Annotated in this window: 217 protein-coding genes, 2 tRNA genes, 3 pseudogenes and 3 riboswitches (2 of these 225 running past the window's edge); of the genes and pseudogenes, 94 read left to right on the top strand and 128 right to left on the bottom strand. The window is 64.8% G+C overall.

The window, feature by feature from the left end; all coding sequences use genetic code 11:
- Window positions 1–622 (top strand): annotated as a pseudogene (locus J0A91_RS21520) (ComEC/Rec2 family competence protein); its annotated part reaches 1,496 nt to the left of the window's first position; the annotation flags it as partial.
- 4 nt (window positions 623–626) lie between these two features.
- Here the strand turns inward: J0A91_RS21520 and lexA are convergent.
- Both lexA and J0A91_RS21510 read right to left on the bottom strand, forming a co-directional pair.
- A complete protein-coding gene (gene lexA, locus J0A91_RS21515) occupies window positions 627–1,304 on the bottom strand; it encodes a transcriptional repressor LexA (protein WP_069206613.1) in 678 nt (225 codons plus the stop codon).
- A gap of 68 nt (window positions 1,305–1,372) precedes the next feature.
- Window positions 1,373–2,557 carry a molybdopterin molybdotransferase MoeA gene (locus tag J0A91_RS21510; RefSeq protein WP_069206612.1) on the bottom strand — a complete coding sequence of 395 codons (1,185 nt, stop codon included), beginning with the start codon at window positions 2,555–2,557 and terminating at the stop codon, window positions 1,373–1,375.
- A gap of 269 nt (window positions 2,558–2,826) precedes the next feature.
- On the opposite strand from J0A91_RS21510, the gene J0A91_RS21505 reads away from it, so the two are divergent.
- The 3 genes from J0A91_RS21505 (at window position 2,827) to J0A91_RS21495 (ending at window position 4,773) form a co-directional block, all read left to right on the top strand.
- Window positions 2,827–4,095, top strand: coding sequence for a DUF5677 domain-containing protein (locus tag J0A91_RS21505; RefSeq protein ID WP_150127023.1), 1,269 nt, complete (start codon window positions 2,827–2,829; stop codon window positions 4,093–4,095).
- Window positions 4,096–4,228: 133 nt separating this feature from the next.
- Complete coding sequence (locus J0A91_RS21500) at window positions 4,229–4,453, top strand: antitoxin MazE family protein (RefSeq protein ID WP_069206610.1); 225 nt, start codon at window positions 4,229–4,231, stop codon at window positions 4,451–4,453.
- Window positions 4,450–4,773 (top strand): type II toxin-antitoxin system PemK/MazF family toxin, encoded by a 324-nt coding sequence (locus J0A91_RS21495; RefSeq protein WP_069206609.1) that lies wholly within the window; start codon window positions 4,450–4,452, stop codon window positions 4,771–4,773. Before J0A91_RS21500 ends, J0A91_RS21495 begins: the two co-directional genes overlap by 4 nt.
- 119 nt (window positions 4,774–4,892) lie before the next feature.
- On the opposite strand, the gene moaC is transcribed toward J0A91_RS21495, so the two are convergent.
- The 4 genes from moaC to J0A91_RS21475 form a co-directional block, all read right to left on the bottom strand.
- Entirely contained in the window at window positions 4,893–5,369 is a 477-nt protein-coding gene (gene moaC, locus J0A91_RS21490; protein ID WP_069206608.1) for a cyclic pyranopterin monophosphate synthase MoaC, read from the bottom strand.
- 231 nt (window positions 5,370–5,600) lie between these two features.
- A complete protein-coding gene (gene trpC / locus J0A91_RS21485) occupies window positions 5,601–6,386 on the bottom strand; it encodes an indole-3-glycerol phosphate synthase TrpC (protein ID WP_069206607.1) in 786 nt (261 codons plus the stop codon).
- Window positions 6,383–7,378: an anthranilate phosphoribosyltransferase gene (trpD, locus tag J0A91_RS21480; protein ID WP_069206606.1), complete on the bottom strand. Its 996-nt coding sequence runs from the start codon at window positions 7,376–7,378 to the stop codon at window positions 6,383–6,385. The genes trpC and trpD overlap by 4 nt, the downstream gene beginning before the upstream one ends.
- Window positions 7,375–7,959: an anthranilate synthase component II gene (locus tag J0A91_RS21475; protein WP_069207554.1), complete on the bottom strand. Its 585-nt coding sequence runs from the start codon at window positions 7,957–7,959 to the stop codon at window positions 7,375–7,377. Before J0A91_RS21475 ends, trpD begins: the two co-directional genes overlap by 4 nt.
- A 139-nt stretch (window positions 7,960–8,098) precedes the next feature.
- Here J0A91_RS21475 and J0A91_RS21470 point away from each other — a divergent pair, with 139 nt between their 5' ends.
- The 4 genes from J0A91_RS21470 (at window position 8,099) to J0A91_RS21455 (ending at window position 12,808) form a co-directional block, all read left to right on the top strand.
- On the top strand, window positions 8,099–8,638 hold the full coding sequence (locus tag J0A91_RS21470) for a hypothetical protein (protein ID WP_240502116.1): 540 nt from the start codon (window positions 8,099–8,101) through the stop codon (window positions 8,636–8,638).
- A 488-nt stretch (window positions 8,639–9,126) separates the two neighbouring features.
- On the top strand, window positions 9,127–10,116 hold the full coding sequence (locus tag J0A91_RS21465; RefSeq protein ID WP_069206605.1) for an alpha/beta hydrolase: 990 nt from the start codon (window positions 9,127–9,129) through the stop codon (window positions 10,114–10,116).
- A 560-nt stretch (window positions 10,117–10,676) separates the two neighbouring features.
- Window positions 10,677–11,996: an AAA family ATPase gene (locus tag J0A91_RS21460; RefSeq protein ID WP_069206604.1), complete on the top strand. Its 1,320-nt coding sequence runs from the start codon at window positions 10,677–10,679 to the stop codon at window positions 11,994–11,996.
- A gap of 2 nt (window positions 11,997–11,998) precedes the next feature.
- Window positions 11,999–12,808: an HNH endonuclease family protein gene (locus J0A91_RS21455; RefSeq protein WP_150127022.1), complete on the top strand. Its 810-nt coding sequence runs from the start codon at window positions 11,999–12,001 to the stop codon at window positions 12,806–12,808.
- Window positions 12,809–13,286: 478 nt separating this feature from the next.
- On the opposite strand, the gene J0A91_RS21450 is transcribed toward J0A91_RS21455, so the two are convergent.
- Both J0A91_RS21450 and J0A91_RS21445 read right to left on the bottom strand, forming a co-directional pair.
- The gene (locus J0A91_RS21450; RefSeq protein WP_069206603.1) at window positions 13,287–14,807 is read right to left on the bottom strand and encodes an anthranilate synthase component I family protein; all 1,521 of its coding nucleotides are present in this window, start codon (window positions 14,805–14,807) and stop codon (window positions 13,287–13,289) included.
- Window positions 14,797–16,752, bottom strand: coding sequence for a peptidylprolyl isomerase (locus J0A91_RS21445; protein WP_069206602.1), 1,956 nt, complete (start codon window positions 16,750–16,752; stop codon window positions 14,797–14,799). The genes J0A91_RS21450 and J0A91_RS21445 overlap by 11 nt, the downstream gene beginning before the upstream one ends.
- A 134-nt stretch (window positions 16,753–16,886) precedes the next feature.
- On the opposite strand from J0A91_RS21445, the gene tpiA reads away from it, so the two are divergent.
- Window positions 16,887–17,636: a triose-phosphate isomerase gene (tpiA, locus tag J0A91_RS21440; RefSeq protein ID WP_069206601.1), complete on the top strand. Its 750-nt coding sequence runs from the start codon at window positions 16,887–16,889 to the stop codon at window positions 17,634–17,636.
- A gap of 97 nt (window positions 17,637–17,733) precedes the next feature.
- Here tpiA and J0A91_RS21435 read toward each other — a convergent pair whose 3' ends face one another.
- Window positions 17,734–18,798 carry an aromatic ring-hydroxylating oxygenase subunit alpha gene (locus tag J0A91_RS21435; RefSeq protein ID WP_069206600.1) on the bottom strand — a complete coding sequence of 355 codons (1,065 nt, stop codon included), beginning with the start codon at window positions 18,796–18,798 and terminating at the stop codon, window positions 17,734–17,736.
- Between the two features lie 177 nt (window positions 18,799–18,975).
- On the opposite strand from J0A91_RS21435, the gene J0A91_RS21430 reads away from it, so the two are divergent.
- Window positions 18,976–21,105: a TonB-dependent siderophore receptor gene (locus tag J0A91_RS21430; protein WP_150127020.1), complete on the top strand. Its 2,130-nt coding sequence runs from the start codon at window positions 18,976–18,978 to the stop codon at window positions 21,103–21,105.
- A 27-nt stretch (window positions 21,106–21,132) separates the two neighbouring features.
- Here the strand turns inward: J0A91_RS21430 and J0A91_RS21425 are convergent, their stop codons facing one another.
- The 6 genes from J0A91_RS21425 to J0A91_RS21400 all read right to left on the bottom strand — a co-directional run bounded on the left by J0A91_RS21425 (window position 21,133) and on the right by J0A91_RS21400 (window position 28,842).
- A complete protein-coding gene (locus tag J0A91_RS21425) occupies window positions 21,133–22,524 on the bottom strand; it encodes a leucyl aminopeptidase family protein (protein WP_069206598.1) in 1,392 nt (463 codons plus the stop codon).
- Window positions 22,521–23,909, bottom strand: a complete 1,389-nt coding sequence (locus J0A91_RS21420; RefSeq protein WP_069206597.1) for a serine hydrolase domain-containing protein — start codon at window positions 23,907–23,909, stop codon at window positions 22,521–22,523. Before J0A91_RS21420 ends, J0A91_RS21425 begins: the two co-directional genes overlap by 4 nt.
- Window positions 23,906–24,556 carry a YiiX/YebB-like N1pC/P60 family cysteine hydrolase gene (locus J0A91_RS21415; RefSeq protein WP_069206596.1) on the bottom strand — a complete coding sequence of 217 codons (651 nt, stop codon included), beginning with the start codon at window positions 24,554–24,556 and terminating at the stop codon, window positions 23,906–23,908. Before J0A91_RS21415 ends, J0A91_RS21420 begins: the two co-directional genes overlap by 4 nt.
- 2 nt (window positions 24,557–24,558) lie before the next feature.
- Entirely contained in the window at window positions 24,559–25,884 is a 1,326-nt protein-coding gene (rimO, locus tag J0A91_RS21410; RefSeq protein ID WP_069206595.1) for a 30S ribosomal protein S12 methylthiotransferase RimO, read from the bottom strand.
- A 62-nt stretch (window positions 25,885–25,946) separates the two neighbouring features.
- Window positions 25,947–27,929 carry a DNA topoisomerase IV subunit B gene (parE, locus tag J0A91_RS21405; RefSeq protein WP_069207552.1) on the bottom strand — a complete coding sequence of 661 codons (1,983 nt, stop codon included), beginning with the start codon at window positions 27,927–27,929 and terminating at the stop codon, window positions 25,947–25,949.
- A gap of 145 nt (window positions 27,930–28,074) precedes the next feature.
- A complete protein-coding gene (locus J0A91_RS21400) occupies window positions 28,075–28,842 on the bottom strand; it encodes a sulfite exporter TauE/SafE family protein (protein ID WP_069206594.1) in 768 nt (255 codons plus the stop codon).
- A gap of 160 nt (window positions 28,843–29,002) precedes the next feature.
- Here J0A91_RS21400 and epsC point away from each other — a divergent pair, with 160 nt between their 5' ends.
- Both epsC and J0A91_RS21390 read left to right on the top strand, forming a co-directional pair.
- Window positions 29,003–29,683, top strand: a complete 681-nt coding sequence (gene epsC, locus J0A91_RS21395) for a serine O-acetyltransferase EpsC (protein ID WP_069206593.1) — start codon at window positions 29,003–29,005, stop codon at window positions 29,681–29,683.
- Window positions 29,683–30,027 carry a DUF2794 domain-containing protein gene (locus J0A91_RS21390; protein WP_069206592.1) on the top strand — a complete coding sequence of 115 codons (345 nt, stop codon included), beginning with the start codon at window positions 29,683–29,685 and terminating at the stop codon, window positions 30,025–30,027. The genes epsC and J0A91_RS21390 overlap by 1 nt, the downstream gene beginning before the upstream one ends.
- Before the next feature lie 459 nt (window positions 30,028–30,486).
- On the opposite strand, the gene rpoC is transcribed toward J0A91_RS21390, so the two are convergent.
- Both rpoC and rpoB read right to left on the bottom strand, forming a co-directional pair.
- On the bottom strand, window positions 30,487–34,773 hold the full coding sequence (rpoC, locus tag J0A91_RS21385; RefSeq protein ID WP_069206591.1) for a DNA-directed RNA polymerase subunit beta': 4,287 nt from the start codon (window positions 34,771–34,773) through the stop codon (window positions 30,487–30,489).
- A 123-nt stretch (window positions 34,774–34,896) separates the two neighbouring features.
- On the bottom strand, window positions 34,897–39,051 hold the full coding sequence (gene rpoB, locus J0A91_RS21380; protein WP_069206590.1) for a DNA-directed RNA polymerase subunit beta: 4,155 nt from the start codon (window positions 39,049–39,051) through the stop codon (window positions 34,897–34,899).
- A 336-nt stretch (window positions 39,052–39,387) separates the two neighbouring features.
- Here rpoB and J0A91_RS21375 point away from each other — a divergent pair, with 336 nt between their 5' ends.
- On the top strand, window positions 39,388–40,542 hold the full coding sequence (locus J0A91_RS21375) for a hypothetical protein (protein ID WP_150127019.1): 1,155 nt from the start codon (window positions 39,388–39,390) through the stop codon (window positions 40,540–40,542).
- A gap of 259 nt (window positions 40,543–40,801) precedes the next feature.
- Here the strand turns inward: J0A91_RS21375 and rplL are convergent, their stop codons facing one another.
- From rplL to J0A91_RS21360, 3 genes are all read right to left on the bottom strand, one after another.
- Window positions 40,802–41,179, bottom strand: coding sequence for a 50S ribosomal protein L7/L12 (gene rplL, locus J0A91_RS21370; RefSeq protein WP_069206588.1), 378 nt, complete (start codon window positions 41,177–41,179; stop codon window positions 40,802–40,804).
- 65 nt (window positions 41,180–41,244) lie between these two features.
- Complete coding sequence (gene rplJ / locus J0A91_RS21365; protein ID WP_069206587.1) at window positions 41,245–41,772, bottom strand: 50S ribosomal protein L10; 528 nt, start codon at window positions 41,770–41,772, stop codon at window positions 41,245–41,247.
- A gap of 546 nt (window positions 41,773–42,318) precedes the next feature.
- On the bottom strand, window positions 42,319–42,519 hold the full coding sequence (locus tag J0A91_RS21360; protein ID WP_069207550.1) for a hypothetical protein: 201 nt from the start codon (window positions 42,517–42,519) through the stop codon (window positions 42,319–42,321).
- A 99-nt stretch (window positions 42,520–42,618) separates the two neighbouring features.
- Between J0A91_RS21360 and J0A91_RS21355 the strand changes: the two genes are divergently transcribed.
- On the top strand, window positions 42,619–44,538 hold the full coding sequence (locus J0A91_RS21355) for an AsmA family protein (RefSeq protein ID WP_150127018.1): 1,920 nt from the start codon (window positions 42,619–42,621) through the stop codon (window positions 44,536–44,538).
- 7 nt (window positions 44,539–44,545) lie between these two features.
- Here the strand turns inward: J0A91_RS21355 and J0A91_RS21350 are convergent, their stop codons facing one another.
- From J0A91_RS21350 to rplK, 3 genes are all read right to left on the bottom strand, one after another.
- Window positions 44,546–45,331 (bottom strand): EAL domain-containing protein, encoded by a 786-nt coding sequence (locus J0A91_RS21350; protein WP_476749569.1) that lies wholly within the window; start codon window positions 45,329–45,331, stop codon window positions 44,546–44,548.
- 134 nt (window positions 45,332–45,465) lie between these two features.
- Window positions 45,466–46,164, bottom strand: a complete 699-nt coding sequence (gene rplA / locus J0A91_RS21345; RefSeq protein WP_069206586.1) for a 50S ribosomal protein L1 — start codon at window positions 46,162–46,164, stop codon at window positions 45,466–45,468.
- 4 nt (window positions 46,165–46,168) lie between these two features.
- The gene (gene rplK, locus J0A91_RS21340; RefSeq protein ID WP_069206585.1) at window positions 46,169–46,600 is read right to left on the bottom strand and encodes a 50S ribosomal protein L11; all 432 of its coding nucleotides are present in this window, start codon (window positions 46,598–46,600) and stop codon (window positions 46,169–46,171) included.
- A 199-nt stretch (window positions 46,601–46,799) separates the two neighbouring features.
- Between rplK and J0A91_RS21335 the strand changes: the two genes are divergently transcribed.
- From J0A91_RS21335 to J0A91_RS21280, 12 genes are all read left to right on the top strand, one after another.
- Window positions 46,800–47,798: an ATP-grasp domain-containing protein gene (locus J0A91_RS21335; RefSeq protein WP_069206584.1), complete on the top strand. Its 999-nt coding sequence runs from the start codon at window positions 46,800–46,802 to the stop codon at window positions 47,796–47,798.
- Between the two features lie 113 nt (window positions 47,799–47,911).
- Window positions 47,912–48,493 (top strand): TerD family protein, encoded by a 582-nt coding sequence (locus J0A91_RS21330; protein ID WP_069206583.1) that lies wholly within the window; start codon window positions 47,912–47,914, stop codon window positions 48,491–48,493.
- Between the two features lie 43 nt (window positions 48,494–48,536).
- Window positions 48,537–49,721, top strand: coding sequence for a TerD family protein (locus tag J0A91_RS21325; RefSeq protein ID WP_069206582.1), 1,185 nt, complete (start codon window positions 48,537–48,539; stop codon window positions 49,719–49,721).
- A 29-nt stretch (window positions 49,722–49,750) separates the two neighbouring features.
- Window positions 49,751–50,851: a DUF475 domain-containing protein gene (locus J0A91_RS21320; protein ID WP_069206581.1), complete on the top strand. Its 1,101-nt coding sequence runs from the start codon at window positions 49,751–49,753 to the stop codon at window positions 50,849–50,851.
- A gap of 15 nt (window positions 50,852–50,866) precedes the next feature.
- Complete coding sequence (locus tag J0A91_RS21315) at window positions 50,867–51,445, top strand: TerD family protein (protein WP_069206580.1); 579 nt, start codon at window positions 50,867–50,869, stop codon at window positions 51,443–51,445.
- 26 nt (window positions 51,446–51,471) lie between these two features.
- Window positions 51,472–52,047 (top strand): TerD family protein, encoded by a 576-nt coding sequence (locus tag J0A91_RS21310; RefSeq protein ID WP_069206579.1) that lies wholly within the window; start codon window positions 51,472–51,474, stop codon window positions 52,045–52,047.
- A 21-nt stretch (window positions 52,048–52,068) separates the two neighbouring features.
- Window positions 52,069–53,217 carry a trypsin-like peptidase domain-containing protein gene (locus tag J0A91_RS21305; protein WP_069206578.1) on the top strand — a complete coding sequence of 383 codons (1,149 nt, stop codon included), beginning with the start codon at window positions 52,069–52,071 and terminating at the stop codon, window positions 53,215–53,217.
- On the top strand, window positions 53,211–54,314 hold the full coding sequence (locus tag J0A91_RS21300; RefSeq protein WP_069206577.1) for a phosphoribosyltransferase domain-containing protein: 1,104 nt from the start codon (window positions 53,211–53,213) through the stop codon (window positions 54,312–54,314). Before J0A91_RS21305 ends, J0A91_RS21300 begins: the two co-directional genes overlap by 7 nt.
- A complete protein-coding gene (locus J0A91_RS21295) occupies window positions 54,311–55,060 on the top strand; it encodes an HAD family hydrolase (protein WP_083224845.1) in 750 nt (249 codons plus the stop codon). The genes J0A91_RS21300 and J0A91_RS21295 overlap by 4 nt, the downstream gene beginning before the upstream one ends.
- Complete coding sequence (locus tag J0A91_RS21290) at window positions 55,050–56,156, top strand: cysteine protease StiP domain-containing protein (RefSeq protein ID WP_069206576.1); 1,107 nt, start codon at window positions 55,050–55,052, stop codon at window positions 56,154–56,156. The genes J0A91_RS21295 and J0A91_RS21290 overlap by 11 nt, the downstream gene beginning before the upstream one ends.
- Window positions 56,153–57,094, top strand: coding sequence for an HpcH/HpaI aldolase/citrate lyase family protein (locus J0A91_RS21285; protein ID WP_069206575.1), 942 nt, complete (start codon window positions 56,153–56,155; stop codon window positions 57,092–57,094). The genes J0A91_RS21290 and J0A91_RS21285 overlap by 4 nt, the downstream gene beginning before the upstream one ends.
- Window positions 57,091–57,873, top strand: coding sequence for an AIM24 family protein (locus J0A91_RS21280; protein WP_069206574.1), 783 nt, complete (start codon window positions 57,091–57,093; stop codon window positions 57,871–57,873). Before J0A91_RS21285 ends, J0A91_RS21280 begins: the two co-directional genes overlap by 4 nt.
- Window positions 57,874–57,980: 107 nt before the next feature.
- Here J0A91_RS21280 and J0A91_RS21275 read toward each other — a convergent pair whose 3' ends face one another.
- The 3 genes from J0A91_RS21275 to J0A91_RS21265 form a co-directional block, all read right to left on the bottom strand.
- Window positions 57,981–58,463: a hypothetical protein gene (locus tag J0A91_RS21275; RefSeq protein WP_240502115.1), complete on the bottom strand. Its 483-nt coding sequence runs from the start codon at window positions 58,461–58,463 to the stop codon at window positions 57,981–57,983.
- A 58-nt stretch (window positions 58,464–58,521) separates the two neighbouring features.
- Window positions 58,522–59,391, bottom strand: a complete 870-nt coding sequence (locus J0A91_RS21270) for a toxic anion resistance protein (protein WP_169833203.1) — start codon at window positions 59,389–59,391, stop codon at window positions 58,522–58,524.
- A 31-nt stretch (window positions 59,392–59,422) separates the two neighbouring features.
- Window positions 59,423–59,499: transfer RNA gene (locus J0A91_RS21265), tRNA-Arg, on the bottom strand.
- 78 nt (window positions 59,500–59,577) lie between these two features.
- Here J0A91_RS21265 and J0A91_RS21260 point away from each other — a divergent pair.
- Window positions 59,578–60,351 carry a queuosine precursor transporter gene (locus J0A91_RS21260; RefSeq protein WP_069207545.1) on the top strand — a complete coding sequence of 258 codons (774 nt, stop codon included), beginning with the start codon at window positions 59,578–59,580 and terminating at the stop codon, window positions 60,349–60,351.
- Window positions 60,352–60,490: 139 nt separating this feature from the next.
- Complete coding sequence (locus tag J0A91_RS21255) at window positions 60,491–61,333, top strand: GGDEF domain-containing protein (protein ID WP_069206572.1); 843 nt, start codon at window positions 60,491–60,493, stop codon at window positions 61,331–61,333.
- A gap of 7 nt (window positions 61,334–61,340) precedes the next feature.
- Here J0A91_RS21255 and purQ read toward each other — a convergent pair whose 3' ends face one another.
- The 5 genes from purQ to J0A91_RS21230 form a co-directional block, all read right to left on the bottom strand.
- Window positions 61,341–62,009: a phosphoribosylformylglycinamidine synthase subunit PurQ gene (gene purQ, locus J0A91_RS21250; protein WP_069206571.1), complete on the bottom strand. Its 669-nt coding sequence runs from the start codon at window positions 62,007–62,009 to the stop codon at window positions 61,341–61,343.
- A complete protein-coding gene (gene purS, locus J0A91_RS21245) occupies window positions 62,006–62,236 on the bottom strand; it encodes a phosphoribosylformylglycinamidine synthase subunit PurS (protein WP_069206570.1) in 231 nt (76 codons plus the stop codon). Before purS ends, purQ begins: the two co-directional genes overlap by 4 nt.
- 151 nt (window positions 62,237–62,387) lie before the next feature.
- Window positions 62,388–63,167 carry a phosphoribosylaminoimidazolesuccinocarboxamide synthase gene (gene purC / locus J0A91_RS21240; RefSeq protein WP_069206569.1) on the bottom strand — a complete coding sequence of 260 codons (780 nt, stop codon included), beginning with the start codon at window positions 63,165–63,167 and terminating at the stop codon, window positions 62,388–62,390.
- A 97-nt stretch (window positions 63,168–63,264) separates the two neighbouring features.
- Complete coding sequence (locus J0A91_RS21235) at window positions 63,265–64,110, bottom strand: HlyD family secretion protein (protein ID WP_069206568.1); 846 nt, start codon at window positions 64,108–64,110, stop codon at window positions 63,265–63,267.
- A gap of 95 nt (window positions 64,111–64,205) precedes the next feature.
- Window positions 64,206–64,367 carry a hypothetical protein gene (locus J0A91_RS21230; protein WP_169833202.1) on the bottom strand — a complete coding sequence of 54 codons (162 nt, stop codon included), beginning with the start codon at window positions 64,365–64,367 and terminating at the stop codon, window positions 64,206–64,208.
- A gap of 95 nt (window positions 64,368–64,462) precedes the next feature.
- Here J0A91_RS21230 and gcvA point away from each other — a divergent pair, with 95 nt between their 5' ends.
- From gcvA to J0A91_RS21215, 3 genes are all read left to right on the top strand, one after another.
- Window positions 64,463–65,377 carry a transcriptional regulator GcvA gene (gene gcvA / locus J0A91_RS21225; protein WP_338056913.1) on the top strand — a complete coding sequence of 305 codons (915 nt, stop codon included), beginning with the start codon at window positions 64,463–64,465 and terminating at the stop codon, window positions 65,375–65,377.
- A 39-nt stretch (window positions 65,378–65,416) separates the two neighbouring features.
- On the top strand, window positions 65,417–67,672 hold the full coding sequence (parC, locus tag J0A91_RS21220) for a DNA topoisomerase IV subunit A (protein ID WP_069206566.1): 2,256 nt from the start codon (window positions 65,417–65,419) through the stop codon (window positions 67,670–67,672).
- Between the two features lie 86 nt (window positions 67,673–67,758).
- A complete protein-coding gene (locus J0A91_RS21215; protein WP_083224843.1) occupies window positions 67,759–69,474 on the top strand; it encodes an EAL domain-containing protein in 1,716 nt (571 codons plus the stop codon).
- On the opposite strand, the gene J0A91_RS21210 is transcribed toward J0A91_RS21215, so the two are convergent.
- Genes J0A91_RS21210 through J0A91_RS21195 form a run of 4 tightly spaced genes read right to left on the bottom strand, consistent with a single transcriptional unit; the run spans window position 69,444 to window position 72,353 of the window.
- Window positions 69,444–70,643 carry a CCA tRNA nucleotidyltransferase gene (locus tag J0A91_RS21210; protein WP_069206565.1) on the bottom strand — a complete coding sequence of 400 codons (1,200 nt, stop codon included), beginning with the start codon at window positions 70,641–70,643 and terminating at the stop codon, window positions 69,444–69,446. The two genes, J0A91_RS21215 and J0A91_RS21210, sit on opposite strands and share 31 nt — an antisense overlap.
- A complete protein-coding gene (locus J0A91_RS21205) occupies window positions 70,631–71,233 on the bottom strand; it encodes a CoA pyrophosphatase (RefSeq protein ID WP_069206564.1) in 603 nt (200 codons plus the stop codon). The genes J0A91_RS21210 and J0A91_RS21205 overlap by 13 nt, the downstream gene beginning before the upstream one ends.
- Window positions 71,230–71,796, bottom strand: coding sequence for a DUF1285 domain-containing protein (locus tag J0A91_RS21200; RefSeq protein WP_069206563.1), 567 nt, complete (start codon window positions 71,794–71,796; stop codon window positions 71,230–71,232). The genes J0A91_RS21205 and J0A91_RS21200 overlap by 4 nt, the downstream gene beginning before the upstream one ends.
- 50 nt (window positions 71,797–71,846) lie before the next feature.
- The gene (locus tag J0A91_RS21195; protein WP_069207543.1) at window positions 71,847–72,353 is read right to left on the bottom strand and encodes a GNAT family N-acetyltransferase; all 507 of its coding nucleotides are present in this window, start codon (window positions 72,351–72,353) and stop codon (window positions 71,847–71,849) included.
- 151 nt (window positions 72,354–72,504) lie between these two features.
- Here J0A91_RS21195 and J0A91_RS21190 point away from each other — a divergent pair, with 151 nt between their 5' ends.
- The gene (locus J0A91_RS21190) at window positions 72,505–72,876 is read left to right on the top strand and encodes a dihydroneopterin aldolase (RefSeq protein WP_069206562.1); all 372 of its coding nucleotides are present in this window, start codon (window positions 72,505–72,507) and stop codon (window positions 72,874–72,876) included.
- An 18-nt stretch (window positions 72,877–72,894) separates the two neighbouring features.
- Here the strand turns inward: J0A91_RS21190 and J0A91_RS21185 are convergent, their stop codons facing one another.
- On the bottom strand, window positions 72,895–73,632 hold the full coding sequence (locus J0A91_RS21185) for a hypothetical protein (protein WP_240502114.1): 738 nt from the start codon (window positions 73,630–73,632) through the stop codon (window positions 72,895–72,897).
- 323 nt (window positions 73,633–73,955) lie between these two features.
- On the opposite strand from J0A91_RS21185, the gene J0A91_RS21180 reads away from it, so the two are divergent.
- The 4 genes from J0A91_RS21180 to J0A91_RS21165 all read left to right on the top strand — a co-directional run bounded on the left by J0A91_RS21180 (window position 73,956) and on the right by J0A91_RS21165 (window position 76,489).
- The gene (locus J0A91_RS21180) at window positions 73,956–74,621 is read left to right on the top strand and encodes an energy transducer TonB (protein WP_069206561.1); all 666 of its coding nucleotides are present in this window, start codon (window positions 73,956–73,958) and stop codon (window positions 74,619–74,621) included.
- 61 nt (window positions 74,622–74,682) lie between these two features.
- Complete coding sequence (locus tag J0A91_RS21175) at window positions 74,683–75,441, top strand: MotA/TolQ/ExbB proton channel family protein (protein ID WP_069206560.1); 759 nt, start codon at window positions 74,683–74,685, stop codon at window positions 75,439–75,441.
- A 93-nt stretch (window positions 75,442–75,534) separates the two neighbouring features.
- Entirely contained in the window at window positions 75,535–76,020 is a 486-nt protein-coding gene (locus tag J0A91_RS21170) for an ExbD/TolR family protein (RefSeq protein WP_069206559.1), read from the top strand.
- A 43-nt stretch (window positions 76,021–76,063) separates the two neighbouring features.
- Window positions 76,064–76,489 carry an ExbD/TolR family protein gene (locus J0A91_RS21165; protein WP_069206558.1) on the top strand — a complete coding sequence of 142 codons (426 nt, stop codon included), beginning with the start codon at window positions 76,064–76,066 and terminating at the stop codon, window positions 76,487–76,489.
- A gap of 301 nt (window positions 76,490–76,790) precedes the next feature.
- Here the strand turns inward: J0A91_RS21165 and dcd are convergent, their stop codons facing one another.
- From dcd to J0A91_RS21140, 5 genes are all read right to left on the bottom strand, one after another.
- On the bottom strand, window positions 76,791–77,345 hold the full coding sequence (dcd, locus tag J0A91_RS21160; protein ID WP_069206557.1) for a dCTP deaminase: 555 nt from the start codon (window positions 77,343–77,345) through the stop codon (window positions 76,791–76,793).
- Window positions 77,346–77,411: 66 nt separating this feature from the next.
- Window positions 77,412–77,744 carry a hypothetical protein gene (locus J0A91_RS21155; protein ID WP_069206556.1) on the bottom strand — a complete coding sequence of 111 codons (333 nt, stop codon included), beginning with the start codon at window positions 77,742–77,744 and terminating at the stop codon, window positions 77,412–77,414.
- On the bottom strand, window positions 77,744–78,217 hold the full coding sequence (locus J0A91_RS21150; RefSeq protein WP_083224842.1) for a cytidine deaminase: 474 nt from the start codon (window positions 78,215–78,217) through the stop codon (window positions 77,744–77,746). The genes J0A91_RS21155 and J0A91_RS21150 overlap by 1 nt, the downstream gene beginning before the upstream one ends.
- Window positions 78,214–78,903, bottom strand: a complete 690-nt coding sequence (locus J0A91_RS21145) for a glycoside hydrolase family 25 protein (protein ID WP_083224841.1) — start codon at window positions 78,901–78,903, stop codon at window positions 78,214–78,216. The genes J0A91_RS21150 and J0A91_RS21145 overlap by 4 nt, the downstream gene beginning before the upstream one ends.
- Window positions 78,904–78,908: 5 nt before the next feature.
- Entirely contained in the window at window positions 78,909–79,391 is a 483-nt protein-coding gene (locus tag J0A91_RS21140) for a UPF0262 family protein (protein ID WP_069206555.1), read from the bottom strand.
- A 117-nt stretch (window positions 79,392–79,508) separates the two neighbouring features.
- Between J0A91_RS21140 and J0A91_RS21135 the strand changes: the two genes are divergently transcribed.
- Window positions 79,509–81,002 (top strand): replicative DNA helicase, encoded by a 1,494-nt coding sequence (locus J0A91_RS21135; RefSeq protein WP_069206554.1) that lies wholly within the window; start codon window positions 79,509–79,511, stop codon window positions 81,000–81,002.
- 115 nt (window positions 81,003–81,117) lie between these two features.
- On the opposite strand, the gene J0A91_RS21130 is transcribed toward J0A91_RS21135, so the two are convergent.
- The 8 genes from J0A91_RS21130 to J0A91_RS21095 all read right to left on the bottom strand — a co-directional run bounded on the left by J0A91_RS21130 (window position 81,118) and on the right by J0A91_RS21095 (window position 88,584).
- Entirely contained in the window at window positions 81,118–81,876 is a 759-nt protein-coding gene (locus J0A91_RS21130) for a phosphoadenylyl-sulfate reductase (RefSeq protein WP_069206553.1), read from the bottom strand.
- A complete protein-coding gene (locus tag J0A91_RS21125; protein ID WP_069206552.1) occupies window positions 81,857–82,297 on the bottom strand; it encodes a DUF934 domain-containing protein in 441 nt (146 codons plus the stop codon). The genes J0A91_RS21130 and J0A91_RS21125 overlap by 20 nt, the downstream gene beginning before the upstream one ends.
- A gap of 99 nt (window positions 82,298–82,396) precedes the next feature.
- Window positions 82,397–84,028 (bottom strand): nitrite/sulfite reductase, encoded by a 1,632-nt coding sequence (locus J0A91_RS21120; RefSeq protein ID WP_069206551.1) that lies wholly within the window; start codon window positions 84,026–84,028, stop codon window positions 82,397–82,399.
- A 238-nt stretch (window positions 84,029–84,266) separates the two neighbouring features.
- Entirely contained in the window at window positions 84,267–84,557 is a 291-nt protein-coding gene (locus tag J0A91_RS21115) for a DUF2849 domain-containing protein (protein ID WP_069206550.1), read from the bottom strand.
- Window positions 84,554–85,345: a uroporphyrinogen-III C-methyltransferase gene (gene cobA, locus J0A91_RS21110; protein WP_069206549.1), complete on the bottom strand. Its 792-nt coding sequence runs from the start codon at window positions 85,343–85,345 to the stop codon at window positions 84,554–84,556. Before cobA ends, J0A91_RS21115 begins: the two co-directional genes overlap by 4 nt.
- 157 nt (window positions 85,346–85,502) lie before the next feature.
- Entirely contained in the window at window positions 85,503–85,682 is a 180-nt protein-coding gene (locus tag J0A91_RS21105; RefSeq protein WP_069206548.1) for a hypothetical protein, read from the bottom strand.
- 76 nt (window positions 85,683–85,758) lie between these two features.
- Entirely contained in the window at window positions 85,759–87,174 is a 1,416-nt protein-coding gene (gene astD / locus J0A91_RS21100) for a succinylglutamate-semialdehyde dehydrogenase (RefSeq protein ID WP_069206547.1), read from the bottom strand.
- A gap of 48 nt (window positions 87,175–87,222) precedes the next feature.
- Complete coding sequence (locus tag J0A91_RS21095) at window positions 87,223–88,584, bottom strand: protein adenylyltransferase SelO family protein (protein ID WP_069206546.1); 1,362 nt, start codon at window positions 88,582–88,584, stop codon at window positions 87,223–87,225.
- 37 nt (window positions 88,585–88,621) lie between these two features.
- On the opposite strand from J0A91_RS21095, the gene J0A91_RS21090 reads away from it, so the two are divergent.
- The 3 genes from J0A91_RS21090 to J0A91_RS21080 are packed head-to-tail and all read left to right on the top strand — an operon-like array spanning window position 88,622 to window position 91,402.
- Window positions 88,622–89,494 (top strand): alpha/beta fold hydrolase, encoded by an 873-nt coding sequence (locus tag J0A91_RS21090; protein ID WP_069206545.1) that lies wholly within the window; start codon window positions 88,622–88,624, stop codon window positions 89,492–89,494.
- A gap of 34 nt (window positions 89,495–89,528) precedes the next feature.
- Window positions 89,529–90,290 carry an SDR family oxidoreductase gene (locus tag J0A91_RS21085; RefSeq protein WP_069206544.1) on the top strand — a complete coding sequence of 254 codons (762 nt, stop codon included), beginning with the start codon at window positions 89,529–89,531 and terminating at the stop codon, window positions 90,288–90,290.
- 2 nt (window positions 90,291–90,292) lie between these two features.
- Window positions 90,293–91,402, top strand: a complete 1,110-nt coding sequence (locus tag J0A91_RS21080; protein WP_150127016.1) for a glycoside hydrolase family 130 protein — start codon at window positions 90,293–90,295, stop codon at window positions 91,400–91,402.
- A gap of 29 nt (window positions 91,403–91,431) precedes the next feature.
- On the opposite strand, the gene J0A91_RS21075 is transcribed toward J0A91_RS21080, so the two are convergent.
- Window positions 91,432–92,385 carry an IS110 family RNA-guided transposase gene (locus J0A91_RS21075; RefSeq protein ID WP_069206542.1) on the bottom strand — a complete coding sequence of 318 codons (954 nt, stop codon included), beginning with the start codon at window positions 92,383–92,385 and terminating at the stop codon, window positions 91,432–91,434.
- Between the two features lie 360 nt (window positions 92,386–92,745).
- Between J0A91_RS21075 and J0A91_RS21070 the strand changes: the two genes are divergently transcribed.
- Complete coding sequence (locus J0A91_RS21070; RefSeq protein WP_069206541.1) at window positions 92,746–93,882, top strand: glycosyltransferase family 4 protein; 1,137 nt, start codon at window positions 92,746–92,748, stop codon at window positions 93,880–93,882.
- Window positions 93,883–93,966: 84 nt separating this feature from the next.
- Window positions 93,967–95,370: an NAD(P)H-dependent flavin oxidoreductase gene (locus J0A91_RS21065; protein WP_069206540.1), complete on the top strand. Its 1,404-nt coding sequence runs from the start codon at window positions 93,967–93,969 to the stop codon at window positions 95,368–95,370.
- A gap of 41 nt (window positions 95,371–95,411) precedes the next feature.
- Here the strand turns inward: J0A91_RS21065 and J0A91_RS21060 are convergent, their stop codons facing one another.
- Window positions 95,412–95,756 (bottom strand): hypothetical protein, encoded by a 345-nt coding sequence (locus tag J0A91_RS21060; protein ID WP_069206539.1) that lies wholly within the window; start codon window positions 95,754–95,756, stop codon window positions 95,412–95,414.
- Window positions 95,757–95,915: 159 nt separating this feature from the next.
- Here J0A91_RS21060 and J0A91_RS21055 point away from each other — a divergent pair, with 159 nt between their 5' ends.
- The 4 genes from J0A91_RS21055 (at window position 95,916) to J0A91_RS21040 (ending at window position 101,830) form a co-directional block, all read left to right on the top strand.
- On the top strand, window positions 95,916–98,645 hold the full coding sequence (locus J0A91_RS21055) for a valine--tRNA ligase (protein ID WP_069206538.1): 2,730 nt from the start codon (window positions 95,916–95,918) through the stop codon (window positions 98,643–98,645).
- A gap of 192 nt (window positions 98,646–98,837) precedes the next feature.
- Window positions 98,838–100,298 carry an MATE family efflux transporter gene (locus J0A91_RS21050; protein WP_069206537.1) on the top strand — a complete coding sequence of 487 codons (1,461 nt, stop codon included), beginning with the start codon at window positions 98,838–98,840 and terminating at the stop codon, window positions 100,296–100,298.
- A gap of 18 nt (window positions 100,299–100,316) precedes the next feature.
- Entirely contained in the window at window positions 100,317–101,306 is a 990-nt protein-coding gene (gene hemB / locus J0A91_RS21045) for a porphobilinogen synthase (RefSeq protein WP_069206536.1), read from the top strand.
- Window positions 101,303–101,830, top strand: a complete 528-nt coding sequence (locus tag J0A91_RS21040) for a GNAT family N-acetyltransferase (protein WP_069206535.1) — start codon at window positions 101,303–101,305, stop codon at window positions 101,828–101,830. Before hemB ends, J0A91_RS21040 begins: the two co-directional genes overlap by 4 nt.
- Window positions 101,831–101,841: 11 nt before the next feature.
- Here the strand turns inward: J0A91_RS21040 and J0A91_RS21035 are convergent, their stop codons facing one another.
- Window positions 101,842–102,360: a hypothetical protein gene (locus tag J0A91_RS21035; protein WP_069206534.1), complete on the bottom strand. Its 519-nt coding sequence runs from the start codon at window positions 102,358–102,360 to the stop codon at window positions 101,842–101,844.
- Between the two features lie 81 nt (window positions 102,361–102,441).
- Between J0A91_RS21035 and J0A91_RS21030 the strand changes: the two genes are divergently transcribed.
- From J0A91_RS21030 to J0A91_RS21020, 3 genes are all read left to right on the top strand, one after another.
- A tRNA-Arg gene (locus J0A91_RS21030) sits at window positions 102,442–102,518 on the top strand.
- Between the two features lie 343 nt (window positions 102,519–102,861).
- Entirely contained in the window at window positions 102,862–106,098 is a 3,237-nt protein-coding gene (locus J0A91_RS21025) for a glycoside hydrolase family 2 TIM barrel-domain containing protein (protein ID WP_069206533.1), read from the top strand.
- Between the two features lie 172 nt (window positions 106,099–106,270).
- Window positions 106,271–106,816: a hypothetical protein gene (locus J0A91_RS21020; RefSeq protein ID WP_169833201.1), complete on the top strand. Its 546-nt coding sequence runs from the start codon at window positions 106,271–106,273 to the stop codon at window positions 106,814–106,816.
- Between the two features lie 196 nt (window positions 106,817–107,012).
- Here J0A91_RS21020 and mdoH read toward each other — a convergent pair whose 3' ends face one another.
- From mdoH to J0A91_RS20990, 6 genes are all read right to left on the bottom strand, one after another.
- Window positions 107,013–109,295, bottom strand: coding sequence for a glucans biosynthesis glucosyltransferase MdoH (mdoH, locus tag J0A91_RS21015; RefSeq protein ID WP_069206532.1), 2,283 nt, complete (start codon window positions 109,293–109,295; stop codon window positions 107,013–107,015).
- Window positions 109,292–110,404 carry a polysaccharide biosynthesis/export family protein gene (locus J0A91_RS21010; RefSeq protein WP_069206531.1) on the bottom strand — a complete coding sequence of 371 codons (1,113 nt, stop codon included), beginning with the start codon at window positions 110,402–110,404 and terminating at the stop codon, window positions 109,292–109,294. The genes mdoH and J0A91_RS21010 overlap by 4 nt, the downstream gene beginning before the upstream one ends.
- Window positions 110,401–111,420, bottom strand: coding sequence for a hypothetical protein (locus J0A91_RS21005; RefSeq protein ID WP_069207537.1), 1,020 nt, complete (start codon window positions 111,418–111,420; stop codon window positions 110,401–110,403). The genes J0A91_RS21010 and J0A91_RS21005 overlap by 4 nt, the downstream gene beginning before the upstream one ends.
- A 231-nt stretch (window positions 111,421–111,651) precedes the next feature.
- Window positions 111,652–114,054: a TonB-dependent receptor gene (locus tag J0A91_RS21000; protein WP_240502112.1), complete on the bottom strand. Its 2,403-nt coding sequence runs from the start codon at window positions 114,052–114,054 to the stop codon at window positions 111,652–111,654.
- Window positions 114,030–114,980, bottom strand: a complete 951-nt coding sequence (locus tag J0A91_RS20995) for a FecR family protein (protein ID WP_069206529.1) — start codon at window positions 114,978–114,980, stop codon at window positions 114,030–114,032. The genes J0A91_RS21000 and J0A91_RS20995 overlap by 25 nt, the downstream gene beginning before the upstream one ends.
- Before the next feature lie 45 nt (window positions 114,981–115,025).
- The gene (locus J0A91_RS20990; RefSeq protein ID WP_069206528.1) at window positions 115,026–115,541 is read right to left on the bottom strand and encodes a sigma-70 family RNA polymerase sigma factor; all 516 of its coding nucleotides are present in this window, start codon (window positions 115,539–115,541) and stop codon (window positions 115,026–115,028) included.
- A gap of 360 nt (window positions 115,542–115,901) precedes the next feature.
- Here J0A91_RS20990 and J0A91_RS25085 point away from each other — a divergent pair, with 360 nt between their 5' ends.
- Complete coding sequence (locus J0A91_RS25085) at window positions 115,902–116,378, top strand: type IV toxin-antitoxin system AbiEi family antitoxin domain-containing protein (RefSeq protein WP_083224838.1); 477 nt, start codon at window positions 115,902–115,904, stop codon at window positions 116,376–116,378.
- 164 nt (window positions 116,379–116,542) lie between these two features.
- On the opposite strand, the pseudogene istB (J0A91_RS20980) reads toward J0A91_RS25085, so the two are convergent.
- The 4 genes and pseudogenes from istB (J0A91_RS20980) to J0A91_RS20965 all read right to left on the bottom strand — a co-directional run.
- Window positions 116,543–117,298, bottom strand: a pseudogene (istB, locus tag J0A91_RS20980) (IS21-like element helper ATPase IstB); the annotation flags it as partial.
- Window positions 117,295–118,803, bottom strand: a complete 1,509-nt coding sequence (gene istA / locus J0A91_RS20975; protein WP_069206300.1) for an IS21 family transposase — start codon at window positions 118,801–118,803, stop codon at window positions 117,295–117,297. The pseudogene istB (J0A91_RS20980) and the gene istA (J0A91_RS20975), both read right to left, overlap by 4 nt.
- 259 nt (window positions 118,804–119,062) lie before the next feature.
- Entirely contained in the window at window positions 119,063–119,527 is a 465-nt protein-coding gene (locus J0A91_RS20970; protein WP_069206527.1) for an SRPBCC domain-containing protein, read from the bottom strand.
- Window positions 119,528–119,792: 265 nt separating this feature from the next.
- Window positions 119,793–120,362, bottom strand: a complete 570-nt coding sequence (locus J0A91_RS20965; protein WP_069206526.1) for an alpha-ketoglutarate-dependent dioxygenase AlkB — start codon at window positions 120,360–120,362, stop codon at window positions 119,793–119,795.
- A gap of 479 nt (window positions 120,363–120,841) precedes the next feature.
- Here J0A91_RS20965 and J0A91_RS20960 point away from each other — a divergent pair, with 479 nt between their 5' ends.
- Entirely contained in the window at window positions 120,842–121,135 is a 294-nt protein-coding gene (locus J0A91_RS20960) for a helix-turn-helix domain-containing protein (protein WP_206364951.1), read from the top strand.
- A 101-nt stretch (window positions 121,136–121,236) separates the two neighbouring features.
- Here J0A91_RS20960 and attM read toward each other — a convergent pair whose 3' ends face one another.
- Window positions 121,237–122,025, bottom strand: a complete 789-nt coding sequence (gene attM / locus J0A91_RS20955) for an AttM family quorum-quenching N-acyl homoserine lactonase (RefSeq protein ID WP_206364950.1) — start codon at window positions 122,023–122,025, stop codon at window positions 121,237–121,239.
- Between the two features lie 129 nt (window positions 122,026–122,154).
- On the opposite strand from attM, the gene J0A91_RS20950 reads away from it, so the two are divergent.
- The gene (locus J0A91_RS20950) at window positions 122,155–123,078 is read left to right on the top strand and encodes a LysR family transcriptional regulator (RefSeq protein WP_069206524.1); all 924 of its coding nucleotides are present in this window, start codon (window positions 122,155–122,157) and stop codon (window positions 123,076–123,078) included.
- A 27-nt stretch (window positions 123,079–123,105) separates the two neighbouring features.
- On the opposite strand, the gene J0A91_RS20945 is transcribed toward J0A91_RS20950, so the two are convergent.
- A complete protein-coding gene (locus J0A91_RS20945) occupies window positions 123,106–124,041 on the bottom strand; it encodes a LysR family transcriptional regulator (RefSeq protein WP_206364949.1) in 936 nt (311 codons plus the stop codon).
- Window positions 124,042–124,105: 64 nt separating this feature from the next.
- On the opposite strand from J0A91_RS20945, the gene J0A91_RS20940 reads away from it, so the two are divergent.
- The 3 genes from J0A91_RS20940 to bla all read left to right on the top strand — a co-directional run bounded on the left by J0A91_RS20940 (window position 124,106) and on the right by bla (window position 126,037).
- Window positions 124,106–124,564, top strand: a complete 459-nt coding sequence (locus J0A91_RS20940; RefSeq protein ID WP_083224837.1) for a VOC family protein — start codon at window positions 124,106–124,108, stop codon at window positions 124,562–124,564.
- A gap of 61 nt (window positions 124,565–124,625) precedes the next feature.
- The gene (locus tag J0A91_RS20935; protein ID WP_069206522.1) at window positions 124,626–125,063 is read left to right on the top strand and encodes an acetyltransferase; all 438 of its coding nucleotides are present in this window, start codon (window positions 124,626–124,628) and stop codon (window positions 125,061–125,063) included.
- A gap of 95 nt (window positions 125,064–125,158) precedes the next feature.
- Window positions 125,159–126,037: a class A beta-lactamase gene (bla, locus tag J0A91_RS20930; RefSeq protein WP_069206521.1), complete on the top strand. Its 879-nt coding sequence runs from the start codon at window positions 125,159–125,161 to the stop codon at window positions 126,035–126,037.
- Between the two features lie 39 nt (window positions 126,038–126,076).
- Here the strand turns inward: bla and J0A91_RS20925 are convergent, their stop codons facing one another.
- From J0A91_RS20925 to J0A91_RS20915, 3 genes are all read right to left on the bottom strand, one after another.
- Entirely contained in the window at window positions 126,077–126,514 is a 438-nt protein-coding gene (locus J0A91_RS20925; RefSeq protein WP_338056909.1) for a GNAT family N-acetyltransferase, read from the bottom strand.
- Window positions 126,515–126,707: 193 nt separating this feature from the next.
- Window positions 126,708–127,517 (bottom strand): alpha/beta fold hydrolase, encoded by an 810-nt coding sequence (locus tag J0A91_RS20920; RefSeq protein WP_240502111.1) that lies wholly within the window; start codon window positions 127,515–127,517, stop codon window positions 126,708–126,710.
- A gap of 445 nt (window positions 127,518–127,962) precedes the next feature.
- Window positions 127,963–128,358, bottom strand: a complete 396-nt coding sequence (locus tag J0A91_RS20915) for a VOC family protein (RefSeq protein WP_083224836.1) — start codon at window positions 128,356–128,358, stop codon at window positions 127,963–127,965.
- A gap of 238 nt (window positions 128,359–128,596) precedes the next feature.
- On the opposite strand from J0A91_RS20915, the gene J0A91_RS20910 reads away from it, so the two are divergent.
- On the top strand, window positions 128,597–128,962 hold the full coding sequence (locus J0A91_RS20910; protein WP_150127015.1) for a GatB/YqeY domain-containing protein: 366 nt from the start codon (window positions 128,597–128,599) through the stop codon (window positions 128,960–128,962).
- Between the two features lie 194 nt (window positions 128,963–129,156).
- Here J0A91_RS20910 and J0A91_RS20905 read toward each other — a convergent pair whose 3' ends face one another.
- The 10 genes and pseudogenes from J0A91_RS20905 to J0A91_RS20865 all read right to left on the bottom strand — a co-directional run bounded on the left by J0A91_RS20905 (window position 129,157) and on the right by J0A91_RS20865 (window position 139,405).
- Window positions 129,157–129,900 (bottom strand): energy transducer TonB family protein, encoded by a 744-nt coding sequence (locus tag J0A91_RS20905; RefSeq protein WP_169833200.1) that lies wholly within the window; start codon window positions 129,898–129,900, stop codon window positions 129,157–129,159.
- Window positions 129,901–130,146: 246 nt separating this feature from the next.
- On the bottom strand, window positions 130,147–131,238 hold the full coding sequence (locus J0A91_RS20900) for a PepSY-associated TM helix domain-containing protein (protein WP_069206517.1): 1,092 nt from the start codon (window positions 131,236–131,238) through the stop codon (window positions 130,147–130,149).
- A 2-nt stretch (window positions 131,239–131,240) separates the two neighbouring features.
- Window positions 131,241–133,673, bottom strand: coding sequence for a TonB-dependent siderophore receptor (locus tag J0A91_RS20895; RefSeq protein ID WP_083224834.1), 2,433 nt, complete (start codon window positions 133,671–133,673; stop codon window positions 131,241–131,243).
- 124 nt (window positions 133,674–133,797) lie between these two features.
- On the bottom strand, window positions 133,798–134,472 hold the full coding sequence (locus J0A91_RS20890; RefSeq protein ID WP_240502110.1) for a FecR family protein: 675 nt from the start codon (window positions 134,470–134,472) through the stop codon (window positions 133,798–133,800).
- Between the two features lie 201 nt (window positions 134,473–134,673).
- A pseudogene (locus J0A91_RS25290) lies at window positions 134,674–134,775 on the bottom strand (hypothetical protein); the annotation flags it as partial.
- Between the two features lie 108 nt (window positions 134,776–134,883).
- Complete coding sequence (locus J0A91_RS20885; protein WP_069206515.1) at window positions 134,884–135,396, bottom strand: RNA polymerase sigma factor; 513 nt, start codon at window positions 135,394–135,396, stop codon at window positions 134,884–134,886.
- Window positions 135,397–135,780: 384 nt separating this feature from the next.
- Complete coding sequence (locus J0A91_RS20880) at window positions 135,781–136,611, bottom strand: trypsin-like serine protease (RefSeq protein ID WP_169833199.1); 831 nt, start codon at window positions 136,609–136,611, stop codon at window positions 135,781–135,783.
- Between the two features lie 124 nt (window positions 136,612–136,735).
- Complete coding sequence (locus J0A91_RS20875; protein ID WP_069206514.1) at window positions 136,736–138,214, bottom strand: ArnT family glycosyltransferase; 1,479 nt, start codon at window positions 138,212–138,214, stop codon at window positions 136,736–136,738.
- Between the two features lie 47 nt (window positions 138,215–138,261).
- Window positions 138,262–139,002, bottom strand: a complete 741-nt coding sequence (locus tag J0A91_RS20870; RefSeq protein WP_069206513.1) for a DUF4386 domain-containing protein — start codon at window positions 139,000–139,002, stop codon at window positions 138,262–138,264.
- Window positions 138,995–139,405: a DUF6326 family protein gene (locus J0A91_RS20865; RefSeq protein WP_276204590.1), complete on the bottom strand. Its 411-nt coding sequence runs from the start codon at window positions 139,403–139,405 to the stop codon at window positions 138,995–138,997. Before J0A91_RS20865 ends, J0A91_RS20870 begins: the two co-directional genes overlap by 8 nt.
- A gap of 222 nt (window positions 139,406–139,627) precedes the next feature.
- On the opposite strand from J0A91_RS20865, the gene J0A91_RS20860 reads away from it, so the two are divergent.
- Together J0A91_RS20860 and J0A91_RS20855 are read left to right on the top strand one after the other, a co-directional pair.
- Complete coding sequence (locus J0A91_RS20860) at window positions 139,628–140,500, top strand: S1 family peptidase (RefSeq protein ID WP_169833198.1); 873 nt, start codon at window positions 139,628–139,630, stop codon at window positions 140,498–140,500.
- 38 nt (window positions 140,501–140,538) lie between these two features.
- Complete coding sequence (locus J0A91_RS20855; protein WP_069206510.1) at window positions 140,539–141,498, top strand: MFS transporter; 960 nt, start codon at window positions 140,539–140,541, stop codon at window positions 141,496–141,498.
- Between the two features lie 246 nt (window positions 141,499–141,744).
- Here the strand turns inward: J0A91_RS20855 and J0A91_RS20850 are convergent, their stop codons facing one another.
- The 3 genes from J0A91_RS20850 to J0A91_RS20840 form a co-directional block, all read right to left on the bottom strand.
- The gene (locus J0A91_RS20850) at window positions 141,745–142,923 is read right to left on the bottom strand and encodes an MFS transporter (RefSeq protein ID WP_169833197.1); all 1,179 of its coding nucleotides are present in this window, start codon (window positions 142,921–142,923) and stop codon (window positions 141,745–141,747) included.
- Between the two features lie 44 nt (window positions 142,924–142,967).
- Window positions 142,968–143,450, bottom strand: a complete 483-nt coding sequence (locus J0A91_RS20845) for a helix-turn-helix domain-containing protein (RefSeq protein WP_240502108.1) — start codon at window positions 143,448–143,450, stop codon at window positions 142,968–142,970.
- A 79-nt stretch (window positions 143,451–143,529) separates the two neighbouring features.
- Window positions 143,530–144,456, bottom strand: a complete 927-nt coding sequence (locus tag J0A91_RS20840; protein ID WP_069206507.1) for a LysR substrate-binding domain-containing protein — start codon at window positions 144,454–144,456, stop codon at window positions 143,530–143,532.
- Window positions 144,457–144,625: 169 nt separating this feature from the next.
- Here J0A91_RS20840 and J0A91_RS20835 point away from each other — a divergent pair, with 169 nt between their 5' ends.
- From J0A91_RS20835 to J0A91_RS20825, 3 genes are read left to right on the top strand one after another with little or no spacing between them, the layout of a single operon-like run.
- Window positions 144,626–145,171 carry a sugar ABC transporter gene (locus J0A91_RS20835; RefSeq protein WP_069207532.1) on the top strand — a complete coding sequence of 182 codons (546 nt, stop codon included), beginning with the start codon at window positions 144,626–144,628 and terminating at the stop codon, window positions 145,169–145,171.
- Window positions 145,172–145,177: 6 nt separating this feature from the next.
- The gene (locus J0A91_RS20830) at window positions 145,178–145,504 is read left to right on the top strand and encodes a hypothetical protein (RefSeq protein WP_069206506.1); all 327 of its coding nucleotides are present in this window, start codon (window positions 145,178–145,180) and stop codon (window positions 145,502–145,504) included.
- Window positions 145,505–145,524: 20 nt separating this feature from the next.
- The gene (locus J0A91_RS20825; protein WP_069206505.1) at window positions 145,525–146,364 is read left to right on the top strand and encodes an MBL fold metallo-hydrolase; all 840 of its coding nucleotides are present in this window, start codon (window positions 145,525–145,527) and stop codon (window positions 146,362–146,364) included.
- Between the two features lie 338 nt (window positions 146,365–146,702).
- Here the strand turns inward: J0A91_RS20825 and J0A91_RS20820 are convergent, their stop codons facing one another.
- Window positions 146,703–147,626, bottom strand: a complete 924-nt coding sequence (locus tag J0A91_RS20820; protein ID WP_206364947.1) for a LysR family transcriptional regulator — start codon at window positions 147,624–147,626, stop codon at window positions 146,703–146,705.
- Window positions 147,627–147,759: 133 nt separating this feature from the next.
- Between J0A91_RS20820 and J0A91_RS20815 the strand changes: the two genes are divergently transcribed.
- Complete coding sequence (locus J0A91_RS20815) at window positions 147,760–148,497, top strand: SDR family oxidoreductase (protein WP_069206502.1); 738 nt, start codon at window positions 147,760–147,762, stop codon at window positions 148,495–148,497.
- Between the two features lie 148 nt (window positions 148,498–148,645).
- On the opposite strand, the gene J0A91_RS20810 is transcribed toward J0A91_RS20815, so the two are convergent.
- Entirely contained in the window at window positions 148,646–149,494 is an 849-nt protein-coding gene (locus J0A91_RS20810; RefSeq protein ID WP_069207531.1) for a LysR family transcriptional regulator, read from the bottom strand.
- A gap of 104 nt (window positions 149,495–149,598) precedes the next feature.
- Between J0A91_RS20810 and J0A91_RS20805 the strand changes: the two genes are divergently transcribed.
- Window positions 149,599–149,991 (top strand): tautomerase family protein, encoded by a 393-nt coding sequence (locus J0A91_RS20805; protein WP_069206501.1) that lies wholly within the window; start codon window positions 149,599–149,601, stop codon window positions 149,989–149,991.
- Window positions 149,992–150,078: 87 nt separating this feature from the next.
- Complete coding sequence (locus J0A91_RS20800; protein WP_169833196.1) at window positions 150,079–150,366, top strand: hypothetical protein; 288 nt, start codon at window positions 150,079–150,081, stop codon at window positions 150,364–150,366.
- A 67-nt stretch (window positions 150,367–150,433) separates the two neighbouring features.
- Here the strand turns inward: J0A91_RS20800 and J0A91_RS20795 are convergent, their stop codons facing one another.
- The 4 genes from J0A91_RS20795 to J0A91_RS20780 all read right to left on the bottom strand — a co-directional run bounded on the left by J0A91_RS20795 (window position 150,434) and on the right by J0A91_RS20780 (window position 153,994).
- Window positions 150,434–151,114, bottom strand: coding sequence for a helix-turn-helix domain-containing protein (locus J0A91_RS20795; protein WP_276204617.1), 681 nt, complete (start codon window positions 151,112–151,114; stop codon window positions 150,434–150,436).
- Between the two features lie 118 nt (window positions 151,115–151,232).
- Window positions 151,233–151,973: an IS21-like element helper ATPase IstB gene (gene istB / locus J0A91_RS20790; protein WP_069206440.1), complete on the bottom strand. Its 741-nt coding sequence runs from the start codon at window positions 151,971–151,973 to the stop codon at window positions 151,233–151,235.
- Between the two features lie 11 nt (window positions 151,974–151,984).
- On the bottom strand, window positions 151,985–153,517 hold the full coding sequence (gene istA / locus J0A91_RS20785) for an IS21 family transposase (RefSeq protein ID WP_083224994.1): 1,533 nt from the start codon (window positions 153,515–153,517) through the stop codon (window positions 151,985–151,987).
- Between the two features lie 162 nt (window positions 153,518–153,679).
- Window positions 153,680–153,994 (bottom strand): hypothetical protein, encoded by a 315-nt coding sequence (locus J0A91_RS20780; RefSeq protein ID WP_069206498.1) that lies wholly within the window; start codon window positions 153,992–153,994, stop codon window positions 153,680–153,682.
- 143 nt (window positions 153,995–154,137) lie between these two features.
- Here J0A91_RS20780 and J0A91_RS20775 point away from each other — a divergent pair, with 143 nt between their 5' ends.
- A complete protein-coding gene (locus J0A91_RS20775; protein WP_083224829.1) occupies window positions 154,138–155,049 on the top strand; it encodes a DMT family transporter in 912 nt (303 codons plus the stop codon).
- Window positions 155,050–155,314: 265 nt separating this feature from the next.
- On the opposite strand, the gene J0A91_RS20770 is transcribed toward J0A91_RS20775, so the two are convergent.
- Window positions 155,315–156,178 (bottom strand): LysR family transcriptional regulator, encoded by an 864-nt coding sequence (locus J0A91_RS20770; RefSeq protein WP_169833195.1) that lies wholly within the window; start codon window positions 156,176–156,178, stop codon window positions 155,315–155,317.
- 100 nt (window positions 156,179–156,278) lie between these two features.
- Here J0A91_RS20770 and J0A91_RS20765 point away from each other — a divergent pair, with 100 nt between their 5' ends.
- From J0A91_RS20765 to J0A91_RS20750, 4 genes are all read left to right on the top strand, one after another.
- Window positions 156,279–156,740 carry a cupin domain-containing protein gene (locus J0A91_RS20765; RefSeq protein WP_169833194.1) on the top strand — a complete coding sequence of 154 codons (462 nt, stop codon included), beginning with the start codon at window positions 156,279–156,281 and terminating at the stop codon, window positions 156,738–156,740.
- A 170-nt stretch (window positions 156,741–156,910) separates the two neighbouring features.
- Entirely contained in the window at window positions 156,911–157,792 is an 882-nt protein-coding gene (locus J0A91_RS20760; RefSeq protein WP_150127012.1) for a hypothetical protein, read from the top strand.
- A 155-nt stretch (window positions 157,793–157,947) separates the two neighbouring features.
- Window positions 157,948–158,760: a hypothetical protein gene (locus J0A91_RS20755; protein ID WP_069206495.1), complete on the top strand. Its 813-nt coding sequence runs from the start codon at window positions 157,948–157,950 to the stop codon at window positions 158,758–158,760.
- A gap of 53 nt (window positions 158,761–158,813) precedes the next feature.
- Window positions 158,814–158,919, top strand: a riboswitch (SAM-I-IV-variant riboswitch).
- Window positions 158,920–158,955: 36 nt separating this feature from the next.
- Entirely contained in the window at window positions 158,956–159,690 is a 735-nt protein-coding gene (locus J0A91_RS20750; RefSeq protein ID WP_069206494.1) for a metallophosphoesterase family protein, read from the top strand.
- Between the two features lie 165 nt (window positions 159,691–159,855).
- Here the strand turns inward: J0A91_RS20750 and J0A91_RS20745 are convergent, their stop codons facing one another.
- The 4 genes from J0A91_RS20745 to J0A91_RS20730 form a co-directional block, all read right to left on the bottom strand.
- Entirely contained in the window at window positions 159,856–160,326 is a 471-nt protein-coding gene (locus J0A91_RS20745) for a universal stress protein (RefSeq protein WP_069206493.1), read from the bottom strand.
- A 106-nt stretch (window positions 160,327–160,432) separates the two neighbouring features.
- Window positions 160,433–162,004, bottom strand: a complete 1,572-nt coding sequence (locus J0A91_RS20740) for an efflux transporter outer membrane subunit (protein ID WP_069206492.1) — start codon at window positions 162,002–162,004, stop codon at window positions 160,433–160,435.
- Window positions 162,004–163,086, bottom strand: coding sequence for an HlyD family secretion protein (locus J0A91_RS20735; protein WP_206364946.1), 1,083 nt, complete (start codon window positions 163,084–163,086; stop codon window positions 162,004–162,006). The genes J0A91_RS20740 and J0A91_RS20735 overlap by 1 nt, the downstream gene beginning before the upstream one ends.
- Window positions 163,086–164,648 carry an MFS transporter gene (locus tag J0A91_RS20730; RefSeq protein ID WP_206364945.1) on the bottom strand — a complete coding sequence of 521 codons (1,563 nt, stop codon included), beginning with the start codon at window positions 164,646–164,648 and terminating at the stop codon, window positions 163,086–163,088. Before J0A91_RS20730 ends, J0A91_RS20735 begins: the two co-directional genes overlap by 1 nt.
- Window positions 164,649–164,945: 297 nt before the next feature.
- Between J0A91_RS20730 and J0A91_RS20725 the strand changes: the two genes are divergently transcribed.
- Window positions 164,946–165,863: a LysR family transcriptional regulator gene (locus tag J0A91_RS20725; RefSeq protein ID WP_069206490.1), complete on the top strand. Its 918-nt coding sequence runs from the start codon at window positions 164,946–164,948 to the stop codon at window positions 165,861–165,863.
- A 25-nt stretch (window positions 165,864–165,888) separates the two neighbouring features.
- On the opposite strand, the gene J0A91_RS20720 is transcribed toward J0A91_RS20725, so the two are convergent.
- Genes J0A91_RS20720 through J0A91_RS20710 form a run of 3 tightly spaced genes read right to left on the bottom strand, consistent with a single transcriptional unit; the run spans window position 165,889 to window position 170,073 of the window.
- A complete protein-coding gene (locus J0A91_RS20720; protein WP_069206489.1) occupies window positions 165,889–167,469 on the bottom strand; it encodes a DHA2 family efflux MFS transporter permease subunit in 1,581 nt (526 codons plus the stop codon).
- Window positions 167,466–168,587: an HlyD family secretion protein gene (locus tag J0A91_RS20715; RefSeq protein ID WP_069206488.1), complete on the bottom strand. Its 1,122-nt coding sequence runs from the start codon at window positions 168,585–168,587 to the stop codon at window positions 167,466–167,468. Before J0A91_RS20715 ends, J0A91_RS20720 begins: the two co-directional genes overlap by 4 nt.
- 7 nt (window positions 168,588–168,594) lie before the next feature.
- Window positions 168,595–170,073: an efflux transporter outer membrane subunit gene (locus J0A91_RS20710; RefSeq protein ID WP_240502107.1), complete on the bottom strand. Its 1,479-nt coding sequence runs from the start codon at window positions 170,071–170,073 to the stop codon at window positions 168,595–168,597.
- Between the two features lie 101 nt (window positions 170,074–170,174).
- On the opposite strand from J0A91_RS20710, the gene J0A91_RS20705 reads away from it, so the two are divergent.
- Both J0A91_RS20705 and J0A91_RS20700 read left to right on the top strand, forming a co-directional pair.
- Window positions 170,175–170,948: an AraC family transcriptional regulator gene (locus J0A91_RS20705; RefSeq protein WP_150127010.1), complete on the top strand. Its 774-nt coding sequence runs from the start codon at window positions 170,175–170,177 to the stop codon at window positions 170,946–170,948.
- Window positions 170,949–171,286: 338 nt separating this feature from the next.
- Window positions 171,287–172,450 (top strand): pyridoxal phosphate-dependent aminotransferase, encoded by a 1,164-nt coding sequence (locus J0A91_RS20700; RefSeq protein WP_069206486.1) that lies wholly within the window; start codon window positions 171,287–171,289, stop codon window positions 172,448–172,450.
- A gap of 35 nt (window positions 172,451–172,485) precedes the next feature.
- Here J0A91_RS20700 and J0A91_RS20695 read toward each other — a convergent pair whose 3' ends face one another.
- Entirely contained in the window at window positions 172,486–173,157 is a 672-nt protein-coding gene (locus J0A91_RS20695; protein WP_069207526.1) for a GntR family transcriptional regulator, read from the bottom strand.
- 58 nt (window positions 173,158–173,215) lie between these two features.
- The gene (locus J0A91_RS20690) at window positions 173,216–173,716 is read right to left on the bottom strand and encodes a YbaK/EbsC family protein (protein WP_069206485.1); all 501 of its coding nucleotides are present in this window, start codon (window positions 173,714–173,716) and stop codon (window positions 173,216–173,218) included.
- A 301-nt stretch (window positions 173,717–174,017) separates the two neighbouring features.
- Between J0A91_RS20690 and tnpA the strand changes: the two genes are divergently transcribed.
- From tnpA to J0A91_RS20665, 5 genes are all read left to right on the top strand, one after another.
- Window positions 174,018–174,437: an IS200/IS605 family transposase gene (gene tnpA, locus J0A91_RS20685; protein ID WP_069206484.1), complete on the top strand. Its 420-nt coding sequence runs from the start codon at window positions 174,018–174,020 to the stop codon at window positions 174,435–174,437.
- Window positions 174,438–174,505: 68 nt separating this feature from the next.
- A complete protein-coding gene (locus tag J0A91_RS20680; protein WP_069206483.1) occupies window positions 174,506–174,949 on the top strand; it encodes a MarR family winged helix-turn-helix transcriptional regulator in 444 nt (147 codons plus the stop codon).
- Between the two features lie 33 nt (window positions 174,950–174,982).
- Window positions 174,983–175,546, top strand: coding sequence for an isochorismatase family protein (locus J0A91_RS20675; protein ID WP_069206482.1), 564 nt, complete (start codon window positions 174,983–174,985; stop codon window positions 175,544–175,546).
- Window positions 175,512–175,877: a hypothetical protein gene (locus tag J0A91_RS20670; protein WP_240502106.1), complete on the top strand. Its 366-nt coding sequence runs from the start codon at window positions 175,512–175,514 to the stop codon at window positions 175,875–175,877. Before J0A91_RS20675 ends, J0A91_RS20670 begins: the two co-directional genes overlap by 35 nt.
- Window positions 175,874–177,091, top strand: coding sequence for an MFS transporter (locus tag J0A91_RS20665; RefSeq protein WP_069206480.1), 1,218 nt, complete (start codon window positions 175,874–175,876; stop codon window positions 177,089–177,091). The genes J0A91_RS20670 and J0A91_RS20665 overlap by 4 nt, the downstream gene beginning before the upstream one ends.
- Window positions 177,092–177,249: 158 nt before the next feature.
- Here J0A91_RS20665 and J0A91_RS20660 read toward each other — a convergent pair whose 3' ends face one another.
- From J0A91_RS20660 to J0A91_RS20635, 6 genes are all read right to left on the bottom strand, one after another.
- Window positions 177,250–178,194: a PhzF family phenazine biosynthesis protein gene (locus tag J0A91_RS20660; protein ID WP_069206479.1), complete on the bottom strand. Its 945-nt coding sequence runs from the start codon at window positions 178,192–178,194 to the stop codon at window positions 177,250–177,252.
- A gap of 222 nt (window positions 178,195–178,416) precedes the next feature.
- The gene (gene thiD / locus J0A91_RS20655) at window positions 178,417–179,115 is read right to left on the bottom strand and encodes a bifunctional hydroxymethylpyrimidine kinase/phosphomethylpyrimidine kinase (protein WP_206364944.1); all 699 of its coding nucleotides are present in this window, start codon (window positions 179,113–179,115) and stop codon (window positions 178,417–178,419) included.
- A 161-nt stretch (window positions 179,116–179,276) separates the two neighbouring features.
- A complete protein-coding gene (locus J0A91_RS20650) occupies window positions 179,277–180,236 on the bottom strand; it encodes an SRPBCC family protein (protein WP_069207525.1) in 960 nt (319 codons plus the stop codon).
- Between the two features lie 166 nt (window positions 180,237–180,402).
- Window positions 180,403–180,993, bottom strand: a complete 591-nt coding sequence (locus J0A91_RS20645) for a hypothetical protein (protein WP_069207524.1) — start codon at window positions 180,991–180,993, stop codon at window positions 180,403–180,405.
- Window positions 180,994–181,096: 103 nt separating this feature from the next.
- Complete coding sequence (gene dapF, locus J0A91_RS20640; RefSeq protein ID WP_206364943.1) at window positions 181,097–181,894, bottom strand: diaminopimelate epimerase; 798 nt, start codon at window positions 181,892–181,894, stop codon at window positions 181,097–181,099.
- Window positions 181,891–182,247: a hypothetical protein gene (locus J0A91_RS20635; RefSeq protein WP_069206477.1), complete on the bottom strand. Its 357-nt coding sequence runs from the start codon at window positions 182,245–182,247 to the stop codon at window positions 181,891–181,893. Before J0A91_RS20635 ends, dapF begins: the two co-directional genes overlap by 4 nt.
- 70 nt (window positions 182,248–182,317) lie before the next feature.
- On the opposite strand from J0A91_RS20635, the gene J0A91_RS24945 reads away from it, so the two are divergent.
- The gene (locus J0A91_RS24945; RefSeq protein ID WP_069206476.1) at window positions 182,318–182,977 is read left to right on the top strand and encodes a CGNR zinc finger domain-containing protein; all 660 of its coding nucleotides are present in this window, start codon (window positions 182,318–182,320) and stop codon (window positions 182,975–182,977) included.
- 75 nt (window positions 182,978–183,052) lie between these two features.
- Entirely contained in the window at window positions 183,053–184,510 is a 1,458-nt protein-coding gene (pdxR, locus tag J0A91_RS20625) for a MocR-like pyridoxine biosynthesis transcription factor PdxR (protein WP_240502105.1), read from the top strand.
- A 14-nt stretch (window positions 184,511–184,524) separates the two neighbouring features.
- Here pdxR and J0A91_RS20620 read toward each other — a convergent pair whose 3' ends face one another.
- The 3 genes from J0A91_RS20620 to J0A91_RS20610 all read right to left on the bottom strand — a co-directional run bounded on the left by J0A91_RS20620 (window position 184,525) and on the right by J0A91_RS20610 (window position 186,377).
- The gene (locus J0A91_RS20620; protein WP_069206475.1) at window positions 184,525–185,148 is read right to left on the bottom strand and encodes an FMN-dependent NADH-azoreductase; all 624 of its coding nucleotides are present in this window, start codon (window positions 185,146–185,148) and stop codon (window positions 184,525–184,527) included.
- The gene (locus tag J0A91_RS20615; RefSeq protein WP_069206474.1) at window positions 185,145–185,603 is read right to left on the bottom strand and encodes a GNAT family N-acetyltransferase; all 459 of its coding nucleotides are present in this window, start codon (window positions 185,601–185,603) and stop codon (window positions 185,145–185,147) included. The genes J0A91_RS20620 and J0A91_RS20615 overlap by 4 nt, the downstream gene beginning before the upstream one ends.
- A gap of 255 nt (window positions 185,604–185,858) precedes the next feature.
- Window positions 185,859–186,377, bottom strand: coding sequence for a winged helix-turn-helix transcriptional regulator (locus J0A91_RS20610; RefSeq protein WP_069206473.1), 519 nt, complete (start codon window positions 186,375–186,377; stop codon window positions 185,859–185,861).
- Window positions 186,378–186,470: 93 nt separating this feature from the next.
- Between J0A91_RS20610 and J0A91_RS20605 the strand changes: the two genes are divergently transcribed.
- On the top strand, window positions 186,471–187,553 hold the full coding sequence (locus J0A91_RS20605; protein ID WP_069207522.1) for an NmrA family NAD(P)-binding protein: 1,083 nt from the start codon (window positions 186,471–186,473) through the stop codon (window positions 187,551–187,553).
- A gap of 65 nt (window positions 187,554–187,618) precedes the next feature.
- Here J0A91_RS20605 and J0A91_RS20600 read toward each other — a convergent pair whose 3' ends face one another.
- Together J0A91_RS20600 and J0A91_RS20595 are read right to left on the bottom strand one after the other, a co-directional pair.
- Window positions 187,619–188,056: an NUDIX hydrolase gene (locus J0A91_RS20600; protein ID WP_069206472.1), complete on the bottom strand. Its 438-nt coding sequence runs from the start codon at window positions 188,054–188,056 to the stop codon at window positions 187,619–187,621.
- A 37-nt stretch (window positions 188,057–188,093) separates the two neighbouring features.
- Complete coding sequence (locus tag J0A91_RS20595; protein ID WP_069206471.1) at window positions 188,094–188,534, bottom strand: GFA family protein; 441 nt, start codon at window positions 188,532–188,534, stop codon at window positions 188,094–188,096.
- A gap of 83 nt (window positions 188,535–188,617) precedes the next feature.
- Here J0A91_RS20595 and J0A91_RS20590 point away from each other — a divergent pair, with 83 nt between their 5' ends.
- Genes J0A91_RS20590 through J0A91_RS20575 form a run of 3 tightly spaced genes read left to right on the top strand, consistent with a single transcriptional unit; the run spans window position 188,618 to window position 191,148 of the window.
- On the top strand, window positions 188,618–189,493 hold the full coding sequence (locus J0A91_RS20590; protein WP_206364941.1) for an NAD-dependent epimerase/dehydratase family protein: 876 nt from the start codon (window positions 188,618–188,620) through the stop codon (window positions 189,491–189,493).
- Entirely contained in the window at window positions 189,490–190,308 is an 819-nt protein-coding gene (locus J0A91_RS25145; protein ID WP_338056908.1) for a GNAT family N-acetyltransferase, read from the top strand. The genes J0A91_RS20590 and J0A91_RS25145 overlap by 4 nt, the downstream gene beginning before the upstream one ends.
- 6 nt (window positions 190,309–190,314) lie before the next feature.
- Window positions 190,315–191,148, top strand: coding sequence for an EamA family transporter (locus J0A91_RS20575; protein WP_069206469.1), 834 nt, complete (start codon window positions 190,315–190,317; stop codon window positions 191,146–191,148).
- Here the strand turns inward: J0A91_RS20575 and J0A91_RS20570 are convergent, their stop codons facing one another.
- From J0A91_RS20570 to J0A91_RS20555, 4 genes are all read right to left on the bottom strand, one after another.
- A complete protein-coding gene (locus tag J0A91_RS20570) occupies window positions 191,149–192,033 on the bottom strand; it encodes an NAD(P)-dependent oxidoreductase (protein ID WP_069206468.1) in 885 nt (294 codons plus the stop codon). It abuts the gene before it with no gap.
- A gap of 63 nt (window positions 192,034–192,096) precedes the next feature.
- Window positions 192,097–193,008, bottom strand: coding sequence for a cyclase family protein (locus J0A91_RS20565; protein ID WP_069206467.1), 912 nt, complete (start codon window positions 193,006–193,008; stop codon window positions 192,097–192,099).
- Window positions 193,005–193,559, bottom strand: coding sequence for a CGNR zinc finger domain-containing protein (locus J0A91_RS20560; protein ID WP_069206466.1), 555 nt, complete (start codon window positions 193,557–193,559; stop codon window positions 193,005–193,007). The genes J0A91_RS20565 and J0A91_RS20560 overlap by 4 nt, the downstream gene beginning before the upstream one ends.
- A 259-nt stretch (window positions 193,560–193,818) precedes the next feature.
- Complete coding sequence (locus tag J0A91_RS20555; RefSeq protein WP_069206465.1) at window positions 193,819–194,598, bottom strand: class I SAM-dependent methyltransferase; 780 nt, start codon at window positions 194,596–194,598, stop codon at window positions 193,819–193,821.
- 77 nt (window positions 194,599–194,675) lie between these two features.
- Between J0A91_RS20555 and J0A91_RS20550 the strand changes: the two genes are divergently transcribed.
- Window positions 194,676–195,452: an MmyB family transcriptional regulator gene (locus J0A91_RS20550; RefSeq protein ID WP_069206464.1), complete on the top strand. Its 777-nt coding sequence runs from the start codon at window positions 194,676–194,678 to the stop codon at window positions 195,450–195,452.
- Here J0A91_RS20550 and J0A91_RS20545 read toward each other — a convergent pair.
- Window positions 195,416–196,033, bottom strand: coding sequence for a TetR/AcrR family transcriptional regulator (locus J0A91_RS20545; RefSeq protein ID WP_069206463.1), 618 nt, complete (start codon window positions 196,031–196,033; stop codon window positions 195,416–195,418). The genes J0A91_RS20550 and J0A91_RS20545 overlap by 37 nt on opposite strands.
- 55 nt (window positions 196,034–196,088) lie before the next feature.
- Between J0A91_RS20545 and J0A91_RS20540 the strand changes: the two genes are divergently transcribed.
- Together J0A91_RS20540 and J0A91_RS20535 are read left to right on the top strand one after the other, a co-directional pair.
- Entirely contained in the window at window positions 196,089–197,015 is a 927-nt protein-coding gene (locus J0A91_RS20540) for an alpha/beta hydrolase family protein (RefSeq protein WP_069207520.1), read from the top strand.
- Window positions 197,016–197,312: 297 nt separating this feature from the next.
- Window positions 197,313–197,533, top strand: a riboswitch (cobalamin riboswitch).
- A gap of 130 nt (window positions 197,534–197,663) precedes the next feature.
- Complete coding sequence (locus tag J0A91_RS20535) at window positions 197,664–198,221, top strand: hypothetical protein (protein ID WP_150127009.1); 558 nt, start codon at window positions 197,664–197,666, stop codon at window positions 198,219–198,221.
- Here J0A91_RS20535 and J0A91_RS20530 read toward each other — a convergent pair.
- Complete coding sequence (locus J0A91_RS20530) at window positions 198,206–199,609, bottom strand: short-chain fatty acyl-CoA regulator family protein (protein WP_069206461.1); 1,404 nt, start codon at window positions 199,607–199,609, stop codon at window positions 198,206–198,208. The genes J0A91_RS20535 and J0A91_RS20530 overlap by 16 nt on opposite strands.
- A 175-nt stretch (window positions 199,610–199,784) precedes the next feature.
- Between J0A91_RS20530 and J0A91_RS20525 the strand changes: the two genes are divergently transcribed.
- Genes J0A91_RS20525 through prpB form a run of 5 tightly spaced genes read left to right on the top strand, consistent with a single transcriptional unit; the run spans window position 199,785 to window position 205,929 of the window.
- Complete coding sequence (locus J0A91_RS20525) at window positions 199,785–200,036, top strand: hypothetical protein (protein WP_240502104.1); 252 nt, start codon at window positions 199,785–199,787, stop codon at window positions 200,034–200,036.
- Window positions 200,033–202,657, top strand: a complete 2,625-nt coding sequence (gene acnD, locus J0A91_RS20520; RefSeq protein ID WP_150127008.1) for a Fe/S-dependent 2-methylisocitrate dehydratase AcnD — start codon at window positions 200,033–200,035, stop codon at window positions 202,655–202,657. The genes J0A91_RS20525 and acnD overlap by 4 nt, the downstream gene beginning before the upstream one ends.
- On the top strand, window positions 202,654–203,814 hold the full coding sequence (gene prpF / locus J0A91_RS20515) for a 2-methylaconitate cis-trans isomerase PrpF (RefSeq protein WP_069206458.1): 1,161 nt from the start codon (window positions 202,654–202,656) through the stop codon (window positions 203,812–203,814). Before acnD ends, prpF begins: the two co-directional genes overlap by 4 nt.
- 16 nt (window positions 203,815–203,830) lie before the next feature.
- Window positions 203,831–204,994 carry a bifunctional 2-methylcitrate synthase/citrate synthase gene (gene prpC, locus J0A91_RS20510; protein WP_069206457.1) on the top strand — a complete coding sequence of 388 codons (1,164 nt, stop codon included), beginning with the start codon at window positions 203,831–203,833 and terminating at the stop codon, window positions 204,992–204,994.
- A gap of 14 nt (window positions 204,995–205,008) precedes the next feature.
- Window positions 205,009–205,929 carry a methylisocitrate lyase gene (prpB, locus tag J0A91_RS20505; protein WP_069206456.1) on the top strand — a complete coding sequence of 307 codons (921 nt, stop codon included), beginning with the start codon at window positions 205,009–205,011 and terminating at the stop codon, window positions 205,927–205,929.
- A gap of 52 nt (window positions 205,930–205,981) precedes the next feature.
- On the opposite strand, the gene J0A91_RS20500 is transcribed toward prpB, so the two are convergent.
- From J0A91_RS20500 to J0A91_RS20475, 6 genes are all read right to left on the bottom strand, one after another.
- Complete coding sequence (locus J0A91_RS20500) at window positions 205,982–206,479, bottom strand: flavin reductase family protein (RefSeq protein ID WP_069206455.1); 498 nt, start codon at window positions 206,477–206,479, stop codon at window positions 205,982–205,984.
- A gap of 47 nt (window positions 206,480–206,526) precedes the next feature.
- Entirely contained in the window at window positions 206,527–207,525 is a 999-nt protein-coding gene (locus J0A91_RS20495) for a bile acid:sodium symporter family protein (RefSeq protein ID WP_069206454.1), read from the bottom strand.
- A 183-nt stretch (window positions 207,526–207,708) separates the two neighbouring features.
- Entirely contained in the window at window positions 207,709–208,737 is a 1,029-nt protein-coding gene (locus J0A91_RS20490; protein WP_069206453.1) for a methionine synthase, read from the bottom strand.
- Between the two features lie 29 nt (window positions 208,738–208,766).
- Complete coding sequence (locus J0A91_RS20485; protein ID WP_069206452.1) at window positions 208,767–209,750, bottom strand: DUF1852 domain-containing protein; 984 nt, start codon at window positions 209,748–209,750, stop codon at window positions 208,767–208,769.
- Between the two features lie 126 nt (window positions 209,751–209,876).
- A riboswitch (cobalamin riboswitch) is annotated at window positions 209,877–210,098 on the bottom strand.
- 86 nt (window positions 210,099–210,184) lie between these two features.
- Entirely contained in the window at window positions 210,185–210,913 is a 729-nt protein-coding gene (locus J0A91_RS20480; protein WP_069206451.1) for an epoxyqueuosine reductase QueH, read from the bottom strand.
- A gap of 55 nt (window positions 210,914–210,968) precedes the next feature.
- The gene (locus tag J0A91_RS20475; protein WP_069206450.1) at window positions 210,969–211,838 is read right to left on the bottom strand and encodes a methylenetetrahydrofolate reductase; all 870 of its coding nucleotides are present in this window, start codon (window positions 211,836–211,838) and stop codon (window positions 210,969–210,971) included.
- A gap of 205 nt (window positions 211,839–212,043) precedes the next feature.
- Here J0A91_RS20475 and purU point away from each other — a divergent pair, with 205 nt between their 5' ends.
- Window positions 212,044–212,895, top strand: a complete 852-nt coding sequence (gene purU, locus J0A91_RS20470; protein WP_069206449.1) for a formyltetrahydrofolate deformylase — start codon at window positions 212,044–212,046, stop codon at window positions 212,893–212,895.
- Window positions 212,896–213,108: 213 nt separating this feature from the next.
- Here purU and J0A91_RS20465 read toward each other — a convergent pair whose 3' ends face one another.
- Together J0A91_RS20465 and J0A91_RS20460 are read right to left on the bottom strand one after the other, a co-directional pair.
- Window positions 213,109–214,539, bottom strand: a complete 1,431-nt coding sequence (locus J0A91_RS20465) for an IS1182 family transposase (RefSeq protein WP_069206448.1) — start codon at window positions 214,537–214,539, stop codon at window positions 213,109–213,111.
- Between the two features lie 518 nt (window positions 214,540–215,057).
- Window positions 215,058–215,738 (bottom strand): alpha/beta fold hydrolase, encoded by a 681-nt coding sequence (locus J0A91_RS20460; protein WP_069206447.1) that lies wholly within the window; start codon window positions 215,736–215,738, stop codon window positions 215,058–215,060.
- Between the two features lie 288 nt (window positions 215,739–216,026).
- Here J0A91_RS20460 and J0A91_RS20455 point away from each other — a divergent pair, with 288 nt between their 5' ends.
- Window positions 216,027–216,254 (top strand): type 2 periplasmic-binding domain-containing protein, encoded by a 228-nt coding sequence (locus J0A91_RS20455; RefSeq protein ID WP_069206446.1) that lies wholly within the window; start codon window positions 216,027–216,029, stop codon window positions 216,252–216,254.
- A gap of 200 nt (window positions 216,255–216,454) precedes the next feature.
- On the opposite strand, the gene J0A91_RS20450 is transcribed toward J0A91_RS20455, so the two are convergent.
- On the bottom strand, window positions 216,455–217,492 hold the full coding sequence (locus tag J0A91_RS20450; protein WP_069206445.1) for a zinc-dependent alcohol dehydrogenase family protein: 1,038 nt from the start codon (window positions 217,490–217,492) through the stop codon (window positions 216,455–216,457).
- A 103-nt stretch (window positions 217,493–217,595) separates the two neighbouring features.
- Here J0A91_RS20450 and J0A91_RS20445 point away from each other — a divergent pair, with 103 nt between their 5' ends.
- Window positions 217,596–218,501, top strand: a complete 906-nt coding sequence (locus J0A91_RS20445) for a LysR family transcriptional regulator (RefSeq protein WP_069206444.1) — start codon at window positions 217,596–217,598, stop codon at window positions 218,499–218,501.
- 98 nt (window positions 218,502–218,599) lie between these two features.
- Here the strand turns inward: J0A91_RS20445 and J0A91_RS20440 are convergent, their stop codons facing one another.
- The 6 genes from J0A91_RS20440 to istA (J0A91_RS20415) form a co-directional block, all read right to left on the bottom strand.
- Complete coding sequence (locus J0A91_RS20440; protein WP_069206443.1) at window positions 218,600–219,325, bottom strand: TSUP family transporter; 726 nt, start codon at window positions 219,323–219,325, stop codon at window positions 218,600–218,602.
- A gap of 57 nt (window positions 219,326–219,382) precedes the next feature.
- Window positions 219,383–220,399 (bottom strand): pyruvate dehydrogenase (acetyl-transferring) E1 component subunit alpha, encoded by a 1,017-nt coding sequence (gene pdhA, locus J0A91_RS20435; RefSeq protein WP_083224823.1) that lies wholly within the window; start codon window positions 220,397–220,399, stop codon window positions 219,383–219,385.
- 13 nt (window positions 220,400–220,412) lie between these two features.
- Window positions 220,413–220,742: a DMT family transporter gene (locus J0A91_RS20430; protein WP_069206441.1), complete on the bottom strand. Its 330-nt coding sequence runs from the start codon at window positions 220,740–220,742 to the stop codon at window positions 220,413–220,415.
- A 195-nt stretch (window positions 220,743–220,937) separates the two neighbouring features.
- Window positions 220,938–222,170 (bottom strand): MFS transporter, encoded by a 1,233-nt coding sequence (locus tag J0A91_RS20425; RefSeq protein WP_240502313.1) that lies wholly within the window; start codon window positions 222,168–222,170, stop codon window positions 220,938–220,940.
- A gap of 208 nt (window positions 222,171–222,378) precedes the next feature.
- Window positions 222,379–223,119, bottom strand: coding sequence for an IS21-like element helper ATPase IstB (gene istB / locus J0A91_RS20420; RefSeq protein WP_069206440.1), 741 nt, complete (start codon window positions 223,117–223,119; stop codon window positions 222,379–222,381).
- An 11-nt stretch (window positions 223,120–223,130) separates the two neighbouring features.
- Window positions 223,131–224,644 carry the 3' portion of an IS21 family transposase gene (gene istA / locus J0A91_RS20415; RefSeq protein ID WP_083224994.1) on the bottom strand. Its footprint extends 19 nt past the window's final position, so only the last 1,514 of its 1,533 coding nucleotides appear in the window; its start codon lies off the right edge, out of view; it ends in the stop codon at window positions 223,131–223,133.

Genomic DNA, 224,644 nt, shown 5'->3' with positions numbered 1-224,644 from the left:
GTTGCTCTGGATCGCGCATGCGGTGGCGGGGCTGCCGGGGGCGGTGGCTTCGATCCCGGCGATGCCCGCGGGCGCCTACGGGTTGATGGTCGCGGGCGGGCTTTGGATCGCTTTGTGGCGGACGCGGTGGCGGCGGCTGGGCGTAGCGCCGCTGGTGGTCGGGGCGGCGTGGGCGGCGTTGACGCCGGCGCCGGATCTGCTCGTGACCGGCGACGGGCGGCACGCGGCGATCCGCACGGCTGGCGGCAATCTGGCGGTGCTGCGCGACCGGACCGGCGATTATACCGCATCGACCTTTGCCGAGAACGGCGGCGTGGATGCGGTGCCGCTGCTGATGTCCGAACAGCCTGATGCGCGGTGCAGTCGCGATCTGTGTCTTGTGCGGCGCGGTGCTTGGCGAATCCTTGCGACGCGGAGTTCTTACCTTGTGCCGGTCGAGCAGCTCGTTCCGCTGTGCGCCGGCGCCGATATCGTCATCTCCGAGCGGCGGCTGCCGCGCGCGTGTGCGCCGCGCTGGTTGAAGCTCGATGCGGTGGCGCTGGCGCGGACGGGCGGGGTGGCGATCACCTTCTCAACCCGAAACATCGCTATCGTGAGCCACAGCGAGGACCGTCATCCGTGGCGGGTCAGTCGTAGCGGCGGAGCAGGCCGGCGAGCTTTCCCTGGATACGGACCTGGGCGGGGGCGTAGCGCTGGGGATCGTAGGCGCGGTTGGCGGGATCGAGACGGACCATCGCGCCTTCGCGGCGGAAGTATTTGAGAGTCGCTTCGGCCTCTTCGATCAGCGCGACGACGATCTCGCCGTCGCGGGCGGTTTCGGTGCGGCGGATGAGCGCGTAATCGCCATCCAAGATACCGGCATCGACCATCGAATCGCCTGCGACTTCAAGGGCATAATGCTCGCCACCGCCCAACAGGGCGGCGGGGACCGCGAGCATCGACTGGCCCTCGAACGCCTCGATCGGCACGCCGGCGGCGATGCGGCCGTGGAGCGGGATTTCGATCACGTCGTTGGCGGGCTGGGGCAGGGTGCGGATGTTTGCGGGTGGCAAAGGTGGTGCGACGTTTGCCTTCTTTGCGGTCGCGACACGCTCGGGCATGCGCAGCACTTCGAGCGCACGCGCGCGGTTCGGCAAGCGGCGGATGAACTGGCGTTCCTCGAGCGCGCTGATCAAACGATGCACGCCCGACTTCGACTTGAGATCGAGCGCGTCCTTCATCTCCTCGAACGAGGGCGACACGCCGGTTTCCTCCAGGCGATCATTGATGAAGCAGATCAGCTCGTGCTGCTTGCGAGTGAGCATCGCGTTCCTCCGTCCGAACAGATGCGGAACCAATATGGAACGGTAGGATGCAAGTCAAGCAGCGTCCATCAGCCGAGCGGCAGGATTTCCACCGAGTCGCCGGCCTTGGCGGCGGGCGCGTTCGGCGCGCGGATCACCAGGCAGTCGGCGCGGGCAAGCGTGCGCAGCATCGAACTGTCCTGGATCGCCGCGACATAGACGCGGCCACCCCGCGTCTCGGCACGCAGATAATCGGCGCGGTGATCGTTGGCGGGCAGGTCTTCGCCGAGGATCGCGCTCGCGCGGCGCGGCTGGGGATCGGCGGCACCGCTCATGAACGCGATGAGCGGGCGCAGGAACAACGTCGCGGTGACGAAGGCGGAGACGGGGTTGCCGGGCAGGCCGAGCACCACCGTGCCGTTCAGCCGCCCCGCCAGCATCGGCTTGCCGGGGCGAAGCGCGATCCGCCAGAAATCGAGGACGCCGCCCGCCGCCTCCAGCGCGGGCCGCACCAGATCATGATCGCCGACCGACGCGCCGCCGGTGGTGACGAGGATATCGGCATCGACGCGTGCGAAGGCGGCGGTGATCGTGTCGAGCCGATCGGGCAGGATGCCGAGATCGACGACCTCGACCGGCAGATCGGCGAGCATCGCGGCGAGCATCGCGCCGTTCGATTCGGGCAAAGCGCCGGGCGGCAGCGGCGCGCCGGGCGCGACCAGTTCGTCGCCGGTCGCGACGGTGGCGACGCGAAGCGCGCGGCGGACGGGCAGGGTGCCGTGCCCGCCGGTCGCCGCCACCGCGATCCGCGCCGGGGTGATCCGCGCGCCGGCGGGGACGAGCACATCGCCCGCGTGGAAATCCAGCCCCGCGCGGCGCACGTTGCGGCCGGCATAGGCCGGGCCTGCGCCGGTGACGCTCAGGATCGTGCCGTCGCGCGCGGCCTCCTCCTGCACCAGCACGGTGTCGGCCCCGGCGGGCATCGTCGCGCCGGTGAAGATGCGGACCGCCTCCTGCGCGCCGACCGTTCCGGCGAAGGGCGTGCCGGCCGCGCTCTCGCCGATGACGGTGAAGGGGCCGGGCAGATCGGCGAAGCGCAACGCATAGCCGTCCATAGCCGAGAGATCGGCATAGGGCTGGGTGCGCAGCGCCGCGACGTCCTCGGCGGCCCAGCGACCGGCGGCGGCGCGGATCGGGACGGTTTCGGGTGCGACCGGGTGCGCGAGCGCGAGGAGGCGGGCGAGGGCGGTTTCTACGGAGACTAGGGGTGGCATGTTGGGGGAGTCCGGGACGGTGAGCGTTACTCCGGGGCGTGTACCGGGGAGCGCACTATATGGGAGTTGAGGGTGTAGGGCTACTAGGACAGTAGAGGCATGTTCGGGTGAGGATGTTCGATTTATAGTTTATGCGCCGCGTAAGGGCGCCAACCCACGCTCCGATTTTAAGAGCGTGGCCGACGTTAGATTACTGTCGCGTTTCCTGTGGGGAGCGGATTGTAGCAGTTGATCCCCGCGTCCAGTATACCGGGATCGGGGAGGGCACTATGTCGCGTAACAAAGAATCACGAACCACAGATATTCACAAGATTATTGTAACGCAGTTGAAGGCTATACCTAAGCAATTGTTCAAGACTAAAATCACTGCGTTAATTGATCAGAAAGTACCTAACGCGCCCCACGGTCTAGCGCTGGCGTTTGCCGATCATATAATCGCAAGAGTCGAAAAACCATTTGAGTTTAATTCGGCGGACGAACGCGATATAACGATAGAGTTTACCCCGGCCGAAATCCAAAATATCGAACGTGAGATACACTCGTTTGTGAAGACCGAAGTTCCCTCGATCATCACCAAAATCATTGACGATTCAGCGCAGATTATTCTCAAGAGCCTTAAAGGCGATTGGCGAGCGCAGCGTGATTGGCAGTTGGCAACGGGCGGCGGCTTTCGTGAACGTCTTGAAGAGCGATGGGGTGCGGCGTTTGACATACTGAGAATGATGTACACCATCTCACACGAGATTGGTGCCATAGTGGAGCAGCGTCGACGGCGTTCCCGCGCCAAACGCAACCTCGTTCTTCAAGATACAATTAGGCATCTGCATGTTCGTGCCTGCCAAGTCGTAGCTGAAATCCTGTGCCTGATGGAGAACGGGTTCGCTGACGGTGCGATGGCGCGGTGGCGTACGTTGCACGAGATTACAATCGTGGCAGCGGTCATCGCGCATTTCGGTGAAGATTTGGCCGTACGATACCGAGCTCACGAAGCTGTCGAAGCGAAACGTGCGATGGACCGTTATCAGGCGAGTCATTCAACGTTGGGGCTAGCTCCTCTTTCAAAAAAAGAGATTGCAGAAGTCGAAAGCGCTTATGCTCAGGCGCTCGTTTTGTACGGCGACCGGTTTGGTTCCGAATACGGTTGGGCGGGCTTCCACCTTGGTCTGAAAAAGCCCCGTTTCATCGATCTCGAACAAGCCGCCGGTAAGATCGAAATGAGAGCCTACTATGGAATGGCAAGTTACAACGTGCATGCGAGTCCAAAGGGTATAGCGTTTCGCCTCGGCCTTTTGCGCGAACTTGGTTCACCGACTGGCCTTGCCGGAGCGAGTAATATCGGGTTCGTCGACCCGGCACAGCTTTCTGCATTCGATATAACTTTTGTAACTGGTCTCATACTAAGGTCTGGAAATATTGATGATATGATACAGCTCAAGATACTCATTTTGTTGCGAGATAATATTATGAGTAAATTGGAACGCGCGAACAGGCGCATCATGAGAGAGCACCGTTCGTTATTAAAAAATAAATCCGTATGAATTTAAATATTAAATTTCGAAGGGGATAAATATCTAAACCGTCTGCGGTGCATTTGCGTCTTAACGCGACCTCGTCCTTGCGTCCGCGCCGTTCGAGGCATACGTTACATGTAACAATCTAAAGGGCCGCGCGATGCCAGCACCTCTCAATGAACGGGTCCGCAAGCGCCGCGACGCACTGCGTGCCGCTGGTTTGCGCCCGATTCAGATTTGGGTGCCCGACACGCGACGCGCCGGCTTCGCCGAGGAATGCCGGCGGCAGGCACGCATCGTCGCGGCGGCCGATGCCGCCGACGCCGATCTGGACGCATTCCTAGACGCCGCGCTTGCCGATATGGACCCCGCAGGCGAAGCGTGAAGCGGGGCGATCTCGTCACCATTGCGCTGTCGGGGGATTTCGGCAAACCGCGCCCGGCGCTCATCATCCAGTCCGATCAGTTCGCCGAAACCGGCACGGTGACGGTGTTGCTCGTCTCCAGAACGTTGGTGGACGCGCCGCTGATCCGCACGACGATCGAGCCGACGCCTGCCAATGGCCTGCGGGCGCGTTCGCAGATCATGGTGGACAAGGCGATGTCGGTGAAGCGCGATAAGATCGGCGCGACGATCGGCAGCCTCGATGCCGAGGCGATGCTGGCGGTGACGCGTGCGCTGGCGGTGTTCTTCGCGATTGCGTGAGTGCGGCGCCTTTGCCTGCACGGGTTTCGCGCCGGGCCGGTCCTTCGATACGCGTCCCTTCGGCTGCCTGCCAAGGCAGGCGCTCAGGGCCGCTACTCAGGACGAACGGGGGTAGTTAACTACTCCGCCCCAGCCCGCCACTCGCCCGACTTGCCGCCACGTTTCTCCAGCAGCCGCACGCCGGTGATGACCATCGCCTTGTCGATCGCCTTGGCCATATCGTAGATCGTCAGCAGCGCGACGCTGGCGGCGGTGAGCGCTTCCATTTCGACGCCGGTCTTGCCCTCGGTCGCGGCGGTCGCGGTGACGGTGACGCCTTCCGCATCGGGCGCGAGATCAATCGCGACGCGGGTGAGCGGCAGCGGGTGGCAGAGCGGGATAAGATCGCTGGTGCGCTTGGCGGCCATGATGCCGGCGATGCGCGCGACCGCGAGGACATCGCCCTTGACCGCGGTGCCGTGGCGGATCGCGTCGGCGGCGGCGGCCGACATGGTGATGCGGCCGGTGGCGATCGCCTGCCGCGCGGTGACGGCCTTGCCGCCGACATCGACCATGTGTGCGGCGCCGGTTTCGTCGAGGTGAGTCAGATCTGGCATGGCGGAGCCTTCGCCGTTCGGGCTGAGCGTGTCGAAGCCGGTGCCCCGAACGGCAGCGTGTGCGGCCCGTGCTTCGACGGGCTCGGCACGAACGGGGGTGTGAGGGTGGTCATTCGCGCTCGGCTCCCTGATGGGGAGGGCTGGGCTGAGGCGATCGGAGCGGTCCCACGCGGGCCGACCCACCCCTCGGTCCCCTCCCTTTCAGGGAGGGGAAGGCGCCGAGCGCCGCGCTCATCCCACCAGCGCGCGGGTGGCGGCCTCTACATCGTCCTGGCGCATCAGCGCTTCGCCGATCAGGAAGCAGTGGATGTTGTGTTCGGCCATCGCGTCGAGATCGGCGCGGGTGGTGAGGCCGCTTTCGGCGACGAAGGTGCAGTCCTTGGGCGCTTTCGACACCAGTTCGTAGGTGCGCGCGAAATCGACGGTGAAATCGCGCAAGTTGCGGTTGTTGACTCCGATCAGCCGCGACTTGAGCTTCATCGCGCGGTCCATCTCCTTGGCGTTGTGGACCTCGACCAGCACGTCCATGCCGCATTCGATCGCGCTCGCCTCGATCTCGGCGAGGAGGGCATCGTCGAGCGCGGCCATGATGAGCAGGATGCAATCGGCCCCGAGCCCGCGCGATTCGGGCGCCTGCCACGGATCGACCATGAAATCCTTGCGCAGCGCCGGCAGCGTGCAGGCGTCGCGCGCGGCGGTGAGATAGTCGTCCGAACCCTGGAACCATTCCTCGTCGGTCAGCACCGAGAGACAGGCGGCGCCGCCGGCCTGATAGGCGATGGCGTGTGCGGGCGGATCGAAATCCGCGCGGATCAGGCCCTTGGAGGGGCTGGCCTTCTTGATCTCCGCGATCAGCGCGTGGCCGGTCTTCGCCTTGGCGTCGAGCGCGGCGCGGAAGCCGCGCGGCTTGGTGCGCAGCGCGATTCGCTCGTCGAGTTCGGCGAGCGAGGTGGTCGCCTTGCGCGCGGCGACATCGGCGCGTTTGGTTTCGAGGATACGGTCGAGCACGTCGGTCATCGGTAGGCGATCCATCTGTCGAGCAGCGCCGCGGGGCGGCCATCGTCAAGCGCGGCGGCGGCGGTTTCCGCGCCTTCGCTCAGGGTGTCGGCGGTGCCGGCCACGATCAGCGCGGCGGCGGCGTTGAGGAGGACGGCATCGCGGTAGGGTCCGCGCTCGCCGTCGAGCAGCGCGCGCAGGGCGTGCGCGTTGTGCGCGGCGTCGCCGCCGCGGATCGCGCTGAGCGGGTGGCGCGGCAGGCCGGCATCCTCGGGCGCGATGCGATCGGCGACATTGGGGATGCCGAGCGCGACGACGACGCTGGGGCCGGCGCAGGAGAGTTCGTCGAGCGCTTCCTCGCCCGCGACGACCAAAGCCGCCTCGGTGCCGAGATCGGCGAGCGCGGCGGCGTAGGTGGCGGCGTAATCGGGGCGGGCGATGCCGATGAGCTGGCGAGTCACCCGCGCCGGGCTGGCGAGCGGCCCCATCAGGTTGAAGATCGTGCGGCGGCCGATCGCGCGGCGGATCGGGGTGAGGCGCTTGATCGCGGGGTGGTGGCTGGCGGCGAACAGGAAGGCGATGCCGATGTCGGCGAGGCTGCCCTCGGCATCGCGCTCGGCGCGATCGAGATCGAGCCCGAGCATTTCGAGCGTGTCGGCGGCGCCGGCTTGCGACGAGGCGGCGCGGTTGCCGTGCTTGGCGACCGGCACGCCGCACGCCGCGACGACGATCGACACGGCGGTCGAGACGTTGAGCGTGTGGTGGCCGTCACCGCCGGTGCCGCACACGTCGATCGCGCCTTTGGGGGCTTCGATCGCGATCATGCGGTCGCGCAGCGCGCGGGCGGCGGCGGCGATCTCGATGCTGGTCTCGCCGCGGATCGCGAGGCCGGTGAGGAACTCGGCGATCTCGGCGTCGGGCGCGGTGCCGTCGAGGATCGCGGCGAACGCTTCCCCTGCGGTTTCGCGCGACAGCGGCGAAATGGGGTCGGGGAGCAGGGCGATCGTCGTCACGCGAGCGCCTTCACGTCGATCCCCGCGAGCCGCACGAAATTGGCGAGCAGGGCGTGGCCGTGTTCGGTGGCGATGCTCTCGGGATGGAACTGGACGCCGTGGATCGGGAGCGTCGCGTGGCGCACGCCCATCACCGAACCGTCGTCGGCGCGGGCGTTGACGATCAGGTCGGCGGGGAGATCCTCGACGATCAGCGAATGGTAGCGGGTGGCGGTGAAGGGCGAGGGCAGGCCCTCGAACAGCCCGGTACCGTCGTGGACGACCGGCGAGGTCTTGCCGTGCATCAGCCCGCCGCGCACGACGCTGCCGCCGAAATGCTGGCCGATCGCCTGATGGCCGAGGCACACGCCCATCAGCGGCTTGCCGGCCTCCGCGCAGGCGGCAACGAGATCGAGGCTGATGCCCGCCTCCGTCGGCGTCTTGGGGCCGGGCGAGATCAGGAAACCCTGCGCGTTGCTCGCGACCGCGTCGCGCGCGGAGAGGGCGTCGTTGCGGACCACCTTCACCTCCGCGCCAAGCTCCATCAGATAATGGACGAGGTTCCAGGTGAAGCTGTCATAATTGTCGATGACGAGGATCATGATCTTCGCCATAGCCATTGTGGCCGACAGCGCAACCGCGCCCCGATTCCGCCGCCTTTCCGGCCGGGTCGCGCTGTATTAGGGGTGGACCAATTCGGGCAGCCCGAGCGTTCGGCTTGCCCCAAGGAGATTCAAGACGATGGTTCGCGCCCTGTTTTTCGCCGCCGCGCTCAGCCTGCCGATGACGGCGATCGCCCAGACTCAGCAAACCACGCCTCCGCAGAGCACCCCGACGCCCGCGGCGAGATCGGGCGACACGATCACCGCGGCGGACGTGGCGGGCAAGGATTTCGCCGAGCAGGACCATGCCGGCGTCACCCAACAAGCCGAGTCGGGCCAGCCGGTCAGACGCATCCGCAACATCGCGATCACCGGCACCGCGCCGTGCCCGAAGGCGAGCTCCCCCGACGAGGTGGTGGTGTGCTCGCGGATCGACGAGCCGTATCGCATCCCCAAGCCGCTGCGCGACAAGAAGCCGATCCCCGCGCAGAACCAGAGCTGGGTCAACCGCACCGCATCGATGGATCAGGTCGGCCGGCAGGCGGCGGGGCTGCCTGATTCGTGCTCGCCGGTCGGCTCGGGCGGGCAGACCGGCTGTAGCGCGCAGCGCCTGCAACAATGGACCGCCGAGCGGGTGGCGAAGCGCAACGGCCAGTCGATCGACCCGACCGCGCCCTGAGCCGGGCGCGGCAAGAGAGCGGAGGCTGATCGCGGCGGTTCGGCCTCGGGGAGAGGTCGGTCAGGGGCAATGACGGTGAGCAAAGACACCGTGATCGCCGATCTTTAACGCGGGGATACGTCAGAGCGTTCGGTTCGCCCTGACCGATGATCAGGTTCGAGGCGATGAGCCGACCAGATGGTCGACTCGGGGGCAGGTCAGGGAGTGGGCACAGGCCTATGCTTAGCCGATGACGGAAAACCTGCTGGTCCAGCTTCCGTCCCGCCAGGCAATCCGACATGATTTACCGCATACCCTCTCCGGGGCCCATCGACGTTCATGGGAGAACGCGGGCAGAGTGTCGGCACCCTGTGTTTTCCGTTCCCCGCAATGACGGGAGTCGCGCACAAGCGACGTTCGGGAAGCGACTGGTTGCTTGACGGGTTATGGCCGCTAACCTCCGTTTCCGCAGTCGGGCTGGCTATTGCGTCCTCAAGAGGAGATGCGGTTTGTCGCGGTTTATCATCCCCTCTATCCTTGCGGTTGGCATCGCTGGCGCAGCCTGTGGCCAGATCATCAAGCCCAGTACCTCGCCGGCGAATACGGCCCTTCCAAAGAACGAGCGGGCAGGTGTCTGGCAGCCTCCCCAGGGCGGAGTTCAGACGCCGCTCTGGCCGGCGAGCACGCCTCTGGCAAAGCCCGATTCCGGTGATCGTCCCGAAGCGACCGGTAACGGGACCGGGCTTGTCGGAGGGCGCAAATGGCATTGGGCGAGCTACGTCACCCGACCGACCATGACGCTTTATCTACCAAAGGGGCGCAATGTCGGAGCGGCGATGCTGGTCCTCCCGGGCGGCGGATTCGAAGTCATCGCGACTGATTTGGAAGGCACCGAAATCTGTGATTGGGTGGTGCAGCAGGGGATGGCCTGTGCGGTGCTGAAATATCGGGTGCCGCAAGCCTGGCCTGAGGGGCAGCGGCCAAAAGTCCTATTGGGATTGGAAGACGCGCAACGCGCGATGGGGCTGCTGCGGCAGCAGGCGTCGTCCTACGGAATCGATCCGCACAAGATCGGCGTCATCGGCTTTTCGGCGGGTGCCTATCTCGCGGCCAATATGAGCAACACCGAAGAGCGCACCTATCCGCTTGCGGACGCGGCTGACCGCCAATCGCCCCGGCCCGACTTCGCGATCGTCGCCTACACGGCGCGCATGCTGGACAGCAGCAAGGGCAGGAACAGTCTCGAACTCAGGCCGTATGTGACCATCAGTCCCAAGGCACCGCCGACGCTGATCTTTCATGCCATGAACGATCCCATGGACGCGATCCGGCAACCGATGGCCTATGCTCTGGCACTCAGTGATGCGGGCGTGCCGGTCGACTTGCGGCTCTATGCCAAGGGCGGCCATGCCTTCGGAATGCGGCCAACGGCCGATCCGATTACGCGCGAATGGCCCGGACAGGTCAAACAGTGGCTGCACGACATTGGTATGTTGTGACGCCAAGAGCGGCGGGCTGCGGGCTGCGGACTGAAAGAAAAGCGGCTTTCGAGATACCATCCTTCTCACGGAAGACGGCAGTGCCGCGCAATTTCGGCTTTCGCCCAATCCACGTCGTTCAGAGTCGCAATCGTCGGACGTGAAACCTGCCGTTGGTTCATCTCCGACGCGAAGGCTGGAATGACGAGCCCTGGGACGTTGCTGCCGTTCCGGGTACACTCGTTAAAAGGCAGCTATCGTCAGAACCGGACGTCCGGCGCAGGACGACGCAGCATCCCGGAATGAGCAAGAGCTGTCAGCCGACATTACGGCTGCCAGCGTTGGTGACGGCGGGTCCAACACCCGGTGCCCACTCTCCAACACGGCGGTTACATCTCGCGTGCTAATTCTGAAGCGCAATACTATGTCACACTAGACGACGTCTCCATGGCTGCGTAACTTAAACCAAGCAGCCTCTGGCGAATTGGGTGTGGATTACCGTTTGTAGACACCGAGCTTTCGGGGCACATGCCAGCGAACGGCGCGCTTCCGCTCAGTCAGCAATCTGCTAATGATGCACGATGATACCTGACTTTAACTCGCTGCTGCTCAAATCCGTCCGGATCGAAAATTTCCGGGCGATCGACCAGGCGACTATCCCACTGCACCGACAGTTGACGGTGCTAGTTGGCGATAATGCGACTGGAAAAACCACGATACTGGAAGCGATCGCCGTGGCGCTGTCGTCGCTCTTGAGAAACTCCACCCCCCCCAGCAGACGCGGCAGCCGAGTTTCTGTCGAGGATTTTCGTACTCTGATCGACAAGGATTTGCTTGGCGAGCCGCAGCGGGCGGACGATCTCGTTATAAGCCTTGAAACGAATGGCAACGAAATTACGTGCCATTATCTGCTCGACGACACGTACTCAGATCAGCCGAGGGTCCGACAACGGCGTGACGGCAGTTCAGAGCGCTGGTTCCACCAGTTGATCGATACGGATCAAACCGCGCCTGTTCTAGCTTATTATCGTGATGACCGAGGTCAACTGCACGGCGGCGATTCAGTCTACCGCCGACAATCTAAAGGGCGCTTGGGAGCCTACCATTTAGCTTTCGATACGCGAGTTTACTTCGACGAATCGGTCAACTGGTTTGAAGAGGCGGAGAATGCTGAGTTGCGCGATCAGCGTGAGCGCGGGAGTGATTTTGTTGATCGCAGGCTGATGTCTGTTCGTTATGCGGTCGAGAAGCTGGTGCCCGAAGTCTCTGAGCTGCGCATGCTCGGACGACCTCCACAGCTTTCGATGACACTACAGAGCGAGGGGCAAGCGCCTCGCTTGTTGACAGCTGGCCAACTCAGTAGCGGTTTTCGCACGATGGTTGCTCTGGCGATGGACCTTGCACGTCGCATGGCGGACTTGAATCCGCATCTTGAGGATCCAACCCAAAGCCCCGGGGTCGTCCTGATTGACGAGATCGATCTTCATCTGCATCCACGTTGGCAGCAACTGGTCGTCAAAGGCTTGCTGGAGGCATTCCCGAACGTCCAGTTCATCATGTCTACGCACAGCCCCCAAGTGCTCACTACGCTTCGAGAAGATAGTATTCTCAAGCTTGGCTGGGTCGATGGTAAACTAAAGCTTGAACAACTGCCGTCGACGGAGGGCGCAGAGTCCGGACGGCTATTAAGCACGGTGATGGGCGTATCAGAACGGCCGCCGGCAGATGTCTCGGATTTCGTAAGGGCGCTGGAAAAATACGCCAGTTTGCTCCGCGCCGGAAAGGCAGACACGCAGCCGGCTTTAAAGGCGCTCCAGGAGATGCAAACGGTCTCGCCAGATGATCCGGTGCTCGCAACGCTTGACCTCGAGAAACGCCGTCTGGCGGCACGCCGGATCTGAAAATGAAGTTTTGTGCGCTGCTTGCCGGCGATACGCCGGGGCTTGCTCGGTTTCGAGCTGAAAACTCCGAAGAAACCAATTGGGCCCGGTTTCGGGACGACGGAAATCGGTATGTCGAGCTTGCGGATGCTTTGAGCAAGCGTCAGCGGGGGATCTGCGCCTTTTGCGAAGCCCGCCTTTTTACCGAAATCCCGACGCCTGCGCGTCAGGTCGAACACTGGATTCCGAAATCGAACGGCGGAAATCCGAGGCCTGAGATCACTTTCGGCTTCACAAACTTTCATGCCAGTTGCCTTGGAGGCATTAAGCCTCATCTGAGACCGCCGTTCGGGACTTCCGGCCTTGCCAAGGGTGATAACGTCAGCTGTGGTCAGAAAAAGGGGGATGTCAGCCCGGACAGCTTCTTGATCGCTAACCGGCCGTATAGACCGACTGAGCTGCCGCTCTCCCCACCAATCTTCAGCGTTCAATTTGATGGGACACTAGAGGTAAATCCCGACGCAATTTCTGCGGGTCTATCCGCAGACCGCATCGCGGCAACAATCAGCTACTTAGGTTTGAACTGCGATCGCCTTAAGATTGCGCGCGCGGCTGTCCGGCAATATTTGAATGACGAACTCGCCAGATACGAATCGGAAGTCACCGATCTTGATCCGCTCGACGCTGTGCGCAGCGCAATGACGCAGCTAGCGAATCACCTTAGCCCAACACCAGGTAAAACTTTGGTCGGTTTCATCACAGTACTACGAGACTTCTTTGGGCCGGCGCTGGATGGATCCCTTCTGCCCGATCCAGACTGGGCTTTTGACTAGCAGGCCTTCTACTTCGCGCAGCGAACCAACTGGACAACGACCGCTTCCAAGATCGTCAATCTGGTCGGTGGACGGCGACAGTTGGCGAGTAGTCGTCCGGGCGGTTTGCAATAAGGCGAACGGCAGGTTCCAGAGCGAGCGGTCGTTCACGTCCCGGCCGCTGAAGGTCGTGAATTGGTCGGGAGGTGCCCCAAACCGGGGCTCGCTCAACCGCAGCTATGCCTATTTCTCTCACCAAAAGCTGTCATGTCCGCTTGCCACCCATACCTTGCCGTTCCGTCGCCACGGATGAGGCGGACGCGCCCTTAACAAATCATGGAGTCCAATCGTTGGGTAGCAGCCAGGTCCGCTGACGTTCGCAGGGTGACGACAATCAGGTGTTCCGCGCCGCCCGAGCGGGTCTGCCAGCGCTTAGCGTAACTCCCGCCCCGTTCCATGTACCGACCTCGACTCATTTCCAGCCCGTACGGGCGCCTGGCTACTGCCCGAAACCCGGCGCTCCCGCGCGTGCCACCGCTTCGCGTGCCGCCGCGAGCAGCGCGCCCGCTTTGGCTTCGCATTCGCGCTGTTCGTAGTCCGGGTTCGAATCGGCGACGATGCCGGCGCCGGCCTGGACGTGCATGACGCCGTCCTTCACGATTCCGGTGCGCAGCACGATGCACGAATCCATCGATCCGTCGGGCGAGAAATAGCCGACGCCGCCCGCATACGGCCCACGCACCACGCCCTCGAGTTCGGCGATGATCTCGCACGCGCGGACCTTGGGCGCGCCGCTGACGGTGCCGGCGGGGAAGCCGGCGAACAAGGCATCGAGCGCGTCGCTGTCTTCCGCGAGCGTGCCGACCACGTTCGAAACGATGTGCATGACGTGGCTGTAGAATTCGGTGGTGTAGCTCGCCGTCACCTGCACGCTGCCCGCCGCCGCGACGCGGCCGACATCGTTACGGCCGAGATCGAGCAGCATCAGATGCTCGGCGCGCTCCTTGGGATCGGCGAGCAGGCTGGTGCGGTTGGCTTCGTCTTCCGCCGCCGTTCGCCCGCGCGGGCGCGTGCCCGCGATCGGGCGGATCGTCACTTCGCCGTCGCGCACGCGGACGAGGATTTCGGGCGAGGAGCCGCTGAGCGAGAAGCCGGGCAGATCGAGATGATAGAGGAAGGGCGAGGGGTTGATGCGCCTGAGCGAGCGGTACAGTTCGAACGGCGGCAGCGGGAAGGGGGCGGTGAAGCGCTGCGCGAGCACCACCTGAAAGATGTCTCCGGCGACGATATAGTCGCGCGCCTTTTCCACCATCTCGGCGTAGCGGCCGGCGGGTAGGGTTGGCGTCAGCGCGATCTCGGGCAAGTCGAGCGCGCGAACGGGCGCGGGCAGCGGGGTCGCGGCGAGGCGCGCGGCGACCGCGTCGATCCGATCGGCGGCTTGCGCGACGATCGCGCGCGGATCGCGCGCCGCGTCGGGCCAGACGGGTGCGACGAAGAACAAGGCATCGGCGAGCCGGTCGAAGATCAGGATCACGGTGGGGCGCACGAAGATCATGTCCGGCAGGCCGAGCGGGTCGACATCCGGGCGCGGCAGGGTTTCGACCAGCCCGATCGTTTCATAGCCGAAATAGCCGACCAGACACGCGAGCGCGCGCGGGAGTTCGGCGGGCACGTCCATCCGGCACGAGGCGACGAGATCGCGCAACGCGGCGAGCGTCGGCTTGTCCGCCGGCGCGAAGGCGTCGCGGTCGGTCAGCCAGTCCGGGTTGATCTCGGCGGACTGGCCGTTCGCGCGGAAGACGAGATCGGGCGCGAGGCCGATCAGGCTGTGCCGCCCGCGCGTCTCGCCCCCTTCGACCGATTCGAGCAGGAAGTCGCCGCGCCCCGGCTCGATCAGCCGCAGCGCGGCGCCGACCGGGGTTTCGGTGTCGGCGATCTGCCGCTGCCACAGCAAGGCCGGGCGGCCGGCGGCGAGCGCCGCGACCGCTGACGCCGTTACGCCATCACGATCAGGGCTGATCGGTCGTCTCCTGTCCGATCAGCGCCGCCTTGAGCTTGGCGAGCGCGGCGGCATCGGTCTTGACGCCGACCGTGCCACGCACCGCCTTGACGAACTGCTGGATATATTCGCCGCCGGTCGCCTTGCCGATATCGGCCTGGGTCGCCGCGACGATGTCGGGACGGCCGCGCGCATCGCCCTTGTCGATCCGGTCGAGCCACAGCACGAACCAGCCGGCATTGTTGGGCGCGGCGATGATCTTGGCGGTGTGCGGCGCCATGCTGAACAGAAGCGCGAGCGGCGCGGGCACGCCGTTGGGGTTGGCGGTAAGCTCGGCGCGGGTCTTGTCGAGCGGCTGGACCGGGGGCAGCTTGACGCCCGCGGCGGCGACCGCCTGCGCGATCGGCGTGCCCTTGTTGGCGGCGTCCATCACCTTCTTGGCGACATCGCGTGCGGCCTTGGCGGCGCGCTCCATCGTGAAATCGCGCGTGACCGCTGCCCGGATCTCGGCGAGCGGCGGCGGTGCCGAGGGGAACACCTTCGCGGTGGAGATCACCGCGAAGCTGTCGGCATCGACCGGCACGAGCTGCGGCGTGTCGCCGGGCTGGTTGGCGAAGCCGGCATCGACGATCGCCTTCGCGGCGGGCGGCACCTTGGCATCGGGTTGCGCGGGATCGGCCCCGCTCGCCAGCACCGGCGGCGAAACCTGCGCAGTCAGTTTCTGCTGGCTGACGAGCTGATCGAACGTCGCGTGGTTCGAGATCGCATCGTCGAGCGCGTCGTGGATTTTGCGGAGCTGGTCGTTCTTCTTCTGCGTGGTGAGCTGCTCGGTGAGCTGGGTCTTGGCCTGCGCGAGCGGGATCTCGCCGCGATCATCGATGCTCTCGACGCGGCCGACGACATAGCCGAGCGTGCCCTTGACCGGGCCGATCACGCTGCCCTTGGCGGCGGCGAATACGGCATCGGCGAAGGCGGGCGAGGTCTGTGCGGCGATGGCGCTCTTTTCCAGCGCGGTCATCGTTGCGGATTCGAGCCCGGCGGCGCGCGCGGCCTGGTCGATCGGGGTGCCGGCCTTGATCTTGGCGGCGAGCGCGTTGGCGGTGGCGGCATCGCCGACGATCACGCGCGCGACGGTGCGGCGCTGGACCGCGCGGAAGCTGGCGATCTGCGTCTGATAGGCCTTGGCGATTTCAGCATCGCTGACGGTGACCGGGGTGGTCAGCGCCTTGCCGGAGATGGTCGCGTAGCGGATCACGCGGCGCTCGGCGAGGCTGTAGCGCGCGGCGTTGGTCTTGTAGAACGCGGCGAGCTGGGCGTCGGTCGGCGCAGGGCCGGTGGCGAGCGCGGCGGCGGGGATCATTGCGATCTGCGCGTGGCGCTTTTCGAGCAGCAGCCCGGCATAGGTCTGCGCGAGCGCCTTGGCCACCTGCGGCGTGTCGGCCTGAAGCGGGGTGACGAGCAACTGCGCGATCATGCCCTGCTTCATGTCGGCGCGCAGCGCGGCGTCGGTCTGGTGCGCCTGCTTGAGCGCGCGGTTATAGGCGTCCTGGCTGAACTTGCCGTCGGGGCCTTGCAGCGAGGGGATGCTGGCGATGCGGCCATCGACGAGCCGGTCGCTGACGAACATGCCCTGCTTGTGGCCGAACCGCTCGAGCGCGATCGTATCGATCATGCGGTTGAGCGTGCCGTCGACGCCGCCGCCGGCGACATATTGCGCCATGTCGAGAGTCGGGTTCTGCTGACGATAGCCTTCAAGCTCGCGCTGCGCGCGGCTACGGATGTCGTTCGAGCCGATCTTGGTGCCGTCCACGCTCGCCAGCGAATCGCCCGATCCGGTCGTGCCGCTGCCGCCGGTGAGGCCGGTGATGTCGGTCAGCCCGAACATCAAGGCTATGACGATCAGCCCCGCGAGGGTGACGACGACGCCGACCTTCGAGTTGATGATCCGGCGAAAGAAACTGAGCATAAAGCGGACGGGCCGATCTGTTGAAGGCGGTTTAACGCGTCGCTTTAAGCGGCGTGGGCGAGCGCTTCAAGCTTGTGTGCAGGCGCAGGGTTGTTATCGCAGCGCAACAAAACCCAAAAAGGGAGACACTGGGGATGACGAGACGCAAGCTGATTGCGGGCAATTGGAAAATGAACGGCGATCTTGCCGCGCTCGCCGAGATCGACGCGATCGCGGCGGCGGCGGTGGCGTATCCGGGCGTCGACGTGGCGATCGGTGTGCCGGCGACGCTGATCGCGCCGGCGGCGGCGCGCGCGCCGGGCCTCGCGATCGGCGCCGAGGATGTCCATTCGGCGGACAGCGGCGCCTTTACCGGCTGTATCTCGGCCGGGATGGTGCGTGAGGTGGGGGCAAGCTTCGCGATCGTCGGCCACAGCGAGCGCCGTGGCGGCTACGATGAAACCGACGCCGAGGTGAAGGGCAAGGCCGAGGCGCTGCTGCGGCACGGGCTGAACGGCATCCTGTGCATCGGCGAGACGGCGGAGCAGCGCGATGCGGGCAACGCGGTCGCGGTGGTGACCGGGCAATTGCGCGGATCGATGCCGTGGGGCGCGCGGTCTGGCTGGCTGTCGATCGCCTATGAGCCGATCTGGGCGATCGGCACCGGGCGGACGCCGACCGTTGCGGACGCCGCCGCGATCCACGGTGCGATCCGCGCGACTCTGGTCGAGTTGCTCGGCGACGACGCGCAGGCGATGCGGATTTTGTACGGCGGATCGGTGACGGGGGATAACGCCGCCGCGCTGCTTTCCGCAGGCGATGTCGATGGCGCGCTGGTCGGCGGCGCGAGCCTGACGGCGGCGAAGTTCGTGCCGATCATCGCGGCGGCGGCTGGGCTGGGATAGCGCCGCCAGCACCGTTCGCCCTGAGCGAAGTCGAAGGGTGTGCCCGGAGCGCGGCGCTTGAGCACGTGCTTCGACAGGCTCAGCACGAACGGCGTTTTTACGACGTGAAGAAGCGGCTCAGGCCCATGTCGCGGAGCAGGCGGCGGTAGGCGAGCGAGCTCATGTCGGCGGGAATGTGCGCTTCCATCATCGGATCGAGCGGGAGTTCCTCGGGCATTTGCGCCTCGACGATCGCCTTGTCCTCGTGGAACACGCGCAGGTTGAAGTCGTACACGTCCTGCACGGGCAGGTCGGTGTCGAAATTGCGCGCGATCGGCGCGAACAGCCGCGTCACCTTGGCCGAGACCGGCGAGGCGCAGTTGACCACGACGAGCCGGTCGGCGCCTGGGAAGTGGATTTCGAGCGAGGCCGAGAACGGCACGTGGCAGCGGAAATGGCGCAGCCAGCGGAAATCGGGCACGCCGCGCCCGCTCACGCCGATCGGATAATTGCCGACCGTGCTCCAATATTCGGCCTCGAAGCCGTAATCGGTGGTGCGCGGCTTGTAGGCGGGCACTTCGGCGTTGTTGGCGTCGCCGAACGTATCGGTGTGGACGAAAGCGAAATGCGCGACGTCTAGGAAGCCCTCCATCTGGCGCCCGGCGAAGCCGTGAATGTCGATCCACGGGCAGACGATCTGCTGATAGCCCGGCTCGTCCCAGTGCGGCACGTCGAGGATCTCGCCCGGCGCGGGTTGCGCGCCCGGTGCGGCGGTGAGGCAGGTCCAGATCAGCCCGTAGCGTTCGACATGCGGGTAGGTCTTGAGGTGCATCCGGTCGGGGATGCCCTTGGCGGGGTGCGCGGGCACATGCACGCAGCGCCCGCCCGCGCCGAACTTCAGGCCGTGATAAGCGCAGACCACGCCGCTACCGGTCTGCGTGCCCATGCTGAGCGGCACGCCGCGATGCGGGCAGATATCGGGCGCGACGACGATCTCGCCCTCGGCGCGGTAGATGACGAGCGGCTGGTCGAGCAATTTGGTGCCGAGCGGCGCGTCGCCGATCTCGCGGACGAGCGCGACCGGATACCAATGCTGTGCGAGGATCGCCCAGTCGGTCGGATCGAAGGTGCAGTTGCGCGGCAATACCGGCTCATCGGGCGTGAAGATCGCGGCAGTCGCCATTGGGGGCCTCATCGAAAGCGGATGGCGGCGGGATGCCGGGATCAGGCCGCTCGATCAAACGCAATGATTTTCACGGCGCGTTGCGAAAATGCGCGCGGTAGCGGCTAATTCCTTTTTCGATATTGACTCGCAATAGCGTAGCGTTAGTTGCCCGGCGCTCACATCGGGGGACGTTGGATGCGCGTACACGCTTTGGGGTTGGTTTCGTCTTTGCTGGTTTCGGTCGCGGTGATCGCGATACCAGGCGTCGCGCAGGCGACGGACGCCGCGGACGATGAGGAGGTGGCGCGCAAGGCGGGGCAATCCGACATTGTCGTGACCGGCGTGCAGACGAACGCCGGCCAGGCCGAGGTCGCGAAGGGCGGTGCGCTCGGCACCCGGTCGCTGCTGGATACGCCGTTCTCGGTCACGATCGTCGACCGCGACGATATCGACAAGCGGCAGGCGACCACGATCGGCCAGATCTTCATCAACGATCCGTCGGTGTTCTCGTTCGCGACGGCGGGCACGACGAACTGGTGGGGCACGCAGATCCGCGGGCTGGGCGTGCGCAATTATTATATCGATGACGTGCCGCTGCTGCTCTACTGGGGCGGCGACTTCCCGCTGGAGTCGGTCGAGCGGGTCGAGGCGCTGAAGGGCCTGAGCGGCTTCATGTATGGCTTCGGATCGCCCGGCGGGGCGATCAGCTACCGCACCAAGCGCCCGACGGCGGCGCCGCTGCTGACGACCGAGATCGGCTGGCGATCGAACAGCGATGTTTACGGCCGCCTCGATGCCGGTGGCCCGCTGACGCAGGATGGGCGGCTCGGGTATCGGCTCAATCTTTCGGGGGAAAAGGGCACCGTCTACAACGGCGCCGGGGTCGAGCGCTTCGTCGGCTCGCTGGCGCTCGAATATGCGATCACGCCCGACGTGAAATGGTATGCGACCTCGACCTATGAGGACAGCACGCTGCGCCACGAGCCGTTCCAGATCTACTGGAGCGCGTATCAGGATACAGTGCTGCCCAAGCCGACCTATGATTACGACAATCTCAACATCGCCAACAGCTCGTATCGCGCGCGGACGCTGGCGACCGCGACCGGGCTGGACTGGCAGATCGCGCCGCAATGGTCCGCGCGGCTGACCTATGGCTACACGAGCAAGCTGCATCATTCGAACAAGATGTTTGTGTATATGCTCAATCAGGCGGGCGATTACGAAGGCGCTGCCTATAACTTTGCCGAACTGGACAGAAATCACTTCGCGCAGGCGATGCTGCAGGGCGAGTTTCGGACCGGCCCGGTTCGTCACGAGATCGTGGCCGGCGGATCGTTCATGATAAACGACTCGGATTTCGGCCTGAACGATTATTATTGGAGCAATGATTTCAACGGTAATATCTATCAGCGCCAGCCGTTCCGGGTGACGCGCGATATTTCCTACGGCACCGACGGCTCGCCGACGCGCGAACGCCAGCGCGCGGTGTTCGCCAGCGATACGCTTCATCTCGGCGAGCACATTCAGGCGGTGCTGGGCGCGCGCTATACGGTGTACCGGCTGCTCGACACCGATGGGAATGCCGTCACCAACAGCGGCTACCGCACCTCGGCGGTGACGCCGACGTTCGCGCTGATCTACAAGCCAACCGCCTACGCCTCGCTCTATGCGAGCTATGTCGAGGGGATGGAGCCGGGCAGCCGGGTCGGCGCCGATTACGTCAATGTCGGCGATGTCCTGAAGGCCACCGTCAGCAAGCAATATGAAGCGGGCGTGAAGTACGAACATGGCGGATTGAGCCTTGCCGGCGCGGGTTTCCGCATCGAACGCGCCGCGACGATCGACCGGTTCACCGATGGCAAACGGTATCTGTCGCAGGATGGCCTCACCGTCTATCAGGGCGTGGAAGCCAGCGCGGCGTATGATGTGAGCCGGACGCTCCGGGTCGGCCTTGGCGCGATCCACCTCGATCCGCGCATCCGCCGCGTCTCACCCGAAAACGCCGATCTCGCCGGCAACATTCCCGGGCAGGCGGCGCGGTGGCAGGTGACGGCCAATGCCGACTACAGTTTCGCGGCAGTGCCGGGGCTGAGCGTGCATGGCAACGTCCGCTATTTCGGCAAGGCGCCGACCGATGATACCGACCGACTGTATATCCCGGACCGCACGCTCGCGAATTTTGGATTGCAATATGCGACCGTGATCGGCGGGCAGAAGGTGCTCTTCACGGGCAACGTCAACAACGTCTTCAACGAGACGTATTGGGGCCTCGGCAATATCGGCGAGGCGCGGAACGGCGCGCTGGCGGTGAAAGTCGCCTGGTGAGCGACCGGTGTCGGCGGCGCGTTCCCGTTACGCCGCGCCGTAGCGCCCCTTGAGCATCCCCCACACCGCGCGCAAGCCAAGCGCCTCGCCGCCCTTGGGGCGGCCCGGCTTGCCGCTGGGGCGCCACGCGAAAGTGTCGAGATGCGCCCATTGCGTATGTTCGGGGACGAAGCGGCGCAGGAACAGCGCCGCCGTCACCGCGCCAGCGAAGCCGCCATCGGGGGCGTTGAGCAGGTCGGCGATGTCGGACTTGAGCATCTCGTCATAGCCGTCCCACAAGGGCATGCGCCACAGCGGGTCTTCGCTCGCCGTGCCGGCCGCGAGCAACGCTTCGGCGAGCGCATCGTCGTTGGCGAAGGTGGCGGGGAGATCGGGGCCGAGCGCGACGCGCGCCGCGCCGGTGAGCGTGGCGAAATCGAGGATCAGGTCTGGCGTATTCTCGCCGGCGCGGGTGAGCGCATCGCCGAGGACGAGGCGGCCTTCGGCGTCGGTGTTGGTGTTCTCGACGGTAAGGCCCTTGCGGGTGGCGAGCACGTCGCCGGGGCGGAAGGCGTTGCCGGCGATGGCGTTCTCGACCGCCGGGATCAGCAGGTGGAGCCGCACCGGCAGGCGCGCGCCCATGATGAGGCCGGCGAGCGCGAGCGCGTGCGCGGCGCCGCCCATGTCCTTCTTCATCAGCCGCATGCCCGAGGAAGGCTTGATGTCCAGCCCGCCCGAATCGAAGCACACGCCCTTGCCGATCACGGCGAGGCGCGGATGCGCGGGATTGCCCCATTCGAGTTCGATCAGGCGGGGTTCGCGGCCGGTCGCGGCGGCCTGGCCGACGGCGTGGATCATCGGATAGCCGCTGACGAGCGCCGCGCCCTTGGTGACGGTGAGCTGCGCGCCGTGCGTTTCGGCGAGCGCGGCGGCTTCCGCCTCAAGTTCGGCGGGGCCGAGATCGGCGGCGGGGGTGTTGACGAGGTCGCGCACGACAGCGGTGGCGCGGGCGAGCGCGACCGCTTCGGCGATGCGCGCGGGTTCGGCGGTGAGCAGCACGCGGCCGGGGGTGCGGTCGGGCTTTTTGTATCGCGTGAAGGCGTGTTGGCCGAGCGCCCAGCCGAGCAGCGCCGCACCGGCGTTCGCGCCGTCTAGGCGGTAGCTGCCGTCGGGCAGGGTCTCGGCGAGCTTGGCGAGATCCCATGTGCCGAGCGGCGTCTTGGCGACGCACAGCAGCACCGACCAATCCTCGGCCTCCGCACCGGGTAGGATCGCGGTTGCGCCCGGCTTGGCCTCGACGCGGGCGGCGTCGAGCGCGGTTCGCACGCGCGGCGACTGGGCGGTGCGCCAGCCTTCGAACGCGTCCTTCGTAACCACGTGGATGGTGTGGGCGCTCTGGCCGCGATCGGGTTGGAACAGGGGCGTGGGATCGTAGGTCATTGGCTCGGCATCACCAGAAATTGTTCGTAGCGCCCGGTCTCGCCGGGTTCGGCGTAGGTCACGATGTTGAGCGTGCGGTCGGCGAAGACTGCCCGGTAATTGCGGTTGACGAAACCGCCGCGCAGCCGCGGGGGCCGCACCAGCTCGAAGCTCCTGGGTTCGCCGAGCGGGCCGAGCGTGGCCTTGTAATCGGCAAGCGCGCTGGCGGAGAAATAATAATTGGAGTCGGGCGTCATCACCGCGCGGTCGAGAGTGCCCGAGCGCAGCATCGCGTAGACGCGGCGCGCCTTGGCGGTGGTCGTCCCTTCGGCGCGCTGGGTCTGCGAGGGCGGCAGGATCGTTTCGGCGATCTGCGCGGCGATGCTGCTGAACGCGTCGCTGAAATCGGCGTTGACCAACACCACCACCGCCGCCTTGTCATCGGGGAAGACGGTGTTCTGCGACAGGAAGCCGACCGCCTCGCCGCTATGCTCGACGAAGCGGTGGCCGAGCTGCTCGCCGGCGGTGACGCCGAGGCCGTAGCCGTTGGTGGTGCCGTCGGTGAGCTTGACCGGGGTTTCCTGCTCGGCCCAGTCGGCGGCGGGGAGGAGCGTGCGGTTCATCCGCGCGATGTCCCATCTGGCGAGATCGCTCGCCGACATCGCCAGTTCGCCGGCCGCGAACAGCCAGCCGTGCGCGGCGGGCCGCTCAGGCCGGACCGGGCCGAGCGCGAAACGCTGATAGCCCTGCGGATAGCCGGGGCCGACCGCGATATCCTGATCGACCGGCGCCATGCCGAGCGGGGTGAAGACGTGGCCCTTGAGGAAATCGAGCAAAGGCATCGCCGCGACCTTCTCGACGATCATGCCGGCGACGACATAGCCGGTGTTCGAATATTGCCACTGCGTGCCCGGCGCGAAATCGAGCGGCTTCTTCGCCCAGCGATCGACGATGTCCTGCGGGGTGACGGGTTCGCGCATCGCCGCGAAGCTGTAATCCTGCGGCCAGTAGTCCTGCAGGCCCGAGGTGTGGCTGAGCAATTGGCGGATCGTGATGATGTCGCCGCCGCTGATGCCGGGGACGTATTTCGAGACTTTATCGTCGAGGCTCAATTTGCCCTGATCGCGCAGCATCAGGATCGCGGCGGCGGTGAACTGCTTCGAGATCGAGGCGATCGGGTATTTGGTGTCGGCGCGGGCCTGCGGGATCGTTTCGGATTGCTTGCCATAGGCTTTGGCGAGGACGATGCGGCCGCCGCGCACGATCGCGATCGAGGCGGAGGGGACGCCGGTGCGGGCGAGGCTGTCGGCGACGATCTTCTCGACCTTCGCGGTCTCGGCAGGTGACAGCTCCTGTGCGGAAACAGGAGCGGCGGTGAGCAGCAGCGCGGCGAGCAGGGCTTTCATTCGTCCGCTTGTACCGCGCCGGTGCGGAACGGGAAGCGCGAAACCCGCATCACCGCGTGGACATGCGGCGCGCGCGCGAAATCGGACGGGGCGATGAAGCCGCGCCCGTCCCACGGGATCGTCACGCCGAGCCGCTGGTAGCATTCGTCGAGATATTCCGAGCAGAAATACTCGTCGTTGGGCTGGATCATGCGCGGCAGCCGCACGCCGAACCGCGCGAGGCAGATGCGCAGCGCGATCTTGGCGAGTTCGGCGGCGTCGAACGGGCAGCCGAGCTGGCCGGTGGCGAAGCCGCTCATTTGCCGCATCTGGTCCTGCGTGGCGCGCGCGATCTCGTCGTGGCGGGCGATCACGACCCTGCCGGTGAAGGGCTTGCCGCGCGGCTGGAAATCGGTGACCCAGCGGCTGAGCGGCACGCAGCGCACGCCGATCTTCTGCACCGCTTCGAGCACCATCACGCGGTCTAGCTCTTCGAGCCGGACGATCATCGCGATGTGGCTCCACTCGCTCTTGGTCGCCCATTGGATGACGCGCGAGAACATCTGGTTGCCCGAGCAGATCGCGAGATCGCCGGTGCGGACGGCGCTGCGCACAGCCGCATACCGCTGCGGCGGCCAGCTTGCGAGCGCTTCGGCCGGTGTCGTCACGCTTACAGCGGCACGCCGTACAGATCGTGCTCGTCGGCATCCTCGATCGAGACCGCCACGATATCGCCGGGCGAGAGGTGGCCGGCGTCGCGCAGGTGGACCTCGCCGTCGATCTCGGGCGCATCGGCCTTGGAGCGGCCGGTGGCGCCATCCTCGCCGACCGCGTCGATGATCACGTCGAGCGTGCGGCCGACCTTGGCCTGGAGCTTCTCCGCCGAGATGCACGCGGTGAGCTCCATCAGGCGAGCGTAGCGCTCCTCCTTGATCTCTTCCGGCACATGGTTCGGCAGCGCGTTGGCGGCGGCACCCTCGACGGGTTCGAAGCGGAACGCGCCGACACGGTCGAGCCGGGCTTCTTCGAGCCAGTCCATCAGATAGGCGAAATCGTCCTCGGTCTCGCCGGGGAAGCCGACCACGAAGGTCGAGCGGATCGCGATGTCGGGGGCGATCGTCCGCCAGTTTTTGATGCGTTCGAGCACCTTGGTTTCGTTGGCGGGGCGCTTCATCAGCTTGAGCACGTTGCGGCTGGCATGCTGGAACGGAATGTCGAGATAGGGGAGCACCAGCCCCTCGGCCATCAGCGGGATGACCTGATCGACATGGGGGTAGGGGTAGACATAGTGGAGGCGGACCCACGCGCCCAGCTTGCCCAGCTCGCGCGACAGGTCGGTCATGTGCGCGCGCACCTCCGCGCCGTGCCACGGACGCGGCTGGTGGCGGATATCGACGCCGTAGGCCGAGGTGTCCTGGCTGATGACGAGCAGTTCGCGCGTGCCCGCCGCGATCAGCTTCTCGGCTTCGCGCAGGATCGCGTCGGGGCGGCGGCTGACGAGATCCCCGCGCAGGCTCGGGATGATGCAGAACGAGCAGCGGTGGTTGCAGCCCTCCGAAATCTTCAGATAGCTGTAGTGGCGCGGGGTGAGCTTCAGCCCGCTGTCCGGCACGAGATTGAGGAAGGCGCTGGGCGGCATCGGTGCCGCGTCGTGGACGGCGCCTACCACCTCTTCATACTGGTGTGCGCCGGTGACGGCGAGGACATTGGGGAAGCGCGCGCGGATCGTCTCGGCTTCCTTGCCCATGCAACCGGTGACGATAACCCGGCCATTCTCGGCGATCGCCTCGCCGATCGCTTCGAGGCTCTCTTCCTTGGCGGAATCGAGGAAGCCGCAGGTGTTGACGAGCACGACGTCGGCGCCGGCATAGTCGGGGGACATCTGGTAGCCGTCGCTGCGCAGCTTGGTGAGGATGCGCTCGCTGTCGACGAGGTTCTTGGGACAGCCAAGCGAAACCATGCCGACGCGCGGCGGGGAGGGGAGGATCGTTGCCATGAGAGAGGGCGCATGTAGGCGATCGGCGCGGTCTTTGCCAGTGGCGCGGGCGGAAGGCCCGATCAGGCGTCGAGTTCGGCGACGTCCATGCGCGCGGCATTCTCCTGGATGAAGGCGAAGCGGTGCGCCGGGTTGGTGCCCATCAGGCGGTCGACCAAATCCTTGACGCCGGCGCGCTCCTCATATTCCTGCGGCAGCGTGATGCGGAGCATCGCGCGCGTCTTGGGGTCCATCGTGGTTTCGCGGAGCTGCATCGGGTTCATCTCGCCGAGGCCTTTGAAGCGCGCGACATCGACCTTCTTGTTCTTGAACGGCCCCGCCTCGATGCGGGCGCGATCGGCGTCGTCCATCGCGTAGAGGCTCTTGGTGCCCGCCGTCAGTCGGTACAGCGGCGGCTGGGCGAGGAACAGATGCCCGCGCCGCACCAGATCGGGCATTTCCTGGAAGAAGAAGGTCATCAACAGCGTGGCGATATGCGCGCCGTCGACATCGGCGTCGGTCATGATGACGATGCGTTCGTAGCGCAGATGATCGGCGTTGCAGTCCTTGCGGGTGCCGCAGCCGAGCGCCTGGATGAGATCGGCGATTTCCTGATTGGCGAGGATCTTGGCCGATGTGGCGCTCGCGACGTTGAGGATCTTGCCGCGGATCGGCAGGATCGCCTGAGTCTTGCGGTCGCGCGCCTGCTTGGCCGATCCGCCTGCCGAATCGCCCTCGACGATGAAGAGTTCGGTGCCTTCGGGGCTGTCGGCGGCGCAATCGGTGAGCTTGCCGGGGAGGCGCAGCTTGCGCGCGCTGGTCGCGGTCTTGCGCTTGACCTCGCGCTCGGCCTTGCGGCGGAGGCGATCGTCCATCCGGTCGAGGATATAGCCGAGCAGCGCCTTGCCGCGCTCCATGTTGTCGCTGAGGAAATGGTCGACATGGTCGCGTACCGCGCGTTCGACGAGCGCGGCTGCCTCGGGGCTGGTGAGCCGGTCCTTGGTCTGGCTCTGGAACTGCGGATCGCGGATGAACACCGAGAGCATCAGCTCGCTGCCGGTCATCACGTCCTCGGGCGCGATGTCCTTGGCCTTCTTCTGGCCGACGAGATCGGCAAAAGCGCGGATGCCCTTGACCAGCGCGGCGCGCAGGCCCTGTTCGTGGGTGCCGCCGTCGGGGGTGGGGATGGTGTTGCAATACCAGCTATAGCTGCCGTCGCTCCACAGCGGCCATGCCACCGCCCATTCGACGCGGCCCTGTCCGTTGGCGAAATCCTGCCGCCCGACGAAGAAATCGGATGTCGCGCATTCGCGGGCGCCGACCTGTTCGCGCAAATGATCGGCAAGGCCGCCGGGGAACTGGAACACCGCTTCGGCCGGCGTGTCATCGGTGATGATTTCGGGCGCGCAGCGCCAGCGCACTTCGACACCGGCGAACAGATACGCCTTGGAGCGCACCAGCTTGTAGAGCCGCGCCGGTTTGAACAGCATCTCCGGCCCGAAAATCTCGGTATCGGGCACGAAGCTGACCGAGGTGCCGCGCCGGTTGGGCGTCGGCCCGAGCGCTTCGAGCGGGCCGAGCGTGACACCGCGTGAGAAGCGCTGGCGGTAAAGCGTCTTGTTGCGCGCGACCTCGATGGTCGTGTCCGACGACAGAGCATTGACGACGCTGATGCCGACGCCGTGCAGGCCACCGGCGGTCTGATAGGCCTTGCCCTCGAACTTGCCGCCCGAGTGCAGCGTCGAGAGGATCACTTCGAGCGCGGACTTGCCGGGGAATTTCGGGTGCGGATCGACCGGGATACCGCGACCGTTGTCGACCACGGTCAGCCGGTTGCCGGCTTCGAGCGTGACCTCGATCCGCGTCGCGTGGCCTGCGACCGCCTCGTCCATCGCATTGTCGACCACTTCGGCGGCGAGATGGTGGAGCGCGCGCTCGTCGGTGCCGCCGATGTACATGCCGGGGCGGCGGCGGACCGGCTCCAGCCCTTCGAGCACCTCGATCGAGGAGGCGTCATATTCGAAGTCGGGCTTGGGGGTGGCGGCGAACAGATCGTCTTTGGACATGGTCCCGAGATAGCGCACGCGAGACCGTGCGGCTAGTGGATGTTCCCTAACCGTTCGTGTCGAGCGCAGTCGAGACACCATGCGCAGCGCGTGGGGCACATCCCTCGACTTCGCTCGGGACGAACGGAGCGGGAGGGCGAGGATGCTACCGCAGCGCCTGCCAGATCGTATAAGCGCTGGTTAGCGTCAGCAACGCACCGACCATCGCCATCAGCGGCCGCGCGGGCACGCGTTTGGCGAGGATGCCGCCGAGCGGCGCGGCGACCAGTCCGCCGATCAGCAACCCGAGCGTCGCCAGCGAAAAGGCGGCGAGGCCCATTTGCGTGAAGAAGGTGATCGAGACGGTCGCGGTGAGGAAGAATTCGCTGGTGTTGACCGTGCCGATCGTGGTGCGCGGCGCCGCGCCTTGCACGAGCAGGTTCGAGGTGACGACCGGCCCCCAGCCACCGCCGCCCGCCGCATCGAGGAAGCCACCGGCGAGGCCGAGCGGCGCGACGATCTTCGGCGATTGCAACGTGAGCGCACCGCGCCACGCGCGGTACAGCAAAAACAGACCGATCGCGGCGAGATAGGCCATCACGAACGGCTTGGCGACGGCGGCGTCGACGTTGCTTAGCACATAGGCGCCGATCACGCCGCCGAGCACGCCGGGGATGACGAGCCGGCGGAACAGCCGCCAATCGACGTTGCGATGGTAGATGTGGCTCACCCCCGAGGCGGCGGTGGTGAAGGTCTCGACCGCGTGGACGCTCGCGGAGGCGAGCGCGGGCGGCATGCCGAGCATGCTCACCAGCAACGTCGAATTGATGAGGCCGAACGCCATGCCGAGCGCGCCGTCGATCACTTGCGCCGCGAAACCGATCGCGATGAAGGGCAGGATTGCAGTGAAGTCGATCGTGGAAAAATCCGGCATTCGCGCTCCCTTGGACAAGCTCAACGCACCGGAATGGCCCGGTTTCCAATTCCTACAAGGAAGATGGAGTTTAATTCCAGCGGCTTCGCGCCAAGGGACGGTCCTTTTCTTCGCGGGCGCGAGCGCCTAGATATCGCCGAATGCTATGGGACCGTGGGTGATGCTTCAGCGCTTGATCGCTTATCTCGACTCGATCAAGGCGCGTGACCCCGCGCCGCGCTCGCGACTGGAGATCCTGACCTATCCGGGGGTTTGGGCGCTGGCGTGGCACCGCGTCGCGCACCGGCTGTTCAAGGCGCGGCTGTTCTTCCTCGCCCGGCTCGTCAACCATCTGTCACGGATGACGACCGCGATCGACATCCATCCCGGCGCCAAGATCGGCAAGCATTTCTTCATTGACCACGGCTTCACCGTGATCGGCGAGACTGCCGAGATCGGCGATAATGTTACCATTTATCAGTGCGTTACGCTCGGCGGCACCAGCCCCGACAATGGCGTGGCGGGCAAGCGCCACCCGACCTTGTGCGACAATGCCATCATCGGATCGGGCGCGCAGGTGCTCGGGCCGATCACGGTCGGTAAGGGCGCGCGGGTCGGCGCCAATGCGGTGGTGACGCGTGACGTGCCCGAGGGCGCGGTGATGGTCGGCATTCCGGCGCGCGCGTCGATGGTCGAGGGCGGGCAGGCGAAGCCGGCGTTCCTCGCATATGGCACGCCGTGCAGCGACATGTTCGATCCGCAGACCCAGCGCGTCGAACTGCTACGCTGCGAGATCGAGACGATGCGCAAGCGGCTCGATGCGATGCTCGCCGAGCAAGAGGATGTGCGCAACCGCGCCTGATGGGGACGGTAACGCCCTTTCCGCAGCCGACCGGCAAGCCGTCGCAGATCGGCTTCGACCGGCTCGAACTCAACCGTATCCTCGATCTGTACGGGCGGATGGTCACGGCCGGGCATTGGCGCGACTATGCGATCGATCTCGGCGGGGACGCGGCGGTGTTCTCCTGCTTCCGCCGGACCGCTGAGCGGCCCGAGTTTCGCATCGAGAAGCGCCCGGCGCTGCGCAACAAGCAGGGCATGTGGGCGCTGGTCGGCGAACAGGGCGCGGTGGTGAAGCGCGGGCACGAGCTTGGCCCGGTGCTCGCGCCGGTCGAGCGGCGGCTGATGAAGCTGGTGGAGGAATAGCCGCATAGCGTCACGCCGGCACATGCCGGGGGCTCGCAGGTGGATACGGAACGCCCGCTCTTTAGGCATCGGCTTGCGGACGTTTGCGAAAGTCACCAACGGCGTTTTTTTGTTTTGCCGCGGAAGCGGGAACCCGGAGCCAAGCAGAACACCGACGTTCGGCTCTTACGACTCTGGACTCCCGCGTGCGCGGGAGAACAAGAAGGTTCTTACGCGAAGTTGCCGTTTGCGCTGGGGTGACGGTCGGGGAGGGCGGTCACACCCGCCCCTGTACGGTAACCTCGGCCACCACCCCGATCCGTTCGCGCCGAGCGAAGTCGAGGCGTCTGCGCTCCGGGCTCATCCCTCGACTTCGCTCGGGACGAACGGAGAACAGGGCGCGCGCAAATGTCCCCAAACGAAAACCGCCGCCCGGGTGTCCCCGGACGGCGGCTTTCGCGTGTCGATCAGGCGAGCCGATCAGCTCTCCAGATAATCGCCCGCATCGGCATCGGTGCCGGTGCCCGAAGTCTCGACCGCGGCAAGCGCATCGCGCGTACCGCCGGCGTCACGCGCGCTGCGTGCCAGTTCGGCGGCATGCTCCTCGGCGGCCGAGTTCGGCGCGACGAACGCCACTTCCGCCATCCGGCGCATCGATACCCGCTGCGCGGCATCCCGCGACGAGGCCGCGATCCGCATGCGGTTCATGCCTGCGCCGGTGCCTGCCGGGATGAGCCGGCCGACGATGACGTTCTCCTTGAGGCCGATCAGCATGTCCTGCTTGCCCTGGACCGCCGCCTCGGTGAGGACGCGGGTGGTCTCCTGGAACGACGCCGCCGAGATGAAGCTGCGGGTCTGCAGCGACGCCTTGGTGATGCCGAGCAGGACGGGCTTGCCCTGCGCGCGCGCCTGCTTGGGCTCGAGCTTGTCGTTGATCGCATCCATTTCGTCGCGATCGACCTGCTCGCCCGCCAGCAGCGTGGTGTCGCCGCCGTCGGTGATCTCGACCTTCTGCAGCATCTGGCGAACGATCGTTTCGATGTGCTTGTCGTTGATCTTCACGCCCTGGAGACGATAGACCTCCTGGATTTCCGAGACGAGATATTCCGCCAGCGGCTCGATGCCGAGCACTTCGAGAATATCGTGCGGATCGGGGCTGCCGCCGATCAGGTTGTCGCCACGCTTGACGTAGTCGCCTTCCTGAACGTCGATCACCTTCGACTTGGGCACCAGATACTCGACGACCTCGCCGCCATCCTCGGGCTGGATGCCGATCTTGCGCTTCGCCTTATAGTCCTTGCCGAACACCACGCGGCCCGAGACCTTGGCGATGATGGCATTTTCCTTGGGCTTGCGCGCCTCGAACAGCTCGGCGACGCGCGGCAGACCACCCGTGATGTCGCGGGTCTTGGCGGACTCGCGGCTGACACGGGCCAGAACGTCGCCGCCCTGAACTTCCGCGCCATCCTCGACCGAGAGCGTCGCGCCCGCGACCAGCATGTAGCGGCCGGCCTCCTCGGCGCTCGCGCCGGTGAGGGTCAGACGCGGACGGAGATCCTCCTTCGCCTTGCTGGTGCCGCGATATTCGATGACCACGCGCTGCGAGATGCCGGTCGCTTCGTCGGCCTGTTCGGTGAGCGTCTTGCCCTCGATCAGATCGACATATTTCACGATACCGGGGTTCTCGGTGATGACCGGCATGGTGAACGGGTCCCACTCCGCCAGACGATCGCCCTTGGTGACGATATGGCCATCGTCGTACAGCACATAGGCGCCATACGGGATGCGATGGACCGCGCGTTCGCGGCCTTCGGCATCCATGATCGCCAGTTCGCCCGAGCGCGACAGCACGACGCGACGGCCGCGCTGATCCTTGATGATGCGGAGATCACGATATTCCATCGTGCCGTCCGACACCGCCTCGAGGTTCGACTGCTCGTTGAGCTGGGCCGCACCACCGATGTGGAACGTCCGCATCGTGAGCTGCGTGCCCGGCTCGCCGATCGACTGCGCCGCGATGACGCCGACCGCCTCGCCGATGTTCACCGGCGTACCGCGGGCGAGATCGCGCCCGTAGCACTTGGCGCACACGCCGATCTTGGTCTCGCAGACGAGCGGCGAGCGGATCTTGCACGATTGCGTGCCGATCGCCTCGATCTTCGCGACCATCGGCTCGTCGAGCAGCGTGCCGAGCGGGATCACGACCTCGCCGGTCTTGCTGTCGATGATGTCCTCCGCCGTGGTGCGGCCGAGAATGCGCTCGCCGAGCGAAGCGATCGTTGAACCGCCCTGCACGATGGCGCGCATTTCGAGCGCACGCTCGGTGCCGCAATCCAGTTCGATGATGACGCAATCCTGCGACACATCGACCAGACGGCGGGTGAGGTAGCCCGAGTTCGCCGTCTTCAACGCCGTATCCGCGAGGCCCTTACGAGCGCCGTGGGTGGAGTTGAAGTATTCGAGGACGGTCAGACCTTCCTTGAAGTTCGAGATGATCGGCGTCTCGATAATCTCGCCCGATGGCTTGGCCATGAGGCCGCGCATACCGGCGAGCTGCTTGATCTGCGCCTGCGAACCACGCGCACCCGAGTGGGCCATCATGTAGATCGAGTTGATCGGCTTCTCGCGGCCCTTGTCGGGGCCGTCCTCGTAGCGCTTGACCGCCTTGATCTCGTTCATCATCGAGTTCGCGACCTGATCGCCGCAACGGCTCCAGGCGTCGATGACCTTGTTGTACTTCTCCTGCTGCGTGATCAGGCCGTCCTGATACTGCTGCTCGTAATCCTTCACCTGCTCGCGGGTCTCGTCGACCAGCTTGTCCTTGTCCGGCGCGATGATCATGTCGTCCTTGCCGAACGAGATACCGGCCTTGAACGCGTGCTTGAAGCCGAGGCTCATGATCGCGTCCGCGAACAGCACGGTCTCCTTCTGGCCGGTGTGACGATACACCTCGTCGATCACGTCGCCGACGTCCTTCTTGGTGAGGAGACGGTTGACGGTATCGAACGGCACCTTCGACGACTTGGGCAGGCATTCGCCGAGCAGCATGCGACCTGGGGTGGTCTCATACCGCTTGAGGTACTGATTGCCGGCCTCGTCGGTCTGCGGAACGCGGCTGATGATCTTGGTGTGGAGTGTCACCGCGCCAGCCTCGATCGCCTGATGGACTTCCGACATGTCGGAGATCAGCATGCCCTCGCCGGGCTCGCCTTCCTTTAGCATCGACAGATAATACAGACCCAGCACCATGTCCTGCGACGGCACGATGATCGGCTTGCCGTTGGCGGGCGAGAGGATGTTGTTGGTCGACATCATCAGCACGCGGGCTTCGAGCTGCGCCTCAAGCGACAGCGGTACGTGGACCGCCATCTGATCGCCGTCGAAATCGGCGTTGAAGGCCGAGCAGACCAGCGGGTGAAGCTGGATCGCCTTGCCCTCGATCAGCACGGGCTCGAACGCCTGGATGCCGAGACGGTGAAGCGTCGGCGCGCGGTTGAGCATGACCGGGTGCTCGCGAATGACTTCGTCGAGGATGTCCCAGACTTCCTTGCGCTCCTTCTCGACCCACTTCTTCGCCTGCTTGAGCGTCATGCTCAGGCCCTTGGCGTCGAGGCGTGCGTAGATGAACGGCTTGAACAGCTCGAGCGCCATCTTCTTCGGCAAGCCGCACTGGTGCAGCTTGAGTTCCGGGCCGGTTACGATGACCGAACGGCCCGAATAGTCGACGCGCTTGCCGAGAAGGTTCTGGCGGAAGCGGCCCTGCTTGCCCTTGAGCATGTCGGACAGCGACTTGAGCGGACGCTTGTTGGCGCCCGTGATCGTGCGGCCGCGACGGCCGTTGTCGAACAATGCGTCGACGGCTTCCTGGAGCATGCGCTTTTCGTTGCGGACGATGATGTCCGGCGCGCGCAGTTCCATGAGCCGCTTGAGGCGGTTGTTGCGGTTGATGACGCGGCGATACAGATCGTTCAGATCCGAGGTCGCGAAGCGGCCACCGTCGAGCGGCACCAGCGGACGCAACTCGGGCGGGATGACCGGAACGACTTCGAGGATCATCCATTCGGGGCGGTTGCCCGAATCGATGAAGCTCTCGACGACCTTGAGGCGCTTGATGATCTTCTTGGGCTTGAGCTCGGACTTAGTGGTCGCGAGTTCCTCGAGCAGATCCTTGCGCTCGCCTTCGAGATCGAGCGATTCGAGCATGATGCGGACAGCCTCGGCGCCGATGCCGGCTGAGAACGCGTCCTCGCCATATTCATCCTGCGCGTCGAGCAGCTCGTCCTCGGTGAGGAGCTGGAACTTCTCGAGCGGGGTGAGGCCCGGCTCGATCACGATATACGCCTCGAAATACAGCACGCGCTCGAGCTGCTTGAGCTGCATGTCGAGCAGCAGGCCGATGCGCGACGGCAGCGACTTGAGGAACCAGATGTGCGCGACAGGGGCGGCCAGCTCGATATGGCCCATGCGCTCGCGCCGGACCTTCGAGACGGTGACTTCGACGCCGCACTTCTCGCAGACGATGCCCTTGTACTTCATGCGCTTGTACTTGCCGCACAGGCACTCGTAATCCTTGATCGGACCAAAGATGCGCGCGCAGAACAGGCCGTCACGCTCGGGCTTGAACGTGCGATAGTTGATGGTTTCGGGCTTCTTGATCTCGCCGAACGACCACGAGCGGATGCGATCCGGCGAGGCGATGCCGATCTGGATCTGGTCGAAGGTTTCCGGCTTGACGACCGGATTGGCGAAGTTGGTCAGTTCGTTCATTTTTCAGCTCCAATTCCCCTCCCGCGTGCGGGAGGGGCTAGGGGAGGGCATGTCACGTCGGGGAGGTGCTTGGCCCACAGGCCCTCCCCCGACCCCTCCCGCAAGCGGGAGGGGAGAAGTCGGTTACTCCGCCGCGATCGCGACGCCGTCGGTGTCGAACTCCTCGACCGTCTTCAGCTCGACGTTCAGGCCCAGCGAGCGCATTTCCTTGACGAGAACGTTGAAGCTCTCCGGGATGCCGGCCTCGAACGTGTCGTCACCCTTGACGATCGCCTCATAGACCTTGGTGCGGCCGACCACGTCGTCCGACTTCACCGTCAGCATTTCCTGCAAGGTATACGCCGCGCCGTAGGCCTGGAGCGCCCAGACCTCCATCTCGCCGAAGCGCTGGCCGCCGAACTGCGCCTTACCGCCCAGCGGCTGCTGGGTGACGAGGCTGTACGGCCCGATCGACCGGGCGTGGATCTTGTCGTCGACCAGATGGTGAAGCTTGAGCATGTAGATGATGCCCACCGTCACCTTGCGATCGAACTTGTCGCCGGTACGTCCGTCGAACAGATCCGACTGGCCCGAGGTGTCGAGACCCGCCAGCGACAGCATCGCCGACACGTCCTTCTCGCGGGCGCCGTCGAACACGGGGGTGCCCATCGGCACGCCGGTCTTCAGGTTTTCCGCCAGCTCGATGATCTGCTCGGGGGTGCGCGCCTTGATGTCCGCCTCGTAATGCTCGCCGTAGACTTCGAGCATCCGATCCTTGACCGCGTTCGGCATCTCGCCGCCCTCGGCCTCGGGGTTGGCCTCACGCCAATCCTCAAGCGCGGTGTAGATCTGCTGGCCGAGATTGCGCGCGGCCCAGCCGAGATGCGTCTCGAAGATCTGACCGACGTTCATGCGGCTCGGCACGCCCAGCGGGTTGAGCACGATATCGACCGGCGTACCGTCGGCGAGGAACGGCATGTCCTCCGCCGGCAGGATGCGCGAGATGACGCCCTTGTTGCCGTGACGGCCGGCCATCTTGTCGCCCGGCTGAAGCTTGCGCTTCACCGCGACGAACACCTTGACCATCTTGAGCACGCCGGGCGGCAGTTCGTCGCCACGCTCGAGCTTGTCACGGCGATCCTGGAACTTGTCCACGATCACCTTGACGGCATCGTCATACTGCACCTTGACCGCTTCCAGATCGCTCTGGGTCTTGTCGTCGGCGACGGCGAACTTCCACCATTCATGACGATCGACGCTGTCGAGCACGTCCTGATCGATGACGACGCCCTTGCGCGGGCCGTTCTTGGGAACGGCGGTCGCGGTCTGGCCGATCAGCATCTCGCGCAGACGCGACCAGGTCGCGCGGTTGAGGATGCTGCGCTCGTCGTCCGAGTCCTTCTTGAGACGCTCGATCTCCTCGCGCTCGATCGCCATCGCGCGCTCGTCCTTGTCGATGCCGTGGCGGTTGAACACCCGGACCTCGACGACGGTGCCGGCGACGCCCGGCGGCAGACGCAACGAGGTGTCGCGCACGTCGCTGGCCTTTTCACCGAAGATCGCGCGGAGCAGCTTCTCTTCCGGCGTCATCGGGCTTTCGCCCTTCGGCGTGATCTTGCCGGCGAGGATATCGCCCGGCTCGACCTCGGCGCCGATGTACACGATGCCAGCTTCGTCGAGGTTGCGAAGCGCTTCCTCGCCGACGTTGGGGATGTCGCGCGTGATGTCTTCCGGCCCGAGCTTGGTGTCGCGCGCCATGACCTCGAACTCCTCGATGTGGATCGAGGTGAAGACGTCATCCTTCACGATACGCTCGGAAATGAGGATCGAATCCTCATAATTGTAGCCGTTCCAGGGCATGAACGCGACGAGCGCGTTGCGGCCCAGCGCCAGCTCACCGAACTCGGTCGAGGGACCGTCGGCGATCACGTCGCCGATGTTCACGACCTCACCGACCTTCACCAGCGGACGCTGGTTGATGCAGGTGTTCTGGTTCGAGCGCTGGAACTTCATCAGCGTGTAGATGTCGACGCCCGACTGGCCGGCCTCGACCTCACCCGTCGCGCGGATGACGATACGGGTCGCATCGACCTGATCGACGATGCCCGAACGCTTGGCGGCGATCGCCGCGCCCGAATCCCGTGCGACGGTCTCTTCCATGCCGGTGCCGACGAAAGGCGCTTCCGCCTTCACCAGCGGAACGGCCTGGCGCTGCATGTTCGAGCCCATCAGCGCGCGGTTGGCGTCATCGTTTTCCAGGAACGGAATGAGCGATGCGGCGACCGAGACGAGCTGCTTGGGGCTGACGTCCATCAGCGTGATGTTGGTCGGGATCGCCATCAGGAATTCGCCCGCCTGACGCGACGAGACCAGTTCCTCGGTGAAATGCCCTTCGCTGTCGAGCTCGGCGTTGGCCTGCGCGATCGTGTGCTTGGCCTCTTCCATCGCCGACAGATAGACGACGTCGTCGGTCACCTTATGGTCGATGACCTTGCGGTACGGCGTCTCGATGAAGCCGTATTTGTTGACGCGGCTGAACGAGGCGAGGCTGTTGATGAGGCCGATGTTCGGGCCTTCCGGCGTCTCGATCGGGCAGATACGGCCATAATGGGTCGGGTGAACGTCGCGGACTTCGAAGCCGGCGCGCTCACGCGTCAGACCGCCCGGCCCGAGTGCCGAAACGCGACGCTTGTGCGTCACTTCGGAGAGCGGGTTGGTCTGATCCATGAACTGCGAGAGCTGCGAGGAGCCGAAGAACTCGCGAACGGCAGCCACGGCGGGCTTGGCGTTGATGAGGTCGTTCGGCATCACGGTCGACACGTCGACCGAGGACATGCGCTCCTTCACGGCGCGCTCCATGCGGAGCAGGCCGACGCGGTACTGGTTCTCGAGCAGCTCGCCGACAGACCGCACGCGGCGGTTGCCGAGGTTGTCGATGTCGTCGATCTCGCCCTTGCCGTCCTTGAGGCCGACAAGCGTCTTGACGACTTCGAGGATATCCTCGGTGCGCAGCGTGGTTACGGTGTCCTCGACGTCGAGATCGAGGCGCATGTTGAGCTTGACGCGGCCGACCGCCGACAGATCGTAGCGATCGGGATCGAAGAACAGGCCGGAGAACAGCGACTCCGCAGTTTCGAGCGTGGGCGGCTCGCCGGGGCGCATGACGCGGTAGATGTCGGACAACGCCTGCTCGCGCTCTTCGGCCTTGTCGGCCTTGAGCGTGTTGCGAATCCACGGGCCGGTGGTGACGTGATCGATGTCGAGCAGCTCGATCCGGTCGATGCCGGCCTTGTCGAGCAGTTCGAGGTTCTCGGCCGAAACTTCGTCGCCCGCCTCGATATAGATCTGGCCGGTTTGCTCGTTGATGAGATCATAGGCCGAGTAGCGGCCGAAGATTTCCTCGGTCGGGATCAGCAGATCGGTGAGACCATCCTTGGCCGCCTTGTTGGCGGCGCGGGGGCTGATCTTCTGGCCGCTGGCGAACACGACTTCGCCGGTCTTGGCGTCGACGATGTCGAACATCGGCTTCTGGCCGCGCCAGTTCTCGGCCTGATAGGGGACGATCCAGCCGCCCTGACCGCGCACGAAGGTGACGCGGTTGTAGAAATAGTTGAGGATTTCCTCGGAGGTGAGGCCGAGCGCATACAGCAGCGCCGTGACCGGCAGCTTGCGCTTGCGATCGATACGGACGTTGACGATGTCCTTGGCGTCGAACTCGAAATCGAGCCACGACCCGCGATATGGGATGACGCGCGCGGCGAAGAGATACTTGCCCGACGCGTGGGTCTTGCCGCGATCATGATCGAACAGCACGCCCGGCGAGCGGTGCATCTGCGAGACGATCACGCGCTCGGTGCCGTTGATGATGAACGTGCCGTTCTGCGTCATGAGCGGCATGTCGCCCATGTACACGTCCTGCTCCTTGATATCGAGCACCGAGCGGGCTTCGGTATCGGCGTCCACTTCGAACACGATCAGGCGCAGCGTAACGCGCATCGGCGCCGCATAGGTGATGCCGCGCTGGCGGCACTCGTCGGTGTCGAACTTCGGCGGTTCGAGTTCGTAATTGACGAAATCGAGCTCGGCGGTGCCGGCGAAATCGCGGATCGGGAACACCGAACGCAGCGTCTTTTCGAGGCCGGAAACATAACCGATCGAGGGATCTGAGCGGAGGAACTGTTCGTAGCTCTCGCGCTGCACCTCGATCAGGTTCGGCATCTGCACGACTTCGTGGATGTTGCCGAACACCTTGCGGATGCGGCGCTTCGCGGTGCCGCCTTCGATCGCTCTGGTTGCCATGTGTCTTTAGCCCTCACGTCAAAATTTCGTGCCCGGATCGCCCGGGCGGGCACGCGGAAAGACGCAAAAAGCCGCATGTCCTCCGGGTAATTCGGAAAACAGCAGCTTCTCGGCGTCCTCGTGATGCCACAACCTTCAATTCGATCGACATGCTGCGCGAGGGCACGTCATTTCCCGAAAGTCGTGGTGAAGAGAGCCATATAGGTGTGGTGTTGGATCGTGTCAAACCCGGCGAGGTAATCTCTGCATCGGATCGCCGCAGGCGTTGCGTCTGGTGCTTGTCTTATCATCGCGCGGTCGTCATGGCATTGACTTGAACGACGCACCGAGGCGCTTTTGACTTTGTTTTTTCCTGCGACACGGCGCGCGCGCACGATGGTCGCGCTGGCCGTGACGATCGGGGCGGCCGGAGGCGCGGGCGCGCAGAACAGCCAGCCGCCCGCGACGATCCCGGGGCTCGACAGCTTCAGCCTGCCGACCCAGCCGGTTCGCCCGACGCCCGTGCCGACGCCCGAACCCAGGGTCGCGCCATTGCCGCGCCCGACGCCGAGCGCCACCGCCGTGCCGAGCGTTACGCCGTCGCCGGTCGCGGTGGTGCCGCCGCCGGTGCGTCCGACGGTCCGGCCCGCGCCCAAGCCGGTTGCCACGCCGACCGCGCGCCCGACGGTGTCGGCGACGCCTTTGCCCGTGGCGACGCTGACACCTGAGTCCGTTCCGACCGTAACACCCGTGCCGGCAGCGTCCCCGTCTCCGCCCAAGGTAGCGGCGACGCCGCCATCCGCGCCTGCCGAGTCATCGGGTTGGGGATCGCTCGAATTATGGGCGGTCGGGGTGGCGCTGGTCGCCGTGTGTGCCGGTGTCGCGCTGTATCGCCGCCGGGGCGGGGCCGACGAGGCTCCCGTCGAAGAGGAAGCGGTGGCACCGCCGCCTGAGCCGTCGCCGCTGCCGCCAGCGCCTGTCGTTGAGGCGGTCACCGCGCCGCGTGCGCGGGTCGCCATCACGTTGGAGGTCAAGCGCGCCGGCACCAACCTGCTGAGCGCCGCAGTCGAATATCGCATCATCCTGCACAATGCGGGCGAGGTGGACGCACGCGCGATCGCGCTCGACCTGCGGCTGTTCGGGGTCGATCCGGCGCTGGAGCGGACTCTCGAGGCCTTGTTCGCGGCGCCGATCGAGCGCGCGGTCGTCGCGCGGTTCGACCTCGCCGCCGGCGCGACCGCCGCGCTGGAGGGCACCGCGATGCTGCCGCGCGACATCATGCCGCCGCTCGCGGTCCAGGGTATCGGCGAGGGGCGGGCGCTGTTCGTGCCCGTGATGACGGTCGCGCTCGATTATGGCTGGGACGGCGGCAGCGGGCGCAGCGCCGCGTCGTTCGTGGTCGGGCTCGATCGCGGGGCGGATGCGAAGCTCGGACCGTTCCGGCTCGATGGCGCGCCAAGGATGCATGACCGGGTGCGGCAGTTGCCGTTTACGGTGTCGCGGGACGATTGAGGATAAGGCCGTCGCCCCGGCGAGGCCGGGGCCGCCATGTTTGGGGCGATCCGTCTGCCAAACAACGCAGCGGCCCCGGCCTTCGCCGGGGCGACGATAGATATAAAGAAAAGGGGGCGGCATCCTTGCGGATGCCGCCCCTTTTCTTTGCAAGCCGTGATGGGCGAAGCCCATCACGTCGGACGCTGGCCTGGGCCAGCGCCGGCCGGCCTTGCGGGAGGGGCGATTTGGCGGGCCAAATCGCATCCCCAGCTGCGGCTTACTTGACTTCGACGGTCGCGCCGGCGGCTTCGAGCTGCGCCTTGATCTTGGCAGCTTCGTCCTTCGACACGCCTTCCTTGATCGCCTTCGGAGCCGATTCGACCAGCGTCTTGGCTTCGGTCAGGCCGAGCGAGGTGATCGCGCGGACTTCCTTGATGACGTTGATCTTCTTGCCACCGTCGCCGGTGAGGATGACGTCGAATTCGGTCTGCTCTTCAGCAGCCGGAGCAGCAGCGCCGCCAGCAGCAGCCGGAGCGGCCGCAACAGCAGCGGCAGCCGAAACGCCCCACTTCTCTTCGAGCATCTTCGAAAGCTCAGCGGCTTCGAGGACGGTCAGTTCGCTCAGGCTCTCAACGAGCGCGTTCAGGTCAGCCATGTGTAGTCTCCATCTTGGGGCAGCGCCCCGGTCTGTTCAGGGAAAAAATCTCGAAGCGAACGCGATCAGGCGTCCGCAGCTTCCTTGTCCTTGTCGGCATAGGCCTGGAGGACGCGGGCGAGCTGTGCCGCCGGAGCCTGCGTGATCGTCGCGAGCTTGGTTGCGGGAGCAACCAGCAGGCCGATGATCTTGGCACGCAGTTCATCCAGCGACGGCATCGTCGCCAGCGCCTTAACGCCGTCTACGTCGAGGACGGTCGCGCCCATTGCCCCACCGACGATTTCGAACTTGTCGTTCGTCTTCGCGAATTCGACGGCCACCTTGGCGGCCGCGACGGGATCAACGGAAGTGGCGAGACCGACCGGACCCGTGAGCATGTCGCCCAGCGAGAGATAGTCGGTGCCGTCGAGCGCGATCTTGGCAAGCTTGTTCTTCGAGACCTTGTAGCTCGCGCCGGCTTCCCGCATCGCGTTGCGCAGCTTGGTCGACTGTGCAACGGTCATGCCGAGGTTGCGGGTGACGATCACCGCGCCGACTTCGGCAAAAGTGCGGTTCAGCTCGGCGACGAGCTCGGTCTTTTGAGCACGATCCATGCCATTCTCCACGTGTCTGGCCCACCGCGAACGGCGGGCCGGTTGACCCGAAGGGAGGCGACGCACAGCCGCACCCTTCCGGGGGCTGTCCAGCGATGGGGTATGGGTGGACCGCGCCATAGAGCGACAGACCGAAGGGCGTGGACGCGAAACGCCCAGGCCGAAATTCCATTCCCCGTCTCGGCGGGAAATTAAGCGACGGCAAACCCGGCGCACCCACTGTCTCGGACGGACCCGGCAAACGCGAACGTCCGCCGAGCGAAGGCGCGCTGTTAGCGGACGTGGCGAGAAAGTCAATCACCGTTCGTTTGCGGCGTGGAGATGCGCCAAAGCGTGCAGTTTCGTAGATGAGGTGCGCGCGGCGCGCCGCCGTGCGGCATCATCCTTGTAGCAAAGCCGAAAGGTTTGAGAGACAGTCGACGGGTGCATTCGACTCATCGCCGGTGAGTCGGGTGCTCTGGAGATTTCGCGGACTGGCTTGCCCGACAGGGCTTCGAGTGAGGAGAGGAGGGGCCGGAGCAACCGGCCCCTTAACTCCGGCGCTCGTTATTCCTTCACCGTCACCCACACCGAGACCGGCACGATGACCTTGCCGGGCGCTGGCTTGCCGACGTCGACGCGGTCGGCGGTGACGAGTTCTCCGGTGGCGAGGTTGAAGGATGCCCAGGGTTTGGGCATGCGCCCAAAGGTCATTTTCTGGATGGGCTGGCCGGTGGCCGTGTTCATGATGGTTGCGATGACTGCCATGTGTGCGCTGATAGCGATGCGGATGGCGCTGTCCAGATCGCGCTGCGGTGCAACCAAAAGTCGATCCGTCGATTGAGGCCGGGGAAGGGCGGTACGGCTATGGCGATGACACCGGCGACGCGGTCGCTTTTGCGGCGCGCCGGCTGGGGCGGGCTGATTTTCGCCGGGATCATTGGGCTGCTCGTGCTCGCGCTCGGGGCGTTGCCGTTCGGGCTGCTGCGTCCGGCGATCGAGCGGCGGATCGCCGCGCGGTTCGGCGCGCCGGCGCATATCGGTGCGATCCGGCGGTTGCAGGCATTCTCCTACACCCCCGACATCGCGATCGAAGATGTGCGGATCGCGCAACCTGACTGGGTCGGCGGTGGCGATTTCATCCGGGCGCGGACGGTGACGGTGCGGTTGCCAGTGTTCAAACTGCTGTTCGGCGGGGTGAAGCCTGATGCGCTGGCGATCGACGGGCTTGTGGTCGCGCTGGTGCGTGACGCGAACGGGCGCTCCAACTGGAAGGGCAAACCCCGCGCCGCCGATGCGCCCCCGCTCACGACGGGTCCGGGGCTGACGCGGCTGACGATCCATGACGGCCAGCTCAGCCTGCGCGACGCCAGGCGCCGGCTGACCCTCGCTGGGGCGCTGAGCGTGGAAGGCGCGGCGGGGCTCAGGCTCGCCGCGACCGGCACGTTCCTCGATACGCCCGCCCGGCTCGACGTGCGCGGCGGTCGGATCGACGGGATCGATCCGGCGGCGGCGTGGCCGGTCGAGCTGCATCTGGTCTCGCCAGCGTTGCGGCTGGAGGCGAAGGGGACGACGGACGGCGTGCTCAACACGCATAGCTTCGGCGCCACCGTCACCGCCCGCGCGCCGACGCTCAAGAACCTCGACCGCGCGATCGAGGCCGGGCTGTTCGGCACGCAGCCGATTGCGCTGATCGGGCAGGTGCGGCACGATGGGCGCGACTGGTATCTCGACACGATCGGCGGCGGCATCGGCCGCTCGCGCTTCGTCGGCAAGGCGAGCGTCCTCAAGCGGGACGGGCGTACCGCAATCGACGCGCAGATGCGCGCGAGCCAGTTCGACTTCGATGATCTTTCCGATGATGCCGGCCGCGCCAAAGCGGCGGCGAGCAAGGCGGCGATCGGCCCGCGCGTGTTGCCGCCGACGCGGATCAACCTGTCGCACCTGTGGAAGACCGATGGCACGATCGCATTCCGGGTCGATCGTCTACTGTCGGACGGCGGCACGGTGTTCCGCAGTTTGCGCGGGCAACTTCACCTCGACCACCAGTTGCTGACGCTCGACCATCTCGTCGCGACGCTGGCGACCGGGCAGATGACCGGCGTGGCGCGGGTCGATCACCGCAGCGGCCGCCCGAAGCTCTCGACCGACCTGCGGCTGGAGGGGATGGCGCTGGATACGCTGGTCGGATCGCCCGACGACATCACCGGCATCGTGCGCGGACGGATCACGCTGAGCGGGCAGGGCGATACGGTGCGCGAGGCGCTGAGCCGCGCCGATGGCAGCGCCGCGATCGTATCCAACGACGGCACGATCAAGGCGCTGGTGGCGGACGTGCTCGGGCAGGATCTCGGCGGCACGATCAAGCAGGCGATCCTGCATCCGTCCGAGCGGGTGCCGCTGCGCTGTCTTGTCGCGACCTTCCGCGCGCGCGGTGGCGTGCTGGTGCCGGACCCGCTGGCGATCGATACCGGCAGTGCGATCGGGCGCGGCAGCGGGCGGATCGACCTGCGCGACGAGAGCATCGCGCTGACGCTGGCCGGGCGGACGCGCGACGATCCGGCGCTGCGCATCGTCGATCCGATCCGCGTCGGCGGCACCCTGAGCAAGCCGGCCATCGCGATCGCGGGGAGCGATGCGCCATCCGGCAAACCGGGCGTCGGCGGCTTCTTCAAGGCGCTTGGTCGTTCGATCGGCGAAGCGATCGGGCTCGGCGACAAACCCGCGCCGCGTCCGGCGTTCATGCCGGTCGATTGCGCCAGATTGAGCGCGGCGGCGCTGCGGTAATGCCCGGTTAGGCGGACACCTCCGCCGTCGCGTGCAAGGTGATCGGCGGCAGGGTTTCGAAGCCGGGTTTGGCGAAGAGGAAGCCCTGAATGTAGCGCACATCCATCGCGCGCAGGGCCTCCAGTTCGCCGACGGTCTCGATCCCCTCGGCGATGACGGTGATGCCGAGCGTCTCGCACATCCTGACGACGCCATTGACGACGGTCCGGCGCGGCAGGCTCAGGTCGAGGTCGCGGATCAGGTGCATGTCGAGCTTGACGATGTCGGGCTGGAACTGCGCGAGCAGATTGAGACCGGCATGGCCGGCGCCGAAATCGTCGAGCGCGGTGCCGAAGCCCATCTTCCGATAGGTCGCGACGATGTCGGCGACATGCGCCGGGTCCGTCATCTCTTCATTCTCGGTGAATTCGAAGATCAGGCGGTCGGTGGGAAACGCGAACGCCCTGGCGGTTTTCAGCGTCAACTGGATGCAGGCGGCGGGGGAATAGACCGCATTGGGGAGGAAGTTGATCGACAGGCGGGCGCCGGTGTCGATCAGGCCCGCGGCGGCCGCGACCGAGATGGCGCGGACCCGGCATTGCTGATCGAAGGCGTAGCGATTGGCGTCCGAAACCTGTGACAGGATGCTCGCCGCGCCTTCCCCGTCCGGGCCGCGCACGAGCGCTTCATAGGCGAAGGGGGTGCCGGTGGCGATATCGACGATCGGCTGGAACGCCATCGAGAAGGCGAAGTCGAGACCTGCGCCGTCGCGGCATCCGGTGCAGGGGACCGGCGGGGTGACGGAAAAGGCCATGCGCCTATCATAGCGCTAAAACTTCAAGAAAAGCCTTACGAAACAGGAAAGTGGTAAACATAGGCTGCAGCGCACGCAAAAAGGGCCGGGATTGCTCCCGGCCCTTCGTGTCTGTCGCGTGGATTTGCGAAGGCTTACGCCGCGCTGACTTCCGCGGTGTCGACCTTGATGCCGGCGCCCATCGTCGAGCTGACGGCGACCTTGCGGACATACTTGCCCTTGGCGCCCGAGGGCTTCGCCTTGACGACCGCATCGACCAGCGCATCGAAGTTCGCGCGCAGGTCTTCCGCCGGGAACGACGCCTTGCCGATGCCCGAATGGATGATGCCAGCCTTTTCGACGCGGTATTCGATCTGGCCGCCCTTGGCGTCCTTGACCGCCTGAGCGACGTTCATCGTGACGGTGCCGAGCTTCGGGTTCGGCATCAGGCCCTTCGGACCGAGGATCTTGCCGAGCCGGCCGACGACGCCCATCATGTCCGGGGTCGCGATGCAGCGATCGAAGTCGATCTTGCCGCCCTGGACGATTTCCATCAGGTCTTCCGCACCGACAACGTCGGCACCGGCGGCGAGAGCTTCCTCAGCCTTCGCGCCCTTGGCGAACACGCCGACGCGAACGGTCTTGCCGGTGCCCTTGGGCAGCGTGACGACGCCACGGACCATCTGGTCGGCGTGACGCGGATCGACGCCGAGGTTGAGCGCGACTTCGATCGTCTCGTCGAACTTCGAGGTCGCGTTGGCGCGGGCCAGCTCGATTGCCTCGTTGATGCTGTACAGCTTGTCGCGGTCGATCACGGTGGCGAGGGTCTTCGCCTTCTTGGTCAGCTTTGCCATGATATCAGCCCTCCACCACTTCGAGGCCCATCGCGCGGGCCGAGCCCTCGATGATGCGCGTTGCCGCTTCGATGTCGTTCGCGTTCAGATCCTTCATCTTGGCCTGTGCGATTTCCGACAGCTTCGAACGGGCGATCTTGCCCGCGCTGGTCTTGCCCGGCTCCTTCGAGCCCGACTTGAGGCCGGCGGCCTTCTTGATGAGGTAGGTCGCCGGCGGCGTCTTGGTCTCGAACGAGAAGCTGCGGTCGGCATAGACGGTGATGACGGTCGGCAGCGGCGTGCCGACTTCCTCATTGCCCGTCGAGGCGTTGAACTGCTTGCAGAACTCCATGATGTTCACGCCGCGCTGACCCAGCGCAGGGCCGATCGGCGGCGAGGGGTTCGCCTTGCCTGCAGGAACCTGCAGCTTGATGTATCCGGTAATCTTCTTTGCCATGTCACTCTCTTTCGGTCGGGCGCGCACGGTGGCGTGCCCCGATCAAGTCTAGCGGTTGGTAACGGGCGCGTTTGACGGCACCCTCCCGCACGAATCCCATTGCTGTCGCTCTGGAAGGGCGCGCGCTTAGCGCAAGCGGCGCGGCGATGCAATCGCGCGCTTCGGTTGACGCGGCGGCGCGGGGCGATATCGGCAAGCTATGAAGGTGTGGTTCAACCAATCGTTTTCGCTTCGCAACATCGTCGCAAGGATCGTGTCGGAACGGCCCGGCGTCCAACTCGCGGTCAGCGCGATCGACCCGGAGTCGCCGGTGTGCGATGTCGCGCCCGAATTCTGGCAGGAGCCGGCGCGCGGCACGGTCGATTACCCGGAATGGCTGCTGGCGACCGCGATCGAGCGGCGTGTCGATGCGCTGGTCGCGCAGCGCGGGCGGATGGATGTCGCCGCGATGGCCGACCGGTTCGCGGCGGAGGGGATCGCGCTGCATGTTGCCGCCGACGCGGTGACGCTGCGGCTGCTCGACGACAAGGCGGCATTCTCGGTGGCGCTGGCGGGAGATCCGATGCTGTGCCCGACGATCCCGGTCACGTCGGCCTTGGCGTTCGAGGCGGCGGTGGATGCGTTGACGCAAGGCGGTGCTTCCGCCTGCGTAAAGCCGTCGACGGGGATTTACGGCGCGGGCTATTGGACGCTCGATGCGGTGGCCGCGCTCCAGCATCTCGCTGATCCCGATGCGCGCCGGATCACCCCCGAAGTCTACGCCGCCGCCTTGCGCGAGGGCGAGGCGCGGGGGGAGGACTTCTCCTTGCTCGTCATGGAGCATCTGCCGGGGCTGGAGGCTTCGGTCGATGTGGTCGCGGATCGTGGAGACGTTCTGGTCGCGGCGGTGCGGACCAAGCTCGACGCCAACCGCCAGCGCATCGAGACGCGGCATCCGTTGATCGCGCATGCGACCGGTCTGGTCGCGCGCTATGCGCTGCATGGCGCGGTCAACGTCCAGTATCGGCAGGATCGCGGCGGGGCGTGGCGAATCCTCGAAATCAACACGCGCGCCGCTGGTGGCGCGTCCTATTGCGATGCGGTCGGCATACCGTTCAGCACCACCTGGATCGACGTGGTGACCGGAACCGCCCGGCGCTTCGACGCGGACGTGGATGCCGAGATCGTTGCCGTGGTCCGTGCCGAGCGGCGGCGATGAACGGAAGCTGCGCCGGGATGGGCACGATCGTCCGGCCTTGTGGTTTGTAGGTCAAACGTCATAATCATTTGGCATACAGCGCGTTATAATAATGAGTTCATGGAGAAGCCCGCTTGGTCAGTCTGCAAAAAGGCCAGTCCGTAAGGCTGGAGAAATCGGGTGGCGGCGCGCTGACGCGGGTGGCGATGGGCGTGGGCTGGGACGTGCGCAAATCCAAGGGTCTGTTCGGGCTGTTGGGCGGCGGTGGCGGCGATATCGATCTCGATGCTTCGTGCCTGCTGTTCGATGCCGGCGGCAATGTGCGCGATCAGGTGTGGTTCCGGCAGCTTGCCAGCACTGATGGCAGCATCGTCCATAGCGGTGACAATCGCACCGGCGCCGGCGACGGTGACGACGAGACGATCAACGTCGATCTGACTCGCGTGCCCGCTACGGTCACCGCGCTGGTGTTCACCGTCAACAGCTTCACCGGCGAAAGTTTCGACCGGATCGAAAACGCCTATTGCCGCGTTATCGATTTGAGCGACGGCAAGGAAATGGCGCGCTATGACCTGACCGGGTCAGGCCCGCACACGGGCCAGGTGATGGCGAAGCTGGTCCGATCGGGCGATGGCTGGGAGATGAAGGCGCTGGGCGAGCGTACCACCGGACGGACATTCCACGACATGATGGGGGTGATCCGCGGCGTGCTCTGACGCCGCCGCCCATTCTATTTTGCCGACACGAACAGGAGATCGCATGACCGATCTGCAACAAGGCGGCAACGCGCCCGTGCCCGGCGATGCGCTGACCGTAACCTTTGCCTGGACCGCTGCGGGCGGGGTGGATGCCGATGCATCTGCCTATCTGCTGACCGGTGCGGGCAAGGTGCGGGGCGACACCGACATGGTGTTCTACAACCAGCCCGAGGGCGGCAACGGTGGCATCCGTTTCGCCGCGTCGGGCGGGCAGGGCGCGTTCGAGGTCGATCTCGCGCGGCTGCCGGCCGAGATCGAGCGGATCGTGTTCTGCGTGACGATCCACGAGGCGCAGACGCGCGGGCAGACGCTGGCGCGGCTCGACGGCGCGGAGATCACGGTCGCGCCGCGTGGTGGCGGGGAGGCTTTGCGCTTCCGTCCGCAACTCGCGGCTGCGAGCGAGGCGGCGATGACCTTCGGCGAACTGTATCGTCGCAACGGGCAGTGGAAGTTCCGCGCGGTCGGGCAGGGGTTCAACGGCGGGCTTGCCCCGCTCGCGCGCTCGTTCGGGATCGATGTCGCCGACGAGGCGCCGGCTGCGGCGGCACCGCCTCCGCCGCCCCCCGCACCTCCGCCAGCCGCGCCGCCGGTCAGTCTCAGCAAGGTGACGCTGGAGAAGCGCGGGCAAACCGTAAGCCTCGCCAAGCGTGGCAACAGCTTCGGTGAGATCACGATCAACCTCAACTGGTCACGCGGGCGCAAGGGGCTGTTCGGCGGCGGCAGCGCGATCGATCTCGACATCGGTTGCCTGTTCGAGCTTGCCGATGGGCGCAAGGGCGGGGTGCAGGCGCTCGGCAACGCGTTCGGATCGTTCGATCAGGCGCCGTATGTCATGCTGTCGGGCGACGACCGCACCGGCGACGTGTCGGCGGGCGAGACGCTGCGGATCAACGGCGCGTTCTGGCCGCAGATCAAGCGTATCGCGGTGTTCGCCAACATCTATTCGGGCGTACCCAACTGGCAGCAGACCGATGGCGTGGTGCTCGTCACCATGCCCGACCAGCCGCCGATCGAAGTGCGGCTGACCGAAGGCCGCGATGACCGGCGGCTGTGCGGAATCGTGTTGATCGAAAATGATGCGGGCGCAATCAAGGTTACGCGGATCGTGGAATATCATCATGATACGCGCGTGCTGGACGAATCGCTCGGCTGGGGCCTGCGCTGGGTCTCCGGGCGCAAAGATTGAGGCCGCACGCGGCAAACCGGGGAATTACAGTGTTTAAATATTTCAGGGGATCGTTGCTTTTTACCGCGCTGTGCCTCGTGCTCGGGGCGATTTTGGGCTGGACGATCACGCATGATGTGGCCGGCACGCTCGGCATCCTGTGGATCGTATTGGTATTGGGCGTGCTCGAAGTGTCGTTGTCGTTCGACAATGCGGTCGTCAACGCGACCGTGCTGCGCGACATGGACCCGGTCTGGCGGCGGCGCTTCCTATCATGGGGCATCATCATCGCGGTGTTCGGGATGCGAATCCTGTTCCCGCTGGTGATCGTCGCGATCGCAGCGCAGGTCGGGCCGATCGAGGCGCTCAAGCTCGCCGCGACCGACCCGGTCACCTACGAGCGGATCATCACCGGCGCGCATGTCGGCATCTCCGGCTTCGGCGGCGCCTTCCTCGCGATGGTCGGGCTGACCTTCTTCCTCGACGAAGAGAAGGATCTGCACTGGATCGGCGTGATCGAGCGGCCGTTCTCAAGCCTGTCACGCATCTCGGGGCTGGCGATCGGCATCGTGCTGCTCGCGCTCTACGGCATCTCGCGGATGATCGCGCCCGAGGAGGCGATGACCTTCATCACCGCGGGCATCTTCGGGCTGGTCGCCTATATCGCGGTGCAGGCGATCGGCGCGTTGCTCGAACAGGGTGAGGGCGATGAGGACGCGGGCCATGCCGGTGGGCAGGCCGTCGCGGTGGCGGCGGCGAAATCGGGGCTGGCGGCGTTCCTGTATCTCGAAGTGCTCGATGCGTCCTTCTCGTTCGACGGGGTGATCGGCGCGTTCGCTTTGTCGAACAACCTGTTCATCATCGCGCTCGGCCTCGGCATCGGTGCGATGTTCGTGCGGTCGATGACGGTGATGCTGGTCGATCGCGGCACGCTCTCAGAATATCGTTTTCTGGAGCATGGCGCGTTCTATGCGATCATCGCGCTCGCCACGATCATGCTGCTGTCGGTGCGCTTCGAAATCCCGGAGACGGTGACCGGGCTGATCGGCGCGGGTCTCATCGGCCTCGCCTTCGTCGCCTCACTGCGCTCGAAGGGCGACGATGACGACGACGCGGTCGCGCCGACCGGCGAACGCCTCAACATCTCGTAAGCAGGAGACACCATCATGTCGGTTAGCCTTAGCAAAGGCGGCAACGTCAGTCTGTCAAAGGAGGAGCCCGATCTCAGCAAGATCCTGATCGGGCTCGGCTGGGATACCCGCACCTCCGACGGCGCGGATTTCGATCTCGACGCGAGCGCGTTCCTGCTTACGGCGGGCGACAAGGTGCGCAGCGACAGCGACTTCATCTTCTACAACAACCTGCGTTCGAGCGACGGATCGGTCGAACATACCGGTGACAACCGCACCGGCGAGGGGGACGGCGACGACGAGGCGCTCAAGGTCGAACTGACCCGCGTGCCCGCCGACGTGCAGAAGATCGCGATAAGCGTGACGATCCATGAGGCCGAGGCGCGCCGCCAGAGCTTCGGCATGGTCTCGAACGCGTTCATCCGCATCGTCAACGATGCGACTGGCCGCGAGATATCGCGTTACGATCTCGCCGAGGACGCCTCGACCGAGACGGCGATGGTCTTCGGCGAAGTCTATCGCCACAATGGCGAATGGAAGTTCCGCGCGGTCGGGCAGGGCTTCAAGGGTGGCCTCGCCCCGCTCGCGCGCAATTACGGCGTCAACATCGGCTGAATCTTTCGGCCACACAGGAGTTCGACATGGCAGTTTCACTTTCCAAGGGCGGCAACGTCAGCCTCAGCAAGGAAGCACCCGGCCTCAAGGTCGTCCGGGTCGGCCTCGGCTGGGATACGCGCGTCACCGACGGCAGTGCCTTCGATCTCGACGCGAGCGTTTTCCTGCTCACCTCAGCCGGCAAGGTCCGTTCAGACGCCGATTTCGTGTTCTACAACAACAAGAACGGCGCCGACGGCTCGGTCGTCCACCAGGGCGATAACCAGACCGGCGAGGGCAGCGGCGACGACGAGGTTGTGGTGGTCACGCTCGACCAGGTGCCCGCCGAGATCGAGAAGCTGAGCTTCGCGGTGACGATCCACGACGCCGATGCGCGCAAGCAGAATTTCGGCATGGTCTCGAACGCGTACATCCGTGTCGTCAACGGCGATGGCGGCACCGAGATCGCGCGCTACGACCTGTCCGAAGACGCATCGACCGAGACCGCGATGATCTTCGGCGACCTCTACCGCAACAATGGCGAGTGGAAGTTCAAGGCGATCGGCCAAGGCTTCGCCGGTGGTCTGGGGCCGCTTGCCCAGTCGTTCGGCGTCAACGTCTGACACGCAGGACATCGCCCGCCGATGCGTGATCTGGTTGCGGGCGAACGGGCTGCCATCGCTGGCGCGGGCGTTTTCGCGCTCGCCGGGGATGGCGGCGACCAGCCGACGCTGGCGCTGATCGCGCTGGGGGCGGACCGGCGCGTGTCGCCGGTCTTCCCGCCGATCGATGCGCTCACCCGCGAAATGCGCCCGGCGGCGCAATTCGAGGATGGCGCGCGGCTGCGCGTCGCGCTCGATGACATGCCGGGCGCGGTCGAGCGGCTGGTGTTGATCGCGTTCGATCGCGGCAACCAGCCGATCGCGCGGGTCGTCACGCTCGAAACCGAGGCGCTGCGCTTCGCGGTCGATCTGCGCGAGCGGCCCGACGCGGCGGTGATCCTGATCGAATGCTACCGGCACCAGGGCGCGTGGCGGATCGCGGCCAACGGGCAGGGCTTCGCGATGGGGCTGAGCGCGATCGCGGCGGCCTATGGGATCGATCATAGCTGGGTGACGCGGTTGATCCCGCGGCTGCAACCGCCCGACGCCGACGAGCGCGCACCGCGAACCGGCGCGTCGAGCGGTAGCGGTGTCGCGATCGAGCGGCACCACATCCTGACCAACGCACATGTTGTCGAGGACGCGAGGACGGTGACGGTGCAGGCGGGCGGACGGCCGCTTTCCGCCGATACGGTGTTCGCCGATCGCCGCAACGATCTCGCGCTGCTCCGCGTCGAGACGCCGATGGCGGGGGTGGCGCAGTTCCGATCGGAAGTGGGGCTTCACCTGGGCGAGGATGTCGTCGCCTTGGGGTTTCCCTTGCAGGGGCTGCTCGGCACCGGACCGCAGGCGAGCGCGGGCAACATTGCGGCTTTGTGCGGAATCGGCAATGACAGCAGCCTCTTCCAGTTCACCGCACCGATCGCCAGCGGCAACAGTGGCGGCCCGATCCTCGATATGGCCGGGCATCTGATCGGGCTGGTGTGTTCCTCCCTCAACCTCGACCGCATCCGCCAGTCCGGCGCGAGCGCGGAGAACATCAATTTCGGCATCAAAGGTGCGATGATCCTCAGTTTCCTCGATTCGTTCGGTATCGAACCACAGATGGCGCACGGCAACGCCGTGATCGGCCGCGCCGCCGTCGTGCGGCAGGCGCGTGACACGATCGCACGGGTGACGTGCGAATGCTGAGCGTGGCCGAAGAGACGCGCGTCATCGACCTGCCGACCGGGCGGCTCGACATCGCGATCGAGGAGGCGGTGTGGCCGCTCGACCGGCTGTGCGCGTTCGCCGCGCGCGAGAACCCGCGGCGCGGTTTCCTTGTCGTGTCGCGTGTGCTCGGGCGGCATCTGCCGACGCCGCCGCAGGTGATCCGCGCCAGCGCGCGCGATCTGGCGGCGCGAATCCCCGCCGGTCTGCCGGGGCCGGTGATGGTGATCGGGCTCGCCGAAACCGCCGTGTGCCTCGGCCAGACCGTGCATGAGGAGCTGCGCGCGGCGAGCGCGCGCGACGATGTGTATTTCCTGCACTCGACCCGCCAGCAGCTCGACCACCCCTTGCTGTGCCGGTTCGAGGAGCCGCACAGCCATGCCTCGGCGCATCTGATCTATCGCCCCGATCTACCCGAGCCGCGCACATTGGTGATCGTCGATGACGAGATTTCGACGGGCACGACGCTGTGCAACCTCGCCGAGGCTTTGGTGGCGGCGTGGCCGCGGGTCGAGGCGATCGTCGTGGCGACGCTGACCGACTGGTCGCGCGGTCGCGGCTGGCAGGCGCGGATGCCGCGCCCGACTCAGGTGGCGTCGCTGCTCGGCGGGCGGCTGGAGTGGACGCAGGGCGCGGTGGCGCTGGCGGATGCGGGGTTCGACCAGGCGGCGGCGTCGCTCGGGCGGATGGCGTCGCATCGCAATGTCGGCAGGCTCGGCATCGCCGCGCCGGTCGCGCCGCCGCCGGATATGGCGCTGCCGGAGATCACCGGGCCGGTGCGTGTGCTCGGCACTGGCGAGTTCACCTATCTGCCGTTTCGTCTTGCCGAGCGCCTTGCCGGCGAAGGGCATGACGTGGTCGTGCAGGCGACCAGCCGCAGCCCGGCGCGGATCGGCGCGGCGATGGCCAGCAAGCTCTGCTTCTCCGACAATTATGGAACCGGTGTGCCCAATTATCTCTACAATGCCGATCCGTCGGATGGCCGCATGACCCTGATCGCGCACGAGACCGGCGCTGGCACGATCGATCCGGCACTGATCGCCGCGCTCGATGCGACGCCGATCGGCTGGTCGGCGTGATCCGCGCGATCGCGCTCGTCGATCTGGACGACACGTTGTTCCAGACGCTGCGCAAATGCCCGGAGGACGTGCCGGTCGAGCGGCTGACTCCGCTCGGCTTCGCCAAGGACGGATCGCCGCTGAGCTATGCGACGCCGCGCCAGATGCGGTTCCTCGAATGGCTCGCCGAGACGACTCATCTCGTGCCCGTTACCGCGCGCAGCCTCGATGCGCTGCGGCGGGCGCATATCCCGTTCCGCGCGGCGGTGTGCGCGCATGGTGGTGTGGTTCTCGACGAGACCGGTGAGGTCGATGCGGCCTGGGCGGAGACGATCGCCGCGCGTGCCGCGCCGCATGCCGCCACGCTGGCGCGGTTCGCCGAGGCGATTGCCGCCGAGGCGACCGCGCGCGGCGTGGCGATCAACGCGCGCGTGCTGAGCGAGGGCGACCTGCCGCTCTACACGCTCGCCAAACATGCCGATGCGGATGCCGAGGCGCTGTTCGCGGTGGTCGATGCTGCCGTGCCGGAGTTGCCCGAAGGCTGGACCGACCATCGCAACGGCAACAATGTCGCGCTGATGCCGCCGTATCTCGGCAAGCGCCATGCGGTGGCGCATATCCTGCCGGCGCTGCGCGCGCGCTTCCCCGATGCGCCGGTGATCGGCGTGGGCGACAGTTACACCGACGCGCCGTTCATGGCGCTGTGCGACTTCGCGATGATGCCGCCGCGTTCGCAGCTCGCCGGGGGGCTGTTCGATGCCGGCTGAAGCACGGCTGCGCGCCGAAACGCCGTTTTCGGGGAGCTACGATCCCGCCGACGTCACCTTCCTGCTCAAGCCGGTGACGATGGCGGCGACCGGGGTCGCCGACAAGGAAGCCGCGATCCAGTCGGGCCGGCGGCATTATTCGGAGATGATCGCGCCGGAAAGCGTGCCGGGGGCGGACTATCTCGCGCTGTATCACGCCGCGCTGGCGCGCAACGGCGCGCGGCTGGCGCAGGATGTCGCGAGCCTCGCCGCGCACGTCGCGGCGCGGCGACCGGGGCGCGAGGTGGTGATCGTGTCGCTGGCGCGGGCGGGTACGCCGATCGGGGTGCTGCTCGCGCGCACGCTGCGCGCCTGGGGGCACCGGGCGAGCCATTATTCGATCAGCATCATCCGTGATCGTGGCATCGACCTGAACGCACTCGCCTATATTGCCGCGCGGCATGATGCGCGCGACGCGGTGTTCGTCGATGGCTGGACCGGCAAGGGCGCGATCGCGGGCGAACTCCGCGCTTCGCTGGCCGAGCGTCCGTTCGGGTTCGCGCCCGAACTCGCGGTGATCGCCGATCCGGCCGGACAGGCCGATCTGGCCGCGACCGACGATGATTATCTGATCGCCTCGGGGTTGCTCAACGGCATCGTCTCGGGGTTGTTGAGCCGGTCTATCCTCAATGCCGACGTGGTCGGGCCGGGCGATTTTCACGCCTGCGTCACGTACCCGCAGTTCGCCGCGGCCGATCTGTCGCGCGCTTTCGTCGATGGTATTGCGCCGCTCGCCGCCGCCGCGACGCCACGTTCCATCGCAGGCCATGCCGACCGTCGCCCGGCGCTGCGTGAGGGGTGCGAGGCGATGATGGCGGCGTTGCTGGCGCATGCCGGCACGCAGGACCGCAACCGGATCAAACCCGGCATCGCCGAGGCGACCCGCGCGCTGCTGCGGCGGATGCCCGAGCGGCTGCTGGTGCGCGACCGGGGCGACGAAGACGTTGCACATCTGCTCCATCTCGCCGCCGAGCACGGCATTCCTGTCGAGCCGCTCGGCGAACAGTCTCGCTACCGGGCGGTCGCGATCATCCGTACCCTGGGACACGATTCATGACGCTCGAACCGCTTCCCGCGCTGGCGCTCGGCGCGACGCTGTACATGCCCTGCACGCGCGACGACCTCGCCGAGGCGCTGCTCGGCGCGCGGCGCATTCCGGGGCTGCGGTCGGCGGTGTTGTGCCTTGAGGATGCGGTGCTTGAGCGCGACGTGCCGCAGGCGCTGCGGCATCTCGCCGCGTTTCTGCGCACGCTGTCCGCACGCCCGGCGGGTCCGGCCGAACCGCTGCTGTTCGCGCGCCCGCGCGATGCGGCAATGCTCGAACGGATATTGTGCATGCCGGGGGTGGAGCGGCTGACCGGCTTCGTCATCCCCAAGGCGCATGCCGACAGCATGCCGGCCTATCTCGCGCTGCCCTTCCACGACCGGCACCGGCTAATGCCGACGCTGGAGACGCGCGAGGCGTGCGACGCCTATGAGATGCGGCGGCTGCGCGACCAGTTGCTGGTGGTGCAGGACCGTATCCTCGCGCTCAGGATCGGCGGCAACGATCTGCTGCGTGCCATGGGCTTGCGCCGCCCCGCCGGGCGCACCGCGTATGACGGGCCGCTCGGCGGGATCATCGCGAGCCTCGTCGCGAATTTCGCGCCATGGGGCTTCGCGCTCAGCGCGCCGGTGTTCGAGCGGTTCGCCGACGTGTCGCTGCTGCGCGAGGAGGTTGCGCGCGACATCGAACATGGCCTGCAGGGCAAGACCGCGATCCATCCCGACCAGATCGCCGTCATTCACGCCGCGCTCGCGGTGCCAGCCGCGCAGGTCGAGGAAGCGCGGCTGATGCTCGCCGACGACGCGCCCGCCGTGTTCGCGCACGACGGCGCGATGTGCGAGCCGGCGACTCACCGCGCCTGGGCCGAGCGGCTGCTGGAGCGCGCCGCTTTCTATGGAATCGCTGACCCGCAGCCTGCGCTGCGCCTCATCACAGGAGCCGACCAATGAGCGATTTTCGGACCCGCATCGACGAGCAGGCCAGTGCCGGCGTGCGCTTCGAAGTCTATCAGTTCGAGCGCAAGAGCCATGTGCTCGCGATGCCGATGCCCACCACCACCGATGGCACCACGCCGGTGATCCACCTCCACCCGCCGCACGCCGCGACGGCGCGGCAGGTCCGCATCGTGCTGGAAGGCGGCGCGGCGCTGTTGGAGCCGGGCGCACTGCAATATGCGCACGGCAAGTTGCAGGTCGAGATGCAGAAGAACGCCGGCGCGGGCGGCTTCTTCTCGCGCGCGATCACCTCGGCGGGATCGGGTGAGAGCGCGTTCGCGACTCGCTACGCCGGTTACGGCGAGGTGTGGACCGAGGTGACGACCAAACACTTCATCCTCGCCGCGATGGACGGCCCGCAGGATTCGCTGATCCTCGACGATGGCGCATTCTACGCCTGCGACGCCAATATCGCGCTGTCGACGCACATCCACCGCTCGGTGCAGGGCATCCTGTCGGGCAATGGGCTGATGCAGCCGAAGCTGACGGGCGCAGGCGCATTCGTCGTCGAATCACCGGTTCCGGCGGATGAGGTCGAGGTGGTCGAGCTCGACGGACAGAAGGAACTGATCGTCGATGGCGATCTGATGCTGATGTATTCGGCGGGCTTGCAGGTCGAGCTTCGCCCGCTGGTGCGGGGCTTGCGCAACGCGCTGCGCAGCGGTGAGGGGCTGGTGTATCTGTTCCGCGGGACGGGTACGGTGTGGCTTACGCCGACGATGCGGCTGGGGTAAAAACGAGCCGATCCCAACCCGTTCGTGCTGAGCTTGTCGAAGCACGTGTCCAGAACACGCCCTTCGACAAGCTCAGGGCGAACGGAGATTGCGGACGGCCGGACACGCTATCGTAGCGGATCGTCGCCTTTGCCGTAGCGGTTCTCGATGAAGCGGAGGTTGTCGGCGAAGCTGTCGAGATCTTCCTGAGCAAGCGAGCGGGACAGCGCCTCGAGACGGGCGATCATGCGTTCGAAGCCCTGATTGAGATTGTAGCTGGCCGAGCGGCCGGTCTGGCGGAAAATCTCGGCGCGGTGGCTCGCCGGGATCTCGGCATAGCTTTCGATCAGCCGGGGCAGATGATCGTCGCGCATCTGGCGGACTTCGGTCGCCGCCGAGATCATCAGCGTGTCGTCACGGGTGCGCGCGTCGATTTCGGCGATCAGCGCGAGCAAACGGGCGACGAGCGGACGCGAGGCTTCGGGCAGGCGCGGATCGTCGGCGGAGATCGCGGGTGCGCTCGGCGCGGCGGGGGTGCCCGCCGGCGCCGTCGGCAGCGGTTCGATCGGCCCGCTCAGCCACCCCGCCAGTCTGTCGAGAAATCCCGTCAACTCACCCTACTCACGCCTGCGCCGTCCCGCCACGGTAGAGCATCGACCCGATGCCGCGCTAGAGGGTGCCGCGCGATGCTTCGGCGGCGTCGATCGCGCGGCGGGCTTGCGCGATCGCGTCGTCGAGCGCGCGTTGCAGCGCGTTGCCGCTCGTGGGCGTGTCGCGGGCGGCATCGGCGGTGCGTTCCAGCGCCGCCGCCTGCCGGGTGAGGGCCTGACTGCCGGTGACGGCGCGGCGCGCGGCGAGCGCGGTGCGCAGCGCGGCGACGCTGGTCTCGCGCGCGCGGTCGAGCGCCTGCGCGAGCGCATCCTGGCTGTTCGCAACGAGATCGAGCGTGAGGATGCCCTGGTGCGTGACAGCGATCTGGGTGAGCATGTCCTGTTCGCGCGCCAGCAAGCGCTCGGTGGCGGCGCCGCGCAGGAATTGGGCGCGCTCCGGCCGCTCCCGGACGATTTCGCGTGCCGCCGATTCGACTGCCTGCGCGCAGGCGCGGATCAGGCCGAGCGCGTCATCGAGCGCGGTCGCCGCGGCGCGGAGCTTGGTGCGGTCGGTGTCGATCATGATCTGCGCGCGCGTGACCGAGTCGCGCTCGCGCGCCAGCGTATCGACCAGCGCCTCGATGCGGGCGGCGGGTGGCGGCTCGGGCGCGGCGCGGGTGGGGAACAGCGACCATGCGGGTTTCGGCGCTGGCTCCGCGAGGCTCAGCGCGAGTGTCTGCAAGGTCTGGAGGCCCTGTTCGGCCGAAGCGGTTGCCACCACGCCACGCTCAAGCCGTCCGCTTGCTTCGGCGGCGGCGCTGATCGCCTGCCGGCCGAGCGAATCGATCCCCGCCAGCACCGCATTGTCCTCCACGGCGAGCCATTGCCGCAGCACCAGCCGCGCCTCGGCGCGAACGTCGCGGTCTCGCTCGGGTGGGGCAGTGGGCAAAGGCCGATCCTTCAACAACCCGTCGGGCGATTGGCGCGCCCGGAGGGATTCGAACCCCCGACCGAGGAGGTAGAAGCTCCTTGCTCTATCCATCTGAGCTACGGGCGCGCGCTACGCCCCGGTTAGCGGGATTTGCGCGATCGTGAAACGACGATATTACGATTGGTGCGCGAAGGGGGCGCGATCATGCTCGACAAGGTGGTGGCATCCGATCTGCGGGGCAGGCAATTCCGCTACTATGATTTCGTGATGGTCGCCTTCGTGGTGATCCTGGTGCTGTCGAACGTCGTCGGTGCGGGCAAGCGCGCGGTGATCGACCTGCCGTGGATCGGGCTGTGGCCGTTCGGCGCGGGCATCCTGTTCTTTCCGATCTCCTACATCCTCGATGACGTGCTGACCGAGGTGTATGGCTATGCCCGCGCGCGGCGCGTGGTGTGGGCGGGGTTCGTCGCGCTCGCCTTTCTGGTGGCGATGGAATGGACGACGGTGGCGCTGCCGCCCGCCGCGGACTGGGGCGGGCAGGCGCATTATGAATATGTCTTCGGCGCGCCGCCGCATTTCGTTTCGGCGTTCCCCTATGTCGATGTCGGCATCGGCGGGCGGATCGCCTTCGCGTCGCTGTGCGCCTTCTGGGTGGGCGATCTGCTCAACTCCTATGTGCTCGCGCGCATGAAGATCCTGACCGAGGGCAAGTGGCTGTGGACGCGCACGATCGGCTCGACGATCGTCGGGGAGGGGGCGGACAGCCTCGTCTTCTATCCGCTGGCGTTCTACGGCCTGCCCGACTGGCCGGTGCAAGCGATGCTGATGGTGATGCTCAGCCAGTTCGTGCTCAAGGTCGGCTGGGAAGTGGTGCTGACCCCGGTCACCTATGCGGTGGTGGGTTTCCTCAAGCGCCGCGAGGGAATCGACGTGTATGATCGCGGGACGGACTTTTCGCCGTTTCATGCCGGGGTTTAGGGATTTTCGGAACGTCGTCGTCCCCGCACCGTTCAGCGCGGCACGACAGGGTGTTAGCGTTTGTTAAATCACGCTTCTTTAGATTCATCGCTGCTGTTTGACGGGCTTGCCCGTCCTGTACCCGGGGGAAGCCAGTAGCATGCGATTCTACGAAGCCACGCGGTTCCTCTTCCCGCGCAGTTTCCACCTGCGCCTGTTCACCTTGTGCTTCGGTGCCGTCCATCTGCCGCTGATCGCGTTCTGCATCACCGAAGCTGTCCTGCAGCAATGGGAATGGCGCGTGTTCGTGCCGCTGCTCGTTGCGACGCTGACCGGCACCGTGGCGGCGATCGGCGCGGTGTGGGCGCTGCTCGCGCCGGTGGCACACGCGACCGCGATGCTGCGGACGCTCCAGCGCGGCCAGCGAATCGCGGAGATTCCCGTGGGCGGCCCGGATCTGGTCGGCGAACTGCTGCGCGGTGTCGCGCGCGCGGCCGCCGAGACGAGCGCGCGGATCGAGCGGCTCACCAAGGCCGCCGAAAGGGATTTGCTGACGGGCCTGCGCAACCGGCGCGGCTTTCTCGATGCGGCGGCGCCGCTGCTCCACCGCGACCGGACCTCGGTGGTAGCGATGCTCGATCTCGACCATTTCAAGACGACCAACGATCGGTTCGGGCACGAGGTGGGCGACGCGGTGCTTCGCGAGTTCGCGCATCGACTGAACGGTGCGCTGCGTCCGTACGACCTGAGCGCGCGTTGGGGCGGCGAGGAGTTCGCCGTGTTATTGCCCGACACCGGGCTGGACGAAGCACGCGAGATCGTGGAGCGTCTGCGCACCGGGTTGTACGCCGATCCGATCACGGCGGGATCGGGCCATTCGCTCACGTTTTCGTGCGGGATGGCGGTAGCGCGCGATTATCCGACGCTGGTGACGGCGATGCGGGATGCCGACGAGGCGCTGTACGGCGCCAAGGACGCCGGCCGAAACCGGACGATGACCTGAGAAACGCTCAGGCGCCGACGGTTTCGAGCAGCCCTTCGAACAGCCGGCGGCCATCGTCACCGCCGTGCGCGGCCTCGATGCGGCGTTCGGGGTGCGGCATCATGCCGAGCACGTTGCCGCCGGCGTTGAGCACGCCGGCGATGCCGCGCGCCGAGCCGTTGACGGCGCCAGCGTACCGGAACGCGACGCGGCCTTCGGCTTCGAGTCGGTCGAGCGTTTCGGCGTCGGCGAAGTAGTTGCCGTCATGGTGCGCGACCGGAATGGTGATCGTCTCGCCCTGCGCGTAGCGGCTGGTGAAGGCGGTCTGCGCATTCTCGACGGTCAGCGCGACATCGCGGCAGACGAAGTTGAGGCCTTCGTTGCGCATCAGCGCGCCGGGCAGCAGCCCCGCTTCGGTCAACACCTGGAAGCCGTTGCAGATGCCGAGCACGGGCAGACCCTTGTCGGCCGCCTCAACCACCGCGCGCATGATCGGCGAGCGTGCGCCGATCGCGCCGGAGCGCAGGTAATCGCCGTAGGAAAAGCCGCCGGGCAGCGCGACGAGGCCGACGCCGTCGGGCAGCGCGCTGTCGCCGTGCCAGACCATCTCGGGCTTGCGGCCGGTCACCGATTCGAGCGCGACGGCGATGTCGCGGTCGCAGTTCGAGCCGGGAAAGACGATGACGGCGGTCTTCATGCGCGTTCCACCCGGTAGTTTTCGATCACGGTGTTGGCGAGCAGCTTGCGGCACATGTCGTCGATGCTGGCATCGTCGGTGGAGTCGGCGACGTCGAGTTCGATCAGCTTGCCCTGGCGGACATCGTTGACACCGGCGAAGCCGAGGCCATCGAGCGCCTTGTGGATCGCCTTGCCCTGCGGATCGAGCACGCCCGGCTTCAGCGTGACGAAGATGCGGAGCTTCATGAGCAATGTCCTGCTTGGAAAGGTTCCGCGCGCTATGGCGATGGCGGGCGCGCGCCGCAAGTCTTGTCGGAACAGCGCGACCGCTCAGTCGAGCGCCAGCGCCGCGGACGGCGTGGCGGTGACGAGGCGGCGAATCACGCCGCCCCGGTGCTTACTTGCCCCGGTTCAGCCGGTGCTGTTCGAGATCGAGCACCGCGTTCTCGGCGCCCTCCGGGAGCAGGCCGAGCCGGCGCGCGACCTCCTGATAGGCCTCGACCTCGCCGCCGAGATCGCGGCGGAAGCGATCCTTGTCGAGTTTCTCGTTGGTCGCGATGTCCCACAGCCGGCAGCCATCGGGGCTGATCTCGTCGGCGAGGATGATCCGGCCGAAATCATTGTCCCAGATCCGGCCGAATTCGAGCTTGAAGTCGACCAGACGGATGCCGATGCCGGCGAACAGCCCGCTCAGGAAATCGTTCACGCGGATCGCGAGGTCGGCGATGTCGTGCATCTCCTCCTGGCTTGCCCAGCCGAACGCCGAGATATGCTCGTCGGTGATCATCGGATCGCCGAGCGCATCGTCCTTGTAATAATATTCGATGATCGTGCGCGGGAGGGGCGTGCCCTCCTCGATGCCGAGCCGCTTCGCGAGCGACCCCGCCACGACGTTGCGCACCACGACTTCGATCGGCACGATCTCGACCTGGCGGATCAACTGCTCGCGCATGTTGAGCCGGCGGATGAAGTGGGTCGGCACGCCGATCTGGCCGAGCAGGGTGAAGATGTGCTCGGAAATTCGGTTGTTGAGCACGCCCTTGCCGTTGATCGTGCCCTTTTTCTGCGCGTTGAACGCAGTGGCGTCATCCTTGAAATATTGGATCAGCGTGCCCGGCTCCGGACCCTCATAGAGAATCTTGGCCTTGCCCTCGTAAATCTGGCGGCGGCGAGCCATGCGGCAATACCCCTGAAATGAGCGGCCCCGGCATCGCGGGACGCGCGGCCGGGGCGGGAAAGCCCGAGGCTATATCGAAAGCGTAGGAGGGGTGCAATCAATCGCTTGGGGCATCGGTGCGCGAGCGGGTGAGAGTGAGGCGTTTGCGCAACGGCGCCAGCGCGCGCCAGAGCAGCCACAGCAGGCCGAGCACCACCAGCGGCGGCACCAGCGTGGCGAGGACTTGCAGCACCACGATCAGCGTGGTCTGCGCGGACGCGGTAATGGTGGCGAGCGCATCGGCGAAGGGCGAGCGCGGATCGAAGCTGCGGATCACGCGGCCCGATTCGTAATCGAACACCATCGGCGTGGTGGCGAGGCTGTCGCGCAGGTCGGCGATCTGCGCGTTGGTCTGCGAAGGCGCCTGCGCGATCTCGGCGCGCTGCTGCTCCAGCGTGGCGCGGACATCCTTGTCGAGACCGGGGCGGGCGAGTTGCTGGTCGATCCGGGCGAGTTGCGCTTTCACGTCGCCGAGTTGCTGCTGCGCGCGGCCGATCGCGGCGCCGGCATCGGTGCCGGTGATCTCGGCGTTGACGAGCATGCCGTCGGCAGCGTCGATCGTGGCGATGCCCTGCTTGCCGAAGGCGCGGGCGATGGTGGGGTCGAGCTTGAACGCCAGCGACGCCGCGATCCGGTCGTCGCCGAGCAGGGTGTAGCGCATGCCGGTGATCCGGCAACGCAGGATGCCGAGCTTCTCGCAGGCCTGCGCATGTGCCTCCTGCGCGGCGGAAATACGCGCCGGCGGCAGGCGAAAGGCGTAATGGTAGTTGAACGCGACGCCCGGCGCTGCCGTGACGGCGACGCCGGGGCTGGAATCCGCCGCTTCGCTGGTCTGCGCTTCGTTCGACGCCTTGCTACACGCGGCAAGCGCCAGGATCGAAACCAACACCAGAGTTGTGCGCATCCACCATCTCCTAAACGGGATGGCACGATCATATCCGAGTAAGTTGATCGGTAAAGCGGTATTTTATCGCGACGAAGTGTTTAGGCCCTGCGCGATCATTTGCAGGGCTTCTTCACCTCGCGTCGCCACGGCGCATCAAACTGGTCTTCGTTCAGGCGCTGGAAGGCGGCCATCGCCGCCGTGAAAAGCTTATGGATCATGTCGCTGACTCGCTGATGGTGATCGGCCCATTCGGGTCCGTGAAAATCGTCGTGCATGGCAGTCCTCCTCGTTTCCGGTTCGGTGCGCGCACGTTGGATATGGCACCGGCCAGAAATCGCCGCCAACAAAGCGCTCGACATGATCGACAAGCGTGGCTTATCAATTTGCGATGCGCCGCATTCCGCCCCTAGCCGCCGTCCGGGTGTTCGAAGCGGCGGCGCGGCATGAGAATTTCACGGCAGCCGCCGCCGAGCTCGGCATGACGCAGGCGGCTGTCAGTTATCAGATCAAATTGATCGAGGAGCGGCTCGGCGTGCCGCTGTTCCGGCGCGAAAAGAAGCGCGTGCTGCTCACCGAAGCAGGACGGCGGCTCTCGCCGCAGGTGACGGGGGCGTTCGACACGCTCGACACCGCGTTTGCCGCCGTGCGGGCCGACGATGGCGCGCTGCTGACGATCTCTACCTCGAACACGTTCGCGAATGCGTGGCTGGCGTGGCGGCTTGGCAGCTTCCAGGTCAGCCATCCCGACACGGCGGTGCGCGTGCTGACCGGCGATGCGATGGCCGATTTCGTGACCGATGATGTCGATGTCGCGATCCGCGCCGGGCTGGGCGGCTGGCCCGAGCTTGCCGAGCACAAATTGATCGACGTGGATTTCACGCCGATGTGCAGCCCCGGATTCCTCAAACGTTATGGCCCGTTCACGCCGAAGGATCTGCTCAGGCTGCCGATCATCAGCCGGCATGATATCTGGTGGCCCTATTGGCTGCGCGAGGCCGGTGTGGACGTGCCCGAGGGCAAGCCGCCGCCGGGTGTGCGGCTCGATTCGCAGGCGCATGAGGGGCACGCCGCGATCGCCGGGCAAGGCATGGCGATGCTGACGCCGTTCTTCTGGCGCAACGATCTCGCCGACGGCAAGCTGGTGCGGCCGTTCGAACAGGTCTCGACCCGCGGCCATGCCTATTGGCTGGTGTATCCGGCGGCGCGGCGAAATGTGCCCAAGGTCAAGCGCTTCCGCGAGTGGCTGCTCGACGAACTGGCGCGCGGTGTGCCGCTTCCGGTGTGAGAGCTTCCCACGCGCGCTAAACCGGATTAACCGGAACATATGGCCACCACCGACCTGCCGCCCGACAACCCGCCCATCGGCATTCTCGACGCCCCGTTCGATAGCGCACTTTCGGATCGGTATCTGGTCTATGCGCTTTCGACGATCACCGCGCGCTCGCTGCCCGACGTTCGTGATGGGCTGAAACCCGTACATCGCCGGCTGCTGTGGGCGATGCGGCTGCTTCGGCTCGATCCCGCGCAGGGGTATAAGAAGAGTGCGCGCGTCGTCGGCGACGTGATCGGCAAATACCATCCGCACGGCGACCAGTCGGTCTATGACGCGATGGTGCGGCTCGCGCAGCCGTACATGATGCGCTATCCGCTCGTCGACGGGCAGGGCAATTTCGGCAATATCGATGGCGATAACGCCGCCGCCTATCGCTACACCGAAGCGCGGCTGACCCAGGTCGCGATCGACCTGATGGACGGGCTCGACGAGGATGCGGTCGATTACCGGCCGACCTACAACGGCGAGGATCACGAACCCGAGCTGTTCCCGGGCGCTTTCCCCAATCTGCTCGCCAACGGCGCCGCCGGCATCGCGGTCGGCATGGCGACGAGCATTCCGCCGCACAATGTCGCCGAACTGTACGAAGCGGCGATCCTGCTGGTCGATCAGCCCGAGGCCGACGATGCGGCGGTGGGGGCGCTGGTGCGCGGGCCGGACTTCCCGACCGGCGGCCTCGTCGTCGATTCCGCCGCCGCGATCGCCGAGACCTATCGCACCGGGCGCGGCGGCTTCCGCGTGCGGGCGCGCTGGCATGTCGAGGATCTCGGGCGCGGTACGTGGAACGCGATCGTCACCGAAATCCCGTATGGTGTGCAGAAGGGCAAGTTGATCGAGCAGATCGCGACGATCATCAACGACAAGAAACTGCCGATCCTCGCCGATATCCGCGATGAATCGGACAGCGAGATCCGTGTCGTGATCGAGCCGCGCAGCCGCAGCGTCGATCCGCAGTTGCTGATGGAGAGTCTGTTCCGCCTCTCCGACCTCGAATCGCGCTTCAGCCTCAACCTCAACGTGCTCGACAAGACTCGCACGCCGCGGGTGATGAGCCTGCGCGAGACGTTGCTGGCGTGGGTCGAGCATCAGTTCGTTATCCTGCGCCGTAAGAGCGAGCACCGGCTCGCCAAGATCGCCGACCGGCTCGAACTGCTCGACGGCTATCTGATCGCCTATCTCAACCTCGATCGCGTGATCGAGATCATCCGCACCGAGGATGAGCCGAAGCCGGTGATGATCGCCGAGTTCGGGCTGACCGACCGGCAGGCCGAGGCGATCCTCGACATGCGGCTGCGGCGGCTGCGCAAGCTCGAGGAGATGGAGATCCGCAAGGAGCGCGACGGTCTGGAGAGCGAACGCAACGGACTGGAGGCGCTGCTTGGCAGCGAGGCGCGGCAGCGCACGCGGTTGAAGCGCGACTTCGGCAAGCTGCGCGACCGCTATGGCCCCGAGGCCACGCTCGGCAAGCGCCGCACCTCGATCGAGGAAGCCGCGCCCGCGCGCGATATTCCGCTGGAAGCGATGATCGAGCGCGAGCCGGTTACCATCCTGCTGTCGCAGCGCGGCTGGATTCGCGCGATCAAGGGGCATCTTGATGCGGCCGGGATCGCCGCGGCGAAGTTCAAGGAGGGCGATGCCGCGCTGTTCAGCCTGACCGCGCAGACCACCGACAAGATCCTGCTCGCCGCCGACAATGGCCGCTTCTTCACGCTCGGCGCCGACAGATTGCCCGGCGGGCGCGGCTTCGGCGAGCCGGTGCGGCTGATGATCGACCTCGACGGCGCGGTCGAAATCGTCGGACTGTTCCGCGCGAGCATGGCGGAGAAACTGCTGGTCGCGGCGAGCGACGGGCGCGGCTTCATCGTGCCGGTTGCGGAGACGCTGGCCGAAACGCGCAAGGGCAAGACCGTGGTCACGCCGCGCGCGGGCGCGAAGCTGAAAGTGGTGCGTCCGGTCGACCCGACCGCCGACCAGGTCGCGGTGATCGGCGAGAACCGCCGTCTGCTCGTGTTCGCGCTGGCCGAGTTGCCCGAGATGGCGCGCGGGCAGGGGGTGCAGTTCCAGCGCTACAATGATGGCGGCCTTTCCGACGCGATCACCTTCGTGCTGGCGCAAGGGCTGAGCTGGACGATGGGTGGCGAGAGCGGGCGCACGCGCACCGAAGCGGACCTTACCTTCTGGAGATCGGCACGGGGTGCTGCCGGGCGGATGCCGCCGAATGGGTTTCCGCGCGATAATCGTTTCTAAAATAACGATTTTGCTGGCATTGTTTCGGCTGCGACGGGCTGAAACCTTCAGACCGTCTTAACCGAATTGCCGTAGCGCGGAGGGTAATGGGACTCGATACATCTCGCGCGTCGACCGCAATCTCGCCGCTCGGCTTTGTCGAGCGGGTGTTCAATGCCGTGCCCAGCATCAAAACGACCGGGCGGCTGATCGGCCTGTTGCCGATCCCGGCGATGGTGATCCGCGCCAAGGCGGGGCGAATCACGATCGACGCCACCAACGTGCCGTTCAAGCAGGCGGCCCTCGGGTGCCCGATCGACGGCGCGTCGCTGCTCGATCTGATCGGCGCGCGGATCGCCGCCTTTGTGGAAAGCGACCGGCTTGAAGAGAGTTTCCCGCTCCACTTCGGTGACCGGGTCGAGCGCCGCCACCTTCGGGTGACGGTGGCGCGCGTCGCGCGCAATGCGGAAAGTCGCTGCCTCGTCACCTTCGTCGATCAGACCGCCGAGCTTCGCACCGAGGACAATCTGCGCCGCGCGATGTTGACCGACAGCCTGACGGGGCTGCCCAACCGTGCCGGCTTCAGCGACCTGGTGGAGCATCTGCTCGAAGAAGCGCCGTCGGGATTTCGCTACGCGGTCATCATGCTCGATCTCGACCGGTTCAGCCGGGTGAACGCCTGCCTCGGCTCGATGTCTGGCGACGAACTGCTCATCACCGTGGCGCGGCGCCTGAAGGGCGTCCTGCGCGCGCATGACGTGCTGGCGCGCAGCGGCGGCGATGAGTTCGCGATCTTCCTGACCGTGGAAGATGGTAGCAAGGATGTCGCGCATGTCACCAAACGGGTCGCGAGCGCGCTGTCCACGCCGTTCCGCCTGTCGGGCTATGAGATCCGCGTGGCCTGCTCGGTCGGCGTCGCGTTCGGGGCGGCGCGGCTCGACGATCCCGAGGAACTGATCCGCCACGCGCAGTTCGCGATGAAGCGCTCCAAGGGCAGCGGCCATGCCGAAGCGTACCAGCCGCAGGCGTTCGACATCGCGCGCGAGCAGTTCGGGATGGAAACGGCGCTCCGCCGTGCGATCGATCGCGGCCAGTTGCGGCTCAACTACCAGCCGATCTACGATCTGTCCTCGGGGCGGCTGGTGTCGTTCGAGGCGCTCGCGCGCTGGCGGGACGAGGCGGGCATGGAGTACCTCCCGTCCGACTTCATCCCGGTCGCCGAGGAATCGGGGCTGATCGTGCCGCTCGGCCGCTGGGCAATCGAGGAGGCGGTGCGCAGGCTCGCGGAGTGGGACGCGCGGTTCGGCGGCGATTGCGGGGTTAAGATCGCGGTCAACCTGTCGGCGATCCAGCTCCAGCGCGACAGTATCACGCCGCTGCTGCAAAGCGCGCTCACCACGCATGGCCTGCCGGGATCGCGCTTCACGCTCGAACTTACCGAAAGCGCGCTCGTCACCGATCCCGACCGGATCGCCGGCATCATGCACGGGCTGAAAGGGCTGGGCACGACGATCGCGATGGACGATTTCGGCACCGGCTATTCGAACCTCGCCTATCTCCAGAAGCTGCCCATCGACATCCTCAAGATCGATCGCAGCTTCGTGACCGGCATGCTCGCCGATCGCGACAAGGTGGCGATCGTTCGCGCGATCCTCAGCCTGGCGCAAGCGCTTGGCATGCAGACCACCGCCGAAGGGGTCGAGACCAGCGATCTCGCGCAGACGCTCGCCGCGCTCGGCTGCACCTACGCGCAGGGCTTCGTCTATGCGCGACCGCTCGAAGCGGAAGACGCTTATGCGTTGCTGGAAACCCGCCGCCACTGATCGAGTGCCGCATCGACGATCGCGTCGAGCCGGGTCTGATCGGGAAAACCCTCGCGCACCCATTCCGCCTCGATCGTGCGGAGCAGTCTGGCGACCTCCGGACCCTTGCGGACGCCGCGTTCGACCAGCGCGCCGCCGCTGACCGGCAGGCGGGGCGGCTGCCAGCCAGCGATCGATTCGACATCGGCGGCCGGGCGATCCGACAGCAGCAGCCGGTCGGTCGCGAGATCGGGGCCGAGCGTGTAGGCGATCGCTTTTGCCGGTGCGTCCCCGGCGGGCTGGGTGGCGCTGACGAGGCGGCGGCGATCGAGGTTGGAAAGCTTCAGCCGCGCGCCGACATCCTCCGCGATCGTCGCATCGGCCGGCAACAGCGCGGCGAGGCGGCGGATCGGGTTGGGCGCGGTCCCGCTGTCCGCCTCGCGCGTCGCCAGCCGGGCAAGGCGGTCGGCTGCTACGATCTCGGGCAGAACGGGGCGGAAGATGCCCTTGTCGATCATCAGCGCGACCGTGGACACGGCATTGTCCGCGAGCAGCAGCTTGAGCAGTTCGGCCGCGATCCGCTCGCGCGACAGCGCCATCAGGTCATTGGCACGCGCCGCGCACGCCGCCAGTCCGTCCGCATCGACCGTCTCGCCGAAGCGCGCGTGGAAGCGGAAGAAGCGCAGGATGCGCAGATGATCCTCGGCGATGCGCTGGAGCGGATCACCGATGAAGCGGACGCGCCGCGCCGCGAGATCGTCGACCCCGCCGAAATAATCGAACACCTCGCCGGTGCGCGGATCGGCATAGAGCGCGTTGATCGTGAAGTCGCGGCGCGCGGCATCCTCTTCCCACGCCCGCGTGAAGGCGACGGTGGCGTGGCGGCCATCGGTTGCCACGTCGCGGCGCAGCGTCGTCACTTCGACCGGGCCTTCGGGCAAGACGGCGGTGATCGTGCCGTGGGCGAGGCCGGTCGGCACCGCCTTGATGCCGCTTGCGCGCAGAAGGTCGAGCACGTCCTCGGGCGGCAGCGCGGTGGCGAGGTCTATGTCGGCCACATCGATCCCGAGCAGCGTATCGCGCACCGCGCCCCCGACGAAGCGCGACGCGCCCGGACCCAGCACTTCGCACAATCGGTCGAGACCCGGCCGCGACCGCCATGCGGCGTGGGGCAGGATCAGCCCGCCCATCGCAACCGCCGCGAGAGGTTGACGATCATCGCCGCGGTCGCGCCCCAGATTCGCTGACCGCCCCACAGGATCTCGTAATAATGCCGGTTGCGGCCCTGCCATTCGACCGACACTTCGAGGTGATTGCCCGAATCGAGCAGGAAATCGAGCGGCACCTCGAACACTTCGGCGACTTCGGCGGCGCTCGGCACCAGCACGAGATCGGGCGGGACCACGGCCACCACCGGCGTCACGCTGAAGCCGGTGATGGTGCGATAGGGATCGCTTTCCCCGACGACGATCACCCGCTCGCGCGGCAAGGCGATCTCTTCCTCTGCCTCGCGTAACGCGGCGGCGACGGCATCGGCATCGTCGGGATCGATCCGGCCGCCGGGAAAGGCGACCTGTCCGGCGTGGCGCTTCATCGTATCGGTACGGCGTGTGAGGATGACGCCGGGTTGCGCGCGATCGGTGACGGGCACCAGCACCGCCGCGCGGACATCGGCTCCGGTAGGGAGCGGCGCGCCATCGACATGATCGCCGGTCAGCAGGATGGTATCCTCGGCATGGCCGGCGGCGAGTGCGTGGCGCAGCCGTTCGACCAGAATCATTCGGTCGGCTCCAGCGCGAAGAACGCGCCCTTGCTCCACAGGCCGGGCGGCTCGTCGCCGCTCGCGATCGCGAGAGCGGCGAGTTCGTAATAGACCGGACGCGCGACCAAAGCGTCCATCCCGCCGCGCACGGCGAGATAGGGGCGGGGGCCATCCTCGCCAGCGACGAATCGCAGCGGATGATCCGGACCGGCGGTGACGAGATCGCCGGTGTTGAGCCGGAAGACGAGCGACTGCGCCTGGCCCGACCCTTCCGCCTTCAGCTCGACCGCGACGAACGGCGCATCCTCGACCGCGATGTCGAGCTTCTCGACGGGGGTGACGAGCACGTAGCCGCCATCGGCCTCGCGCCGCAGGATCGTCGAAAACAGCCGCACCATCGCCTCGCGTCCGATCGGCGAGCCCTGATGATACCAGGTGCCATCGCGGGCGATTCGCATCTCGCTGTCGCCGCAGTGCGTGGGGTTCCACCGCTCGATCGGCGGGAGTTTCTGGTCTTCGGCAAGCCGCGCGATCTCGGCGAGCGAGAGCGCGGACAAATCGGGCATGGGGTCCATCGGCATGGTGCGGGCGGTAAGCCAGCCCGGCGGTCGCGTAAAGTCAGGTGCTGGATTCAGGCGAGCGCAGGTATGCGCGGAGCGAGCATTCCCGCAGCCTCGGGCGCGGCGCCGCGCGCGAGCAGGCGGCGCTGCTCGACCGGGCCGGGCGCGCGCCACAGCGCGGTCGCGCGCGCATCGAACCCGAAGAAGCGGCCATAATATTCGGGGTCGCCGATCAGCATCAGCGGGGGCGCGCCCGATGCCTCGGCGGCGCGGATCGCGTGATGGGTGAGCCGCTGGCCGACGCCTTCGCCCTGCCGCGCCGGCTCGACCGCGATCGGCCCGACCATCACCAGCGGATCGTTGCCGCCGCCGTCGCGCACCAGCCGCACCGGCCAGCATTGGATCGTGCCGACCAGCGCAGTGTCCGCGACCGCCGCGAAGCTGAGCGCGGGAATGGCGCTGGTGCCCTGGCGGATCAGATAGGCGGTGCGGCGGTGCCGGTCCGGCCCGAACGCACGATCGAGCAACTGCTCGGTCGCGGCGGTGTCGATCTCGGCAAGGGGCACAATCGCGATCACAGGCATCGTCCGCAACGTCCCGGCAGAAGGGCGACCGGGGCCGCGCGCTTTAGCGCCGCCGTGCGCCAACGCAAGCTGAATACGCGCGGCGGTTCCCACGGTCGCGGCATCTGCTATGGCGCGCGCATAGCACATCTTGAGGACGCGCGCATTGGACGACCGGCTTTGCCTTGAAGTACATGATCTCGAAGTACAGGTGCTGACCGGCATCTATTCGGAAGAAACCCACCTGCCGCAGCCGCTGCGCATCTCGCTGTCGGTCGATCTCGACTGCCCGGCGCATTTCGCACCCGACGATCCGCTCGGCATGTCCAAGAATTACCTCGATCTCAAGCGCGCCGCGACCACCGCGCTGCCCACCGGCGTTCACTTCACGCTGATCGAGGCGGTGGCGGATCATATCGCCGATACCCTGTTCCTGCAGGACGCACGGGTGCGGCGCGTTCAGGTCAAAATCGTCAAGCTCGCCATTGCCGAGGCCGGCGAATCGATCGGCATCACATTGGTTCGCCACCGCCGCTGAGCTGCTGCGAAACTGGCCTTACCGATCGCAGCTGCCGAGCGAGTCCAGCACGACCTTGTAATCCTCGCGCGCGATCGCCGCTTCGGACGGGTCGATCCCGGCGGTGCTGCTGTCGGGCAGCGCCGCCGGCAGGCCGCAGGCGAGGCGATACCAGAGCAAGGTATCATGCTGGGGCGCCGCCGCGTTGGGATCGGCGAGGTCGCCGAACGACGGCGACCAGCGTGGCGGTTCGCCCTGTTTGCGTGCGACGGTCAGCGAGACCGGGCTGCCATCGGCGGTGGTAAGGAAAATCTGCGTCTCGCCTTCGCCGGGAAGCGCGCCCGGCGTGTGGAAGGCATGGCCGACGCCGGTGATGGCGGGCGGCGCGCCCGTCGCGACCACTTCGGTGGCGATCTTGCGGGTGAGCGCGTCCGCCTCGGGCGACCAGGTGCGCTGCCCGTCGAGCGCGACGAGCTGAATCTGGCCGGGCTGGCGGGCAGGGCGGGCGAACAGCAGCACGCGGAGCTTGCGCAGCTTGGGCATCCGCCCACGCGCGTCCAGCGGGATATCGGCGACATAGCCGATCGTCGGCGGTAGCGCACCCGGCGCGCGGATCAACGCGGTGACATCCGCCTCTATATAGACTCGCGCGTAGCCCGGCTTAACGTCGGCCGCGGCAGGCCCCTTGATCGAAGCGACACTGTGGATCGTCGCATCGACGATCGTGGGAGCGTTAACAATCAGGTCCGCGAATCGGGTATAGGACAAAGTCGCCATCGGCGCCTGTTCGGACGGCGAAGCCAGCTGCTGGGCACCTGCGGGGGCGCAGGATAATGCTGCGAGCGCGCAAAAAAGTGCGATTTCGGGAATCTTGGCCATTGTCGCTGGTTAGCCGATCGTTTCGTCTGGATACAGAAATAATTCTGCCACGGAAGCTCGCTAGGGGCTTTCGAGGGGACAAAGCGTTTGCTTCGTGGTTTTCACCGCGATACAGGTTTGGCCTGTCCAGGATACACTAGCCCACGCAAGGGCAGTTACGAGCGGGCATTACGGCACGGTACAAAGCGCCGCCGTCGTATACAGAGGAGTTTCGTTACTGAATGGCTTACGCTGATCGAGATACAAGTGGCAGCCGTATTGTCTCGATCGTGATCGTTTCGATCGTGGTCGCTGCATTCGGGTGGGCATTCGTGAACGGGCTTGCCTTCAAATATATCAAGAAGGCGCAAGAAAAGCTTAATACGTTCGACGTGGCGCCACCGCCACCGCCGCCGCCGGATAAACCGCCACCCCCGCCACCGCCAGATCAGCCTCAGGTGCAGCCGCCTCCCGTGGTATCGCCGCCGCCGATCGTGCAGGTGCAATCCCCGCCGCCGGTGATCCAGACGGTGCAAACCCCGCCGCCGGCAATCCAGATCACCCCGAGGGCCGCTCCGCCGGCACCGCCAGCGCCGCCCGCGCCGCCGGTCGTGTCGAAGGCTGCTGGTCTGAAGGGTAACCCCGGCCAGTTCTTCGGCCCTGACGCCTATCCTGCTGCGGCGCTGCGCGCCGAAGCCCAGGGACGTGTCGTGGCCAGGCTGACCGTCGGCACTGACGGTCGTGTGACCGACTGCGTCGTGACGACATCGAGCGGAAACTCCGACCTCGATTCGACCACGTGCAGCATCGCCAAGCGTCGGGTGAAATATTCGCCCGCGATGGACGCTTCGGGCAGTCCGATCGTTTCGACGACGACCTTGCCGGTCAAATGGGTTTTGCCTGAATAATCATCTTCCCCGGCGCGCCTGAGATCGGGCGCCGGGGGTTTATCGAGAGGGAAGTTACCGCATGCTCACCACCATTCTCGCTGCCGGGGCGACGCCGCCCGAGAACAATTTCGGCCTGATGAACTCGCTGAACGAAGGCGGCCCGGTCACCTGGACCGTCGCAGTCATTCTGACGATCTTCCTCTTCTTCACGCTCTACATCCTGTTCACCAAGCTGTTCGAGCAGCAGAAGGTCATCAACCAGGGCAAGCGCGTCGGCACCCAGTTCTGGGCCGCCAACAGCCTGCGCGAAGGCGCTGCCAAGCTCGAGAAGAACTCGGCCTACCGCCAGATCGTCGACGACGGCCTGCTCGCTCAGGAACAGCATGGCCGCCTGACCGATCCGGTCGAAGCGCATGACTGGGTTCACGGTTCGCTCGCCCGCTCGGAAGCGGCGATCAACTCGCAGCTCGGTGGCGGTCTCGCCTTCCTCGCGACGGTCGGTTCGACCGCGCCGTTCATTGGTCTGTTCGGTACCGTGCTCGGTATTTACCGCGCGCTCATCAAGATCGGTCAGGCTGGCCAGGCATCGATCGACAAGGTCGCAGGTCCGGTCGGTGAGGCGCTCATCATGACCGCCTTCGGTCTGGTCGTCGCGGTTCCCGCGGTGCTCGCGTTCAACTACCTGCAGCGCCGCAACAAGGCGATCGCCGAGAACCTCAGCGCGTTCTCGAACGACGTGCTCGGCTACATCGCTTCGGACGGTGCCGTGAAGCCGACGATCGCAGCACGCAAGGCTCCGGTGGCTCCCGTCAAGCCCGCGACCACCGTTACCAAGTAAGCAGCATATGGGAGCCGTTCATGCGGCGGCTCCCACCCTCCGCTGCCGGAAGTTGTTCCGGCAGTACGACTGTTGAGAATAGGATAGCCGTCCATGGCGATGAGCACTGGCGCACCAACTGACAGCGATACGCCGATGTCGGACATCAACACGACGCCGCTCGTGGACGTCATGTTGGTGCTCCTCATCATCTTTCTGATCACCGTTCCGGTGGTGGTTCAGAACATCAAGCTGAAGTTGCCGGACGTGAAATACGATCCGACGACGACCAAGCCCGAGAACGTCAGCCTGTCCGTGGTTGAGGATACCAGCGGCAATTGCGCGGTCTACTGGAACCTCACGCGCGTGACGCACGAGGAACTGCTGAAGCGCGCGGTCGACAAGCTCGAATCCGAAGTGAAGCGGCTCGGCGGCGCTGCCAATCTTACCCCGGACGATCTGCCCGAGGCGCATATCCGTGGCGACGTGAACGTGCCCTACAAGTGCATCGGTGGCGCGATCTACACGATGCAGATGGCGGGCTTCGCAAAGGTCGGCTTCATTTCGCAGCCGCCGCCCAACGTCGTCCCCGGCGAATGATCATTCAGGCATTTTGGGGCCGCGGTTTTAGGGAAATTTCCATATGGCAATGAGTTCTGGTCGCGGTGAAGGCGAACCGATGATGGACATCAACACGACGCCGTTGATCGACGTCATGTTGGTTCTGCTCATCATGTTCATCATCACCATCCCGCCGCAGACGCACGCGGTGAAGGTCGATCTGCCGATCAACAGCAAGACCAACACACCAATCGTCGATTCCGTGAAGAACAAGGTGATCGTCGATGCGGCCGGCGTGGTGCAGTGGAACGGTAACCCGGTCGATCTCGTGACGCTCCAGCAGTATCTTGAGCAGACCAAGACGATCAACCCGGAGCCGGAACTGCACTTCCAGCCCAATCCGGATGCGAAGTACGAGAAGGTCGATACCGTCCTCGCCGTCATCAAGCGGTCTGGCATTTCGAAGCTCGGCTTCATCGGCAACGAGCAATATCGCAACGATTTCTGATCGTTACGAGGTAACTTCCAGGTTCCAAAGGCGGCTCTTCGGGGCCGCCTTTTTTGTGTCTGCTGTCCGTGGCGCGGAAATCTGCGAGTGAGGGTGCCTGACAACCTTTTGTGATCGTATCAATGCGTTCGTGCTGAGCCCTTCGGCTGGCTGGCAAGCCAGCGGCTCAGGCGGGCTTCGGCCTAACGAACCGCAGTCGGAGCACGTGCCGCAAACGCTGGCTCGCGTGACACGCCCTTCGACAAGCTCAGGACGAACGGTCTTTTGGAGGATCATTGCCGATCCCAAACCGTTTCAATGCTTACAGCCGGGGCAAGGTGACGCCGCGCTGACCCATATATTTGCCGGCGCGATCGGCGTAGCTCGTCTCGCACGGCTCGTTGCCGTGCAGGAACAGGAACTGGCACGCGCCCTCATTGGCGTAGATCTTGGCGGGCAGCGGCGTGGTGTTGGAGAATTCGAGCGTGACATGCCCCTCCCAGCCGGGTTCGAGCGGGGTCACGTTGACGATGATACCGCAGCGCGCATAGGTCGATTTGCCGAGGCAGATCACCAGCACATCGCGCGGCACCCGGAAATATTCCACCGTCCGCGCCAGCGCGAAGCTGTTGGGCGGGATCACGCAAACATCGGTCTTGCGATCGACGAAGCTGTTTGCCGCGAAGTCCTTGGGATCGACGATCACGCTGTCGATGTTGGTGAAGATCTTGAACTCGTCGGAGACGCGCGCGTCATAGCCGTAGGAGGACAGACCGTAAGAGATGCAGCCGTCGCGCTTCTGACCATCGACGAACGGTTCGATCATGCCGGTCGAAAGTGCCTGCTCGCGAATCCAGCGGTCTGACATGACGGACATTTGGCGCTCCTGTGTGGCCGGTCGCTTTCGCCGGAAAGGCAGGGCAGGGCAAGAGCCGTCCGCGCGCTACGCCAACCGGTCGAGCCACGCCTGCGCCTGCTTCGGCTCGCCCGGCGCCTGCGGCGATACCCGGCCCCGCGACGCGAGAAACTCCTGCTGGAGCGTGAACGGCGGCATTTCGAGTTGCGCGCGCGCCTTGTCGATGGCTTCGCCGATCTCAGCCAGTGCGTCGAGCACCGGAGCGGTTGCCGCGCGCGCCGCGCGATCGGCCGTGTGACCAAAGAGGCCCCATTTGCCCGCAGCCGTTAGGCGCAGCGCGGCGATCAGCGCCTCGCGATATTCGGCTTCGAGTTCGATGCGCCGGTCATCGAGGCGCGCGAGGCGATCGGCCTTGGCCATCAGACGCCGATGCCGAGATCGGCCGGACCGAAGGCATGGGGCAGCAGGTCCGCAACCGTGTAGCGTTCGACCTCATCACCTTCCGCCGCCGCGCACCAGATCGTCACGTCGCGGCCGCCCATCTGTGCGGCTTCGTTGATGACCTGCCGGCAGCGCCCGCATGGACCGACCACCGCGAGCCCGCGCGGTACGCCGCCCGAGTCCATCGCGCCGCCGATCACCGCGATCGCCGCCACGTCGCGCAGCCGCCCGGCGCTGCTCGCGGTCGCCAGCGCGACCGTCTCGGCGCAGAGCGACAGGCCGTAGCTGGCATTCTCGAAGTTCGCGCCCGTCACGACGCTGCCGTCGATCAGCAGCACAGCCGCGCCGACGCCGAAGCGCGAATACGGGGCGTGCGCGTTGAGCGCCGCCGTGCGTGCCGCGCCGACCAGCCGGTCGCGCATCACATCGTCGAGAACAGGGGCTTCATTCATGGTCGCACTACATCCCAATTGACCGGGCCTTCGATGCCATCGACCCGGCGCATGTCATTTGTTTGCCACATCCGCCAGGCGCGCGCGGCATATTCGGGCGCAAAGAAGTTGCCCGTCGCCCACACCGGGCGATCGAACGCGGCGGTCACGCGATAGGCCGAATCGAATGGCCGGCTGATCTTGAGCAGCACCGGCTTGCCGGTATACGCCTCGACCATTGTCAGGAAACGCCGCAGTTCGGCGATCACCGCAGGCGCATCGGGCCGGGCCGTGCAATCGTCGTTGAAATCGAGCTCGACTGCGGCGGGCAGGGCATCGGGCGTGCGGGGGACGGTGGTGTTGAAGTTGTTGGCCTGGTCCACCGCCAGATGGCACAGCGAATAGCGGTGCATCGCGCCACGCCGCATGCCGGTCTTGGGAACCGCCTCCCAATTGGCGGCGAACCGCATGTCGCGGCCGGCGGCACCGCTCGTGGCGCGGACATAGGCGAAGTCTGCACCGGCGGCGTGGACCGACCACCATTCGATCTCGCCCTGCACGTCGGACACATCGACGCCTTGGATTGGGTATTTTTCGGTCGGACGCCATTGCAGCGCGAGCGCCCACAGAGCGCAGGCGAGTACGGCCAACAGCATTGCCACCACGCCGGCCGCGCCGAGCCGCTTGCCCCAGGTGTTGAGTCGCATTGTCTTCAGTTCCGGATGTGGAGGACGCAGATCAGCGTGAACAGCCGCCGCGCGGTGGCGAAGTCGATCTCGATCTTGCCCGACAGCCGCTCCTTGAGCAGCCCGGCGGCCTCATCGTGAAGGCCGCGCCGCGCCATGTCGATCGTTTCGATCTGCTGCGGCGTGGCGTTGCGGATCGCCTGATAGTAGCTGTCGCAGATCGCGAAATAATCTTTGATCGGCCGCCGGAACCGACCCATCGCCAGCACATAGGTTTCGAGGTGGGATCCGTCCTCGCGGTGGATGGCGATGCCGAGGCGGCCTTCCTCGACCGCCAGTTCGATCCGGTACGGGCCGGCATAGCCGTCGGCATAGGCCCGCTGCGGCGCGAAATAATTCTCCTCGATCAGATCGAAGATCGCGATCCGCCGTTCCTGCTCGATATCAGCCGACCGCCACAGGATCGTGGCTTCGTCGAGCGAGACATGGATGATGCGCGGGTCCGCCATCCTCACGGCCCTATCGGGGAAGTCGCCGCCGGACAATCACCCGCTTATCCACACTTTGCACGTTCCAACCGGCGCAAGCGGGTTTGAGCGCGGCGTCGCGGGGGCTAGAGAGCGGCGATGGCAACCGCATTCGTAACCCCCGTACCGCCCGCCGCCGAGGCGCCCGCCCTTCCGCAGAACGTCGAGGCCGAGGCAGCGATGCTCGGCGCGATGATGATCGACAACCGGCTCGCCGACGATCTGATCGACAAGCTCGAACCCGAGCATTTCTTCGAGCCGCTCCACGGCCGCATCTTCGCGGCGATTCGCAAGCTGCGCGGCACCGACATGCTGGCGACGCCGGTGACGCTGCGGCCGCTGTTCGACGCCGATCCGGGGATGAAGGAACTCGGCGGCCCCGGTTATCTCGCGCAATTGACCGGCAGCGGCGCCGGGCTGATCGGCGCGCGCCAGTTCGCCACGCAGATCTACGATCTGGCGATGCTGCGCACCTTGGTGACGGTCGGGCGTAGTCTGGTCGAGCGCGCGCTCGACACCTCGGAGGAGGTCAATCCGCGCGCTCAGATCGAACTCGCCGAGGAGGAATTGTTCAAGGTCGCCGCCGACGGCGGCAGCGAGAGCGCGGTCAAGAGCTTCGCGCAGGCGACGACGCTGGCGGTGAAGATGGCGCAGCGCGCGCTCAATTCGGGTGGCAACCTTTCGGGCATCACCACCGGGTTCGATTCGATCAACGGCAAGATCGGCGGCCTTCACCATTCGGATTTGATGATCCTCGCGGGGCGTCCGGGCATGGGCAAGACCGCGCTCGCCACCAACATCGCGTTCAACGCCGCGCAACGCTACATGCGCGACCGTGCCGACGGGCTGCCGCACAGCGAATCGGTCGGCGCCAAGGTCGCGTTCTTCAGCCTTGAGATGTCGGCCGACCAGCTCGCCACGCGTATTCTTGCCGAGCAGGCGCGGATCAGCGGCGAGGCGCTGCGCATGGGCAAGATCAGCAAGACCGAGTTCAACCAGCTCGCCGCCGCCGCCGCCGAGTTGGAGAACCTCCCGCTGTTCATCGACGATACCGCCGGCCTGTCGATCGCGGCGCTGCATACGCGGATGCGGCGTCTCCAGCGCCGCCACAACAACGAGATCGGGCTGGTGGTGGTCGATTACCTCCAGCTCCTGACGGGCTCGGCCAAGGCCTCGGGCGACGGGCGCGTGCAGGAAATCTCGGAGATCTCGCGCGGGCTGAAGACGCTCGCCAAGGACATGAACGTGCCGGTGATCGCGCTGTCGCAGCTCAGCCGTCAGGTCGAGCAGCGCGAGGACAAGCGCCCGCAGCTCTCGGATCTGCGCGAATCGGGATCGATCGAGCAGGACGCCGATATGGTGATGTTTGTGTTCCGCGAGGATTATTACGTCGCCGCCAAGGAACCGAAGCGTCCGGTCGAGGGGGATGGCGCCAAGATCTTCGAGGATCATGCGCAATGGGCGAGCGAGATGGAACGCGTGTTCGGTCTCGCCGAGTTCATCGTCGCCAAGCAGCGCCACGGCGCGACCGGCAAGGTGATCCTCAAGTTCGAGCCGATGTTCACGCGCTTCAGCGACTATGTCGGGTATTGAGTAACGTTCGTCATCCCAGCGTAAGCTGGGATCTCGTGGTGATGGCGGGTGCCCTTGCCGCGAGAGACCCCAGCTTGCGCTGGGGTGACGTGCGGGGCTGTTTGCTGACGCGCGGTCAGAAGACCGGTTCTTCGCCGGGCTTTTCGGCGACGTGGATGCCGCATTCGACCTTCTCCCAGCCGCGCCAGCGGCCGGCGCGGGGGTCTTCGCCCGGCATCACCTTGCTGGTGCAGGGCTGGCAGCCGACCGAAAGATAGCCATCGGCTTCGAGCGGATGGCGGGGCAGATCATGCGCGGCGAAATAGGCTTCGAGATCGGCCTTCACCCAGTCGCCGAGCGGGTTGATCTTGAGGCGGCCGTCCTCGATTTCGAAGCGGGCGATGTTCTGACGGGTGCTCGACTGGAACGCCTTGCGCCCGGAGATCCAGCTATCGAGACCCTGCTTGGCGCGCTTGAGCGGCTCGACCTTGCGGATTTCGCAGCAGCCATCGGGATCGTAGGACCAGCGCAGGCCCTTCTCGTCCTTCGCGGCGATCACGGTGGGTTCGGGTTCGACCGACCATGAGCTTCGCAGGCCGAGTTGTTGGACCAACGTGTCGCGATAGGCGAGCGTTTCCGGGAACATCTTGAGCGTATCGACGAAGATCACCGGCACGGTCGGATCGGCCTTGGCGACGAGATCGAGCAGCACCGCGCTTTCGGTGCCGAACGACGACACCACCGCGACGCGCCCCAACAGCCCTTCCGCGAACAAGGTCGACAGCATCGTCTGCGCGTCGACGCCAGCGAAGCGCGCATTGAGCGCGTCGGCATCGGCCTGGGTGAAGGCGGGGCGTGTGTCGATGATATCGAGCTTACGGGCGAGACTGGCCATGACGAAGTTTCCAAACAGGCACGGCACCGTCCGCCGCCCCCTGATATACGTGCTCGTAGCGCGACAACGAGGCTTTCAGCGTGGCAGAATCGATTTCAGTGCGGGGAGCAAAACTATCGAAGCCGCAGCGGCGCATCGGCAGGATCTGATCAACCAGCACGTCGCCCTCGGCGCGCAGCTCCCCGGTGTAACCCGCTTCGCGCAGGATTCGCGCCGCCGAATAGCCGCGCCCGTCGCGAAAGGCGGGAAATGCCACTTCGATCAGCGCGAGCTGGCCGAGATGCGGCAGCAGCGCGCGGACATCGTCACCCGGCTCGATGCGGACCGCGGTGGCGTTGGTCTGGCCCAGGAAGGCGTCGAGCGTGACGGCGGGTTCCTCATGCGGGGCGTCGTCGCGGAAGCGTAGGGGGGAGTCGGTCATTGGCAACCATCCGTCACCCCAGCGAAAGCTGGGGTCTTTTTGGGGAGGGCACGGCAGGCGCCGCGGGAGACCCCAGCTTGCGCTGGGGTGACGGTAAGATCACCCATACAGCGCCACCTTGAACGGCTCCATGCCGACGCGGCGATACGTATCGAGGAACCGCTCGCCGGCCTCGCGCCGCTCCAGATACACGTTGGTCACGGTCTCGACCGCATCGACGATACCGTCCTCGTCGAAGCCGGGGCCGGTGATCTTGGCGATGCTGGCATCCTCCGCGCCCGATCCGCCGAGCGAAAGTTGATAATTCTCGATGCCCTTCTTGTCGACGCCGAGGATGCCGATGTGCCCGGCGTGGTGATGGCCGCAGGCGTTGATGCAGCCGCTGATCTTGAGCTTCAATTCCCCGAGGTCGCGCTGGCGTTGGAGATCGGCGAAACGGTTGGCGATCTTCTGCGCGACCGGGATCGAGCGCGCATTGGCGAGCGCGCAATAATCGAGGCCTGGGCAGGCGATGATGTCGCCGATCAGATCGAGGTTGGCGGTGGCGAGGCCAGCCGCGTCGAGCGCCTGCCAGACCGCGTACAGATCGGCCTTGCGGACGTGCGGCAGGACGATGTTCTGCGCATGGGTGACGCGCAGTTCGTCGAACGAATAGCGGGCGCCGAGATCGGCCATCACGTCGATCTGGTCGGCGGAGGCGTCGCCGGGGATGCCCTCGGTCGGCTTGAGGCTGATCGTGACGATCGCATAGCCGGGCTGCTTGTGCGGGCGCACGTTCTGATCGACCCACACCGCGAAATCGGGGTCGCTGCGGTCGAGCGTGTCGGGTGCGTCGGCATCGAACGCGGGCGGTGCGAAGAAGGCGCTGATCCGCTCCAGCTCGGCGAGTGGCGGGTCGATGCCGAGCGTCTTCACATGCGTGAACTCTTCCTCGACCTGGCGGGCGTATTCGGTCGCGCCGATCTCGTGGATCAGGATCTTGATCCGCGCCTTGTAGATGTTGTCGCGCCGCCCGTAGCGATTGTAGACGCGCAGGCACGCCTCCAGATAGCTCATCAGGTCGTCGGCGGTGACGAAATCCTTGATCTCGGGGCCGATCATCGGCGTGCGGCCCATGCCGCCGCCGACGAAGATCTTGGCGCCGAGTTGGCCATCGCGCCTGAGCAACTGGATGCCGATATCGTGCAGCCGCATCGCGGCGCGATCCTCGTCGGCGGCGATCACCGCGATCTTGAACTTGCGCGGCAGGTAGGTGAATTCGGGGTGGAAGGTGCTCCACTGGCGCAGCAGTTCGGCCCACGGGCGCGGATCGGCGACTTCGTCGGCGGCGGCGCCAGCGAACTGGTCCGACGAGATGTTGCGGATGCAATTGCCCGACGTCTGGATGGCGTGCATCTCGACCTTGGCGAGTTCTGCAAGGATATCAGGGGCTTCGTCGAGCTTTATCCAATTGTACTGGATGTTCTGCCGCGTGGTGAAATGGCCGTAGCCGCGATCATATTTGCGCGCGACATGCGCGAGCATGTGCATCTGCGTGCCCGACAGTGTGCCGTAGGGCACCGCGACCCGCAGCATATAGGCGTGGAGCTGGAGATAGAGGCCGTTCATCAGCCGGAGCGGCTTGAACTGGTCCTCGGTGATCTCACCCGAGAGGCGGCGCTGGACCTGATCGCGGAATTCCTCGACTCGGGAATCGACGATCGACTGGTCGTAGGTGTCGTACTGGTACATCAGAAAGCCCTGATTTTTTGCACGCGGAGGCGCGGAGGCGCTGAGACGAAGAAAGAGAGTGGGTTCGCGCAGAGGCGCAGAGGACGCAGAGAGAGAATCGCGCGCGGCAGCGCGCGTGTTATTGCCTCAGCCGTTGCAAGGTCTCCCGGTCGCACGGTCGCGCGAACGCCTCTGCGTCCTCTGCACCTCTGCGCGAACAAACCTCTTTCTCCGCGCCGCCGCGCCTCCGCGTGAACCATCACAGCACCACCTGCGGCGACGATTCGGGGGCGAGAGTCAGGTCCATCCGCACGGTCGGGCCGAGTGCGCGGACGCGGTCCTTGATGTGGGCGGGGCGGGGGCCTTGCGGCGTGGCGGTCGCCTCGATCACATAGGGGCCGTTGACGCGGCGGGCCGCCTCTTCGAGCTTGCCCAGCGCTTCGCCTTCGCTGCCGACATCGGCGGCTTCGGCGATATGACGCGACCAGCCCGAGCCGGTCCACCAGATCACGTCGCCGGTCGGCAAGTCATTTCCCGTAAGCAGCTTCACGCGAACGTCCCTTCAGCAACCGCAGCCCAGCGCCCGAGTCTGTCTTGAGCATCGGACAGATCGACGACTTCGCCTACAACGATGATAGCCGGGCTCGCCACCTTTTCGCGCGCCATCATCGCGCCGAGATCGGCGAGCAAGGTGCGCAAGGCGCGCGCGCCGGCGAGCGTGCCGCGTTCGAGCGTGGCGACCGGCATGTCGGGGGCGACGCCGTCGCGCATCAATTTGTCGGCGATGTCGTTGGCGGTCGCGACGCCCATGTAGATGACCAGCGTGCGGCCCTTGCCGGCGAGGCCGGACCAGTCCTGATCGGCGAGGCCCTTGCACTGGCCCGCGACGAAGCTGACAGCGCTCGAATAGTCGCGGTGCGTGAGCGGCAGCATCGCCTCCGCCGCGCAACCGAGCGCGGCCGACACGCCGGGGATCACCTCGACCGGCAGGCCAGCGGCGCGCACCGCCTCGACCTCTTCGCCGCCACGCCCGAAGATGAACGGATCGCCGCCCTTCAGGCGCACCACGATTGCGCCGGTCCTCACATGCGCGATGATCAGCGCGTTGATCGACTCTTGCGGCAGCGTATGGCGCGCGCGGCGTTTGGCGACCGAGATGCGCTGTGCCGAGGCGGGGGCGAGATCGAGTACGCGTGGGTCGATCAGGCCATCATGGACGACGATGTCGGCGGATTTGAGCGCCTCGACCGCGCGAACGGTGAGCAGGCCGGGGTCGCCGGGGCCGGCTCCGACGAGGATGACGCGTCCGCGCGCGGTGGGATCTAACAGCGTAGCCATATGCGCCCGATGCAAGAATTGGCGGGGCGGTACAACCGAAGCCTGCTTTTGCGGCGGGTAGGGAAACTTGCTTCGGCTTGGTTCGTGCGACACCTGGAGCGTGGCACCGTTTGGCTCTGGACCCCCGCCTTCGCGGGGGAACGGTCCGGCGTTTCGCTCAGCGCTTGAGCGTATCCAGTTCCCGGGCGCGCTGCGCCAGACGGATCGCTTCGTCGATCAGTTCGGCGGCGAAATCGGGAGTCTTTTCGCGGACGGCGATCGACAGGCAGTTACTGGCCTGCTGGCGGAGCTTGTTGGAACGCGGTGAGCGAGTCGGGTCGGTGGTTTCGGTGTTCACGGTCGCTCAATCGCTCATCCGACTTGGAGGTTCCGCCGCTCGTCGCATGCCGCCGACGCGATGCGACGAGCCGTGCTCAGGCGTCGCGCAGGCCGACGCCGATGCTCGCGCGGGCCTGCTCGGCTTCGCTGGAAACCACCGGATAGGCGCAGTAATCCGCCGCATAATAAGCGCTTGGGCGGTGGTTGCCCGACCAGCCGATGCCGCCGAAGGGCGCGCCGGACGAGGCGCCGTTGGTCGGCTTGTTCCAGTTGACGATGCCGGCGCGCGCATTCGCCCAGAACTGGTCGTAGAGCGCCGGGTTCTGGCTGAGCAATGTCGCCGACAGGCCGTAGCGGGTGTTGTTCGCCTCGGCGATCGCGTCTTCGAACGTCTTGGCGCGGATCACCTGAAGGATCGGACCGAACAGCTCGATGTCGGGGCGCTCGGCCATGTCGGTGGTGTCGATCATCGCCGGAAGCAGGAAGGGCAAGCCGGCCTTCGGGCGTTCGAGATGGCGGATGGGGCGGCCGCCACGGATCATCAGTTCGAGGAAGCTCTCGCTCAGCATATCCGCCGAATCGTTGTCGATCACCGGCCCCATGAATGGCGCGGGCGCGGCGTGCGGTTCATCGACGATCATGCGGCCGACCAACGTATTGAGCGTATCGATCAGTTGATCGTGGACTCCCTCGTCGACGATCAGCCGGCGCGCGGCGGTGCAGCGCTGGCCCGCGCTCATGAACGCGGATTGCGCGATTATGACCGCCGCGGCGTGGACATCGGGCGATTCCCACACGACGATCGGGTTGTTGCCGCCCATTTCGAGCGCGAGGATCTTCTCCGGCCGGCTGGCGAACGCGCGGTTGAGCGCGATGCCGGTGCGGGCCGAGCCGGTGAACAGCAGCCCGTCGATCCCGTCATGCGCGGCAAGCGCCTTGCCCTCGTCCGGGCCGCCCAGCAGCAGCCGCACGCAGCCTTCGGGCACGCCGCTTTCGTGGAAGCACGAGACGAGGAACTGGCCGACCGCCGGTGTCTTCTCAGACGGCTTGAACACCACCGCGTTGCCGGCGAGCAGCGCGGGCACGATATGGCCGTTGGGCAGGTGCGCGGGGAAATTGTACGGCCCCAGCACGGCGAGCACGCCATGCGGCTTGTGGCGCAGCGCGATTCGGCTGCCCATCGGCGCGTCGAGCCGGCGCTGGGCGGTGCGCTCGGCATAGGCTTTGACCGAGATATCGACCTTGGCGATGACCGTTTCGACTTCGGTATGCGCCTCCCACAGCGGCTTGCCGGTTTCGCGCGCGATCAGATCAGCGAAAGCGTCGGCGCGTCGGCGCACGACGTTGGCGAAGCGGCGCAACGCCTCGGTGCGATAGGCGAGCGGGCGTGAGGCCCAGTTCGCCCAGCTTTGGCGTGCGATGGCGACTTCGGCATCGACATCGCCAGACTGGCCGCGCCAGAGTTCAGCATTCGTTGCCGGTTCGAAGGAGAGGAGTTCAGACGCGGACATAGCGCGTGCTCTTGCCCGAGTTCGGCGCCGGAATCCACCGCCTCCGCATCATGCGAGCGCCGCGCCCATGTCGCGGATCGCGGCGATCTTGGTGTTGAACAGCGACCAGTCATTGCGATCGGCGATTGCCGACCAGATCGCCTCGACCTCGCCGATCACCATCGCGCACGGGCTGTCGTCGCGCCAATAGAGATGGTCGCGCGCCTTGCGCGCGGCATAGGGCGCGGCGAGCGCGCGCGCCTCGGCGAAGGCGTCGCTGTCGGGGAAATGGCCGCCGAAAGCGTCGAAAAAGAAGCGATCGACCGGCAGCATCTCGGTTCGCAAGCCGCGTTCGACCGCGCCTATCAATGCGGAATCCTCCTCCGGCCCGCGCGGGACGAGGCCGAGCCGCCACAGGATCGCCTCGCTCACCGCCATTTGGTAGCGATCGCCGAAGGTTTCGAGCACCGCGATCAGCGGCGCCGACTCGCTGACCGCGCGCAGCGCCACGGCGAGTTGCATCGCGTCCCAATGGATCGCCTCGGGTTGGCGGCCGAAGGCGTAGAGGCCGGCGTGGTCGAAATAGGCGGCGGTGAAGGCTGCGTCCCAGGTCGGCAGGAACCGCCAGGGGCCGTAATCGAAGCTCTCGCCGGTGACGTTGATGTTGTCGGTGTTGAGTACGCCGTGGACGAACCCCGCCGCCATGTAGCTGGCGGCGAGCTTCGCGGTACGCTGCACCACCAGATCGAGCAGCCGGGCCGCCGGTTCTTGGCCGGGTTCTTCGCCATAGAGGTTGCGCAGGACGTAGCCGATCAGCCGCTCCATATTCTCGGCGTCGCGCAGATAGGCGAGCCGCTGGAAGGTGCCGATGCGGATATGGCCGTGGCTGAGCCGGACCAGCACCGCCGAGCGAGTCGGCGAGGGTTCGTCGTTGCGCTCCAGCGCCTCGCCGGTTTCGATCAGCGAGAAGCTGCGCGAGGTCTCGACGCCCAGCGCTTCGAGCATTTCGGTCGCAAGCACTTCGCGCACGCCGCCCTTGAGCGTGAGGCGGCCGTCGCCGAAACGGCTCCACGGCGTCTGGCCGCTGCCCTTGGTGCCGAGATCCATCAACCGGTCGTCGTGGTCGCGCATCTGCGCGAACAGGAAGCCGCGCCCATCGCCGATATCCGGGTTATACGAGCGGAATTGGTGGCCGTGGTAGCGCAAGGCGAGCGGTTGCGACAGGTTGCCCGGCAGCGGCGCGAAACGGCCGAAATGCTGGTTCCACTCGGCATCGCTCAGCGCGTCCAGCCCGATCTCGGCGGCGGCGCGATCGTTGCGGAAGCGCAGTCGCGTTTCGGGAAAGTTCGCCGCCGCGACGGGATCGTAGAAGGCGTCGCCCAAATCCAGAATGCGCGGATCGGGGCGATAGGCTTGTAGCGTTTCGTTCATACCGCGATATGGGTGCGCCGCAGCCGAGGACGCAACCATGCCCGCCTATGAAAACCGATATTGGTGGTCGAACGACGGGCTGCGACTGCATTACCGCGACTATCCCGGCCGCGAAGATCGCCCGCCGATCGTGTGCATTCCCGGTCTGACCCGCAACGCGCGCGATTTCGAGGATGTCGCCGCCCGCCTCGCCGGCGAATGGCGGGTGATCGCGATCGATCTGCGCGGGCGCGGCGAAAGCGCTTATGCCAAAGACCCGATGAGCTATGTGCCGATGACCTATATTCAGGACATCGAGGCGCTGCTCGCCGAACTCGGCGTGGCGAGCTTCGTCGCGTTCGGCACGTCGCTGGGCGGTATCCTGACGATGCTGCTGGCCGGTGCCGCCCGCGAGCGGCTGGCGGGGGCGCTCATCAACGACGTGGGGCCGGAGATCGAGCCGGCGGGGCTGCTGCGGATTCGCGGCTACGTCGGCAAATCGAACACCTGGCCGACATGGATGCACGCCGCGCGTGCGGTGGCGGAAGCCAATGCCGATGCCTTTCCCGGCTATACGATCGAGGATTGGCTGGTGATGGCGAAGCGGCTGTACCGGGTGAACAGCGCGGGCCGGATCGTGCTCGATTACGACATGAAGATCGCCGAGCCGTTTCGCGTGCCGGGCAATGAGGCCGGGCCGGACATGTGGCGCGCGCTGGCGCGGCTGGAAGACGTGCCGACGCTGATCGTTCACGGCGCGCTCTCCGATCTGCTGTCGAGCGCCACCGCGCTGCGGATGGCCGAGATGCTCGATCAGGCGGAACTCGTGACCGTGCCCGACGTCGGCCACGCGCCGACCTTGTCCGAGCCGGTCGCGGTCGCCCCGATCGAGCGATTGCTGGCGCGAATCGGGGAACCGGTCGCGGCCTGAACCGTCTTTCCCGTATCTCGAACGGGAGTTTCGCATGCTCAACCTTGCTGACGCGCATACCGCCGTTTCCAGCCTTTCCGGCAAACGCATCCTCGTCACCGGCGGCACCACCGGGATCGGTCGCGCCATCGCGGTGCTGCTGGCGAGCGAAGGCGCGCGCCTGCATGTGTGCGGTCGCACGCCCGAGCATCTCGCCGACTCGGTCGGGCGGATCAGCGAGGTCGGGACGGGGGCCGGCACCACCGTCGATCTCGGCGAGCCGGGCGCGGCCCAGCGCTACGTCGACGCGGCGAGCGAATGGCTCGGCGGACTCGATGTCGCGGTAATCAACGCCGCGATTCCCGCCGAGGGGCTGAGCGACATGAGCGACAGCGAACTGCGTTATGCGATCGCGGTCGATTTCACCGCCTATCTCACCAGCGCGCACGCGGCGGTCGAGGCGATGGGCGGCGCGGGCGGCGACATCGTGCTGATCGGCTCGATGTCCGCGCATGTGCTCGGGCCGGGATCGACCGTCTATGCCGGCATCAAGGCGGGCATCGCCGGCTTCGCCGAGGCGCTGCGCAAGGAACTCGGGCCGAAGAATATCCGCGTGACGTTGATCGAACCGGCGCTCACCCAGGCCGACATGCATTATCCCGACATGGATGCGGAGAAGCAGAAACAGATGGTGCGCGAGGAGAAGATGCTTCGATCGGAGGATATCGCGGTCGCGGTCCATTACGCGCTGACCCAGCCACGCCGCGCGGTGGTGCAGAAAATCGTCGTCGCGCCGCGCATGAGCGAAGGCGAGTGAGCATGGCGTTCGACCAGATCGTGTTCGATCCGCGCGACGTCGATCTTGCGCGTTCGCCGCTCGCGGGCAAGATCGATGCCGAGACCTATGTGCTGGGCGCGTTCAACCCCGGCATGACCCGGCTGCCCAATGGCAATCTGCTGCTGATGGTGCGCGTCGCGGAGGCGCTCAGGCAGCCGATCGTCGATCAGCACATCCACGCGATCCGCTGGTACGACGGCGGCTACACGCTCGATCCGTGGCCGCTCGAACATGTCGATACCGCCGACCCGCGCAAATTCCTGATGCGCGGCGGCGGCTGGAAGGTGATGGCGCTGACCTCGTTGTCGTGGTTGCTGCCGGTCGAGCTGTCGGCGGACGGCACCAAGGTCGTCGCGGTGCATTACGACCGCGCCGTCGCGCCGCGCGCGCCCTACCAATGCTACGGCGTCGAGGATGCGCGGATCACGAAGGTCGGCGAGCGCTATCTGATGACGACCTGTTCGGTCAGCCCGGAACGGCACGCGACGACGCTGTACACCTCGGCCGATGCGCTCGACTGGCAGCTCGAAGGCATCGTGCTCGATCATCAGAACAAGGACATGCTGATCTTCGAAGGGCAGATCGGCGGCAAATATTTCGCGCAGACACGGCCGCTTGGCGATCTCTATTTCGCCTATCCGCCGGGCAGCGAATGGCGTGCGGGGCCGTCGATCAATCTGGCATCGTCGCCCGACGCGCTTCACTGGAAGCCCTACGACAAGCCCGGTATCCGCCCGCATGCAGCGACGCTCGCCACCGCGCGGATGGGCGGCGGCGCGCCGCCGGTGCTGACCGAGCGCGGTTGGCTGTCGCTATGGCACGGTGTCGAGCCGTCGGGGGTGGTCGGCATCTATCGCACCTATTGGTCGATCCTCGACCGCGATGACCCGTCGCTGGTGGTGGCGACCAGTGACACGCCGGTGCTGGAGGCGGCGCCCGCGCTGACCGAACCGATGAAAGAGCTGATGTACATCGACAATGTGGTGTTCACCACCGGCATCGCCGATGCCGGCGATCACTATGTCGTGGCGAGCGGCGAGGCCGATCTCGCCTGCCGGATTACGTATGTCGACAAGGCGGTATTCTCCTGACGCACTCCGTTCGTGCTGAGCAACTGTGTTCATGCAGGCCGGTATGTTTGCTGTGATTTGAGCATGGCATTGAGGGTGATGATGAGTTTTCGCATGGTTGCGACGAGGGCGACCTTGGCGGGTTTGCCGGTGTCGCGGAGGCGCTGGCAGGTTTGTGCGAGGGGGCCTTTTTTGGAGCGTGCGATAGCGAGAGCGGCGAGGTAGAGGCACCTGCGTACGGCGGGTCTTCCGCCGGCGCACCGTCCGGGTTTTCGGGTGGTGCCGCTTTGCCGGTCGAAGGGGGCGACGCCGACAAGGGCTGCGGCTTGTCGGCTGGAGAGCGCGCCGAGCTCTGGCATGTGCGCGAGCAGGCATGCCGCCACGATCGGGCCGATACCGGGTGCGGAGCGCATCAGGCGTTCGCGTGTCGTCAGATCGGGGCTTGCGGCGATGAGGGCGGCGATGGCCTTTTCGATCCGCAGGGCGAGCGCTTTGAGTTTGCCGACCTGGGCTTTGACGAGGCGGCGCATGGCAGGATCGTCGAGGGTCTCGAGTTGATTGCCGAGTTGGATGCGCTGAGCGACGGCGAGATCGCGCATGCGGACATGCTCGGCAAGGCGTGCTGCCTGAGGATCGTGCCGATATGGGGTGAGTTCGGGATGGAGCGCGGCGAGGCAGCGCGCGATCACGGCGGCATCCAGCGGGTCGGTTTTCGCTAACTGTCGCTCGGCGCGGGCGAAGTTGCGCACCCGGGCGGGATCGAGCAGATACGCGGTCAGCCCGAGGCGGTCGAGCAGCGCGGCAAGCTTGCGCTCGTACCCACCCGTCGCCTCGAAGCCGATGAGGAGATGATATCGGGCGGCAAGCGCCTTGAGGCGGCGTTCGAGCGCCTTCAACCCCGCCTTGTCGTTCGGAAAACGCCGTTCCTCACCGAGGGGATGAAGACGGACAACCAATTCGTTTTTGGCAACATCGATGCCGACAAACAGGTCGGGCTGTGGCATGATCCGGTCTCCCAAGCTTGTGATGCGGGGTCCGTAATGGCCCCAAGCAACTGTTCGGGGTTTGGGAAGACGGATGCGGCCCTGCTCAGCAACGATCTTGCAAGATCGCCAAGTCGAACGGCCTCACATCCGCCGCCGGGACGGGGTGGCCACCCCGTCCCGGCAATCGCCATTATGCACATTTCCAACACACAAGCTTGTCGAAGCACGTATCCCACGCGAGCGAGTCGCCCGGGGCACGCCCTTCGACGGGCTCAGGGCGAACGGGGGCAGGCGCGATCCCTTCTGCATGCATATTCGCACGTAATTCCGACGATCGCGCCTTGAAAGCCGCGTCGGAATGCGGGCAGGGAACGTGCGATGCCTCCGATCCACATCCTCCACCTCCATTCCAGCTTCAGCCTCGGCGGCAAGGAAGCGCGCGCGGTGCGGCTGATGAACGCGTTCGGCGACCGTGCGCGCCACACGATCGTCTCGGCGATGCCCGACCAGTACGGCGCGCGCGACGCGATCGCGCCCGGCATCGCCTATGAGATCGCGCAGAACCCGCCGCCGCTGAGCGGCAGCCCTTCGGTGAAGCGCTACGAGGCAATCGCGCGCTACATGCGCCGTTTCGATCTGGTGCTGACCTATAATTGGGGCGGTATCGATGGGGTGATGGCGCGGCGCGTCGCTGGCATGAAGGGGCCGCCGGTCGTCCATCATGAAGACGGGTTCAACGAGGACGAGGCGCAGGGCCTGAAACCCCAGCGCAACATCTACCGCCGCATCGCGCTCACCGCCGCGCACGCGCTGGCGGTGCCTTCGGTCACGCTGGAGACGATCGCGCTCACGGCGTGGAAGCAGCCGGAGCGCCGCGTCCACCGTATCGGCAACGGCATCGCCACCGCGCGATATGCGGTGAAGCCCAGGCCGGACGCGATCCCGGGTTTCCGCCGCAAACCCGGCGAGATCGTGATCGGCACGCTCGCCGGGTTGCGTGCCGTCAAGAACCTTCCGCTGCTGGTGCGCGCGGTCGGCGGGATGGCGTCGCGCGCGCGGCTGGTGATCGTCGGCGAGGGGCCGGAGCGGCAGGCGATCCTCGATGCGGCCGAGGCGATGGGGCTGACCGACCAACTCGTCATGCCCGGCTTCCTGCCCGAACCCCATACATACGTCGGGCTGTTCGACATCATGGCGCTGTCGTCGCGGAGCGAGCAATCGCCCATCTCGATCATCGAGGGGATGGCGGCGGGATTGCCGATCGTCGCGCCGCCGGTCGGCGACATTCCCAACATGGTCGCGCCGGGCAACCTTCCCTATATCGAAAACGCCATCGACGAGGTTCGCATCCGCGACGCGTTGCAGGCGATCGCCGGCGCGGAACCGTCGGCGCGCAGATGGCTTGGCGAGCAAAATCGGGCAAAAGCGGTGGCCGAATATGACGAGGCGACTATGATCGCACGGTATGCGGCGCTCTATTCCGGGGCACTCGGGCGGCCCGGTTCCCTCGGCTGAGACCTAATTGTCTCGTCAAGCGTTACCAAATCGCTATATCACGCGCCAGTTTTGTGTCGGCGCGTTTTCTATCGGGAGATATCGGTGTTCAAAGGTTTGAAGCCCATCATCTATAACGGCCGCGAAGTATGGCCGTTGGTGGAGGGCGGAAAAGGCGTGGCCGCGACCAATCACGCGAGCGCGGGCGCCTGGGCGGCGGCGGGTGGAATCGGCACGGTTTCCGCAGTGAACGCCGATAGTTACGATCCCGACGGCAAGATCATTCCGCAGGTCTATCGTTCGCTCACCCGCCGCGAGCGGCATGAAGAACTGATCGAATATGCGATCGAAGGCGCGGTCCAGCAGGTCCGCCGCGCGTTCGACATCGCTGGCGGCAAGGGCGCGATCAACATCAACGTGCTGTGGGAGATGGGCGGCGCCCAGCGCATCCTGCACGGTGTGCTGGAGCGGACGCGCGGCCTCGTCGCCGGCGTGACGTGCGGCGCGGGGATGCCGTACAAATTGTCCGAGATCGCGTCGTCCTACGATGTCAGCTATCTGCCGATCGTCAGTTCGGGTCGCGCCTTCCGCGCGCTGTGGAAGCGTGCCTATTCCAAGGCGTCCGAGTGGCTGTCGGCGGTGGTCTATGAAGATCCGTGGCTGGCGGGCGGGCATAACGGCCTGTCCAACGCCGAAGACCCGCGCAAGCCCGAAGACCCCTATCCGCGCGTCAAGGCGCTGCGCGAGACGATGCGCGAAGGCGGCATTTCCGACGAGGTGCCGATCGTGATGGCGGGCGGCGTCTGGTATCTGCGCGACTGGAGCGACTGGATCGACAACCCCGAGTTGGGCACGATCGCCTTCCAGTTCGGCACGCGCCCGCTGCTCACGAAGGAAAGCCCGATTCCCGAAGCGTGGAAGGCGCGGCTCACCAACATCGAGGAAGGCGAGGTGCTGCTCCACCGTTTCTCGCCGACCGGCTTCTATTCGAGCGCGGTGCGCAACCCGTTCCTCCGCCACCTCGAAGAGCGTTCGGAGCGGCAGATCGCCTTTTCGACGCAGGAAGCGGGCGATCACGTCTTCCAGCTCGACGTCGGCGTGAAGGGCAAGAACTTCTGGGTGACGCGCAACGATCTGCTGCGCGCGCGGCAGTGGTTCGGCGCCGGCTTCACCGATGCGCTGAAGACGCCGGACAATACGTTGGTGTTCGTCACGCCCGAGGAAAAGGGCGTCATCCGCAAGGATCAGGCGGATTGCATGGGCTGCCTGAGCCAGTGCGCCTTCTCGTCCTGGGCGGACAGCGAGACCAACTCGACCGGTCGGCTGGCCGATCCGCGCAGCTTCTGCATCCAGAAGACCTTGCAGGACATCGCGCATGGCGGCGATGTCGAGCAGAACCTGATGTTCGCCGGCCACGGCGCCTATCAGTTCAAGCGCGATCCGTTCTACTCGAACGGTTTCGTGCCGACCGTGAAGGAACTGGTCGACCGTATCCTGACCGGCGACTGATACAGGAGGGGCGGCGGATCGCTCCGCCGCCCTTCAGATTTTTACCGGTAGCAGACCGTCACGCGGCGGTGATGGCGCCAGGTTACCCGGCAATCGCGACCACCACGGCCCCAGCCATTGCCATAGCCATAGCCGCGATTGTGTCCGTAATAGCCGCGATTGTGTCCGTAATAGCCGCGGTTCGGGCCGTAATAGCCGCGACGGTCACCATGCCAGTCGCGGCGATCGCCGCGGTATCCGCGATGGTCATTGCGATAGTCACGACGATCGTCGCGATGATCGTAACCGCGATGATCGCGATTGTAATCCTGCGCCGAGGCGCTGGTCGTGATGCCGAGGCCTGCCACCATCAGGCTGAGCGCGGCGGCGATCTTGAAGCTTTTCATCGAACCATCCTCTGTCCGTTGATCGGTATTGTGGTTTTAGGATGCGCGAACGGTATCGATGCTGAATGTGTCTGTAGGCTTAGGTACAGGTTGCTCGCATATCGGTTGCGGTGCGCGCCGCCCTTTTAATTTGCGGGCGGGCGGCTAAACGCTGCGGGTATGAGCGAACTTCCCAAAACCTTCGACCCCGCCGACATCGAACAGCGCTGGTACGCGCATTGGGAGGAGAACGGCCTGTTCCGTCCCGATCGCCCCGGCGCCGAGCCGTGGACGATCGTCAACCCGCCGCCCAACGTCACCGGCTCGCTTCACATCGGCCACGCGCTCGACAACACGTTGCAGGACATCCTCGCGCGGCACGCCCGGCTGAAGGGCAAGGATGCGCTGTGGGTGGTCGGCACCGACCATGCCGGCATCGCCACGCAGATGGTGGTCGAGCGGCAGATGGCGCAGCACCAGCAGAAGCGCACCGACTTCACGCGCGAGCAGTTCGTCGAGAAGGTGTGGGCATGGAAGGCCGAGAGCGGCGGCGAGATCACCCAGCAATTGCGGCGGCTCGGCTGTTCGATGGACTGGCAGAACGAACGCTTCACGATGGACGAGGGCTTTTCCAAGGCCGTCCTCAAGGTGTTCGTCGATCTGTACAACGAGGGATTGCTGTACCGCGACAAGCGGCTGGTGAACTGGGACCCGGGTCTCGGCACCGCCATCTCCGACCTCGAAGTCGAGACGCGCGAGATCAAGGGCGGGTTCTGGCATTTCCGCTATCCGCTCGCCGACGGGGTGACGCTGGCGGACGGGCGCGACCATATCGTCGTCGCGACGACGCGGCCCGAGACGATGCTCGCCGACATGGCCGTCGCGGTGAACGCGTCGGACGAACGCTATGCGAGCGTGATCGGCAAGTTCATCGAGCAACCGATCACCGGGCGGCGCATTCCGATCGTCGCGGACGACCATGCCGATCCCGAACTGGGGTCTGGCGCGGTGAAGATCACGCCGGGGCATGACTTCAACGATTTCGAGGTCGGCAAGCGCGCCGGCATCGAGGCGCGCGACATGCTCAACATGCTCGATGCCGCCGCCAATGTCGTGCAGACCGCCGATGGCAAGGTGCCGGCCGAGTTCATCGGGCTTCACCGCTTCCGCAAGGACAAGGTCGACGGCGCACGCGAACTCGTAGTGCGGCGGATGAAGGAGCTGGGCTTCCTCGTCACGCATCTCGACAAGGAGGATGCCGAACACGATTTCGAACCGCGCACGATCCAGACGCCCTACGGCGACCGCTCGGGCGTGGTGATCGAACCGTGGCTGACCGACCAATGGTATGTCGATGCCGCGACCTTGGCCAAGCCGGCGATCGAGGCGGTGCGCTCGGGGGCGATCAAGATCGTGCCGAAGACGTGGGAGAAGACGTTCTTCAACTGGATGGAGAATATCCAGCCGTGGTGCGTGTCTCGCCAGTTATGGTGGGGGCATCGGATTCCGGCTTGGTTTGGCGATGACGGCAAGGTTTATGTCGCTTTGTCCGAGGCCGAAGCGCGGGCGCAGGCTGGCGAGGGCGTGACGCTGGAGCAGGACAGCGATGTTCTGGATACGTGGTTCTCCTCCGCTTTGTGGCCTTTCGCGACGATGGGCTGGCCGGATGACAGCAATCCAACGCTGCACGGCCGCTACCCGAATGACGTGCTCATCTCCGGCTTCGACATCCTGTTCTTCTGGGATGCGCGCATGATGATGCAGGGGCTGCACTTCATGAAGGACGTGCCGTTCCGCACACTGTACCTGCACGGCCTCGTCCGCGCGGCGGACGGGCAGAAAATGTCGAAGTCCAAGGGCAATGTCGTCAACCCGCTCGGGCTGATCGACACATATGGCGCGGATGCGTTGCGCTTCTTCATGGCGGCGATGGAGAGCCAGGGCCGCGACATCAAGATGGATGAGAAGCGCGTCGAGGGCTATCGCAACTTCGCGACCAAGCTGTGGAACGCGGCGCGCTTCTGCCAGGCGAACGGCATCACCGCATCGACCGCGCTGGAGGCGCCGCGCGCGGAGCTTGCCGTCAACAAGTGGATCATCGCCGAGACGATCCAGACGGTGCAGACGGTCGATCTCGCGCTGGCCGACTACCGCTTCGATGGCGCGGCCAACGCGATCTATCAGTTCGCGTGGAGCCGCTTCTGCGACTGGTATCTCGAACTCATCAAACCTGTGCTCGGCCAGATGGACGCGCCCGCGACCGGGCCGGACGCCGACGAGACGCGCGCGGTGGCGGGCTGGGTGCTCGACCAGATCCTCGTGCTGCTCCACCCGTTCATGCCGTTCATCACCGAGGAATTGTGGTCCAAGACCGGTGCGCGGGAGAGCGAGCTGATCGTCGCGAAATGGCCGATGGCGGACGCGCGTGCGATCGACCCGGAAGCGAGCAAGGAGATCGACTGGCTGATCCGGCTGGTGAGCCAGATTCGGACGGCACGAACTGAGCTAAATGTGCCACCAGGAGCAAAGTTACTGTTATTTGCCTCGGCAGCAGCAGCACAGACGCGCAACCGGTTAGAACACAACGGCGGCGTATTGTCGCGTCTTGCTCGGATTGAAGACATTAGTTTTTCATCGGTGCCACTCGGGGGCGTGATGCAAATCGTGGTTGATGAAGACACGTTCTTTTTTCCATTGGAGGGCGTGATCGATCTCGATGCCGAGCGTGCGCGGCTGACCAAGGGGATCGCGGCGGCGGAGAAGGAGCGCGATGCGCTCGCCGGGCGGCTTGGGAATGCGAGCTTCGTCGAACGCGCCAAGCCCGAGGCGGTCGAGAAGGCGCGGGCGGACCATGCCGAGAAAGCGGCCGAGGCCGAGCGGCTTGGGGCGGCGCTGGCGCGGCTGGGGTGAACGGTTGAGATTGAGCGCGGGAAGTCCTCTCGCCTCTGAGGAGAGGATTTAGGAGAGGGGCGAGTCGCGGGCGCTGCGCTGCTGGACAGCCCCTCTCCCGACCTCGCCTCGCTCGGCCACCCTCTCCCCCGGAGGGGAGAGGGCTTTCAGAATCCGAGCGTCTCGCCTATCGCCGCCTGCAACAACGAGGGGATGCGTGTGGCACAGCCGCCCAAAGGTCACGGCAGGGATCTGACGACCGGGCCGATCGGGCGGACGCTGCTCGCGTTCGCGCTGCCGACATTGGCCTCGAACATTCTCCAGACGCTCAACGGATCGATCAACTCGATCTGGGTCGGGCGTTTTCTCGGCGAGAGCGCGCTGGCGGCGACCTCGAACGCCACGATCGTGATGTTCCTCAGCTTCGGCGCGGTGTTCGGATTCGGCATGGCCGCGTCGATCCTGATCGGCCAGTCGATCGGGCGGCGCGATATCGAGGGTGCGCGACGGGCGTTCGGCTCGGCGGTGGGGCTGGTGGTCGCCGCGGCGGTGGTGATCGCAGTGCTGGGCTATGTCTTCGCGCCCGATATCCTGCGGTTGATGGCGACGCCGGGCGAAGCGCAGGCGCTGGCGCTGATCTATCTGCGGGTGATCTTCCTCGGCCTGCCGCTGTCGATGCTGAGCCTGCTGATCCAGATCGGGCTGCGCGGCACCGGCGACGCGCTCACCCCGATGTGGTTCATGGTGCTGAGCGCCTGCATAGACGCGGGGCTCAACCCGCTGCTGATTCGCGGCATCGGGCCGTTCCCGGAAATGGGCATCGCCGGTTCGGCGACCGCTACCCTGATCGCGTCGGGTGTGTCGGCGGTGGGGCTCCTCATCTACGTCTATGCGCGCGACCTGCCGATCCGGCTGCGCGGCGCGGAACTGAAATGGCTGATCCCCGATCCGGCGCTGGTGCGGATCATCGTCGCCAAGGGCGTGCCGATGGCGGCGCAGATGCTGGTGATGTCGGTATCGGGGCTGACGATGATCGGGCTGGTCAACCGGCTCGGCGTCGAGACGGCGGCGGCCTATGCGGTGTCGCAGCAGCTCTGGAACTATATCCAGATGCCGGCGATGGCGATCGGCGCTGCGGTGAGCAGCATGGCCGCGCAGAATATCGGCGCGGGGTTGTGGGACCGGGTCGGCAGGATCACGCGGTCTGGCATCCTCTACAACACGATCATCACGCTCGTCGTCATCACCGCGATCATCCTGTTCGACCGGCCGGTGATGGCATTGTTCATCGACAGCCAAAGCCCGGCAATCCCGATCGCGCGGCATATCCAGCTCATCTCGAGCTGGACCTTCCTGATGTTCGGCGCGACGATGGTGATCTTCGGGACGGTGCGCGCCAATGGCGCGACGCTGGCGCCGCTGCTGATCCTCATCACCTCGCTGATCCCGTTCCGCATCGGCATCGCGCTGCTCGGCAAGCCGCTGCTCGGCGCAGACGCGCTGTGGTGGGCGTTCCCGCTCAGCTCGATCGTATCGTTGGTGCTGGCCGGCCTGTACTTCCGTTACGGAAAGTGGCGCGATGCGGTGCTCGCCGTGCCGTCGCATGAAGCGGAAGCGAAGGAGGGCGCGCGCGCCACGTCGGAACCCGCCGGACGGTTGCACCCGAGCGGCTGAGGGGGCATTTGGGCGGGCATGAGTCACTATCCAGCACTTCGCCTCCGCCGCACCCGCTCGACCCCATGGAGCCGCCGCCTCCACGCCGAGACGGTATTGACCCCAGTCGACCTGATCTGGCCGCTGTTCATCGCCGAAGGCCAGGGTATCGAGGAGCCGATCGCGACCTTGCCCGGCGTGTCGCGCTGGTCGATCGACGGCATCGTCGCGCGGGCGAAGGAAGCACGCGACGCGGGCATTCCCTGCATCGCCCTGTTCCCCAATACGCCGCCGCACCTGCGCACCGAGGACGGGCGCGAGGCGCTCAACCCCGACAATCTGATGTGCCGCGCCACGCGCGCGCTGAAGGACGCGGTGCCCGAAATCGGCGTGCTGACCGACGTCGCGCTCGATCCCTATACCGCGCACGGCCATGACGGGCTGGTCGACGCGGCCGGTTATGTGGTGAACGACACCACCGCCGAGATGCTGGTCGGGCAGGCGCTCAACCAGGCGGCGGCGGGGGCGGACATCATCGCGCCCAGCGACATGATGGACGGCCGCATCGGCCAGATCCGCGACGCGCTGGAGGGCGGTGGCCACGTCAACGTCCAGATCATGTCCTACGCCGCAAAGTACGCGAGCGGCTTTTACGGCCCGTTCCGCGACGCGGTCGGCTCGCGCGGGCTGCTCAAGGGCGACAAGAAGACCTACCAGATGGACTCGGCCAATGCCGAGGAGGCGCTGCGCGAGGTCGCGCTCGATCTCGCCGAGGGCGCCGACAGCGTGATGGTCAAGCCAGGGCTGCCGTATCTCGACATCATCCTGCGTGTGAAGACCGAGTTCCAGGTGCCGGTGTTCGCCTATCAGGTGTCGGGCGAATATGCGATGATCGAGGCTGCGGTCGCGGCCGGCGTGGCCGAGCGCGATCCGGTGGTGCTGGAGACGCTGATGGCGTTCAAGCGCGCCGGCTGTTCGGGCGTGCTGACGTACCATGCGCTTCATGCGGCGCGCCTGCTGGGCGCATGATCGAGACGGCCCGGCTTGTGCTCAGGCTGCCCGTAGCGGGCGATCACGCGCCGCTCCATGCGATGTGGAGCGACCCGCGCGTGATGGCCGACCTCGGGCCGCTCAAGACGCCTGAGGACAGCGCGGCGACGATCGCGCGGCATGAGGGCTATCGTCAGTCGCATGGCTTCGGCTTCTGGACGGTCGCGCTGCGCGATGGCGGCACCGTGATCGGCTTTTGCGGGCTCAAACCGGGCGCGGAAAATACGCCGATCGCGGGCGAGCTCGAAGTCGGCTGGATGCTGGCCGCGGCGCACTGGCGGCACGGCTATGCGCGCGAGGCGGCGGAGGCGAGCCTCGGCTGGGGCTGGACGAACAGCGACGCTGCGCGGATCGTCGCGATCACCGCCGCACAGAACCGTGCGAGCCGGGCGCTGATGGAGCGGCTCGGCATGGCGCGGCTGGGCGCGTTCGATCATCCGAACTTCGCGATCGACGATCCGCGCCGCGAGACCGTCAGCTATTCGATCGAGCGGCCCGCGTAGGCGAAGCCCGATCAGGCGGCCGGCAGCAGCGCCTGGATCGCCGCGATGCGGTTGATCTCGGCGGTAAGCTGCGCGTCGCCGCGCCCTTTCAACGAATCGAGCGCGGGGTAGGGCGGCTTGGCGTCGCGCGCGCGGCCGATCGCGAGTTCGTCGAGATCGGTGACGATGGCCGACGTGGTCGCCCGAAACGCGTCGAGCTTGGCGAGCGCGGTCTGCGCGGCGATCCAGCGATCGCTGCCGACAGCGTCGCTGCGCGCGGCCCTGGCTGCGCGTTCCGCGCTGTCGGCGGCCGGGGCGAACGCCGAATCGGTATCGGCGAGGGTTTTCGCCTTCGCGGCGAGCATGGCGTCTAGCGCGGTATCGGGCGTGGCAGCCGCTGGGGCGGCCTCGGCAGACTCCGCATCGCTGCGCCGCTCGATCGCGCGCGGCTGGAGCGAGGGGTAGCGGGACACGGTCTGCTGGGCGCAGCCGCCCGCCAGCAAGGTGGTCAGCAACAGGGCGGGAATGGCGATGGCGCGGCGGTTTTTCATGAAAAAGGCTCTATGCCCGGCAAAAGAATCGCGCAACGCACTTGCGCGCCGGAAAAAGCGCATCTAAAGGCGACCTCCCACGCACCCGTAGCTCAGCTGGATAGAGCATCAGACTACGAATCTGAGGGTCGGGCGTTCGAATCGCTCCGGGTGCACCACTTCTTCTTTGGCCGATCGGGCCGCTACCTCTGACCTGCGCAAGCGCCGGTCAGGGGCTTGCGCGAAATCGCCGCCGTACCGTCCTTGTCGATAGGACGCCCCCCAAACAGCCGCTAGCCCCTCGCTCGTCAGGCGGACGTTCGCCGGCGCTGTAACATTGTGTGTCTGGCGGCATCATGCCTCCACAACCACCTTGCATCAGGATGCGATTGTCACGAAGCCGTGGCACGCCGTATCGGAGCATCGGCGGTGAGGCAGGTGTTCGCGGCGTGTAAAGGGCGCGGAGTGTGGTTACCGCACCGCTGCGTCAGGGCGCGTGCTGCCGGGATTTAGGGGATCAAGATGAAATTCAACCGCATTCTCTTCGGCGCGAGCGCGCTCGTCCTGGCATCCCCGGCGCTGGCGAAAGATGCGCCGCGCGTGCAGCCGGTGCAGATCGATCCCTCGCGCCCGGACTGGGAAAACCCGGCGGTGTTCGCGCGGGGCAAGCTGCCGGCGCATGCCACCGGCTTTCCGTTCGAGAGCCGCGCCGCGGCGCTCGCCGGGGATCAGGCGCGGTCGGCGCGGTTCCTCAGCCTCGACGGTACGTGGAAGTTCGCGCTGTCGCCCTCCTCGGATGCGACGCCGGCGGGGTTCGAACAGCCGGGTTACGATGTCGCGTCCTGGGCCGATATCAAGGTGCCGGCGGACTGGCAGGCGCAGGGGTTCGATCAGGCGCGGTACAACAACATCACCTATCCGTTCCCCGCCAACCGCCCGCTGATCCCCCATGCCACCAATCCGGTGGGTAGCTATCGCCGCGACGTCACGTTGCCGGCCGGCTGGAGCGGTCAGGACGTCATCCTGCACATCGGTGCGGCGGGATCGGCGTATGACGTGTGGGTCAACGGCAACAAGGTCGGCTATTCGGAGGATTCGAAACTGCCGAGCGAGTTCGACGTCACCCGCTTCGTCACGCCTGGCCACAACACGATCGCGATCCAGATCCATCGCTGGTCAGACGGCTCGTATCTGGAGGACCAGGATTTCTGGCGGGCTTCGGGGATCGAGCGCGAAGTCTATCTGATGGCGGCGCCCAAGACGCGGGTGAACGACATCTTCGTCCACGCGGGGCTCGATGCGGCGTATCGCGATGGCGCCCTATCGGCCGACCTGTCGGTCTCGCCCTCGGCGAAACCGGTGACGGCGCGCATGACGTTGCTCGACGGCGACCGCACGCTGCTGGTGCGCGCGCAGGCAGTCGCCGCCGGATCGACCGGGCGGACGGTGACGCTCGCCGCGCCGGTTCCGGGCGTGAAGCCTTGGTCGGCGGAGACACCCAACCTTTACACGCTGCTGATCGAGCTGGTCGGCGCCGACGGCTCCGTGATCCAGGCGACGCCGCAGCGGATCGGTTTCCGCACCGTCGAGATGAAGAACGGCCTCGTCAGCGTCAACGGTAAGCCGATCGTGATCCGCGGCGTCAACCGCCACGAACATGATCCCGAGACGTTCCACGTGATCTCGGAAGCGTCGATGCGGCGCGATATCGAGTTGATGAAGCGCGCCAACATCAATGCGGTCCGCACGTCGCATTACCCCAACGATCCGCGCTGGTACGCGCTCGCCGACGAATATGGCCTGTACGTGATGGACGAGGCCGATATCGAGAGCCACGCGTACATGGACTACGCGAACAATCATCAGGACGAGCGCGCCAAATATCAGATCGGCTTCGATCCGGCGTGGAAGGACGCGCATGTCAGCCGCGTCGCCAACATGGTCGAGCGCGACAAGAACCATCCGTCGATCATCTTCTGGTCGATGGGCAACGAAGCCGGGATCGGCCCCAATTTCGCGGCCGCCGCCAAGGCCGCCAAGACGCGCGATCCCGGTCGGCTGATCAGCTATCTCGGCTGGGGCACGTGGCCTGGTGTGAGTGACCACCGGCCCAATGATTATGCCGACATCTACGCGCCGATGTACGACAGCGCCGAGAAGCTGGCCGACTACGCGACCAACTGGAACTTCAAGCAGCCGGTGATCGAGTGTGAATATGCGCACATGATGGGCAATTCGGGCGGCGACCTGAAGGAATATTGGGACGTGATCTACGCGCATCCCGACAAGCTGCAGGGCGGCTTCCTCTGGGATTGGGTCGATCAGTCGATGTACCGCTACACCAAGGACGGCCGCCGCTATTGGGGCGACGGCAGCGAATATGGCCCCAACCCGGGCGGCGAGATCGAGTTCGGCGACGGGCTGCTCCAGTCCGACCGAACCCCCAATCCGGCGCTGTACGAAGTGCGCAAAGTGTATGCGCCGATCCAGTTCGAGGGGTTCGATCCCGTCAGCGGGCGTGTGACGCTGCGCAACCGGCACGATTTCCGCGATCTGTCGGGCTTCGCGTTCGACTGGGAGGTGCAGGAGGATGGCGTCGCGGTGGCGCACGGCACGCTGCCGTCGCTGACGACCGCCGCGCACGCCACCGACACCGTGACGATCCCGCTCGGCGGAATCGCGCGCAAGCCGGGATCGGAATATTTCGTGACGGTGCGTGCGGTCGCCAAGCCCGGGGCGGTGCCGCTGGTGCCGACCGGGTATGTGGTGGGCTGGGAACAGTTCGCGCTCGGCGAGCGGCAGATGACCGCCGCGACTCCGGCGGGTGGGCCGGCGGTGGCGGTGCGGCAGGCCGCTGACGCGATCACGCTCTCGGCGGCGGACGCGACGCTGACGATCGATCGCAAGACCGGGCTGGTGCGCAGCTATGCCCGCGCCGGCACGCTGCTCGCGAGCGGCGGCGCGCCGCATTTCTGGCGCGCTGTGACCGACAATGACATCGGCATCGGCACCGATCGTCAGCTCGCGGTTTGGAAGACGATGAGCGAGACTCGGACGGTGCGCGGCGTGACCCGCGTCGACTCACCCGATGGCGGGGCCGCAGTGCGGATCGATTATGATCTCGGCGACGGCGCGGCGCGCTTCCAGTCGATCTATACGATGGCGCGCGACGGCGCCGTCACGGTGACGGGCGCGCTCGACCCGGTTCGTGGCGATCTGCCGCCGCCGTTCCGCGTCGGTTTCGCGTTCGCGCTGCCGACCGACATCACCACCGCCGAATGGTACGGGCGGGGGCCGCATGAAAGCTATGTCGATCGCAAGACCTCCGCGCCGATCGGACTGTGGCGCGGGCCGATCGCGGCGCAGAACCACGACTATATCCGGCCGCAGGAGACCGGCAACAAGGTCGATGTCCGCTGGATGGAACTGAGCGGCGCGGGGCGCGGCCTGCGTGTTGCCGGCGATACGCCGCTGATGATGAACGTGCTTGCCTTCCCTTATGCCGATCTCGACCGGCACACGCCGGGCACGTGGAAGTCGACCGATGTCGTGCCGCACGATCAGGTCACGCTGCTGGTCGATGGCGCGCAATGGGGCGTCGGTGGCGATACGCAGTGGAGCGATGTCGGCAAGCCGCTGCCGAAATATCGCGTCCCGCTCGCCCCGACGCACGTGACGTTCCGAATGGCGGGGTTCGCGGGCAAGGGGACGACCCCCGACAAGGCACACGAAGCGACCGCGACGACCGGGGAGGATTGAGCGCTCAGGCCGCGCGCGCATTGCCCTGGGTTTGCCGGGACCAAGCGCAATCGCCCGATGCTTTTTGCGGGGGCGTGACTGGCGACGGTCGGTCCGAAGCGAGCTTGTTTCCCGCGCGGGCGCCCCTTAGACACCATCTGCGGCGGCTCGACGCCGAAGGCGATACGATACGATGTGGCTCCCCTGGATCATGGCCGGCGTCCTCGCCGCGGTGGCGACGCCAGTCGAGGAGGCCGCCCCCTCTGTCACGCCTGGCACGATCACGATCGAGCGAGACGACGGTGCCGCAGCCCGCGATGCCGACCCGGTATTTGCCGACGCGGTGCGGGCGGCGAGCGCGGACGCCAATTTCATCCCGCTGCCGGCGCCGAGCCATAGCCGCTACATCGCGATCATCGCCGTGACGCGAAAATCGGGAGGCGTCGTGACGTCTGGCACCAAGGGGACGGCGCCCGCGGCAGGTATCGCCAATTGGGGCGTCGGCATGGGTATGCGGCTGCCGACGACAAAAGATCAACTCCGGGGTCTTGTCCTCACCGAACTCACGGTCACGATCCTTCTGCGGAGCGACAAGCACCCGGTCTGGAGCGGAAGCGCCATGACCGCGCAGGTCGATGGAACACGTGCGGGAGCGCCCGATGCGGTGGCCGGCAAGCTGGCCGAGGCGCTGTTCGCGCGCTTCCCGAGCCGGTTGGACGCTGCGCTGTCGGTTCCGTGACGAGACTGTCCATCGGCAGATAACGACGCTCGCGGAACTGCCGGTCGAAAGCGACGATCAGCGCGTCGATTGCGCCGGCGCGGGTCAGCTTTTCCCGGAACCGCCGGATGCTATGCTTCGATGACCCGTCTCGCGGGAGGGGCTGATAGTCTGTGCGTTCGGCGTCATCGTCTTCCATCCGTGCGCCGCTCGCGGATCACTCGGCTGCCGGTCCCGCTTTGCCGATCGCGGCGCGGTGTAGGGCATCGAACGCCGTGCGATCCGTCAGCGCCACGGAGAGTTCGCCGTTCATGAGTGTACTTCCGCTTTCTATCCGCGCCAGAAGACCGCGCGGCTTCCGCACGCGCCTGCGCGTCTCGCGACGATGAAGGACATAGAACCGCTCGTCGCTTAGCGCGGCTTCGACGGTGGCGCGGGCGTCGCGGGTGTCGGGCAGGAGCGCCTCGAAGTGCCGCTCCCAGGCGCCCACCGCCAGCACCACGTCTGGCGGAGCGATCTCCTCGGGGATGCTGAACAGGCGCAGCCGCGCGAGCGCGGGGAAGGCGAGGCTGCTCGCACGCGCGATCCACACCGCGAAGGTGAACCCTAGAAGGATAGGCGAAAACCACAGCACCAGATCGAGCGGCTTCACGAGCCCGTTCGACATCGCCGAGAGCAGCATCTGCTGCGTCCAGGGCACCATCGTCAACTCGTAGACCATGGCTGCGAGGCATGCCGCGCCGAGAACGCTGACCCAGCCGAAGTAGCGGATGCAGACGTCCCAGGGCAGCGGCTCGTCGCCACGCGACTGCGTGTCCCACCGGATGCCCTTGCGCTTCACCCAGGCCCACAGGAAGCGGGTGATGAAGATCATGATGAGCGGCGAGAAGAAGAACGAAAACACCGTCTCGATCAGCACGGACAGCACGAGCTTGTCCTTGCCGCCGAACAGCCGCGCACGGTCCTGCGCGATGTGGACGCCGATCGCGATCAGGCGCGGCATGAACAGGAAGACCAGCGAGGAGATCAGCAGCATCAGCATCGGCATCTGGATGGTCCGCAGGCTGCCGAGCGCGAGGAGACCGTTCTGGAGGAAGTTGATCATTCCGACCGCCGAGATGACAAGGAAGGACGCCCACAATGGCGCCGTAAGATAGCCCATCGAGCCGTTGAGGAAGGTCTCGCGGTGGATCGATCGCAGGCCGTGCAGGAAGACGAAGCGCAGGTGCTGGAGATTGCCCTGCATCCAGCGCCGCTCGCGGATCAGGAAGGCGAGGATGTTCGCCGGCATCTCCTCGTAGCTGCCCTCGATGTCGGGCAGGAACCACACCTCGTAGCCGGCACGCGCCATCATCGCGGATTCGACGATGTCATGGCTGAGCGGCTTTCCGCCCCACGGCTTCGGGCCAGAGAGTTCGGGCAGGGTGCAGTGCTCGACGAACGGTGCGACCCGGATCATCGCGTTGTGGCCGATGTAGCTGGCGTTGCCCATGTACATGGCCTGAAGCCCGTAGGAGAAGACCGAGCCGTAGAGCCGCGCGCCAAACTGCTGCATGCGCCCGAACAGGCTGGTGCGCAGGATCGGTTTGGGATTGGTCTGGAGGATGCCGAGGCGCGGATTGCCCGCCATCATGCGCAGCAGCGTGACGACCGCCTCTCCGTCCATCACGCTGTCGGCGTCCATGACCAGCATGTAATCGTACTCGCCGCCCCAGCGCCGGCAGAAGTCCGCGACGTTCCCCAGCTTGGCGTTGCTGTTGCTCCGCCGCCACCGGTAGAAGAACCGTCCGTCGGGGAATGCTTCGCGCAGGCCGTCCACCGCAATCTCCTCCGCGATCCTGAAAGCCGGGTCGCGGCTGTCGGAAAGGAGGAAGTTGTCAAAGCGGTCGGCGAGCCCGGGATGGCGCGCGGCGATCGACTGCCAGGTCGCGGCGATCCCGGCGGCGACGCGCTCGACCTGCTCGTGGTAGACCGGATAGATGATCGCGACGCGCGCGCCTGGCGGCGGATCGCAGGCGGTCCGCGCCGGATGCCAGGGATTGTTCCTCGCGCCGCGCATCATGTACCAGGTGCCGAGCATCATCTTGAAGAAGTTGGCGGCGAGGAAGAAGGTCATCACGCCGTACACGCCGAGATACAGCCGGTGAAGCAGCGGCGGCATCTGCTGTGCGACCAGCATCAGGTTGGACAGGTAGAGGACAGCGGCCGTCATCGCGATCGTCAGCACGAGGGTCACACGTTGACGATACTCGACGACTTGCTGCCAGCCTGGCTTGGATGCCGCTTCGCCGGCGCCCCGAAGCGAAAGCCGGAGGTTGTGCTTCCAGGAGAGGTCGTGGCGCGGTGCGGCCATCGACTGGCGCCGCGGCGGCGGCTGGAGGGGCGGGCACCGGTCCCGGTCGAGCTGCGCGGTAAGATCGTCCCAGCTCGCGATCTCGGCGCCGTCCTCCGGCCTTATCCTCGCATGCCGCAGATACTGCTCGAAAGGCGACGCGATCATCCCTTCAGCACCTGTGCGGGCAAGGTGACCTGGAATAGCAGCCCGATTACTTTCTGGACGGACACGATCGGCGCTTCGGCCACGTACACGACGTCCTCGCTCTCAAGCGGGAACTGCTGCGCGGCGATCAGTCCCTCGCCACGCTTCCAGGCGAAATCGTACAATACGGGTTTGGCGCCGGCGCGCCTGCGCAGCACGAATACGGCATGGTCGTTGGCGACGTTGCCGTCGAGGCCGTTCGCCTCCGCCAGCGCCTCGGCGAGCGCTGGCTGCTTGGCGAAGCCGATCACGCCGTTGCGCCGCGTTCCGCCGCCCAGCATCGTCACTTCGACCAGCGGCGCCTTGCGGACGACCACCCGGTCCCCTGGACTGAGCGGGATGCGTTCCTCGAGCGCCGTGGCGATCGGAAGCTCGATCGGCGCGGCGCCGCCGCGTGTGACCGACACGCGCACCGCCGAACGCGTGGCGGACAGATCGCCTTGCCCCAGCGTTGCGTTCCCGTCCCCGAGCGCCTGCGTCACCGCCTGCGCGAGGGTGAGACCCGCCGGGCCCCACGCGATCGCCTTCGGTTGCCCGACCGCGCCGGTTACGAGCACGTCGCTCTGGGGGGATGAGGCGAGCCTCACCGTCGCGGTCGGACCCTGTAGAATGCGTAAGGCTGCGTAGCGGGCGGCGATCGCCCGCTGCGCCTCGGCGAGCGTCAACCCCGCGAGCGGCGTGCGCCCGGCATAGGGAAGCAGAACCGCGCCGTCGGATGCGACGGTGAAGCTCCCGAGCGGCATCGCCGCCGGCCCGCTCGCCGTGAAAGCATTGGCCCCGGGAAGCGCGGAGTAGCTCCACATCGTCACGTCGAGCGTGTCGCCGGCCGCTAGCTGGAACTGCGGATTGACCACCGGGCCGCGCAGCCGGGCGAGTGCATCGTCGAGTGCGGCGCTGCGGGCAGTCACCGCCTGCGCGCGTGCCGCTTCCGCCATCTCCGGCGTGACCGCGACGACATCCACCGCTGGCGTCTGGCGCAACGTGGCTGCGGACGGACCGCCACCTGGCAGCGTGCTGCACGCGGAGGCTGCGAGCAGGATCGCCAGCGCGGGAAGGTGACGCGCGCTCATCGCAGCAGCCCCCAGAGCAAGAGACTGGCGAGCATAATGCCGCAGATCCACGTCAGCCGCTTCGGACCCTCGGATGTCATCGGCTCGGATGGGTTGCTGATGACATTGAGGTAGTAGCGGTTCTTCTCCGCGTTCGCCTGGGCCTCCTGCACCGCCATGTTGGCTTGTGCCAGCAGAGTGATGTTGTTGTCTCGGCTGACGAGCAGCTTTTCGTAGCGAGACGAGCTTCGCGCCATCGCCGGGAAGGTTCTGGCGGCGGTCGCGATGTCGCCGCGCACCGACTGCGTCGCGGTGGCGAGGTTATCCGCCTGTGGATTGCCCGGAGTGGCCGCAGCGACCGCCTCCCGCTGCGACTTGAGTTCGGTCGCTTTCAACGCCAGGCTGTTCATCAGCGCCAGGTTGGAAAGGTAGAGTTCCTTCGGATCATACGTTCCAGTCCGGTTACGGAACGCGGCGAGTGCGGTGAGGTCGCGCTGGAGAGCTGCCTCGATGGAGGCCTTGCGCGCGACCGCGTTCTTGACGAAATCGCCGGTCTGCTGGTCGTTCATCTTGTCCATGTGCGCGACGGCTTCGGCGAGAAGCGCAGCCGCCAGACGATGGGCGTAGGCCGGATCGTAGGCGTCCACATCCATCGAGACGATACCGCTCTTCTGGTCGATGGTGATCTCCACCTTGCGTTGCAGATATCGCCATAGAGCGACGTCGCTGGTCTGGAACGCGGTGGCGAAGCCGCCGAAGCGGCTGACGAGATCCCCAGTCGTGAAGTTGTCGGCGAGCTTCAGCCGCGGTTCCAGCCTGCTGAAGGCGTCCCACGATTTGAAGTATTCCTTGAGGATGTAGCCGCCCTGCTCGGAACTGTCGCCGGACGCGCCCGACAGCAGCGACGACAGGCTCGGGCCGTTCTGCTTCGGGTTCAGCACCAGCAGCGACGCGCTCGACGTGTAGACCGGCGACGCCAGCCAGCCGAAATACAGGATCGAGAGCAGATTGGGGATCAGTACGACCGCGACGAACATCGGCCGGCGCAGCAGCTTGGCCAGCCAGGACGGTTCGGGTGCGTCCGCGGCCTGAGGCAGCTCCGAGGTCGCTGTCCCCTCGGCGGCGTGGCGGCGCGGAAAGGGCAACGGATCGCGCCCCGGCGGCGCTCGATCCTCGCGCAGGCGCTGCGCATCGACATGAACGGTCACTACGTATTTCTCCTGATCGCCTGGTCCGATGACGGAGGCAATCGGGCGGAGCCTTGGTCCTTAGAACGAAAAATCGAAGCCGAGGCGGATGGTGCGCGGGCGAAGGGGCGTTATCTGCGATCGGCCAGTGATGAACGGTGTGCCGAGGGCAAAGCGATTGCCGATCGCGTCCGCGAGGTTGGTGGCGCCGAGGGTCAGTCCCATCGCCGGTGTTCCGATGCGTGCGGTGAGCGCGCTGTCGGCATATTCGCCCTGTTCGGCGCCGAGCACCGGCCCCACGCCGATGCGGGAGCGGCCGATGTAGCGCCCCCAACCGGCGACATGAAGCGAAAGGTCACCGCGCAGGGGGTGCTGCCAGTCGACCCCGAGCCGCCCCGTCACCCGCGCGACGTTGGGGATGCGGTCGATGCCGCCGACGCTCGCCGCCGCGAACCTCAGGAAGGCCGCGTATCGTGCGCTCGGCTCGGTCACCCGGCCATCGTTGAAGGCGAAGGAGGCATCGACACGCCATTCGGGCAGTGGCCTCCAGCCGCCGCTCAGCGCGGCTGACCAGATCCGTCCGTTGCCGATGTTGTCCGTGGAGGGGAGGCCGGATGCGTCGAGGAAGTCCGCCTGTATGTCGTTCCACCGGGTGTGCGAGACGGTGAGCGCCAGGTCGAGCGGGTCGAGGCCGGGCGTGCCGTAGCGCAGCCCTCCTTCCACCGTCGAGACGCGATCCCCTTTGAATCGGCGCACGAAGCCGGAGTCGCTCGCCAGGCCACCCGGTCGGAACCCCTCCTGATATCGAAGGTAGAGGCTCAACCGGTCCACTGGTGTCGCCAGCAGGGCCGCCGACGGGAGGAGCCGGGTCGTGTCACGGTCGGCGACGATCGCGCTGCGTGCCAGCGTCGCGAAGAGTGATGGAGCCGGTAGCGGATCGGTGGCGGCGCCCGACAAGGCGGTATGGGACAGCCGACCGCCTCCGGTAAGTGTGAGCCACGGCGCCAGCCGGTAGCTGGCCTCACCATAGAACGTGAGTTCGGTCACACGGTTCTCGACTCCGGTGACCGGCACCGGCGAGTCTGGCGCCCCTAATGTGCGGCTCAGCCGGGTCGCGTTGTGGATGACGCTCGCACCCAGAACCCAACCGACGTGATCGCCGAGTGGCTGCCACAACCGCGTCTCGTGGGAGACGAGATCGGTGTGGTTACGCTGCTCGAACACCTGCGGCACGCCACCGGGCGGTGTCGCGTCGTAGCGTTCGTCCAGCCGCTGCGCGACGAGGGCGGTGGTCGATCGGAAGCGAAGCGAGCCGAGATCCTTCGCCACCACCAGGTCGCCGAGCGCGTAGAACGCGTCGAACCCTTCGGGTATGGCACTGGCGCGCTCGAGCCGTGGGCCACCGGCATCGGCGTACTGGCTGTCGTCACCCCACGTCTGCTGGACTATGCCGCCAAGGTCGACAACCCATCCGTCGCCCGCCACCACGCGGAGCGTGGCGCGCCCGCCAGCGATGCTGGTGCGGTTGATGTCGTCGCGGTGGCGCAGCGGATTGTCGATGTAGCCACCGTCGCTGACGCCGTAGCCGACCAGCCGGAGCGCGGCGTGTTCGCCCGCGACGGGCAGATTGATCGCCGCCGCCAGATCGCCGCTCGGCTGGCCGTGCTGCGTCGCCGACACCCCGCTCAACATGGAGCCGCCCGTGACGTTGAGCAGCGGTGCGTTGGGCACGGTGCGGATGATGCCGCCCAGCGACCCCGCGCCGTAGAGCGTGCCTTGCGGCCCCTCCAGAACCTCGACCGACTGCACGTCGTAAAGCCGGAGATCTGGGTCGGGAGCATTGTAGGTGAGCCGCGCGTCGCCAATGTACTGGCCGACGGTCGCCTGGGTCGGTCCGGTGAAGCTCGAATCGGCGATGCCGCGGATGAACAGTTTGTTGCGGCCCGCGCCGAGGTAGGTGGAGGACACGGTGGCGAGCCTCGACAGCAGCGCGTCAGTGCCTCCTGCGCCGCCAAAGGTGAGATCGGCGCCGCTCACCACCGAGACGGACCCGGCATAGTCGCGCAGCGCGAGGTCGCGCTTGCTGGCGGTGACGACGATGTCGGCTGGCGGCGCGTCCGGGACAGGCTGCGAATGCGCGACCTGCTCCCCGTTACCGGCGCGAGGCGGGGCGGTCTTGATGCGCCAGACGCCTGACGCCACTTCGACCGCCTGCGTACCCGTTCCCGCCAACATTCGGCGAAACGTCGCCGCGAGCGTGGGCCCGACGGTGACCTTTGGGACGCGCCGCTGCCACAGCGTGGCATCTGCGACCGATATGCTGATCTGCGCTCTTCGGCCGAGCAGCGGTATCACATCGGCGAGCCTGCCTGCGGGCAGGTCGTACGTCGGCGCTCCGGCGGCCAAGGCGGGCGCGCCGGCGCAGAGGGCTGCGATCAGGATCACGGTGCGCGCTGCGGTCACGGTGAAGCGAGCAACCTCCAATGATTGCCCGCGCGCCTTGCCCGCACGCCAGCCAGCGCGGCGACGCGAGGAAGGACCGCATCCGCCCCGCCATTGAGCTGAACCACGCCGCGCATCGTCTGGTGCGCGACCGCGTCATCGACCGTGACGGCAACCCCGAGTGCGCGCGACAGGTCGCCGGCGACCTCCGCGAGAGACGCGCCGTCATACTCGATTTGGCCCCGCGACCAGCCGCCGATCGCGCCTGGCACGGCAGCGCTCAAGGCGACGTCCGGCGAGCCGTCGCGTGCGTGCAGGGCGCGCCCGGCAACGACCCGCACCGCATCGCCGCCACGTTGCCAGTCGATTGCCCCTTCGGATACCGCCACGCGCGTTGTGTCGCCGTCGCGCACCATGTCGAAGCGCGTGCCGACGTCGATCACGTCGGCATCTCCGACGCGGACACGGAATGGCGTCGCGGCATCATGGCGGACCGTGAACAGCGCTTCGCCGCGCGCGAGCGTCAGGCTGCGCTGTGTGGTGCTGTCGACGATCAGGCGGGTTCCGCCATTGAGGACAACGCGGCTTCCGTCGGTCAGCGTGATGCTGCGCTGGGCTCCCGGCGCGGTCTCGTAGACCAGCGGTGCGGGCACGGGCCGCTCCGCGCGATAGGTGACGACCGCGATCAGCGAGGCCGCCAGCGCCGCGCCGGCCCAGGGCGCGGCCCTGCGCCTAAACGGGCGCCGTATCTGCTCCACCGCGATCGGCCGTGAGGTGCTGGCGAGGACCGCTACCATCTCTGCCTCGGCGGCGGCGGCGGCATGGTACGCATCGGCATTTCCCGGCGCGGCCGAGAGCCAGGTCTCGAAAGTCGCCCAGTCGGTGAAGTCCGGGTCACCGGTCCGCACCAGCCATGCGACGGCTTCCTGGGTGGTCCGATCGGCGTCCGGGGAGGTGTGGTCAATCATGATCTTCCACCTAAGACGGAGTCGAACGGCACGAACCTTGACGCCTCATTCCTCATCCAGCGTCCTTTTCACATCCATCAGCGCGCGGGTGGCCTTGCGCAGATCGCTCTCGACGGTGCTGAGGCTGACGCCGATCTCGGCGGCGATGTCGCGCTGCGGCACGCCATCGAGCCGGTGCCGCCGAAATGTGCGTTCGATCCGCGGCCCGAGCGCAGCAAGCGCGGCCTGCACGCGGTTCAGACGAGCGCGAGCGATGAGCACACGTTCCCCTGCGGGCTCGTCCGAGCGACCAGGCACGGTCGCGCCATTCGAGTCGCTCCATTCCCGCTCGCGCAGCAGGCTCTGACGTTGCGAGCGGTACCGATCGAGCATGAGATTGTTGGCCGCGCGGTACAGGTAGGATATCGGCTCAGCGACGGGACCGTTCTGCGCATTGCGCACTCGAAGCCAGAGTTCGTGCAGCAGATCCTCAGCCGAATCGCCTGCGCCGTGCGCGCGCAGGAACCCGAGCAGCTTCTCCCGGTTTTGCAGAAACACGGCCTCAAGGCCACTCGGGTCCATTGGTTTCCTGTCTTAGCCTTTGGCGCTTCGACGCGCTTTAGTCCCGCCTTCGGGTCGGCGCTACCTATCTGGCGACCCGGTCGTGCGCCGATCGGAACCAAGGCCCTGCCGAGGGTTGCGTTCAGATCACGTCGACCCCGCCTCCTCAGGCGGTCTTTCTACGCGGCCCGATCCGGACGGTCTGGCAACCGCGCGCACTTACCGAACGGAGGCTGCGAGTTCGCAGCGATCGCCGCGAGGAAGGCACCCGACATTAACCTACAGTCGCAAAACGGTAAAACGTCGCTTTGATTCTGTTGGCTCCGAACAGCGGACGGGCGAACGGACAGCTCTCCAGCACCTTCCCGAGAACCATTTGAGATGTTTGAAAAAATATCGCTCCGAAACCGAACTTCCGAGCCGCCAGCGGGGCTAGCTGGCTCGGATGTTTCGAAATGGCTCCCATCTCAGGATACGTCTAAAACAATTTTGCTTTTCGCATCCGACGAGGCGAGGAAAACCCTATCACGCTTCCGTGCTTCAGCAAGCAGATCCTTATTTACACAGTCCGACGAAGCCACCGTTTTTGCCTCCGATTCGCCGCTTCCGGCTCCCCGACAGCCTACAGGTGGCATTCGGAAGCGCGAACGCGATAGGGCTGAACGGGTCAGATCGGAGGGCGGTCCTCAACCTTCGTTGAGAGAACGCGCGGTCGCACTTGCCCGGCGACGAGGGGTGGTTCGGACGAAGGATCTTGCCAGCATTGGCGTACCTCGCTGCTACCTCTCCCCGATGTGCGACGAAGGCCTGCTCGTACGCGTAGGGCACGGGCGGTATAGCGCCGGATCCAATCCATGAACGCTCAACCAACCTCGACTATCGCGCGGCGATCTGGGTGAGACATTAGCGGCGATCAGGATGAGACTCTGAGGCCGTGACGGGATCGAGATTGTCGCGGCGCGACAGGCAATGCAAGCCGAGATTGGAGTTGATCGCCGCTCCGCGACAGGGGTGTCTCAGGTTGATTGTCGCTGGAGAGCGGCACGACGTCGGTAGCTCTCGACGTTCATCTCGAAGATGGTGGCGTGGTGGACGAGGCGATCTACCGCCGCGAGTGTCATGGCGGGGTCCGGGAAGACTCTGGACCAGTCGCCGAAGGGCTGGTTGGCGGTGATGAGGGTTGATCGGCGTTCGTAGCGTGCGCTGATCAGCTCGAAGAGGACGGACGTTTCGGCTTGGTCCTTGGTAACGTAGGCGAGGTCGTCGAGCACCAGCAGGTGATATTTGTCGAGCTTGGCGATCGCGCTTTCGAGGGCCAGCTCGCGGCGCGCGACCTGGAGTTTCTGGACGAGATCGGAGGTGCGGGTGAACAGGACGCGCCAGCCTGCTTCGATGAGTGCCATGCCGATCGCAGCGGCAAGGTGGCTCTTCCCGCCGCCGGGTCCACCGATCATGATGAGATTGGCGCCCTTCTCGAGCCAGCTGTCGCCAGCGCAGAGCGCCATGATGTGCGCTTTGGAGATCATCGGCACGGCGGTGAAGTCGAAGGTGTCGAGGGTTTTGCCCGGTGGCAGGCGCGCTTCTGTCAGATGCCGCTCGATGCGCCGCCGGTCTCGTTCGGCGATCTCATGCTCGGCAAGCGCTGCGAGGAAGCGAGTGGCGGGCCATGCCTCCTTGTCGGCGCGGTCAGCGAACTGGAGCCAGGCCTGCTTGATAGCAGGCAGGCGCAGTTCGTTGAGGATGAAGGCAAGGCGCTGGGTATCGACGGAGGGGTTCATGCGGCCGCTCCCGTCAGCAGGGTGTCGTAGATGGCGAGCGAGGGTAACTGGACCGAGACGACCGGCAGGCTGGCTGGATCTGGTGAGAACCGCGCTCGAAGCTCCGCGAGATCCGGCAGGCGCCTTGCTTCGAGATCTTCTGTCAGGGCGGCGGCCAACTCTGCTTCGCAGCCCCGCTCATGGGCAAGCGAGAGCAACTCGACGATGATCTTGCAGGCGGTGCGCTCCGGCAACTGCTCGATGAGGCTGTCGAATGTCCGGCGATACGCTTCGCGCGGAAAGATCTGGTCGCGATAGACGAGGTTCATCAGCGCCATGGGCTTGCGCCGCAGGCTGTGAATGACGTGGCGATAGTCGACGACGTGTCCATGCTTGCCGTCGCCGGGAGCCCGTCCGCGGCGAAGCGTCATGAGGCGTGTCACGCCGAGGAAGAGATCGAGCCGGTCGTCGTACAGGCGGACCTTCACCCTGTGGCCGATGAGGCGGGACGGGACCGTGTAGAACACCTTCTTCAGCGTGAAGCTGCTGGTCGAGGTGACCGTGACGATGGTCTCTTCATAGTCACCTGTCCGCACCGGCGGCAATGGCTGCAGCACGGCTCGCTCGGCGTCGATCCTGGTCGCGTTGCGGCGGTTCTTGCGCGCGACGATCTCGTCGATGAAGGCCCGGTAGGCCGCGAGATCCGCGAAGTCGCCAGACCCCCGCATGAGCAGCGCATCGTTCACGGCATGCTTGAGATGGCCGTGCGCGCTTTCGATGGCGCCGTTCTCGTGGGCGACGCCGCGATTATTGCGGGTCGGCTCCATCGCATAATGTTCGCACAGTGCGTCATATCGCCGGGTGAGATCCGTCCGCGCGTCGGTGTCGAGATTGCGGAATGCCGCAGACAGGCTGTCGCTACGGTGCAGCCGCGGCGCGCCGCCCAGCGCCCACAGCGCGTTCTGGAGGCCTTCGGCCAGGGCAACATAGCTCTCGCCGCCGAGGATGACATGGGCGTGCTCGAAGCCCGACCAGGCCAATCGAAAGTGATAGAGCAGATGCTTGAGCGGTTGGCCGGCGACAGTGACCGGTACATCGAGGTCGCCCATGTCGGTGAAGTCCGACAAACCCATGCGGCCAGGTTCATGGGTCTGGCGGAAGATGACCTCCTGCACCGCACCATGCCGCGCCCGCCATATCCGGATGCGCCGCTCCATAGTCCGCCGGACACCGGGCGAGAGATCCGGATGCCGGCGCAGCATCTCCTCGAAGATGGCGACTGCCCGTAGCCCCGGCGCCGCCTGGAGAAGTGGGACGATTTCTGCGTCGAAGATCTCTGCCAACGGGTCCGGTCGGCGCCTGCCACGTGGCTCTGCCTTCTGCGACGGCAGCCTCCCGTCCTTGAGCAGCCGATAGGCTGTCGCCCGGCTGATACCGGCCTTGGCCGCTGCCACGGGCAGCGGGTCGCTTTGACGATGTTTCATGAAGAGCCTCATCTGATGATCGTTGACGTGTCCACCGCTCACCCGGCTCTTCCCTCACGGAAAAACCCGGATGTAGGTCGGCCACGACCACCAAAGCCCTTCGAAAGGGCTTCCGTTTGAGCCTGTCGGCTGCGGGCTACGCCCTACGCCGACAGGCTCAAACGGAGTCTCATCTTGATTGACGCTGCTGTCTCACCTTCATCGCCGCGCGGCACTCGACCCCCAGATGCGCTCAGCGAGCGAGGAGGCTTCTAGATCGAGAAGCACCACCATGTCGAAAGAACTCCGCGTCACCGTGGTTTCACTCAAGCAGGTTGGCGAGGTTCTTCAGCGTCGACTCCATGCCGGCTTTATGGTCTGCCTCGCTGATTCCGGCCGGTACATTCTGGGCGACAAACGTGACCTTCGTGCCGTCGCGCACGGGCGTGAGCCGGGTGGTAATCGTCATCGTGCCGCCGAACGCCGAATCCGCGCTCTCGAAGGTCACTGCCTCGACGATCTTCTCTTCTGGAACCAGCTCGACGAACCGCCCTTCGAAGATATCAGCGTCAGCAGTCGACTTGCCTTTTCCGGTCTCGGCATCGTCGTAGATGAACGCCATCCGATAGCCGCCACCCGTTCGCGGATCGAAGTGAAAGATCTTGGCGCTCATTCCCTTCGGCGGCCGCCAGGAACCAACGGTCTCAGGATCGAGGAAGGCGCGATAGATCGCCCGAGGCGATGCCAGGATGGTGCGGGCTGCTGAATGGGTGGCGGATTCGATCATCCGGATCTGAATAAGAGGAGCGTGGCATGGCGACCAACCTAAAAACGAAAGGCCGCCCCTTACGGGACTGCCCTTCCATTGTCTTGCCTTCGCGGCCAACTCAGACGAGCCGGACCCCCGCGGTGGAGGCCATGCTCACCTCAGTCGCCGCAGTCGGCGTTGGACAATGAGACATTCGACCACCTCCTTTCCGTTGTCGAACGATAGGCGTGATGTAGGGCCGCCGTCACCAGATTCAATTCGCCAAGTCGCTGTGGAAAAAGGATTATGGTGCGTCTCCATCGCGCAGGCTGCGGAAGGTGATCGACCAGCGCGGCACCTCCATCGGTGCAATGCTGTGCTCCCATTGATGGCGAACCTCCCCGGCAAGATGATAAATCGACCGAGGCGCAAGCTCGGCTTCAGCGCGCGCGAACCCGTCGGCGGTCCGCTGGCGCAACCGCAGCGTGGCGCCGTGGCCGAGTGAGATGCCGATGACATGCTCGAACACCGGCCGGTCCTTATGCCAGCCGATGCCTGCACCGGGATCGTAGCGTATCAACAAGGCCTGGACGAGCTGATCGGGCCCGAGGCTGGCGAAGGCGGCGGCCCGCGCCTTCACTGGCTCAAGCCAGTCCGGCAGGGGATCGGTGGGCGTGAACCGCCCGCTCTCGAAATCATAGCTCCAGCCGAACGACCGGGTCAGGCGCTTGCCGGTCCATTGCTGAAACCGGAAAGGGCTGAGGCCCTCGGCATCGATCTTGGCAATGAGGGAAGCCTCTTCCTCGGCCGATACGATCGTTGGCCGCGTGGCCAGCCCCGGAACGACCGGGGCATCGAACAGGTCAGCCATCATCGTAACCTGTGCCAGCCCCGTCCGCCTTCGATGCCGCCGGCTTCGCGTAACACGCGTTCGAGATCATAGCTGATCTCGGACCGGGTTGCGTTGGCCTTAGTTATCGGCCCAATCCTTGATGGACGAAGGCATATTTTTCTCGAAGGAGGGCGCCCTTGGCCTATCCGATGTGTCTCGGCCTCGGGAATTGACGGACCTCCTTCCAAGGCAAAGCGCAGGCATGTGCATCCTGTCGTCTGCTTCCGGGCGGTGGTCGATGAGGCAGTGCGCCTAACTCCCACGGCGCGGAACCCTGCCTCCCAAGTACGGGGGGGCGCCATGGCGACAAAGTGCGTATGACCGCGGCCGTAGCCACGGTTAGGTATCCATCCTTCCCGGTGACGCCGGACGGGATTGGGAGCGGAAAGCATCCGCCCAGATCTCGCTCCGAACATCGACCCTTGCTTGCGCCTTGGCAGGTCGGCTGCGCGAAGAGCTTCATGCTCGGGAATCTTTCCGAACCGCTGCAAATCGCCGAGCTCGCCTGCATGTGCCGGCTGTCCCCGGCCTATTTCGTCCGAGCGTTCGCGAATACGGTCGGGGTGGCCCCCTATGCATGGTTCCTAGGAAGACGCGTCGCCAGAGCGCAATCCCTGCTCGCGAACAGTGAATTGCCGTTGGCCCAGATCGCCCTTGATTGCGGCTTCTCCGATCAGGCCCATTTCACCAATGCGTTCGGCAAAGCGATCGGAATGACGCCCGCGCGATGGCGAAAGCAAGCGGAGCGATCCTAGACCCGCGGGCGCGGCACGCCGTGATCGAAGGCATGGGTCTCCGGAGGGAAACGCGTGGCCGACGAATTGGGCGGCCACGCCATCTCACCGACCGATCAACGTTAAGAGTAAAAGTCGGGGGCCTGCCTGAAACCGGGCCATATTTCTGGGTCATGACCTGTTACCACCATGGTCCGCTCTCTCTTGGCTAGCGCGCGCAGCTTCCGGACCGAGCGCACGGCGTCGATCGCCGAGGTCATGAACCCTGGAAGTGCCCGCTCTTCCCAATGATCCTGCGTATAGACCGCGTCCGCCGTGAGAAGGATAGCGCCTGTTTGGGGCAAGCGGACAAGAAAGGACTGATGGCCGACCGTATGGCCGGGCGTGAAGATCATACGCAGCGTGCCATCTCCATAGAGATCGTAGCCATCCGTTGCCTCACCATCGAGGAAGTGCCAGTCAAGGCCAGGTCGGTCGAAGTCCTTCCGCGCGTAGGCGCCGGCGGCGAACCAGTCGGGCGCGAAGGCATATTCGTACTCACGCCGCTGGACGATGTGGGTCGCGTTCGGGAAGCGCCCGATCGCGCCGCTGTGGTCGCAATGCAGATGCGACAGGACCACGAAGCGGACCTGTTCAGGTGCCACGCCGAGGCCCGCAAGTTGCGCGGCGCAGCCCTGGCTGCTCTCCATGATCGGCTGGTAGGCGTCGATCGCATCACCCCACCAGCCGCGAGGGTCCGATAGGCCTTCGGCGGCCAGGCCGCCATCAATGATGACATGGCCACGCGGGTGCATGAGCAGGAACCAGGGAACCGGAATTTCATAGTCGGCATCGCCTTGGTTCATCTTGATGTCGTGCACCTTGCAGCGCTGGCTGCCGGATTGGAGCATGTAGAGCCTGATACCACTCATTTGTTCTTCCTTCGGGAAAGGGTAGGGCCGCAGGGCACGGCGGCTCCACGCTTCTCCCCTTGGCTGCGAGCGATGGGTAGGCCGGTCGAACTGCTTTCATTCATCGGACTATCCGATATATAGAGGGGCATGGATTACCTCGCCGCCATGCGCATGTTCGTTCGAGTCGTTGAGCGCGGCAGCATGTCGGCGGCGGCCAAGGATCTCGGAATCGGGCAGCCGGCGGTCAGCGAACGGCTCGAACGGCTCGAGGCCGAATTGGGTGTACAGTTGCTCCGCCGGAGCACGCGGGCGCTTTCCACCACCGACATGGGTGGGGCTTTTTACGAGCGCGCCAAGCTGGCAATCGAGGCGGCCGACGACGCGCTGTCCGCGGTTCGGGGAGATGCTCCCCTGCGGGGCACGCTGCGGATCGCTGCGCCGCAGGGGCTGGGGGAGGTACTGCTGCCGGGCGTGCTGTTACACTTGCGCGAAGCACACGCTGGGCTTCGTGTCGATCTGGTTCTCAACGACCGGGTCGTGGATCCGGTCACCGAAGGCGTAGACCTGTCACTGCGCCTGGGGGAACCGGGTGAGGGCGGTTTCGCCGCGCGACGCGTTGGGCATGTGCCGCGTGTGCTGGTGGCGGCACCTGCTTATCTTGCGCACCATGGAAAACCGGAGACACCTGGGGATCTCGTCGGCCACGCCTTCGCCCGTGTGTCGGGCCTCTTTGCAGGCGGTCGATTGCCCTTGCGCACGATCGACGGTTGCGCTCTGGCGGCGCCCATCGATGTCGTCCTCAACGTCAGCCATTGGCGGCCGCTTCACGCCGTCCTGCTCGGCGGGGGCGCCATTGGCGTCCTCCAATTGGCTGTATGCGCGAAGGATCTTGCAAGCGGTCGACTGAAGCGCCTGTTGCCGGCCTTCGAAGTTCCAGGGCTCGATCTTCACGCCCTTTATGCGCCCGGACTGCCGATGGCCTCGCGTACTAGAACGGTTCTGGCACTGATCGAGCGAGAAGTGGCTCGTCTGTCGATCGAGATCGAGAACGCGGTCAAAGGTCTCTTCTGATCACCGCAGTCGCCGCGCCGATCACGTTCAAGTTCCGAGCCGCGAGGTGGCCGCGTTGGCAACCGCATCCCGAAGCCAGCCATGCGCTGCGTCCCTTTCGCGCCGACGATGCCAGGTTTGAACAAATGGGAAGCTGCCCAATTGGAAGGGCAGTGGGCTGCACCGCAGGTTCCCCGGCACGATGTGGTCAAGACTGCGCCTGGCAGCCGTCAGGATCAGATCGGTGCCTCTGACAAGGTCGGGAGCTGCTGACCAATGCGGGACTTGAACGGCTATGCGGCGCTTGTGACCGAGGCGGGCAAGGGCATCGTCGACCTCACTGTCGTCATGCAGCGCTACGGCAACCCGCACATGGGGTCGCGTCAGATAATGTTCGAGTGAGATTGGGGTGCCTTCTTGCTCGGCGTCGAACAGGCAGGCGAATGAGTCTTCAAAAAGCAGGGCGCTTCGAAGATCCCTGCCGCCGGGTTGCTTGAGGACCGGATACACGCCGACCGCAAGGTCGATCTCACCGTCCATGAGCGCCGCGATCGCGCGCTCTCTGCCGTAGGAAACGATGGAGAGATTCATCTGCGGCGCCATTTGTCGAACCTGCGAGACAAGCGTCGGCAGCAGAATGGTCGCCCCATAATCCGACATTGATAGACGAAAATGGCGATCGCACCGCTCCGCGTCGAATGTCGGTTGATCGACCAGCGAGCGTATGAGTGCGAGCGCCTCACCCAGCGGTTCGACGAGTTGAAGCGCGCGGGCCGTTGGCTGGAGCCCCCCTTCGCCGCGTACCAGAAGCGGATCGTTGAACAGATCTCGTAGCCTTGCAAGCGCATGGCTGACCGCCGGTTGCGAACGATTGAGCCGGATGGCCGCGCGCGAGATATGGCGTTCCGCGATCAGCGCCTCCAGGATCGGCAACAGGCTCAGGTCAGACGGCTGGAGATTATTCAATCTATGCATAGTGGACATACTTTTCTTCGATTTCCATTCGTTTCGTCAATGGACGAAAAGCGGAGGGAAAGGAGACCCAACGATGTCTCAGTCACCGCAAATGGATACTGGATTGTCCCATGTCGCGCTGGTGGTGCGCGATCTTGAGAAAAGCATCGCTTTCTACCAGAAGTTCGCCGATCTTGAGGTCGTCCATCGCCGTAGGGCTGGTGGCGACATCGATGAGGTCGCGTGGCTAGCAGATGGAACGCGTCCGTTCGCGCTGGTCCTCGTCGCCTCAACTGCCTTGGTTGATACGGCACTTGGTCCGTTTGGCCATATAGGCGTTGCCTGTGCGACGCCGGAGGATGTCTATGCCCGCGCTGCCGAGGCTGAGCGCCACGGCGCCCTGCGCTCTGCTCCCCGCGATGATGGACCGCCCGTGGGCCTTTGGACCTATATCGCTGACCCGGATGGCAATACGCTTGAGCTCTCATTTGGCCAGGAAATTGCTTTCGCTATAGACGGTCGCCAGCAAGCACTGCCAGAGGCACATTGTTGAAGTTTCCGATATCTGGCTGCTTTGGCAGCCGATCAAAAATTAGAACGGGAAAGAACCGGAAGTGATTACAATCAGAGATTCCCGTCCCGACGACGGCGATCGTGTCATCGAAATCTGGCGTGGCGCGGTTGACGCGACGCATGACTTCCTCTTGCCCGAGGATCGTCTCGCACTTGACGAGATGGTGTGCGGCTTTCTGCCTCAGGCGCCGCTTTGGTTGGCCGTGGACGTCAAAGATTATCCGCTGGCCTTCCTGCTTATCGACAATGGCCATATGGAAGCGCTCTTCGTCGATCCCCGCTATCGAGGAACGGGTCTTGGCGCGGCGCTGGTGCGCCATGGCCTGGCCCTTCACCCGGAGATGACGACCGACGTCAACGAGCAAAACGGCCAGGCAGTCGGCTTCTACGAGAAGATGGGGTTCAGGCGGACCGGCCGTTCGTCACTTGACGGGCAAGGCAGGCCTTATCCGCTCATTCATTTGCGGCATGGTGACTGATCCTGGGTTGGCGCCTCAAATGCAAGCTTGCCAGTTACCGCGGAGCATTCGCTCGCGGCGGAGATCGAGAATAATCGTGAAGGAAGAGACGGGCCATGGTCATCACGAGACGCGTGACATTGCTCGCTTCCCTTGGGGCAGTGCCTTGGCTGTTTGCGGCATCAGCGCGGGCAGGTGATCGCCAGAGCACTATCGAAGCCCGGCTCAAGGCGCTTGAAACCCGCAGCGGCGGGCGTTTGGGCGTTGCCATTCTGGATACCGCGACCGGGGAGATGATGGGGCGCCGGCTTGATGAGCGCTTTGCGCTGTGCAGCACGTTTAAGGCTCTGGCGATTGCCTTCACGCTCGCTCGCGTTGATCGCGGTGAGGAGAATCTGGATCGAAGGATTTATTTCACCCAGAAGGATCTGGTGACGCCCTTCAAGGCGACCAGGCCACATCTTGCCGACGGCATGACCGTTGCGGAGCTTTGCGGAGCTGCGGCCACCGTCAGCGACAGCACCGCCGCGAACCTCCTGCTGGCCGGCTTCGGCGGGCCTTCCGCGCTGACCGCCTATCTGCGCTCGATCGGGGATCACACGAGCCGCATTGACAGGACTGAACTGGCCCTCAACATCGTCAAGCCGGGAGAAACGCATGATACGACGTCACCGCGGGCCATGGCTGCGACGCTGCGACACATCCTGCTCGGCTCGGCCCTGTCGCCAGCATCGCGGGCGCGCCTGATAGAATGGATGATGGCGTCCAAGGATGCGGCTGCGCAACGCCTAAGGCGTGGCTTGCCGGTGGGGTGGCGGATCGCGAACAAGCCGGGGACATGGGAAGGCGTATCGACCAACGATGTCGGCGTGATCTTCCCGCCCGATCGTCCGCCGATCGTCGTTGCAGCTTATCTGGGCGGGGGGCATGGCTCCGTGGCGGATCAGGAGGCCATTTTGTCTGAGGTCGCTCGTATCGTCGCGAGGGTTGTCTGACCGCGAAGGTATGGAGAAGGGCCAACTGCGTAAGCGTGGCTAATGGCTCGCGCGCGCGCGCCATTCGTCAGCGAGAAGACCAAAGATCAGCGAGTCCCGAATACCGATATGGGTCTGCCACTCTGCCCGTAACCGTCCTTCCAGCGTGAAGCCGAGGGCTGTCAGCAGCGCGATCGACGGCTGATTGTCCGGATCGGTATCTGCGAAAAGGCGCCGCTGGCCTTCGGCAAAAAGCTGATCGATGACCATCGTGACAGCTTCGCGCGCATAACCCTGACCCTGCGCGTCTTGGGCAAGGAGATAGCCGATCTCCGACACACCCTCGCGTTTTTGGCCTGCCGCCACAAAGCCAATGGCATGCTCCTCACCCGTCCTGATGATCGCCCATGCTCGCCAGTTCGACTGATCGTCGTCGGCGAAATAGGTGCGAAGATCATCGAGATGGTCAAAGGGAGCGCGAGACCACCACCGCATCATGTGGGATTGCCCATCGTCGGAAACAAGGCGTCCGCGTCGCCCAGAGCGCGCGGACGCAGTGTCAGGCGGTGTGGCTTGGGCGTGTCGGCCGGAGTCGGCGCTGTTTGTGGGAAAGCCATTCGCATTTCTCCCGGGTGCGCATTCTGAAAACCATCTTCGCTGAGACCAGCGTCTCATCGGATGGCCGAAGCTGTCAGGACCCAACGGGGCCGGATTGCCCGTTCACGAGGTTGCAGATCTCAGCGATGACCCGTCCATCGAGTTCGGGCGGCAGATCATGCCCCATGCCGTCGATCTGCAGGTAAAGCGCATCGGGGATCGAGCTGGCCGTGTCGCGCCCGCACGTGGGGAGGATCAGCGGATCATCGGTCCCATGGATAACGAGTGTCGGTACCGTGATGCTCGCAAGCCGCGCCCGCCGGTCGCCAGCCACTGCCATAGCCGCGATCTGCCGCGCCGCGCCGCTCGGGTCGTAGGAGCGCTTCACTTCTTCCAGGAGAAGGGCGCGCTGCCCTTTTGCATCGAAGGGAAAGCCTGTCCCTGCAATCTTGCGTGCGAACGCAAGACGCACTTCCAGAAAGCCCTCGGGATCGATGGCCGGATCAGGCGCCGGGCGCATCATCATTGCCATAACGTCGGGCGCGGCCTGGGGCAGGGCGGGATTACCGGTGCTAGACATGATCGACGTCAGGGACAGAACCCGGCCGGCATGTTCGCTCGCGAGGATCTGGGCGATCATGCCCCCCATTGAGCGCCCGACGACATGTACCTTCTCGGCGCCGAGGGCGTCGAGAAGGCCGATCCCATCGGCAGCCATGTCGTAGAGCGTGTAGGGCACGTCTGGTCGCCGCCCCGCCATCAGCGCGGCAGCGAGCGCGCCGAAATCCGGCGCAGGCGACGTGCTGAAATGGGTCGAGCAGCCCGCATCGCGATTATCGAAACGGATCACGCGAAAGCCCTGCGCCGCAAGTCCCTCACAGAACCTGTCGGTCCAACGGATCATCTGCGTGCCAAGCCCGGAGATCAGGAGAACAGTTTCCGCGTCGGCGTCGCCGAAATCGTCCCAGGCGAGATCGATGCCATTGGCGTTGATGATATTCAGGGCACAGTTCCTTGAGTGGCGCCTAGCAGCTTTTGAAGATCAGGAACCCGTCGGGCCCGACGCTCCCGCTGCGCGGCGGTCGAGCTACGGCCGATAGCTGTATTCGTTGGCTGAGCAAAGCGAGGGCAATGGATGGTGAACTCGACTGGCGCTGGTGCTGGTGGTGCTGCCTCTAGCACTGCGCTCCCGCCGGCCTGCGGGCGAAGCACTTATCGAGGTTGGCGTTGGCCGTATACGCGTCGAAAGCTGGCATTGAACTCTGAAGTCGCGGTCGCAGCCGGCGCCTGTTCGCTTTCGATCGCTGGCTTACAGCGATAACGGAACTGCCTCCGAAAGCTGAGGAGCGTCAAATTCGCCAGGCCGCGTTCTGGATTACAACCCGATATCCATCGGGGTCCTCGAACGTTCTGCCATGTTGGTCCCAGTAGGGATTAAACGCCGAAACTGCTGAGAAGCCGGCAGCCTCCATTCGGTCCACCGCAGCTTGCCATTCCTCGATGGCGGGCAGGTAGAAGATCGGAAGATGGTCCTGCGTCGGCGCACGCCCGGCGACATGGCCGTGCGCTCGTGTAAATTCCAGATGGTATGGCGCGCCCGGCCGCCCAAGCATAACTCCGTCGAAGCCATCATGATCCTGGAATCTGTCAAGGACATCAAAGCCGAGGCCATTCCGATAGAAGGGAAGCAAGGCTTCCAGGTCATCGGTCGGTCGGGCAACTCGTAGGGTAGGGAAAATGGTCATGGCCACGTGCTACGCCCGAAACAAACTCTACTGCAAGCAACTCTAGAATGCCATTCGGTCGGTTGATGGATGGGCCCCAACAGACATCGCCATGGTGAGATTGTGGTGATCGATGGAGGACGGGCTGATGATGCTTGCCCCGCTGCGGACCAGGGGAGTGGAAGAGTATTGGCATCGCCGCTCGACAGGTGAAGTCGAATCGCTGGCCTGAACAATTTATGTTGGCTAGAACTGAGTTATGAGCGATCAGCATGAACTCGTGGCATGTTTGAGGGGCGACCTGAAAACAGCCATGCGCGACCGACGGACGGCGGAAGTTATGGTGTTGCGCAGTCTGATCGCCGCGGTCGATGACGCGCAGGCTGTTCCGGTAGGCAAGCTGCACGAGACCTATGTCCTCCGGGCATTCGGTGATCCGTCAGTTGAGGTGCCACGGCGAGATCTCGGGCCTGAAGATCTGCGTCAGTTGCTGGAAAGCGAGAGAAATGCCCGAGTGGTGGCCGCCGAGGAATATCGTACCGCAGGCCATTATAGCCGGGCGGACGAATTAATCGCCGCCGCAGAAATTGTCGGCCGTTACCTCAATGGTTCAAATGGCTTCTAGATCTTGGGGCTCAAGCGGAAGGTGCGATTCAGCCAGATATCGCCTCAAGACCGGAGGACGTTCCAAGATCACTCGCCAATCGCAAAGTGGCCTCGCCACTGGGCCGCTTACATCTTCGGGCGCGCCATTGCGATGCTATGCCGATCCGGGACAACTGTAGCAAACGCAGCAGGGTAAGAGATCATCCGACAGGCTCAATGGATCGTGAACTCGACGGGAACGGAAAGCTCGATCTGCTCTGGACGATCCGCCGGAATCCTGGGCAATGGATCGGCCCGCCGGAGCGTCTCGAGTGCGGCCTGGTCAAGCGCCGGGAATCCCGAGCTGCGCACCAAGGACGAACTGAGTACATGCCCTTCGCGGCTGATGCGGAAGCGAATATAGACGACCCCCTGCTGGCGAGCGCTCCGCGCGCTGCCGGGGTATTTTCGGAATTTCTCAAGCCGGGAGAGTACGCGACCTTCCCACGTATCGGCGGTGTTGCTCGATGCCCGGGACCCTTGCGGTGCCGGCGCTGTCTTGGGCGCGGCGGTCTCAGGTTGCGGAGGAGTGGGATCAGCGCGTTCCACCGCCGGCGAGGGCGGTGGCACCGCAATCGTCGGCAGCGGAACGATGGGATGCATCACCGGTTCGGGCTGCGACCGTAGGGGCTTACGCTCGTGCTTCTCGACCGGCTTGGGTGCGTCTTTCGGCTTGGGCGGCGCCTCAGGGGGCGAGGCAAGTGGAAGCAAGGTTACCACCAGCGGGGCCGATGGGGGTTTGGGGGAGGTGGGCCTGTCCTGGAACGATATGAACAGCGCGACTGCCGCTATTGCATAGACAAGGGCAGTGCCGAAAAAGGCGACCACCCGCTGTCCGCGCGGCGGGGCATAGCCGTATCGTACGATCGAGGTCGGCAGCGCGATCGGTGGGCCGTGCGGTTCCAGGTCGGATGTCATGTCGGACGCCATATCGCTCTTCGAAGGCTCAGGACGGGCGAGAGCGAGCATGATCGGGTCTCCTCTTGCGCGAGTTGCGGAAGCGTAGGGCAATGACCGGCAGCGGAAGAGCGAGCGATATCCAGGACAGCCACCGCCAGATACCGGCCCCGCCGATTAACGCCGAGATCAGGCCAAGAAGCGTCAGCATGGCGAGGCTGAGGGGCCAGCCCCATACCGCTAGCAAGGATGATTGCGCGCGCCGGCTCACTCCGCCGCCTCCGACATATGGGTTTGGTCGGATAGACCCACGCGATCGGGCGAACGACGCCGACGACGACGCGCCGCCCAAAGATAAAGTCCACTGCCCAGGACAAGGATCGCCACCAGATCGAGCAAGGCCCAGATCATCTTCAGCGGCAGCCCTCCATAGTCGCCGAAGTGCAGCGGACGGGAAACGTCCAGCGCGCGCAGGTACCAGGGCATCGGCAGGGCTCCGTTTCCTACGGCCGCGCCATTCGCAGCATTCACCGCCACCGGGGCAGTCAATCGCGAGGTGAGGGGCCTCGTGCCTTCACCCCAGACGAGATAATAGCCGGCTATACCGGGAGCGGGGCCGGGGAAGATCACCGTCTCAAAGAGCATGTCGGGCGCGGCGGCTCGGGCACTCGACAGCGCCTGGTCAGGCCCAATCGCTTTTCCGCCTGCCGCGATCTTCGGCAGGAACCCGCCGATCTGCGCACGCCAGAGCGTGAACAGCGGCTTCTCGATGGCGTTCATGAAGCCCGTGACCGCCACGACGGTGAGCCATGCGGCGATGGCTATCCCTGCGACATTATGGCGGTCGAGCCATGCGAGGGGGCGCCCCCGACTTTTGCGGATGTCGCCAAAGGGTCGGTCGCTGGCGAAGGGAGCATAGACCACGACGCCTGAGATAATCGAGATAAGGGCCGTAAGGCCCACGATCGCGATGAACAGGCGACCCAGCAGGCCCGCCAACAACTCACCGTGCAAGGCAAGCAGAATGTCGACGACGCCGGGCGGCTTGGCGGCGCCCGCGTTGGTCGGTTCGCCGGTGCGCCCATCGAACAGCAGGGGACGCCCGCCCCGCCGTTCGCCCAGATAGACGCGACCCTCATCCGAAGCTACCCGCACAAAGGACGGGTCGGTGCCATGCTGCACGACGATCTGGTCCAGCGAAGCCGTCACTGGTGCTGGGGCATGATCCGGTGTGCCCTCAATCTCGTCCGCGAAGATGAGCGGCAGGCCTGTTGCGCACAGGATTAGCAGAAAGAGGGTGCAGGCAAGGCTGCTCCATTCATGAAGCCATCGCCAGCGCCGCAGGGGCCCGCCGCGCATGATCAGAAACCCTTGCGCAGCGTGACTGTAAAGCCGCGCGGTTCGCCATAGACGCTATAGAAACGGGAAGGCAGGCGTGCGTAATAGGTCTTGTCGAAGAGGTTTGTGACGCTAGCCGTCAGCGACCATTGCCGGTTGAGGCGATAGCCGATCTGGGCATCGACCACGGCATAGGCATCCTGCACCGGGCCACCCCGCGAGGTCTTGCTTTGTGCGCGCAGTCCGCCGCCCAACTGGAAGCCAGGCCGATCGGGCGCACCGAAGCGATAGGTGCTCCAGAATTTGAAGCTATGCTTCGGCTCCTCGGTATCGAAGATGCTGCCTTGCCCGCTGTCCGCCTTCAACGTCTTGGTGTCGAGATAGGTGTAGCCGGCAAAGAGGCTCCATCCCGGCAGCACCTCGCCGCTGGCCTCCAATTCGACGCCGCGGCTGCGTACTTTGCCAGCGGCGATGTAATAGGCCGGCGTGCCGGGATGATCGGGATCGAGATAGGCGCGATTGCGGTCAGTCATGGTGAAGAGCGCGCCGGACAGATTGAGTGCGCCGTCCAGTAAGGCGGCCTTAGCGCCGATTTCGAACTGTTCACCGGTGCGGGGTTTCAGCGTTCCGCCGCCATAGACGAGATTGCTCTGCGGCACGAAGATGCTGGCATAGCTTCCGTAGAATGTGACCTGCGACGTCACATTCCAGACCAGGCCAGCAGAGGGCGTGAACTTGGCGTTCACGCCGGGCGCATCGGTGAAGTTGCCCGTCTGGGCGAGGCCCGCCCAGGCCTTGCTGTGATAGCTGGTCAGGCGACCGCCCAGCACCAGCGTCACTGGATCGGCAAGGCTGAAGCGTCCCTGCGCATAGAAGCCATACTGGGTGGTTCGCGTGGCCGATGCGTATGTATCGGGGATCGGCTGTTCGGGGATGTCGATCGCGAAAACGTCGCTGACGCTCGTGCCCACGAAGCCGGACCGGCTCAGGTCGCTGCGCCACGCATAATTGGCGCCGATCAGCAACTGATGGGTACGCCCCAGCAGATGCACCGGGCCGCTGACATTGACGTCGGCGCCGAACCATTCGTCGGTGATGTCCTGGCTCTGCAAGGCATAAGCCGCGCTGTCGTTCAGGTTCACCAGCCCGTTGATGTAGCCGTAAGCGCCTGTGCCATGTTGCCAGCGATAGTTTGCGCTGGCCTTGGCGCTCCAGCCATTGCCGAACTGATGTTCGAGCGAGCTATAGGCCTCCCGGCTTCGCGTGTAGCTGTGCGCCCAATTGACGCCGAAGAAGGAGGAACGCGGCGGGTTGAGGGCCGTGCCGTCGGCCCGCGCGCCGGGACCGTAATCGAAGGGCGCAAGCTTCTGGTCCTGCAGCGTGCCCGACACGGTCCACACCGTCGAAGGATCGAGATCGACGTCGACGATGCCATAGACCAGCCCGTGCCGTTCATGCGTCTCATCGGTGAAGAAGTCCCGATCCTGGCCGCTTGCAACGAGGCGGCCACGGATCGTGCCGGCGGCATCCAGCGGGCCGGTCACGTCCAGATCACCATGGAAAGTGTTCCAGCGCCCACTCATGACACTGCCTGCCCAGCCGAACTCGTCGTGCGGGCGCTTGCGCACAAGGTTGACCGTGCCTGCCGGCTCGCCGGAGCCCTGAAGCAGGCCCGATGGACCGCGCAGCACTTCCACGCGATCGTAAACTGCCAGATCGTACTGGCCGAGATATTGGAGCCCGCTGTTGGCAGGCAGGCCATCGAACTGCACCTCAGCCGGATAGCCGCGGATCTGGAAATAGGCGGTGCCGTCGCCATAGGTGATGGCAGTAACCCCGGTCGCCTGGCGGAGCGCATCTTCCACCGACACCATATTCTGATCGTCCATCCGCTGCCTTGTAACGACCGAAACAGACTGCGGGATCTCCCGCAGATCCTGCGCCGTCTTCCCCGCGACAGTCGCGGCGCGCGCGGCATAGCTGTGGGACCGGTCCGTCGCCGCCCGGTCGGTCTTCGGTGTCGGAATGACGGTCGTAGGCGCGAAGGGTGAGCCCTCGTCCCCGTTGACTCGCAGCGGACCGAGCTCGACGGTCCCCGCATCGGCTGTGGGCGCGCGTTCCAGGGTGAACATGTTCGGCCCGGTTTGACGGTAGGTGAGGCCAGTGCCGGCGAGAATGCGCGAGAGCCCCTCGGCCGCTCCGAAGCTGCCCTTGAGGCCAGGGCTCGACGCGTTCTGGGTCAGCGGCGCATCGTAGATCAGTTCTACATGGGCCTGACGCGCAAACTGGTTGAGAACGCGCGTCAGCGGGCCCGCTGGAATGTCATAGCTGGCGGCGCCCTGGGCGTAGGCGGGTATGGCGCAAAGACCAGTCATCGACAGCGCCGTGGTGGCAAACAGCGCAAGGGCGATACCGCGCGTCGGCCGAACCGGTTGGCGCAGGCAGTTCAATTTCACAGGTAATTCCCCCGATCGTCAAAACCAGATCGAAACGCTCTCTATTGCTAATGCGAGCGGTTCTCATACTTATGACGAATGGGGTGTCCGAAGCGGGACCCTTGCAGCGCAAAAAATTTTGCGGTCAGACAAAAATGAGGATGAGCCTGTCGGTGATATGGATCGAGCGCAGGCCGAGCGAGCGCTGTAATTTGGCAACGGCGCTGGCTGGATTGGAGATGCTGAATACCCCGCTGACGCGACGGTCACGCACCTCCGTGCCGATCACCTGGATGTAGCCGGGATAATAGCGGTTCAGTTCGGCCACGACTTCCCAAAGTGGGCGGTTCTCGAACACGAGCTCGCCTTGCACCCATGCATCGGGTTCGCCGGCTGAGAAGGGCGTGGGCACGCCCCACGGCCTATCAGGGCCGTAGACGAAGCTCTTTCCTTCCGGCAGCGTGACCGCCTCCGCTCCGCTTCGCGGGTACGCGACGCGAACCGTATGCTCGGTGACGGCAACGCGGGTGTCCTCGCCATCCTCGCGGACCACGAACCGCGTGCCGAGCGCCGTGCTGCTGCCGCCACTGGCCTCGACCGTGAACGGGCGCGAGCGATCCGGCGCGACGGTGAAGGCTGCCTCGCCGCGAAGCAACCGCACGATGCGGACGTTCGGCCGGTAGTCGAATGCGACCGCGCTATGCGTGTTGAGGATCACCCGCGATCCGTCCGGCATGGTGAGGGTGCGTTGTTCGCCGGTCGCCGTCACCGCGTCCGCGCGCAGGCGCATCGGCCAGTCCTGGGCGAGACCGATCGCCATGACCGCAACGCATGCGGTCAGCGCGGCAGGCATCCAGGCGTGACGGACGGAGTGATCATTGTCATTGCCGGGTGATCGCCGCGGTAGAGGGGGAAGCGAGGCACGGACATCCGAGGCGGGGTTTACCTCGCCGAGATCGGACCAAACCGCCTCCATTTCCGCGAAGGCGCGGGCATGGAGCGGATCTGCCGCCAGCCATGCTGCCAGCCCCGAATCATCCGACAACAGACCGCTGTCGTGTTCGGCAAACCAGCGCGCCGCCTCATCGGCGATCTCCTTGGGTATCGGATCGTCAGTCGGCACGAATGCGGTCTCCCCCTGGCGCGCGGCGCATGGCCGCTGCTCTGGGCTTTCTAGCTATAAGACGATTGAGAGGGCGTGATCGGGACCGCTGGTCGGGAAAATTCCAGGTCACGCGTCCGGTTCGTCCGTCATCCGGGCATGGCAATGGCGCACAGCGATGCGGACATGCTTGGCCACGGCATTGACTGTTATGCCGAGACGCGCCGCGACTTCATGGGCGGGCAGGCCATCGATGCGGCGCAGGACGAACACCTGCCGGCAGCGCAGAGGCAACTCCTCGAGCACCGCCTCCAGCCGCGCAAGGCGCTCGCGGTCGATCACGCGGCTCTCTGCCGAGGGTTCGTTTGAGGGAGCATCGGTCGGCGGGTCAGCCGCCTCGAACAGCTGATCGTGCCGCCGCGTCCCTCGCGCGTAATCCGTCGCAAGGTTCCCGGCGAGCCGATAGAGGTAGGCACGCTTGTTGAGGATCGGCGGGTCATCCTCGACTCGCTGAACCCGCAACCACAGAGATTGGGTCACATCCTCAGCTGCAGGCAGGCCCACAATCCGCTGCGCCAGCCGCAGCAGCGACGGGCGTTCGGTGAGCAGCAGGCGCGTCAGGGCGATCGCGTTGGTCGGCATGGTGCTCTATCTTAGCGTGATATGCGAATGACTCGCAACAACGCTTTGACACGCTGCCCGCCAATATCCCCATCAATTGACTCGGCGGCAATGCGGAAGCGCGGCTGATACCGTCGCGTCAATCAGTAGGTGTAGGTGTAGCGGCTTGCAATCATAGTGGCGTCTGCTCGCAATCGGAGATGCATGCTCACATTACCCGTTCCGGCTGGATGCCGAGGTCGGGCTCCGCTTATACGCTGGACCGTCCCGTTTCTCCGTCTCCAACGGGCAATTTCGGGAAAGAGCAATCGGGAACATATTTTGGGAAAATGGCCACCTTCTTGCCGTCTGGCGCGTCTTGCGGTGGTCAGCCGTCCCGACCATCCTTCCTTTGCGGGAAGGTCGTCAGCCGTGACCTTTCGAGGCAATGATGCCGTCAATCCAATTGGCGTAGTGCGACAAGCGAACGATATATGCCGTTTCTTCGTACCGCCCGGCGGCATCACCGATGGCGATATGACCACGCGACCATCCCCACGACGTGAGGCCGATCAGTTTCCAGCCGCCATGGTCGCGCATGACAATCGGGCCTCCGCTGTCGCCGCCTCCGAAGATGCCTTCTAGCGGCAAGGCCCGTTTCCCAGTGTCAAACCGATAGGTAAGCCAGTTGCCGTTGGCGCTTTCGATCCGATTTCGCGCGCGATGGAGGGTGGTCCGATGTGTGGCATCGTCGGCGATACCGTCTTTGCCGGTGCCGGTTTGTCCTTTTCCGATTATCTCCACGACATGCCCGACCTCACGATCTCCTCTGTAGATCGAGGCTGGGGTAATATCGGTTACGGGTTCGGACAGCCGGAGCAGCGCCACGTCATCATTGTCGAGGCGTGTCGCCAGTCGGGATGCCTCGCTCTCCCCTTCGCTCTCTCGCACTCGCCGCCAACCGGGGTGGACAATCACTTGCGACACGTTGCGGACTTTTCCTGCAATCGTGACGTGATCGATCGGCATTCTTTGCCATTGGGTAGCGTGGGCGGCGGTGACGACCCAAGAAGGAGCGATCAGAACGCCCTCACCCTCAGTCGGGATATCCGCAAGGGGAAGGAAATAGTCGTCGGAGACCACATAACGGGCATCACGCACGTCATGTCGTCGCACGATGGCAGCGACGGGTGCGACAAGCGTTGATGCGGTGATCGCGACGCCAAGGGTCAGGGCTACTGTCGATCTATATGCCACCCAGTCCTCCGTCAGCCACGCACCGCAATGCGGATTTGCAACTGGTATGGCGCTGGGTGGCTAATCGCCAGCAATTCTCTTTCCACCATCCTAATGGGAAGGCTTACCGGCTCAAGCCGCTGATCTACGAGTATAGTTTAAGCTGAGGCCAGAGATTGCCGAGCGATGGCTTCACGCCTTCGCACAGTGCGATCACCTTGCCGTTCTCGAACGCCATCGCATAGCGCGAGCTTGTGGTGCCGAGCAGCGTCGCCTTGCGGCAATAAGGTCGCAGCCCCACCATGTCGTCCTGGATCGACAGCACGTTGGCCGGGTGCTGACCGCGTAGGCCCCACAGGAAATACTGGTTGTGCCCGCTGACAACGGGCGGCAGCCCCTTGCCGTAGAGGTCGAGGGCGGCGGCCTCGCCATAGTTCTCGACCTTGATCGCGGTGGCGGCGCGCTCTGTCGGCGGGATGCGCTGCCATGCCGCCTCGACCTGATGGACGTAATCGTGCCAGCCGAGCTGGTCCGCCATGACCTGAGGCAGCACGGTGCCCTTAAAACTGCGCTCCTGTTGCTGCGGCGCGAACCCGGTTCGCTGGATATAATCCTCAAGGACCGGCGGGGAGAGGATCGGGAGCGCCAGCGGTGCGGCGAGTGCGGATAGGGCAATTGCAGCCGTGATGCCACTTGCGACTACGATCCCGCCGATGCGGGTGCGCACCAGTGGCGCGAGGGCAACCGCGCCGATCGCGAACAGCGTCGGATAGAGCGGCGAGAGGTAATAGTCCTTGCCGTGCCCCATCCGTACGATGGCGACCACCACGACCGCGGCGATCACCAGAAAGCGAAGATCGCGTAAGCGTCGCACGGTAAAGGGCGCGACCAGTCCGGTGATCCACAGCGGCGCGAAGGCCGGGTTCATCACCAGCACCTGATTGGCCAGGAACGGCAGGGCGGCGATGTCGGCGTTCTTGCCTTTGGCCGCGGCGCCGAGTTCCAGGAATGGGAAGCCGTGCGCCCATTGCCAAAGGAACGATGGCGCCGCGATGACGGCCGCGAGCGCCGCCCCGATCCAGAAGGAAGGTCGCAGCAGCACCCGGCGTTCCGCCGTCAGGAGCAGGCCGAGCGTCAGCCCGACCATCCAGAACAGCATGGAATACTTCACCTGCAACGCCAGTCCGGCGACCAGGCCGGCGAGGATCAGCGCGCGATCGTCGCCCTCGCGGTTCGCCGTGACGACGAGCCAGGCGACGGCGGTCCAGGCCAGCGGATCGAACGCCGACGTGTTCAGCGTTGCCGTCAGCCCCATCAGCATCGGTGCGATCGCGCAGGCGAGGCCGGCAAGGGCCTGCGATCGCCCGTCCCCGCCTAGCGACCGGGCGAAGCGCATCACCAGCCACACCAGTGCGCCAGCCGCAATGGCGGTCGGTATGCGTAAGCCTTGTGCGCCCAGGCCGAGCCTGTAGAGTGATGCGGCCAGCAGCGGCACGGCCGGCGGCTGATCGACATAGCCGAAGGCTGGATGGTGGCCGCAGACGATGAAGTAGAGTTCGTCGCGGAACAGGTCGTAGCGACCGCCGAGCGCCAGATGCAGGGCAGCGACGATCAAGGCCGCCAACAGCGCCGCGGTATCTGCCGATCGGAGGCGGGAAACCGGACCGTGCGTCAAGCGCGATGCCCTTGCCGAGCGGCCTGTGGCATCCGGGTCGCCCGGCCGGGCGTCCCGCGCGCGCCGAACACCAGCAGCCACAGCGCCAGCGCCGCCTCCCCGATCAGCGTCGGGTCCATGATGTGTGGCGACAGCGTGTGGGCGAAGGCCGGCGCCGCAAGGTCGGCGACGCTGTTGAGGATGTAGCAGACGCCGGCCAGTGCCATCAGTCCGCCGATCGCCTTGGGCAGGAAGCCGCTGCGCCACGCCAGCCAACCCAGCATCACGCAGTAGATGCCGAAGAACACGAGGCTCACGTCGTAACCGTCGCCATGCACCTTCAGCGCGAGCAGTGCCGCCGCCTCGCGCTGGGGAGCACCCAGCGCCGAAAGGTAAGGTGCCGTTGCCAGTAACCGCAGCGGGGCGAGTAGCAGGAGGGTGTCGGCGGCAAGTACCGCGATCCCGATCAGGCTGAAGGCCGCCGCCATCCGCGACACGCCGGCGTGGACGGGGCGGAACACGTCGAGGAACAGCGCCGTCACGCCGACATAGCAGCCCAGCATCGCGAGATCGGCGGCGATGCCGGCTCGGAATAGCGGCTCTTCGGCCAGGATAGCGCGCGCCGTGGCGGCGGCATCGCTGCCGACGATCAGCGGCCCCCGCGCACCCACCTCCGCGAACAGGCCGAACATGATCGTGCCGAGATACAGCGCGCCGGCGAGCCGCGCGACGGAGGGTGAAGGCACCGCCTCAGCCACGGCGCATCTCCCGCGGCCAACGGATCGCGACGGCGGTAATCGTCAGCGTCAGCGCCATTTCGATCGCCGCCAGCACCTTGTAGAACGGCTCGGAGCCGGGGAGGCTGACCGCCATGATCGCGGTATAGAACAGGCCCAGAACGATGCAAGCCCAGCGGCAGATGGACGCCGGCAGCAGCAGCGACAGCGCGATCATCAGGCTCGGGATGGCCATCATCAGGGATACGCCGGTGAGGACGCCGGGCGTCGCATGGCCGAGCGGTCCCATGGTGCCGTGGCTCATGTCCGCCAGCGTGCCGGCGACGTAGAGGCCGAAATAGTCGCCGTAGATGTAGCAGAACATCGTGGACGCCCATAGCGCCGCCAGCTTCAATTTGGCCGGCGCTCGATACTCCTCTAACACCACAAGCTTTCCCTTAACTGTGTTGCGACCCTAACACAGCCGTATCGCTGCCGCAATGATACGTGGTGGCAGTGGGATTCCCATTTCGGCATCCTCGTGCGAAGGTCTCGATCGTCTCGCTGGCGGTTCCTTTGCGGGAAGGGAAGCGATCAACGCCGTATGTACGATCCCAGCCCGATCGCCTATCGATTGGCGAAAGATTAAAAGGGCAAAGGGGTGTTTGTGGAGAAGCTGGCTTGGCTCGTTGTGCCGTTGACGCTGATCGCCGTGGATGCCGACGCGATTGTTATTCGCCACACCTTGCATGACGCGCAATATCGCGTTGATCCGCAGACCATTCCCGCGTTGGCAGACTTGCCCGACGAAGGGCATGGCACCCTAATTGCCCCGCGCTGGATCGTTACTGCCGCTCATGCCGTAAGCATGATGCAGATGATGCCCGAGGAGAGGTATGTAACACTTAAGGGTAAGAGGCGGGCAGTCAGCCGCATCATCGTGTATCCGGATTATCCGGCTGCGCGAGATGGTTGGCAAAAGCTGTTCGGCGGGCTCAAGACAGCGAAACCGGATGCTTTTGCAGCACAATATATCAAAGCAATGACCGACATGCACGACATTGCTCTGCTGGAGCTTGCCGAACCCGTGACTGACGTGATGCCGATGCCGGTCTACTGGGGCAACGCCAAGCCGGGAACGTTAAGCACGGTATATGGCGCGGGAGCGACGGGGACCGACATTGCTGGCGTACCCGATGATGCCAGTCATCGGACGCAATTGCGGCGAGCAGAAAACCGGCTGACCCGGACCGATGGGCAGTGGCTTCGCTTCGCCTTCGATTGTGGTGCTCACGCCCCGCTGCTTAGTGGCGCAACGGCAGGTGGGGACAGCGGTGGTCCGGTCACGATCGATGTGTCCGGACGCAAATACCTCGCCGGAATCACTCACGGCCTCGATGCTACTCTTGCCGAGGAAAAGAGGATCGTGCCGCAGATGCAGGATGGTTCGTTCCGCATGGGTCTATGCGGACAAACCTTCGCGGCTACGCGGGTAGCTTTCTACAAGGCGTGGCTCGATCGAACGATTGCTGGGAACTGACGCCATTTTCCCAAAATACCATCCCAAACGGGACGACATTGGCCGATGCCCTCAAACTCGCCTGGATGGCTTGGCATACCGACCTCGCCTCCACCCTGATCGGCGCCGGCTTCCTCAGCATCCTGTTCGCGATCGGCGGAACGGCGAGCTTCGCCCTCAATCCCGTTCCGGCCGCGGGGCTGGGCATGACGCTGCCGCGGGCCAATGCCGTGCTGGAGTTCGTGCGGAGCGCAGGGATGCTGGCCGGGCCGGTCGCGGGCGGTGCGATGGTGGCGTGGGGCGGGACCGGAAATGCTCTTCTGATCGATGCGGCGAGCTTTGCGCTGCTTGCCGCCGTCGTGCTGGGCAGCGGCCTGCGTCGTCCCGTCGAAACGGAAGCGAGCGGCGGAATCCGGCCGCTGCTATCGGAATATCTGCCGGTGCTGCGGGATCGCAGGGTCACGGTGATGGTCGGCGCGCTGACGCTAGAGGTCTATGCGACCGCAATTGCAGACGCGGCGTTCGTGTTTCTCGTCACCGTGTCGCTGGCGGCAGGTCCGACTGCGTTCGGCCTGCTGACCGCCTGCTGGGCGGGCGGAATGACAGTGGGAGCCGCTGCGTCGGGCACGATCACGATGCCGCGCCCGGCCCTCATCGCATTCGCGGCCGGGGTTGTGATGGGAGGGATGATGCTCGCGATCGGTGTTGCCGGCATGACGATGATGGCCGGGCTCGTCCTGGTAGGGGTCGCGTTCGTCATCGGCGGTGCAGCGAACAGCGTTCACAACGTCGCGGTTCGAACGATGCTGCAGCGGGAGGTGCCTGCGGGCGCGCATGGCAAGGTTGCGGCGATTTACGGTTCCACAACCAGCACTGCCAGCATCCTGGGTTATATAACCGGCGGTCTGTTCACGCCGAATAGCGCAATCAATACCTACGTTCTTGGCGGCGCGCTTGGCGTTCTCGCGGGGCTGGCAGGATGGCTGCTCTTTGCATTCGCAAAGCCTAGATGTGCCTGACCGAAGACCGTCAGGTCGTGCCGTTGTCGCGCAGAGTGAGCAGGTTCATTTCGATTGCAAGCACCTTGGGATGATTGCGAGAACAGTGTCAAAGAGCGTGAGCAGCGCTGCGGGTCCAGTATCCGCTAATCCGAGCAAAAATCGGTGCTAATTGCGAGCAGAGGCAGCTACGATTGCTAGCGCCTACATGTAGGGCTGAACGCGGCTCTATTGACGGTAATAGGATTCACGGCTTGGCCGGGGCGGTCACGTCCGATCGGCATGCGGCCGATGTAGGCAATAGGCGCCGACAATCATAGCGAGCAGCACCAGCACGATCGACGCGACGAACGGGCCCAACGCTGACCATGACCCTATCCCTACCGATGTTGCGCCGAGCGGAGGACCCACGAGTGCGCCCAGTGCGCCAAGCTGGGTCAACAGACCCTGAGCGGCGGCGATACGCGGGTCGGCCGCGTCATGGCCGCCGCTGAAGCCGGGCAACCAGGCGAAGATCACAGCGCGCGCCATGCCGGCGAGCAGCAGCATTGCCCCTGCCGATAAAGCGACAAGGATCGGGCAGTTCGCTCGGAAGATCATTAGAGACAATCCGGACGCGAGCACCAGTGCTGCGGCGACGAGCAGGAGCAGGCGCCTGGTTCTCGTGGCAAGCAGGCGTATGGCGGCCAGAGCTAGCAACGAGCCGGGAAGCGCCGACAAAGCAGTAGCTCCAGCGATCACGCTGCCCTCGGCTATATCGAGACCATACCGGTCGTGAAGGAAGGCGGGCATGAGCCCTGTCACGGCGCATAGAGACAAGGTATAGCACCCAAAACCAATGCTCAGCAGCCATGCGGGGAGCGCCGGCAATGCGGCGCGCCCCGGCGCGGGTGCTGAGGCTGGGATGGTCGTGAGCAACGCGAGGAGCGCGAGCTCGGCAAAGGCCCAAAACAGCATGGCCATGGTGGTGCCCAACGCTGTCGCGAGGAGGCCGGTCACGATGCTTCCCAGCCCCGAGCCAACGGGAATGAATGTGCTCCAGAGCACCATAGCGCCCTCTCGCTCGCGACCCGGGCTGGTCGTGGCCACGATCATCGTCGGCGCTGCGACAACGACCAGCAGATAGGCGAGGCCCTCCACGCTTCGCGCCGCGAACAGGATCGGAGTGGTTCTCGCCGTCGCCTCAATGACCGTGGCGATGACCAGAAGAAACAGACCACTCAAAAGAGCTCGGTCTATGCCGTGGCGAGGGAGTGCCCTGCCTGCGACAAAGCCGAAGGCCGCGCCGCCCACCTCAAGAAGCGAAATGAGCAGTCCGAGGGAAGGCAGGTCGAGACCGAAGCGGGCCTGCAGCGCCGGGGCAAGCGCGCTGAACTTGCCGAGCTGGGCTGCGGCCAGCACGCCACAAAGCCAGAGCAGCACGGTTCTGATGCGAGGGTGAGGCATGGCGTCTCCCTTCGCCTGACACCCTTCGCGGCGCCACGAATAGTTTATGCGATGTCGCTCACCGCCATCGTGAGACGGCCGATCCGGCCGTCCGCCAACGGAATGCTCTCCCATTCCATCCAACCAGCGCCGATGACGATGGTCGCGCTGGCGTTCGGTCCGGTGTGAAAGCGTAAGCTCTGAAAGGGCCGGTCAAACCAGCCGCGTTCGGCCAGTCCATCTTCTGCTGCTATGATCTCCGGGCTGGCATAACGCCATAGTGATGTCCCGATGTAGCTGCCCGCATCTGCTCGCCAACTCTGCGCCCGTGCCGGTGACACGGCAAGGAGACGATGGGTCGCATCGCAGATAAGGTGGATGCGAAGCGACGAGGTTTCGATCAGTCGTTTGAGCGCAGCGTCGCCTGTGGTGTCTACCCGGGCGGCGATCAATGCCTCGATCCGTGCCCGCATGGGTGCATCGGGAGCGTGCGTCCCGCTTTCCCAGCGCGAGATGCTGCCCTGGGAGACCCCGAGGAGCTCTGCCATATGGCTTTGCTTGATGCCTTGCAGGCGTCGGAAACGATGGAGGCCGCGACCGATCCTCGCTGTATGTGCGTCAAGAGGATTAGTCATGTTTGGAGTGTCGCAATGGTTGCAGATTTCTCGAAGGTGGCGTGGCTTCCGAAAGCAGCCAATCAGCGAAGGCCTGGATCGGAGCATTACTTAATTGGATCGGCTCTGGGAGGATCAGGCTGAACGTCTTGGAGATGGATTGGCCCTCGGGCCATGGCGCGACCAGGCGGCCTTCAGTTAGTTCCCTCTCGATGTAGAGCCGCGGCACGAGCGCGACTCCCAATCCTGCCAGTGCAGCCTCGATCAGCATGATATGAAGGTCAAAATATGGGCCGGCCGCGGGATTGGTCAGAGTGACGCCCGCTTCCTTTGCATAAAGCTGCCAAGCATCTGGGTTCTGCCGCCGATGAAGACGGGGCAGGTCGTCGAGCGTGGCTGAATCCGGCCTGCTGCCCAGAAGCGACGGGCAGCAAACAGGCAACAGCGTTTCGTGCAGCAGTCGGTGGGTCTTCATTCCAGTCCATGCGGGGTGCTCGAAATGGATCGCGGCATCGAAGCCGCTGCCAGTGAGCACGAACGGCTCCAAACGCTCTGCAAGATGCACGGTGATGTTGGGGTGTCGCTCCTGAAAGCTCACAAGGCGGGGGATGAGCCATCGCGCGGCAAAAGTCGGGATCGTAGCGATTTCGATGCTGGCACCATCATTGGGCTGCCCCATCATATACTGGCTGTCACGCTCCAGTCGGTCGAGGGACTCGCGAATCCGGGCGGCGTACCGCTCCCCGTTCGGCATAACCCTGACTCGATTACCGACCCGCTCGAACAATGTCACGCCGAGAAAGGCCTCTAGCCGTCCGATCTGGCGGCTGATCGCGCCTTCGGTCAAGGCCAGTTCGTCGGCCGCGCGCGCAAAGCTGCCATGACGTGCGGCCGCCTCGAACGCCATGAGTGCGGAATTGCTCGGAATCTTACGACGCATCTATGGTCCTCGGCATGCACGAGCGGCAAGGTGGTGGCTGCCAGCTTTACATTAGATCAGTGAAGCTTGACCCAAATTCGCTTTTCTCGCCTTCTCTAGCCCCATAGCATGATCGAATATCAACATGAAAAAGGTTGGTTGCGCCGCGCGGCCAGCCGGAGGCGATAAGATGATCTATACCGTCGAATGCAGCTTTGCTGACCCTCACAGCGAAGCGGAATGGAATGATTTTTACAGCCTGGACAAGTTGCCGGCGCTGATTTCGGTCGCCGGCTTCCGCACCTCGCAGCGTTTCAAAGCGTTGCGTGACGGTTCCCCCGTCTACCTTGCTCTCCATTCCATCGACGGCCTCGATGTTCTGACCGGCAAGGATTATCGCCAGAAAGGTGGCGGCAACTTTGCGCGCTGGCAGCAACACATCACCGACTGGCATCGGAACTTGTACGACGGTATCGAACGCGCCCCGACCGTCGGCGCAAACGAATATCTCGTCCTATCTGCCAAAGGCCCTGAGCGCTTGCGCGGACTGGGCCTGATACCCTCCGCGATGACGGCGGTCGCCATGGAGAAGGTGCCGGTGCATCGCTGGCTCGCGACAGGGGCGCGGAGTCTGATCGGGAATATCGGGAACGTGCCGGAGGACGTTCACGTCTATGCTCCGATGACGCCGCAACTGACGAGCGGTGATACCGTCGGCGCCGTACGCGCACGGTGAACACTGATGCCAAATGTCACCTTCTATATTTCCCAGGGCAACATGCCGGCGGATGAGGCGCTCGTGGCATTGACGGAATACTGCGCGGGGCTCTGCACGACTATCCTCCAGGCAGCCCCGAAGAATGTACACATAGTTCACATAGCTGTTCGGCCCGGCCGAGGGCATCTGGTCTTCGTCGAGATCCGGTACCGCCGCGAACCTCACCGGACAGCAGCGGTGATGGACCGGTTCATGAAAGAACTGGAGGACGCCGTCCGGGGTAGCATCGGCCTGGCCGCCCGTATCCGCTGCTTCGGCTATGATGCGTCAAACATTTACGCACGAAACTGAACCGGCCTGAAGGACGAATCATGATGACGACCAGATTTCCGAGCCAAAGTATTGGCGACCTGTCCATCACCGCCATCAGTGACGGCTATCTTCACGCCGGCTTTGAGCTCCTCTCGAAGATCGATCCCGATGAAGCCTGTCGAATTCAGACAAAAGCTGGAATGACCGATCCGATGGCGATCCACATCAATTGTTACCTGGTGCACGGAGGCGGCCGTACGGTGCTGATCGATGCCGGTGCGGGCGGTTTCAAGCAATGGGGTGGCCGCTTGAAGGATAATCTCCTGTTGGCAGGCATCGAGCCTGCCGCGATCGATGCCATTCTGCTGACGCACGCCCATCCCGACCATGTCGGTGGACTGATCGATGATACAGGCAAAGCGGCATTCCCGAACGCTGAACTCATCGCTCATCGGCTGGAGCTCATGTTCTGGGAGGATGACGGGAACCTGAGCCGGGCTACGGAGCGTGCGCGTGGGAACTTCCTGTTCGCTCGTCAGGCCTTTGCTACCTATCGTGACAGATTGCGCACCTTTGACACCGGCGAGGTGCTACCCGGCATGACGGCGGTTCCGCTTCCTGGTCATACGGCCGGACACACCGGTTATCGCCTTGAATCCGATGGGCAAAACTTGTTGGTATGGGGCGACCTTGTCCACTTCCCGGAGATCCAGATACCTCGTCCGGACGTGTCGATTGCCTTTGATCAGGATTCTCACCTCGCTGCAGACACACGATCAAGATTGCTGGATGTCGTCAGCACGGAGGGGCTTCGGATCGCTGGTATGCATCTTGGTGAACTTGGTTTTGCGCGCATCAAGAAGATTGGTGGGCAGTACCACATCGCCTATACGGGCTAAGCAATGCAGCACTTGAGATGGAGCCAAGTGCGATGGGGTCGGTTGGCGGAGATCTCACAAGCCGCGGCATGAACAATTTCGATTGAGGCGCACCGGATCCCCTCGCTGTGCTCGCCTCCTTCCACGACAACGAATGCCAGGTGCAATCGCTGGCTGGGACTTAGTTCAAGAGCCGTGCTCTCGAGGTGGTCCGTGATCTCGCTGAGGATACCGAAGCTAGAAGAGCCGCTGATGATGCCTTTGAATTGCAGCCGTAATTCGGCCGCCAAGCGGGTCCCGTGAGCCGCTATATGAGCGACTTAAATAGCGGCCCCCAGCCTCGGCAGGTGTTCACCGCCCTATCCGCAGCGATAAGCGGCCAGATCCGCGGCCTTGACATGCAGAGACTCGATCTTGCCGAACTCCTGCGTAAGAAAGTCAATGGTGGCGCGCACGCGGGCAGCAATCAGAGCGCGGTGCGGGTAAAGCAAGACCATTTCTCTTGAGGCTGAGCGCAGCCGGTCCCCCAGAAGGATCCGCAGCCGTCCCTCGCGGATGAGGGGCCAGGCATAATGCAGGCCGACCTGCGCAATCCCCAAGCCATCGGCTGCGGCGATCATCGCCGCTTCCGGATCGGACAGTGTCAAAGCCGCAGGGTGGGGCAGAAACGCCTCGCCCCCGCCATCCTCAATGTCCCAACTTGACGTGCGCCCGCCCAGAAACCGCACCGCGATCAGGCGATGGTCCGCCAGATCTGGCAGGTGTCTGGGTATGCCATGCGCCGCGAGGTAGGTCGGGGAAGCGACGAGAACCATCTGCATCGTATGGATCTTGCGCGCGACCAGAGCAGAATCCTCGATCGTCCCGCCGCGGAGAGCCAGATCAAATCCGCTCCTTACGATGTCGACCTGATGATCGTCGAATTCGATCTCGGGGGTAATGCCGGGATAAAGAGCGATTAGCCGAGGCAGTAGCGGCAACAGGAAATGTCGGCCAAAGCCGTTGCTGGTCGAAATTCTCACCTTTCCCAAGGGCTGGGTGCGCTGGTTGGTCACCACGTCCACGGCGGCGTCGAGCGCATCGATCGCCTCACGGGCCTTAAGAAGGAAAAGCTGGCCCTCCTCGGTCAGCTGCAGGGACCGGGTGGTTCGGTTGATCAGCCGAACGCCCAGTGCAGCTTCAAGGCTGGTGATGCTTTTGCCAACTGCAGCAGGCGACACGCCAAGATGCCGCGCCGCTGCCGCGAATGAGCCTCGATCAGCCGCCTGCACGAAGGACAACATGGCGCGAACGTGTTGGGTAGAATCCATAGGGGCATTGCATACCTCAGGTTATGAGTGACGCAACGATTGAAGATATTATCACCATACCGTCTGCCTGCCACGGTGAGGATCATCACACTGCAAAGGACCTCACATGTCATCTGCCCAACAACCGCAACGCGTCCTCCTCCTCGGCGCAACCAAAGGCATCGGCTTCGCGCTGGCGCGCCGGCTTGGCAGCGGGAGCAACCGTATCACCCTCACTGGCCGCAGCCAGAGCAGCGTTGATGAGGCTCTGTCTCACTTGCATGCCAGCAATCCCGGCGCCGACGTCGACGGTTTTGTCCTTGATCTCAAAGATCACGAAGCCGCGCGCCAAGCCCTTGGTGCGGTCGGACCTGTCGATCATCTGGTCCTATGTGGTAGCTCGGACGCGGCTTGGGGGCCCTTCGAGACGCTGACGGCGAAAGTGCTTGAGGACGCGCTGAGCATGAAGCTGGTCGGCTATCTCAATGCTGTGCAAGGCGTGCTGCCCAATCTTGCGGTCTCGGGCTCGATCACCTTCATCGGCGGTACCGCTGCTCGCGCATCCCTCTCGGGCTCGGCGGGGATTGCGGCGGTCAATGCCGGGTTGGAAGGCGCCATGCGTAGCCTCGCCCGTGAATTGGCGCCGCGTAGGGTCAACGTAGTGTCGCCCGGTATGACCAGCACGGAATTCTGGGACAAAATGGGCGACAGGAAGGCGGAGTATTTCGCATCATTCGCCGCACAGTTGCCGCTGCGCCGCGTCGGGCAGCCGGAGGAGAGCGCCGAGGCCATCGCCTTTGTCATCGCCAACAGCTATGTGACTGGCTCTGTGATAGATGTGGATGGTGGTTGGCACCTTGGCTGACCCGATGGTCGTACAGGCATAGATTGACCGAAAAGGGGTAACCGGTTAGCGATTATCCTTTTTCGGGACTGAGCGAGCCCGTGTCGCGAGATTGCCACTCGAATACGTCTGGACGAATGATCTGCCGCCCCTGCCTGGGTGAGACTGCTTAAAGCGCAGTAGATCGCATCGCAGCCACCAATGTCCGAAGAGCGCTGCGGGCATTGTTGTCGGTGGTGTTGACGTACAGCACCACGTCTCCGCTGGGCAGGGGCGGTAGGCCAAGCGAGGGCCCAATGTCGATCGTGCCAGCAGGTGCCACCCGGCGCGAGAGTGCAGCCACCGCCAGACCTGCCGAGACGGCTGCGCCAATCGTTGCAACGCCACCACCAACAAAGACTTCCGTCCAGGCGATCCCGCGAGCATCGAGAAGTGCGGTCGCAGTGGTGCGGACGCTGCAGGTTTCCGACTGCGCCGCGAGACGGAGCGGATCGCCAGGTCGGTGCTCGAAGTCCGGGGCCGCCATCCAGCCGAAGGTCTCCTCGAGAATGGTCTCGCCGTCCCGACGGTCTTCGTTCCGAAGCACCAGGGCGGCATCGAGGACGCCGCTATCGAACTGATCCAGGACATCGCGTGAGGTAGCAACCTGGAGTTCCAGAACGACCTGTGGTTCGACGCGCCCCAGTCGCTTGAGAAGAGCCGGCAGCTCCGCACCGACGACATGGTGACTGATACCGACGATCAGACGCCGCTGCTCGACGGTGAAGGAGTTGATGGCCCTCTGATGCGCCTCGAGCAGGGCGCGGGCGGGTTCGAGAAAGGCTCCGCCGTCAGCTGAAAGGCGCACCAGCCGTGGCGTACGTTCGAAAAGCCGGCGGCCGAGCTGGGTCTCGAGCTTCTTGATCTTGATGCTGACGACCGACTGCGTCGTCTCCATCACTTCCGCCGCGCGGGTAAAGCTCTTGAGGTCCGCGACGAGCAGGAACGCCTGAACGGCGTCGGTATCCAGCGGCCTCATCTGCATTCATTGTCAATCGCAATCATTGAAATAGCCATACATGCAGTTCTGGAATGATCAAGCGGTTGGTACGGTCGCTAAGGTATCAATGAGGAGATCCGACCATGCCACTCGTCCATGTTTCCCTGCGGCGCGGGAAACCTGCCCCCTACCGCAAGGCCATATTGAACGGCATCTATGAAGCGCTCCGGGAAACGTTTGACGTTCCCGAGGATGATCGTTTCCTCGCGTTGAGCGAGCACTCGGCCGACGATTTTGTATACGGTGCTCATTACCTTGGCGTAGCCCGAAGCGACGACTTGCTGCTGGTTCAGATCACGGTGACGAACAAGCGAACAATCGAACAGAAGAAAGCGCTTTACCGCCAAATCGTTGCCAATCTCGCGGATGATCCCGGCGTGCGGCCAGAGGATGTTTTTATCAACCTTGTCGAGGTCAAGGCGGAGAACTGGTCACTGGGCAATGGCCTGGCCCAGTATGCTGATCCAATCTCGTAGTGCGGCGGGAATTGTGCAGCTATCTTGCAACGCGTGAAACCGCCGACGATAGGCTGTCAGGCTTCGGGCCCGCCTTCGCCCAAACGCGTGACACATGAACTCGACAGATCAGGGCGCGCGGGCCCGCGCGCCCTGTTCCATGGAGATATGGCTGCAGAACCTGCCGCAGCAAGACTCCTCTACGCCGGTGCGATTGGCTATTCCCGAGAGCAGGAGCGACAGAAGACCTCCGAGCATCAGGAGGGCAACGTTGCATCCCAATGCTACGCTGAAAGCTTGGCAATAGGCCGCAAGTTCGTGACTGTTGCTGAGGAGGGAGAAGAAAACACCGCCTACAATCGCAACTCCGAGCGCAGCCCCGATCTGGAAGGTTGAGAACATAATGCCCGATGCCAGTCCGGCGTGCCGCTGATCAATACTGCCGAGCACAGTCGCGATGGACCTACGCTGCGACGCTCGAGAACTGTTTACGATAGGCCGTCGGGCTCGTGCCCATCCTCGCGCGAAAATGGTGCCGTAAGGTTTCCGCAGAGCCGAAGCCGCTGCCCTGGGCGACCAATTCTATCGAAATGCCGGTCGTCTCCAGGAGCGACCTGGCTCGTTCAAGTCTGAGGCCGAGCAGCCATTCCCCTGGCGTCGTGCCCGTCGTGTCGTGGAACCGACGAAGAAAAGTTCGCCGGCTCATGCGGGCTTCGGCAGCCAGCGCGTCGATATTGATGTCGGTGTCGATCCGAGCTCGCAGAGTATCGAGCAACGGAGCCAGAGCGGCGTTCTCTCGGACAGGCAGTGGCTGATGGACGAACTGGGCCTGGCCGCCCTGCCTGTGTGGTGGGACGACCATTCTTTGGGCGACGCGATTTGCTGCGGTCGGCCCAAAGTCCCGCCGGATCAGGTGCAGGCAAACATCCAGCCCGGCCGCGCAGCCAGCGGATGTCAGAACATCATCCTCATCGACGTACAGGACGGAGGGCTCGACATGGATGGCGGGGTAGCTGGCCGAAAAGAACTCGGCATGTTGCCAGTGGGTGGTCGCGCGACGGCCGTCCAGCAAGCCGGCGGCGGCTAACACGAAGCTGCCGGTGCAGATTGACACAAAGCGGCAGCCGCGCTGCTGAGTGCGGATTCCGACGATGCCGCCCGTCTATTCCGAGATGATCGCGCCCAGCGTTCCGGGATGATCGCGCCCACCTGAAGGGTCGTTTGGTCGACAGTGTGTGGTTGGCATTTTTGGCGGTGGAACGTCAACCTGCGGCGGTCGGCTTTGACCGGCGCAAGGAGTCGCCGGTGAGTTCGATACGGTGGGCATTGTGAAGGAGCCGATCCAGGATCGCGTCGGCGTAGGTGGCGTCACCGATGGCGCGGTGCCAGGACGCGATGTCGAGCTGGCTGGTGACGATGGTGGATTTACGTCCGTAGCGGTCCTCGAGGATTTCGAGGAGATCGTGGCGGGCCTGAGCGTCGAGCGGCTGAAGTCCCCAGTCGTCCAGGATCAGGAGCTCGACCTGGCCAAGGCTCTTGAGCTTGCGCGCGATGCGACCATCGCCGCGCGACAGCGCCAGGTCGTCAAGCAGGCGCGGGAACCGGGTATAGAGGACCGAACGATTGTCGCGGCAGGCCTTGTGGCCGATCGCACAGGCAAGCCAGCTCTTGCCGATCCCGGTCGGGCCGCACAGCGCTAGATTGTCGTGTGCGTCGATCCAGTCGCCCTTCAGCAGCTTTTCAACGAGCCGGCGGTCCAGCCCACGCGCGCTACGATAATCGATGTCCTCGGGGGCGGCATTGTGCCGGAGCCTGGCGTGGCGCAGCCGCGCGCCGAGCCGCTTGTCGTGGCGATGGACGATCTCTCGGTCGAGCAGCAGACCGAGCCATTCGGCGTGCGCGAGTTGCGGCGTATCGCCGTGCTTGCCGAGTTCGCCGAACGCTTTGGCCATTCCGTACAGGCCAAGGGCATGGAGTTGGTCGAGAGTAGGATGGGTCAGCACGACAGGTCTCCTCAGTGGTAGTAGCTGGAACCGCGGATGTTGGGATGGTCGATGCCCGCTTCGTCCGGCGCGCGGGGCTCGTGCAGCGGCTGGCCGTCGAGCTTCTTCTCGAGGATGGATTTCACCGATCCGTAATTGCGCACGCCGATCTCGAGTGCGCGTAGCGCCGCGGCATCGAGGCGGGCGGCGCCGTAGGCTCGTGCCAGCCGCAAGATCCCCAGGCACGACCGATACCCCTGTTCGGGATGCGGGCGATCCTGGAGGATCATCTCGCACAGCAGTTTCACCGAAGGGCCAAGCCCCGCCGCCTCCGCGACGATCCGCTCGATCGTCCAGTCCGCGTAGCGCCGGTGGCTTGAGGGCATGTGATCGTTGATCGTGGTGTGGCGGCCATTGCCGGAGCCGCGCATGTGCGCCGCGATCCGTTCGCCAGCAGCGAAGATCTCGATGGTTCGTGCCGTCAGCCGCACCTCGACCGCCGCACGGACGTGGCGATAGGGCACCGAGTAGAAGTGCTTCTCGACCTCGACATGATAATCGAGCCCGACCCGGGCTCGGCGCCACTGCGCCAGAACATAGGCCGTCGCCGGCAGCGACTTCAGGTGTGGTGCGTCGATCTCTTCGAACAGCTGGCGGCGCGTCCGCCCGAACCGCCGCAACACACGCTCGTCATTGAGGCGCGCGAGCAGGTCGGCGATCGCGGCATTCAATTCGCCCAGCCCATACCAGACCCGGTGGCGAAGCCGCCCCAGCAGCCACCGCTCGATGATGCCGACGCAGGCCTCGACCTTCGCTTTATCGCGCGGGCGATACGGCCGCGCCGGCAGCACAGCGGTGTCGTAATGCGCCGCGAGTTCGGCATAGCTGCGGTTGACCTGCGGATCGTACAGGCACGCCTTGATCACCGCGACTTTGGCGTTGTCAGGCACCAGCAGGCGAGCGGCACCGCCAAAGAACGCGAACGCCCGCACGTGCGCGTCGCTCCAGTCCTGCAGCGTCTCGCTCCACGTCGCGAACGCGAACGACAGGCTTGATGCCGCCATCACCGCCACGAAGATGTGCGCGTCGCGGATTTCCCCGGTCAGCCGGTCCACCACCACCGGCACCGTGTCGCCGGCATAATCGACGAACATCCGGTCGCCGCCGATGTGGTTCTGCCGCATCGTCACCGGCAGTCGAGCTTCCCAGCCGCGATACAGTTCGCAGAACCGACTGTAGCGATAGCCGTCGGGATGAAGCTCGATATACTCGTCCCAAAGCACCTGCAGCGTCACGTGCTTGCGCTTGAGCTCTCGGTTCACTGCCGCCCAGTCAGGCTCCGCGCGCCGTCGATGACCCTGCTTCGACCCCGCCGGACCATACAGACGGCTCTCCAGCGCCGTATCGTTCAACCCCGGTGGCAGCGGCCATTCCATGCCCGACGCATCGAACCGACGCACCGTCTCCCGCACCGTCGAGGCCGCCACGCCGAGCTGGCGGGCAACCGCACGGGCCGGCATGTCCGCGTCACGGATCAGCCTCAATATCTCGCGTACACGACGCATGCTCAGTCTCTCCGTCGGCATCGGACCTCCCCAAAAGGAGCGATCCTCGACGACCGAAACTGACCTTCCAAACACCGCACCGGGTGGGCGGCATCATTCCGGAATGATGGGCGGCATCATCTCGGAACGGTGGGCGGCATCAAATCGGAATGCCGGGCGACATCATCTCGGAATGATGGGCGCGATCACCCCGGAATCCGCATGCTGAGCGCTTCTCAAAGCCTTAACGAGCGTGGCCGGAACCTGCTCGCTTACGGCGCGCCAGCCAGGAACTAGGATCGTCTCGGCTTTGTCCAGAAGTTCAAGCCCTCCGTCGATCGCCAGCTGCAAGCCGCCGCCCGAACGAAGGTGCGGCCCGTCTGCGGACGCGACGGCCACATTGTACCACCGGTCCTCCCATCCCGATGGAGGCGTCCCTAATGTCTCGAGGGCTGTACTGAATTCAAAAAGGCACAGCCCATCATAGGTCAGGATCACAAGCGAAGGTCTGGAAGTAGGCGACGAGTTTGGCATGATATTAACGATACATGTCATTGGTGCCGATGGCCACTGCGGTTAGTCCGCGCAACAATGCCGCTTCCTATCACGCGCTGGACCATCACGATGTGCGAACTTCATGAATGCAGGGCCGCGTCGGGCCATCGCTGCTCAGTTTTCATTGGGGCGGTCGCGTGATCGCGGTCGCCATGCTGATGGGCCTGCTCGCCGCGCTGGGCTGGGGGGCTGCTGACTACCTGGCGGGCAGTACCGCAAAATTGGTCGGCATTCGCAGGACCGCACTGTTTACGCAGTCGGCGGGGTGGCTGGCCGTCTCGCTTCTCCTTCTGGCGATGCCGGCGCTGCGGGAAAAGGCCCTTGCGGCATCTTATACGGGATGGCTGTACGGTGCGCTGGCGGTGGCGTTCAACCTCGCAGGCTCGGTCTCTTTGCTCCGGGCCTTTTCGATCGGCCACGCTTCGCTCGTTGCACCGCTGATCACCAGTTATGCCGCTGTGACCGCATTTCTCGGCGTGGCGATCAGTGGCGATCGGATGAGCGGTTTTCGTCTGGCCGGAATTCTCGTTTGCCTGATCGGAGCGCCGCTGGCGGCGGTTGCTCCAAAGCGTCAGGACGAGCGGGGAGACGCGGGAGTCGGTTACGCGCTTCTGACAGCTTTCTGCTTCGGCATCGGCTTCTGGGTGCAGGGCAAGTTCGCTGTTCCTGCGATCGGAGTGACACCCATGCTCTGGCTATTCTTCAGCATAGGGATCCTGGCGCTTGCGCCGACACTTGTGTTGCATGGGGAAGCGATCTTTCCCAGTCGGGACGCGCTGCGTCTCCTCCTGCTCCAAAGTGTGTGCAACCTCGTGGGCTATGGGACTTTCGCGATCGGCATGGCGACAGGAGCAGTCACGATCGTCACCGTCTTGAGCACTTTCGCTGCGGCAATAACCGCAGTTTTTGGCCTCGCCCTCCGACGCGAGAGGCTGTCTCGTGCGCAAGCCGTCGGCGTGTCCGCAATTCTGATCGGCGCGGTTCTTCTGGCCGTCTAGGTCTTAAACGAAGCACGCGGGCTCTCGGCCAGCGACGCTTCTCCTCAAGCTGGTGAAGATCAGCGGCGTGGGCTCTCTATAGCCCGCGCTCAGGATGAAAACGAGTGGCCGGTTAGTGCTGACAGCTTTCGCGATTATTCGGGGAAGTTGGTCGTCGCCCGGTGTCATAACGGAACGGAAGAGACCGGATGGCTCAGCTGGGTTCTACAGCTCTTCGTACGAGCGGAGCTAGGTCTCATCCCACCGTCGCAGCAGCGCCTCATGCTCAACGGAAATGCGTGCACAGGTAGTCCGCGAGCGCGCGCACTCTCGGAACCATGTCCGCTCGATTGGGAAAGGTCAGATTGAGCCTGGTCGGGTGAAGCGCTATTTGCGGCAACAGGAGTGCAGCCTGTCCGCTCGAAACTGCCTCCTGGCATATGCCCTGCGGCAACAGGGCGACGCCAAAGCCCGTCAGCATCAGATCCCGGGCCATGCTGTGGCTGTCGACCTCAATAGAGACGGAAGGAAGAGAGGCGCCCCCCAGGACATGCTTTTCCAGATAGGCGCGCAAAGTCGGCGCCGGTGAAATGAAATTTCGGACATCGCGGACTTTATCCGGCCGCGCATTCCGCTCCAGCCACGGTGTGCCCGCATAAAAACCCCATTCGATATCGAGCAAGCGGCGTTCGATCGCGGTCTGGGCCGGGCTGGCGCCGACTCTGATCGCAATGTCGATGTTGTCCTGCACAAGGTCCAGTACCGCATTCGTTGAGAGGATTTGGAAGCGAACCGCCGGATGCGCCTCGCTAAAGCTGGTGATCGCGCTTGCCAGGAGGGAGGTTGGAAAATCCGCCGGAATGGTCAGTCGGATCAGACCGCTGAGGGTATCATCCCTCGCTTGCACGTCATCAAAGACCTGGACCAGATCGTCCACCGCGCCCGATGCCTTTGCATAGAGCCGCTGTCCCTCGTCCGTGAGGGCAAGCGAGCGGGTCGAGCGCTTGAGCAATCGAACCCCTAACGCCTCTTCCAGCATCTTGACCTGAAGACTGACCGTCGAGCGCGGCATCTGTGTGTGCCGCGCTGCCGCGGTAAACCCGCCTGCACGCACCACTTCGACAAAGGTCTGGATCAGATCGAGCTTCATCATTGTCCAGAATGATAGATAATGTTCGCAGATTTTGCCAGATAATCGCATGCCTTTTGAGCGGCTATGGAGGGCGTCGATCTTAGGAGACTACATCATCATGGACACCATGCCGCATCTTGCCGCGCCCTCCAGCGGGGTACTTTTCTCGAACGCCATCGCCCGCTTTTCAGGAATCGAGGCCGAAATCTTGCTGGGCGGCGAGGCTGCCCCCTTCACGGTGATGGCGATGACGGTTCAACAGGAACAGGGCGCGCCGGCGCACATCTCATTTGAGGAGGACAAGGTCTTCTGCGTCAGCGAAGGGCGGTTGCTCTTCCTGATTGACGAGCAGAAGGTTGAGGTGAGAGCGGGAGACCGGCTCTTCGTTGCCAAGGGCGCCACGCATGGCTTTTCAGCATTGGGAGGGGTGGCGCGTATGATGCTCGTATCCACACCCGCACGCCATGACCGCTTTTTCCAAGCCATGGACGCACTGCCGGTACCGCATGATCTCAAAGACGTGCAGGCGGTCTGTGAAAGGTTCGGCCAGGCCATCGTCGGCCCGGTCGTGGCTGTTTAACGTCAGCACGCGAGGAGTGATGACGCGCGCTGCCCTTGGGCAGAGCAGGCAAGACCGGCTCCCCGCGACACGCGATCAGACCGCGGGGGGGCGAGTTTAGCTTTGCGCCATGGATATAAAAAACAGGTTCCTCGTGCCGTTCTAGGAGAAAGTGAAATCAGGAAAACGCAGTGACTTCAATCCCTGGCCTGTCCACCGCGAGCATCACGCGCGTGTCCGCAACGCTGGCCAAAGTCGCGCTTGTCGATAATACAACTGGTGCGGAAGCGACCGATCAGACGCTCGCGATCAACGTCCAGCCCGTTTCAACGACCCCGCCCGACATCTCCGATGCGGCACCGATGAAGCAGTTCCGGGCGATCGCGCAGATTGGTCAGGATACACAGGCGCTGACCGGGTCAGTCACGTCGGCCTTCAAATCGATCCTCGCCCAACGTCCCGATCTCGCCAACGCCCAGTTTGACTTCGTCTCGGACGACGGCAAGCTCAAGGTCGTTTCCAGCGACCTCAGCGACAGTGATCGCAAGTGGCTGGAGGGACAGCTCAACGCCAACGGCGTGCTGGTCAATCAGGTCCAGCAGTTCAATGCCGACATGGTGTCTGCCTATGACGGGGCGCCTCAGGTCGTCTCCAACGGAACCTCACTTCGCGACACCGGCCTTCAGTATAGGAATGTCGCCAGCGCGATCGACGGATCCGTCAAACTTCTCAGCATGATCCAGCAGGTGGCGAACAAGGCAGGGCAGACGGGCTGGTTCAACGATGCGACCTACACCGACGCGCAGGGTGGCGCGATCGATCTGGCTAACGCGCGGACGAACTCGCTCGCCGGCATGATCGACACTGCCCGCCAGTTAGACGCGCTGATCAGCGGCACGATCGTCACTCACCTTGGAAACGGCCAGACCGCCTATGGTGTGATCAACCCTGGCATATTCCTTGAGGCCGCACCTACAGCAGCAGCCGGTCTCGCCTCGACGCTGGTGCCGTCGACCGGGAGATCAGACCAGCCGACGGGGACGAAGGGCCAATTGGTCGATCGCCTCGTTTAAGGTAGTGGAGACCGGCCAGAACCTCCACCAATCGGCTCGGCGGCAGATCAGAAGCGCAGCCTGTTAGCCTCCTAGGGGCACGCAGATTCGAATTCCCGGCTTTTCGAATTTGGCTAAATTGCTTGCCACCAGAGACAGGCGAACGAGTGATCCCGATGGATTGGAACAAAGCAGCACGATATTTTGCGACGAGCTGGCTGATGGCGATATCCCTCGGCAACCCAGGGGCGACTGCAGTTGCCGCCGGGTCGGTCAAGACGATCGTCTCAATGGATCTCTCGAAGCCATTCGCATCACGCTCACCTTGGCGCCTCACCGCCACGCAGGGTCCTGATACAAGTGACACGCCGTCCGCCGAAGAAACCGAGCCCGGCGCGATTACGCTGTGCCTTAGCAAGGATGGCGGTCGCACCTGCCAACCGCGCCTCGATACGTTGCTGCTCGTGCCTGGTGATGGCGCGCCAGATACGTTCAGTCAGCCCCATTATCTCGGCACGCCGACGCTGCTGCGCCCGACGAAGGATGTGCTCTTGCTGCGCGTCGATGTCGGCAGCCTCCACGGTGGCAACGGCGATCAGCGCCGTGCGATGGCGCTGATCGGCTACGATCGTGCGCGAGACAGCTTGGTGATTGCTTCTCAAAAGGCGACGTCAAGGAACAACAATCAGGAAATCCGCTACATGACGCAGGGTCCGTTGCGGGGCGCTGTGATCTCGGCCGAACCCACAGCGAATGCGCCGTTTGGCTATTGGATCACGGTCAATCGCCTGATCGGCCAAACCTACCAGCAGGTGCTGCACTATCGTAGTGCGACTCGGTACGGAGATGGCAATCCGCTGGCCGTCATCGACGCCGAGATGCCGAACATTCAACAGCACCTCGGGCTATGGCGCTCCGGTCAGTCCCTGCCAATCCCCGAGAAGGGCTGCGCCAAACCTCACATGGTCAAGGGCGCACTGTGGTGCTGACCATCGCATCCCAGGTCGGTCCTTGTCAGTACCGGGTTAGCGTCATAGGAGTAGCGCAGCATCAAGAGTTGGGGCGACGCCCAACGCCAACCTGCCGTCCGGGCAAGGTGGCACTCCCCGTGGGAGGATGTGGCCGAACCGGCAACGAAACGGAGCGAGCCATAAAGCGTCACCCGGCAAATTGAAGGGGACGACATGAAAATCGCAGCGATATCTGACATTCACGGCAATCTTGCCGCTCTCGACGCGGTGCTAAGCGATATACAGAAGATTGGCGTCGATCAGGTGGTGAACCTTGGGGACATCTGCTCCGGAAGCCTGTTTCCGCGCGAGACTGCGGAGCGGCTCATCCCGATGGGATTGCCCACTGTCCGGGGAAATCACGAAAGACAGGTTTTAACGTTGAGCGTTGAGCAGATGGGTCCGTCGGATCGCTACGCGGCTGAAACCTTGACCCCGGCTCATCTGGAATGGTTCGATAGTCTGCCCTCTACGATCCGGCTCAATGACGAAGTTCTGCTCGTTCATGGCACGCCCGATAGCGACCTGACCTATTTTCTGGAGACTGTCGGCCCTGAGGGGCTACGCCGAGCAACACGTGCCGAAATCAGGGATCGCGCAGGGACCGTCGATGCCCGCGTCATCCTTTGTGGCCATACGCATCTGGCGCGGGTCGAAACGTTGGATGATGGCCGACTGATCGTAAATCCCGGGAGCGTGGGTCTGCCCGCTTACGATGATGATCGTCCCTATCCTCATGTGGTCGAGGCGGAATCGCCGCACGCGCGGTATGCGATTGTGTCGAACGATGGTCGAGGCTGGTCAGCAGAAATCCGTCGCGTCGAATATGATTGGGAACAGGCCGCACGTGTCGCCGAGACGAATGGCCGCCACGAATGGGCGAGGGCCCTGAGAACGGGACGCACCTGAAGGGTGTCCTCCCACTCCAAATCAGAACGGGAGGGGGCGGTCCAAAGTTCATCCAGGCCGGGCCGATCAGCCGCTGCGGTCGTTCAAGAGTTCCGACGCCGCAATAACCCTGGGAGGTGCTTGCCGCGATCTCTCAAGATCCCACCAACCCTTTCATACATCCTTTCAAGCCGAGGTCGATGCTGGTTTGGCGGGTACGACCAAGACGGGCAAAGGCGATTTTTCGAGCAGTTCGTGGCACACCGAACGCTCGGTGAGCCTGCCGAGCCAGGACAGATGCCTGTGTCCGAGGACGATCGCGTCGCAGCCAAGCTTATGTGCCGCTTCAAGTAACATCGCCACCGGCTCGCCGGGGACGACGGAACCAGAGGCATCCACTGCTCTCGCGCGGAGGTCCGAAACCGTTTGCCGCACCATGTTGTCCGCGCGCTCACGCTCGATCGCGGCGGCTGGATAATCGATTTCATCGACCTGGGTCGGCCGCGCGCCATCGGGTTCGTCGAGGAAGTACGCGGCATCAACCGCACACACGATATGCAGGGCCGCATCGAAATGGCGTGCCAGATCGGCCGCCACCCCTACGACGTTTTCGGAACTCTCGGTCCCATCAATGCCGACAAGGATTGTTTTGAACATCTGATTTCTACCTTCCTTTGCGGTTGTCAGGCCGCTCGTGTGCGTGCGCGCGACGGGAAAAGCTGAAATATCGGGGACCGTGGACACTTGAGGTCGGGATGAACACTCAGGAACCTGTCCCGGCGCCGGTCCTGATCGGTTGAGATCGCACTGGGGCATCGGGAAAGGTCCGTTCCCAGCCGCCGCCGAGCGCCTTGAGAAGTACGACAAGATTGGCCGCCGACTGGCCGTGGCTTTCGGCAAGGTCATTTTCCGCGCTCAGCAAGGCGCGCTGAACCGATAATATGTTGAGAAAATCGACAGCGCCTTCGCGGTAGCGGCGCTGGGCGACGGAGAGCGCCAATCTGTTTTGCCGGACTGCTTCGCCCAGGCGATCGCTCCTGCGCTGCTCGGCGTCATAGGCGGTCAAAGCATCGTCGATTTCGTGCCACGCCTTCAGCACGGTTTGCTGGAAACGGATCGCGGCCTCCTGTTGCTCCGCCTTGCGCAATTCCAGCGCGCCCTTGAGCCTGCCGCCCTGAAAGAAGGGAAGCGAGATGGAGGGACCGACGATGAACTGGTGGGAGGCCCAGCTGCCGAAATTGGATAAAGCCAGCGACTGCGTTCCGAAACTGCCGGTGAGCGAGATGCTGGGATAAAAATCGGCCTTTGCCACGCCGATTTCGGCGGTGGCGCGGTGCAGCGCCGCCTCGGCCTGGCGAATATCGGGCCGCCGCCGCGCAAGCTCGGACGGCAGGCCAACGGGGACACGCTCGGGAAGGGCGGGGAGATCGCCATTGTCGCCCAACTCGCCGGCGAGCGCGCCTGGCTGCTCGGCCAAGAGCAGGCTCAGCGCGTTGATCAGAGCATCCTGCCGCGCGTTGAGCGTGGGCAGGCGCGCTTCGATGGTGGCAAGCTGCGCCTCGGCGTCGGCGACGTCGAGGCTGGTGGTGACGCCCTGCTCGAGCCGGAGACGGGTGAGCTTTACGCTGTCGCGGGCGTCGTCGAGGTTGTGGCGCGTGATGGCCAACAATGCCTGGGTCGTACGCAACTCGACATAGTCGCGCGCCAGCTCGGCCTGCGCCGACAACAGGATAGCTCGCCGGTCCTCCAGTGTTTCCTGCAGGGCGGCGTTGGCGGCCTCAACACCCCGCCTTGCGCGGCCCCACAGATCTAGCTCCCAGGACGCATCGATCCCTACCTGCCAAAGGTCATAGGGTGGCGATCCGTCCGAACCGGGAAGGCTGGATACGCCGAACGGGGCTGTACCGTTTGCCGACTGCTGCTGCGAACCTGCCGGGCCGGTGCCCATCAGGGAGAGAATGCCGTTCGGGCTCGCGCGCTCGCGATTGTACGAACCGGCGGCACCGACACTGGGATATGCGCGTGCGCCTGCAATGCGGCGTTGCGCACGACTCTGGAAGAGGCGCGCGGTGGCCGCCTTCACGTCCAGATTGGCGCCCGCGAGACGGCTTTCCAGCAAGGAGAGTTTGGGATCGTTGAACAGAGTCCACCAGTCCGCTGCGATCGGAGAGGCTTCGGGACGGCTGGGGGCGGTGGCGCGGTCTACGGGCGCGAAAGTAGGTGGCGATGCGACTGTGGGCCGGTGAAAGTCAGGCCCGACCATGCAGCCAGAAAGGAGCGTGCCGGCTAGGACCAGGGCTGACGCACCGCGCAGAGCGGGAGCAGACCGGCCCATCAACGTGCCATCCCGATCACTGCTACACTGCCGCGCGCCGTGACATCGACCGTTGGCACGACGGAGAGACCGACATGCAGGCGTGCGGCTGCCGCCTGGCCCGGATCGATGGTCAGCTTGACTGGCAGGCGTTGGACCACCTTGGTGAAATTGCCTGTCGCGTTGTCTGGCGCGATTGGCGCGAGCGCGAGGCCGGTGACTGGCGCGAGGCTGTCCACATGCGCTTTCAGCGTCACGCCGGGCAAACTGTCGACCCGGATCGACGCCGGCTGGCCGAGGCGCATATTGGCAAGCTGGTTCTCCTGGAAATTCGCCACGACATAGACCTTGCCTAGCGGCACGACGGCGAGCAGCGGCGTCCCCGCCTCGACGATGGCGCCCACCCGGATGGTGCGTTGACCGACCATGCCGTCGATGGGCGCGCGGATCTCGGCATAGGACAGGTTGAGCCGGGCCTGATCCAGCGCCGCCTGCGCGCGGCTGAGCGCTCCTGCTGCCTTGGCGCGGCCGGCCTCCAGCACGCCGAGTTGCTGCTGGACGGCGGAAAGTGCCGAGCGATCATGATCGTTGGTCGCGAACCGCTCGGCCAAGCTGCTGTCGGCCTGCTGCTTGTCTTGTGTCGTGCCGGCCCCGCCCGCCGAGAGGTTTCGGTAGCGCACGGCGTTGGCCTGAGCAAAGGCGGTGGCCGCCTGGTCGGCACGCAGTGTGGCCTGTGCCTGTGCCACCAAGGCAGGGTGGCGCGCGATTTCAGCCTCGAAATTGGCGACGTCTGCCTTGGCGACGGCGACTTCGGCCTCAGCGCTGGCCAGTGCGGCGCGATAATCGCGATCGTCGATGCGCGCCAGCAGTTGCCCCGCCTTGACCGGTTGGTTGTCGTCGACGAGCAGGGAAACGATCTGCCCAGCCACTCGGGGCGCCACGATGGTGGCGTCCGCGCGCACATAGGCGTCGTCCGTCGATTGTTTGCCCGAGGGCGTGGCGAGGCGCGTGCCGCCGATCGCCACGCCAGCGATGCACACTGCAGTGGCCGTGAGGAGAACATGCTTTCGGGTCGGGCGATAAGCCATGATCGTCGCTTTCATTAAGGCTTGGCCGGCGCGGCAGGGCGCGGCGGATAGATGCGGGTGGGAAGGATCGGGATAAGGAGGATCAGACCAAAGCCGATCGCCGCCATCATGAGATACAGGTCCGACGATGTCAGGACGATCGCCTGCGTGTGGATGCGCTCGGCCAGTTCGGTGAGCGCTCCCGCCTCGCGGCCATCGGGCTGGCCGAGCGTGCCCAGCCGGTCGACCAGCATCTCCGAATGGTAATGTTCGCGGATCGTGCCGACCCCTTCGACGATGCCGGTACCGAGCGCGGCGGCAAATCCCTTGGTCGTGTTGAACATGGCTGACGCCCAAGGGCCCTCGACCGGTGGCAGGCCGGTGGTGGCGAGCATGAGCAGCGGGATCACGGCCATCGGCTGGCCCATGATCTGGAGCATCTGGAGAAGGTAGAAATTCTCCCGCACCCATTCGGCTGTTACGAAGCTGGCAAGTGCGCATGAGGTCGCGACCATCGCCAATCCGATCGCGAGTACCCAGCGGCAATCGACCCGCTCGATGTTCAGAATCGCGGCGGTCAGCGGCAGGGCGACCAATTGCGGCAGCGCCACGATCAGAGCCAGCGGCGCGGTCTCGAGCGGGCGATAGCCGCGCACTTCGGCGAGATACTCGCTCGGGATCACGATCACGCCGAGGAATACCACGAGCACGCCAGCCAGTGTGATGAGCGAATGGGAGAAATTGCGCCGTGCCAGCATCTGCAACTTGAAGAAGGGCAGGGGATGGCTCCACTCGTTCACGAGGAACAAGAGCAGGAGCATCCCGCCGCCGCCGAGCAGCGCGCAGATCAGTTGGGAATTCAGCCAGTCCAGCCGATCGCCTTGCTCCAGAGCGATCACGAGCATGACGATCGCGGGAAAGCCGGTGAGCAGACCGATCCAGTTGAATGTCTTGAAACGCTCCAGCCGCAGTGGGTCCTGCGGTAGGCCCCAGCCGATCGCGATCACGCTGATCAGACAGAGCGGCACCACCTGCCAGAAGACCATCGGCCAGCCGACATAATCGGTCCACAAGGCCGCAAGTGGCGTGCCCAGGCTGGGACCGAAGGTGGCGGTGAGCGCGTAGCCGGCGAGGCCGTAGATCTTGATGTTGGCGGGCAAGTAACGCAGCGCGACCGTCATCAGCATCGGTGGCAGACTGCCGCCAGCGAGGCCCTGCAAAGTCCGCAGCCCATAAAGCGTGCCGACGTCCGGCGCGAACGGGCACAGGAAGCCAAGGAACGCGAAGACCAGCACCGCGCCGATCGTGAAGCGTCGCAGCGAGAAGGTGACTGAACACCAGGGTGCGAAGGCCATGGCAGCCACGTTGGTCCCCTCGTACAGCGCGGTCGGCCAGGTGCCCTCGTCGTGCCCGATCGACAGCGCGCCGCGGACATCCATCAGCGCGACCTCGGTGACATGCTCGTTCAGGCCCGCCGTCAGCGAGGCGAGGAGGACGCCGACCAGCCCGGTGGCAAGCCGCGGGCCGAAAGCGGGCAGTGCGGGCGGGGTCGGGGCTGGAGTGGGAGCGGCGCTCGCCGCCGCGGCGACCGCGGTCATGGTGCGCATCTTTGGGAAGAGACAGGGTCAGAGGGCATCATCGATCTCGGTGGCCGGCGGAGGACGGATCTGGCGATATCGATGAGAGCGATTCTCAGAAATCGACTGAGGCGCATTCTATCAGTGCGTCTGATGCACTGGTTGTTGGGGGGCGCTTCGCCCATCGTAGCCCCAGCACACCCAATTTTCTGGTGGAAGAAACGGTCAATGCCTCTCGAAGGCTATCGCGATTTGACGCATGGTGAGCCATTGTACTGGATTGGCATTGCGCCTGGCATCATGACTGGACGACCCAGGATGGAGTATCCCGATCTCAATCTGCTGATCGCGCTCGACGCCTTGCTACAGGAGGAGAGCGTCGTTGGAGCCGCGCGGCGCATGGAATTGAGCCCGCCTGCCATGAGCCGGACACTCGCGCGAATCCGTCGAGTGTTTGACGATCCGATCCTGGTGTTGGCCGGGCGTAAGATGGTCCCGACCTCCCGGGCCGAGGCGTTGCGCGATCCTGTCCACAGCCTGGTCAGTCAGGCGCTTGGAATGATGCAGGCCGAGGGCGAAAGCTCGATCCGAAATCTCCTGCGTAGCTTCACGATCCGCGCCAATGACAGTTTCATTGTCGCCTTCGGCCCAGCGCTGGTGCGCCACCTGAGCGATGCAGCGCCCGGCATCTCTGTTCGCTTCACGCCGGAAGTGGGGGAGGATGACGATGCCTTACGAGAGGGGCAGGTCGATCTGTTCATCGGCGCCACGGAAGCGCTGGATCCGGAAGTGCGCGTGCAAGCCTTGCTGAAGACCACGATGGTTGCCGTCGCGTGCGAGGGCCACGCGCTGTTTGGCGATGCGATCACGCCGGAACGCTTCGTTGCCTGTGACCATATCGTGGTCTCACGGCGGGGGCGGCTGAGCGGGCCGATCGATGCAGCGCTATCCCATCTGAACCTACGTCGGCGGGTCGCCCTGACCTCACCCACATTTTCAACGGCGCTCCTGCTGCTGGGCGGCAGTGATCTGGTCCTCCCGTTGCCTGATCTTTACCTTCTGGGCGATCATAGCGTTCCGGCCGGCCTGCGGGCATTTCCGATTCCTCTGGACCTGCCGCCGGTGACGATCCGGCAAGCTTGGCACCCCCGTTTCGAAACAGATTTTGCGCATCGCTGGCTCCGCGAGACGATCCGGGATCTTTGCCTGAAGGCGCGGCCGTTGGCGCAGCTCTGACCCTGACGGACGTCACCGTTCGTTGTCAGGTCAGTCGCTTTTTGAGCAAAAAGCCACCAACCGCGCAAACCAGCATGAAGATACCGGCCACCAGAAAGGCGTCGCTGTAGGAAATGAGAAGCGCCTCGTGGTGTACGCTCCTGTCCAATAGCGACAGTGCTTGTGCCCGATATGGCGCGGCGGCGCTTCCCTGTAGCGCTGTGTGACGATCCACCGCGTGGTGGCGCAGTACCCCGACCAGCGTCACCATCCGTTCCTGGAATGCGGCAGAAAAGAGCGTAACCGCTTCGCCGATCCGCTCGGCATGGAATTTCTCGCGCTCCACGACAAATTGGCTGGCGAGGGCAATACCGATGGCGCCGCCGACATTGCGAACGGTCGAGAAGAGCGCCGAGGCCGATCCAAGCTCGGACTTCTCCAATCCCTCCACCGCCATGACGCCGAGCGCCACGACGATGAACGACTGACCGACCCCGCGTACGATGAGCGAGGGCACGATGACATTTGCGGCGGCATCGCCATCGAGATGGATGTTCATGAGGCAGCCTGCCGCCATGATCACGAAGCCCAGAATGATAACGGCGCGCACGCTGGTCCAACGCATCAGGCGGGGCGTTGCGAACGACATGACAAACTGGATGAGGCCATAGGGGATCATGGTCAGGCCGATCTGTTCGGCGTTATAGCCATGCGCCTCGGCGAAATAGTTGGGGACGAGGAACACGACGCCGAAGACCACGGCGCCGAAGGTGAACTGCATGAGGCTCGCCAGCCCGAAATTGTAGCGGGCCAAAAGGCGCAGGTTGATGAAAGGATCCTTGCGACGCAGCTCGATGACGACAAAGGCTACCAGGCCTAGGAGCGCCACGACCGCGGCATCGATGATCAGTGGCGAGGCAAACCAATCCTTACGCTCGCCTTCCTCCAGCATGATCTGCAGCGCGGACAATCCCAGTGCCATGGCGACGATTCCGCCCCAGTCGCCACTCCGCAGTTTGTCGAATGCGGCCGGGGTGCGCGGTGTCGACCAGCCTATGGCCGCTAGTAGCAACAGCCCCGGCGGAACCTGGAGATAGAAGATCCAGCGCCAGCTATAAGCTTCCGTCAGCCAGCCGCCGAGCGATGGGCCTGCGGCCTGGGCCACATTGTTGGCAACGGCGAACAGCGCCATGCCGAAGGGATGCCGCGAAGGCGGCAGTTCCGTCACGATGATCTGGAAGGACAAGGGAATGAGGACGCCGCCGAACGCGCCTTGGAGCGCACGGGCGACGATCATCGTGTCGATATCCGGCGCCATCGAACACAGGATTGAGAACAGCACGAAGCCGCCGGTTCCGACCATCAGCACGCGCCGCATGGAGAACACCTGTACGAGCCAGCCGGTCATTGGGATGATGATGATTTCGGCCACCAGATAGGCGGTGGTGATCCACGACCCCTCCTCGAACGAAGCCCCCAGCGACCCGCGCACGTCCGGTAGCGAGGCATTGGTCACATGGACGTTCATCCCCGCCATGAAGCAGCCGACCACACCGCCCAGCACGGCGACCCAGGCGCGCAGAGAGACGGAGTCTGTGCGCTCTTCCGGTTTCGCCTCCGCGCTCATGGTCGCGCGCCGCGCGTGTCGACGATGGTTTCCACTGACATGCCCGGTCGCAGTCCGGTCGCGCGCGCCTGCCTCGGATCGAGCGTGATCCGAAGCGGCAGACGCTGCACGATCTTGGTGAAATTGCCCGTGGCATTGTCAGGCGGTAGCAGCGCAAACTGCGCGCCCGTTGCTGGCGCGAAACCATCGACCCTGCCGTTAAGCGCCGCGCCGCCAAACGCGTCGATCCGGATGCTGACCGGTTGACCGGGCCGGATGTGCTCGGCCTGCGTTTCCTTGTAATTCGCAACGACGTAGGGCTGCATCGGCACGACTGCCATGAGCGGCGAGCCGATGTCGGCATATTGGCCGACCCGTGCCACGCGCTGGCCGATCTGGCCGTCCACAGGTGCCCGGATAACGGTTCTCGCCAGATCGAGTTGTGCGGCATCGCGCGCCGCCCGCGCTTGGCGCAGCATACCCAGCGCCTTGTCGAGATCGGCCATGGCGGCCTGACGCCGAGTCGCCAGCACCGGCAAGAGGGCGCGGGCGGCCGCGAGGCCGGCGCGGGCTTCGGCGGCGCCGGCGCGCGAGCGCTGTGCCGCGGCCGCGGCCGCCTCAAGCGTCTGGTCGCTTCCAACCTCTTCTCGTGCCAGGACCGTTTGCCGGCGATACTCGAGATCGGTGAAACGAGCGTCCGCGGCGCGCGACGCGATGGTGGCCTTGCCTTGGGCGATCACGCTCTGCTGTTGCGTTGCCTCGGCTTCGATCCCGGCAATATGCGCGCGCTGCGCCTCGATTTCGGCGGTTGCTGCAGTGATGGCCGCTTCGGCCTGCGCCACCTTCAGTCGGTAATCCCGGTCGTCGATCCGGGCGAGGATTTCACCGGCGCGCACCTGCTGGTTGTCGGCGACGTCCACTGCGACGATGCTGCCTCCAACGCGCGGCGAGATGGTCACCGTATCGGCACGGACGTAAGCGTCGTCGGTCTCCACCATGAAGCGGCCGCTCGTCCACCAGTGCAGCCCGTAGGCGCCGGCGGCGACGAGCCCGACGACAGCGGCGCCGAGGGAGAGCGCACGCCTTGAGACTAAACGACGGGCGGAAGGCGGGCGGGCTGGATTGACAGTATCGGTCATGACGCGATCACTTGCTGGAGGGAAACGGTGCGTCGGCGCGCGACGATCGGTCGGGAGTTGGCAGGTGAACGGCGGGGGCATCCTCCCAGCCGCCGCCCAGTGCCCTAAAGAGGGCGACCTGCGCGCGCGCGACCTCGATGTCTGCCTCGGCCGCCGCCGCTTGTGCGTCGATGGACGCTCGGTCTGCCTCCAGTGCCTCCAGCGCGGTTGCCGCGCCCGCGGCGCGTTGGCGCTGCATCAGTCGGTCGGCGCGCAGGCTGCGCTCCGCCGCGATCCGCAGATCGTCTTGGCGGCGCAGCATCGCCGCGTAGTCCGTCGCGCGCTGGCGAGTGTCCTTGAGCGCTGCGAGGATGACCCCGTCGAATGCAGCGAGCGCTCCGGCCTCGTCGGCCCTCGCGGCGCGTAGCCTTGCGCGCGCGGCATTGCTGTTGGGGAAACTCCAGCTGAGCAGCGGGCCGACGCGCCAGACCTGGTTGACCCGCTCGCCAAGACCGTCCGGCGTCGGCGAGGAGTCGGCAAACCCGCCGCCGATGACGATGCGGGGATAAAGATCCGCCACGGCGATGCCGATATGCGCGGTGCTGGACGTGAGTTTCTGCTCGGCCGCCCGTACATCCGGGCGCCGACGGAGCAGCGCAGCAGCGTCTCCGACCGGGCCGGTTGCGGTGACAGTCGGTAGTTGTCGGCAAGCGGCGGCCGCAGGAGGAACGTCGGTCGGCGATCGTCCTGCCAGGACAGCCAGTTCGGCGAGCGCATCCTGACGTCCGGCATCGAGCATCGGGATCGCTGCACGGGTCTGGGCCACCAATGTTTCTGCCCTCAGGACCTCTGCTGGAGTGGCGCTGCCGGCTGCACGAAGCCGCTGTACGAGTTCGCGCCCGCGCTCGGCCAGGGCCAGCGATTCTCGCGCGACATCTGCGCGACGCGCGAAACCGCAGGCGTCGAGCCATGCGCGCGTGACCCCCGCCGCGACGACGATCCGAACTTCGTCCTCAAGCGCGGCGGACATGCGCGCATCAGCTCGCGCTGCCCGGACGGTCGATCGCAGACGCCCGAACAGGTCCGGCTCCCAGGCAAGGTCGATGCCTAGATCAAAGCGGCCGCCCGTGCGGATCGCGCTGCCGTCTTTCCCGGCCGCGGCGATCTGGTCCTGAAGCGTGCTGCCATAGCCAGCGCCTGCCGAGATGTCGGTCTGCGGGAGGGTGAGCGCTCGCGCTTGCCCCAGTAGCGCCTGAGCCTTCAGGAGATTGGCTTCGGCCTCGCGAAGATCACGATTGTTGGCCAGCGCCTCGGCCACCAGCGCATCAAGCGCCGGTTCTCGATACAGATGCCACCATTGCCGGGCGGGCGCTTTGCCTTCGACGGTCTCATCGCCGGTCGCGGAAGAGGGGAGGGCGACCGTCGTGTGCGGCGGCCGGGATGGAGCGGTGGCGCAGCCGCCTAGCAACGTCGACGAGAGCATCGCCAGGAGGACGCCGCGCGGCAAGGGTTCATGTCTGATAGGCCAAGGTCGCATGCCGGTCAGCATTACGGCTTAGAGCGCTGGCTATCTCCCGAATGTTGGACAACAATCGTCGAGATATGGACATGATTCGGACTCTGGAAGATTGCGAACGGGCGCCGCGTCCGGTGGTGGCGCTCGCGAGCGATCACCCGGATGGTGAGCACATCGAGCCGCACAGTCATCCTCGCGCCCAGCTCATCCACACGCTCGGCGGCGTGATGACGGTGACAAGCCGAGAAGGGAGCTGGATCGTGCCTCCTGGCCGGGCGGTGTGGATGCCACCGCACGAGGCGCACGCTATCCGTATCGCGGGCGATGTTTCGATGCGCACCGTATTCGTGCGCCAGGATGTTCGATCAAGCCTGCCGCGAACCTGCGAGGTTATCGAGGTCTCGCCGTTTCTGAGGGAGGCCATTGTCACTGCCACCAGCATCCCATTGGAATATGCGCCGGGTAGCCGGGACGAGCGGGTGATGGAACTGATCCTGGATGAGATCGAGGGTGCGCCAAGGCTACATCTGCATGTCGACATGCCGCGCGATGCACGGTTGCTGCGGCTTTGCGAGCGGGTAATTGCCGACCCGTCGATGCCATGCACGCTGGAGCGTCTGGCGGCGGAAATCAACGTCAGCGCGAGAACGCTTGCGCGGATGTTCCATCGAGAGCTGGGAATGAGCTTTGGCCAGTGGTTGCGCCGTACGCGCCTGTTGCTCAGCATACCACGGCTGGCTGCGGGTACGTCGGTGCTCGAAGTGGCGCTGGAGCATGGTTACGATAGTCCCAGCGCCTTCGCAGCGATGTTCCGCCGCACCCTCGGCGTGGCGCCGACCGTCTATCTGTCACGCCAGCGAGACTGACGCGGAGTCACTCCACTCGAACGTCAGCGACGATGTCGAGCGCGCCTGCTGTGCTTCAGGGCGCGTCGGGCTCGCACGGGTTGGAGCCTCGGCCACAATTCACGGCTCATCGCTGCCCGGCGGTCGAAACCAGGATTCGGAACGTGGTGCGACATTGATTGGGGCAGGCCCCAAAGGCCTGCTTCGCGGCATCTGATCGCACCAGATCGTAGCGTCTCTACTTAACCGGTCGAGCGCGCCCAGCGCCTGACAGGCCATCTGAGCTACGGATTTGTTGATGGAGTAACACGGTTACGCTATCTCTCCGAATCATAGATAATAGATAGAATGGACATGATATGCGTCGTCCTGAGCGTCTGAGGTTCATTGAAGGGATCGGTGTGGACCGAATGGGTTCCATTGCCGATGCATCGTCGAGCGATATGCTTCGGCTCGAGAATCTCGACACGGACATCTTGCCCGACCCCGCCGTGCTGGAGCGCACGCGGCAGTCAGTCCTGGAGGACGCTTCAAACTCCTACCTGCCATTCGTCGGACAGAAGAACCTGCGCGAGGCTGCCGCCCAGCATCTCACCAGAACGACGGGCGTGGCATACAACGCCGACAATGTGATCATCTCCGCAGGAGGACTGTCCGGGGTCTTGAACACGTTGCTTGCCACCATCGAGGTCGGTGACGAAGTGCTGGTCACGGACCCGACCTATGCTGGCCTCCTCAATCGGATCCGGCTGGTGGGGGGCGTCCCAATACCTGTAAAGTTCGACTTCCGCCCCGGAGACGAATGGCGCCTTGATCGAGCTGGTCTGGCAGCGGCGATCACCCCCAGGACCCGTGCGATGCTCCTCATGTCGCCTTCCATGCCGAGTGGCGGGGTCTTGGAGCGCGGCGACTGGGAGGCAGTGGCAAAGCTCTGCATTGAACACGACCTCTTGCTCATCGTCGATGCGGCCATGGAGCGGCTGTTGTTCGGCCAAAGGAAGGTCATTCATCCGGCGAGCTTTGATGGAATGGCGGCGCGCACGATCTCTGTCGGCGCAGCATCCAAAGAGCTGCGCATGATCGGATGGCGCGTGGGCTGGATTGTCGCGCCAGAGGCGTTTGTCCCCGACATCGTATCGGTATCGCTCGCGAATGTGGTGGTGCCGGTGGGTATCGCCCAGGATGCCGCCGCAGTGGGACTGCAGTCGGCTGCGACGACCCTTCCGCCCTACGTTGCTGAACTCGAACGTCGAGCCGATCTGATTGCGACAGAGCTCGATGGCCTGCCTTTCGGCAGGCCGTCCGGCGGTTGGTCGATGCTGCTGCGTGTCCGAGACCATGGGCTGACCGGGGCGCAAATGGCGCAGAATCTCCTGCGCGTCGGCGTCTGTGCCACGTCGATGGCGGGCTGGGGACAAACGCATGGCGAGGACTTCATCCGCTTCGTCTTCGCGAATGAGCCGGTCGATCGTCTGAGAGGACTTCGTGCCAAGATCGATGCGGCGCTTGAAATGGGGAAATAACGCTATCGTCGGCTGACGACGTCGCGACGGCTCCTTCAAGAGGAGCGTCGTTGGGCCGTCATCCGATCAGCCAGCGCGTGGCCGGCCTCGAGAATATGGTCGCGCAGCAGTTCGGACGCGCCGTCGATCGCGCCTTCCTCAAGCGCACGGATAATGGAGCTATGTTCCGCGCTCGAACGATCTTGCCAGTCCAGATCTTTCCAGGCCGCGTATAGATAACGAGCACTGATGCGATGCAGATCAGCGATGCTCGCGAGGAGCCGCGGGCGCCGGCCGGGCAGATAGAGTGCCGCGTGGAAGCGCCGGTTGGCGTTCTCCCAAACGGTGATATCCGTTGTCCCGTCGCAGTCGGCCATTGCGGATCTGGCGGTCGCGAGATCGGCTGCGGTCAGCCGCGGCGCCGAGGCCTTGAGCGCCAATGGCTCCAGGGCGGCACGCATCTCCGTGACCTCGATGACGTCTTCGGGTTCCAGAGATGCGACCCGCGCACCCCGCCGAGGTTCGGAAACGATGAGGCCCTGTGCCTCAAGGCGTCGGAATGCCTCCCGGACAGGCACATGACTGGCCTTGAACCTGGTGGCGATCTCATCCTGCATCAACCGTACGCCTGGCAGCAAAGCGCCGGTTACAATTTGCTCGGCGAGGGAGCGGGCAATCTGGCCGGCAATGGAACGGTCGTCGTCGTCGGGTGAGATCTTAGGGATCATGATCAACCAAAAATGGAGGAAGCGGGCAACTTCGTCTGGAATGGCTCAGCTGGGAATTTCAGTCGAATGCGACAGCTGCGACCGGGGCCTGGAGCAGATCGCCCTCTGTGGCTTTGGAGAGGTGTACGAGCTGATCATAGTCCAGGGAAAATACCGCGTTTGGCGTACCGGCGGCCGCCCAGAGCCTACCGAACCGGGAAAGTTCGGGAGCTACGAATGTCACAATTTCATCGGCGGTGATGACAGGGGGAACGCCACCGATTGCGTAGCCAGTATGCTCTCGTACGAAATCCGCGTCCGGCCGGCGAACGGGCTCGCCCACGAGAGCCGAAAGCTTCTCCTTGTCGATGAGACTTGAGCCGGGTGCGATCACGAGGATGCACCGTCCGGACTTCGAGCCAGCGAATATGATCGACTTGGCTATCTGGTCGACGGAGCAACCGATCGCCTTGGCTGCCTCCTCGGCGCTGCGGGTCGAATCGTCAAACTCGAGAACCTCATAATCGGGTCCGATAAGTGCCTGAAACGCAATGGCCTTAGGGGATTGAGCAACCTTCATAACGACTCCACGTGCTCGGCAGAACGGGTAAATCTATTATCTATAACGCACATTGCAGGGCCGTGATTGGATGTCCAGCAGCCTGCGAGAAGCGGATCGCAGCTGAGCGCGAGCGCTGAAACTGGAAGCAGCATCGCCCCCCAACAGCAGAATATGAAGTTTAGAGTCCTCGGTCAGGAGAAACCCCTCCGACTTCAGTCGGATGCTGGCTTCAGCCTTAGACTCGGCCGATATCCAGTATCCTCGGGAAAAGTGAGACCGCCGAAGGCGTGAAGTCTCACTTTTCCCGAGGATACTGGATATGGGGTATTCAACCGGTTGTCACACGACCTTCCATCATCGCTATCATCTCGTCTGGGCGCCGAAATATCGGTTCAAGGTGCTGCGGGGCGAAGTGCGCCTCCGTGTCCGAGAGATCATCCGCCAGGTCTGTGCCGAGATGGGAGTGACGATCATCAATGGCGCGCTGTCGAGCGATCACGTCCATATGTTCGTGGAGATCCCGCCGCATATCTCGGTCAGTGACTTCGTCCGTCGCGCGAAGGGCCGATCGTCCCGCAAGATCCAGCAGGAATTCGAGCATATCCGCAAACGGTACTGGGGTCAGCGCTTCTGGCAGAGAGGATACTTCTCCACGACCTCCGGCAACATCACCGATGATATCATCATGCGATATCTCGACCGGCATACCCACAAGGAAGGCTTCAGCCCCTCCCCATGATCCTACCGGCGTCAGCCGGTCAGTCGTTCAGCTTTGTAGTCTAACTTCGTATCGTGTAGATCGGTGGCGTGAACAATCAAAACTCGCCCTCCGCCGCCGTTGCCCTCGCGAGCGAGCTTCGTGGCTTCGCCGGCAAGTTGAAACGACGGCTGCGTGAACAGGCCGATGTGGGCGACCTGACCCATTCGCAAATTTCCGTGCTGCTCCGCCTGGAAAGCGAAGGCGCCTCCACGACATCCGCGCTCGCGCGGGCAGAGGGGATGAAGTCGCAGTCGATGGGTGCGGTCATCGCCGCGCTCGAGGCGATGGGGTTTGTCACGGGCGCGCCCGATCCCACCGATAGGCGGCAGACCTTACTCTCCCTGAGCGACGCGTGTCGCCGCTGGATCGCGGAGGGGCGTGCCCTCCGTCAGGACTGGCTGTCCCGCATGATCGACGCAAAGCTCTCGCCGCAGGAGCAGGAGCAGCTCTCCGCCGTCCTGCCGCTTCTCCACCGGATCGTCTCTGACTGAATCCGGCCCCGTCCGCTAGACAAAGGAAGTCCGATGCCAGTGACCACGCTTGATCCCAAATCGACCCTGATCGTCGTAGACCTGCAGAAGGGGGTTGCGGGCATGGTCCCCCCCGAGACCTTCGAACCTGTCGTGGTTCGCAGTCGCGCACTGGCTGAGGCTTTTCGCGCAAAGGGCTTGCCGGTGATCCTGGTCAACGTCGACGGCGTCGCTCCTGGCCGGACCGAACAACCTTCTCGAGCTCCAGCGACTTTGCCGCCGGGTTTCGCCGAGCTCGTCGATGAACTTGGCGCTCAGCCGAGCGACATCTGGGTGACCAAGAAGACATGGGGCGCTTTTGCATCCACGGATCTCGAACACCAGCTCAGGACGCTCGGCGTGACCCAGGTTGTCATCGCCGGGGTCTCGACCGGGACTGGCGTCGAGGCCACAGCGCGGCAGGCCTATGAGGCCGGGTTCAACGTCACTCTCGCCATTGACGCCATGATCGATCCTCGTCCTGGTGCTCACGATCACAGCATCTCCCAGGTGTTCCCGCGTCTCGGGGAAACCGGGACTACAGATGACATTCTCCGTTTCCTGGAAGGGCGCGCCTGAGATGCCAATCCTTCACCTCATAGCGTGCTTTTTCGGTGGTGCGGCCTTGCTGAACGCCGTCCCGCATCTGGTCAGCGGCGTCATGGGCCGCCGCTTTCCGAGCCCCTTCGCCAAGCCGCCAGGCAAGGGCATGTCCTCCGCGCTGGTGAACGTGCTCTGGGGGTTCGCGAACTTGGCGATCGCCTGGCTGCTTCTCGGCCGCTTCGGTCATTTTTACCCCGACGAGATCGGCGATGTCGGCGCTTTTGCTCTCGGTCTCCTGGTGATCGGCTTGATGGGTGCCTTTCATTTCGGCGGGCTCAACGAGGGGCGCGGACCGGACCTGACGTGACACGGGAACACGCGGGACCGTTGCGCTCGCTCCGGCGGTACAATTACCGCCTGTGGGCGGGCGGCGCCCTTGTCTCCAACATCGGCACGGGGGTGCAGCGCACGGCGCAGGACTGGCTCGTGCTGACGGTGCTCACCCATAAGAGCGCCTCGGTTCTGGGCGTGGTCATGGCGCTGCAGTTCGCGCCCCAGATGTTGCTCCTGCCCTGGACGGGATCTGCGGCCGATCATATGGATCGACGCAGGCTTCTCGTGGCCACCCAGACGGCCATGGGCGCGTTGGCGCTGGCCCTCGGCCTTCTCACCGTCAGCGGCCTCGTGCGCCTCTGGCACGTCTATGTCTTCGCCGCGCTGTTCGGCGCGGCAGCCGCGTTCGACGCGCCGGTCCGGCAGGTGTTCGTCTCTGAGCTGGTTGGCGAGGAGGATCTGCACAATGCGGTGACGCTCAACGCCATGTCCTTCAACATGGCCAACCTGGTGGGGCCAGCCGCGGCGGGCCTGATGATTGCCGCTGTCGGAACCGGCTGGGCCTTCCTGATCAACGGCGCGTCGTTCCTGGCGGTGCTGGCGTCGCTGTTCCTGCTACGGAAGGACCAGCTTTACCCCTCGGAGCGCGCGACACGGGCGCCGGGCGCATTCGCGGCCGGGCTGAAATATGTGGCCGGAAGGCGTGACCTGATCGTGATCCTGATCATGCTGTTCTTGATCGGTACGTTCGGCCTGAACTTCCCGATCTTCATTTCTACCATGACGGTGCGCGTCCTCCACGCTGACGCACGGGGCTTTGGCATGCTGTCCTCGGTCATGGCGATAGGAACGGTCGCAGGCGCGCTCCTGAATGCCCGAACCGCCCGACCGACTCTGAAGACGCTGCTCTGGAGCGCCCTTATTCTCGGTATCGGCTTCTCGATGGCCGCCCTCGCGCCGGGCTACTGGAGCTTCGCCGCGGCATTGGTGGTGGTCGGTGGCGCCTGCATGACCTTCGTCGTTGCGACCAATGGGCTTATGCAGCTCTCCACGGAGCCCGCCATAAGGGGGCGAGTGATGGCGCTGCGCGTGGGCGTCGCTCTTGGTGCCACGCCGATCGGGGCACCCACTGTCGGCTGGGTCGCCGACCGGTTCGGGCCGCGCTGGGCCCTGGCGGTCGGCGCAGCATCCGGGTTCGTGGCGGCGATCATCGCGCTTTACTCGCTCAAGCGAGGAGACCCTCGTTGAACGATGCTTGGAGGGAGCGAGGGCGGCAGCGCGTCAACACCCTTCCACATCTCGGGTTTTTCTGGGCCGGAAGGCGGATGGTCACCGCCAATGCGTCGTCGTGCGAGACTTACTGCGTGCAGGTCGCGATCGTCCACGTCAGCGCCTGTAGAAGCCAATCAGACAAACATTCGTCCCTCCGCCGCCTTGACCGCGCGCCCGCCAATTTTGATCGACAGTCTGCCACCTTGCTCGGTCGCAGAGATGTAGAGACTGCTCGGCCGGTGCATTTTGACGCCCTGGCGGCTGATCATGCGGCCTGCCTGCGCGATGGGCACCACGTCATGCGTCACGAGATAGGCCCCGAGCGGGCCGGTGGCATTGCCTGTTGCCGCGTCCTCGGTCACGCCGAAGCCCAGCATGCGGCTGTAGGCAGTGGCATCATCGCCGGCGGGCTCGAGCGAGAAGATCAGCACGCCGCGCCGGATCAACCCGGCCTTGTCGAGCAAAGCCCCCATGGCACCGCGATCGAGCTGCGCCCGGTCCACCGCCACGCGGGTCTTGACCGGAAGTATAAGGAAAGGCGCCCCACAAGAGACTTGCTGGATCGGCAGATCGGCCAGATCCTCCGCACGCAGGCCCATGGCCGCAGCGGCCGCAGTGCGATCCCCGATGAAGCCATCCAGCCTGGGCGGTTGTTGCTGCATCCAGGCAAATGCCAGACGACCCTCATGCCATTCCAGATCGATCTGCGTCGGCCCGACGCCCAGTTGCAGCATGATCGAGCGCCGGCCTGGCTTGATCAATTCGCGCTCCGCCGCCGAAAACACCGTGCCGATCGTGGGATGGCCAGCGATCGGGATTTCGGCGCCGCTGTTCATCGCGAAGAACCGCACCTGGAAATCGCAGCCCGGCGTGGAAGCTGGGAAGACGAAGGTGCACTCCGAATAGTTGATCTCGCGCGTCATGGCCATCATCATCTCTGGCGTGAGGCCCTCGGGCGCTGTGAAGACCGCCACCGGATTGCCGCTGAGCGGAGTGTCGGTGAACACGTCGTAGACCTCGTAGGGACGTCCGGTCGGGCCCGCCGCATGTGCCGCACCTTCGCGCCCGATTGCGGTCATTGCTGCGGCCGCTCCCGCCAGGACCATTCGCCTTTGAACCATGATATGTTTTTCACCTCGCTGATCCGATCGAAATTAGAGTGATGCATTTCAGGCAACATGCGTCATTTGCGCCAGATTTTATCTCTGTGGTCTCCGCTTCAGTCAGGGCAGGGAGAGCTTCGCGCCTAGCCAGAAGGATGAGGTGGAAAAGCTCGGAGATGCCGTCCGCCCCCGCACAAATCACCAGAAGCCGTGGAAATGATGCAAAGGGCCATGTCCTTTTCCCACGTCCAGTTTGTCGCTGGAGGCCAACGCCCGATGGACGAAGCGCTTGGCCTCGCGCGCACTGTCTTCGACGGAGAGAGCCGGTAGCAGCGCCGCGACAGCGGCCGAGAGCGTGCAGCCCGTGCCATGGTCGTTGCTGGTCGTGATACGTTCTGCCTTGAGCTCCAGGATTTGGCCTGTCCCGAGAAGCAGGTCGGTACTTGTCGCATCGCTGCCCAGGTGACCGCCCTTGAGCAAAACCCACTGCGGGCCGAGCCGGTGGAGATCGACGATCCTTTCGCGCATTACCTCAAGCGTCCATTCCGGCTCGACGCCCAGCAAGACACCAGCCTCGGGAAGGTTGGGCGTGATGACAGTCGAGAGCGGGACGAGCTCGGACAGGACGGCGGCGACAGCGTCGGGCTCAAGGAGATGATCTCCGCTCTTTGCCACCATTACCGGGTCGAGCACGATGTTGGTCGCACCATGGTGACGGAGCCGGTCAGCAATCGTCTCCGCGATCCGTGCCGTGGCGACCATGCCGATCTTCACCGCGTCGACCCGGACATCATCGAAAACCGAGTCGATCTGGTCGGCGACGAACTCTGGCTCGAGCGATACGAAGGAGCGGACACCTTGCGTGTTCTGGGCGACAACCGCTGTGATCGCCGACATTGCATAGGCCCCCAGCGCGCTGAAGGTCTTGATGTCGGCCTGGATGCCGCCCCGCCCGTGGGATCGGTCCCGGCGATGGTAAGGACATTGGCGATCACAGTTTGTTCTCCTGGTTCGCGGGCGGCGCTTCCAGCGATCGGTGCCGGCTTGCCCACGTCTGCTCAAGCCGACGGGTGGGTTGATGGCGTTTGAAGTCGGCTTTGGAGGGCGAGGGGCTTTGCCTCTGAACGCTGCTTGATCACGGTCAGAACGGCGCGGTGGAAGTCGGTGAGAAAGACATGACCCCAGGCGACGCAATAGGCATTGATCGGGGTCGCGATCCTGTAGCGGGTGGTGAGCGTTAGCCTTGTCCTGCCGCCCGCCAGAGGGGCGAGGCGGTAATTGCCGCCCAGCAGCTTCAGATAAGCGCTGTCGACTTTGATATGGCCTTCGACACTGTCTGGTATCGACTGGGGCTCGAAGCGGAAGCGCCAGGCCAAGAACCTGTTGTCCTGCCAGCCCGTCACGATTTCCTCGAAGCTCACACCTCGCGTCCAGCGAAGGTGGCGCACGGCGCCGACGCCTTGTCCCTGAAGGCGGGCATCGACAGGCTGCGGAACGCCGACGATGTTATGGCTGAAGGTCCACCTGCGCTCTGCGGCCCGTATCTGGGGTATTTCCACAGTGTTCTTCCAGACCGCCGCGGGCGGGGCGTCGATATCCACGACCGTCCTCACTTCCGCCTCATGCGGAGGGGCAGGGGCGATCGCATCGACCGGGAGCCCCGCGAGCGGCAGAATGGCGATGCAGGGGACCACCGACCGCGAGCGCAATTTGCGAAGTGACAGGCAAGACAGCCACGATCCAAAGGCCGAACCGCCGTAGAAAAAGGGAGAAGCCATCGCGACGCAGATCCCGGCTTCTCGGAACAGGACCATGGTCAGCAGGATGAGAGCCGTGATGCAGATCCATCCGATCCTGATGTGCCGCCGGATGCTTCCCTCCGCGCGCGGGTCGATCAGGATCGTGACGACACTGGCGATTGCCATCGGAAGAAAGACGAGCCCAGCGATGAAGGGAAGCGTAGGCTCGCGTGGCAGCCAGATCAGGCAATAGAGAAGGATGCCGTAGACCATGGCCATCGGCATGGCGAACAGCAGACGCTCGGTGATCGAAGGCCGGCCGCCAGTCGATGGTTCGGACCGCGCGGACGTCACATCGCGGACCGCACGATGGCTCGCCGGGACAACGATCCCGGCTTGGTGCCTCCAAGCCGGTGGCCGCACACGCCTTCAGGCCAGCACGTCATCATGGGTTCGGACCGTCCTCGTTCTTGTCGGGCGCGGCTTTGCGTGACGACAAATACCGCTTCAAGGCTTCCAACCTCTCGAGGTTCTCATAGGAATCCAGTTCGCAGGCAAGAAGCGTCTTCTCACCAAGTCCTGGGCCTTCACGGGCGATCAACGAGATGAGTCCCAGATCTTTCTTGATCTGGAGTTTGTCCGGCAACCGACGGGAGAAGCCGAGCGTCGATGCGCCAAGCAGATCACTCGTCTCGCGCTGGAGATCATACTTGGCGGCAAGTTGGGCGGCGGCGTGGCCTTCGACCAAAACGCCAACGGATGTACCGGCAAACACAACGTCCTGCGTGATGAAACCATCCCGTTCGATTGGCTTGGGAAGGTGATAGACGGCAGCCCCCATCATCGACATCTCCGGCTTGGCCAGCTTTTCCGCGGCATTATACGTGCGTGTCGCAATGTCTGAGGAATAGGGCGGCTTGCAGAGCGCGGCACCAAAGAAGTCTACCTCGGCCTGTGCCGACGCCGTGCCGGGCGCAAGAAGAAGCGCCGTCGCGGCAAGAGCGGCCGAACGGGTGATGTAATGTCCTATGGTCATACTTTGAGTGCTCGCAAGCTGGCGGTTCAAGAGCAATTTGCAGTTTGGCATCGCGCGTTTGGGCGGCTGCAAACCGCGCTGCAGTATTATCGGGGAACGTGCGTCAACTGATCCATTCGCCCCGGAACACAGGCTCGACCGGGCCGATCAGGTAGACGCCGTCGGTTCCGTTCCACGATACGCCGAGAACGCCACCGTCACACTGAACCTCGACAGTCTCCGCCAGGAGCCCGCGGCGGATGCCGTTGACGACGGCGGCGCAGGAGCAGGACCCTGAGCCGGAGGAAATGCCCGCGCCGCGCTCCCAGATGCGCAGCCGGATTCGGTCACGCGCCAGGATCTGCACGAAATGGACATTCGTCTTCTCGGGAAACAGCGGATCGGTCTCGATCGCTCGACCCCGCACCTCGACATCCACCTGCTCAACATGCTCAACGAAGAAGGTGCAATGGGGATTGCCCATGCTGCATGCCGCAGGGTCGCCCACGAGCGGGAGAATTTCCGTTTCCATCGGTGTCGCTAACGGGATTTCGGACCAATGGAGGAGGGGTGGGCCCATATCGACGGCGATCTGCGTCCGACCGCGGCGAGAGCAGTGCAGAAGACCTCGGCCGGTCCGGATTGTCACGGCGTCAGTGCCGCTTTCCTCCATCAACTTGAGCGCGACACCGCGCGTCGCGCTGCCGCAGGCATCAAGCGGCGTCCCGTCAGCGTTCCAGAAGAGAAGCCGGGCCGTGGCATCGTCGCATCGGGAGATGGCGGCGAGTTGACGAAAACCGATGCCGCGCTCCCGGTCGCCCAAGCGCCGGATGAGTTCCGGCGGCAGGGGCACGTCGCGATGCCGCAAATCCACGACGATGAAATCGTCGCCGTTCGCGTGCATCTTCTCAAAGGCAATCATGATTGTTCCAGCTCGCGCCTAAGCCCCAGGGCTTCGACCACGATGTGGTGATGCTCGACGTGGTCCGGCTTCTCGAGAAGGAAGCGGTCATCCTCGGGATAGTAACGCGCACGCTCGACGTCATCGCCGGCGAATGCCCGGATGGACTCCATCGATTGCCACCAGCTCAGCGTCGAAACTTCGGTCGATCCGTCGCCGCAGTCGCGCAGCAGCATCTCGCAACCCAGATTGCCCGGCGTGCCGAGATAATCCTCGACCCCAGTGCTGCGGATGTAGCTGACATACGCCTCGCTGTCCTCGGTCCTGATACGGGAGGACCAGCGGCGCAGGATCAGGGGCTCAGTTTCCGACATCGATCATCTCCCTAGCTCGCGATCAACCACATGTGTTATAACCGACTCGAATGCTTTTACAGGTTAGAATGTGATCGATACACGCGCAATCCGATTTGGCGGCCAGGACACGCCACAGGGCTTCCAGTTCGAGCTGAGCGGTGGCGCGGTGGCTCTGGATTTCGCGAACACCCTCGATGAGCGCCCTCGCGGGGGTCTGGAGAGGATTGCCGACTATCCGGCGTTGGCCCTGTGGTCCGTGCAGAGCGGCTTTCTCACAGAAGGCAAGCGCGCGACCCTGTTGGCGGCGGCTCAGCAAGAGCCCGCTGCTGCGGCGGCTGTGCACGCCCAGGCGTTGGCGCTGCGCGAGTTGATCTTCGCGACGATCAAGGCGACGATCGCCTCCGAGGTGTTGAGCGACGAGCAGGTCCATTGCTGGAATGATTGGCTCAAGCGTACGCAGGCCAGCCGCCGCCTTTCGTGGGGAGGGAGCGGCCTCGCGTGGAAGCAGCCCGACATCGCTGCCGCATTGGACGGCATCCTCCTCCACGTCGCCGATGCAGCAATTCAGCTGTTCCTCGATACCGACGCACGCAGCCGTCTGCGCCTGTGCGCGTCCGACGATTGCGACTGGGCTTTCCTCGATCGGAGCCGACGTCAGAACCGGGTCTGGTGTGACATGACGGTGTGCGGCAACCGCGCCAAGGCAGCGCGACATTACCGCCGAAAGGTGGGGATATCCGAAAGCTGACCTCGCCGCCGGCATGACGCGGGACACGATCCGATCATATGAGGGAGCAGCGACTCCCATAGTGAAGTGACTGATGTGACGCTGGACAAATCTTCCAAGGATAGTTCGCCGCCAGCGGACTTCCGGTTTGAGATCAATCGAACCCTGGCGCTCCCGCTCACGGATCAGATCTGCGCCGCCATCCGGACCGCGATCCGGCAAGGGGCACTCGCCCCCGGTGCGCGCCTTCCATCCTGGCAGGACCTCTCCGCACAGCTCGGCGTGGCACGCGGCACAGTACGCGCTGCCTATTATCGCCTCACGGACGAAGGCCTGATCGCCTCTTTGGGGGCGGCCGGCACCCATGTTGCGCATTCCCCGATGCAAGCATCTCCCGCCACGGCAGACCGGTTCGCCGACCTTCGTTCCTCGCTCGATCTCTTCGGCGCCGGGCCGCCTGGCATCTTTCAGATGGGCGTGCCGGCCCACGACGCCTTCCCGGCAAAGCTGTGGGCGCGTCTGCACCGCCGGGCGGCCGATGCCGGGGCGCTGCGCACGCGCTATCTCGATCCGCGCGGGATCGACGCGTTGCGCCACCAGATCGCCGCTCATCTTGCGCTGGCGCGCGGGCTGCAATGCACGCCGGGGCAGGTCTTCATCACCACCAGCTTCCGAGGTGCTCTTGGGCTGGTGCTTCAGGCTCTCCCTTCCGCGCGGCGGCGCGCCTGGGTGGAGGACCCAGGCTATCCCGTCTCGCGCCACGGCCTGGAGCTGGCTGGCTTTTCTCCTGTTCCCGTCGCCGTGGACGGCCAGGGCATCGATGTGGGTCTCGGCATCGCGCTCGCCCGGGACGCCGGGCTGGCGGTCGTGACACCGGGGCAGCAGGCACCGCTCGGCCATACCCTGTCCCCGGAGCGGAGGCAGGCACTGCTTGCCTGGGCGAGGGAAAGCGATGCCTGGATCATCGAGGATGATTACCTCAGCGAACTTCACCTCGACGGTCGGGCCGCTCCGGCGCTCGCGGCCAGCGATACCGATGGCCGGGTGATCCATATCGGAACCTTCAGCAAGACGATCAGCCCGTCGCTTGGCATCGGTTTCCTCGTTGCCCCGGAAGCGTTGATCGCGCCGTTGATGCGAGTGGCGACCTATCTCGCTCCGCCGCCCAATTATGCCGCGCAGGCCGCCCTGGCCGAATTCCTCGCGGACGGTCACTATCTGCGCCATCTGCGGCGCATGAAGCTGCTCTACCGCAAGCGCCGCGAGGTGGTGCTCGATGCCCTGCAGGCGGCCGGCAGCGTCCGGGCAGCGGGGCTGGCTGTTCATGTACCGCTCGCGCGCGAGACGGACGATGTGTGGCTCGTCGGGCGTTTGCGGGAGGAAGGCTTCGCCCCAACGGCGCTGTCGCAATGGTATGCCTCGCAGGCGCCTGAGAAAGGATTGGTCATTGGCATCACCAATGCGGCCGCCGAAACTATGCCGAGCGATGCTGCGCGCCTGCTGTCCCTGATCAGGAATGACTTTGGGCCCGCGCCGCAAAGCCGGGGAGTGTAGCACGCGCAACGTCGCTACGCTCCCATGTGACGCAGGATGTCGTCGACCCGTTTGAGAAGCGCATGGGTCTGCTGCTCCAGGTCGCTCGCCGTGGCTCTGGCGGTGCGCTGCACCGGCAGGAAGTGGACGGAGCGGACGCCAATGCAGCCCAGCACCGCCGACAGATAGGGCGTCAGAAAGTCCGGCTGCGCTGCGCCCTCGCCATGAAAATGTCCGCCTGACGCGATGGCGACGAAGACCGGCTTGTCGGGGAGCAATCCGACCTTGCCGTTCGCGCCCGGTGCGAAGGTGTGGAAGGGGCGGATAACAAGGTCGATCCAAGCTTTCAGCGCGGCGGGCACGGTGAAGTTATGCATCGGGGTGCCGATAACCAGCATGTCTGCTGCCACCAGTTCGGCGATCGCGGCGGCGGAGCGATCCAGCGCGGGCGAAGAAAAGCCGATTTCTGCCTGCCCCGCGACAAGCGCAGAAGCATAGAGTCCGTCGATCCTGTCAGGGGGCGCCACGCCAAGATCGCGCCGGATCTGGGTCGCACCGGGTCGGACTGCGACGATGCGCTGCACGATGGCGGTGCTCAATGCCCTGCTGTGGGACTCGGTACCGCGCGGGCTGCAGGTGAGATGCAGGATTTGGCTCATGCCGGGGTGCCGATCGGCTTGATGAAGCCGGCGATCCGTTCTTCCATCCCTTCGCGCGTGTAGAAACGCCGCGCCGCCAGATTGGCTATCGCCGTATCGAGCACGAGACGCTCGCAGCCCTCCGCTTCAGCGATCCGCTCGAGTTCGCGCAGCAAAAGCCGGCCCAGACCCTTTCCGCGCACACTGTCCAGGGTCACCAGATCGTTGACGAACAGGAAGCGGCCATGGACGAGATTGGTCGAGATCCGGTAGCCGGCGACGGCGGCGTCTCGTTCGCCGTCGCGGCAGACGAGAACCCGGTACCCCTCGGAGCGCATCGCCTCTGCTTGCGCATGCCAGTCGTCCGCCGACAGCAACTTGGGCCGCAACTGTCGGATCACATCGAAGCATGCGGCGAAATCGGCAGGAGTTTCGGCATGGTGGAGCGCTGCCACCTCGGTAGAGGACAGTGTCATTGGGCCTCCGCGGGCTTTGCGTTGTCCCGCTTCTTTTCCCGGACGGGAAAGGCCGAGGAAAGAACCAAGAAGCCTTAATCGCGCTGGACTATGATCGGCAGGCCCGGCCAGCCGACGGGCCTCCGCCCCCAGGTTCCGGTAATCTCAATTGGCGCGTTCACGCGGGCGAGAACGGGCCGCAGGCAGACCTCGTCCAGCCGGGATACTCTGCGCGCTCAGGGCCGGGGGCGTGCCCGCGTTTCAAAGGTTATGAGCCTATGTCGCCTGGCTTCTTGCCGCACGCTCCGCTTCGCCGTGCGCGAGCCGCCATTGCATCGCTTCGTCCGCTGCCGGGCCGGCTGCGATCCGCAGCTTCGGCCGGGCAAGCGGCGCGCCCGTCGCTGCATCGACCACCGCCAGTTTGAGCCGGGCACCCGTCTCCGCATCAAGAAAGTGCAGCGGCTCGGCGGCAGCTTCACGCGCGCGCCAGGTGTCTCCGATCTGCACCATGGCCTGCAGGAGGAGCGCGAGATCGCGGCCTTTCGCTGTGGGGATATAGTCGTAGCGATCGGGGCGGCGCTGATATTGCCGCCGCTCGATCAATCCCGCCTCCTGGAGGCTTCGAAGCCGGTCGGAGAGCGTTGCATTCGTGATACCGGTGGAGCGTTGCAGATCGTCGTATCTGGTGAGACCCAGCAGCAGATCGCGCATCACCAGCATGCCCCAGCGATCGCCGAGCGCCCCCATCACCTCGGCCATGGAACAGGCCATTCCTTCGAAGCCCTTTGAACGCATTGCTAATCCCCGTTGCATAGTCACTCCTATAATCAGAGTTGACTAACTCCTATTATCAGAGTTAAGAAGCTGACATCAATGGCGGAGACGAAGATGCCGACAGTTTCTCGAATTTTCGTGATCGGGGCGACCGGGGCGCAGGGTGCGCACGTAGTACGCGGGCTGGTCGAAGACGGTCGATATGAGGTTCTCGCCCTGACCCGTGATGCAGAATCGATGCGCGCGCGGGAGCTGGCGGCGCTGGGGAACGTGTCCTTTCTGCAAGGTACATTCGCGGACGAGGCGATGCTGCGCGAGGGCATGCGCGCTTGCGATGGCGCATTCGTAAACATCGACGGCTTCAATACCGGCGAAAAAACCGAAATCTATTGGGCGATGCGCGCCTATGAGATCGCCCTGGAGGAAGGCGTGCGGTTCTTCGTCTATGGTAATCTCGATTACACCTTGAAGAAATCCGGCTACCGCTCGCAATTCCGCACCGGCCATTATGACGGTAAGGGAAGGGTCGGCGAGTGGATCCTTCAACAGAACGGGTCGAACGGCGATCGGATGGGCGCAGCGCTGTTTACCAGCGGTCCGTATATCGAGATGGCGTTTTCGGGACAGACACCCATGACACCACGGATCGAAGACGGCGTGGTGACGTGGCGCGTGCCGCTTGGCGACGGGGCGGTGGTCCATGTCGCGCTTGAGGACTGCGCTTATTATGTGCGGTGGCTGTTCGACCATCAGGAGCGCGCCAACGGCATGGATCTTGAAGTCGCGATCGAGCATGTCCGCTACGCGGATCTGGCAGCCGCTTTCGAGCGCGTGACCGGGTACCCCGCGCGCTATGTCGATACGGACCTCGACAGCTATTTTGCGCCCATCAATGCGGTCGCCGACCGGCCCGCCGGCTACAACGCCGATCCGAATGACAAGAGCACGATGAGCTTCCGCGACAATTTCAGTGGCTTCTGGAATCAGTGGAAATACGGGATCATAACCCGAGACTATGGGCTGCTGGATGAGATCCATCCCAAGCGGATCCGCAGCGCTGAGGACTGGCTCCGTCGCGAAGAGCGCCGCGCCCAGGAAACCGGCGGTCCGACTTTATGGGAGCGCATCCAACCGGACGCGATCAACCGCCGCCCCGTGCTGAAAATGAGCGAGGACGGGCGGCGCGGCGCGCTTTGACATCGCCGCATCAGCTCCCCTGATGCGTTCCCACTGTGCTAGAGGCTCGCAGCTTTTCCACGCTGTTATGCGTCCATCGCTGCAGCCTGAAGCGCGATATCGGCGACGCCGAAGCTCATCGCGAGCGCGGTGTCGCGCAGATCCGCCAGCGGGTGCCAAGCGGCTTCAAGTGCATCGTCGCCCGCCATCGGCGATCCGGCGATCCAGCGACACAACACTGCGATCAGGACATAATGGTGATTGATCGACCCATCCTCGGCCCGATCGAGGACGTCGACGCAGTTGAACACCGGGCCTGCTTCCCCCTGGATGCCGGTTTCCTCAAGCAACTCGCGAACGGCGGCCTGCGCGATCGTCTCACCAAAGTCGATCTTGCCACCAGGAAAGCCCCACAAGCCGACGTCCGGCGGGTTGGCGCGACGGACCAGCAGGACGGATCCATCCCGGATCACGGCGGCAATCGTGGCCGGCACAGGTCTGCGAGCGGGTGATGGGGTGATCATATTTGGATGTACGTCATCTTCTTATCGTACGACAGACTTACGCCGGATCGCTCTGGTCGTTCGGGATGTAGCGCAGGGTTCCGGCACGCACGGTAACCCCGCCATTGTCGCGGGAGTGGCGGACGCCGTCGACGACCGGAACTTCGGCGAAGTCGAAAGGGCTTACCCCGTCCAGGCAGGCGACGTTGACGCCGTACTGGTTCGGATTGGATCGACGTTGATGGTGGGTGTAGATCCCGCAGCGCGAGCAGAAGAAATGTTGCGCCGTTCCCGTGTTGAAGCGGTAGCTGGTCAGCATGTCTTCGCCCTGGAGCAGGCGGATGCCGCCCAGTTCGGCCGAGACCGCGACCGCGCCGCGCATCCGGCAATAGGAGCAGGTGCAGCGACGGATCGTGTTGAAGCCATCGCTCAACTTGGCTTCGAACCGCACAGATCCGCAATGGCATCCACCGAGGATGGTGTTGACTGCTTCCGTCATAGGCGCATTCCCTTGCGACAATACCAGATTACAGGAGTAGCGGTTTGGCGCCCGACGGCCAGCCGCAAGAATTGTGATTTCGATTGTACCATTGGCTTGAGGGCGGCGGGTACCACGACGATGGTACAGGCAAAGCCAACAGTCTTGGTGCTTCCCAGGCGCTGCGTTGCGCTGCACCTGATGCGCAGATCATCAAGGAGGGCGCAATGCCTCATACTATCTTCCTGGCGGGTGCCGCCGGCGTTATCGGGCAGCGATTGGTTCCATTGTTGCTGGAGCAGGGGCACATAGTCTTCGGTACGACGCGCTCGGCGCACCGTGCTACCGACCTTGAGGCGGCGGGCGTCCGGCCGGTGATCGTCGATGTGTTCGATGCCGAAGCCCTGGCGCGCGCGGTGGCAGACGCTGCGCCCACGGTGGTCATCCACCAGCTGACCGATCTTTCCGGCGACATGGCTGCGGATCCGGAAGCGGCCCGACGCGCCAATGCCCGGCTGCGCCGCGAAGGCACGCCCAACCTGGTGCGAGCAGCAGTGGCAGCCGGCGCCCAGCGGATTATCGCGCAGAGCATCGCCTGGGCCTATGCGCCGGGCACGCCGCCCTATGCGGAGGAAGACCTGCTGGAGGTCGATGCGGAAGGCGCGCGGGGCACGACGATCCGCGAAGGCATCGTCCCGCTTGAGCGCGCCGTGCTCGAGACGCCGGGGATCGAAGGCGTGGTGCTGCGCTACGGCCAGCTCTTCGGCCCCCGAACCTGGAGCGAGACGCCGGATGGCGCATCGCCGCTGCATGTCGACGCCGCAGCCTACGCCGCTTTTCTCGCGATCGATCACGGGGCGCCGGGCATCTACAACGTCGCCAATCCGGGCGGCGAGGTCCGCATCGACAAGGCTATTTCGGCACTCGGCTGGCGCCCGGACTTCCGTATGATCGCAGACCAAGGGGTGCCCACCGCATGACGGATCCTTCGCCTCCCCCCGGCGCGGTCGCCGTGATCTTCGTCTCGGGCCGCACACAGGCAGATGCCGAGGGGTATGCCGCCGCGGCCGAGGCCATGGCAACCGCCGCGGCAGCGCGAGACGGCTATCTGGGGATCGTCTCATCACGTGATGCTGCCGGCGTCGGAATTACCGTCAGCTGGTGGCGCAACCATGCCGATGCGCTCGCGTGGAAGGAGGATTCCGATCATTCGCGCATCCGCGAGCAGGGGCGGGCGGTCTGGTATGACTGGTATCAGGTTATCGTGGCTACGGTGGACCGTGCCTATGACTGGCAGCGATCCCTTTCCCTCTTAAAAGCGGAAGAAGGCCCGGCTTTTGAAGTTCGCGAGGATGATCTGAGTGGGGAGGAGACCCGCGCCCTGCTGGCGCTGCACCTGGCAGGCATGTGGGCGGATTCCCCGCCGGACAATGTTCACGCGCTTGATCTGACCGGGCTTACGATTCCTGAAGTGACGGTTTGGACGGCATGGGCCGGCCCGCGCGTCGCTGCCGTCGGCGCGCTAAAAACGCTGCCTGACGGTACGGCCGAGGTGAAGTCGATGCGCACCCACCCGGACTTCCTCCGCCAGGGAGCGGCCCAGGCCATCCTCGACACGATCATTGCCGTGGCCAAGGCTCGCGGCGTTCGGCGGCTAAGCCTCGAAACAGGAAGCCTGCCGTCGTTCGGCCCGGCCGTCGCGCTCTATCACAGTCGGGGATTTGAGGAGGGCCCGGCTTTCTCGCACTATACAGACGGCGGCTTCAGCCGTTTTCTTCACCTCGATCTTGCCTGACTGCGCGTGATCGCTGCCGTCTTCCCTGTCATCCTGGTCGCAGCAGCGCTGCATGCAACCTGGAACGCGATCATCCGGGGCGGGGAGGACAGGGGGCTGATGACCGCCCTGGTTACAGGGTCCGCAGCAGCAATCGCCGTGATCGGCTTGCCGTTCCTGCCACCGCCCGTGCGCCAGAGCTGGCCCTTCCTGGCTGGATCGGCGGTCCTGTCTATCAGCTATTATGGGCTGGTCGCTTGGACGTATCGGGTCGCGGAGATGAGCCGCACTTATCCGCTGATGCGGGGTGCCGCGCCATTGCTGGTCGCAATAGCAAGTACGACTATCCTGGGCGAACCATTGCGCTGGCAGGCCTGGTGCGGTGTCGCCGTCATCTGTGCCGGTATCCTCGGTGTGGCAGGAAACCCGCTCCGCTCGCTGGACAAGGGTGCGGGCCTCGCGTCGCTCAATGCGGTTGTCATTGCCGGCTACACGATGGTCGATGGTGCTGGCGTGCGGCATTCGGGAACCGCAGCGGCCTACACCTTGTGGATCTTCCTGCTCACCGGCATTCCGATGACGAGCTGGGCGATCTTCCGGCGCGGCCACGCGTTCCGCGTCTCTCTGGGGCGGAACTGGCGCCTGGGCATTGTCGGCGGTGCAAGCACCACCGCATCCTATGGTCTCGCGCTGTGGGCCATGACACTGGTCCCCGTCGCCATTGTAGCGGCGCTTCGGGAAACGGCGATCCTGTTCGGTGTCCTGATATCGGCTGTTTTTCTTAAGGAGCCGGTGGGGCCCGGGCGCGTCATCGCGGCGGTGCTCATTACCGCCGGAGCGGCTCTGCTGCGCGCCAGTTGATCACCCTTTCCGCTGGTCGCGCGTGGCCTCCTCAAGCGCGCGAAGCACCCCGATCATGTCGATGCCGCCCAATCCCATTTCGTCAGCCTTTGCATAGAGTGCGTTCGCCTGGTCCAGCAAAGGCGTGGCAACCGCCGAGGAATGGGCCGCATCAGCGACCAGTCGACTGTTCATCAGCACGTCAGCGAGGCTGGCCTGGGGCGCAAAGTCGTCGTTCACGAGCTTGTCGAGCTTCACGCGTGATACGTCGCTGGACATGGGGCCGGCATCGATGACGGCGCGGAACAGCGCGATATCGAGCCCAGCGGCGCGGGCGAAGTGTGCCGCTTCCATCAAGCCGGTAACCATGGTGATCAGGAAGAGGTTGACGGCCAGTTTCATGGCCAGGCCACCGGGCACGCGGCCGCAGGCAAAGGTCTTGCTGCACATCGGCTGGACCAGGTCGCGCACCGTGGCGACGTCGGCCTCCTCGCCGGAGACCATGGCGACCAAGGAGCCCTGCTCAGCCGGCACTCGCGACCCGGAAACCGGTGCCTCGACGTAGCGACCGCCCGCCGCTTCGACTGCGGCAGCCAGTTTCCGCGAAAAGTCAGTCGACGTCGTCCCCATATGGACGATCAGGCGGCCGCGAACATTGTCAGTGAACGCCGGGGATCCGCGTTCCAGCACATCATCGATCGCCGCCTCGTTGGCGAGCATGAGCAGCACGGTGGCGGCGCCCCGAATGGCATCCCTGGCCGTGGGCGCGATCGTTGCGCCGAGCTCGCCAAGACGCTCAAGCGCCGGCAGCGACCGATTCCACACCGTCAGATCCAGCTGTGTTTTCAGAAGATTGGTCGCCATCGGCGCACCCATATGGCCCAGACCCAGAAACGCGACAGTCATCAAAACCTCCTCGGCTTCCGCGCCGCAAAGGCGACGCGGGCGGAACTAAGCACTCTGGTCGGATCAGGCCTCACGGCCATCGATGATCGCATGCGCACGAACCGGGAATGTGCCGACTTCCTTGAACTTGGGCGGCACGGCCCAGAAGCGGAAGCCTTCCGCAGGCAGCGACTGGAGATTGGTCAGGTGCTCGACGATCGGGATGCCGGCCGCGAGCAGCACCGAATGGACGGGCCGCGTCCCACCACACGTATCGTCAATGTTGAATGAGTCGATCCCGACCAGCCGCGCGCCGCTGTCGCGCAGATGGATCGCCGCCCGTTCGGTCAGATGGACATGGTTCTCGAAATATTGATCCGTGCGCCAATGCGCGTCCCATCCGGTATGGACGAGGACAGCCTTGTCGCGCACGTCGACGGAGGCAAGCATTGTCCAGTCGATCGCGCGGCCCATCGCCCCCGTCACGTTGATCACGACGCCTGGGCAGTCAGATACCGTGTCGAGGCTCAGTCCCGACAAATCATAGCCGTCGGCGTAGCGATGGAAGGGCGTGTCGAGATACGTGCCGGTGTTGCCGACCATCTCGATCCGATCGATCTGGAACTCGGTGCCGGGATCATAGCTCTGGCGCGATGCCTCGCGCGAAAGATGGTCGCAGATCAGCGGCGCCGGAAGGCCCTTGTAGGTGATCATGCCAGCTTCGATCACATGGCTGAGATCGATCCGCTGCGCTTGCGCATTCGCTGCGACCGGCGTTTTGCGCGCCCGCTTGTGCGGTTCCTGGATGATGCGCTTGTTGAGAATGTTGACGCGGGCAACCATCAGCAGCCGCAGGTCGGCGATGACGTAGGCGCCGAGAGTGTCGTCTGTGATGTCGTCATGCTCGATGTCGAGACGGAATTCCTGACCCTGAAGCGCGCCGCCGTTGGCGAACTCGATCTCGAAATCGAACTGGACGCGATGTTCTGTACTCATCTGGCGCTCCCTTCCTGGGCTTTTCTGGCGCGGTGGTCCCGTACCTTCGCGCGGTTGCCGCAGCCGCTAGCCGACGAGCACCAGCGGCGCTTCCCGGCCGGTGATTTATCGACGAACATCATCCGGCATTCCGGGCAAAGGCGAACTCGACCGGCCTGGGCGTCGGCGAGCGTTCCGACCGCATCGCCGGCGAGCAATGCAAGGGCCGCACGCACGCCATCCCGGGCGACGTGAACGACTTCGCCGTTGACCCATTGTGGACGGGGCGGGGTTCCCTGCGCCAAATCATTGATCCCATCGATGTCGGCTGGCACTGGCATTTCGCCATTCACGATCGCGAGAGCCGCTCGATAGAGCGCGTCCCGCAGCGCGCGGGCATCGACCAGATCGGCTTCGAGCGCTTCTCTATCATCGAGATCGAGCAAGGATGCCTGGCGCAGCCAGCGCGTGAAATCCTGCGGCGTCGCCAAGCGTTCGATGTCAGCCCCACCACGGTTACCCACGGTGTCAACAAGGCAAAGTGCAGGAGAGCCGGCTGAAAACTCGAACATGGCGACCGAGTAACAGGATGATGTGGTTACGTCAATATTGCGGCAGTCGAGATGCCTACGAGCGCTGCGCCCTCGATGCAGCCATCGTCCGAGGGAAGGATGAACGTTCGCATAAATGGGTCTCATGGCTCGCCGGCCCGATATTTGAGCATCGTGCCGGTGAGCCGTTACGCCTTGCTACGCTCGCCGCGTCTTGCGGCATCCAAAATATCGCGACGCAAGCGTTCGACTGCGCCGGCGTATGTCGGGCCGTCCCGAATCAGAGTGCGCGCGCCCGGCAGGCCGATGCTTCGATTTGCAGCGCATCGATAGAGAAGGATCCATCGGCTTCGATCGCGAAATAGGCGGCGGTTTCGGCTGATGCCAGTTGCTGCAGGGCGCGGATCGCTGTCCGATGCGCATCCGGCGTCCTCATCCGTTCGACCCAGGATGTGAACTCCATCCGCAGGCGCCGCTTCACCGTGCTGCGCACCCGAAACCCCGCTCTATCCAGCGCGGCCGCCCACTCGCTTTCGGTATGGTCGCGGACGTGGGACGGGTCGCGCAGCAGTTCGACCGCCTGGAGATGGGTGTCGAACGGCGCGTGGCCCGGAGAAATCACGTCGACGAAAATCGCGGTCGCACCCGGCTTCAGGACGCGGCGGGCCTCGCGCAACCCGGCATTCCAGTCGCGCCAGTGGTGAGCGCTGAAGCGGGTGGCGAGGAGATCGAAGCTGGCATCGTCGAACGGCAGTTGCTCCGCGGGAGAATTGCAAATCTCGAAATTTGACAAGCCCCGCTGCTTTGCGGCCGCCTGAACCGCTTCCAGCATTGCTGCCGACAGATCGACCGCCGTGACGGTGCCGCTATGCGGTGCGAGCCGATAGGCAACATGGCCGCCGCCCGTTCCCAGATCGAGCGCACGCGGAGCGGCTTCGCGCCGCGCGATCGCCTCGACCGCATCCAGGTCTTCGCCCTGTGCATGCACGATACTGGTGACATAGGCGTCTGCCTGACTTCCGAATTGCGCTTCGACGACAGTCTCATGGGAACGGGTCATAATTTCCTCCTGCGGACATCTGCAGGCAATCAACAACCTGTTACAAGAGACCTTCTTATCCTGTTATAAGCTGACACATGCTATCGGACGAAAAACGCAAACTCCTGGGCCACTTCATCCGCTCGCATCGCGAGCGGGTGATACCGGATCTTCAGGTCCGCCGCCGCCGAACGCCTGGGTTGCGCCGCGAGGAGCTGGCCGCACGAGCGGGCATTGGTGTGACGTGGTGCGCCTGGATCGAGCAGGGCAGGGAGGTGCGCGTCTCGGCCGAAACGCTGGCGCGCCTCGCCGTGGCATTGGCGCTCACCCCCGCCGAACGCGCCTATCTTTTCGAACTGGGAGATAGGCGCGATCCCGATGCGCCCCCGACGGTGTCGACATCCACTGCACCCGAGGGTGTGTCTGCGCTGGTCGAGGCGCTCCCCTTTCCGGCCTATGGGCTGGACCGGCTGTGGAATGCCTGCTGTTGGAACGCTCCTGCGGAGCATCTGTTCGCCGACTGGCTGGGACCGGGCCGCCAGCGCAACCTGCTACGCTACACCTTCCTGGAAAGGTCGGTTCGGTCGCTGCTGCCCGACTGGGAAGAGCGTGCAAGACGGCTGCTTGCAGAGTTCCGGGCGGATTGCGCGCGGATTCTCAACGACGCTGACCTTGCCGCATTCACTGCGGACCTGTGTGTGGAATCTACCCTATTCGCGCAGGAATGGGAGGCACAGAGCGTCTCGGCGCGGGAGGGCGGTCTGCGAGATTTCATTCATCCGCAAGACGGCGTGCTCAGCTATCGCCAGCATACTTTCACAGCAGCGGAGCGCCCGGACTATAAGCTTGTGGCACTGATCCCTTCGCCAGGCTGACCGTCCATGACGCCTGCGCGAAGGAGCGTGACTGCGGCGTCGGCGGCCGATTCCATGTAGCTGGCGTCGCGATGGAGCAGCACGACCGCAAAGCCACCGTCCATGAGCAGAATCAGCTGGCGGGCCAGGACGCGGGCATCCTGGTCGTAACCCGCGCTTTCCAGGACGATGCAGATCCAGTCTTCCACCCGCCGCTTATGCGCGCGTCCCGCCGCGATCGCCGGATGGCCGGGCAGGTCGAACAGTTCGACGGACGTGCGCAGGAAACCGCAGCCTTTCCATTTGCGGTGTCGGGCCGATGCCGCGAGGCGCAGGAACACGCTGCGGATCTTGTCGGCGACATCGCCTTGCGCTTCTTCGAACCAACGCTGGAACAGGCGCAAATTGGGGGCATCGCGTGCCTGCAGATAAGCGGCGATCAAATCGTCCTTGCTGCGGAAATGATAGTAGAGCGTCTTCTTGGTGATGCTCGCCTTGGCAGCGACAGCGTCCATGCTGACCGCACGAATGCCTTCGCCGTAGAACAGTGCCGAAGCCGCATCGATGATGCGCTCGCGGGTCGGGGCGGACGGGCGGGTCATACCTATACTCACTAGTGAAGATACCCGGCATCGTCGATCCCCTAGCATGTGGCTTATGCACAAGCGTGAACCAAACGAAGCCTCGCCAGACGGCATGCCGGTCCACTTCCCCTGCGACGATGGCGTCCTGCTGGGCGGCACGCTCTGGATCTCGACGGGGGGCAGTGTCGGGCAGGTGATTCTCAATCCCGCGACCGGGGTGCTGGCGCGTTACTATCATCGCTATGCGCGCTTCCTCGCTGCCCATGGGTTCGATGTGCTTACCTATGACTATCGCGGCATCGGCGCCTCTCGACCTGCGGATCTTCGTGGATGCGGATATCGCTGGGTGGATTGGGGCTTGCTCGATTTCGAGGCTGCACTGGCCTTCATGGGAGCGCGCAGAGGGGCGGGGCCGCTAAGCGTCGTCGGCCACAGCTTCGGCGGGGTCATCCCAGGCCTGGCGCGAAGTGCTGCCGCCCAGGTCGATCGGTTGCTGACGGTCGGTGCCCAATATGCCTGGTGGGGCGATTATGCGTGTGATCGCCGGGCTGCGCTTTTTGGAAAATGGCACGTGTTCATGCCGCTGCTCACCGCGGTGTTTGGCTACTTCCCCGGCAAACGGCTGGGATGGTTGGAGGACCTTCCTGCTGGCGTCGCTCATGCCTGGAGCTTTGGCGGGCCGCTGTTCGAGAGCCGATGGGAGCGCGATGAGAAACCTGAGCTGCGCGCCCGGATGTCTGCGTTTCGCGCGCCTATTCTGGCGGTGGCTGTGTCTGACGATGAACTCGGCACGCCCCAGGCAATCCGCCGCACACTCAATTATTATCAGGGCGCCCCTCGCACGACTGTGCTGCTGCGCCCCTCGGATCTTGGACGGCAAGCCATCGGCCATTTCAACTTGTTCCATGACTCCCACGCAGCCGGATTGTGGCAAGACACCCTTTCCTGGCTCACATCTGGAGTGAATCCATGGCCGCAGCGGACGATCGACGATCTCTAGTCGCTGGTTCGCGCCGTGCACCTATCACCGGGCAACGGGTTTCGCTGGCTCCAAGTGTCGACGTTTGACGGGCAAAATGAACTGGATTGAGAGGGCGTGGGCTGGGACAAATCTGCCGTCCGCAGCGCCCTCGCCGAACGGCGGGTTAAGCCGAGATCTGCCATTCACGAGTGCCCCGAAAAGGACGGTATTTTTGGGGCAGCGCGGTTCCTTAAATGACGTTCCGCTTGGCTTTTCCAAAATCTTGCACCTTACGCCACCATAAGCTCGGTGGTATGCGCGCGTGCCCGGCTTGCCGGGAGAGAACATCGCTGCGGTTCCCCGCGAGGGGATTAAACGGGAATGTGGGACGAGGGGCGACCTTCAGTCCGCGGCTGTCCCTGCAACTGTAGGCGGCGAGCAAGGATTCTGGGTAGGCGCCGATGTGCGATCTGCCGACCACTGGGTGCAAGCCTGGGAAGGTGCATCCGAAGCGACGACCCGCGAGCCAGGAGACCTGCCGGAGCGGTTCGCTGATGCCTTGCGTCCAGGGGATGGCAGAGGCGCGGACGACCGTCCGAACGGCGATGGATTGCGCAGGCGCGCGCGTGGGATTCCTGCGCGTGCCACATCGGCGGTGTGTGCCTGCGCCCGAGCGTGAGGACAGTAGTGAGACGGAATTACGATCGGTCGGAGCGGGTTAACGATCGAAGGGCAGCCGAGACCTACCGGCTTGCCGATATGGTCAGCGTGACCGCCTCGACGCCGGAATGGGCACGGTTGAACTTCACGTCGATCAGGCGTCATCATCTCGGGTTAGCCCTGCGATGGGACGAGGCGCGTCGTCAGATCTCGGCGGCACTTCGCGGGGTGGTGAAACGCGAATGGATCGATGGCGCGGATCATCTGCTGGTCGAAACAACGCACCCGGACCTGTCGCTGCGGTCGATCATCCTGCGGTGTACGGATGCGCTGGTGGGGCCAGCACGTCGGCCCCTGACACCACGCCTGCTCATGGCCGCCCTGTCGATCACCAACAAGGAACGGCTCCGCTGGACCAAGGACGGCCGTTTGCCACGCTCGGGATCGGTCACGATCCGGGCTGCACATCCTGTATCTGTCAGCACCTACGGGGTCGATACTGTCGCCGAGCTCGTCGCCGATCCGTCGATCATCGCCGCATGGCGGCGCGCTGATGCCAGCGCCGAGCGTCAGGCAACTGGATAGGGAACCGGAGCGGCGGTGTTCTCGTCGATGGTGAGCGCCCGCCCGATCGGCGGAAACGCACGCTGCGGGCAGGCCGGGCGCTCGCACACCTTGCACCCGGCACCGATCGGCGTCGCGAAGGAGGGATCGGCGAGATCGAGGCCGCGCGAATAGACGAGCTGACCGGCATGGCGCAGGTCGCAGCCGAGCCCGATCGCGAACACCTTCTCCGGCTCACCGAACCCGGCAGACCCGCTCGCCACCGTTCGCGCAACCCAGAGGTAGCTGCGACCATCGGGCATCTGAGCAACCTGGCGCAGCACGCGCCCTGGCTGCGCGAATGCCTCATAGACATTCCAGAGCGGGCAGGTGCCGCCGACGCGCGAGAAGTGGAAGTCGGTCGCAGATTGCCGTTTGGAGATATTGCCCGCCCGGTCGACGCGGACGAAGAAGAACGGCACGCCGCGTGCCCCTACGCGCTGGAGCGTCGACAGGCGGTGGCACACCGTCTCGAACCCCACCCCGAAGCGCCGCCCAAGACGCTCGATGTCGTAGCGTTCGGCTTCGGCGGCAGCGAGGAAGTCCGCATAGGGGAGGACCAGCGCGCCTGCGAAATAATTGGCGAGGCCGATCCGCCCCAGGCGGCGCGCCTCCGCATCGGCGAGGACTGGATCGTCGGCAAGGTCGTCGATCACGTCGCCGAGTTCGATAAAAGCGAGCTGGGTTGCCATCTGGAACACGCGCTGGCCCGGTGTCAGCGAGGCGGACAGCGTTAGCGCCTGTGCAGCGGGATCGAAACGGCGTGGCGCGGTGGTAACGTCGGTCAGCACCGCGATCCCGTGCCGCGCCTTCAGCCATGCCGTCAGCCCATCGTGGATCGTGCGCGGGCTGAGACCCGCGTCGCGATAGAGGCGTTCGGCCGCCTCATCCAGCAACTCGACATGGTTGTGGCGGGCATAGAAGAAATCCCGGACTTGCTCGAAGGGCTGGCGGGCACGATCCCCGATGCTCCATTCATCGCCCAGCTCGGCCGCCATCGCATCGCCGCGCTCGATCGCATCGCGATACCGCCGATGCAACGCGACTAGCGTGCGGCCGACCGCGGGCATGTTCGTTGCCAGCTCGCGCAGTTCGGCAACGGACACCGCCTCCTCGACGTCGGCGATCGCGTCGCGGATGTCGGTCATCAGGCGGGCTTCCTCGTCCTCCGAGAAGATCTGCACATCGACGCCGAACGCCGCGTTGAGCTTCAAAAGGATCGGGACGGTCAGCGGACGCTGGTTTTGTTCGAGCTGGTTGAGATAGCTGGGCGAGATGTCGAGCGCTTGGGCAAGCTCGACCTGCTTTAGCTTGCGCTCCTCGCGCAAGCGCCGAAGCCGGACCCCCATGAATGCCTTGCGCGCCACCATAACTTCGCAACCTTCGCAGATTTGCTGATCGACCTTCGCAGGACTTCGCGCTTTCAGCCCTGTAAAAGCGCGCCCGTTTGCGGATTATGCGAATATGCTTGCTACCGCCCAACCGCAAGGTGCCGACCTTCTCGAACGTGTCCTCGGGGCAGCGACGGCACGCGCACGAGAAGTCTTGGGGGGAAGCGTTTCGCTTCACCGCTGCCACGATATCGAACTGCGCGCCGAGCTGGATGATGTCGTGTTCGAGGCATCGTGCGTCAGCCGCAGTGACGATGGTCTCGTCATCGCCGTCTTCGCCAGCGGGCGCGACGCAGCGGGATGCGACTGCATGGTCGCCGCTGGCCGCTTCACCTTCTCGACCTTCACCCGACCGAGCGCGTCGATCGCCACGCGGCTCGCCCAATGGAACCCGGGAACCCGATGAACACTGCTTATCAGAAACCGCTCGACGGTACGGCTCTCGCTTACTTCGATGCGCGTGCCGCGATCGAGGCGATTCGCCCCGGGGCCTATGACACGCTTCCCTATGTGTCGCGCGTGCTGGCTGAGCAACTGGTTCGCCGCTGCGACCCGGCGCTGTTGAACGACGCGCTGATCCAGATCGCCGATCGCCGGCGCGATCTCGATTTTCCCTGGTATCCGGCCCGCGTCGTCTGCCACGACATCCTCGGGCAGACGGCGCTGGTCGACCTCGCGGGCCTGCGCGACGCCATCGCCGATCAGGGCGGCGATCCCGCCAAGGTCAATCCCGTTGTCCCGACCCAGCTCATCGTCGACCACAGCTTGGCGGTCGAGCATGGCGGCTTCGACCCCGACGCCTTCGCCAAGAACCGCGCGATCGAGGACCGGCGCAACGAGGACCGCTTCGACTTCATCGAGTGGACCAAGCGTGCCTTCGACAACGTCGATGTGGTGCCGGCGGGGAACGGCATCATGCACCAGATCAACCTGGAGAAGATGTCGCCGGTCATTCAGGTCCGCGACGGCATCGCGTTCCCGGATACCTGCGTGGGCACGGACAGCCACACGCCGCATGTCGACGCACTCGGCGTGATCGCGGTGGGTGTCGGTGGCCTTGAGGCAGAGACGGTCATGCTCGGCCGCCCGTCGATGATGCGACTCCCCGATATCGTCGGCGTGGAGCTTACGGGGCGGCGGCCGGAAGGCATTACCGCGACCGACATCGTCCTCGCGCTGACCGAGTTCCTGCGCAAGGAGCGCGTCGTCGGGGCCTGGCTGGAGTTCTTCGGTCCCGGCGCCGACAGCCTGTCGATCGGCGACCGCGCGACCATCTCCAACATGTGCCCGGAATATGGGGCCACGGCAGCGATGTTCTACATCGATCGCCAGACGCTCGACTATCTGCTGCTCACCAATCGCGCGCCCCAACAGGTCGCGCTGGTCGAGACCTATGCCAAGGCGGTGGGCCTGTGGGGCGATGCGCTGGCGACCGCGCAGTATGAGCGGGTGCTGACCTTCGACCTGGGCAACGTCGAGCGCAACCTTGCCGGTCCGTCGAACCCGCACCGGCGCCTGCCGACCGCCGCGCTCCACGACCGCGGCGTGGCAAAGGATCTCGATGGCGCCATCGCGCAGGAGCGCGAAGGACTGATGCCGGACGGCGCGGTCATCATCGCGGCGATCACGAGCTGCACCAACACCTCGAACCCGCGCAACGTCGTCGCGGCGGGGCTGGTGGCGCAAAAGGCCAATGCGCTCGGCCTGACGCGCAAGCCGTGGGTCAAGACCAGCTTCGCGCCCGGATCGCGGGTGCCCGCGCTCTATCTCGAAGAAGCCGATCTGCTGCGCGAGCTGGAACAGCTCGGTTTCGGCATCGTCGGCTTCGCCTGCACGACCTGCAACGGCATGTCGGGCGCGCTCGATTCTGTCATCCAGCGCGAGATCGTTGAGCGTGACCTTTACACGACCGCCGTCCTGTCGGGGAACCGCAACTTCGACGGGCGCATCCACCCCTATGCCAAGCAGGCGTTCCTCGCCTCACCGCCGCTGGTCGTCGCCTACGCCATCGCCGGCACGATCCGGCTCGACATAGAGAAGGACGTGCTGGGCATCGCGCCCGATGGTCGCGAGGTTCGGCTTGCCGACCTGTGGCCGAGCGATGCCGAAATCGACGCGATCGTGCGCGACCATGTGAAGGCCGAGCAATTCCGCGAGGTCTACGAGCCGATGTTCGCACGCTCGGGCGACAGCAGCGCGCCGGTCAGCCCGCTCTACGACTGGCGTCCGCAATCGACCTATATCCGCCGGCCGCCCTATTGGGACACCAATGGCCTGGGTGCGCTGGCCGCCAGTCCGCGCACGCTCACGGGGATGCGCCCGCTCGCGATCCTGCCCGACAACATCACCACCGACCATCTGTCGCCGTCGAACGCGATCCTGCCGACCAGCGCCGCGGGCGAATATCTGACCGCGATGGGGGTGCCCGAGGAGGACTATAACTCCTACGCAACCCACCGCGGCGATCACCTGACGGCGATGCGCGCGACGTTCGCCAACCCCCAGCTCGTCAACGAGATGGCGGTGGTCGACGGCGCGGTGAAGAAGGGCAGCCTCGCCCGGATCGAGCCGGACGGCACCGTCGTTCGCATGTGGGAGGCGATCGAAACCTATCTCGGTCGCCGGCAACCGCTCATCATCATCGCCGGTGCCGATTACGGGCAGGGATCGTCGCGCGACTGGGCAGCGAAGGGGGTCCGGCTCGCGGGCGTCGAGGCGATCGTCGCCGAAGGGATCGAGCGCATTCATCGCACCAACCTCATCGGCATGGGCGTGCTGCCGCTGGAGTTCATGCCCGGCACCACGCGCCTGGGGCTGAAGGTCGACGGGACCGAGACGTTCGACGTGTCGGGTGCCCCGGATGCCGGCGCACAATTGCTGCTGGTGATCCAGCGGCGTGACGGATCGGCCGAAGAGGTGCCGGTGCTGTGCCGCCTCGACACCGCCGAAGAGGTATCGATCTACGAGGCGGGCGGCGTGCTGCAACGCTTCGCGCAGGACTTCCTCGCGTCGAGCGCGGCAGCATGACGCCGCAGGTCCGCATCCCGGCCACCTATATGCGTGGCGGCACCAGCAAGGGCGTGTTCTTCCGAGTCGAAGACCTGCCCGAACGTGCGCAGGCGCCGGGCGAGGCGCGCGACCGGCTGTTCGCCCGTGTCATCGGCAGCCCCGACCCGTATGGCGCGCACATCGACGGCATGGGCGGTGCGACGTCCAGCACATCCAAATGCGTGATCGTCTCCCCGGCGACCCGAGCGGGCCATGACGTCGATTACCTTTATGGGCAGATCGCGATCGACAGCGGTGCGCTCGACTGGTCGAGCAATTGCGGAAACCTGTCCACCGCGGTCGGGGCCTTCGCGATTGCGGCCGGCTATGTCGACGTTGCCCGAGCGGTCAACGGCCTGTGCACGGTCCGCATCTGGCAGGCCAATATCGGCAAGACCATCGTCGCCCATGTGCCGGTCGCCGATGGGCAGGTCATCGAGACGGGTGATTTCGAGCTCGACGGTGTCGCCTTCCCGGCCGCCGAGATCGTGCTGGAGTTCGTCGACCCCGCCGATGCGTCGGACGCGCTATTCCCGACCGGCCATCCGGTCGATACGCTGAAGGTCGACGACGCCGTCGTGCCGGGCGGCACGATCCTGGCGACCCTCATCAATGCCGGCGTGCCGACCGTCTTCGTCGAGGCGGAGGATCTGAGATATACCGGCGCCGAGCTTCGCGACGCCATCAACGGCGACGTGGACGCGCTCGCCCGCTTCGAGGCGCTGCGCACGGCCGGAGCCGAGGCGATGGGCATCGTCAAGACGACGCGCGCGCCGGCCATCGCCTTCGTCGCCTCTCCCATCGATCACCGCACGTCGAGCGGTCGGGAGGTACTGGCTGGCGAGGTCGACCTGCTGGTCCGCGCGCTGTCGATGGGCAAGCTACACCACGCGATGATGGGCACTGTCTCCGTCGCCATTGCCGCCGCAGCGGCGGTGCCAGGCACGCTGGTCAACAAGGCCGCCGGGGGCGGCGAGCGGACATCGATCCGCTTCGGCCATCCGTCCGGCGCGCTGCGTGTCGGTGCCGAAGCGCACCAGGCGAACGGCCAATGGATCATCACCAAGGCGGTCATGAGCCGCAGCGCGCGGGTGCTGATGGACGGTCATGTCCACGTCCCCGCCGACAGTTTCTGAGAGGAAAGCCAGACCGATGAACGACCTCCCCACCTTCAAGCCGAAGAAATCGGTCGCGCTCTCGGGCGTAACCGCTGGCAACACCGCGCTGTGCACCGTTGGGCGCACCGGCAACGACCTCCACTATCGCGGCTATGACATTCTCGACTTCGCCGAGACGAGCGAGTTCGAAGAGATCGCCCATCTGCTGGTCCACGGCACTCTGCCGACCGCGGCGCAGCTCGCGTCCTACAAGAAGAAGCTACGGACGCTGCGTGGCCTGCCGCGCTCGGTGAAGGACGCACTGGAGGCGATCCCGGCCGCGGCGCACCCGATGGACGTCATGCGCTCGGGCGTGTCTGCGCTCGGCTGCGTCCTGCCGGAAACACACGATCATAATGTTGCCGATGCACGCGACATCGCCGACCGACTGATGGCCTCGCTCGGATCGATCCTGCTCTACTGGTATCATTTCGCGCATCATGGTCGCCGGATCGAGGTGGAGACCGACGACGACAGCATCGGCGGGCATTTCCTCCACCTGCTGCACGGTGAGGCACCGTCCGAGAGCTTCATGCGCGCGATGCACACCTCGCTCATCCTCTATGCCGAGCATGAGTTCAACGCCTCGACCTTCGCCGCCCGCGTGATCGCCGGCACCGGCTCGGACATGTATTCGGCCGTCGCCGGCGCCATCGGCGCCCTGCGCGGTCCCAAGCATGGCGGCGCGAACGAAGTCGCCTATGAAATCCAGAAGCGGTACGCGACCCCCGACGAGGCGGAAGCCGACATCCGTCGCCGCGTCGAGGCCAAGGAGGTCATGATCGGCTTCGGCCATCCGGTCTATACCGTGGCCGATCCGCGTAACGTCGTCATCAAGCGCGTTGCCAAGGCGCTTGCCGACGAGGCGGGTGCCCAGCGCCAATTCGCCGTCGCCGCCCGCATCGAGGAGGTGATGTGGAACGCCAAACGCATGTTCCCGAACCTCGACTGGTTCTCAGCCGTTTCCTACAACCTGATGGGCGTGCCGACCGCGATGTTCACGCCGCTGTTCGTCATCGCACGCACCAGTGGTTGGGCGGCGCATGTCATCGAGCAACGCCAGGACAACAAGATCATTCGCCCGTCCGCCAATTACACCGGCCCCGAAGACCTCGCCTGGGTGCCGCTCGCCGCCCGCGGCGACCATCTCGCTGCCTGAAGGAGTATTTCGCTTTGCCGTACCTTGTTGCCGCCGAACTTCCGACCGAATCCGCAGGCAAGCGCTTCCGTGCCGCGCTGTCGCGCCCGGGCATCTACCGTCTGCCGGGCGCCCACAACGGCCAGTCCGCGATCCAGGCCCGCAATGCCGGGTTCGATGGGCTCTACCTGTCGGGGGCGGCGATGACCGCGTCGATGGGGCTCCCCGATCTGGGCATCATCACCATCGATGAGGTGGCGTTCTTCATCCGTCAGATCGCGCGCTCGGCCGCGCTGCCGCTGCTGGTCGATGGCGACACCGGCTATGGCGAGGCGCTGAACGTCATGCACATGGTGCGGACGTTCGAGGATGCCGGAGCCGGCGCGGTCCATCTCGAAGACCAGATCCTGCCCAAGAAATGCGGCCACCTGAACGGCAAGAGCCTGGTCCCGACCATCGACATGGCGGCCAAGGTCGCGGCCGCTCGTAAGGCGGCGCGGGATCTGGTGATCGTCGCCCGCACCGATGCGGTCGGGGTCGATGGCTTCGACGCCGCGGTCGAGCGCGCCCAGGCCTATGTCGAGGCAGGCGCGGACGCGATCTTCCCGGAAGGGCTGACCAGTCGCGAGATGTTCGAAGCGTTCGCGGCCGCGATGCCAGGCGTGCCGCTGCTCGCCAACATGACCGAGTTCGGCAAGACCCCGTTTTTCACGTCACAAGAATTCGAGGCTATGGGCTACAAGATGGTGATCTGGCCGGTGTCGTCCTTACGCGTCGCCAACAAGGCGCAGGCCGAGCTGTACACCGCGATCCAGCGCGATGGCGGCACGCACAACATGGTCGAGCGGATGCAGACGCGGGCCGAACTCTACGACGTGATCGGGTTGCACGATTACGAGGCGCTGGACGCATCGATCGTGAAGACGATCGTTCCAGAAGCCATGCCGCAGGCGTGATCGACTGGGATCTCGGCCGGTGAGAAGACGGTTGCGATCCTCCCCTCCGGCGCTACCCGATCGGCGTCAGCGTGTGAAAAACGCTGGAGTGAAAGACCAGCGGCATGATCTCCTCCGCGGTCGTGGCACGGTGGAGCCGGAACAGGATGATGTCGTGATCGCCCGCCGCGATCTCCTGCTCGACCGAACAGTCCAGCCAAGCGCCGGCATCGGTCAGGAACACCGCGCCGTCCGGGGTCGTCTCGTATCCAAGCCCTTGGAAGCGATCGCCGCCCTTCTGCGCCAACTGACGCGCGGTCGCGGCGTGGCTCGCTCCGAGGAACGAGATGCCGATGCGACCGAAGCTGCGCAATTGCCGCCAGGTCGCCGAGCCATGCTTAATGCAGACCGAGACGAGGGGCGGCGTGATAGAGATGGCGACGAAAGCGCTCGCCGTCATGCCGACAGGCGCGTCCTGGTCCATCGCACAGAGCGCGGTGACACCGGTCGGGAACCGGCTGAACACACGGCGCAGATCTGTCTCTCCATCGATAGGGGTCAACAGGTTCATCGGTTTCGGTCCTGGAGCGCCAGACGCATCGGCATCGGGGGATGAGATCATGTGCGAGCAGGGACGATCGGAACGGCCGTCTCGGCGCGCCGGGCGTAGCGCCGGGCCAATGCCGCGCAGACCATCAACTGCATCTGGTGGAACAGCATCAGTGGCAAAACGATCAGTCCGACCGCACTGGCGGGGAAGATGATGTTGGCCATCGGCAGGCCGCTCGCCATGCTCTTCTTCGATCCGCAGAACACGATGGCGATCTCGTCTTCGGTGGTGAAGCGCAGGAAGCGGCTTGCCGCCGTGGTTGCGACCAGCACGATGGCCAGCATGACGAGGTCGAGAACGATGACGAGCCCGAGGCTTTGCGGCGTCACCCTGCTCCAGATACCGGCCACGACGCCTGCGCTGAATGCGGAATAGACGACCAGCAGGATCGAGCCGCGATCGACGAGCATCGTCAGCGTCTTCTGCCGGTTCAACCATTCGCCGATCAGTGGTCGTGCGAACTGACCGACCACGAACGGCAGTAGGATCTGGAGCGCGATCTCGCCCACCGCATCCAGCGACATGCCGCCTGTCCCGGCGCTGAGGACCATCGTCGCCAGCAGCGGCGTAATGACCACCCCTGCTAGGTTCGACAGGGATGCGCAGCACAGGGCGGCGGGTACGTTGCCGCGCGCGATCGACGTGAACGCGATCGACGACTGCACCGTCGAGGGCAAGAGCGCGACGAACATCAGCCCGGTGACGAGGCCGCTGTCCAGATGCCCGTCAGCGAGTTTGGCGATCCCGAAGCCCAGTAGCGGAAACACCACGAACGTCGTCACGAAAACCAGCGATTGCAACCGCCAATGGAGGATGCCCGTCCAGATCGCCTGTCGGGAGATCCGAGCGCCATAGATGAAGAACAGGAGTGCGATGGCGGCGTGCACCACGATGTCGAGCACGTCCTTGCCCGCGCCCCGCGCGGGCAGGATCGCGGCGATCACCACCATTGCGACGATCGCAAGGATGTAGGCGTCGATCCGCAGCCGGCTCAGGATGGCCTTCATAGATGATAATCCGGTCTTGCGGTCCGCCGTGACGCGCAGATGCGTGCGAACCGTTTATGCAACGATTTCCCCGGCACCGTGCCCGCCCCGTCATGGACGGGCGGGATCGACCGCGCCGGAGAAACTTTCAGGTAAGGCGCGCCATCGTCCGGGCCGAAAAGGCCAGACGATGACGGCTGTCGCTCAGGCCGCCAGTTCCTTGCGGATGATCTCGGCACCGGCACCCAGCGCCTTCAGCTTGCCCCGAGCGATGTCGCGCGACAGCGGCGCCATCCCGCAGTTGGTGGCGGGCAGGAGCTTGTCGGCATCGACGAAGCGCAGCGCGTTGCGCAGTGTGTCGGCGACCTGCTCCGGCGTCTCGATCGTATCCGTCGCGACGTCGATCGCGCCGACCATCACCTTCTTGCCGCGGATCAGCTCGATCAGGTCCGTCGGCACGCGCGAGTTCTGACATTCTAGTGAGATGATATCGATCTTCGACTTCTGCAGGTTGGGGAAGGTTTCCTCATACTGGCGCCATTCGGAGCCGAGCGTCTTCTTCCAGTCGGTATTGGCCTTGATGCCATAACCATAGCAGATGTGGACGGCGGTTTCGGCCTTCAGCCCCTCGGCCGCGCGCTCCAGCGTGGCGATGCCCCAGTCGTTCGCTTCGTCGAAGAACACGTTGAAGGCGGGTTCGTCGAACTGGATGATGTCGACGCCGGCGGCCTCCAGCTCGCGTGCTTCTTCGTTGAGGATGCGGGCGAACTCCCACGCCAGCTTCTCGCGGCTCCGGTAATGCGCGTCGTAGAGGGTGTCGATCATCGTCATCGGCCCGGGCAGCGTCCATTTGATCGGCTGATCGGTCTGGGCACGCAGGAAACGGGCGTCGTCGACGAACACCGACGTGGGCCGCGAGACGGACCCGACGACCGTCGGCACGCTGGCGTCATAGCGGTTGCGGATGCGCACCGTCTCGCGCTTCTCGAAATCGACGCCGTCCAAATGCTCGATGAACGTCGTGACGAAGTGCTGGCGGGTCTGCTCGCCGTCCCCGAGGATGTCGATGCCCGCCTGCCGCTGATCGTCGACCGCGAGGCGCAGCGCATCCTGCTTGCCCGCGACCAGCTCCTCGCCCTCCAGCTTCCAGGGTGACCACAGGGTCTCGGGCTGGGCCAACCAGGATGGCTTGGGCAGGCTGCCTGCAGTCGTCGTCGGCAACAATGTCGTCATGATGCAAATACCTGTCGTATGGGTGGGGATCAGAGGCCGCAGGTCGCGGACCAGCGCTGAAGCGCGGGCCAGTGCGGCTTGATGAAATGCTCTTCGGCGAATTTGCCCTGCTCGACGGCGAGGCGGCTGCGCTCCTCGCGATCATAGACGATGCGGGTCAGCGAATAGTCCTGATACCTCAGGCTCGGCTGATAATGCTCCGCCGCGACCGAGTTCGCGTTGTAGATTTCCGGGCGATAGATCTTCTGGAACGTCTCCATTGTCGCGATGGTGCTGGCGAGTTCGAGGTTCGTATAGTCGCTGACCAAATCGCCGGTATGGTAGAAGGCGAACGGCGCGACGCTGTGGGGCGGCATGAAATATCGCACCTTCATGCCCATTTTTGCGAAATACTGATCGGTGGGCGAGAATTTGTCGTTGCGATACTCGACGCCGAGGATCGGATGTACGTTGGCGGTTCGGTGATAGACCTCCTTGCTCGACACGCTGAGGCAGATGACTGGGGGCTTGCGGAAGTTGTCGCGGTAAGCGCTCGATCCGAGGAAATGCTTGAACAGGTTGCCGTGCAGATCGCCGAAGTCCTCCGGCGCGCCGCCACCCCCGGCCTTCAGGTGATTGGGCAGGACGACGCTGAAGTCGTAATCGCGGACATAGGATGAGAAGTTGTTGCCGATCATCCCGTCGCTGCGCTCGCCGCTGATCCGGTCGGTGACGGTGGTGTGCAGGATCTCGATCAGCGGAAACGCTTCGTCGTCCGCGCCGCCTCCAAGAGTGAGCGCGGCCGAGACGATCTTCAGCTCCAGCGTGTAGCGATCACCTTTGGGATTGTCCCAGTGCATCAGCGCGTTGAAGCGGTGGTCGATCATCTCCAGCGTGTTGCGCAAATTCTCCTGCCGGCTGTCCCCACGCGCAAGATTGGCGAAGTTGGTGGTGATCCGCGTGTTGTCGGCCGGACGATAATTCTCGTCGAAGGGCAAGCTGCTGATCGAGAATGTGAACCCGCTATTCGTCATGACTCAACCCTGGCTTTGCGGGCGGGAGGTCAGGCGAAAGCGCGCAAGGCGTGAACAGGACCGGATGGCGGCAAGCCACGGACCGTCGCATCAAGCGCGATCCACCGGAGGAACCCCCGTCCGAGGAACGTTATCGCGTCAAAGGCAGGTCTCCTGGCTCACGGGTCAACGCGGTGGCTCCGGCCTTCCCAGGCACCTTGCGGGAGCCCAGTGACACGAAATGGAACCGCCGCTCGCCGCTTACAGTTGCGGGGGCAGCGCCGGATTCTGCCCCGAAAGGCACCACCGGCTTCCCGTCTTAGCCCCATCGCCATGCCTGGGATGGGGAACCTCGACGTGGCCGTTAAACACCATTGGTCCGAAGCTGTCAATAACGATATAAAGATATCTTTATATGACGGTTTGACGTTGTGGCATCGACCATCGGATCCGCGTCATCGCAGCACCAGCGTGTCAGGAGCGAGCGGGATCGGGAGATGGCGGAGCAAGCCTAAACCGATGCGTCCCCCCCCCTCCGCCTCGCCATAATAGAGCTTGCCGATATCGATTTCCGATCGACTCTGGCTCACACGGTGGGCGTTGGTGTCGCGCAGCGAATAGACACAGCCGCAATATTCCTGCTGATAGAAACGCTCGCGCTTGGAGATGTCGATCATGCGCGCAGCACCACCGCCCTTGCGCCAGTTGAACGTCCAATAGTCGATGCCGGGATAGTGCGACGCCGCGCGCTCGCCCGAGCCGTTAATCTGATTCATGTCCTTCCAGCGCGAGATGCCGAGCGACGAGGTGATGACGGGGAAGCCGTTCTCGTGCGCGTAGAGCGCGGTGCGCTCGAACCGCATGTCGAAACACATCGTGCAGCGCTCGCCACGCTCCGGTGCCCATTCCATCCCCTTTGCCCGCTTGAACCAGTTGACCGTGTCATAGTCGGCATCGACGAACGGCACGCCGTGGTCCTCGGCGAAGCGGATGTTCTCGTCCTTCCGCAAGATGTATTCCTCTTTGGGATGGATGTTGGGGTTGTAGAAGAAGATGGTATAATCGATGCCGCTGGCGGTCATCGCTTCCATCACTTCACCCGAGCATGGCGCGCAGCAGCTATGCAGCAGAACCTTGGTCTGGCCGCCCGGTGGTACAAGCTTGGGTCGATCGATCGGCGTCATGATATTCTCTCAGGTGGTGCAGGCGGCTTCGAACAAGCGGAAGCGCAGGGTCGTTCTATCGGATTGAAGCATAGTGGCTGATCCAGTCCACCGTCTTGCCGATATTCCCGAATGGATAAAAGTGAAGTCGCACCGGACCATGTTCGTTCGTCAGGCCGGCAGCGAGACGATCCACGAACATTTCCGGTCCGGACGTTCCCAATAGTCTAGTAGCGGAGATGCCATATTTCGCCAAGATGACGGTCGACGCACCGACGCCGCACTGAGCGGCGAACCGCATCAAGGTCGCTACGCCCGCCGGACCGGGAACACCGATCCGCACCGGATGATGCAATCCGCGTTCGCGAAGACCCTCCAGCCAGCGCAGGACGATGTCCGCGTCGAAGGCGAATTGGGTGACAATCATCGGCGACATGCCGCGCTCCTCGATGCTTCGACACTTCGATTCCAGCACGGCCCAGCATTCCGCCTCGCTCATGACAGGATGGCCTTCTGGATGCCCCCCGATGCCGACCGTCTCCACCCCACACCGTTCGAAAGCGCCCGTCGCGATCAGGGATGCGCTGTCGGGGAACGGCCCAAGCGGATGGAGCCGGTCGCCGGCAACGACGAAACAGCGCGTGATGCCGCCGCCAGCAACCGTCTCGGTCATGAAGCCGTCGAACGTGCTGGCCGAGGTGATCCGTCGGGCGGCGAAATGAGGCATGGGTTCGAACCCGAGCTGACGAACGGCCCGTATCGCTGCGACGCGCGCTGCCTTGTCGTCAGTGCGCAGGAACGGGATCGCTATCTGCGTCGAAGGCGGGAGCGCTTTCGCCACCTGTACCAGCCCAGGAATATCCCTGACCGTCACCTCCAGCGAATAGTCAGCTGTGATGCAGGGGCGAACACGGAGCGAGGCTGGTTGATTGAGCGGCGGGTTCATCGTCTTCTATATGCAGAGGGTGGCCGGCTGACACCGCGCGCGCTCCTAGCCTCAATGGGCCGCGTTTCCATGTTCGCGCCTGCGATCATCCGCGAGGTCGTGACCTATGCTCTGTTCTCGCACGGAGGAGCAATGGACGAATATGGGGTGACACCGTAAGCGGACGCCTTCCTTCCTCGCCAGCAACGCTTCCGGAGCACAGCGAATGTCACGATCCTACACGCTGGTCATCGACTGTCCTGACCGTCCCGGCATCGTTTACAGCGTCAGCAGGATCATCTTCGAAAATGACGGCAACATCCTCGAATCCCGGCAGTTCGAGGATCGTGAGACGGGCCGCTTCTTCCTCCGCGTCGTCTTCGAAAGCGGGTGCGATCAAGCCGTGCTGGCGGATGCGGTCGCGACACTCGGCGAAGGGTTCGACATGGATTGGAAGCTGGTGCCGACAAACCAGCCCGTCAAAGTCCTGATCCTCGTGTCGAAGTTCGATCATTGCCTGGCGCACCTGCTCTATAAGGTGAGGATCGGGGAGATCCCGATCGAGATCGTCGGGATCGCATCGAACCATCCGGCCGCCGCGCTGACGGCAACCGACATCCGGGACATTCCCTTTCACCATCTGCCGGTCACGCCCGACACCAAGGCGCAGCAGGAAGCCAGCATCAAGGCTCTGGTTAAGGACAGCGGCGCCGAGCTGGTCGTGCTCGCACGCTACATGCAGATCCTGTCGGATGACCTGGCTGCGCATCTGTCAGGCCGCTGCATCAACATTCATCACAGCTTCCTGCCCAGCTTCAAAGGCGCGAAACCCTATCATCAGGCTCACGCCCACGGTGTGAAGATGATCGGCGCAACCGCACACTACGTCACCGCCGATCTGGATGAGGGGCCGATCATCCACCAAGGCGTCGAAAGCGTGACCCATGAGGATTCACCGGACGATCTCATTCGCAAGGGCCGCGAGGTCGAGAATCAGGTTCTTGGGCAGGCCGTTGCCTGGCATGTGGCGCACAGGGTTATTCGGAACGGCAGGAAGACGGTCGTCTTTAAAGGCTGAAACGCTCTCGGCTTATCGTGCGAGTGGTGAGTTGCGCTTTTCCTGATTGGGAACGAGACCGTCCGAAAACTGTCTATCAGCGCGGCGGTATGGGCGCCGGGCGGTAAATTGGCTGGAGATCCGGTATCTTCGACATCTATGCGGCGGAGAGGCCGAGATAAGTGTCCTGTCTGGCCGTGTAGGGCGTAATGACGAGGCGTTCGGGCTTCCAGCTCAAGCCTGTACCGCCCGGATCAACCCCAGCACGCCGATGAGGGTGATGGCGCGCCTCATATTGTAGGCCAGTGCCGTCAGGCTGAACTCGGCGCGGACCTTCTCCAGTCCGCGCATCAGGAATGCCCCCTGGTTCATCCACTGCTTGATCGAGCCGAACGGGTGTTCGACCGTGGACTTGCGGATGGTGAGGATGCCCGGCCGCTTCGCGAGGCGTTCGGCCATGCGTTCGATGACCGCCTCGTGCTCGCCGCGATTGATGCGGCGCCAGCGGCCCTTGGTACAGCGCGCCTTGATCTGGCAGCCGGCGCACGCGGCAGGGCTGGAATACTGGACCGACAGATGCCCGCGCGTCACCGAAGCGTAGCGGGTATCCAGCACCTGCCCGCCGGGGCAGTGATAGGCGTCGGCCACGGGATCGTAACGGAACCGCTCCTTGGGAAAGAGGCCGTTGCCGGTGGCGGTGCCACGATGCGGGCGGGGAATGTACGGCGTGATGCCGGCCGCCTCGCACGCGACGATATCGTCGCCTGAGTGATACCCCATGTCGGCGACGGCATCGATCCGCTCGACCCCGAGCACCTCCATCGCCGCGCCGGCGGTGGGCGTGAGCAGGCCCATGTCGTTGCAGGCGTTGGTGACGTGCTGTTCGACGATCAGGCTATGCTTCGCGTCGACCGCGACCTGGGCATTATAGCCGACCGTGACCTTGGAATGCGCGACCATGAGGCGGGCGTCGGGATCGGTGAGCGAGATCTGCCCTTCGCCGCTGGCCTGCAACTGGCCCAGCAGCGCCGCGCTGGCCTGGCGCTGTTCGCGCAGCCGGGCGATCTTCACCGCCAGCGCCTCGCCGCGACCGGTGCCGGCACCATCCTCGCCACGGTCGATCTGGTCCAGCTCCGCCAGATAGCGCTCGAGCCGTGCGTCGGTCGCAGCAAGATACCTCGCCAGCCGTTCGCGGCTGAAGTTGCGCGCCCGGCTGTTCACCGCCTTCAGCCGCGTGCCGTCCACCGCCAGCAACTCGCGCCCGAACAGGTCCAGCTTGCGGCACAGCAGGACGAAGGCGCGGAACACCGCCTTGAACGCACCCCGGTTGTCGCGGCGAAAGTCGGCGATGGTCCGGAAGTCCGGCCGCACCCCGCGCAGCAGCCAGATCAGCTCCAGATTGCGGCCCGCCTCCGCCGCCAGGCGTCGGCTCGACCGCAACCGGTTGAGGTAACCGTAGAGGTAGAGCTTGAGCATGTCGGCCGGATCGTAACCGGGCCGCCCCGTCGCCTTCGGCCGTGCGCGCTGGAAACCGGCAGCGCCCAGATCAAGATCGTCGACGAAGGCGTCGATGAACCGCACCGGGTTGTCCGCCGCCACATAGTCCTCGACCGACGGCGGCAGCAGCAGCGCCTGGTCCCGAGCATGTCCCTCGATGTACGCCATGCCAGAAGATTACACCGCCGCGATGCGCACGGGAATCATGATCCGCGTTTTCGGACGGTCTCGAACGTGATGCCGGGTTAGCGGGTGACTGCATGCGCAGGCACCCGGCGACAGGCTTGGCTCTTCCGAGACCTGTTCCCGATTGTGTTTTCCCGAAATTGCGAATCGGTGATGGAGAATTGGGACGAGCACACAAACCCCACGCGCCCGATGTCGGGAGCGGGAGTGACTGATTGAACGACAATCTGAGCGGCGCTTACTGTCTGGCGGCTTAGCGGCGATCAGTTGGCGGCTTCCGGCGAATCCGGACGTTCGGACCCACTCATGTGAGCGGCAATACCTGGTCGCATGCGGTCAGGCGATGCGGCTAAAGCTGAAGGACTATTCCGGCGGGGTCGATCACCAAAACCGGTCCGCGCACTTTCCACCACTCGTTGCCGTTCCCGCTTCAGACCGTGCGGATCGTCTAAACGTATTTTGCCCGTTTTCTGCGAAGTGCCATTCGACGCACCTGAGGCTCAACGAAGAGGCGCTATCAAGGCGGGCAATGCCGCGATCACTGTAGCCGGTTGCTCCAAGGGAAGGAGGTGGCCCGCGCCCTCGACGATGGTAAGTACCGAGCCCGCAATGCCGTCCCGCAACGCTTCGCTCTCCGTCACGCTGCGGAGTTCATCGGCGCCGGCCGCGAGGATGGCGGTGGGACAGTCGATTTCGCGCAGCCGAGCTGCATCGCCTGCTCTTTGGATGCTGGACTGACGCGCGAAGACGTCCGGGCCGAGCCTTTCACTCATGCGCTGAACGCGCTCGATCATTGCGTCTGTGCGACAGCGCGGCGACAGTGACCGCTCGATCGCGCGGCGGCTCAGGCGACGAAATGGTGGTACCTTGCCACCCGTGGGACGCCGCGTCTCCCTGAGAAGGGGACCGTCGGGCTCCGCTGAGGTGGCGACAAGCAAAAGCGCCTTCACCCGTCCCGGCGCCTGATAGGCGATCTCGCGGGCGACATAGCCCCCCATCGAAAAGCCAACGACGATGACCGGCCCTTCCGTCGCGATAAGCGCTCGGTGGGCCATCGCAGCAATCGATGTGTCCCGCGTGGTATCGACATCGATGACCTCTCCCATCGCGTCGAGGCCCGGCCGCAGGTCGGTCCAGAGATCGGCGTCCAACATAAAGCCGGGGACGAGAAGCAGTTTCATCGGTTTACCCATGAGGCGCGGGGTCCCTCTGGCTCGCGGGGCGGCGGTGCTTATGCGGCAAGCGGCGGATTGATCCGCGCGAAGCCCTCCTGCCGCCGATAGGGGAAGTGGGGGTAGGGTGCTGTGACGGCACTGGCCCTGTCAAGCTGGGCGATCTGTTCCGCCGACAACGTCCAGCCCACGGCGCCAAGATTGTAGCGAAGCTGGTATTCGTCGCGCGCACCGATGATGACGGAGGACGGTTGTCGTTCCCGTGGTCGGGCTGTTCAGGCGAGCGAGGGTAAAGCCTTGCGTCAGGTCGCCCTCGGCGGGGCTGGCATTGCCCGTCTCGCCGATCTCACGATCCGCGACGATATCGCCGCAGGGCGTCTGGTTCCCGTGCTCGATCATCTCAATCCGGGCGATCGTGAGGATTTCCACGCGATCCATATCGGGCAGGGCGGCCCGTTTCCTTCCCGCGTGCGCGCCCGACTCGACTTCTTGGCGGGACGGGGAAGGGTGGAATGGACCGGCTGAAGCTCCAATCGGCGCCATTGGGGATCGATGTCTGCGGTTGCCGGCCGTGCCCGGCAACCAAGCGAGATGGCGTTACGTCGCAACGATTTGCCGGTATCTCGAGTCTCCTCGGCCGAGCATATCTCCCCGCTCAATACATCTGGGCACTTTTCAGCAAGACGCGTTCACCGCGCGCGCAGTAGCGGCGGTCGCCCTCCGCATCAGCCTCCCTTGCCGATGTCGATCACCACCTTGCCGAACGGGCCGCGCTCAAGGTGGTCGAATGCTGCTCGGACCTCGGCAAAGGGATAGGTCCGATCGATCACCGGCTTCATCGCCAGCGTATCGAACGCTTGCACCATGTCCTCGAAGGCCCTCCTATGGCCAACCGTGACGCCCTGAAGGACCGCTCGCTTCAGCATCATCGGCACGACCGACAGGACTATTTCGGCATCCTTGAGGAAGCCGACCTGCGAAATCCGGCCGCCGCTGGCGAGGGCTGCGGTTGATTGAGCGATGTTATCGCCGCCGATCAGCTCGAGAACATGGTCGACACCGCGCCCGCCCGTCAGGTCGAGCGCGACATCCGACCATTGCGGCTTGGCTGCTGTATCGATGACGCCCCAGGCTCCGAGCGCCTTCGCGCGTTCCAGCTTTGCGGCGCTGCGCGAGGTGACAATGACCTTCGCGCCCGACGCACGCGCAATCTGCAGCCCGAATAGCGCGACGCCGCCTGTGCCCTGCACCAGAACGGTCTGGCCGGGCTTGATGCGGCCGTTTTCGACGAGCGCGAACCAGGCCGTCAACGCGGCGACCGGAAGGGTCGAGGCTTCCTTATCGGTGAGAGAGGCGGGTGTGGCGACGGCGATATCCTCATGCAGGAGGACATACTGCGCCAACATGCCCGGCAGCGGCCCACCAAGTGATCTGCCGTGCCGAGACATGTCCGGCGGGGCCTCTCCATCGAGCCATGTCGTCCAGAAATTGCCGACGACACGGTCACCCGACCGGAAGCGCGAGACACCCGCACCGACTGCAACGACCTCACCAGCCATGTCCGAAACTGGCGTGAACGGCATCACCGGCGCCAGGGGCAATAGATCCCCCTCGATGACGAGCTTGTCCCGATAATTGAGGGACACGGCCGAGACTCGTACGAGCAACTCGCCCCGGCCGGGTTCGGGGATCGGCGCTTCCACGAGCTCCAGCTTGTCTATTCCGAACGCGGGCAACTGCCATCGGTGCATTGTCTCGGCCATTGTTGGTCCTTTCCACCTTCGTGAGGAACGAACGATATTGACGACATGGCGGCGTGTATCGCGATATAATGGCAGATCATCTCCTCCAGGAATTCGCCAATCGATGAGCATCAATTTGCATTCTCAGCTTCAGGGCATCAGCGCCTTCGTGCACAGCGTGGAAACCGGAAGCTTCACGGCGGCTGCAGACCGCATGGGGTTGTCCAAATCCGCGACGGGGAAAATGGTCGCTCGATTGGAGGCGCGCCTCGGCGCGCAGTTGCTGCATCGTACGACCCGCAGCCTGAGCCTCACCCCGGTAGGGCAGGCTTATTATGAGAGTTGCCGGAAGGTGTTGGAGGAACTCGACACGGCGGAGGCTCTGTTGGCGTCGCGGCAGCGGCTCGTTTCCGGCAAGGTACGGATCAATCTGCCGGTGTCGTTCGGAAGACTACACTGCATGCCGGTGCTCATTCAGCTCCTTGCGACCCATCCTGCGCTTGATCTCGATGTGTCGTTTACGGATCGCCGAGTGGATTTGATCGAGGAAGGCATCGATCTTGTCGTCCGGCTTGGCGACCCGGGCGACCACGCCCATCTGGTCGGTCGGCGCATCGCATGGCAACGCTCCGTCGTCTGCGCAGCGCCGAACTATCTGGAACGTCGCGGCCGGCCCTCCACGATCGGTCATCTTGCAGACCACGACTGCCTCGCCTTCGCTCGCGATGGGCGCCCGCTACCCTGGACGATTTTGGATGAAAATGGCATCGCTCAGCCGGTCTCGGTGAGGCCTCGTCACACGATCAGCCATGGTGAAGCGTTGCTTGATGCGGCGGTCCACGGTCTTGGCCTGGCCTACCTCTCCACCTGGCTCGCCGGCGATGACATTCGACGGGGTGAGCTTGAGCTTCTGCCACTTGCGACGCCGGCGGAAGAAGCGCCGATCTCGATCTTGTGGCCAGGCTCTCGCCATCTGGCGCCGAAGGTGCGCGTGGTCGTCGATGCCCTGAGCGCGGCCAAATTCGCTTAATGGACTTCAACGTTGGCGAAGGAATTTAAGGGCGTCTGACTGAGATGGCGATCAACTGGTTCCGCGCGGCTTCTCACTTTTCGAGCCACGCTTCGCCGTCAAATGGATGACAGATTGGCGCCCAGGAAGAGCAGTCCAAGTTTGTACCAGCGACCGAGCATGGGGCCGTCCATCTCACTGTACGCAAATCTGCCGAACACGTATCCCAAGGCCACAGGCGCTATCTGCCAGATGGAATTCAGCGATATTTGATGGTCGCTCGTGGAGCTTGTCGGGAACACGATTGATGCCGGCAGCAGCGCCATGAAAAAGCAGCCCAGCGCGGCGACGCGCTCATCACGGTCCAGCTTTAAAATGATAAGATAGAGGAGAGCCGGAAAGGCGACCCCTGTCACCCCCCCGGCCAGGCCGGAGCTCAGGCCGACGATCGGCGAAAGCCGCGGTTCCCATTGAGGCGGGAGCTTCCGGTCGCTGAAGAGGAGCGCGGTGGCGGACGTCGCGAGCATCGTGAAATCAAACGCCGTGTGCCAAAACCCATCAGCATGGACGCCAAGCATACGGACCGCCGCGCTCCCCGCAAGAATGCCGGCGCCGAGCGCGCCGAACCTGCGCAGCAACATCGGACATGAGCGCACCGCCGCGACCTGCCAGACATTGACGATGACCGCGGGCATGATCAGGTCCGTCGGGATTTCCAAACCTGGCTGCAGGATGAGCAGTCCCGCTGCCATGGCTTGAAAGCCGAAGCCCAGCGTACCCTGGATGAAGCCGGCGGCGAAGAAAGCACTCGCGACGAACGTCACGGACAGGAGGTGATCTGTCATCCGGCTTCAGGGGAGGCAAAGGGCAGCGGCATCGCAAAACGAAGGCCGCCTCGCAGCTTAAGCATAGACGTCCGTATAAAGCTCGCTCGGGTCCGGCTCAGGACTTTGGATCGAAAAGTCGACAGCTTTCATGACGACCGCCTTTATGCGCTTGTCGATCTCCTTCACCTCCTCCGGGGAGATGTTCCAGTCATTGAGAAGGCGGCCCAGCACTCGTTCGATAGGATCGTTCTCGGTTTTCATCTTCTGGACCTCGTCCCGCGAGCGATATTTTGCCGGGTCGGACATCGAGTGGCCGCGATAGCGGTAGGTCAACATCTCGAGAATATACGGTCCGCCGCCACCGCGGGCACGATCCACGGCGCGCTTGCCGGCTTCATAGACCGCACGCACGTCCATCGCATCGACCTGCTCCCCGGGAATGTTGAACGAAGCGCCGCGCTTCGAGAGGTTCGTCGTTGCCGATGCCCGCTCGATGCTGGTGCCCATGCCGTAGCGGTTGTTTTCGATGACGTAGATTACGGGCAGGTCCCAGATCTTGGCGATGTTGAAGCTTTCATAGACCTGGCCCTGATTGGCGGCGCCGTCGCCGAAGTAGGTCAGGCATACTCGATCATTCTCATTGTACTTGTTTGCGAAGGCCAGGCCGGTCCCGACCGACACCTGGGCACCGACAATGCCGTGACCGCCGTAAAAGCCGAGTTCGGGACTGAACATGTGCATGGACCCGCCCTTGCCGTGCGAGATGCCGGTCGAGCGGCCGGTCAGCTCCGCCATGACAACATCGGGATCGACACCGAGGGCGAGCATATGGCCATGGTCGCGATAAGCGGTGATGACCTGATCACCTTTCTCGATCGCCTTCTGCATGCCCACAACCACCGCCTCCTGGCCGATGTAGAGGTGGCAGAAACCTGCGATCAGTCCCTCGCCGTACATCTGGCCCGCGCGCTCCTCGAAGCGCCGGATGAGCAGCATCTGCTCATAGGCTTTGAGGTCGTCCTCCATTTGGAACAGGGAGTTACTCGTCCGATGACTGGCTTCCTCGGTCGGCTTGACTGCGTTCTTTGCCATGCTTGATCTCCGATCACATGCTTGTTGTCTTGAGGCCGACGATCCCCACCAGTGTGACCGCAATCCAGATCAGCCGTGCTGCCGTTGCCGCCTCCCGGAACACCAGGATCCCCAAGGCTACTGATCCGACGGCGCCGATCCCGGTCCAGACGGCATACGCCGAGCCCACAGGAAGAACCTGAAGGGCGCGGCCGAGTGAGACGATGAAAAGGATCAGCAGGACGATAGACGTGGCCGTCCAACCGAAGCGGGTGTAGCCCGCCGACATCTTAACGCTCGCCGCCCACGCCACATCGACCAGTCCCGAAAAGACGAGCAAAGCCCAGGCATTGTTGGTGCTCATCGCGCCTCTGCGTTGCTAGATTTGAATTGCGACGAGAGCCTGCTCGCCGGTTCAACCCAGACCATAGAGACGTTTCAAAGATACTGGTGTTGGCGTTTCGAAAGTGCAGCTTGCGCAGCTGCACTCAAGGGAAGCGCGGAAAAGTCCATGCTCCTGGGGGATGCTGTTGCGACAGCAGGCTAGCCGACGAAGCCGCTATATTCGCCGGTGCAAAGCCCTGTTCATGCTCAGGACGCCGGCAAGCGCCAATACAAGGACGACGGCCACGACCCACGGGAACACGATGGTCCCTGGACCATCAAGCAGAACGCCGCCCAGCATGCCGGCGACGGCGACTGCGGTGTTCCAGCCGGTTGTATACATGGCCTGAGCAACATCCACTGCGCTACCGGCGAAGCGTGCGAGGGCGGCTTGCGTGATCGTCGCGAAGCCGCCGACCGCCAGGCCCCACACGATGACCGTTGGATAAACGGCCGACGGGATGTTGCCGCAAAGGGCCAGCAGCAAGACCGCCAGAGTGAAAAACAAAACGCTCGCCAAGGCGAGGAGCTCAAGACGACGATCGACGAGCATGCCGACGAGCCAAAGCCCGGCCAGCGACCCCAGGCCGAAGGTGAAAAGAACGATGCCAACGCTCCCGGAAAGACCAGAGGGCCGGAGGAGGGGCTCGATGTAGATATACAGGGTGTTGTGCGACAGGATGAAGGTGAACACCAGAAAGAGGATCGGGCGAATCCCCTGGATGTTGAAAAGCGCCACGAGCGACTGACGCTCTGCCTTTGACTGCCCTGGGAAATCCGGGACGACTGCGATCACCCAACCAATCACGACCAGCGACAAAGCAGACATCACGCCGAACGCGCCTTGCCAGCCGACCAGGCTTCCGAGCAACGTCGAGAGCGGCACACCAAATACGACGGCAATCGTCGCGCCGGACGCAGCGATCGCAATCGCGCGGCCGCTCAGATGCGCCGGTGACATGCGCGCCGCATACCCGGCCAGGAGTGACCACAGCAGTCCGCCGAACACGCCTGCGAGAAAGCGGGCAACGATAGAGAGAAGGTAATGGCTGGAAAGCGCAGTGGCTGCATTGACGGTGGCAAAGCCGGCAATGGTCACAAGCAGTAAGGAGCGTCGCCGGACACCTTGTGTAAGCGAGGTAACAGGGATGGCGGCGAGGAAGGCTCCTGCCGCATAGGCGGTGATAAACTGGCCCGCGAAGCTGTCGGAAACACGCAGGCCGCTTGCGATGGAAGAGAGTAGCCCTGCCGGCATGACCTCCGTCAGAAGAGCGATGAAGGCTGCGGTGGCCAGCGCCAAAAGTCCGGAAATCGGCAGTTTGTCCGTTGGCGGAAGCGCCGGATCCGAATTGCACTCGTTGAAATGTACGGTCGATCCCATGCTTATGCTTTCGTTCTCGATCTCCATCACCTTGTGGAGCTTGCTGCCTGCCTTTGCTCACGCGTGACGATGGTCTGCTTGCGGCGCGGGGCGATGTCGTTGCTCGTCATTGCGGATTCCGACGATGCCGCCCGTCTATTCCGAGATGATCGCGCCCAGCGTTCCGGGATGATCGCGCCCACCTGAAGGGTCGTTTGGTCGACAGTGTGTGGTTGGCATTTTTGGCGGTGGAACGTCAACCTGCGGCGGTCGGCTTTGACCGGCGCAAGGAGTCGCCGGTGAGTTCGATACGGTGGGCATTGTGAAGGAGCCGATCCAGGATCGCGTCGGCGTAGGTGGCGTCACCGATGGCGCGGTGCCAGGACGCGATGTCGAGCTGGCTGGTGACGATGGTGGATTTACGTCCGTAGCGGTCCTCGAGGATTTCGAGGAGATCGTGGCGGGCCTGAGCGTCGAGCGGCTGAAGTCCCCAGTCGTCCAGGATCAGGAGCTCGACCTGGCCAAGGCTCTTGAGCTTGCGCGCGATGCGACCATCGCCGCGCGACAGCGCCAGGTCGTCAAGCAGGCGCGGGAACCGGGTATAGAGGACCGAACGATTGTCGCGGCAGGCCTTGTGGCCGATCGCACAGGCAAGCCAGCTCTTGCCGATCCCGGTCGGGCCGCACAGCGCTAGATTGTCGTGTGCGTCGATCCAGTCGCCCTTCAGCAGCTTTTCAACGAGCCGGCGGTCCAGCCCACGCGCGCTACGATAATCGATGTCCTCGGGGGCGGCATTGTGCCGGAGCCTGGCGTGGCGCAGCCGCGCGCCGAGCCGCTTGTCGTGGCGATGGACGATCTCTCGGTCGAGCAGCAGACCGAGCCATTCGGCGTGCGCGAGTTGCGGCGTATCGCCGTGCTTGCCGAGTTCGCCGAACGCTTTGGCCATTCCGTACAGGCCAAGGGCATGGAGTTGGTCGAGAGTAGGATGGGTCAGCACGACAGGTCTCCTCAGTGGTAGTAGCTGGAACCGCGGATGTTGGGATGGTCGATGCCCGCTTCGTCCGGCGCGCGGGGCTCGTGCAGCGGCTGGCCGTCGAGCTTCTTCTCGAGGATGGATTTCACCGATCCGTAATTGCGCACGCCGATCTCGAGTGCGCGTAGCGCCGCGGCATCGAGGCGGGCGGCGCCGTAGGCTCGTGCCAGCCGCAAGATCCCCAGGCACGACCGATACCCCTGTTCGGGATGCGGGCGATCCTGGAGGATCATCTCGCACAGCAGTTTCACCGAAGGGCCAAGCCCCGCCGCCTCCGCGACGATCCGCTCGATCGTCCAGTCCGCGTAGCGCCGGTGGCTTGAGGGCATGTGATCGTTGATCGTGGTGTGGCGGCCATTGCCGGAGCCGCGCATGTGCGCCGCGATCCGTTCGCCAGCAGCGAAGATCTCGATGGTTCGTGCCGTCAGCCGCACCTCGACCGCCGCACGGACGTGGCGATAGGGCACCGAGTAGAAGTGCTTCTCGACCTCGACATGATAATCGAGCCCGACCCGGGCTCGGCGCCACTGCGCCAGAACATAGGCCGTCGCCGGCAGCGACTTCAGGTGTGGTGCGTCGATCTCTTCGAACAGCTGGCGGCGCGTCCGCCCGAACCGCCGCAACACACGCTCGTCATTGAGGCGCGCGAGCAGGTCGGCGATCGCGGCATTCAATTCGCCCAGCCCATACCAGACCCGGTGGCGAAGCCGCCCCAGCAGCCACCGCTCGATGATGCCGACGCAGGCCTCGACCTTCGCTTTATCGCGCGGGCGATACGGCCGCGCCGGCAGCACAGCGGTGTCGTAATGCGCCGCGAGTTCGGCATAGCTGCGGTTGACCTGCGGATCGTACAGGCACGCCTTGATCACCGCGACTTTGGCGTTGTCAGGCACCAGCAGGCGAGCGGCACCGCCAAAGAACGCGAACGCCCGCACGTGCGCGTCGCTCCAGTCCTGCAGCGTCTCGCTCCACGTCGCGAACGCGAACGACAGGCTTGATGCCGCCATCACCGCCACGAAGATGTGCGCGTCGCGGATTTCCCCGGTCAGCCGGTCCACCACCACCGGCACCGTGTCGCCGGCATAATCGACGAACATCCGGTCGCCGCCGATGTGGTTCTGCCGCATCGTCACCGGCAGTCGAGCTTCCCAGCCGCGATACAGTTCGCAGAACCGACTGTAGCGATAGCCGTCGGGATGAAGCTCGATATACTCGTCCCAAAGCACCTGCAGCGTCACGTGCTTGCGCTTGAGCTCTCGGTTCACTGCCGCCCAGTCAGGCTCCGCGCGCCGTCGATGACCCTGCTTCGACCCCGCCGGACCATACAGACGGCTCTCCAGCGCCGTATCGTTCAACCCCGGTGGCAGCGGCCATTCCATGCCCGACGCATCGAACCGACGCACCGTCTCCCGCACCGTCGAGGCCGCCACGCCGAGCTGGCGGGCAACCGCACGGGCCGGCATGTCCGCGTCACGGATCAGCCTCAATA

The organism is Sphingomonas panacis, from assembly GCF_001717955.1.
In the GTDB taxonomy this organism is placed as follows: domain Bacteria; phylum Pseudomonadota; class Alphaproteobacteria; order Sphingomonadales; family Sphingomonadaceae; genus Sphingomonas; species Sphingomonas panacis.
This window is presented reverse-complemented; position numbering and strand designations above follow the sequence as displayed.

Excerpts from the sequence above, each read along its gene's own strand:
- lexA (WP_069206613.1), bottom strand. The coding sequence starts at position 1,304 with ATGCTCACTCGCAAGCAGCACGAGCTGATCTGCTTCATCAATGATCGC.
- J0A91_RS21510 (WP_069206612.1), bottom strand. The coding sequence starts at position 2,557 with ATGCCACCCCTAGTCTCCGTAGAAACCGCCCTCGCCCGCCTCCTCGCG.
- J0A91_RS21505 (WP_150127023.1), top strand. The coding sequence starts at position 2,827 with ATGTCGCGTAACAAAGAATCACGAACCACAGATATTCACAAGATTATT.
- J0A91_RS21500 (WP_069206610.1), top strand. The coding sequence starts at position 4,229 with ATGCCAGCACCTCTCAATGAACGGGTCCGCAAGCGCCGCGACGCACTG.
- moaC (WP_069206608.1), bottom strand. The coding sequence starts at position 5,369 with ATGCCAGATCTGACTCACCTCGACGAAACCGGCGCCGCACACATGGTC.
- trpC (WP_069206607.1), bottom strand. The coding sequence starts at position 6,386 with ATGACCGACGTGCTCGACCGTATCCTCGAAACCAAACGCGCCGATGTC.
- J0A91_RS21475 (WP_069207554.1), bottom strand. The coding sequence starts at position 7,959 with ATGATCCTCGTCATCGACAATTATGACAGCTTCACCTGGAACCTCGTC.
- J0A91_RS21470 (WP_240502116.1), top strand. The coding sequence starts at position 8,099 with ATGGTTCGCGCCCTGTTTTTCGCCGCCGCGCTCAGCCTGCCGATGACG.
- J0A91_RS21460 (WP_069206604.1), top strand. The coding sequence starts at position 10,677 with ATGATACCTGACTTTAACTCGCTGCTGCTCAAATCCGTCCGGATCGAA.
- J0A91_RS21455 (WP_150127022.1), top strand. The coding sequence starts at position 11,999 with ATGAAGTTTTGTGCGCTGCTTGCCGGCGATACGCCGGGGCTTGCTCGG.
- J0A91_RS21445 (WP_069206602.1), bottom strand. The coding sequence starts at position 16,752 with ATGCTCAGTTTCTTTCGCCGGATCATCAACTCGAAGGTCGGCGTCGTC.
- tpiA (WP_069206601.1), top strand. The coding sequence starts at position 16,887 with ATGACGAGACGCAAGCTGATTGCGGGCAATTGGAAAATGAACGGCGAT.
- J0A91_RS21435 (WP_069206600.1), bottom strand. The coding sequence starts at position 18,798 with ATGGCGACTGCCGCGATCTTCACGCCCGATGAGCCGGTATTGCCGCGC.
- J0A91_RS21430 (WP_150127020.1), top strand. The coding sequence starts at position 18,976 with ATGCGCGTACACGCTTTGGGGTTGGTTTCGTCTTTGCTGGTTTCGGTC.
- J0A91_RS21425 (WP_069206598.1), bottom strand. The coding sequence starts at position 22,524 with ATGACCTACGATCCCACGCCCCTGTTCCAACCCGATCGCGGCCAGAGC.
- J0A91_RS21420 (WP_069206597.1), bottom strand. The coding sequence starts at position 23,909 with ATGAAAGCCCTGCTCGCCGCGCTGCTGCTCACCGCCGCTCCTGTTTCC.
- rimO (WP_069206595.1), bottom strand. The coding sequence starts at position 25,884 with ATGGCAACGATCCTCCCCTCCCCGCCGCGCGTCGGCATGGTTTCGCTT.
- parE (WP_069207552.1), bottom strand. The coding sequence starts at position 27,929 with ATGTCCAAAGACGATCTGTTCGCCGCCACCCCCAAGCCCGACTTCGAA.
- J0A91_RS21400 (WP_069206594.1), bottom strand. The coding sequence starts at position 28,842 with ATGCCGGATTTTTCCACGATCGACTTCACTGCAATCCTGCCCTTCATC.
- epsC (WP_069206593.1), top strand. The coding sequence starts at position 29,003 with ATGCTTCAGCGCTTGATCGCTTATCTCGACTCGATCAAGGCGCGTGAC.
- J0A91_RS21390 (WP_069206592.1), top strand. The coding sequence starts at position 29,683 with ATGGGGACGGTAACGCCCTTTCCGCAGCCGACCGGCAAGCCGTCGCAG.
- rpoC (WP_069206591.1), bottom strand. The coding sequence starts at position 34,773 with ATGAACGAACTGACCAACTTCGCCAATCCGGTCGTCAAGCCGGAAACC.
- rpoB (WP_069206590.1), bottom strand. The coding sequence starts at position 39,051 with ATGGCAACCAGAGCGATCGAAGGCGGCACCGCGAAGCGCCGCATCCGC.
- rplL (WP_069206588.1), bottom strand. The coding sequence starts at position 41,179 with ATGGCTGACCTGAACGCGCTCGTTGAGAGCCTGAGCGAACTGACCGTC.
- rplJ (WP_069206587.1), bottom strand. The coding sequence starts at position 41,772 with ATGGATCGTGCTCAAAAGACCGAGCTCGTCGCCGAGCTGAACCGCACT.
- J0A91_RS21360 (WP_069207550.1), bottom strand. The coding sequence starts at position 42,519 with ATGGCAGTCATCGCAACCATCATGAACACGGCCACCGGCCAGCCCATC.
- J0A91_RS21355 (WP_150127018.1), top strand. The coding sequence starts at position 42,619 with ATGGCGATGACACCGGCGACGCGGTCGCTTTTGCGGCGCGCCGGCTGG.
- J0A91_RS21350 (WP_476749569.1), bottom strand. The coding sequence starts at position 45,331 with ATGGCCTTTTCCGTCACCCCGCCGGTCCCCTGCACCGGATGCCGCGAC.
- rplA (WP_069206586.1), bottom strand. The coding sequence starts at position 46,164 with ATGGCAAAGCTGACCAAGAAGGCGAAGACCCTCGCCACCGTGATCGAC.
- rplK (WP_069206585.1), bottom strand. The coding sequence starts at position 46,600 with ATGGCAAAGAAGATTACCGGATACATCAAGCTGCAGGTTCCTGCAGGC.
- J0A91_RS21335 (WP_069206584.1), top strand. The coding sequence starts at position 46,800 with ATGAAGGTGTGGTTCAACCAATCGTTTTCGCTTCGCAACATCGTCGCA.
- J0A91_RS21325 (WP_069206582.1), top strand. The coding sequence starts at position 48,537 with ATGACCGATCTGCAACAAGGCGGCAACGCGCCCGTGCCCGGCGATGCG.
- J0A91_RS21315 (WP_069206580.1), top strand. The coding sequence starts at position 50,867 with ATGTCGGTTAGCCTTAGCAAAGGCGGCAACGTCAGTCTGTCAAAGGAG.
- J0A91_RS21310 (WP_069206579.1), top strand. The coding sequence starts at position 51,472 with ATGGCAGTTTCACTTTCCAAGGGCGGCAACGTCAGCCTCAGCAAGGAA.
- J0A91_RS21305 (WP_069206578.1), top strand. The coding sequence starts at position 52,069 with ATGCGTGATCTGGTTGCGGGCGAACGGGCTGCCATCGCTGGCGCGGGC.
- J0A91_RS21300 (WP_069206577.1), top strand. The coding sequence starts at position 53,211 with ATGCTGAGCGTGGCCGAAGAGACGCGCGTCATCGACCTGCCGACCGGG.
- J0A91_RS21290 (WP_069206576.1), top strand. The coding sequence starts at position 55,050 with ATGCCGGCTGAAGCACGGCTGCGCGCCGAAACGCCGTTTTCGGGGAGC.
- J0A91_RS21285 (WP_069206575.1), top strand. The coding sequence starts at position 56,153 with ATGACGCTCGAACCGCTTCCCGCGCTGGCGCTCGGCGCGACGCTGTAC.
- J0A91_RS21280 (WP_069206574.1), top strand. The coding sequence starts at position 57,091 with ATGAGCGATTTTCGGACCCGCATCGACGAGCAGGCCAGTGCCGGCGTG.
- J0A91_RS21260 (WP_069207545.1), top strand. The coding sequence starts at position 59,578 with ATGCTCGACAAGGTGGTGGCATCCGATCTGCGGGGCAGGCAATTCCGC.
- J0A91_RS21255 (WP_069206572.1), top strand. The coding sequence starts at position 60,491 with ATGCGATTCTACGAAGCCACGCGGTTCCTCTTCCCGCGCAGTTTCCAC.
- purQ (WP_069206571.1), bottom strand. The coding sequence starts at position 62,009 with ATGAAGACCGCCGTCATCGTCTTTCCCGGCTCGAACTGCGACCGCGAC.
- purS (WP_069206570.1), bottom strand. The coding sequence starts at position 62,236 with ATGAAGCTCCGCATCTTCGTCACGCTGAAGCCGGGCGTGCTCGATCCG.
- purC (WP_069206569.1), bottom strand. The coding sequence starts at position 63,167 with ATGGCTCGCCGCCGCCAGATTTACGAGGGCAAGGCCAAGATTCTCTAT.
- J0A91_RS21235 (WP_069206568.1), bottom strand. The coding sequence starts at position 64,110 with ATGCGCACAACTCTGGTGTTGGTTTCGATCCTGGCGCTTGCCGCGTGT.
- J0A91_RS21230 (WP_169833202.1), bottom strand. The coding sequence starts at position 64,367 with ATGCACGACGATTTTCACGGACCCGAATGGGCCGATCACCATCAGCGA.
- parC (WP_069206566.1), top strand. The coding sequence starts at position 65,417 with ATGGCCACCACCGACCTGCCGCCCGACAACCCGCCCATCGGCATTCTC.
- J0A91_RS21215 (WP_083224843.1), top strand. The coding sequence starts at position 67,759 with ATGGGACTCGATACATCTCGCGCGTCGACCGCAATCTCGCCGCTCGGC.
- J0A91_RS21210 (WP_069206565.1), bottom strand. The coding sequence starts at position 70,643 with ATGGGCGGGCTGATCCTGCCCCACGCCGCATGGCGGTCGCGGCCGGGT.
- J0A91_RS21205 (WP_069206564.1), bottom strand. The coding sequence starts at position 71,233 with ATGATTCTGGTCGAACGGCTGCGCCACGCACTCGCCGCCGGCCATGCC.
- J0A91_RS21200 (WP_069206563.1), bottom strand. The coding sequence starts at position 71,796 with ATGCCGATGGACCCCATGCCCGATTTGTCCGCGCTCTCGCTCGCCGAG.
- J0A91_RS21185 (WP_240502114.1), bottom strand. The coding sequence starts at position 73,632 with ATGGCGACTTTGTCCTATACCCGATTCGCGGACCTGATTGTTAACGCT.
- J0A91_RS21180 (WP_069206561.1), top strand. The coding sequence starts at position 73,956 with ATGGCTTACGCTGATCGAGATACAAGTGGCAGCCGTATTGTCTCGATC.
- J0A91_RS21175 (WP_069206560.1), top strand. The coding sequence starts at position 74,683 with ATGCTCACCACCATTCTCGCTGCCGGGGCGACGCCGCCCGAGAACAAT.
- J0A91_RS21170 (WP_069206559.1), top strand. The coding sequence starts at position 75,535 with ATGGCGATGAGCACTGGCGCACCAACTGACAGCGATACGCCGATGTCG.
- J0A91_RS21165 (WP_069206558.1), top strand. The coding sequence starts at position 76,064 with ATGGCAATGAGTTCTGGTCGCGGTGAAGGCGAACCGATGATGGACATC.
- dcd (WP_069206557.1), bottom strand. The coding sequence starts at position 77,345 with ATGTCCGTCATGTCAGACCGCTGGATTCGCGAGCAGGCACTTTCGACC.
- J0A91_RS21155 (WP_069206556.1), bottom strand. The coding sequence starts at position 77,744 with ATGGCCAAGGCCGATCGCCTCGCGCGCCTCGATGACCGGCGCATCGAA.
- J0A91_RS21150 (WP_083224842.1), bottom strand. The coding sequence starts at position 78,217 with ATGAATGAAGCCCCTGTTCTCGACGATGTGATGCGCGACCGGCTGGTC.
- J0A91_RS21145 (WP_083224841.1), bottom strand. The coding sequence starts at position 78,903 with ATGCGACTCAACACCTGGGGCAAGCGGCTCGGCGCGGCCGGCGTGGTG.
- J0A91_RS21140 (WP_069206555.1), bottom strand. The coding sequence starts at position 79,391 with ATGGCGGACCCGCGCATCATCCATGTCTCGCTCGACGAAGCCACGATC.
- J0A91_RS21135 (WP_069206554.1), top strand. The coding sequence starts at position 79,509 with ATGGCAACCGCATTCGTAACCCCCGTACCGCCCGCCGCCGAGGCGCCC.
- J0A91_RS21130 (WP_069206553.1), bottom strand. The coding sequence starts at position 81,876 with ATGGCCAGTCTCGCCCGTAAGCTCGATATCATCGACACACGCCCCGCC.
- J0A91_RS21125 (WP_069206552.1), bottom strand. The coding sequence starts at position 82,297 with ATGACCGACTCCCCCCTACGCTTCCGCGACGACGCCCCGCATGAGGAA.
- J0A91_RS21120 (WP_069206551.1), bottom strand. The coding sequence starts at position 84,028 with ATGTACCAGTACGACACCTACGACCAGTCGATCGTCGATTCCCGAGTC.
- cobA (WP_069206549.1), bottom strand. The coding sequence starts at position 85,345 with ATGGCTACGCTGTTAGATCCCACCGCGCGCGGACGCGTCATCCTCGTC.
- astD (WP_069206547.1), bottom strand. The coding sequence starts at position 87,174 with ATGTCCGCGTCTGAACTCCTCTCCTTCGAACCGGCAACGAATGCTGAA.
- J0A91_RS21095 (WP_069206546.1), bottom strand. The coding sequence starts at position 88,584 with ATGAACGAAACGCTACAAGCCTATCGCCCCGATCCGCGCATTCTGGAT.
- J0A91_RS21090 (WP_069206545.1), top strand. The coding sequence starts at position 88,622 with ATGCCCGCCTATGAAAACCGATATTGGTGGTCGAACGACGGGCTGCGA.
- J0A91_RS21085 (WP_069206544.1), top strand. The coding sequence starts at position 89,529 with ATGCTCAACCTTGCTGACGCGCATACCGCCGTTTCCAGCCTTTCCGGC.
- J0A91_RS21080 (WP_150127016.1), top strand. The coding sequence starts at position 90,293 with ATGGCGTTCGACCAGATCGTGTTCGATCCGCGCGACGTCGATCTTGCG.
- J0A91_RS21075 (WP_069206542.1), bottom strand. The coding sequence starts at position 92,385 with ATGCCACAGCCCGACCTGTTTGTCGGCATCGATGTTGCCAAAAACGAA.
- J0A91_RS21070 (WP_069206541.1), top strand. The coding sequence starts at position 92,746 with ATGCCTCCGATCCACATCCTCCACCTCCATTCCAGCTTCAGCCTCGGC.
- J0A91_RS21060 (WP_069206539.1), bottom strand. The coding sequence starts at position 95,756 with ATGAAAAGCTTCAAGATCGCCGCCGCGCTCAGCCTGATGGTGGCAGGC.
- J0A91_RS21055 (WP_069206538.1), top strand. The coding sequence starts at position 95,916 with ATGAGCGAACTTCCCAAAACCTTCGACCCCGCCGACATCGAACAGCGC.
- J0A91_RS21050 (WP_069206537.1), top strand. The coding sequence starts at position 98,838 with ATGCGTGTGGCACAGCCGCCCAAAGGTCACGGCAGGGATCTGACGACC.
- hemB (WP_069206536.1), top strand. The coding sequence starts at position 100,317 with ATGAGTCACTATCCAGCACTTCGCCTCCGCCGCACCCGCTCGACCCCA.
- J0A91_RS21040 (WP_069206535.1), top strand. The coding sequence starts at position 101,303 with ATGATCGAGACGGCCCGGCTTGTGCTCAGGCTGCCCGTAGCGGGCGAT.
- J0A91_RS21035 (WP_069206534.1), bottom strand. The coding sequence starts at position 102,360 with ATGAAAAACCGCCGCGCCATCGCCATTCCCGCCCTGTTGCTGACCACC.
- J0A91_RS21025 (WP_069206533.1), top strand. The coding sequence starts at position 102,862 with ATGAAATTCAACCGCATTCTCTTCGGCGCGAGCGCGCTCGTCCTGGCA.
- J0A91_RS21020 (WP_169833201.1), top strand. The coding sequence starts at position 106,271 with ATGTGGCTCCCCTGGATCATGGCCGGCGTCCTCGCCGCGGTGGCGACG.
- mdoH (WP_069206532.1), bottom strand. The coding sequence starts at position 109,295 with ATGATCGCGTCGCCTTTCGAGCAGTATCTGCGGCATGCGAGGATAAGG.
- J0A91_RS21010 (WP_069206531.1), bottom strand. The coding sequence starts at position 110,404 with ATGAGCGCGCGTCACCTTCCCGCGCTGGCGATCCTGCTCGCAGCCTCC.
- J0A91_RS21005 (WP_069207537.1), bottom strand. The coding sequence starts at position 111,420 with ATGTTCGTCGCGGTCGTACTGATCCCCAATCTGCTCTCGATCCTGTAT.
- J0A91_RS20995 (WP_069206529.1), bottom strand. The coding sequence starts at position 114,980 with ATGATTGACCACACCTCCCCGGACGCCGATCGGACCACCCAGGAAGCC.
- J0A91_RS20990 (WP_069206528.1), bottom strand. The coding sequence starts at position 115,541 with ATGGACCCGAGTGGCCTTGAGGCCGTGTTTCTGCAAAACCGGGAGAAG.
- J0A91_RS25085 (WP_083224838.1), top strand. The coding sequence starts at position 115,902 with ATGTTTGAAAAAATATCGCTCCGAAACCGAACTTCCGAGCCGCCAGCG.
- J0A91_RS20970 (WP_069206527.1), bottom strand. The coding sequence starts at position 119,527 with ATGATCGAATCCGCCACCCATTCAGCAGCCCGCACCATCCTGGCATCG.
- J0A91_RS20965 (WP_069206526.1), bottom strand. The coding sequence starts at position 120,362 with ATGATGGCTGACCTGTTCGATGCCCCGGTCGTTCCGGGGCTGGCCACG.
- J0A91_RS20960 (WP_206364951.1), top strand. The coding sequence starts at position 120,842 with ATGCTCGGGAATCTTTCCGAACCGCTGCAAATCGCCGAGCTCGCCTGC.
- attM (WP_206364950.1), bottom strand. The coding sequence starts at position 122,025 with ATGAGTGGTATCAGGCTCTACATGCTCCAATCCGGCAGCCAGCGCTGC.
- J0A91_RS20950 (WP_069206524.1), top strand. The coding sequence starts at position 122,155 with ATGGATTACCTCGCCGCCATGCGCATGTTCGTTCGAGTCGTTGAGCGC.
- J0A91_RS20945 (WP_206364949.1), bottom strand. The coding sequence starts at position 124,041 with ATGTCCACTATGCATAGATTGAATAATCTCCAGCCGTCTGACCTGAGC.
- J0A91_RS20940 (WP_083224837.1), top strand. The coding sequence starts at position 124,106 with ATGTCTCAGTCACCGCAAATGGATACTGGATTGTCCCATGTCGCGCTG.
- bla (WP_069206521.1), top strand. The coding sequence starts at position 125,159 with ATGGTCATCACGAGACGCGTGACATTGCTCGCTTCCCTTGGGGCAGTG.
- J0A91_RS20925 (WP_338056909.1), bottom strand. The coding sequence starts at position 126,514 with ATGATGCGGTGGTGGTCTCGCGCTCCCTTTGACCATCTCGATGATCTT.
- J0A91_RS20920 (WP_240502111.1), bottom strand. The coding sequence starts at position 127,517 with ATGATCCGTTGGACCGACAGGTTCTGTGAGGGACTTGCGGCGCAGGGC.
- J0A91_RS20915 (WP_083224836.1), bottom strand. The coding sequence starts at position 128,358 with ATGACCATTTTCCCTACCCTACGAGTTGCCCGACCGACCGATGACCTG.
- J0A91_RS20910 (WP_150127015.1), top strand. The coding sequence starts at position 128,597 with ATGAGCGATCAGCATGAACTCGTGGCATGTTTGAGGGGCGACCTGAAA.
- J0A91_RS20905 (WP_169833200.1), bottom strand. The coding sequence starts at position 129,900 with ATGACATCCGACCTGGAACCGCACGGCCCACCGATCGCGCTGCCGACC.
- J0A91_RS20900 (WP_069206517.1), bottom strand. The coding sequence starts at position 131,238 with ATGCGCGGCGGGCCCCTGCGGCGCTGGCGATGGCTTCATGAATGGAGC.
- J0A91_RS20890 (WP_240502110.1), bottom strand. The coding sequence starts at position 134,472 with ATGGCGATCGGTCTCGCCCAGGACTGGCCGATGCGCCTGCGCGCGGAC.
- J0A91_RS20885 (WP_069206515.1), bottom strand. The coding sequence starts at position 135,396 with ATGCCGACCAACGCGATCGCCCTGACGCGCCTGCTGCTCACCGAACGC.
- J0A91_RS20850 (WP_169833197.1), bottom strand. The coding sequence starts at position 142,923 with ATGCCTCACCCTCGCATCAGAACCGTGCTGCTCTGGCTTTGTGGCGTG.
- J0A91_RS20845 (WP_240502108.1), bottom strand. The coding sequence starts at position 143,450 with ATGGCAGAGCTCCTCGGGGTCTCCCAGGGCAGCATCTCGCGCTGGGAA.
- J0A91_RS20840 (WP_069206507.1), bottom strand. The coding sequence starts at position 144,456 with ATGCGTCGTAAGATTCCGAGCAATTCCGCACTCATGGCGTTCGAGGCG.
- J0A91_RS20835 (WP_069207532.1), top strand. The coding sequence starts at position 144,626 with ATGATCTATACCGTCGAATGCAGCTTTGCTGACCCTCACAGCGAAGCG.
- J0A91_RS20830 (WP_069206506.1), top strand. The coding sequence starts at position 145,178 with ATGCCAAATGTCACCTTCTATATTTCCCAGGGCAACATGCCGGCGGAT.
- J0A91_RS20825 (WP_069206505.1), top strand. The coding sequence starts at position 145,525 with ATGATGACGACCAGATTTCCGAGCCAAAGTATTGGCGACCTGTCCATC.
- J0A91_RS20820 (WP_206364947.1), bottom strand. The coding sequence starts at position 147,626 with ATGTTGTCCTTCGTGCAGGCGGCTGATCGAGGCTCATTCGCGGCAGCG.
- J0A91_RS20815 (WP_069206502.1), top strand. The coding sequence starts at position 147,760 with ATGTCATCTGCCCAACAACCGCAACGCGTCCTCCTCCTCGGCGCAACC.
- J0A91_RS20810 (WP_069207531.1), bottom strand. The coding sequence starts at position 149,494 with ATGAGGCCGCTGGATACCGACGCCGTTCAGGCGTTCCTGCTCGTCGCG.
- J0A91_RS20805 (WP_069206501.1), top strand. The coding sequence starts at position 149,599 with ATGCCACTCGTCCATGTTTCCCTGCGGCGCGGGAAACCTGCCCCCTAC.
- istA (WP_083224994.1), bottom strand. The coding sequence starts at position 153,517 with ATGCGTCGTGTACGCGAGATATTGAGGCTGATCCGTGACGCGGACATG.
- J0A91_RS20775 (WP_083224829.1), top strand. The coding sequence starts at position 154,138 with ATGCAGGGCCGCGTCGGGCCATCGCTGCTCAGTTTTCATTGGGGCGGT.
- J0A91_RS20770 (WP_169833195.1), bottom strand. The coding sequence starts at position 156,178 with ATGAAGCTCGATCTGATCCAGACCTTTGTCGAAGTGGTGCGTGCAGGC.
- J0A91_RS20765 (WP_169833194.1), top strand. The coding sequence starts at position 156,279 with ATGGACACCATGCCGCATCTTGCCGCGCCCTCCAGCGGGGTACTTTTC.
- J0A91_RS20755 (WP_069206495.1), top strand. The coding sequence starts at position 157,948 with ATGGATTGGAACAAAGCAGCACGATATTTTGCGACGAGCTGGCTGATG.
- J0A91_RS20750 (WP_069206494.1), top strand. The coding sequence starts at position 158,956 with ATGAAAATCGCAGCGATATCTGACATTCACGGCAATCTTGCCGCTCTC.
- J0A91_RS20745 (WP_069206493.1), bottom strand. The coding sequence starts at position 160,326 with ATGTTCAAAACAATCCTTGTCGGCATTGATGGGACCGAGAGTTCCGAA.
- J0A91_RS20740 (WP_069206492.1), bottom strand. The coding sequence starts at position 162,004 with ATGGGCCGGTCTGCTCCCGCTCTGCGCGGTGCGTCAGCCCTGGTCCTA.
- J0A91_RS20735 (WP_206364946.1), bottom strand. The coding sequence starts at position 163,086 with ATGAAAGCGACGATCATGGCTTATCGCCCGACCCGAAAGCATGTTCTC.
- J0A91_RS20730 (WP_206364945.1), bottom strand. The coding sequence starts at position 164,648 with ATGACCGCGGTCGCCGCGGCGGCGAGCGCCGCTCCCACTCCAGCCCCG.
- J0A91_RS20725 (WP_069206490.1), top strand. The coding sequence starts at position 164,946 with ATGGAGTATCCCGATCTCAATCTGCTGATCGCGCTCGACGCCTTGCTA.
- J0A91_RS20720 (WP_069206489.1), bottom strand. The coding sequence starts at position 167,469 with ATGAGCGCGGAGGCGAAACCGGAAGAGCGCACAGACTCCGTCTCTCTG.
- J0A91_RS20715 (WP_069206488.1), bottom strand. The coding sequence starts at position 168,587 with ATGACCGATACTGTCAATCCAGCCCGCCCGCCTTCCGCCCGTCGTTTA.
- J0A91_RS20705 (WP_150127010.1), top strand. The coding sequence starts at position 170,175 with ATGATTCGGACTCTGGAAGATTGCGAACGGGCGCCGCGTCCGGTGGTG.
- J0A91_RS20700 (WP_069206486.1), top strand. The coding sequence starts at position 171,287 with ATGCGTCGTCCTGAGCGTCTGAGGTTCATTGAAGGGATCGGTGTGGAC.
- J0A91_RS20695 (WP_069207526.1), bottom strand. The coding sequence starts at position 173,157 with ATGATCCCTAAGATCTCACCCGACGACGACGACCGTTCCATTGCCGGC.
- J0A91_RS20690 (WP_069206485.1), bottom strand. The coding sequence starts at position 173,716 with ATGAAGGTTGCTCAATCCCCTAAGGCCATTGCGTTTCAGGCACTTATC.
- tnpA (WP_069206484.1), top strand. The coding sequence starts at position 174,018 with ATGGGGTATTCAACCGGTTGTCACACGACCTTCCATCATCGCTATCAT.
- J0A91_RS20675 (WP_069206482.1), top strand. The coding sequence starts at position 174,983 with ATGCCAGTGACCACGCTTGATCCCAAATCGACCCTGATCGTCGTAGAC.
- J0A91_RS20670 (WP_240502106.1), top strand. The coding sequence starts at position 175,512 with ATGACATTCTCCGTTTCCTGGAAGGGCGCGCCTGAGATGCCAATCCTT.
- J0A91_RS20660 (WP_069206479.1), bottom strand. The coding sequence starts at position 178,194 with ATGACCGCAATCGGGCGCGAAGGTGCGGCACATGCGGCGGGCCCGACC.
- thiD (WP_206364944.1), bottom strand. The coding sequence starts at position 179,115 with ATGTCGGCGATCACAGCGGTTGTCGCCCAGAACACGCAAGGTGTCCGC.
- J0A91_RS20650 (WP_069207525.1), bottom strand. The coding sequence starts at position 180,236 with ATGGCCATGGTCTACGGCATCCTTCTCTATTGCCTGATCTGGCTGCCA.
- J0A91_RS20645 (WP_069207524.1), bottom strand. The coding sequence starts at position 180,993 with ATGACCATAGGACATTACATCACCCGTTCGGCCGCTCTTGCCGCGACG.
- dapF (WP_206364943.1), bottom strand. The coding sequence starts at position 181,894 with ATGATTGCCTTTGAGAAGATGCACGCGAACGGCGACGATTTCATCGTC.
- J0A91_RS20635 (WP_069206477.1), bottom strand. The coding sequence starts at position 182,247 with ATGTCGGAAACTGAGCCCCTGATCCTGCGCCGCTGGTCCTCCCGTATC.
- J0A91_RS20620 (WP_069206475.1), bottom strand. The coding sequence starts at position 185,148 with ATGAGCCAAATCCTGCATCTCACCTGCAGCCCGCGCGGTACCGAGTCC.
- J0A91_RS20615 (WP_069206474.1), bottom strand. The coding sequence starts at position 185,603 with ATGACACTGTCCTCTACCGAGGTGGCAGCGCTCCACCATGCCGAAACT.
- J0A91_RS20610 (WP_069206473.1), bottom strand. The coding sequence starts at position 186,377 with ATGCGTTCAAAGGGCTTCGAAGGAATGGCCTGTTCCATGGCCGAGGTG.
- J0A91_RS20605 (WP_069207522.1), top strand. The coding sequence starts at position 186,471 with ATGCCGACAGTTTCTCGAATTTTCGTGATCGGGGCGACCGGGGCGCAG.
- J0A91_RS20600 (WP_069206472.1), bottom strand. The coding sequence starts at position 188,056 with ATGATCACCCCATCACCCGCTCGCAGACCTGTGCCGGCCACGATTGCC.
- J0A91_RS20595 (WP_069206471.1), bottom strand. The coding sequence starts at position 188,534 with ATGACGGAAGCAGTCAACACCATCCTCGGTGGATGCCATTGCGGATCT.
- J0A91_RS25145 (WP_338056908.1), top strand. The coding sequence starts at position 189,490 with ATGACGGATCCTTCGCCTCCCCCCGGCGCGGTCGCCGTGATCTTCGTC.
- J0A91_RS20570 (WP_069206468.1), bottom strand. The coding sequence starts at position 192,033 with ATGACTGTCGCGTTTCTGGGTCTGGGCCATATGGGTGCGCCGATGGCG.
- J0A91_RS20565 (WP_069206467.1), bottom strand. The coding sequence starts at position 193,008 with ATGAGTACAGAACATCGCGTCCAGTTCGATTTCGAGATCGAGTTCGCC.
- J0A91_RS20560 (WP_069206466.1), bottom strand. The coding sequence starts at position 193,559 with ATGTTCGAGTTTTCAGCCGGCTCTCCTGCACTTTGCCTTGTTGACACC.
- J0A91_RS20555 (WP_069206465.1), bottom strand. The coding sequence starts at position 194,598 with ATGACCCGTTCCCATGAGACTGTCGTCGAAGCGCAATTCGGAAGTCAG.
- J0A91_RS20550 (WP_069206464.1), top strand. The coding sequence starts at position 194,676 with ATGCTATCGGACGAAAAACGCAAACTCCTGGGCCACTTCATCCGCTCG.
- J0A91_RS20545 (WP_069206463.1), bottom strand. The coding sequence starts at position 196,033 with ATGACCCGCCCGTCCGCCCCGACCCGCGAGCGCATCATCGATGCGGCT.
- J0A91_RS20540 (WP_069207520.1), top strand. The coding sequence starts at position 196,089 with ATGCACAAGCGTGAACCAAACGAAGCCTCGCCAGACGGCATGCCGGTC.
- J0A91_RS20530 (WP_069206461.1), bottom strand. The coding sequence starts at position 199,609 with ATGGTGGCGCGCAAGGCATTCATGGGGGTCCGGCTTCGGCGCTTGCGC.
- acnD (WP_150127008.1), top strand. The coding sequence starts at position 200,033 with ATGAACACTGCTTATCAGAAACCGCTCGACGGTACGGCTCTCGCTTAC.
- prpF (WP_069206458.1), top strand. The coding sequence starts at position 202,654 with ATGACGCCGCAGGTCCGCATCCCGGCCACCTATATGCGTGGCGGCACC.
- prpC (WP_069206457.1), top strand. The coding sequence starts at position 203,831 with ATGAACGACCTCCCCACCTTCAAGCCGAAGAAATCGGTCGCGCTCTCG.
- J0A91_RS20500 (WP_069206455.1), bottom strand. The coding sequence starts at position 206,479 with ATGAACCTGTTGACCCCTATCGATGGAGAGACAGATCTGCGCCGTGTG.
- J0A91_RS20495 (WP_069206454.1), bottom strand. The coding sequence starts at position 207,525 with ATGAAGGCCATCCTGAGCCGGCTGCGGATCGACGCCTACATCCTTGCG.
- J0A91_RS20490 (WP_069206453.1), bottom strand. The coding sequence starts at position 208,737 with ATGACGACATTGTTGCCGACGACGACTGCAGGCAGCCTGCCCAAGCCA.
- J0A91_RS20485 (WP_069206452.1), bottom strand. The coding sequence starts at position 209,750 with ATGACGAATAGCGGGTTCACATTCTCGATCAGCAGCTTGCCCTTCGAC.
- J0A91_RS20480 (WP_069206451.1), bottom strand. The coding sequence starts at position 210,913 with ATGACGCCGATCGATCGACCCAAGCTTGTACCACCGGGCGGCCAGACC.
- J0A91_RS20475 (WP_069206450.1), bottom strand. The coding sequence starts at position 211,838 with ATGAACCCGCCGCTCAATCAACCAGCCTCGCTCCGTGTTCGCCCCTGC.
- purU (WP_069206449.1), top strand. The coding sequence starts at position 212,044 with ATGTCACGATCCTACACGCTGGTCATCGACTGTCCTGACCGTCCCGGC.
- J0A91_RS20465 (WP_069206448.1), bottom strand. The coding sequence starts at position 214,539 with ATGGCGTACATCGAGGGACATGCTCGGGACCAGGCGCTGCTGCTGCCG.
- J0A91_RS20460 (WP_069206447.1), bottom strand. The coding sequence starts at position 215,738 with ATGAAACTGCTTCTCGTCCCCGGCTTTATGTTGGACGCCGATCTCTGG.
- J0A91_RS20450 (WP_069206445.1), bottom strand. The coding sequence starts at position 217,492 with ATGGCCGAGACAATGCACCGATGGCAGTTGCCCGCGTTCGGAATAGAC.
- J0A91_RS20445 (WP_069206444.1), top strand. The coding sequence starts at position 217,596 with ATGAGCATCAATTTGCATTCTCAGCTTCAGGGCATCAGCGCCTTCGTG.
- J0A91_RS20440 (WP_069206443.1), bottom strand. The coding sequence starts at position 219,325 with ATGACAGATCACCTCCTGTCCGTGACGTTCGTCGCGAGTGCTTTCTTC.
- pdhA (WP_083224823.1), bottom strand. The coding sequence starts at position 220,399 with ATGGCAAAGAACGCAGTCAAGCCGACCGAGGAAGCCAGTCATCGGACG.
- J0A91_RS20430 (WP_069206441.1), bottom strand. The coding sequence starts at position 220,742 with ATGAGCACCAACAATGCCTGGGCTTTGCTCGTCTTTTCGGGACTGGTC.
- J0A91_RS20425 (WP_240502313.1), bottom strand. The coding sequence starts at position 222,170 with ATGGAGATCGAGAACGAAAGCATAAGCATGGGATCGACCGTACATTTC.